General features: G+C 60.4%; 194 protein-coding genes, 11 pseudogenes and 1 riboswitch (2 of these 206 cut by a window edge). Of the genes and pseudogenes, 121 read left to right on the forward strand and 84 right to left on the reverse strand.

From position 1 onward, the window contains the following. The 5 genes and pseudogenes from NJC40_RS20045 to tauA all read right to left on the reverse strand — a co-directional run. Positions 1-3629, reverse strand: the 5' portion of a protein-coding gene (locus NJC40_RS20045) for a BapA/Bap/LapF family large adhesin (RefSeq protein WP_253140826.1). Its footprint begins 9883 nt before the window's first position; only the first 3629 of its 13512 coding nucleotides appear in the window; it begins with the start codon at positions 3627-3629; its stop codon lies off the left edge, out of view. Between the two features lie 552 nt (positions 3630-4181). Further along, positions 4182-5015, reverse strand: coding sequence for a taurine dioxygenase (gene tauD / locus NJC40_RS20050; protein WP_253140825.1), 834 nt, complete (start codon positions 5013-5015; stop codon positions 4182-4184). Positions 5016-5029: 14 nt separating this feature from the next. After that, a pseudogene (gene tauC / locus NJC40_RS20055) lies at positions 5030-5788 on the reverse strand (taurine ABC transporter permease TauC); the annotation flags it as partial. Between the two features lie 86 nt (positions 5789-5874). After that, complete coding sequence (gene tauB / locus NJC40_RS20060) at positions 5875-6669, reverse strand: taurine ABC transporter ATP-binding subunit (protein WP_253140824.1); 795 nt, start codon at positions 6667-6669, stop codon at positions 5875-5877. Positions 6670-6895: 226 nt separating this feature from the next. Continuing rightward, on the reverse strand, positions 6896-7876 hold the full coding sequence (gene tauA, locus NJC40_RS20065) for a taurine ABC transporter substrate-binding protein (RefSeq protein ID WP_253140823.1): 981 nt from the start codon (positions 7874-7876) through the stop codon (positions 6896-6898). Between the two features lie 345 nt (positions 7877-8221). On the opposite strand from tauA, the gene NJC40_RS20070 reads away from it, so the two are divergent. Further along, the gene (locus NJC40_RS20070) at positions 8222-9568 is read left to right on the forward strand and encodes an LLM class flavin-dependent oxidoreductase (protein WP_253140822.1); all 1347 of its coding nucleotides are present in this window, start codon (positions 8222-8224) and stop codon (positions 9566-9568) included. A 132-nt stretch (positions 9569-9700) separates the two neighbouring features. Here the strand turns inward: NJC40_RS20070 and betA are convergent. Both betA and betB read right to left on the reverse strand, forming a co-directional pair. After that, positions 9701-11380, reverse strand: a pseudogene (gene betA / locus NJC40_RS20075) (choline dehydrogenase); the annotation flags it as partial. Positions 11381-11522: 142 nt separating this feature from the next. Continuing rightward, positions 11523-12995: a betaine-aldehyde dehydrogenase gene (betB, locus tag NJC40_RS20080; protein ID WP_253140821.1), complete on the reverse strand. Its 1473-nt coding sequence runs from the start codon at positions 12993-12995 to the stop codon at positions 11523-11525. A gap of 537 nt (positions 12996-13532) precedes the next feature. Here betB and NJC40_RS20085 point away from each other — a divergent pair. The 3 genes from NJC40_RS20085 to NJC40_RS20095 all read left to right on the forward strand — a co-directional run bounded on the left by NJC40_RS20085 (position 13533) and on the right by NJC40_RS20095 (position 17568). Continuing rightward, complete coding sequence (locus tag NJC40_RS20085; protein WP_253140932.1) at positions 13533-15479, forward strand: BCCT family transporter; 1947 nt, start codon at positions 13533-13535, stop codon at positions 15477-15479. A gap of 251 nt (positions 15480-15730) precedes the next feature. Continuing rightward, entirely contained in the window at positions 15731-17056 is a 1326-nt protein-coding gene (locus NJC40_RS20090) for an LLM class flavin-dependent oxidoreductase (protein WP_253140820.1), read from the forward strand. A gap of 107 nt (positions 17057-17163) precedes the next feature. After that, a complete protein-coding gene (locus NJC40_RS20095) occupies positions 17164-17568 on the forward strand; it encodes a DUF2251 domain-containing protein (RefSeq protein ID WP_253140819.1) in 405 nt (134 codons plus the stop codon). A 35-nt stretch (positions 17569-17603) separates the two neighbouring features. On the opposite strand, the gene NJC40_RS20100 is transcribed toward NJC40_RS20095, so the two are convergent. Further along, entirely contained in the window at positions 17604-18467 is an 864-nt protein-coding gene (locus tag NJC40_RS20100; RefSeq protein ID WP_492180577.1) for a methyl-accepting chemotaxis protein, read from the reverse strand. A gap of 39 nt (positions 18468-18506) precedes the next feature. Further along, positions 18507-19448 (reverse strand): annotated as a pseudogene (locus tag NJC40_RS20105) (MCP four helix bundle domain-containing protein); the annotation flags it as partial. A 65-nt stretch (positions 19449-19513) separates the two neighbouring features. Continuing rightward, positions 19514-19614: riboswitch (guanidine-I (ykkC/yxkD leader) on the forward strand. A gap of 65 nt (positions 19615-19679) precedes the next feature. Between NJC40_RS20105 and NJC40_RS20110 the strand changes: the two are divergent. The 6 genes and pseudogenes from NJC40_RS20110 (at position 19680) to uca (ending at position 27526) form a co-directional block, all read left to right on the forward strand. Beyond that, positions 19680-20747: a putative urea ABC transporter substrate-binding protein gene (locus NJC40_RS20110; protein ID WP_253140817.1), complete on the forward strand. Its 1068-nt coding sequence runs from the start codon at positions 19680-19682 to the stop codon at positions 20745-20747. A gap of 13 nt (positions 20748-20760) precedes the next feature. After that, a pseudogene (locus NJC40_RS20115) lies at positions 20761-21575 on the forward strand (ABC transporter permease). Continuing rightward, entirely contained in the window at positions 21572-22351 is a 780-nt protein-coding gene (locus tag NJC40_RS20120) for an ABC transporter ATP-binding protein (RefSeq protein ID WP_253140816.1), read from the forward strand. Before NJC40_RS20115 ends, NJC40_RS20120 begins: the two are co-directional and overlap by 4 nt. 2 nt (positions 22352-22353) lie before the next feature. Further along, a complete protein-coding gene (locus NJC40_RS20125; protein ID WP_045491140.1) occupies positions 22354-23067 on the forward strand; it encodes an urea amidolyase associated protein UAAP1 in 714 nt (237 codons plus the stop codon). 9 nt (positions 23068-23076) lie between these two features. After that, complete coding sequence (locus NJC40_RS20130) at positions 23077-23703, forward strand: urea amidolyase associated protein UAAP2 (protein WP_253140815.1); 627 nt, start codon at positions 23077-23079, stop codon at positions 23701-23703. Between the two features lie 208 nt (positions 23704-23911). Continuing rightward, complete coding sequence (gene uca, locus NJC40_RS20135) at positions 23912-27526, forward strand: urea carboxylase (RefSeq protein ID WP_253140814.1); 3615 nt, start codon at positions 23912-23914, stop codon at positions 27524-27526. 150 nt (positions 27527-27676) lie between these two features. Here uca and NJC40_RS20140 read toward each other — a convergent pair whose 3' ends face one another. The 3 genes from NJC40_RS20140 to NJC40_RS20150 form a co-directional block, all read right to left on the reverse strand. Next, on the reverse strand, positions 27677-28312 hold the full coding sequence (locus NJC40_RS20140; RefSeq protein ID WP_045491148.1) for an SEN1982 family lipoprotein: 636 nt from the start codon (positions 28310-28312) through the stop codon (positions 27677-27679). 1300 nt (positions 28313-29612) lie between these two features. Next, positions 29613-30581: a hypothetical protein gene (locus NJC40_RS20145; protein ID WP_253140813.1), complete on the reverse strand. Its 969-nt coding sequence runs from the start codon at positions 30579-30581 to the stop codon at positions 29613-29615. Continuing rightward, positions 30572-31201: a YaaW family protein gene (locus NJC40_RS20150; protein ID WP_253140812.1), complete on the reverse strand. Its 630-nt coding sequence runs from the start codon at positions 31199-31201 to the stop codon at positions 30572-30574. The genes NJC40_RS20145 and NJC40_RS20150 overlap by 10 nt, the downstream gene beginning before the upstream one ends. Before the next feature lie 296 nt (positions 31202-31497). Between NJC40_RS20150 and NJC40_RS20155 the strand changes: the two are divergent. Further along, positions 31498-32069: pseudogene (locus tag NJC40_RS20155) on the forward strand (IS66 family transposase); the annotation flags it as partial. A gap of 58 nt (positions 32070-32127) precedes the next feature. Here NJC40_RS20155 and NJC40_RS20160 read toward each other — a convergent pair. The 5 genes from NJC40_RS20160 to qatA form a co-directional block, all read right to left on the reverse strand. Further along, positions 32128-34743, reverse strand: coding sequence for a UvrD-helicase domain-containing protein (locus tag NJC40_RS20160; RefSeq protein ID WP_253140811.1), 2616 nt, complete (start codon positions 34741-34743; stop codon positions 32128-32130). A gap of 220 nt (positions 34744-34963) precedes the next feature. Next, positions 34964-35731: a Qat anti-phage system TatD family nuclease QatD gene (gene qatD / locus NJC40_RS20165; protein WP_253140810.1), complete on the reverse strand. Its 768-nt coding sequence runs from the start codon at positions 35729-35731 to the stop codon at positions 34964-34966. Next, positions 35728-37104 (reverse strand): Qat anti-phage system QueC-like protein QatC, encoded by a 1377-nt coding sequence (gene qatC / locus NJC40_RS20170; protein WP_253140809.1) that lies wholly within the window; start codon positions 37102-37104, stop codon positions 35728-35730. Before qatC ends, qatD begins: the two co-directional genes overlap by 4 nt. Further along, positions 37101-37646, reverse strand: a complete 546-nt coding sequence (qatB, locus tag NJC40_RS20175) for a Qat anti-phage system associated protein QatB (protein WP_253140808.1) — start codon at positions 37644-37646, stop codon at positions 37101-37103. The genes qatC and qatB overlap by 4 nt, the downstream gene beginning before the upstream one ends. A gap of 337 nt (positions 37647-37983) precedes the next feature. Beyond that, complete coding sequence (gene qatA, locus NJC40_RS20180) at positions 37984-39942, reverse strand: Qat anti-phage system ATPase QatA (RefSeq protein ID WP_253140806.1); 1959 nt, start codon at positions 39940-39942, stop codon at positions 37984-37986. 83 nt (positions 39943-40025) lie between these two features. Here qatA and NJC40_RS20185 point away from each other — a divergent pair. After that, positions 40026-40331: pseudogene (locus tag NJC40_RS20185) on the forward strand (transposase); the annotation flags it as partial. 755 nt (positions 40332-41086) lie between these two features. Here NJC40_RS20185 and NJC40_RS20190 read toward each other — a convergent pair. Then, entirely contained in the window at positions 41087-41980 is an 894-nt protein-coding gene (locus tag NJC40_RS20190; protein WP_253140805.1) for a TIGR02391 family protein, read from the reverse strand. 524 nt (positions 41981-42504) lie between these two features. On the opposite strand from NJC40_RS20190, the gene NJC40_RS20195 reads away from it, so the two are divergent. Then, positions 42505-42801: a DUF6124 family protein gene (locus NJC40_RS20195; RefSeq protein ID WP_253140804.1), complete on the forward strand. Its 297-nt coding sequence runs from the start codon at positions 42505-42507 to the stop codon at positions 42799-42801. 105 nt (positions 42802-42906) lie between these two features. On the opposite strand, the gene NJC40_RS20200 is transcribed toward NJC40_RS20195, so the two are convergent. Next, the gene (locus NJC40_RS20200; RefSeq protein ID WP_253140803.1) at positions 42907-43716 is read right to left on the reverse strand and encodes an alpha/beta fold hydrolase; all 810 of its coding nucleotides are present in this window, start codon (positions 43714-43716) and stop codon (positions 42907-42909) included. A gap of 85 nt (positions 43717-43801) precedes the next feature. Then, positions 43802-44704 (reverse strand): LysR family transcriptional regulator, encoded by a 903-nt coding sequence (locus NJC40_RS20205; protein ID WP_253140802.1) that lies wholly within the window; start codon positions 44702-44704, stop codon positions 43802-43804. A 107-nt stretch (positions 44705-44811) separates the two neighbouring features. Between NJC40_RS20205 and NJC40_RS20210 the strand changes: the two genes are divergently transcribed. The 4 genes from NJC40_RS20210 to NJC40_RS20225 are packed head-to-tail and all read left to right on the forward strand — an operon-like array spanning position 44812 to position 47465. After that, positions 44812-45474, forward strand: coding sequence for an RraA family protein (locus NJC40_RS20210; protein WP_253140801.1), 663 nt, complete (start codon positions 44812-44814; stop codon positions 45472-45474). 1 nt (position 45475) lies between these two features. Beyond that, positions 45476-46141 (forward strand): RraA family protein, encoded by a 666-nt coding sequence (locus NJC40_RS20215; RefSeq protein WP_253140800.1) that lies wholly within the window; start codon positions 45476-45478, stop codon positions 46139-46141. Then, complete coding sequence (locus tag NJC40_RS20220) at positions 46138-46260, forward strand: hypothetical protein (RefSeq protein WP_290447654.1); 123 nt, start codon at positions 46138-46140, stop codon at positions 46258-46260. The genes NJC40_RS20215 and NJC40_RS20220 overlap by 4 nt, the downstream gene beginning before the upstream one ends. Further along, the gene (locus NJC40_RS20225; RefSeq protein ID WP_253140799.1) at positions 46257-47465 is read left to right on the forward strand and encodes a pyridoxal phosphate-dependent aminotransferase; all 1209 of its coding nucleotides are present in this window, start codon (positions 46257-46259) and stop codon (positions 47463-47465) included. The genes NJC40_RS20220 and NJC40_RS20225 overlap by 4 nt, the downstream gene beginning before the upstream one ends. A gap of 44 nt (positions 47466-47509) precedes the next feature. Here the strand turns inward: NJC40_RS20225 and NJC40_RS20230 are convergent, their stop codons facing one another. Further along, positions 47510-48433 carry a LysR family transcriptional regulator gene (locus tag NJC40_RS20230; protein WP_045491200.1) on the reverse strand — a complete coding sequence of 308 codons (924 nt, stop codon included), beginning with the start codon at positions 48431-48433 and terminating at the stop codon, positions 47510-47512. A gap of 353 nt (positions 48434-48786) precedes the next feature. Here NJC40_RS20230 and NJC40_RS20235 point away from each other — a divergent pair, with 353 nt between their 5' ends. From NJC40_RS20235 to NJC40_RS20275, 9 genes are all read left to right on the forward strand, one after another. Then, a complete protein-coding gene (locus NJC40_RS20235) occupies positions 48787-49317 on the forward strand; it encodes a thiamine pyrophosphate-binding protein (RefSeq protein ID WP_253140798.1) in 531 nt (176 codons plus the stop codon). After that, on the forward strand, positions 49305-49901 hold the full coding sequence (locus NJC40_RS20240) for a thiamine pyrophosphate-dependent enzyme (RefSeq protein ID WP_045491206.1): 597 nt from the start codon (positions 49305-49307) through the stop codon (positions 49899-49901). Before NJC40_RS20235 ends, NJC40_RS20240 begins: the two co-directional genes overlap by 13 nt. 72 nt (positions 49902-49973) lie before the next feature. Next, the gene (locus tag NJC40_RS20245) at positions 49974-51140 is read left to right on the forward strand and encodes an acyl-CoA dehydrogenase family protein (protein ID WP_045491209.1); all 1167 of its coding nucleotides are present in this window, start codon (positions 49974-49976) and stop codon (positions 51138-51140) included. Positions 51141-51200: 60 nt separating this feature from the next. After that, entirely contained in the window at positions 51201-52403 is a 1203-nt protein-coding gene (locus tag NJC40_RS20250) for a CaiB/BaiF CoA transferase family protein (protein ID WP_253140797.1), read from the forward strand. A gap of 47 nt (positions 52404-52450) precedes the next feature. After that, on the forward strand, positions 52451-53200 hold the full coding sequence (locus tag NJC40_RS20255) for an electron transfer flavoprotein subunit beta/FixA family protein (protein ID WP_253140796.1): 750 nt from the start codon (positions 52451-52453) through the stop codon (positions 53198-53200). Further along, on the forward strand, positions 53200-54129 hold the full coding sequence (locus NJC40_RS20260; RefSeq protein WP_253140795.1) for an electron transfer flavoprotein subunit alpha/FixB family protein: 930 nt from the start codon (positions 53200-53202) through the stop codon (positions 54127-54129). Before NJC40_RS20255 ends, NJC40_RS20260 begins: the two co-directional genes overlap by 1 nt. 16 nt (positions 54130-54145) lie before the next feature. Then, positions 54146-54988 (forward strand): HTD2 family dehydratase, encoded by an 843-nt coding sequence (locus NJC40_RS20265; RefSeq protein WP_253140794.1) that lies wholly within the window; start codon positions 54146-54148, stop codon positions 54986-54988. Continuing rightward, positions 54985-55800 carry an HpcH/HpaI aldolase/citrate lyase family protein gene (locus tag NJC40_RS20270; protein ID WP_253140793.1) on the forward strand — a complete coding sequence of 272 codons (816 nt, stop codon included), beginning with the start codon at positions 54985-54987 and terminating at the stop codon, positions 55798-55800. Before NJC40_RS20265 ends, NJC40_RS20270 begins: the two co-directional genes overlap by 4 nt. 178 nt (positions 55801-55978) lie before the next feature. After that, entirely contained in the window at positions 55979-56554 is a 576-nt protein-coding gene (locus NJC40_RS20275; RefSeq protein WP_253140791.1) for a TetR/AcrR family transcriptional regulator, read from the forward strand. A gap of 114 nt (positions 56555-56668) precedes the next feature. Here NJC40_RS20275 and NJC40_RS20280 read toward each other — a convergent pair whose 3' ends face one another. The 3 genes from NJC40_RS20280 to NJC40_RS20290 form a co-directional block, all read right to left on the reverse strand. Beyond that, complete coding sequence (locus NJC40_RS20280) at positions 56669-57712, reverse strand: hydroxyacid dehydrogenase (protein WP_253140790.1); 1044 nt, start codon at positions 57710-57712, stop codon at positions 56669-56671. Between the two features lie 14 nt (positions 57713-57726). Beyond that, entirely contained in the window at positions 57727-59082 is a 1356-nt protein-coding gene (locus NJC40_RS20285) for an MFS family transporter (RefSeq protein ID WP_084710075.1), read from the reverse strand. A gap of 96 nt (positions 59083-59178) precedes the next feature. Next, entirely contained in the window at positions 59179-59862 is a 684-nt protein-coding gene (locus tag NJC40_RS20290) for an alpha/beta hydrolase (RefSeq protein WP_363321685.1), read from the reverse strand. Between the two features lie 495 nt (positions 59863-60357). Here NJC40_RS20290 and NJC40_RS20295 point away from each other — a divergent pair, with 495 nt between their 5' ends. The 7 genes and pseudogenes from NJC40_RS20295 to NJC40_RS20325 all read left to right on the forward strand — a co-directional run. After that, positions 60358-61743, forward strand: a complete 1386-nt coding sequence (locus NJC40_RS20295) for a GntP family permease (RefSeq protein WP_253140788.1) — start codon at positions 60358-60360, stop codon at positions 61741-61743. Between the two features lie 133 nt (positions 61744-61876). After that, on the forward strand, positions 61877-62938 hold the full coding sequence (locus tag NJC40_RS20300; RefSeq protein WP_253140787.1) for an SDR family oxidoreductase: 1062 nt from the start codon (positions 61877-61879) through the stop codon (positions 62936-62938). Between the two features lie 119 nt (positions 62939-63057). Then, entirely contained in the window at positions 63058-64050 is a 993-nt protein-coding gene (locus tag NJC40_RS20305; RefSeq protein ID WP_253140786.1) for an AraC family transcriptional regulator, read from the forward strand. Positions 64051-64191: 141 nt separating this feature from the next. Next, positions 64192-65172: pseudogene (locus NJC40_RS20310) on the forward strand (histone deacetylase family protein); the annotation flags it as partial. Positions 65173-65383: 211 nt separating this feature from the next. After that, a pseudogene (locus tag NJC40_RS20315) lies at positions 65384-66070 on the forward strand (type 2 periplasmic-binding domain-containing protein); the annotation flags it as partial. Positions 66071-66167: 97 nt separating this feature from the next. Then, the gene (locus NJC40_RS20320) at positions 66168-67229 is read left to right on the forward strand and encodes an RNA-guided endonuclease InsQ/TnpB family protein (protein ID WP_492180402.1); all 1062 of its coding nucleotides are present in this window, start codon (positions 66168-66170) and stop codon (positions 67227-67229) included. A 17-nt stretch (positions 67230-67246) separates the two neighbouring features. Continuing rightward, positions 67247-67690 (forward strand): annotated as a pseudogene (locus tag NJC40_RS20325) (extracellular solute-binding protein); the annotation flags it as partial. Between the two features lie 83 nt (positions 67691-67773). Here NJC40_RS20325 and NJC40_RS20330 read toward each other — a convergent pair. Continuing rightward, positions 67774-68736, reverse strand: coding sequence for a LysR family transcriptional regulator (locus NJC40_RS20330; protein WP_290447688.1), 963 nt, complete (start codon positions 68734-68736; stop codon positions 67774-67776). A 60-nt stretch (positions 68737-68796) separates the two neighbouring features. Here NJC40_RS20330 and NJC40_RS20335 point away from each other — a divergent pair, with 60 nt between their 5' ends. Then, positions 68797-69540 (forward strand): SDR family oxidoreductase, encoded by a 744-nt coding sequence (locus NJC40_RS20335; RefSeq protein ID WP_253141218.1) that lies wholly within the window; start codon positions 68797-68799, stop codon positions 69538-69540. Positions 69541-69642: 102 nt separating this feature from the next. Further along, complete coding sequence (locus tag NJC40_RS20340; RefSeq protein ID WP_253141219.1) at positions 69643-71028, forward strand: XAC2610-related protein; 1386 nt, start codon at positions 69643-69645, stop codon at positions 71026-71028. A gap of 137 nt (positions 71029-71165) precedes the next feature. Here the strand turns inward: NJC40_RS20340 and NJC40_RS20345 are convergent, their stop codons facing one another. The 3 genes from NJC40_RS20345 to NJC40_RS20355 form a co-directional block, all read right to left on the reverse strand. Next, the gene (locus NJC40_RS20345; protein WP_253141220.1) at positions 71166-72773 is read right to left on the reverse strand and encodes a PQQ-dependent sugar dehydrogenase; all 1608 of its coding nucleotides are present in this window, start codon (positions 72771-72773) and stop codon (positions 71166-71168) included. 73 nt (positions 72774-72846) lie between these two features. Then, on the reverse strand, positions 72847-73176 hold the full coding sequence (locus NJC40_RS20350; RefSeq protein WP_045491255.1) for a hypothetical protein: 330 nt from the start codon (positions 73174-73176) through the stop codon (positions 72847-72849). A gap of 63 nt (positions 73177-73239) precedes the next feature. Next, a complete protein-coding gene (locus tag NJC40_RS20355; protein WP_253141221.1) occupies positions 73240-73572 on the reverse strand; it encodes a hypothetical protein in 333 nt (110 codons plus the stop codon). A 157-nt stretch (positions 73573-73729) separates the two neighbouring features. Between NJC40_RS20355 and NJC40_RS20360 the strand changes: the two genes are divergently transcribed. Next, positions 73730-74686, forward strand: a complete 957-nt coding sequence (locus NJC40_RS20360; RefSeq protein ID WP_253141222.1) for a LysR substrate-binding domain-containing protein — start codon at positions 73730-73732, stop codon at positions 74684-74686. A gap of 9 nt (positions 74687-74695) precedes the next feature. Here NJC40_RS20360 and NJC40_RS20365 read toward each other — a convergent pair whose 3' ends face one another. The 4 genes from NJC40_RS20365 to NJC40_RS20380 form a co-directional block, all read right to left on the reverse strand. Next, complete coding sequence (locus NJC40_RS20365; protein ID WP_253141223.1) at positions 74696-75121, reverse strand: 2Fe-2S iron-sulfur cluster-binding protein; 426 nt, start codon at positions 75119-75121, stop codon at positions 74696-74698. 76 nt (positions 75122-75197) lie between these two features. Then, a complete protein-coding gene (locus tag NJC40_RS20370) occupies positions 75198-76421 on the reverse strand; it encodes an RNA-guided endonuclease InsQ/TnpB family protein (RefSeq protein ID WP_253141224.1) in 1224 nt (407 codons plus the stop codon). Positions 76422-76614: 193 nt separating this feature from the next. Continuing rightward, complete coding sequence (locus NJC40_RS20375) at positions 76615-76935, reverse strand: hypothetical protein (RefSeq protein ID WP_253141366.1); 321 nt, start codon at positions 76933-76935, stop codon at positions 76615-76617. 1 nt (position 76936) lies between these two features. Next, positions 76937-78004 (reverse strand): aromatic ring-hydroxylating dioxygenase subunit alpha, encoded by a 1068-nt coding sequence (locus tag NJC40_RS20380; RefSeq protein WP_253117998.1) that lies wholly within the window; start codon positions 78002-78004, stop codon positions 76937-76939. 444 nt (positions 78005-78448) lie between these two features. Here NJC40_RS20380 and NJC40_RS20385 point away from each other — a divergent pair, with 444 nt between their 5' ends. After that, entirely contained in the window at positions 78449-78898 is a 450-nt protein-coding gene (locus NJC40_RS20385) for a hypothetical protein (protein ID WP_253141225.1), read from the forward strand. 116 nt (positions 78899-79014) lie between these two features. Here NJC40_RS20385 and NJC40_RS20390 read toward each other — a convergent pair whose 3' ends face one another. Both NJC40_RS20390 and NJC40_RS20395 read right to left on the reverse strand, forming a co-directional pair. Then, positions 79015-80037 (reverse strand): amino acid ABC transporter substrate-binding protein, encoded by a 1023-nt coding sequence (locus NJC40_RS20390; RefSeq protein WP_253141365.1) that lies wholly within the window; start codon positions 80035-80037, stop codon positions 79015-79017. Positions 80038-80400: 363 nt separating this feature from the next. Then, complete coding sequence (locus NJC40_RS20395) at positions 80401-81300, reverse strand: LysR family transcriptional regulator (RefSeq protein WP_253141227.1); 900 nt, start codon at positions 81298-81300, stop codon at positions 80401-80403. 144 nt (positions 81301-81444) lie between these two features. Between NJC40_RS20395 and glyA the strand changes: the two genes are divergently transcribed. The 6 genes and pseudogenes from glyA to NJC40_RS20425 all read left to right on the forward strand — a co-directional run bounded on the left by glyA (position 81445) and on the right by NJC40_RS20425 (position 88173). Continuing rightward, positions 81445-82716 carry a serine hydroxymethyltransferase gene (glyA, locus tag NJC40_RS20400; RefSeq protein WP_253141228.1) on the forward strand — a complete coding sequence of 424 codons (1272 nt, stop codon included), beginning with the start codon at positions 81445-81447 and terminating at the stop codon, positions 82714-82716. A 63-nt stretch (positions 82717-82779) separates the two neighbouring features. After that, positions 82780-84111 (forward strand): D-serine ammonia-lyase, encoded by a 1332-nt coding sequence (dsdA, locus tag NJC40_RS20405; RefSeq protein WP_253141230.1) that lies wholly within the window; start codon positions 82780-82782, stop codon positions 84109-84111. A 104-nt stretch (positions 84112-84215) separates the two neighbouring features. Then, positions 84216-85118 carry a bifunctional methylenetetrahydrofolate dehydrogenase/methenyltetrahydrofolate cyclohydrolase FolD gene (gene folD, locus NJC40_RS20410; RefSeq protein WP_045491284.1) on the forward strand — a complete coding sequence of 301 codons (903 nt, stop codon included), beginning with the start codon at positions 84216-84218 and terminating at the stop codon, positions 85116-85118. 11 nt (positions 85119-85129) lie between these two features. Beyond that, complete coding sequence (gene purU, locus NJC40_RS20415) at positions 85130-86026, forward strand: formyltetrahydrofolate deformylase (RefSeq protein ID WP_045491287.1); 897 nt, start codon at positions 85130-85132, stop codon at positions 86024-86026. A 157-nt stretch (positions 86027-86183) separates the two neighbouring features. Continuing rightward, positions 86184-87038, forward strand: a pseudogene (locus tag NJC40_RS20420) (GntT/GntP/DsdX family permease); the annotation flags it as partial. Between the two features lie 73 nt (positions 87039-87111). Beyond that, on the forward strand, positions 87112-88173 hold the full coding sequence (locus NJC40_RS20425) for an RNA-guided endonuclease InsQ/TnpB family protein (RefSeq protein ID WP_253141231.1): 1062 nt from the start codon (positions 87112-87114) through the stop codon (positions 88171-88173). Positions 88174-88370: 197 nt separating this feature from the next. Here the strand turns inward: NJC40_RS20425 and accC are convergent, their stop codons facing one another. The 7 genes from accC to NJC40_RS20460 form a co-directional block, all read right to left on the reverse strand. Further along, positions 88371-89732, reverse strand: a complete 1362-nt coding sequence (gene accC, locus NJC40_RS20430; protein ID WP_253141234.1) for an acetyl-CoA carboxylase biotin carboxylase subunit — start codon at positions 89730-89732, stop codon at positions 88371-88373. A gap of 10 nt (positions 89733-89742) precedes the next feature. Continuing rightward, the gene (gene accB, locus NJC40_RS20435; RefSeq protein WP_253141236.1) at positions 89743-90186 is read right to left on the reverse strand and encodes an acetyl-CoA carboxylase biotin carboxyl carrier protein; all 444 of its coding nucleotides are present in this window, start codon (positions 90184-90186) and stop codon (positions 89743-89745) included. A gap of 35 nt (positions 90187-90221) precedes the next feature. Next, the gene (locus NJC40_RS20440; protein WP_253141238.1) at positions 90222-90986 is read right to left on the reverse strand and encodes a LamB/YcsF family protein; all 765 of its coding nucleotides are present in this window, start codon (positions 90984-90986) and stop codon (positions 90222-90224) included. Continuing rightward, complete coding sequence (locus tag NJC40_RS20445; RefSeq protein WP_253141239.1) at positions 90979-91923, reverse strand: 5-oxoprolinase subunit C family protein; 945 nt, start codon at positions 91921-91923, stop codon at positions 90979-90981. Before NJC40_RS20445 ends, NJC40_RS20440 begins: the two co-directional genes overlap by 8 nt. Further along, positions 91920-92675, reverse strand: coding sequence for a 5-oxoprolinase subunit PxpB (pxpB, locus tag NJC40_RS20450; RefSeq protein WP_253141241.1), 756 nt, complete (start codon positions 92673-92675; stop codon positions 91920-91922). Before pxpB ends, NJC40_RS20445 begins: the two co-directional genes overlap by 4 nt. Before the next feature lie 20 nt (positions 92676-92695). Continuing rightward, positions 92696-94006 (reverse strand): MFS transporter, encoded by a 1311-nt coding sequence (locus NJC40_RS20455; RefSeq protein WP_253141243.1) that lies wholly within the window; start codon positions 94004-94006, stop codon positions 92696-92698. Between the two features lie 219 nt (positions 94007-94225). After that, positions 94226-94651, reverse strand: a complete 426-nt coding sequence (locus NJC40_RS20460; RefSeq protein WP_253141245.1) for a VOC family protein — start codon at positions 94649-94651, stop codon at positions 94226-94228. A gap of 146 nt (positions 94652-94797) precedes the next feature. Here NJC40_RS20460 and NJC40_RS20465 point away from each other — a divergent pair, with 146 nt between their 5' ends. Beyond that, the gene (locus NJC40_RS20465; protein ID WP_253141247.1) at positions 94798-95694 is read left to right on the forward strand and encodes a LysR family transcriptional regulator; all 897 of its coding nucleotides are present in this window, start codon (positions 94798-94800) and stop codon (positions 95692-95694) included. 3 nt (positions 95695-95697) lie between these two features. On the opposite strand, the gene NJC40_RS20470 is transcribed toward NJC40_RS20465, so the two are convergent. From NJC40_RS20470 to NJC40_RS20485, 4 genes are all read right to left on the reverse strand, one after another. Beyond that, a complete protein-coding gene (locus NJC40_RS20470; protein WP_253141249.1) occupies positions 95698-96057 on the reverse strand; it encodes a TfoX/Sxy family protein in 360 nt (119 codons plus the stop codon). After that, complete coding sequence (locus NJC40_RS20475; protein WP_253141250.1) at positions 96054-96668, reverse strand: dTMP kinase; 615 nt, start codon at positions 96666-96668, stop codon at positions 96054-96056. The genes NJC40_RS20470 and NJC40_RS20475 overlap by 4 nt, the downstream gene beginning before the upstream one ends. Positions 96669-96713: 45 nt before the next feature. Continuing rightward, positions 96714-97001 carry a chorismate mutase gene (locus NJC40_RS20480; protein WP_253118018.1) on the reverse strand — a complete coding sequence of 96 codons (288 nt, stop codon included), beginning with the start codon at positions 96999-97001 and terminating at the stop codon, positions 96714-96716. Between the two features lie 211 nt (positions 97002-97212). Continuing rightward, positions 97213-98082, reverse strand: a complete 870-nt coding sequence (locus tag NJC40_RS20485) for a sugar phosphate isomerase/epimerase family protein (RefSeq protein ID WP_253141252.1) — start codon at positions 98080-98082, stop codon at positions 97213-97215. A gap of 291 nt (positions 98083-98373) precedes the next feature. Here NJC40_RS20485 and NJC40_RS20490 point away from each other — a divergent pair, with 291 nt between their 5' ends. Continuing rightward, positions 98374-99729 carry an amidohydrolase family protein gene (locus tag NJC40_RS20490; RefSeq protein WP_253141254.1) on the forward strand — a complete coding sequence of 452 codons (1356 nt, stop codon included), beginning with the start codon at positions 98374-98376 and terminating at the stop codon, positions 99727-99729. A gap of 70 nt (positions 99730-99799) precedes the next feature. On the opposite strand, the gene NJC40_RS20495 is transcribed toward NJC40_RS20490, so the two are convergent. Together NJC40_RS20495 and cycA are read right to left on the reverse strand one after the other, a co-directional pair. Further along, on the reverse strand, positions 99800-100990 hold the full coding sequence (locus NJC40_RS20495; RefSeq protein ID WP_253141255.1) for an MFS transporter: 1191 nt from the start codon (positions 100988-100990) through the stop codon (positions 99800-99802). A 66-nt stretch (positions 100991-101056) separates the two neighbouring features. Next, the gene (gene cycA, locus NJC40_RS20500) at positions 101057-102478 is read right to left on the reverse strand and encodes a D-serine/D-alanine/glycine transporter (RefSeq protein WP_253117235.1); all 1422 of its coding nucleotides are present in this window, start codon (positions 102476-102478) and stop codon (positions 101057-101059) included. 236 nt (positions 102479-102714) lie between these two features. Between cycA and NJC40_RS20505 the strand changes: the two genes are divergently transcribed. Then, positions 102715-103515: a hypothetical protein gene (locus NJC40_RS20505; protein WP_253141257.1), complete on the forward strand. Its 801-nt coding sequence runs from the start codon at positions 102715-102717 to the stop codon at positions 103513-103515. A 183-nt stretch (positions 103516-103698) separates the two neighbouring features. Here NJC40_RS20505 and NJC40_RS20510 read toward each other — a convergent pair whose 3' ends face one another. After that, positions 103699-104640: a LysR family transcriptional regulator gene (locus tag NJC40_RS20510; RefSeq protein ID WP_045491312.1), complete on the reverse strand. Its 942-nt coding sequence runs from the start codon at positions 104638-104640 to the stop codon at positions 103699-103701. A 167-nt stretch (positions 104641-104807) separates the two neighbouring features. Between NJC40_RS20510 and NJC40_RS20515 the strand changes: the two genes are divergently transcribed. Further along, a complete protein-coding gene (locus NJC40_RS20515) occupies positions 104808-106307 on the forward strand; it encodes a CoA-acylating methylmalonate-semialdehyde dehydrogenase (protein ID WP_253141259.1) in 1500 nt (499 codons plus the stop codon). Positions 106308-106364: 57 nt separating this feature from the next. Here NJC40_RS20515 and NJC40_RS20520 read toward each other — a convergent pair whose 3' ends face one another. Further along, positions 106365-106877 carry a MarR family winged helix-turn-helix transcriptional regulator gene (locus NJC40_RS20520; RefSeq protein ID WP_253141261.1) on the reverse strand — a complete coding sequence of 171 codons (513 nt, stop codon included), beginning with the start codon at positions 106875-106877 and terminating at the stop codon, positions 106365-106367. A gap of 63 nt (positions 106878-106940) precedes the next feature. Between NJC40_RS20520 and NJC40_RS20525 the strand changes: the two genes are divergently transcribed. The 5 genes from NJC40_RS20525 (at position 106941) to NJC40_RS20545 (ending at position 113538) form a co-directional block, all read left to right on the forward strand. Beyond that, positions 106941-107813 carry an EamA family transporter gene (locus NJC40_RS20525; protein WP_253117230.1) on the forward strand — a complete coding sequence of 291 codons (873 nt, stop codon included), beginning with the start codon at positions 106941-106943 and terminating at the stop codon, positions 107811-107813. A 146-nt stretch (positions 107814-107959) separates the two neighbouring features. Next, the gene (gene imuA, locus NJC40_RS20530; protein WP_253141263.1) at positions 107960-108592 is read left to right on the forward strand and encodes a translesion DNA synthesis-associated protein ImuA; all 633 of its coding nucleotides are present in this window, start codon (positions 107960-107962) and stop codon (positions 108590-108592) included. Positions 108593-108598: 6 nt separating this feature from the next. Continuing rightward, the gene (locus tag NJC40_RS20535) at positions 108599-110008 is read left to right on the forward strand and encodes a Y-family DNA polymerase (protein WP_253141265.1); all 1410 of its coding nucleotides are present in this window, start codon (positions 108599-108601) and stop codon (positions 110006-110008) included. Then, on the forward strand, positions 110005-113073 hold the full coding sequence (locus NJC40_RS20540; protein WP_253141267.1) for an error-prone DNA polymerase: 3069 nt from the start codon (positions 110005-110007) through the stop codon (positions 113071-113073). The genes NJC40_RS20535 and NJC40_RS20540 overlap by 4 nt, the downstream gene beginning before the upstream one ends. 282 nt (positions 113074-113355) lie before the next feature. Then, entirely contained in the window at positions 113356-113538 is a 183-nt protein-coding gene (locus NJC40_RS20545; protein ID WP_045491336.1) for a hypothetical protein, read from the forward strand. Between the two features lie 99 nt (positions 113539-113637). On the opposite strand, the gene nadE is transcribed toward NJC40_RS20545, so the two are convergent. From nadE to NJC40_RS20560, 3 genes are read right to left on the reverse strand one after another with little or no spacing between them, the layout of a single operon-like run. Continuing rightward, entirely contained in the window at positions 113638-114462 is an 825-nt protein-coding gene (gene nadE / locus NJC40_RS20550; RefSeq protein WP_253141269.1) for an NAD(+) synthase, read from the reverse strand. Beyond that, entirely contained in the window at positions 114462-115697 is a 1236-nt protein-coding gene (gene pncB / locus NJC40_RS20555; RefSeq protein WP_253141271.1) for a nicotinate phosphoribosyltransferase, read from the reverse strand. The genes nadE and pncB overlap by 1 nt, the downstream gene beginning before the upstream one ends. Before the next feature lie 11 nt (positions 115698-115708). Next, positions 115709-116356 carry a nicotinamidase gene (locus NJC40_RS20560; RefSeq protein ID WP_045491342.1) on the reverse strand — a complete coding sequence of 216 codons (648 nt, stop codon included), beginning with the start codon at positions 116354-116356 and terminating at the stop codon, positions 115709-115711. Between the two features lie 196 nt (positions 116357-116552). Between NJC40_RS20560 and NJC40_RS20565 the strand changes: the two genes are divergently transcribed. Further along, entirely contained in the window at positions 116553-117089 is a 537-nt protein-coding gene (locus NJC40_RS20565; protein ID WP_253141273.1) for an adenylyltransferase/cytidyltransferase family protein, read from the forward strand. 1 nt (position 117090) lies between these two features. Beyond that, complete coding sequence (locus NJC40_RS20570) at positions 117091-117798, forward strand: NUDIX hydrolase (protein WP_045491346.1); 708 nt, start codon at positions 117091-117093, stop codon at positions 117796-117798. A 277-nt stretch (positions 117799-118075) separates the two neighbouring features. Here the strand turns inward: NJC40_RS20570 and NJC40_RS20575 are convergent, their stop codons facing one another. Then, entirely contained in the window at positions 118076-120592 is a 2517-nt protein-coding gene (locus NJC40_RS20575) for a PAS domain-containing protein (protein ID WP_253141275.1), read from the reverse strand. Between the two features lie 218 nt (positions 120593-120810). Here NJC40_RS20575 and NJC40_RS20580 point away from each other — a divergent pair, with 218 nt between their 5' ends. Together NJC40_RS20580 and NJC40_RS20585 are read left to right on the forward strand one after the other, a co-directional pair. Next, a complete protein-coding gene (locus NJC40_RS20580; protein WP_253141278.1) occupies positions 120811-123408 on the forward strand; it encodes a patatin-like phospholipase domain-containing protein in 2598 nt (865 codons plus the stop codon). A 143-nt stretch (positions 123409-123551) separates the two neighbouring features. Next, positions 123552-124514, forward strand: coding sequence for an endonuclease (locus NJC40_RS20585; protein ID WP_253141280.1), 963 nt, complete (start codon positions 123552-123554; stop codon positions 124512-124514). A gap of 11 nt (positions 124515-124525) precedes the next feature. Here NJC40_RS20585 and NJC40_RS20590 read toward each other — a convergent pair whose 3' ends face one another. The 4 genes from NJC40_RS20590 to NJC40_RS20605 all read right to left on the reverse strand — a co-directional run bounded on the left by NJC40_RS20590 (position 124526) and on the right by NJC40_RS20605 (position 127662). Then, the gene (locus NJC40_RS20590) at positions 124526-125479 is read right to left on the reverse strand and encodes a DUF559 domain-containing protein (RefSeq protein WP_253141282.1); all 954 of its coding nucleotides are present in this window, start codon (positions 125477-125479) and stop codon (positions 124526-124528) included. A gap of 181 nt (positions 125480-125660) precedes the next feature. Then, on the reverse strand, positions 125661-125804 hold the full coding sequence (locus tag NJC40_RS20595) for a DUF2256 domain-containing protein (protein WP_253141284.1): 144 nt from the start codon (positions 125802-125804) through the stop codon (positions 125661-125663). Next, on the reverse strand, positions 125801-127357 hold the full coding sequence (locus tag NJC40_RS20600; protein ID WP_253141285.1) for a cryptochrome/photolyase family protein: 1557 nt from the start codon (positions 127355-127357) through the stop codon (positions 125801-125803). Before NJC40_RS20600 ends, NJC40_RS20595 begins: the two co-directional genes overlap by 4 nt. Beyond that, positions 127351-127662 carry a DUF6482 family protein gene (locus NJC40_RS20605; protein ID WP_253141287.1) on the reverse strand — a complete coding sequence of 104 codons (312 nt, stop codon included), beginning with the start codon at positions 127660-127662 and terminating at the stop codon, positions 127351-127353. The genes NJC40_RS20600 and NJC40_RS20605 overlap by 7 nt, the downstream gene beginning before the upstream one ends. Before the next feature lie 334 nt (positions 127663-127996). Between NJC40_RS20605 and NJC40_RS20610 the strand changes: the two genes are divergently transcribed. Together NJC40_RS20610 and NJC40_RS20615 are read left to right on the forward strand one after the other, a co-directional pair. Continuing rightward, positions 127997-128548, forward strand: a complete 552-nt coding sequence (locus NJC40_RS20610; RefSeq protein WP_045491362.1) for a lipocalin family protein — start codon at positions 127997-127999, stop codon at positions 128546-128548. A 93-nt stretch (positions 128549-128641) separates the two neighbouring features. After that, positions 128642-129349, forward strand: coding sequence for an alpha/beta fold hydrolase (locus NJC40_RS20615; RefSeq protein ID WP_492180403.1), 708 nt, complete (start codon positions 128642-128644; stop codon positions 129347-129349). 58 nt (positions 129350-129407) lie between these two features. Here the strand turns inward: NJC40_RS20615 and NJC40_RS20620 are convergent, their stop codons facing one another. The 3 genes and pseudogenes from NJC40_RS20620 to NJC40_RS20630 all read right to left on the reverse strand — a co-directional run. Next, complete coding sequence (locus tag NJC40_RS20620; protein WP_045491365.1) at positions 129408-130283, reverse strand: metal ABC transporter substrate-binding protein; 876 nt, start codon at positions 130281-130283, stop codon at positions 129408-129410. 5 nt (positions 130284-130288) lie between these two features. Beyond that, a complete protein-coding gene (locus NJC40_RS20625; RefSeq protein WP_045491369.1) occupies positions 130289-131149 on the reverse strand; it encodes a metal ABC transporter permease in 861 nt (286 codons plus the stop codon). Further along, positions 131143-131718 (reverse strand): annotated as a pseudogene (locus NJC40_RS20630) (ATP-binding cassette domain-containing protein); the annotation flags it as partial. The pseudogene NJC40_RS20630 and the gene NJC40_RS20625, both read right to left, overlap by 7 nt. A gap of 203 nt (positions 131719-131921) precedes the next feature. On the opposite strand from NJC40_RS20630, the gene NJC40_RS20635 reads away from it, so the two are divergent. Beyond that, positions 131922-133064 carry an N-acetylmuramoyl-L-alanine amidase gene (locus tag NJC40_RS20635; RefSeq protein WP_045491375.1) on the forward strand — a complete coding sequence of 381 codons (1143 nt, stop codon included), beginning with the start codon at positions 131922-131924 and terminating at the stop codon, positions 133062-133064. A gap of 52 nt (positions 133065-133116) precedes the next feature. Here the strand turns inward: NJC40_RS20635 and NJC40_RS20640 are convergent, their stop codons facing one another. The 4 genes from NJC40_RS20640 to NJC40_RS20655 all read right to left on the reverse strand — a co-directional run bounded on the left by NJC40_RS20640 (position 133117) and on the right by NJC40_RS20655 (position 136509). Then, positions 133117-133407 carry a hypothetical protein gene (locus NJC40_RS20640; RefSeq protein ID WP_231906477.1) on the reverse strand — a complete coding sequence of 97 codons (291 nt, stop codon included), beginning with the start codon at positions 133405-133407 and terminating at the stop codon, positions 133117-133119. A gap of 134 nt (positions 133408-133541) precedes the next feature. Beyond that, positions 133542-134837: an NAD(P)/FAD-dependent oxidoreductase gene (locus NJC40_RS20645; protein ID WP_253141293.1), complete on the reverse strand. Its 1296-nt coding sequence runs from the start codon at positions 134835-134837 to the stop codon at positions 133542-133544. Positions 134838-134870: 33 nt separating this feature from the next. Continuing rightward, a complete protein-coding gene (locus NJC40_RS20650; RefSeq protein ID WP_045491384.1) occupies positions 134871-135293 on the reverse strand; it encodes a RidA family protein in 423 nt (140 codons plus the stop codon). Positions 135294-135369: 76 nt separating this feature from the next. Further along, positions 135370-136509, reverse strand: a complete 1140-nt coding sequence (locus NJC40_RS20655; protein WP_045494774.1) for an ornithine cyclodeaminase family protein — start codon at positions 136507-136509, stop codon at positions 135370-135372. A 115-nt stretch (positions 136510-136624) separates the two neighbouring features. On the opposite strand from NJC40_RS20655, the gene NJC40_RS20660 reads away from it, so the two are divergent. The 4 genes from NJC40_RS20660 (at position 136625) to NJC40_RS20675 (ending at position 142844) form a co-directional block, all read left to right on the forward strand. After that, positions 136625-137476, forward strand: coding sequence for an AraC family transcriptional regulator (locus tag NJC40_RS20660; RefSeq protein WP_253117211.1), 852 nt, complete (start codon positions 136625-136627; stop codon positions 137474-137476). A gap of 341 nt (positions 137477-137817) precedes the next feature. Continuing rightward, a complete protein-coding gene (locus NJC40_RS20665) occupies positions 137818-141240 on the forward strand; it encodes a T6SS effector BTH_I2691 family protein (RefSeq protein WP_253141295.1) in 3423 nt (1140 codons plus the stop codon). Positions 141241-141309: 69 nt separating this feature from the next. Then, positions 141310-142011 carry a hypothetical protein gene (locus NJC40_RS20670; protein WP_253141297.1) on the forward strand — a complete coding sequence of 234 codons (702 nt, stop codon included), beginning with the start codon at positions 141310-141312 and terminating at the stop codon, positions 142009-142011. After that, positions 142005-142844 carry a hypothetical protein gene (locus NJC40_RS20675; protein WP_253141298.1) on the forward strand — a complete coding sequence of 280 codons (840 nt, stop codon included), beginning with the start codon at positions 142005-142007 and terminating at the stop codon, positions 142842-142844. The genes NJC40_RS20670 and NJC40_RS20675 overlap by 7 nt, the downstream gene beginning before the upstream one ends. Before the next feature lie 96 nt (positions 142845-142940). Here NJC40_RS20675 and NJC40_RS20680 read toward each other — a convergent pair whose 3' ends face one another. Beyond that, the gene (locus tag NJC40_RS20680) at positions 142941-143816 is read right to left on the reverse strand and encodes an AEC family transporter (RefSeq protein ID WP_253141300.1); all 876 of its coding nucleotides are present in this window, start codon (positions 143814-143816) and stop codon (positions 142941-142943) included. Between the two features lie 222 nt (positions 143817-144038). Between NJC40_RS20680 and dapA the strand changes: the two genes are divergently transcribed. From dapA to NJC40_RS20735, 11 genes are all read left to right on the forward strand, one after another. After that, positions 144039-144914: a 4-hydroxy-tetrahydrodipicolinate synthase gene (gene dapA / locus NJC40_RS20685; protein WP_253141303.1), complete on the forward strand. Its 876-nt coding sequence runs from the start codon at positions 144039-144041 to the stop codon at positions 144912-144914. Between the two features lie 14 nt (positions 144915-144928). Beyond that, a complete protein-coding gene (locus NJC40_RS20690; protein WP_253141304.1) occupies positions 144929-146089 on the forward strand; it encodes an iron-containing alcohol dehydrogenase in 1161 nt (386 codons plus the stop codon). Beyond that, positions 146086-147366: a four-carbon acid sugar kinase family protein gene (locus NJC40_RS20695; protein WP_492180404.1), complete on the forward strand. Its 1281-nt coding sequence runs from the start codon at positions 146086-146088 to the stop codon at positions 147364-147366. The genes NJC40_RS20690 and NJC40_RS20695 overlap by 4 nt, the downstream gene beginning before the upstream one ends. Continuing rightward, on the forward strand, positions 147359-148381 hold the full coding sequence (gene pdxA, locus NJC40_RS20700; protein WP_045491401.1) for a 4-hydroxythreonine-4-phosphate dehydrogenase PdxA: 1023 nt from the start codon (positions 147359-147361) through the stop codon (positions 148379-148381). The genes NJC40_RS20695 and pdxA overlap by 8 nt, the downstream gene beginning before the upstream one ends. A 56-nt stretch (positions 148382-148437) precedes the next feature. Continuing rightward, positions 148438-149853 (forward strand): sodium:solute symporter family protein, encoded by a 1416-nt coding sequence (locus tag NJC40_RS20705; RefSeq protein ID WP_253117202.1) that lies wholly within the window; start codon positions 148438-148440, stop codon positions 149851-149853. Beyond that, the gene (locus tag NJC40_RS20710; RefSeq protein WP_253141308.1) at positions 149840-150964 is read left to right on the forward strand and encodes a sialidase family protein; all 1125 of its coding nucleotides are present in this window, start codon (positions 149840-149842) and stop codon (positions 150962-150964) included. The genes NJC40_RS20705 and NJC40_RS20710 overlap by 14 nt, the downstream gene beginning before the upstream one ends. Positions 150965-151271: 307 nt before the next feature. Further along, on the forward strand, positions 151272-151958 hold the full coding sequence (locus tag NJC40_RS20715) for an SDR family NAD(P)-dependent oxidoreductase (RefSeq protein ID WP_253141310.1): 687 nt from the start codon (positions 151272-151274) through the stop codon (positions 151956-151958). Between the two features lie 83 nt (positions 151959-152041). After that, a complete protein-coding gene (locus tag NJC40_RS20720; RefSeq protein ID WP_045491410.1) occupies positions 152042-152806 on the forward strand; it encodes a DeoR/GlpR family DNA-binding transcription regulator in 765 nt (254 codons plus the stop codon). 71 nt (positions 152807-152877) lie between these two features. Further along, positions 152878-153552 carry a metallophosphoesterase gene (locus NJC40_RS20725; protein ID WP_253141312.1) on the forward strand — a complete coding sequence of 225 codons (675 nt, stop codon included), beginning with the start codon at positions 152878-152880 and terminating at the stop codon, positions 153550-153552. A 163-nt stretch (positions 153553-153715) separates the two neighbouring features. Further along, positions 153716-156568 carry an ATP-binding protein gene (locus NJC40_RS20730; RefSeq protein ID WP_253141314.1) on the forward strand — a complete coding sequence of 951 codons (2853 nt, stop codon included), beginning with the start codon at positions 153716-153718 and terminating at the stop codon, positions 156566-156568. Further along, positions 156558-157673 (forward strand): HD domain-containing phosphohydrolase, encoded by a 1116-nt coding sequence (locus NJC40_RS20735; protein ID WP_253141316.1) that lies wholly within the window; start codon positions 156558-156560, stop codon positions 157671-157673. Before NJC40_RS20730 ends, NJC40_RS20735 begins: the two co-directional genes overlap by 11 nt. Here NJC40_RS20735 and NJC40_RS20740 read toward each other — a convergent pair. Beyond that, positions 157657-158991 carry an MFS transporter gene (locus tag NJC40_RS20740; RefSeq protein ID WP_253141318.1) on the reverse strand — a complete coding sequence of 445 codons (1335 nt, stop codon included), beginning with the start codon at positions 158989-158991 and terminating at the stop codon, positions 157657-157659. The two genes, NJC40_RS20735 and NJC40_RS20740, sit on opposite strands and share 17 nt — an antisense overlap. Before the next feature lie 42 nt (positions 158992-159033). Further along, on the reverse strand, positions 159034-160314 hold the full coding sequence (gene salA, locus NJC40_RS20745) for a salicylate 1-monooxygenase (protein ID WP_253141319.1): 1281 nt from the start codon (positions 160312-160314) through the stop codon (positions 159034-159036). 136 nt (positions 160315-160450) lie between these two features. Here salA and NJC40_RS20750 point away from each other — a divergent pair, with 136 nt between their 5' ends. The 3 genes from NJC40_RS20750 to lldD all read left to right on the forward strand — a co-directional run bounded on the left by NJC40_RS20750 (position 160451) and on the right by lldD (position 163124). Further along, the gene (locus NJC40_RS20750; RefSeq protein ID WP_253141321.1) at positions 160451-161350 is read left to right on the forward strand and encodes a LysR family transcriptional regulator; all 900 of its coding nucleotides are present in this window, start codon (positions 160451-160453) and stop codon (positions 161348-161350) included. Between the two features lie 136 nt (positions 161351-161486). After that, the gene (locus NJC40_RS20755; RefSeq protein WP_253141323.1) at positions 161487-161834 is read left to right on the forward strand and encodes a hypothetical protein; all 348 of its coding nucleotides are present in this window, start codon (positions 161487-161489) and stop codon (positions 161832-161834) included. A 153-nt stretch (positions 161835-161987) separates the two neighbouring features. Then, complete coding sequence (gene lldD, locus NJC40_RS20760; protein ID WP_253141324.1) at positions 161988-163124, forward strand: FMN-dependent L-lactate dehydrogenase LldD; 1137 nt, start codon at positions 161988-161990, stop codon at positions 163122-163124. Here lldD and NJC40_RS20765 read toward each other — a convergent pair. Beyond that, complete coding sequence (locus tag NJC40_RS20765) at positions 163107-164051, reverse strand: LysR family transcriptional regulator (protein ID WP_045491429.1); 945 nt, start codon at positions 164049-164051, stop codon at positions 163107-163109. The two genes, lldD and NJC40_RS20765, sit on opposite strands and share 18 nt — an antisense overlap. Positions 164052-164210: 159 nt before the next feature. On the opposite strand from NJC40_RS20765, the gene NJC40_RS20770 reads away from it, so the two are divergent. From NJC40_RS20770 to aldA, 4 genes are read left to right on the forward strand one after another with little or no spacing between them, the layout of a single operon-like run. After that, complete coding sequence (locus NJC40_RS20770) at positions 164211-165521, forward strand: MFS transporter (protein WP_253141326.1); 1311 nt, start codon at positions 164211-164213, stop codon at positions 165519-165521. Between the two features lie 34 nt (positions 165522-165555). Then, positions 165556-166740: an L-rhamnonate dehydratase gene (gene rhmD / locus NJC40_RS20775; protein ID WP_045491435.1), complete on the forward strand. Its 1185-nt coding sequence runs from the start codon at positions 165556-165558 to the stop codon at positions 166738-166740. A gap of 18 nt (positions 166741-166758) precedes the next feature. After that, entirely contained in the window at positions 166759-167559 is an 801-nt protein-coding gene (locus NJC40_RS20780; protein WP_045491439.1) for an aldolase/citrate lyase family protein, read from the forward strand. Between the two features lie 22 nt (positions 167560-167581). Further along, a complete protein-coding gene (aldA, locus tag NJC40_RS20785) occupies positions 167582-169015 on the forward strand; it encodes an aldehyde dehydrogenase (RefSeq protein WP_045491442.1) in 1434 nt (477 codons plus the stop codon). Positions 169016-169030: 15 nt separating this feature from the next. Here aldA and NJC40_RS20790 read toward each other — a convergent pair whose 3' ends face one another. Beyond that, complete coding sequence (locus NJC40_RS20790) at positions 169031-170734, reverse strand: amidase (RefSeq protein ID WP_045491444.1); 1704 nt, start codon at positions 170732-170734, stop codon at positions 169031-169033. A gap of 272 nt (positions 170735-171006) precedes the next feature. On the opposite strand from NJC40_RS20790, the gene NJC40_RS20795 reads away from it, so the two are divergent. From NJC40_RS20795 to NJC40_RS20830, 8 genes are all read left to right on the forward strand, one after another. Further along, a complete protein-coding gene (locus tag NJC40_RS20795; protein WP_253141329.1) occupies positions 171007-171513 on the forward strand; it encodes an MFS transporter in 507 nt (168 codons plus the stop codon). Next, positions 171498-172199, forward strand: a complete 702-nt coding sequence (locus NJC40_RS20800) for an MFS transporter (RefSeq protein WP_253141331.1) — start codon at positions 171498-171500, stop codon at positions 172197-172199. Before NJC40_RS20795 ends, NJC40_RS20800 begins: the two co-directional genes overlap by 16 nt. Before the next feature lie 449 nt (positions 172200-172648). Beyond that, the gene (locus NJC40_RS20805; protein WP_253141333.1) at positions 172649-174811 is read left to right on the forward strand and encodes a TonB-dependent receptor; all 2163 of its coding nucleotides are present in this window, start codon (positions 172649-172651) and stop codon (positions 174809-174811) included. Between the two features lie 10 nt (positions 174812-174821). Continuing rightward, entirely contained in the window at positions 174822-176210 is a 1389-nt protein-coding gene (locus tag NJC40_RS20810) for an alanine racemase (RefSeq protein WP_253141336.1), read from the forward strand. Next, positions 176200-177222, forward strand: a complete 1023-nt coding sequence (locus NJC40_RS20815) for a hypothetical protein (RefSeq protein WP_253141338.1) — start codon at positions 176200-176202, stop codon at positions 177220-177222. The genes NJC40_RS20810 and NJC40_RS20815 overlap by 11 nt, the downstream gene beginning before the upstream one ends. Then, positions 177216-178625 carry an MATE family efflux transporter gene (locus NJC40_RS20820; protein ID WP_253141340.1) on the forward strand — a complete coding sequence of 470 codons (1410 nt, stop codon included), beginning with the start codon at positions 177216-177218 and terminating at the stop codon, positions 178623-178625. The genes NJC40_RS20815 and NJC40_RS20820 overlap by 7 nt, the downstream gene beginning before the upstream one ends. Continuing rightward, positions 178615-179730, forward strand: coding sequence for a histidinol-phosphate transaminase (gene hisC, locus NJC40_RS20825; RefSeq protein WP_253141342.1), 1116 nt, complete (start codon positions 178615-178617; stop codon positions 179728-179730). Before NJC40_RS20820 ends, hisC begins: the two co-directional genes overlap by 11 nt. 29 nt (positions 179731-179759) lie before the next feature. After that, complete coding sequence (locus NJC40_RS20830; protein WP_253141344.1) at positions 179760-180824, forward strand: PLP-dependent cysteine synthase family protein; 1065 nt, start codon at positions 179760-179762, stop codon at positions 180822-180824. A gap of 24 nt (positions 180825-180848) precedes the next feature. Here NJC40_RS20830 and NJC40_RS20835 read toward each other — a convergent pair whose 3' ends face one another. Next, on the reverse strand, positions 180849-181403 hold the full coding sequence (locus tag NJC40_RS20835; RefSeq protein ID WP_253141346.1) for a DUF6891 domain-containing protein: 555 nt from the start codon (positions 181401-181403) through the stop codon (positions 180849-180851). 202 nt (positions 181404-181605) lie between these two features. Here NJC40_RS20835 and NJC40_RS20840 point away from each other — a divergent pair, with 202 nt between their 5' ends. From NJC40_RS20840 to NJC40_RS20870, 7 genes are all read left to right on the forward strand, one after another. After that, positions 181606-182457 carry an STAS domain-containing protein gene (locus NJC40_RS20840; RefSeq protein ID WP_045491452.1) on the forward strand — a complete coding sequence of 284 codons (852 nt, stop codon included), beginning with the start codon at positions 181606-181608 and terminating at the stop codon, positions 182455-182457. Between the two features lie 4 nt (positions 182458-182461). After that, positions 182462-182824, forward strand: a complete 363-nt coding sequence (locus tag NJC40_RS20845; protein ID WP_045491453.1) for an STAS domain-containing protein — start codon at positions 182462-182464, stop codon at positions 182822-182824. Further along, entirely contained in the window at positions 182821-183225 is a 405-nt protein-coding gene (locus NJC40_RS20850) for an anti-sigma regulatory factor (RefSeq protein ID WP_045491455.1), read from the forward strand. Before NJC40_RS20845 ends, NJC40_RS20850 begins: the two co-directional genes overlap by 4 nt. Further along, positions 183222-184238 carry an anti-sigma regulatory factor gene (locus tag NJC40_RS20855; RefSeq protein WP_045494783.1) on the forward strand — a complete coding sequence of 339 codons (1017 nt, stop codon included), beginning with the start codon at positions 183222-183224 and terminating at the stop codon, positions 184236-184238. Before NJC40_RS20850 ends, NJC40_RS20855 begins: the two co-directional genes overlap by 4 nt. After that, positions 184231-185091, forward strand: coding sequence for a sensor histidine kinase (locus NJC40_RS20860; RefSeq protein WP_045491458.1), 861 nt, complete (start codon positions 184231-184233; stop codon positions 185089-185091). The genes NJC40_RS20855 and NJC40_RS20860 overlap by 8 nt, the downstream gene beginning before the upstream one ends. Continuing rightward, on the forward strand, positions 185081-187006 hold the full coding sequence (locus NJC40_RS20865) for a PAS domain-containing hybrid sensor histidine kinase/response regulator (protein ID WP_253117189.1): 1926 nt from the start codon (positions 185081-185083) through the stop codon (positions 187004-187006). Before NJC40_RS20860 ends, NJC40_RS20865 begins: the two co-directional genes overlap by 11 nt. Positions 187007-187081: 75 nt before the next feature. Beyond that, positions 187082-187321, forward strand: coding sequence for a hypothetical protein (locus NJC40_RS20870; protein ID WP_253141348.1), 240 nt, complete (start codon positions 187082-187084; stop codon positions 187319-187321). Positions 187322-187631: 310 nt separating this feature from the next. On the opposite strand, the gene NJC40_RS20875 is transcribed toward NJC40_RS20870, so the two are convergent. The 3 genes from NJC40_RS20875 to NJC40_RS20885 form a co-directional block, all read right to left on the reverse strand. Continuing rightward, positions 187632-188039, reverse strand: coding sequence for a VOC family protein (locus tag NJC40_RS20875; protein WP_253141350.1), 408 nt, complete (start codon positions 188037-188039; stop codon positions 187632-187634). A 61-nt stretch (positions 188040-188100) separates the two neighbouring features. Next, positions 188101-188577: an OsmC family protein gene (locus NJC40_RS20880; RefSeq protein WP_253141351.1), complete on the reverse strand. Its 477-nt coding sequence runs from the start codon at positions 188575-188577 to the stop codon at positions 188101-188103. Between the two features lie 80 nt (positions 188578-188657). Next, complete coding sequence (locus NJC40_RS20885) at positions 188658-189554, reverse strand: LysR substrate-binding domain-containing protein (protein WP_253141353.1); 897 nt, start codon at positions 189552-189554, stop codon at positions 188658-188660. A gap of 186 nt (positions 189555-189740) precedes the next feature. Here NJC40_RS20885 and NJC40_RS20890 point away from each other — a divergent pair, with 186 nt between their 5' ends. The 7 genes from NJC40_RS20890 to NJC40_RS20920 all read left to right on the forward strand — a co-directional run bounded on the left by NJC40_RS20890 (position 189741) and on the right by NJC40_RS20920 (position 196473). After that, positions 189741-190691 carry a branched-chain amino acid ABC transporter permease gene (locus NJC40_RS20890; RefSeq protein WP_045491507.1) on the forward strand — a complete coding sequence of 317 codons (951 nt, stop codon included), beginning with the start codon at positions 189741-189743 and terminating at the stop codon, positions 190689-190691. After that, entirely contained in the window at positions 190688-191797 is a 1110-nt protein-coding gene (locus tag NJC40_RS20895) for an ABC transporter permease subunit (RefSeq protein ID WP_253117184.1), read from the forward strand. The genes NJC40_RS20890 and NJC40_RS20895 overlap by 4 nt, the downstream gene beginning before the upstream one ends. Then, positions 191794-192567, forward strand: a complete 774-nt coding sequence (locus tag NJC40_RS20900; protein WP_045491511.1) for an ABC transporter ATP-binding protein — start codon at positions 191794-191796, stop codon at positions 192565-192567. Before NJC40_RS20895 ends, NJC40_RS20900 begins: the two co-directional genes overlap by 4 nt. Next, complete coding sequence (locus NJC40_RS20905; RefSeq protein WP_045491514.1) at positions 192560-193276, forward strand: ABC transporter ATP-binding protein; 717 nt, start codon at positions 192560-192562, stop codon at positions 193274-193276. The genes NJC40_RS20900 and NJC40_RS20905 overlap by 8 nt, the downstream gene beginning before the upstream one ends. 185 nt (positions 193277-193461) lie before the next feature. Further along, positions 193462-194610 carry a branched-chain amino acid ABC transporter substrate-binding protein gene (locus NJC40_RS20910; protein WP_045491517.1) on the forward strand — a complete coding sequence of 383 codons (1149 nt, stop codon included), beginning with the start codon at positions 193462-193464 and terminating at the stop codon, positions 194608-194610. Between the two features lie 148 nt (positions 194611-194758). Continuing rightward, entirely contained in the window at positions 194759-195238 is a 480-nt protein-coding gene (locus NJC40_RS20915; protein WP_045491520.1) for an L-2-amino-thiazoline-4-carboxylic acid hydrolase, read from the forward strand. After that, positions 195235-196473, forward strand: coding sequence for a Zn-dependent hydrolase (locus NJC40_RS20920; RefSeq protein WP_045491523.1), 1239 nt, complete (start codon positions 195235-195237; stop codon positions 196471-196473). Before NJC40_RS20915 ends, NJC40_RS20920 begins: the two co-directional genes overlap by 4 nt. Before the next feature lie 103 nt (positions 196474-196576). On the opposite strand, the gene NJC40_RS20925 is transcribed toward NJC40_RS20920, so the two are convergent. From NJC40_RS20925 to NJC40_RS20940, 4 genes are read right to left on the reverse strand one after another with little or no spacing between them, the layout of a single operon-like run. Continuing rightward, positions 196577-197482 carry a transporter substrate-binding domain-containing protein gene (locus NJC40_RS20925; RefSeq protein WP_253141355.1) on the reverse strand — a complete coding sequence of 302 codons (906 nt, stop codon included), beginning with the start codon at positions 197480-197482 and terminating at the stop codon, positions 196577-196579. 27 nt (positions 197483-197509) lie between these two features. After that, a complete protein-coding gene (locus NJC40_RS20930) occupies positions 197510-198292 on the reverse strand; it encodes an amino acid ABC transporter ATP-binding protein (protein WP_253141356.1) in 783 nt (260 codons plus the stop codon). Continuing rightward, positions 198289-198948, reverse strand: a complete 660-nt coding sequence (locus NJC40_RS20935) for an amino acid ABC transporter permease (RefSeq protein WP_045491528.1) — start codon at positions 198946-198948, stop codon at positions 198289-198291. Before NJC40_RS20935 ends, NJC40_RS20930 begins: the two co-directional genes overlap by 4 nt. Then, positions 198929-199594, reverse strand: coding sequence for an amino acid ABC transporter permease (locus NJC40_RS20940; protein WP_253117178.1), 666 nt, complete (start codon positions 199592-199594; stop codon positions 198929-198931). The genes NJC40_RS20935 and NJC40_RS20940 overlap by 20 nt, the downstream gene beginning before the upstream one ends. Positions 199595-199848: 254 nt before the next feature. Between NJC40_RS20940 and NJC40_RS20945 the strand changes: the two genes are divergently transcribed. Together NJC40_RS20945 and NJC40_RS20950 are read left to right on the forward strand one after the other, a co-directional pair. Continuing rightward, positions 199849-200016 carry a hypothetical protein gene (locus NJC40_RS20945; RefSeq protein ID WP_173426699.1) on the forward strand — a complete coding sequence of 56 codons (168 nt, stop codon included), beginning with the start codon at positions 199849-199851 and terminating at the stop codon, positions 200014-200016. Then, the gene (locus NJC40_RS20950; protein WP_045491534.1) at positions 200013-200651 is read left to right on the forward strand and encodes a helix-turn-helix domain-containing protein; all 639 of its coding nucleotides are present in this window, start codon (positions 200013-200015) and stop codon (positions 200649-200651) included. The genes NJC40_RS20945 and NJC40_RS20950 overlap by 4 nt, the downstream gene beginning before the upstream one ends. Positions 200652-200750: 99 nt before the next feature. On the opposite strand, the gene NJC40_RS20955 is transcribed toward NJC40_RS20950, so the two are convergent. Beyond that, a complete protein-coding gene (locus tag NJC40_RS20955; RefSeq protein ID WP_253141358.1) occupies positions 200751-201662 on the reverse strand; it encodes a LysR family transcriptional regulator in 912 nt (303 codons plus the stop codon). Between the two features lie 137 nt (positions 201663-201799). Here NJC40_RS20955 and NJC40_RS20960 point away from each other — a divergent pair, with 137 nt between their 5' ends. The 5 genes from NJC40_RS20960 (at position 201800) to NJC40_RS20980 (ending at position 207768) form a co-directional block, all read left to right on the forward strand. Continuing rightward, positions 201800-202690, forward strand: coding sequence for an NAD(P)-dependent oxidoreductase (locus NJC40_RS20960; RefSeq protein ID WP_253141360.1), 891 nt, complete (start codon positions 201800-201802; stop codon positions 202688-202690). Between the two features lie 3 nt (positions 202691-202693). Continuing rightward, positions 202694-204211, forward strand: a complete 1518-nt coding sequence (locus tag NJC40_RS20965; protein WP_253141361.1) for an aldehyde dehydrogenase family protein — start codon at positions 202694-202696, stop codon at positions 204209-204211. A gap of 5 nt (positions 204212-204216) precedes the next feature. Continuing rightward, positions 204217-205374 carry a M20 aminoacylase family protein gene (locus NJC40_RS20970; protein ID WP_253141362.1) on the forward strand — a complete coding sequence of 386 codons (1158 nt, stop codon included), beginning with the start codon at positions 204217-204219 and terminating at the stop codon, positions 205372-205374. A 381-nt stretch (positions 205375-205755) separates the two neighbouring features. Further along, positions 205756-207084 (forward strand): DUF3100 domain-containing protein, encoded by a 1329-nt coding sequence (locus NJC40_RS20975; protein ID WP_253117172.1) that lies wholly within the window; start codon positions 205756-205758, stop codon positions 207082-207084. Positions 207085-207159: 75 nt separating this feature from the next. Continuing rightward, positions 207160-207768 carry a hypothetical protein gene (locus tag NJC40_RS20980; protein WP_363321690.1) on the forward strand — a complete coding sequence of 203 codons (609 nt, stop codon included), beginning with the start codon at positions 207160-207162 and terminating at the stop codon, positions 207766-207768. A gap of 231 nt (positions 207769-207999) precedes the next feature. Here the strand turns inward: NJC40_RS20980 and NJC40_RS20985 are convergent, their stop codons facing one another. Then, positions 208000-208905 (reverse strand): AraC family transcriptional regulator, encoded by a 906-nt coding sequence (locus tag NJC40_RS20985; RefSeq protein WP_045491544.1) that lies wholly within the window; start codon positions 208903-208905, stop codon positions 208000-208002. A 180-nt stretch (positions 208906-209085) separates the two neighbouring features. On the opposite strand from NJC40_RS20985, the gene NJC40_RS20990 reads away from it, so the two are divergent. Then, a complete protein-coding gene (locus NJC40_RS20990; RefSeq protein ID WP_253141364.1) occupies positions 209086-210135 on the forward strand; it encodes an NAD(P)-dependent alcohol dehydrogenase in 1050 nt (349 codons plus the stop codon). 97 nt (positions 210136-210232) lie between these two features. Beyond that, positions 210233-210472: a hypothetical protein gene (locus NJC40_RS20995; protein WP_144403313.1), complete on the forward strand. Its 240-nt coding sequence runs from the start codon at positions 210233-210235 to the stop codon at positions 210470-210472. Positions 210473-210533: 61 nt separating this feature from the next. On the opposite strand, the gene NJC40_RS21000 is transcribed toward NJC40_RS20995, so the two are convergent. Continuing rightward, a complete protein-coding gene (locus NJC40_RS21000) occupies positions 210534-211757 on the reverse strand; it encodes an RNA-guided endonuclease InsQ/TnpB family protein (protein ID WP_492180405.1) in 1224 nt (407 codons plus the stop codon). Positions 211758-212011: 254 nt separating this feature from the next. After that, complete coding sequence (locus NJC40_RS21005) at positions 212012-218392, reverse strand: non-ribosomal peptide synthetase (RefSeq protein WP_253142908.1); 6381 nt, start codon at positions 218390-218392, stop codon at positions 212012-212014. Between the two features lie 439 nt (positions 218393-218831). Here NJC40_RS21005 and NJC40_RS21010 point away from each other — a divergent pair, with 439 nt between their 5' ends. Continuing rightward, a complete protein-coding gene (locus NJC40_RS21010; RefSeq protein WP_253142909.1) occupies positions 218832-219611 on the forward strand; it encodes a helix-turn-helix transcriptional regulator in 780 nt (259 codons plus the stop codon). An 18-nt stretch (positions 219612-219629) separates the two neighbouring features. Here NJC40_RS21010 and NJC40_RS21015 read toward each other — a convergent pair whose 3' ends face one another. The 3 genes from NJC40_RS21015 to NJC40_RS21025 all read right to left on the reverse strand — a co-directional run bounded on the left by NJC40_RS21015 (position 219630) and on the right by NJC40_RS21025 (position 224014). Beyond that, positions 219630-221024, reverse strand: a complete 1395-nt coding sequence (locus NJC40_RS21015) for an aminotransferase-like domain-containing protein (RefSeq protein ID WP_045491556.1) — start codon at positions 221022-221024, stop codon at positions 219630-219632. A 27-nt stretch (positions 221025-221051) separates the two neighbouring features. After that, positions 221052-222497: a hypothetical protein gene (locus tag NJC40_RS21020; protein ID WP_253142910.1), complete on the reverse strand. Its 1446-nt coding sequence runs from the start codon at positions 222495-222497 to the stop codon at positions 221052-221054. Positions 222498-222991: 494 nt separating this feature from the next. After that, positions 222992-224014 (reverse strand): zinc-dependent alcohol dehydrogenase family protein, encoded by a 1023-nt coding sequence (locus NJC40_RS21025; protein WP_045491558.1) that lies wholly within the window; start codon positions 224012-224014, stop codon positions 222992-222994. 316 nt (positions 224015-224330) lie between these two features. Between NJC40_RS21025 and NJC40_RS21030 the strand changes: the two genes are divergently transcribed. The 8 genes from NJC40_RS21030 to NJC40_RS21065 form a co-directional block, all read left to right on the forward strand. Beyond that, on the forward strand, positions 224331-225245 hold the full coding sequence (locus NJC40_RS21030; RefSeq protein WP_045491560.1) for a LysR family transcriptional regulator: 915 nt from the start codon (positions 224331-224333) through the stop codon (positions 225243-225245). Positions 225246-225591: 346 nt separating this feature from the next. Next, positions 225592-225891, forward strand: coding sequence for a His-Xaa-Ser system protein HxsD (gene hxsD / locus NJC40_RS21035; protein ID WP_045491561.1), 300 nt, complete (start codon positions 225592-225594; stop codon positions 225889-225891). After that, positions 225888-227375 carry a His-Xaa-Ser system radical SAM maturase HxsB gene (hxsB, locus tag NJC40_RS21040; RefSeq protein ID WP_045491563.1) on the forward strand — a complete coding sequence of 496 codons (1488 nt, stop codon included), beginning with the start codon at positions 225888-225890 and terminating at the stop codon, positions 227373-227375. The genes hxsD and hxsB overlap by 4 nt, the downstream gene beginning before the upstream one ends. Beyond that, positions 227375-228610, forward strand: coding sequence for a His-Xaa-Ser system radical SAM maturase HxsC (gene hxsC, locus NJC40_RS21045; protein ID WP_045491564.1), 1236 nt, complete (start codon positions 227375-227377; stop codon positions 228608-228610). The genes hxsB and hxsC overlap by 1 nt, the downstream gene beginning before the upstream one ends. Beyond that, a complete protein-coding gene (hxsA, locus tag NJC40_RS21050; RefSeq protein ID WP_045491565.1) occupies positions 228607-229215 on the forward strand; it encodes a His-Xaa-Ser repeat protein HxsA in 609 nt (202 codons plus the stop codon). The genes hxsC and hxsA overlap by 4 nt, the downstream gene beginning before the upstream one ends. A gap of 49 nt (positions 229216-229264) precedes the next feature. Beyond that, positions 229265-229678 carry a hypothetical protein gene (locus tag NJC40_RS21055; protein ID WP_045491567.1) on the forward strand — a complete coding sequence of 138 codons (414 nt, stop codon included), beginning with the start codon at positions 229265-229267 and terminating at the stop codon, positions 229676-229678. A gap of 32 nt (positions 229679-229710) precedes the next feature. Further along, the gene (locus NJC40_RS21060) at positions 229711-230016 is read left to right on the forward strand and encodes a hypothetical protein (RefSeq protein ID WP_045491569.1); all 306 of its coding nucleotides are present in this window, start codon (positions 229711-229713) and stop codon (positions 230014-230016) included. 139 nt (positions 230017-230155) lie between these two features. Further along, a protein-coding gene (locus tag NJC40_RS21065; RefSeq protein ID WP_253142911.1) for a hypothetical protein crosses the window boundary here: on the forward strand, positions 230156-230686 show its 5' portion. Its footprint extends 414 nt past the window's final position; the window shows 531 of its 945 coding nt (coding positions 1-531); its start codon is at positions 230156-230158; the stop codon falls past the right edge of the window.

A 230686-nucleotide genomic window follows, 5' to 3' on the forward strand; every position in this document is an offset into this window, starting at 1 on the left:
TTGGCACCGCGCACGGTGACGGTCGCACCCGGTTCACCGTTGCCGGTAACCGTGGCGCGATCGCTACTCAATTGCAGGTCGGTGACTGCCGCGGGTGGCTGGGTATCAGGCGCTTCAAGGGTAACCGGTTGGGAGGTTTGCCCGGCGTTGCTGGCCACCACACTCAGTTCCTGGCCATTTTTCTGCGCCGCACTCAGGGTGACGGTGAAGCGTCCGTCGGCCGCCACCAGCGCCGTGCCCAGCACCGTGCCATCTGGCCCGTTTACGGTAACGGTCGAGCCTGCCTGGCCATTGCCGCTGAGCACCAAACCGGTGCTGTCCAGGCTCAGCCCGGACGGTTGCAGGTTGCCCAGATTGCTCGGTGCGGTGACCGCCAGCGCAGTGGAGTCATTGCCCGCCGCATCGGTCAGGGTCACTTGCAGGATTTGCCCTTGGGTCTGGGCGCTGGACAGCGCTACGGAAAATGTTCCGGTCGCCCCGACCTGGGCGGTGCCGAGGGTCAGGCCCTGGGCATCGCTGACGGTCACTGCCGCGCCGGGCTCGCCTGTGCCGCTGAGCAGCAGCCCGTTAGGGTTGATTGCCACAGCGCCCGGTTGGTCCGGCGCGGTGCTGTCGATGGCCGTCAGCGGCGCGGGAATCGACTCGCTGCCGTTCGCGCCAATGACCACCACGCTCAGAGCCTGGCCATTGGTTTGCGGGGTGTTCAGCGGCACGGTGTAAGTGCCGTCGTTGGCTACCGCCGAGCTGCCGAGCAGATTGCCCTGGGCATCACGCACCTCAATGGTGGTGCCGGCCACCCCGGAGCCGCTGACCTGGGTGCCCTGCAGATTGATCTGCGGGTTTTGCACAGCCACCGGGCCGGAGTCGTCAGGGGCCGTGACGGGCGCGGCCACGGAGGATTGGCCGGATGCCTCGGTCTGAATCACCGCGAGCTCTGTGCCTTGGGTTACTGGCGGGCTCAGGGTGATTACGAAGGTGCCATTGGCGGCAACCACTCCACCTGCCAGTGGCGCGCCATTGAGCGTGACGCTGACGTTGGCACCCGCCTGACCGCGACCGGACAGCCGGGCGCCGTCGGGGCTGATCACGAGGTCGGTGACCTGATCGGGCACCGAGGTGTCTGGTGCAAGGATCACCTCATTGGCGGTGCTGTTACCGGCCGCATCGACGGCAACCACGTCCAGCGCCTGGCCATCGGTCTGGCCTGGATCGAGGGCGACCGTAAAGGCGCCGTCGCTGGCAATGACCGCCGACCCCAATGTGCGTCCGGCGCTGCGCACGAACACTCGCAGGCCTGCGCTGCCGCGCCCGGTTACCGTCAGGCCGTCGCTGGCAACTTCCACATTGCTCAGCCCCTCGGGCTGTGGTGTTGCGACGGGCGCGCTGACGGGCGTGTTGAGCGATACATTGCCTGCCGAGTCGGTCAGGCTAACATTCAGGGTTTCGCCCGCGCCAGGGGCTGGACTCAACCTCAGGTTGAACTGCCCATCAAGGCCAACGACCCCTCTGCCGATCAGGTTGCCCTGGGCATCGAGCACTTCGACCCGGGCGCCCACTTCGCCACGACCGCTCAACTGGACGCCATCGCTGCTGATGACCAGGTTGCTGGCGGCGGCAGGTGGGGTGTTATCGGTCGGGCTGGGCACGATCAGCGGGTCGCTGGCGCTGGTGTTGCCGGCCCGGTCGCTGACGCTGATGCCCAGCGTTTCACCTGTTGCCACAGGTGTGCTGAATTCGATGTTGAATGTCCCGTCAGGGCTGACCACGGCGCTGCCCAATTCAGTGCCGTTTGAACTGCGCACCGTCACGCGGCTGCCCGGCTCGGCACGGCCGCTGAGCTGACTGCCGTCGGCACTGAACGCCAGGCTTGCCGGGGCGTCTGGCGCGGTAACATCATTGGCACTCAGGCTGGCTGCCGGGGAGGTGCGGCCTTGGGCATCGGTTTGCGTTACTGCCAGGCTTTCACCATTGAGCTGGGCACTGCTCAGGGCGACGCTGAACGTTCCGTCGGGGTTGGCCACGGCACTGCCCAGTACGGCGCCGTTGGCGCCCCGCACGGTGATCCGGGCACCCGCCAGGGCGCTGCCGCTCAGGGTCTGGCCATCGGCACTCAGGCTCAGGTTGCCCGGTGCGCCAGGCTGGGTTGGATCCACCGGATTGGCCGGAACCGGCAGTGAAGTGTTGCCAGCGGCATCCGTCTGGCTGACTGACAGACTGGCGCCCGGCAACTGGGCACTGCTGAGCGGCACACTGAAGGTTCCATCGGCGGCGACCAGTGCAGTACCCAGTAACGTACCGTTGGCGGCGCGCACGCTGACCGTCGCGCCGGCTTCACCGCGCCCGCTGAGGGTCAGACCGTCGGCAGACAATTGCAGGCTGCCCGGCGCGGCAGGCGCCGTGACGTCGGCGGCAGTCAGTGCCGCCAGGCTTGAAGCTTGTCCGTCGCTGGCCACCTGGCCGACCGACAGCGTCTCACCATTGAGTTGGGCGCTGCTGAGCGTCACGCTGAAATTGCCATCAGTGCCCACCAGGGCGCTACCCAGTACCGCGCCAGCAGCGCCCCGGACCGTTACCGTGGCACCCGCCTGGCCGGTTCCGCTGAGGGTCAGGCCGTTTGCGCTGAGGCTTAGATTGGCCGGGGCGGCGAGGGCGTCAGGATTGCTCACTTCGAATGCTGTTTGAGCCGACACATTGCCGGCGGCGTCCACTTGCTCGGCAAGCAGGCGGGTGCCAGGCAATTGCGCACTGCTCAAGGCCACGCTGAACGTACCGTCATCGGCCACCACGGCCGAGCCCAATACGCTGCCGTCTGCAGCGCGAATGATTACGCTGGCACCGACGTCACCTGTACCGCTCAGGGTCAGGCCATCGCTGCTCAACAGCAGATCACCCGGTGCGTCAGGTGCAGTGGTATCCGGGGCACTGACCGGTGCCTGTCCCGATGAGTTGCCCGCCGGGTCAACCTGATCCACCAGCAGCGGTTCGCCATTGGTCTGCGGCGGGTCGAGCTCCACGCTGAAATTGCCGTCTGCACCGACCTGGCCGGAACCCAGCAGATTACCGTTGGCGTCCCAGACACTGACCGTCGCGCCGGACATGCCGGTTCCGCTCAGGGTAGCGCCGTCATCGGAGAGGCTGAGATTGTCGGGCGAGGCGGGTGGGGCGGTGCTGCCATCCGATCCACCGCCGCCCCCACTGCCACTGCTGCCAGCCGCCGCAGCCGCGCCACCGGCACCCAGCACGCCAAGGCCGGCAATCGCAAAGGTCTGGGTGGCACCGCTGACCACCCCGGCGCTGGCGACCAGGGTGTCAATGGATGAGAGTTCGGTGAAGGTGAAGCCATTGAAGTTCTGCGCACTGTAGTTGGCTTGCCAGAGGCCACCGTCTTCACCCTGAAACACGATGTCGCTGCCCACACCTTCGGCAGTGGTCGCAAAGAAGTTGCCGATGGTGATCTGTTCGCCGGATTTAAGCGTGAGGACCAGATCCTGACCATTGCGCGCCACCGATGCCACTTGGCCAGGGGCGACGGGCATCTGTACGACGCCGGGTCTGGGAAGCTGCAGGTTGCCCCACTGCTGAGCGGAAAGGGTGGATGAGGCTTTATCGGCGACTACGATATTGTCCATGACAGATCCTGCCTTCCTTTGACTGCACAACCTACGGCCTCGGCGGGTCAGTGCCGCAGGCCCGGCATGTAGAACGAATGTGTGTAGCTTTTACAGGTGGCCCAAGGTGGCCGTTCTCCTTGTGATTTAGTTGGGTATAGCAAAGAAATGGATCCCGTTCGGATGACGAGCGGTCGCTGGAGGGTAGCCAAGGCAGGTGTAAAAGCTGACGAAAGTGTCAAAGTGCCGAGAAAACCGTAGCAAGCTGGCGATCTGACCGCTGGTCGGTTTTAGTTGGGCGAAGTGATGGTGTGGACAGGTGAAACGATTCAAGGCGAGGCTTCTGGATTGTGCCCTGCAGAGAGTTTGCAGGGCACCTTGGCGGTCAGGCCACTGGCATTAGCTTAAGTGCTTTATGGCCACGGTAGGAGCGACCTTGGTCGCGAAGAGGTCGGTAAAGTCAAAGCATTTGCTGCGAATGTGCCACCGTCTTCGTTGTGGTCCGGCACCCCGGAAAGCCAGCTCCCACCGGTCTAATTAACCAGTGTTGGTATTAGCCTGGTAGGGGGTCCTTCAGAACGGCGCATCCCCCAGAATCGTGGCGCGATGCATGATGCGGCGTTGTGGGCGGTAGTCGTCGATGGCGAAGTGCTGGGTGATCCGGTTGTCCCAGAACGCCACGTCGTCCTTCTGCCATTGCCAGCGCACGGTGTATTGCGGCTGGGTGGCGTGGCTGAACAGCAACCTGAGGATGGCGTCGCCTTCAAGCTCAGGCAGCTCGTTGATCCGCGTGGTGAACCCCTCATTGACGAACAGCCCCTTGCGGCCGGTGACCGGGTGGGTACGCACCACCGGATGGCTGCTGGGCGGGTTGCGCCGCTTGGCTTCTTCGAAGCGCGACCGCTCCTCATCGGTCACGGCAAAGCGCGATTCAGGGAATGATTTGCTCAGGTCGTGGGTGGCGGTCAGGCCGTCGAGCAAGCGCTTGAGTGGCTCAGACAGCCCGTCATACGCCGCGCTGCTGCTGGCCCAAAGTGTGTCGCCACCGTAGGGCGGCACCTGTTTGGCACTGAGCACGGCACCGAGCGCCGGCGTTTTGAGAAAGCTGACGTCCGAATGCCAGAGCGCATTGTCACGCAGGTCGTTGCGCTCGGTGTCGAGGATCAGCACTTCAGGTTGCTCAGGCACATTGGGGTAGATCGGGTGGATATGCAGGTCACCGAAGTACGCGGCCAGCCGCGCCTGGGAAGCCGGCTGCAGCGGCGGATTACGGAAAAACAGCACCTGATGCTCAAGCAATGCCTGATGCAGCTGCTGGTGGTGGTCGGCGCTCAATGGCAAGCTCAGGTCGACACCGGTGACGCGGGCGCCCAGGGCCGGGCTGATGGGGGTGATTTGCAGGCTCATGCCGGTTCTCTCGTTCAATGCCCGCGCCCATGCCAGGGCACCAGCTTGCGTTGCAGGGCGCGCAGGCCCAGTTCCATGGCGAAAGCGATCAGGGCGATCACCAGAATGCCCAGCACCACCACTTCCGTGACCAGAAACTGCGCGGCCGACTGGACCATGAAACCCAGCCCGTTGGTGGCAGCAATCAGCTCGGCGGCCACCAGCGTCGACCAGCCGACTCCCAGGCCAATCCGGATGCCGATCAGGATGTCCGGCAAGGCGGCCGGGAGGATCACATGGCGGATCAACTGCCGGCGGGTTGCGCCCAGCGACTGTGCCGCACGCACTTTGGTCTGATCGACGTTGCGCACGCCGGTGGCCGTGGCAATGGCGATTGGCGCGAAGATCGCCAGGTAAATCAGCAAAACCTTGGAAAACTCGCCGATACCGAACCAGATCACGATCAGCGGCAGGTAAGCCAGTGGCGGAATAGGCCGGTAGAACTCGATCAACGGATCGAGAATGCCCTGCGCCACACGGTTATGGCCGATGGCGATGCCCACCGGGATGGCAAACACCACCGCTGCCACCAGCGCCAGGCCGATACGTTGCAGGCTGGCGCCCAGATGCTGCCAGAGCGTTGACTCCATGTATCCCTCGGTGGCCAGCAACCAGGCCTTTTGCAGCACGGCAGCAGGAGAGGGTAAAAACAGCGGCTCGATCCACTGTGCGGCAGTGACCGCCCACCAAAGCGCCAACAACGCGCCGAAGGTCAGCGCCGAAATGCTCCGGATGCCCAGTCTTGCCCGTGCGCGGGGCGGACTGTCTGCCGACTGTGTGGATGCTCGGGCCAGGCTTTGCTGGCTGATCTGTGCGCCACTCATGCGACCTCCTTGCGCCCGCTGGCGCTGCGTTGCGAAAACACCCGCTCAAGCACGTGCTCGCGGGTGGCGATGAAGGCTGGGTCGGACTTGATCGCCCGGGCCGGCTCGCCAGCGGCGTAGCGCTGGCCAAAATCGAGTTTCAGATGTTCATCGATCCGGCCAGGCGAAGGCGCCAGCAGAATCAGGTCAGTGGCGAGGAACACCGCTTCTTCGATGTCATGGGTGATCAGAAACACCGGCTTATGGGTGCGTTGCCAGATGGTCAATAGCAGTTCCTGAACCTGTTCGCGGGTGAACGCATCGAGGGCACCGAATGGCTCGTCCATCAGCAACACGCGTGGATCGGCCGCCAATGCCCGCGCCAGGCCGACGCGCTGACGTTGACCGCCGGACAACTCCCAGATCTGCCGCGACTCGAAACCGGCCAGGTCCACCAGGGCCAGCATCTGCCGGGCGGTCTGCTCGCGCTGGCTGCGCTCCACACCGGCCAGTTGCAGACCAAAGCCGACATTGGCCAGCACATCGAGCCAGGGCAGCAGGGCGTCATCCTGGAACACCACACCGCGTTCGGCGCCGGGGCCTTGTACCGGAACGCCATCGAGCGTGATCCGCCCGCTGCTGGGCGCTACGAAACCGGCGATCAGGTTCAGCAGGGACGTCTTGCCACTGCCCGACGGCCCAAGGGCCACCAGCAATTGCTGAGGACCGAGGGTGAGCGAGATGTCGGCCAGCACCGGCTCGGCGGCGCCAGGGTAATGAGCGCTGACGCGTTCAAGTTGCAGCAGGGCCATGGGGCCTCCCGTTTGATCGACTGGTTTGGCAGCTAGAGCTTCTTAGCTAAAGCTTCCCGGCTAAAGCCAATACTGTTCATTTAAGTACTGTATGCCCCCGGTGGGAGCGACCTTGGTCGCGAAGAGGCCAGTAAAAACACTACATCTGCTGTGAATATGCCGCCGTCTTCGCCAGCAAGCTGGCTCCCACCGGTCTAACTGACCAGTATTGCGGCTAAAGCCGGTCCTACTGGATGTATTTGTCGCTGACGTAAGGGCTGTAGTCGCTGAGTACGGTTTCAACCTTGCCTTGTTCTTTGAGGAACGCGGCGGTCTTGGCTACGGCGTCGACCGTGCCGCCACTGAGCAGAGTGGCAGAGCGCTGGGTCTGGGCGTCGGCGTATTCAGAGCCGGCCAGCAGATCAGGCACGTCTTCGGCGTTGGAACCGGTCAGTTTGGCGATCTTTTTCACCTGCTCTGAATCGGCGGTCCACTTGGCCTTGTTGGCGGCGTAGTCAGCGAAAGAGTCGAGGGTAACCTTGGCAAACTTGGCTACCACCTCTGGGTGTTTTTCGGCGTAGTCCTTGCGCGCCACCCATACTTCGAAGGTCGGTGCGCCCCAACGGCCGACTTCTGCGGCATCGGTCAGTACCTTGCCGGTCTTGCGAATTTCACCAAGGGCCGGCGACCAGACAAAGGCACCGTCGATGTCGCCACGTTTCCAGGCGGCGGCGATTTGCAGAGGTTGCAGGTTGACCACTTTGACCTTGCCTTCCAGGCCCCATTGCTTGAGGGCGGCCAGCAGGCTGTAGTGCGAGGTGGACACGAACGGGGTGGCGATGGTCTTGCCGACCAGTTCTTGCGGGTTATTGATGCCGCTGCCATTGCGTACGACCAGAGCCTCGGCGGAGTTGATCTGTGCCGAGACGATAAACGCCACGATCGGCAGCTTGCGCGAAGCGGCGGCAGCCAGCGGGCTGGAGCCCAGGTTGCCGATCTGGACGTCGCCGGAGGCCAGCGCGGTCACCACTTCCGGGCCGCTGTTGAAACGCCGCCAGTCGATTTTCTCGCCAATGGCTTTTTCATAGGCGCCGTCAGCCTGCGGCACTTTGCTGGGGTCAACGCCGGTCTGGTAACCGACCACCAATGGAGCTGCCTGGACATTCAAGGCCAGCAGAGAAGCTGCCAGCGCGGTGAGCAAAGGACGAATGAACGCTTTATGGGCCATGACGAGTCTTCTTCAATAAGTCATAAATTTGGCTGGCGCCGTTGCATGTAAAGATGAAATGCAGGGCAGTCACGCAAGCCAGGCAACGCGGCTGAGGTCCGCTGAAGAGATATTGAAGTTATAAAAAAGGCCAATCCAATAATTAATTGGCATTAGCTTAGGAAGTTCAGCAGGCCAGGCTCTGGCTCGCGTCTGTCAGACCGCGAGGCTGTGATAAAGGCCCGGCTAATAGCCAGAATCATCACGTTTATTTATCATTGCAGGCTTTATATATTGGGTCTTGTTATAACCTTGAGTGCTAAGGATATAGCCGGATGATCTTGGTCAGATCGCTGCGGAACACTTATGAGTCATACCCCCAAACAGATGCGCCTGGGTTTGTTTATCCAGGCTGCCGGTCATCATGCCTCCGGCTGGCGTTACCCTGGCGCGCAGAGCGGCAGCGAAAATTTCGCGCTGGTTCGGCGCCTGACCGAAAGCGCCGAGCGGGCCTGCCTGGACCTGGTGTTTTTCGGTGACAAGCTGGTCACCGGCCCGCAGGAACCGCCGTCAATGATCGTGCGCTTCGAGCCGCTGACCCTGCTCGGGGCGCTGGCAACGGTCACCGAGCGTATTGGCCTGGTCGCCACCGCCTCCACGACCTACGGCGAGCCTTACAATATTGCCCGGCAGTTCGGCACGCTGGACCATATTTCCAACGGCCGGGCCGGCTGGAACGTGGTGACCACCGGCTACGACAGCGCGGCGAACTTCAGCCTGGGCAAGCACCCTGACCATGAGCGGCGTTATGCCCAGGCCGAAGAGTTCGTTGATGTGGTGCGCGGCTTGTGGGACAGCTTCGAGGACGAAGCCTATGTGCGCGATGCGCAAAGCGGTGTGTACCTGGACAGCGAAAAGATGCACCGCCTGGATCACCAGGGCGAGTTCTTCAATATTGCGGGTCCGTTGAACCTGACCCGTGCGCCGCAGGGCCATCCGGTGCTGGTTCAGGCCGGCTCGTCGGGGCCGGGCATGGCGCTGGCCTCGCGAATTGCCGAGGTGGTGTTCACCGCCCAGCAAGACTTGCCCAGCGCCCAGGCCTTTTACCGCGACCTTAAACGCCTCGCGGCCGGGCAGGGTCGTGACCCGGCACATTGCCTGGTGATGCCCGGCATCATGCCGATCATCGGCCGTACCATGAGTGAGGCGCTGGAGCATTTCGAGCGTCTGCAGCAGTGGAATGACCTGGACGCCGCGCTGGCGCTGGTCAGTGATCGTTTGGGGCATGACGTACGCGGCTTCGACCTGGACCAACCGCTACCGGAGCTGCCGCTACCGGAAAACATGAAAAGCCGTGCGCAGTTGCTGCTCGACATGAGCCACAAGGACAGTCTGACCCTGCGTCAGGTCTGTCACCTGGCTGCCGGGGCGCGTGGGCATCGGATTGTGGTGGGCACCGCTCAGCAAGTGGCGGATGAGATGATCGCCTGGTTCGAGAACGAAGCCGCCGACGGTTTCAATCTGATGCCGGCGCATTTTCCTGAAGGGCTGGATGCTTTTGTCGAAGGGGTGCTGCCGATCCTGCGCCAGCGCGGGCTGTTCCGCGAGCGCTATGAAGGGCGGACGTTACGCGAGCATCTGGGATTGCCACGGCCACAGTGGCGTAGACATCCTGTGAGCGACATTGGTCTGGGCGGCATACCGTTCCCGTAGGAGCAGCTTCAGCTGCGAAGCCTTTCGCAGCTGAAGCTGCTCCTGCGGGGTTTATTGGGTAACCGGCTCTGGCGCTACAACAGCTTCCTGCACTGCTTCCAGTGCCGGGATGCCGTCGGTGTGTTCAGTCTTGCGCATTGGCGCGCGACGTACCGGAGCACCATTGGCCTTGAAGTATTTGGCATGACTGCGTGGCAGCGGCTGACGACCACGGATGCGATCGGCGATCTTCTCGGCGAGCATGATGGTGGTGGCGTTGAGGTTGCCGGTGATGATCTCCGGCATGATCGACGCATCGACGACCCGCAGGCCTTGCAGGCCGTGGACACGGCCCTGACCATCGACCACTGCCATATCGTCGGTGCCCATCTTGCACGAGCAGGACGGGTGGAACGCGGTTTCGGCGTGCTCACGCACGAACGCATCGAGCTGCTCGTCGGTCTTGACCTCCAGGCCCGGGCTGATCTCGCGGCCACGGTAAGCGTCCAGTGCCGGCTGGGCAATGATCTCGCGGGTAATCCGGATCGCATCACGAAATTCCTGCCAGTCCTGCTCGGTCGCCATGTAGTTGAACAGGATGCTTGGATGCTCGTGCGGGTCTTTGGACTTGATCTGCACCCGGCCACGGCTCAGCGAGCGCATCGAGCCGACATGAGCCTGGAAGCCATGTTCCTTGACGCCATTGGTGCCGTTGTAATTGATCGCGACGGGCAGGAAGTGGTACTGGATGTTCGGCCATTCGAACTCGGGACGGGTACGGATAAAACCGCCGGCCTCGAACTGGTTGCTGGCGCCGATACCGGTGCCGTTGAACAGCCATTCGGCACCAATGGCCGGCTGGTTCCACCACAACAGCGAAGGGTACAGCGAGACCGGCTGGGTGCAGGCGTACTGGATGTACATTTCCAGGTGGTCTTGCAGGTTTTCGCCGACCCCCGGCAAGTCGTGGACCACCGGTACATTGTGTTTTTCCAGCAGTTCGGCCGGGCCGACACCGGAGCGCTGCAGGATCTGCGGTGAGGCAATCGCGCCAGCGCACAGCAGCACTTCCTTGCGTGCCCAGGCTTCATGCACAGCGCTGCTGTCGCCGATCAGGTAACGCACGCCACTGGCGCGTTTGCCGTTGAACACGATGCGGTCGGTCATGGCGTGGGTGACGATGGTCAGGCTGTCGCGCTGTTTGGCGGTGTCCAGATAGCCACGGGCGGTGCTGGCACGACGACCTTTCGGGGTCACGGTACGGTCCATCGGACCGAAGCCTTCCTGCTGGTAGCCGTTGAGGTCTTCGGTGCGCGGGTAACCCGCTTGCACGCCGGCTTCGACCATCGCGGCGAATAGCGGGTTGTTGTTGGCCTTGGGCGTCGCCACGCTGACCGGACCTTCACCACCGTGCCAGTCGTTGGCGCCGATGTCGCGGGTTTCGGCCTTGCGGTAGTAGGGCAGGCAGTCCAGGTAGCTCCAGTCTTCCAGGCCCGGCAACTGAGCCCAGCCGTCGAGGTCCATGGCGTTACCGCGGATATAGCACATGCCATTGATCAGCGACGAGCCGCCAAGGCCCTTGCCGCGACCGCACTCCATGCGCCGGTTATTCATGTGCGGCTCAGGATCGGTTTCATAGGCCCAGTTGTAGCGGCGGCCCTGCAGCGGAAAGGCCAGTGCTGCCGGCATCTGGGTGCGGAAGTCGAGGCGGTAGTCAGGGCCGCCGGCTTCAAGCAGCAGCACCGTGACACCAGGGTCTTCGGTCAGGCGCGCGGCGAGGGTGTTACCGGCCGAGCCGGCACCGATGATGATGTAATCGTATTCTTGGGACATAAAATGCGTCCTCTATCATGGGGCAATTGTAGGAGCGAGCTTGCTCGCGAAGGCGGACTTGAAGGCGCTAAAGATGTAGCGCCTGATACGGCCCCTTCGCGACCAAGGTCGCTCCTACCGCGTTTACTCAATATCGCGTTGTTCAGAAAACGGAGGCGTAGTCGCCCAGCTCGACCTGTACGGACTTGATGCGGGTGTACTGCGCCAGCGACGAAATGCCGTTTTCACGGCCGACGCCAGACTGCTTGTAGCCACCGACCGGCATTTGCGCGGCCGACTCACCCCAGGCGTTGATCCAGCAAATACCGGCTTCCAGCTGGTGAATCACGCGGTGGGCGCGGGTCAGGTCCTGGGTGACGATACCGGCAGCCAGGCCGTAGTCGGTGTCGTTGGCGCGGCGGATGACTTCTTCTTCGCTGTCGTAGGTCAGGATGCTCATCACCGGGCCGAAGATTTCTTCGCGCACGATGGTCATCTCGTCGGTGCAGTCGGTGAATACCGTCGGCGCCACGTAGGCACCTTGTGCCAGTGCACCTTCAGTCAGGCGCTCGCCGCCAATCAGCAGCCGTGCGCCTTGTTCTTTACCCTTGGCGATGTAGCCCAGCACGCTTTCCATGTGCGCGAAGCTGACCAGCGGGCCGAAGTTGGTGGTCTCGATGGTCGGATCGCCAACCCGGATGCGTTTGACGCGCTCGACGATCTTCGCTTCGAACTCGGCCTTCAGCGCGGTCGGTACAAATACGCGAGTACCGTTGGTGCACACCTGACCGGAGCTGTAGAAGTTGGCCATCATTGCGATGTCGGCGGCCTTGTCCAGGTCGGCGTCGGCGAAAATGATCAGTGGCGACTTGCCGCCCAGTTCCATGGTCACTTCCTTGAGGCTCGAAGCCGACGCGCTGGCCATGACTTTTTTACCGGTGCTGGTGCCACCGGTGAACGAGACCTTCTCGATCTGCGGGTGTTCGGTCAGTGCGCTACCGACATCCCGGCCGCTGCCGGTCAGGACGTTGAACACGCCATCGGGCAGGCCGGCCTGGGTGAAGATCTCGGCCAGTTTCAGGGTGGTCAGGGAGGTGACTTCACTCGGTTTGAAGATCATCGCGTTGCCGGCGGCCAGGGCCGGGGCCGACTTCCACAGGGCGATCTGGATCGGGTAGTTCCATGCACCGATACCGGCGGTGATGCCCAGTGGCTCGCGGCGGGTATAGACAAAGGATGTGTCACGCAGCGGGATTTGCTCACCTTCAATGGCGACCGCCAGGCCTGCGTAGTACTCCAGCACATCGGCACCGGTGACGATGTCGACGTAGCGGGTTTCCGAATAGGCCTTGCCGGTGTCCAGGGTTTCGAGCTGAGCCAGCTCGTCGTTGCGCTCACGCAGGATGTCCACGGCGCGGCGCAGAATCCGCGAGCGTTCGGTCGCGGTCATCGCAGCCCAGACTTTCTGGCCTTTCTCGGCGCTCTTCACCGCGCGGTCAACGTCAGCGGCAGTGGCGCGCTGCACCTTGGCCAGGACTTCACCGTTGGCTGGGTTGATGGCGTCAAAGGTCTCGGTGCCGCTGGCGTCGACATAACCGCCATCGATATAGAGTTTTTGCGTTTCAAAACGGGCCATAGGGTTCTCGCAAGGCAAATGGTTGATTGGCGATTCGCATCCTGATCCAGATGCAAGGAGCCAGGACTCAGGCGCGATTTCTCATTCGTGCGGTGCGGTGCACCGGCGCATAGGGCCGCCAAAGGTCGGGCCATGGCTGGCCGTGATAACGAAATTCAGCCTACCTTTTTTATATTGAACAATCAATCAATAACAAATAAGCTCTGCGACAATCTGCCGCTGTTGGCTGTTTCCTTGAACAGTCAAGCGGTCGCAGAGAGGCATTCCGTAAAGTTTGTGACAGGGCATGACGCCAGACGTTCGCGATATTTCGCTGCACGTTCGCTCAAGTCCTGCAGCGGCTCCCGATTCACGATACTTGCGCAGACAGGTGGGAGCCGTGCGCCGCCTGATGCGCCCTGACTCATGGATGCCGGCACACATGGGCTGCCGGCTTTAGCCTGCGGCGTTATTCACCTCGCTCTGCCTTGGAGCCGTGCAATGAGTTCTGCCTCCCTGATAAAGGCTTCCACCGAGAAGCCAAGGGTCAACCGCGTGGTGTTCTTCACTTCGGCGCTGTTGGTCCTGCTATTGACTGCCTTGCTGATCGCTGCACCCGAAACCGCTGGCCGTGTGCTGGGGCAGGCCCAGGCCTGGCTGTCGCGCAATTTCGGCTGGTACTACATGTTGATGATTGCCGCCTACCTGGTGTTCGTGATCGGTATCGCGTTCAGCTCGTTCGGTAAACTCAAACTGGGCAGCAAGGATGATCAGCCCGATTTCAGCTACGGCGCCTGGGCCGGCATGCTGTTCTCTTCCGGCATCGGCATTTCATTGTTGTACTTCGGCGCTTCCGAGCCGCTGGACCATTACTTCAATCCGCCCGAGGGCCCTGCGGCCAGCCTGGAGGCGGCGCGGCAGGGGCTGCAATTGACCTTTCTGCACTGGGGGCTGCATGGCTGGGCGATCTACGCGCTGGTCGGGCTGGCGGTGGCGTACTTCGCCTACCGGCACAACCAGCCGCTGGCACTGCGCTCGGCGCTGTACCCGCTGATGGGGGAACGTTGGGTCAAGGGCGTGGCGGGAGACACCGTCGACATCTTCGGCATGTTCGTGACCCTGCTGGGCCTGGTCACCAACCTGGGCATCGGTTCGATGCAGGTGGCCTCAGGGCTGGAGTATCTGTTTGGCATTGAGCACAGCAACAGCAACCTGCTGATCGTCATTCTGGTGATGAGCACTGTGGCGACCATTGCGGCGGTTTCCGGTGTCGAAAACGGTATTCGCCGCCTGTCGAACCTGAACATCGTGCTGTTCAGCAGCCTGTTGTTGTTCGTGCTGTTGGCCGGCCCCACCCAGTACCTGCTCAACGGCTTTGTGCAGAATATCGGCGACTACCTCAATGGCCTGGTGCTGAAGACCTTCGATCTCTACGTGTACGAGAACGCCGCCGCGCGCTCGGAGCGCTGGCTGGGGCTGTGGACCGTGTTCTATTGGGCGTGGTGGATTTCCTGGGGGCCATTCGTGGGCATGTTCATCGCCCGAATCTCCCGTGGCCGCACGGTGCGCGAGCTGGTCGCCGGCGTGCTGTTGATCCCGCTGGGCTTCACCCTGGCCTGGCTGTCGATTTTCGGTAATACCGCACTGGACCTGGTGATCAACGGCGGCGCTGCGGAGCTGGGCAAGATCGCCGTGGAACAGCCGGCCATGTCGATCTATAAACTGCTGGAGTACTTCCCGGCCGCCAAGGTGGTGGTCGGGGTGGCAATTTTCGTCGGCTTCGTGCTGTTCCTGACCCCGGCCGATTCCGGTGCGGTGATGATGGCCAACCTTTCCTGCAAGGGCGGCGATGTGGACGAAGACGCACCGCACTGGATGCGCATCGTCTGGTCGGCGATCATCACTCTGGTGACCATCGGGCTGTTGCTGGCGGGTAACTTCGAGGCGATGCAGACCATGGTCGTGCTGGCGGGGCTGCCGTTCTCGGTGGTACTGGCGGTGTTTATGTATGGTTTGTACAAGGCCATGCAGCAGGACCAGTTGCAGGAACAGACCAAAGCCGAACTGGCCGCTCGCGGGCGGCGCGGTTTTGCCGAGCGGTTGGGCCAGATGGACCTGCAACCTAACCAGGCCACGGTGCAGCGCTTCATGGATCAACACGTCAGTCCCGCGCTGAAGGACGCCGTGCTGCAATTGCAGGAGCGGGGTTTTGAGGTGGTCAGCCGGGTAGGGCAGTCGCGCTCGATGATGGGTTTGCGCATTGATCTGGAGGAGGGCAACCCGTTCGTTTACGAAGTCAGCCTGGACGGTTATCTGGCGGCACCGAATGACCTCGGCAGTGACGGCGACAGTGAGCCACGCAGGCGTTTCTACCGGGCCGAGGTGTATCTGTTTACCGGCAGCCAGGAGTACGACCTGATGGGCTTTACCCAGGAGCAGATCACCCAGGACGTACTCGATCAGTTCGACACCCACCAACATCGCCTGGACCGGGTGTATACCTGATCTTCAGTAGATTTCTCGTAGGAGCGGCTTCAGCCGCGAAGGCTTCAAAGCTCAAGCGTGTAGCCGCCTGGCCGCTCCTACGAGGTGGCGCCAATCATTTGATGGAAATCAAATGATCAATCATTCGCATGATTTGGAATTAGATTATGTCCAAAGCGAATTTCACACGATCCCGGCAAGTGGTTAGCTTATAACCATATCGGTTATTCAGAGCGATCCAATAGATCGCCAGACGCAAGGGATCGGACACAATGAGCAAGCGACAGATCAAACTCGGCGCCCTGACCATGGGTTGCGGCGGGCCGGGCAAGCACAACCTGTGGCTTGATCCGCAGTTGCCGGCCGATGCCAGTGTGAACATCGACTGGTACATCGACATCGCCCGCCAGGCGGAAGCCGCACTGTTTGATCTGATTTTCATCGTCGACAGCCAGTTCATCACTCCCGGCTCGCCCTCGCATTACCTCAACCGGCTGGAACCGCTGACCCTGTTATCAGCGCTGGCGGTCAGCACCAGACACATCGGCCTGGTCGGCACCCTGACCACTTCCTATAACGCGCCGTTCAACGTCGCCCGGCGTCTGGCGTCGCTGGACCTGATCAGCAAGGGCCGCGCTGGCTGGAATGTGGTCACCAGCGGCGACGCCGGCACCTCAGGCAACTATGGGCTGGACGAGCACTACGACTACGACACCCGCTACAGCCGCGCCCAAGAGCACGTCGAGGTGGTGCAAAAACTGTGGCACTCCTATGAGGACGATGCCTTCACCCGTGACCGCAGCACAGGCGAGTTTCTCGACACCAGCAAGCTGCACGCCCTGCATCACAAAGGCGAACATTTCTCGGTGGCCGGACCGCTGAACATCCAGCGTTCGCCGCAGGGCCAGCCGGTGATTTTCCAGGCCGGTGACTCGCAGCAGGGCCGCGAGCTGGGCGCCGCCACGGCGGATGTGATTTTCACCCACGCCGCCAGCATCGAGCAGGGCCAGGCGTTCTACCGCGATATAAAAGAACGTGCCCGGCGCCTGGGGCGTGACCCCGAGCAGATCCTGATTCTGCCGGGCGCGGAGATTTACGTGGGCGATACCGACCAACACGCCCGGGAAATCGAGCGCCACTACCATCAGCAAGACCACAGCTTCGAACTGGCGCTCAAAGAGTTCGGGCGTAACTTCGGCTGGTACGATTTCAGCCAATACGACCTGGACGCGCCATTCCCGCAAGAGAGCCTGGAATATGCGCGTAGCAGCTTCTTCACCAACGCCAAACGCATTGCCGATCAGGCGCGGGAAAAGGGCTTCAGCTTGCGCCAGGCTGTGGAGTTTGGCCGACAACTGCGGCCAGGGGCGTTTGTTGGCTCGGCTGAAACCGTGGCGGCGAAATTGACCGAATGGTTCGAGGCGCGTGCGGTGGATGGCTACAACATCTATATCGGCCATCCGGGACAGTTCAAGCGCTTCACTCAGGAGGTGATTCCGCTGTTGCAGGAGCGCGGGGTGTATCGCCGCGAATATGAAGGCAGCACATTACGCGAAAGCCTGGGGCTGGAAATTCCGCGGTTCAGTCGCAGATCATAAGCACTGCACCGCTGTGGCAGCGACCCTGATCGCGAAAGGGCCAGTAAGGGATAAAAATCCTCCGCCGATGGTCAGCATGTCACTGACATTTTCGAAGGAACAGTCTCATGACGATCTACCTGGCTGGCGAAAGCACCTTGCAGGTTGGAACCCCTTTGGTCCTTGAAGCGCCAGCGCAGGAGGGGCCGTACGTGGTGGTATTTGAAGACGATGAGGACACAGGCTACTTCTACGCCTTGGACACCAGTGCTGACGGCAATCCGATTCAGGATGCCTTGCATATCTATAACGTCAGCAATGTATCTGACCGTAATCAGCCATCGACAGTGAAAATCGGCTGGTCCACCGACCATCGCAAGGCGGTGCTGCTGGTCAATGATTATCCTCACGCGATTTTCGATTTCGACAGCAAACAGGGCTATTGCCGCAGCGGTTTCCCGGAGCCGGCGGGTAACGGTTGGTCGCAGAAGGGTCACGATTGGGATGACGAGGCGCTGAATCTTTTTGCCTGATCTTTTTTGCCTGGGGCCCGGCGTCGCCGGACCATTCAAAGCCGGAAACGCATCACGCTTGCCTGCATCCCCTCAGCAATATTGCCCAGCCGCTGGGCAGCGGCAGCCAGGTCATTCATGACCTGGTTGTTGTCGTGCGCCATGCGGGCGATCAATTCGACCTGTTGCGCAACCTCCTGACTGGCCTTGGATTGTTCGGTGATGGTCTGGGAGATTTCTTCGACCACCGTCGCCGACTGGCGCGCGCCCTGACGAATCTGCCTGATCGAATCGCCTGCCTGCGTGGCCAGTTCCACACCTTCACGTACCCGAGAGACGCCGGTCTGCATGCTGTCGACCGCCTGGCCGGTGCTTTGCCGGATACGTTCGATCATTGCGGTGATTTCCCGGGTCGATTGCGCGGTACGTGCAGCCAGACCGCGAACTTCGTCAGCCACCACGGCAAAGCCTCTGCCGGCTTCACCGGCGCGGGCCGCTTCGATGGCGGCATTGAGCGCGAGCAGGTTGGTCTGTTCGGCGATGCTGTTGATCACCTGGATGATCGAGTGAATCTCTTCCGAACTCTGGCCCAGCGCCGTGATGGTTTCTGAAGAGCGGTTGACCGCCACGTCGATACCCTGCATGCCTTCCACCACGTTGAGGATCACATCGCCGCCGTCACTGGCCAGGCGTTCAGACTGGCTGGAGAACGACTGTGCATCCCGGGCATGCTCGGCGATCCTGGCGATGTTGGTGATCATCTGTTCGGTCGCGGCGGCCATGCTCGAGGCGCTTTGCGATTGCTGGCTGGCGCGCTGTACCAGGCTGGTAGAAGACTGTCCCAACTCCTGGACGACACTGTGCAGCAGCTGGTTTTCCTGCTGAATCGCCTGAATCATCCGTCGCAGGTTATCGCGCATTTCAGCCAATGCACGCAGCAGCCGTCCGGTTTCATCGCGGTCGTGCGCGTCAATCTCGCCGGTGAGGTCGCCCTGAGCGATGCGTTCGGCAATACGCATGGTGCTGCCCAGTGGCCGCAGCACCGAACGCAATAGTTGTAGCGTACACAGCAGCATCACCACGCTGACCAGCGCGATGCCGCCGCCCAGTACCGTAACGCTCTGCTGCAGAGCCGCGCGGCTTTGCTCGCGAGTGGCTTCGGCATTGTTGCTGATCAGGTCGCTGAGCGCCGAATTGCGCTCTTCAAGCACCTTGAATTTGTCCAGAAACGCCGGCAACTGCGCGCGCGCCTGGTCAGGCGACTCCAGCGCCAGGCCTATGATCGACGTGGCGCTGCTTATATAGGCTTCCAGAACCGGTTGCAGGTCACCGATAGCCTGCTTCAGGTCGGCATCAAGGGGCAGGGCGAGGTTGTTCTGGACCACGCTACGGAACCACTTTGCATGCTCATCGAGGTCGGTCAGCAACTGATCCACTTCGGCCTTGTCCTGACGATCGACCAGCAGCGCCGCGAGCACATCGGCACGCAGGGCATCGTGCATCATGTCGCCCTCCATATGATTACGAATCGCGGTCAGGCTGTCGTCATTACGGGTCAGGGCGGTGTTCTGGGCATGTTGCCCGAGCAGCCCGGCGGCACCGAGTAACCAGACGGCGAGGGTGCCGACCAGACCGAAACCGATAATCTTCTGGCGAATATTCATGATGCGACATCCCTGATTCAGCAGTGTGAGCCAAGCATAGATTGTGATGGGCGGTATTGTCTTGTAGCGCGGCGCAGCACTCAGGCCAGGCAACGCCCTAATGGAGTGCGGTGCGCCCCACACGAGCGCACAGGCCCTGCGTGATCGCTTGCCAGAAAACCGCGCAGCGACGCTCGTGTTGGCCCGTGAGGGCCGACTGGCAAGGCTGCCAGGCTGATCAAAGCGCCTGCCCGACATGTTGGCACGCCTCTGGCATTAGCCTTGGTGTGCGGGAGTAGCGCGAGCTATAGCACCAAAATCTGAAAATGGTTGGCTAGGGTTCCGGCTTGCGAAAGCGAGCGTCAGGTCCGAGAGCTGACGACCTCCAGTTGAGGTTACACGGCGGGATAAAAGCCCGGGAGACAGACCACCTGATGCAACGGGTGTCGCGCTGCTCCTTGTCCGTCCACAGTCAACTGGAGTCCCTCCATGCGAAAGTCATTTGTTAGCGCTGTCCTGGCCGCAAGCCTTGTGCTGTTCGCCAGCCCTCATTCCAAAGCCGCGGTCAAAACCGACTTCGACATCTGCTGGACGATCTATGCAGGCTGGATGCCTTGGGAATACGCCGCCTCTGAGGGCATCATCAAAAAGTGGGCCGACAAATACGGCATCCAGATCAAGCTCACTCAGGTCAACGATTACGTAGAGTCGATCAACCAGTACACGGCTGGCCAGTTCGATGGCTGCTCGATGACCAATATGGACGCATTGACCATTCCGGCCGCGGGCGGCGTTGACAGCACCGCGCTGATCGTCGGCGACTATTCCAACGGTAACGACGGTGTGGTGCTCAAGGGCAAGGGCAAGACGCTGCAAGACCTCAAGGGCATGAACGTCAACCTGGTCGAGTTGTCGGTTTCCCATTATCTGTTGGCCCGGGGCCTGGACACTGTCGGGCTCAAGGAGCGTGACCTGAAGGTCATCAATACCTCCGATGCCGACATTGCCGCCGCCTTCGATACCCGCGATGTGCAGGCGGTGACCACCTGGAATCCGATGCTGGCCGAGATCACCGCCAAGCCGGATGTCACCCAGGTGTTCGATTCCAGCAAGATCCCCGGCGAGATTCTTGACCTGTTGGTCGTCAATACCCAGACCCTGCAAGACAACCCCGCGCTGGGCAAGGCCCTTACCGGCGCCTGGTATGAAGTCATGGCCTTGATGGCCAGCCAGTCAGCAGAGCAGCAACGCGCCCTGGAACACATGGCCAAAGCCTCCGGCACCAGCCTGGACGGCTTCAAGAGCCAGCTTGCCACCACCCACTTGTTCGCCACCCCCCAGTCGGCCCTGGCATTCGTGCGCAGTCCGGAACTCGCCAACACCATGCACAAGGTTGCTGCATTCTCCTTTGACCATGGTTTGCTGGGCGACGGCGCCGCAGACAGCGGCGCCGTGGGGATGAGCTTTGCCAGCGGCCAGGTGCTTGGCAACCAGGCCAACCTCAAGCTGAGGTTCGATCCGGCCTACGTGCAGATGGCTGCTGACGGTTCGCTTTGAAAAGGGGCACATCATGCGTTTGATCAATCGCCACCCGGACCGCCCCTCACGCATGCTGCTGATGCTGCTGCCTTTCGTGTTGGTGCTGTTTGCCTATTTTGTCAGTTCAGCCCAGCGGCTGGCTGACAATCCCAATGACAAATTACTGCCTGGCGCAGCGCAGATGGGCGCAGCGATCGAGCGGGTGGCTTTTGTCGAGGACAAACGCAGCGGTGAGTACCTGCTCTGGCAGGACACCGGTTCAAGCCTCAAGCGGCTGGCCACGGGCCTGGCGATCAGTGCGGCGCTGGGGCTGTGCCTGGGGATTGCCTCCGGGGCCTTGCCCATCTTCGGCGCATCGTTGTCGCCGCTGCTGGTGGTGCTGTCGATGGTGCCACCGCTGGCGATCCTGCCGATCCTGTTCATTGTCTTTGGCCTGGGCGAGCTGTCGAAGGTGATGCTGATCGTGATCGGCATCACCCCGATCCTGCCCGGGATCTGGAGCAGCGGGTCCGCGAAATCCCGGCGGAGCTACTGATCAAGGCGCAAACCCTGGGGGCGACCAGCTGGACGCTGATCCTGCGAGTGGTCTTGCCGCAACTGTTACCCCGGCTGCTCATTTCGCTGCGGCTGGTACTGGGCTCGGCCTGGCTGTTTCTGATCGCCGCTGAAGCGATCGCCTCGGAAGATGGCCTGGGTTACCGGATTTTTCTGGTACGGCGCTACCTGGCGATGGACGTGATTTTGCCCTACGTGGTGTGGATCACGCTGCTGGCCTGGCTGACCGACTGGCTGCTCAAGACCCTCACACGCCGGGCTTTCCCTTGGTATGAAGGGGCACGCCCATGAGCTTTATCGAAGTCAGCAATGTCTGGCAGCAATACGGTGAGCATGTCGTGCTCGAAGGCCTGAACCTCAGTATTGCCGAAGGTGAGTTCTGCACCATGGTGGGCGCCTCGGGCTGTGGCAAGTCGACCTTCCTGCGCATGCTGCTGGGCCAGGAACGGCCGAGCCGGGGGCAGATCCTGCTCAACGGCCAACCGCTGGTGGCCGAACCCGATTCCAGCCGGGGCGTGGTTTTCCAGCGCTATTCGGTGTTCCCGCATCTGAGTGTGCTGGACAACGTGGCGCTGGGCCTTGAGCTGCCCCGTGCGCCCTGGCTGGGCCGCCTGCTGGGGCGGGCAAAGCGTGAAGCCCGTGAGCAGGCTGCGCAACTGCTGGCCAGGGTGGGGCTGGCTCAGGCGCAAGACAAGTACCCCAGCCAGTTGTCCGGCGGCATGCAGCAGCGTCTGGCGATTGCCCAGGCGCTGATCATGAAACCCAAGGTGCTGCTGCTCGACGAGCCGTTCGGCGCGCTGGACCCAGGCATTCGCAAGGACATGCATGCCTTGCTGCTGGAGCTGTGGCAAGAGACCGGGCTGACGGTGTTTATGGTGACCCATGACCTGAGTGAAGGGTTCAGCCTCGGCACCCGCCTGCTGGTCTTTGACAAGGTGCGTCTGGACCCACATGCGCCCACGGCCTTCGGCTCGCGGGTGACGTATGACCTGCCGCTTAACAGCCAACGCACCAGCGCCATGTCGGGCTTTATCCCTGAATCCTTATCGCTGCACACAGGAAGCTAATCATGTCTTACACACAGACCATCGCAGAAGACCTGCTGCCAGGCGGCGGGCATCTGTCATTTGTGCTCAAACGCGGGCAAGTCGTGCGGTTTACCGACCTTGAGGGTGGCGCCAATGTCAGCCTGATGCTGTTCAACGCCCATGAGAAAAGCGAGCGGCTGAACCTGCCCGATTCCCTCAAATGCCAGCACACCGCAAAGCTGACCCGCGGCCATTGCCTGTATTCAGACATGGGCCGGGTACTGGCGGCGATCACTCAGGACAGCACCGGCTGGAGCGACAGCATCGGTGGCGTGCTCAACGCAGACGAGGTGCAAGAGAAATATGGCGTCGGCCGCTACCAGGAACTGCGTAACGGTTTTTACCGCAACGGGACCGACAACCTGCTGGTGGAAATGGGCAAATGGGACCTGCAACTGACCGATCTGACCATGCCGCTGAACCTGTTCAGTCGTGTTGAGGTGGACGAGCAGGGCGGGTTGCACTTCGCCCAAGGGCATTCGCAAGCCGGCGATGTCATCGAGCTGTATGCGCCCATGGACACGCTGTTTGTGGTGACCGCCTTGCAACACCCAATGGACCCGGCACCTGTGTACGCGCCCAAGCCGGTCCAGCTCACGTTCGCCAACGCTGACGAGTCGGTGGCCGAGCATTGCCGCACCTCGCGTCCAGAGAACGAGCGCGGCTTTATCAATACCCATCGCCTGTTTGCTTGAGGACTTGCCATGACCCGTAACCTGCAACCCGACACCGCTGCTTTCAGGGCAACCATTGCGGCCGGTGAGCCATGGCTTGGCGAAGTCAAGGCCGGGCAGACCCTGCGCATTCTTGACCTGGAAGGCAATCAGGCAATCGATACGCTGTTCTACAGTACGGCCAACCCCCGCGAGCGCTACGACGTGCAGCGCACGCTGCGCAAGCAGGCAAACGTCTATCTGGGCGAGGGCAGCGTGCTCTACTCCAACCTGGGCCGGCCGATGCTGACCATCACCCAGGACAACTGCGGTCGCCACGATACCCTTGGCGGCGCCTGCGCCCAAGAGAGCAACACGGTGCGCTATGCCCTGGAAAAACGCCACATGCACAGTTGCCGCGACAACTACCTGCGTGCTTGCTGCCACGATGGCCGGCTTGGCAAGCGCGACATCGCGCCGAACATCAACTTCTTCATGAACGTGCCGGTGACACCTGACGGTGGCCTGACGTTTGAAGACGGCATCTCGGGGGCAGGCAAGTACGTGCAACTGACGGCGCAAATGGATGTGATGGTGCTGATTTCCAACTGCCCGCAGCTCAACAACCCCTGCAACGGCTACAACCCGACCCCTGCGCAGGTGCTGATATGGAACTGAAGCCACTGCTTGAGCGTATCCGCCAGTGGCTGTTCAAGGCCTGTGAGATCCGCGCCGGCCAGTATCGAGGCGAGCCGCCCAAGGCCCCCGACAACCATCGCTGAGTGGCTAAAGACCTTCTGTCCGGGGACGACCCCAGGACTTCTTACAACTGCGGGACGGCCCGCAACCCAGTCGAGGCGCTTATGGACCTCCAGGGGACGTTGTCATGTTCGAATCGTTGCTCATCGCCAACCGTGGCGCCATCGCTTGCCGTATCCTGCGCACCTTGCGTGAACTGAATGTCAAAGGCGTCGCTGTCTATTCAGAGGCTGACCTCGCCAGCCGCCATGTATTGGAGGCTGACCAGACCTTGAGCCTGGGGGAGGGCGCAGCGGCCACTACTTATCTGGCCGTCGATAAAATCCTGGCGGCCGCGCAGGCGAGTGGCGCCACCGCGATCCACCCCGGTTACGGTTTTCTTTCCGAAAATGCCGCCTTCGCCGAAGCCTGCGAAGCGGCTGGCATTGCCTTTGTAGGGCCGACGCCTGAGCAATTGCGGCTGTTCGGCCTCAAGCACACCGCACGTGCGCTGGCACGCGAACAGGGCGTGCCGCTGCTCGAAGGCACCGAACTGCTGGACACGCTGGAGCAGGCACTGCTTGAGGCGCAGGCGGTTGGCTACCCGGTCATGCTCAAAAGCACCGCCGGTGGCGGCGGCATCGGTATGCGTGTGTGCCGCGACAGCCAGCAACTGAGCGAGGCGTTCGAGACAGTCAAACGCCTGGGCCAGAACAATTTCAGTGACGCCGGTGTGTTCCTTGAAAAATACATCGAGCGTGCGCGGCACCTTGAGGTTCAGGTGTTCGGTGACGGTCAGGGTGATGTGCTGACCCTGGGGGTGCGTGACTGCTCCATTCAGCGCCGCAACCAGAAAGTCATCGAAGAAACCCCGGCGCCCAACCTGCCGCAGGGCATGGAGCAGGCACTGTGTGAAGCCGCTGCGCAACTGGCCAAGGCCGTTAACTACCGCAGTGCCGGCACGGTTGAGTTCGTCTATGACAGCGATGCCGGCTGCTTCTACTTTCTGGAGGTCAATACCCGGCTGCAGGTCGAGCATGGCGTCACCGAGCAAGTATGGGGCATCGACCTGGTGAGCTGGATGGTGCAACTGGCCGCCGGCGAACTGCCGCCCCTGAGCGAACTGCGCGAGCAACTGACGCCGACCGGGCACGCCATTCAGGCAAGGTTGTATGCCGAAGATCCTGGCAAAGACTTTCAGCCAAGCCCTGGCTTGCTCACCTCGGTGGCCTTTCCTGCGGCGCACGGGCGCGCCTTGCGGATCGACACCTGGGTCGAGGCTGGCTGCGAAATCCCGCCGTTTTTCGACCCCATGATTGCCAAACTCATCGCCTGGGCCCCGGACCGCGAACAGGCACGTACCGGCCTGCAACGTGCGCTCGGCGATACCCGCCTGTATGGGGTAGAAACCAACTGTGGCTATCTGGGCGAAATCCTCGCCAGCCGGCCGTTTGTGACGGGCCAGCCATGGACGCGATGCCTGGAAGCGCTTGTTTACCACCCGCACACCTTCGAAGTGATGGTCGGCGGTACCCAGACCAGCGTGCAGGACTATCCCGGCCGGCTGGGCTATGGGGCGGTGGGCGTGCCGCCTTCCGGTCCGATGGACAGCCGCGCCTTGCGCCTTGGCAACCGCCTGCTCGGCAACCCGGAGGGGCTGGCAGGTCTGGAGATCACCATCAATGGCCCGGTACTGCGCTTCAACACCGAGGCGGTGGTGGCCGTCACTGGCGCGCCACTGCCGGTTACCCTGGATGGCGAAGCGGCGCCGATGAACACGACCATCCATGTCAAGGCCGGCGCGGTGCTGACCCTGGGCGCCGTCAGCGGGGCGGGCGCGCGCAGCTACCTGACCCTGCGCGGCGGAATTGACGTGCCGGACTACCTGGGCAGCAAAAGTACCTTCACCCTCGGCCAGTTTGGCGGCCACGGGGGGCGTGCGTTGCGGGCAGGGGATGTACTGCACATCACGGAGCTGAGCGACTCCAGTGCCGGCGCGTCTCTGCCGCGACAACCCGCCTTGCCTGCGGTCCGTGCCATCCGGGTGATCTATGGTCCGCATGGGGCGCCGGAGTACTTCACCGAGTCGTACATGGACCGGTTCTTCGCCACCGACTGGGAAGTGCACTTCAACTCCAGCCGCACCGGCGTACGCCTGATCGGCCCCAAGCCTGAATGGGTGCGCAGCGACGGCGGCGAAGCGGGCCTGCACCCCTCCAATATCCACGACAACCCATATGCCATCGGCGCAGTGGACTTCACCGGCGACATGCCGGTGATCCTCGGCCCGGACGGTCCGAGCCTGGGTGGCTTCGTCTGCCCGGTGACCGTCATCGAAGCTGACCTCTGGCAACTCGGCCAGCTCAAGGCCGGTGACAAGCTGCGTTTCATCCCGACCGACGTTGTGCAGGCCCGCCAGCTGGCAACCCGCGAATTGCTGGAGGTGCCGCCGGCCGTTATCGGCGAGGTGGCGACCGCCGTGCTGGCATCGCCGATTGTGCTCGACATTGGTGAGTCCGACACCCGCCTGGTCGCCCGGCTGGCCGGCGATACCCATCTGCTGCTGGAAATCGGCGGCCCGGAACTCAATCTGGTATTGCGCTTTCGCGGCCATGCGCTGATGCAGGCACTTGAAAGCCTGGCGCTGGATGGTGTGATCGATCTCACCCCCGGTATCCGTTCACTGCAAGTGCACTACCAGCCAGAGCAGGTAAGCCTGGAGCAACTGCTGAGTGCAGTGGCTGGCGAGTGGGACGCGGTCTGCGCCGCTGACGACCTGCAAGTGCCCTCGCGCGTTGTGCATCTGCCGCTGTCCTGGGATGACCCGGCGTGCCAGCTGGCCATCGAGAAATACATGACCACGGTGCGCAAGGACGCCCCATGGTGCCCCAGCAACCTGGAATTCATCCGCCGCATAAACGACCTGCCGGATCTGGACGCCGTGCAGCGTACAGTCTTCGAGGCCAGTTACCTGGTCATGGGCTTGGGCGATGTGTACCTCGGCGCGCCGGTAGCCACACCGCTGGACCCACGTCACCGGCTGGTGACCACCAAATACAACCCGGCCCGCACCTGGACCGCCGAAAACTCGGTCGGAATCGGCGGTGCCTATATGTGTGTGTACGGCATGGAAGGGCCGGGGGGCTATCAGTTCGTCGGGCGAACCCTGCAGATGTGGAACCGCTACCGGCAAGTCGCAGCGTTCAACGGCAAGCCCTGGCTGCTGCGCTTCTTTGACCAGATTCGCTTTTACCCGGTCACGGCTGACGAGTTGCTCACCATCCGGCGTGACTTCCCGCTCGGCAGGTTTGACCTGCAGATCGAAGAAGGGGAGCTGCGCCTGTCGGATTACCAGGACTTCCTGGCGAAAGAGGCCGACGGCATTGAAGCGTTCCGCGAGCAACAACAGGCCGCCTTCCGCGCCGAGCGCGAACGCTGGATCGCCAGCGGCCAGGCGCATTTCGACAGCCAGGAGGAGGTGGCCGAACTCACTCAGGACGACGTCCTGGAGCAAGGCTGCTCAGGCGTCGAAAGCCCGATAGCCGGCAACCTCTGGCAAGTGCAAGCCACACCGGGAACGCACGTGGAAGCAGGGGACGTGCTGGTGATTCTGGAGTCGATGAAAATGGAAATACCGGTGCTGGCAAGCTGCGCCGGAATCGTGCGGGAGGTGCTGGTGAGCCCTGGTAGTGCGATCCGTGCCGGCCAGCGAGTGGTGGTGATTCAGGAGGCTGAGGCTGGAAAAGTGCCTGAAAGCGCTTGAGTTGGACGGCGTATGAGGAGTAGAGGACAGACTCGAAACTCATCGCTGAATGCTGCTTAATATAACTCAACTAAATGTTTCTTTAGTTGAGTTATGTGTCGTACGCATATTTTCAGAGGGCAGGGGGGCAACCCCCTGCATCTGTCGATCTTACTTGCCAAACAGCCTTTCGTGAACCCAGCCATTGTTGGTCAAGATAAACGCACGGGTCTCCTTGATCGGCGTGTCTTTGCTCGAAACCATCGGGCCCAGCTCGCGATTCGTCTCGACAACAGCCTGATCACTCGCCCATTTGGGCAGATCGTCCACCCGGTAGGTATAAGTCACGCGGGAGATCTTCTGGCCCATCATGTCGCCTGGCTCGCTGAACTGCTCGATCTTGGTGACTTTGGCCTTGCCAATACACAGGCCAGGGGCCGTGGAGCCATCACGCAGCTTCTGGGCATCAGCCTTGTAGTACTTGCGACCTTCGTCGGTCAGATCATAGGAGTATTGCACCTGGGTACGCGCCGACTGAAAGATCGAGGCTGGAATCTCTTTGCGGGATAACTCAACTTCCTTGAGCACGCCAGCGCCCGCCAGTGCATGCAACATCTTATTGCTGTTGCCGATATCGAACTCCTTGGACTCGGTCGGGAATGCCGACATCAGAAAGCACTTCGGATACGCCGTATCGAGCCAGGCCTGTGTGGCTTTCTCGAAGTTGCTCTCGGATGCTTTCTTGGGATCAGAACAGCCGACCAGTGCAGTGGCCAAAATTACCAAGGGGAAAATTTTTCTGTGCATCGAATTGCGTCCTTAAAAACTTGAACAGACGGCATCCATCCGAAATTGGAACTGCCGAGCCGGTTTCGATTCGATCAAGCGCGATTGGTTCGATGGCAGATGAGGTGATGCTGGTGATTGTGGAGACAGGCAGCTGTCTGGGGGGCTCGCAAGGTTGGTGACTGGAAACGGTGTTCAGGCGAAGGTATCCGATTTCGCTGTGGTGGATTGTGCTGGGGACTTGGTTACAAGGGGTAATTCATTATTACGCATAATGTATATTATGTTAAATTCTGTGCATTGGTAAGCGCTTGTTGCCTGTCACCAGCCCCCGAAAACCAGACTTTGCCTGAATTGATCATACACCCGTCGAACCAATCCGTTACGTTCCATCTCTCCAGTACCTCCTAAGCTTCACCAGCCCCGCCATACCTGATTGCCCGGTTTGAAAACCATAATTCACAGGCTGCGAGATTAGATCGCTTACAGGCAGCCGCAGCCGCTGACCCTGACCACGTTGCGTGACTAGTGGCCTCAGCGTGTTTACGGCCACCGCTACAATTAAAGCAGCCCTTCAACAGTCGCTCACCCGGCGGCTAATGATGTCCGCGCGCGGCTCGATACCCTAGACCCCGCACTGGAAGTATTTCAAACCTGACGCCTCGGCATCGACTTTCTGGCCAAGCAGTGCCAACGGCCGGAGTTCACCCCGAGGCACTACAAGATCGTGTGCCCAGTGCTCGAGACGATTCGGGTCTTTCCCCGCAAAGCCCGCTGCTGCCTTTGATGGATGGTAGTGCTGGTTACGCGAGCCATACCATGATCGATCTATTCAGCAGGTTCACGACCACCATTTTGACGCGACTGCAGCAAAGTCCGTTGGCTGCGAAGGCCCACTGGCGCGACTGCGGTAATCTTAAGGCTGGAGCCTCGATCACATTCCTTGAGTTGAGGGAGTCGGCCAAAAAGGCCGGGTGGGCCTCCAAGGCAGTGAGTATCGCTATGCCACATCATGATGAAGAGGTTTGGCCGGACATTGGAATCCGAAAGCATATGCCGGCGTCCCAGTGGCTGCGTAAGCATGCAGGTGGGCCGTCGCTCTGACGCCACCGGTGACATCACACGCAGGACATCAGGCTGGGCACGGCCTGCGGCACAGCGGTCGTGAACCAAGCCCCGACTGAGTCGGGGTCTTGGCCCTGCGGGCTTCCATCCTCGTGCCTACGGCCAAAGGCCTGTGCGCTCCGCTTGCAACTGCCCTCCCCGGCATTAATGGCAGCTTCGGGCATCGCGTTTCGTTGGCGGCGACCGGATTAATAGCTCACGCGGCTATCAGCAAAATTTCCCGCGCCTCGGTCGCATGCTGAAGCAGCCCAGGATGTTTCACTTCAAGCTCAATGAGATCAGCTTGGTAGGTCAGAGACGGCGTCATCTGGGTTCCGTCCTGCAGGAAACGAGTCAGACTAGCGAATTGCTCATGAGTGATCGTTGACGCAACACTGCGATCGTTGGACAAAGCCTTTACCCGAGAAGCGTTGAGGCTGGCGATGTCGGTAGCAAGCTCCGTCAGGCTTTGTCGGGCGTACTTGTGAGAACCAGCCTTCAACTGAACGTGGGACATCATCAAACCAAGATTTACTAATCGGTTTTGCAGCAGTGAAACCTGGCCAAAATATGCAACGTTGCTGGTAGCCATCCGCGAATGCCGTTCTAGGAGAAGCCTGGTGAACTCATACTGCTCATTGAACGATCCAATCAATATCCTGAGCTGCTGAGCATCGCCTTCTTCGCAGAACTGTATTGCGGTGCGTAGTAGACCTCGAAAGCGAGCTTCATCAGCTAGTAGGTACCGTTCGTGAGCCTCGCTCACCAGCTGCCAGGTCTCTGCGATCGTTTTTGATTGTTTCTCCATTTCCCGGCTAATTTTGTCGAGTTTTTTGCACACAATGACAAAGCCCACGGTAGTCACCGCGAGGTTGAGCCCACTCATTAAGAGATTGGCCGACTGTAGTCCCTGGAGCACATTCATGCTCTGCTGCACTTGATCCATGCCAGTTTGAAGCGACCCCAGGCCACTGGATAGAGTGGATTGCAGGTTCTTTAGGCTCTCTTGGACATGCCCTGAGTCGCCCGGAAAAAGGAGATGCCCGACGATCTGGCCAGCCTTCTCGGTTCCCTTTGAGTGTCGGACTACGCCACCCCAAAGCGTGTAATCTCCGCTATGCAGTTTGGCCAGGACATCTGGGATATCAGGCAATGAGCGTACAAGCGCGTCAACGTTTACAAACATGCTTTCAGTTTCTCCGTGTAGGCCTCGAAGTCCTGGTCGTAACGTGCGCGCCGCAGCTTGGCGATTTGCAGCACGGCAGGAATGGTGATCCGGAACGCCGGCGACGATGCCTGGTAAATCGCGAGTCCTGCGGCTCCGATAGCAAGCGGCGCTGCCACCATTGAGAGCACCCGGCCTCCTAATGCGCTGGCAAAGCCCGCCCCGCCACCAGTAGCAGCCATACCGCCCAGGCTACCGGCAGACAACATCAGCGTTTTCACCATTTCATTGATATAGCCAGCGAGATTTCCGCCGCTCAGATAGTCCTTGAGCGCTTCGTCTCCCATGTATTTGTCCATGGCTTGGCGGATGATGATTTCCTCAATGGCGAAGATGTCATCTTGCGCGGAGGGTTTTCCGTCCAGCTTTTTGGCGACATCCGTCGCGACCTCGAGGTAGTCGATGCTCTCCGATTTGATTGCGGAAACAATGGTGTTGCTTCCGAAAGCACAAATTTCCTTTTCAAGCAGGCCCGAAATAGATTGCAAACGGCCCTGCACCTTCCGGGTCATGATGGTTGCCCTCACGTCGCTGTTGAGGGCAATCCTGCCCTTGCCATTGTCGGTGATCAGGTCGGCCAAGACTTCCAAATCCGCTGATGCGGCACGCGATAAGAGATCGGATATCGACCGGTCTCTCGGAACAACTGACTCCATGTATCCCCCTGTAAGCATTCCTAAAGTGGCCGATCATCAATGCAATGATTGCCTATGGCCAGTACGGGCGTGCTGATTTTAGCCACAAGACCCACGCGTGTCTTCCCGCTGGAGAATCAGGCTGGGGCTCACTGAATGAGGAATGCAGAGCAGACGCCATGCAACGCATTGCAGCGACGCTTGCTCCATGAGCATCATGAAATCAAACAACAACAATAAAGGCAGACCAAAGCTCGCTGGCCGAACAGGCCTTGCGCTACATCCAGCTGCTGTACGAACTCGAAAGTGAAATAAAACACCTGCCGCTGGATTTACGCCGCCGAATACGGCAGGAAAAGGCCGTATCGCTAATGGATGCGCTGCAGGCCTGGATGCTTGCCCAGCGCGATATCGTGCACAACGGTTCGGCCATCGGCAAAGCCCTGGATTACAGCCTCAAACGCTGGGCGGCGCTGTCGCGCTATCTCGATGATGGGGCTGTCCCCATCGACAACAACTGGTGTGAAAACCAGATACGCCCGTGGGCGCTCGGTCGCAAGAACTGGCTCTTTGCAGGATCACTGCGCAGTGGCAAACGCGCGGCTGCGATCATGAGCTTGATCCAGTCGGCCCGGAACAACGGCACGATCCGTATGCCTATCTAAAGGATGTGCTGACGCGCCTGCCGACGCAGCGGGCGAGTGAGATTACGGAGTTGTTGCCGCATCGGTGGCGTCCGGCTTCGTCACACAAGACGAGTTGGCTGGACGCTTACACTGAATCTCAGCCTGACGCCCAAAAGAGAGCGGTTTAAAGCCGCTCCGCTCTGCCAGCCCCAGACTCATGCCCCTAAGCCCGGGGCATCCTGGCTATCAGCCTTTCTCTGCCTTGCGCTTGATTCCATCTGAGCGCGATACAGCACGGTGCCCCACAACTTTCCAGAACGGGTCATCCGCTACGATATGACGACTCGCCTTCTCATACGCTGGTACTTTTTCATCCCATGTGATGTACCAGTAGCAGAACTTTATCGCCCTAGTGATCGCAACATAGGCAGTCCGCAGCGCCTCATGCTGCTGAGCTGTATCATAACCGCATGGATCGCCTGGGCTGCCCATGCCAGCCTGGGCGTAGAAATCATTCTTCGAGGGTGACGAATTCGTGACCTCACAATCGCCGAGTAGAAAGACGGCATCCGCTTGGAGGCCCTTCGACGAGTGATAGGTTAAAAGCTTGATTCTCTTCTTCTGCTTTTCATCATGGGCTCGCTGAAGAATCTCTTCGAGGGCTTCCTCTACATCCTTTTTTGTGGCTCGCTTGCGGTAAAGCACCAAGATAGTATGGCCGGCCTCGTAATGATGTTCCACCATATCAACTAGGTGCTTTTCGTCGAACTCACCCACCTCCACCGGCACTTGGTTGCCGACCACAGCCTTGTTAACCGCAATACCATGTTTGTTCTCGAAGCCAGGCGTTTTTTTAGCGATCGACTCGGCAGCGTCCACAACCATCTGGTGCGAGCGATGGTTTTCTTGCATAAATACTTCGGTGTGAGCCGGAGATTTGAACTCCTTGTCGAACTCCATCAGGAATCGCGGAGAGCTACCACGCCACCCGTAGATGCTTTGCCAGTCGTCACCGACCACCATCAGCGATGCATGCGCCGGAGCACCAAAAGTCTTCACGTTCAAACCGCGCCGCTCAATTTCTCTGAACGTGGCTCTGACCCAAGAGATGGTGTTCGCCCCGACGTCTTGGAACTCATCAATGAGTAGGGTCGACATCGGGCGCAGAACGCTGTCCGGCACCGCCCAGAAATTTTTGTAACCCCGTTCGCTGAACATCGCGAACATGCTGTTGAAGGTCATGACGGGCGGGCTCATACCCAGCAGGCGCCGGTTGAATGCGGCCCAGTAAATACCCAAGGCATAGAAGAAAGCAGCATCAGGATCACCGGGATACAGGCTCATTTTTTTGACCGCGCTGACCGTATCCAGGCCCAGGTTTTCAATAAAGGAACCTGTAGAGTAAAACGCCTCCATGATATGGGAAGAGCTGATTTCCCCTCGAACCTTGTACCAAAATGCCGGACATGCGATCGCGCGACCACAGAGTGCGTCTACCGTTTGTGCTGCCTGCTGGTAGCTTTTCAGGTACACGACCCTGCTGCTACAAAAGGCTTGGAAAATTGTCCGCTTATCGCGCACATGCCGGCGCAGATATGAGCCGTAGGGGATATCCAATTTGAGATCGTCCGGCTCTGAATCATCCACCCCAAGGATCACATAGGTTTTGTACTCGGGGATGTATCCATTGACGTGGAAGTCTTTCCCCAGTATTCGGATTTTCTTGTTCGTCTGCACAATACCGTCGATTGGCCAATACCCGGCAGCGCTCCAGAGGCCTTCAAGCGTCGAACATAATGCCACGTCATTCTTCGACATGGCCCAAGCCCAATCTTTGCGCTCTTGGACATCTGGATGCTCCTTGTCCATATCGTCCAGCAACAGCGAGCGCTGATACAGTTCCCCTATCAGCTTCCGGAAAGTCTCATCGCCTTCGTAAAGTTCTTGGTAAAGCGCATTCATCAGATCGAGCTGAATCTCACCCAGCTTCATATTCAGCGCCGAGCCGTCCTTCTCCTCTTCGTTGAGATTCTTGTCCAGAAACTCGAAGGCTTTTACGTCGCTCAAACCATTGATGCTTTTAGCGAACGAAAGGATCCGAGAATGGAAGGTACGCACAATCTCCAGCGACCTCTCCTGGCTGACCTCGTAGCCCCACAGGTCAAACACTTCACGTACTTTTTTTGCGAAGTCCAGCTTGGACTCCTTGGTGAACGTGACAACTGTCAGGCTCGCGAGGTCGATTTTCAAATAGTGGTAGAGTACGATAAGCCGCAACACCATGGTCGTGGATTTGCCGCTGCCGGCTCCCGCGACGACCGCAGTAGTTGGAGTCGTCGACAGAATCATCTTCCACTGATCATCCGACGGACGCTGGCCAGGAAGATAATGAGCGACATCCCGGCGAATCTCCTCTTCCATCTCCGGGGTGATGGCAAATCTCCAGTCCTTGAATAGCGCGAGCTCCTTCGTTGCCGGTGCACCAGGCTCTTCAGCAACCCCAGGGCGCAGCTCAACGATCAGCTTTCCTTCATCAAGCCCTAGACTATGACCTTCGGAAAAACCCTCTTCCAAACCCTCAGCCCTACCCGCCAGATGCCCCGCGGCTCGCCCTTGTGCATGCCCCAGTTTCAGCCCATGGTCACGTCCTGACTCATAGCCTTCGCCCACGCCGATCAGATGCCCAGACTTCCAGGCTGAGCGCTGTTCGAAACCTATGGCATCAAGAATCCAGTTGGTAAGACCACCTGCAAAGCCACTCCTAGCAGGCGCAGTCTGTTTTTCAGGTGAAGGCGCTTTTCCGTCTGCTGAGGCATGAGGCCGGGACGATGGTGAATTGGAATCGGTCGTTGGTGAATCCACTAGCTAAGGGCTCCCTGCTGTCCTGGAGCGTGCCTTGCAGAGCGGGCACGTCTCTATGGCGAAAGGCCAGAGGGTATCATTATCTTGATGGCGCAAGGCCTCTGTTGTGCATCTCTACCTCGGCTTCTAGCTCCGTGACGTACACCAGTCATGGCATCCTGCGCTTCGTAGATTGGTTTTGAGATCGCCCCCCGGCTTGAGCCTTGAGGTATCGCTTCAATCAACAGCTGCGCAGGAGGTTGCCCAAGTTGCTCACAATCTGACTCGCGACTATTCCCGGATCGAGCTCCTTGAGCGAAGCAATCGCCTGAATCACATCGCTAACATCTCGAGGGACTAACGGCCTTCCTCCCGCCAGCACAAATGGCCCATCGGTTTCGGTGAGCATACGATCAAGTGGCAGCGATGCTACGAGCGCCCGGTGCTTCGTGGACTTCAACATTTCAATGTTGATTGAAAAGTAGCACCCAAGATGCAGAGCCCGCCTGGCCTCGGTCGCACTGCCTGTGAACCAGTGCAGCACTACCCTCCCGCGATCGGGTGGAAGGAGGCGCTCAATGTGTCCTAGCACCTTTGCGGCGGTACGAACGCTGTGCACGGTGAGGATCTTGCCGCCCTGCTCAGAACACACCGACAAGATCCGAGAGAAAACGCGCTCTTGTGCCTCGAAACTGGAGTAGAACTTGGGCCCAGCATCGAGGCCGATCTCTCCGACGTATCGCGTTCCTTCCAGCAAGCGCTCGAACAGCGCGAGCTCCCCTTCCCGCTCCGCCACCAGTTGCGGGTGCAAACCCAAGGCAACCCGTACATGCTTAGAAGTACTCGCCAGTTCCTGGTTTCGAGCCCAAGCCTTTGGGGTGGTAGTGACGGCGAGCGTGGCTACCCCTTCATGATCGCACTCACGAATCAAGGCTTCATGGTTGGAATAGAGATCCAGGTGGCAGTGAAAATCCACCCATTTCGGACGCTCGCGCACTGCTTGGCTCATAGGGGTTGCGCCCTGACTCCGGTCAAATATCGATCTACTTCATTGAGGCCGTCGACATACACCTGCTCATACGCCTGATAGTCGTCCGGATGGTCGATCAAGGGGCCTGGAATGTGAATGTCGAACCTCGGACTGTTCGGCGCCCGCTGCAGTCGGCGGATAGCGATCTGGAATGAACGCACATGTGCTCCGTCAGCCTTGTTCGTGTTCAAAACATCCGCGTGCAAGTCTGGAATCACATACGGGGTTCTATCATCGCCGCATCCATGGGCAATGGAGGCCCGCCGGATGATACAAGGAACGCAGAAGCCGCAGTGCTTGGGTTGCCGGTTGGTCGGATCCTTTTGGTACCGTGCCTTGCCAGGTGAAGAGCACGACATGGTTTTGTGCACGTTCGCACGGAGAAATTCACCATCAGCGCACTGCTCGGCCATCTGCCCCTTAGTGCGATGTCCATACATGTTGTGCAACCGCATACGAAGCCCAAGGCCAGCAAAGAGCTCGTTCACACGAGCCATGTAGTAGGGGTGTGTCGTCCGCGTGCTCAGAGCGCCCAACCGCAGCGGATCCAGCGGGACATTCAGGGAGATCAGGCCGTTCTCAGGAACATGGATCACCATCTCCTCGCTCGTTGAATCAGCCGCCAACGCCGCCAAGGCGAAGAACAGGAATGATCTTCCTCGCAGCGTGTCTTCCCCCTTGGTGTTGGCCACAAGCCCCTGCGGGAAACCCACCCTGGCCTGTACTTGGTGGATTGCACTGTCTGGGTATCGCTCCTGGAGAGCTACCAGGCATTGATCCTGATACTTGCTGGTGCTGTTGGAGTCCCAGTAGTGGCTCACCAGCAGCGGAGACTCACCTTGGGCCAGTAAATCAATCGCGCCAATGAAGCTGTCCATACCACCTGAGAACAGACACACGCTTGTGGGTGTCGCGCTCCGAAAGAGTTCCACGATGGGTGCCAGCTCCTCCACGCCTTCAGGCCGGGCGCGGAAGAAGATCCGCCATCGATCGCCAGTTAGGAAATGCAAGGTCGAGGCAAGCAGCGCAGACATTGAAGTCCACAACGCAGGATCTGCCACAGGCACGTAAAGGTCGATCTCACGCGTCCAGGCATTCTGGGATTCGGTCTTCCGGGATATCCGGGTATCAGCGGCTGTAAGCGCTCCGGCTACGAGGGCCAAGTCGATTGAAGTCTCGCTGGGGCGCATGCCCTTGCTCGCGAGTTGATCGATCGCTTGGCCGATACCAAAGCTCAGACGCTGGTAGCCATCTAGGAATGAGATTGAGGTTTCACGACTTCCTGGGCGCTGAATCTCGATCGGGTCAATATCACCGGCGCCGAGCCTGCAGATAATGCTGTGGTGTCTCATTGTGCCGCCTCCCCTGCAACGGCAATGATCTCAAACGCCGACTCGTATATTCGGCTGATCACGCCCTGGATGTCCTGGTCAGTCAGCCTTGGCAATCCCTCCAGTCGATCGGATAGCCGTCCACGCGTGGCGCCCGTAATGAAGTCGTTAAGCTCGGTCTGCATACGCTCGACTGCGTCAACATCATCCGGAATGGTTACGCCTCGCTGACCAAGGTCGGCCATCACCATCCCCTCGATCGACTGCGACACGAAATCCAGGAAGAAGTCGTTCATCTGCTCGGGTGTCATCTCGTCGAACGTGGTTTCGCCGGAATCAGCGAGCGCGATGACATTCTCGAGCATAGCCTGACGTGCCACCGCTTCGTCGATCGCTCCGCCAGCGGGACATACAAACTCAACAAGGGCCATGAATACTTCAGAAGATGGGCGCCCTGCCAGGCCATTCAGATTCAGCCGACGCAACACCTCGGCCGCACCAAAGCGCTGCACATCTCTGATGACGCCAAGCAGGCGACCAGCCGCTGCGCGGGACGCTCCCATTCGCCGAGCCGCACGTCCAGCTCCGCCCGTTCCGCTTCTGACATAGCCAGAGAGTGCCCTACCCAGCGCGCTGCGGCTCCCAGTTCTAGCAAAGCGGGTGAACTGTGTTCGAGCCGGCTGGAGCTTGGCCGTGCCACTGTTGTCTATGGGACGCTGCCCTGACTGACCTCCTTGCCCTGGCTGATTGGGATTGTTTGGATCGCTGGAAGGATTTGAGGGCTGTCCAGCATCACCGGATTGATCCGGAGTAGTTGCGGGCGCCATATCATCCACCCAAGACGGAACCAGCCCAGAAACAGATCCCCCGTAACCTTTTGATGTATCCATACTGCATTCCTTAGCGTTTCGGGCCGAGTTCCAACATTTGCTCAGCGGCTACTTTGAGTTTTTTGTTCTCGACCTGTGCCGCCCACTGTTCTTGAACAGCCTGGAGCGCTGATTTTGCGCCTGGCTCAACCAAACACTCGCTCCAAGAGGACGCCGCCCAGCCACCCAGTCGCTCGACAGGAAGTCCCCGTATGAATTCGAGCAGTCGGTTTTGAAGCCGTGGCTGTTCTTTGACTAGGCCAACCAGACCGTCGATACCCTGAGGGCGCTTATCGAAAATGTCTCCCTGGAGGATACGATCGCGAATCGCATCGAAGGCCTCTTCAGAATCAGGAGCGGACAGCTCGCGCATGCTGTTGAGCACAGGTGCGCTCTTCAACTTCATGCGCGGGCCCATCAGGATCTCTACCAACGCTTCAAGCTGACTGGTAGCGACGAAGCCTGCGAGGGAACTGCGCTTGTCCCTGGTGACAAAGACATAAGGTCTCAGATCAACACCGGCGAGTGTCGGGTCGATCCGTGCCCAGTTGAGCGCCCAGTCACTTTTAAGCCATTGCTGGAGCTCAGCACCGATGGCCACGGCCGCCTCGGATTTAGCCTTTAGCCCCCCCGTACCCTGCTCGTCATCCTCGACTTCCTGAGGCGCGGCCCTCGCCCGCTTTTCGAGCCCGGCAAGTGCCTCTGGCTCACCATCCTGCGCCAAAGACGCGAGCCTTGCGATCTGCTCGTAGAAATCGCTGTAGAAGCGCTCAGCCAACATTATCTTCGCCAGGATTGGCCGACTGATCTCGTTGCCAAACCCACGTTCCTCAGCGATCGCCTGTCGGAGCATCATGGAGTTCAGGAATCGCTTGATCTGGCGTGGGTTACCGCGCGTACCTTCGCTTAGGATCTTGGTGACATGGGCGCTGATGGTGATCGCCTGACTGACTTCCTCGGTCAGCGTGCCTCCCATCGCCGTTTGCACAACGCTGCGTTCGAGCCCCTTGCTCTTCCACGGCCGCTTCATGTCCTCCCGGGCGATATCCAGCAAGTTTTGGAACTTGGGGTCATTGGCACCCAAGGCATTCTCAAGCTGCAGCAAGGTGATGTAAACACGCGTCTCGGCCAAGCCAAGCGCCGGGATGCGGAACGGAACCTGGATCAACTTCTCTAGGTAATTGCGGGCGTAGTTCGACGGGCCTGAGCTCTGCGGGAGGTCAGGGAAATGCTCACGCACTGCATATTCGATCATAGCTTCGTCAGCGCCGATGACGAACGCGGTGCGCTCAACGAACAAGAACAACCGGATCGCTTCCAACGTTTCGATGGCCGTTTTCGGCAAGCACCGGTCGAGGTCGTCCACGATGACAACAAGCTGGTCGATGTCGGCGGCGTCCAACAGTTCTTTGAATTCTTCTCTGAATTTATGGATGTGCTCAGGGAGCTTCTCGGAGTCGTCACCGCCCTCTTTGAGGAAGTCACCGATCTTCTCGGCAGCGCCCTTCAGATCATCCTTGCTCACATGATCCGATGGATTGGTGACCACGGACGTGACCAGGTCATACACCCCCTTCAACTGATCCATGGTGGGGATGCCGGTCATGGCAGTGAACGCGAAGCCGCCGGCTTTGCGCGCGACCTTCAGCCAATCAACACGCTTGAGCACCTTGGACGCAGCGGCTTTCACTTTTGCTGAGTCTGGCCTGGCTCGCCTCAACTCATCGACGATCGTCTCAATGACTACCGTTTTCGCGTCTTCAAACCCTTCGAACGTCCAGCCGTTGAACCAGATGCAGCAGACACGATCGTTGGCTTTGAGCTCATCCTGGGTCATGCGCAGGACGCTGGACTTACCGGCACCCCAGTCCCCGTGCACACCAATGGTAATGGGGGTGTCAGGGGTATCCTTGATGAGCCTCACAACCGTTTTGGAGATCGCGCTGTAGTACAGCAAGTCCGTTGCGGTTTCCTGATCGTTTAAAAACACTGCGCTTCCCTCGCCTGCAATCTGCTGATTGGGTGTAGTTATACAGGCAATGGGCCATTAATCGCTAATGGCTCGACTTTTGGAAGCGGCCGGAGCATGACGGCCGGCCGGTGATTTGGCAGATTGCGGCTCGTCGAAGCACCTATAAACACTTGAACAAACGCAGCGTGCTCTACAAAGCCAGACGCAAGATTGAGAAGGTCAAAGCGCCGGCGCGAGCGAAGGTCGAACATCCATTCCGTGTGATCAAGCGCCAATTCGGCTATGTGAAAACCCGCTTCCGTGGCTCGGCCAAGAACACGGCGCAACTGACCACGCTTTTTGCCCTGTCGAATCTGTGGATGGTGCGCCGGCAATTATTGCCTGGAGCGGGAGAGGTGCGCCCGTGAGGGCAGAAAACCAAGGCTGTGCCTTGGTTACCCAATAATCAGCGGCTGAAAATCGGGCTTTTCGGCATCCTCAAGCCGTCCATTTCCGGCTGATGGGCAACTTGATCGGAGGATCCCTAAGCTTCAGCAGGCTCCGCCATCCTTGGGTTCGTTTACATCGCAAGGAATCCAGTGAGTAATTTTGCGGCATCGTATATTAGGGCTTTCAAAACCTTCTGCGGTTCGCTGTCGAAAAATTGTCATCAAATCCATAACGACAACTGGAAGCCATTCGTACTTGACGGTAGGTACCTCTACTCTGAGCTCTCATTCAATTGGTTTTGGACACAGTCCTAGGCGACGTCTAATAGCGTTTAGATCGCCTTCTGCTAGTAGCATGTCGTCCGCAAACTGTGCAGTTTGCCCCTTGTACCGCTTCCAAATTTCTCTCTGATCAGGCGTCATCTGATTAATACCAATCTCAATTAGGTCTATAGCTGCTGCCAACCCACGAAATGATGCAGCACGCGTCGATGACTCACCGGGTCATGTATGTCAATTTCGCCTCCCTGCGCAAACAGGCGCGGGCAGCGTTACGTTTTTACCGGGTCATCCACCCAAGGAAGAAACTGTCCGCAAGCAGTTGATCACTCCGGCCATTGAGCGGCTTCGAGAGAAGTCATTTATCACGGTTTATGTTTTCGTACCTAGAACGGTTTATACAGCCGTTGAACACTATAGTATTGGATTACGGAAAATGTTTATTTCTGCCTTCTTTAACCACTATACTTCTCGAGTGGCAACTTGATATCTTGGATTAATCTCGGTACTGCAGCGGCTTCGAGGAGGTACAACTGGTTCACGAGCATGAGTTCGCGAACTGCGTCATGATTACTCATCTTTACTTCTCGGTGAGCCCGTGGGTTGCGGTAAGCCATCGTCACAGACTTGAATAAGTTACATTTGCCCGCTTGTTCACCGGCGTCCTGATCATCCCAATGCAGTACCGAACGACTTCCTTCGAATGCGTGTGTGAAAAGCTGGGTGCTGCTTTTATCGTAGACCCCGATCCGGGTCCGAACAATATCTTCTAATCTCCGGAAAGCCGTTGTGATGGCGGAGTCTGGGTTGTCAAAAAAACCAATGGATAGATCGACCAGTCGCTCGTCAAGCAGACCCAGATTCAGCACGGGCGGGAATTCTTCAAGAAGATGAAACACATCTGTCCTAGCACGATAGGAGGGGCACTCGATGTATTCGTAATACCGCATAGGCCGGACAGGCATGGCTTGAGTCAGGCTTTTCAGATCAGATGAAAGTAGGCAACCGGCTTCGCAACGACGATGAAGTTCCTCATCAATATCGTACTCTTCAATATCCACTTTAAACAACTGAAGTAATTCAATGGCAGTAGAAAACCCTGTCGGCCCAGTTCCTGAATATCCTGACCTGAATCCAGATTTAATCAATATTCTCAAACAGGGCGAAAGAGTTAGCAGGATACTGTGCTCGCCTATTTTTCCGTCGAACCATGAAAGAATCCAAGCTGCTTGTACATGCTCTCCTGCCCCCAAGATATTTTTTAGTGCGTCAATGCACCTTTGGGTAACTCCGGGAGTACCATGATATTCGATACCCGCTAGCTTGCTCATGTCGATTTTTTTTACCATCACTGTCGTCCTTGCCATTTATGCCGCCGTTGAATCGCGACCTTCTTCAGTGCTGCAAGGTACATCGCGCTGTTCCTTAAGTCAGGCGCTTGTGTGAATCTAGACTTGCCAGCCATACGCAGCGTTAGTGGCTGTATGCCATAATTTGGTGGGGCACGCTACCCCTACCCCACAGCCAGTTACACATTCACAAGCGCACTACAGCCAAATCACCCCAAGCCTGTAGGACGCTTCTGAATTTTCGCGTTATCCTCCGCCCCCGCTTGTGACGGTGTCCATCGGTCGCTAATGTCCTGTCCGTCGCTCATCGCAGCGATGGGGTTTAGTCGCTCCGTACCGAACAAGCAAGTCCCATGACCGTTATGCGCCGTAGGTGCTATGACGTCGTTTTATGGTGGCTGTGCACGGAGTGCTTTCGGGCGCACCGGGTCCTCGGTACCGGCGACTAAACCGTGCATGGCTACCACCCCTTTGTTTAGTCGCGAGGTGTGCGGGCCACTCATCCACATCGAGGACTATCTATCATGATCTTATCTACACCCCACCCACCGCCAATACCCACCCTCGCCCTGCCCTTACCCTTGGCCGGCCCCGGCCTGTTCAGCGTCAACCCCGGTATCCACGCCGAGGATGCGCTGATCGCCGCTGCCGATTATCTGGAGTGCGCCTCGGCCGCTGCTGATGAAGTCGCCAACAGCCAAAGTATTGAGTGCCGGGCAATGGCGCGTTCGGTGGTTCATCAACTGGATATGGCGCGGATATTGATCGAAGCGACGCTGGCGGCGCTGCAGCAGACTGAGGTTGCAACGCGCAAGGGCTGATGATTTGGGACATGCGGCGGCGGTGAGAGGTCCCGCATTGTTCTGGCAAGGGCCATACGGGCCTCACTTACCCGGCACCCTGAAGTCAATTAAACATAGGCCGCCTCAAACGCGGTCCTGCAGCCTCTTGATGTGTTGCCACATAAGCGTTGGGTTGGAATACATCGGAAAGTGGCCGCAATCCGGAATGCACGCCAGATCGACACCTTGCGCAGCGATGTCGGCAAGGTAAGACAGGTGGGAGTTGCTGACGCCGTACATGTATTGCCGCGCAAATGGCAGCGCCAGGAACTTGCTCATCAGCCCCGCATTGTCAGACAGTTCGACCATTGATTCGAAGATCCCGCGCACCGCCCCAGGTCGCACTTTATGTGCAAGGCTGGCGGCGTAAAGTGCGCTGGCCGGGTCAGACGCCAAACGGGTGCGCTCAATGAAGTCATGGAAAAAGCGCTCGTCATCCTCGCGCGGGTGGTCGTGGATCTGGCGGCTGAGAAAGCAGTCCTCAGGCGCAATATTACCTTCGATATTTACGAAACTGAGCACTCGCCCAGGCTCATTATGCGCAAGCATCAAACCGGTCAGGCCCCCCATTGAGTGCCCTACCAGGTGAAACCGGTCGATATCGAAATGTTTCAGTACCACTTCGGCCGTTCTGACCAACAACGCAATGCCGACGCGCGAGAGATCGTGGCACTCTGTCGCGCCGCAACCAGGCGCATCGTAGGCAATGAAGGGATGGCCTTCGAACGCGGGTTGCAAAGTGATATCTGCATAATCTTCCTTGGTAGAGCCAAAACCGTGCAGGAACAGGATCGGCGCTTTGGGCCCCGATCGGTGTATGACCGCTAAATCAATCTGCACACCGTCGACGTCCAGCGGTAATTTTTCGTGAGTGAAACGAGCGGAATAAGCCACGGTCATTGTTCCTGTTTATAGACCGGCTCATAGTGAACCCGACCGGCTATTTGTAAAATACGAAAACAGGAACTCTGTCATATCCTCAAGCTATGGCTGAACGTTGCCTGGCCAGATCAATGACCGCCTCAACTAACGGGTTGTTATGCCCGGCGTGCCAGGCAATAGCGGTTGTAACCACTTTAACTTCCGGGTCGAGGGGGCGAACCAGCACGTTGTTGGGGGCAAGTTTGCCCATTGACGCGGGCACCAATGCAACGCCCTGACCACAACTGACAAACGCTACCTGAGTAGCAACAGAACGAACTTGATGCACAATGCGCGGAGCAAACCCACTGGCTTTGCACAGCCCTACCAGATAGTCAAAATACACCGGGCTCACATCCCTTGAAGCCATGACCAGTGTTTCGTCAGCCAGTGCCGACAGCCCGATTGCTTCGTGCGCAGCGAGCGGATGATCGTTAGGTAACGCCACTGCCAGCCGCTCTTCAGCCAACGGTATCGACTGTAGATGCCGGCCCAGATTTCCTTCCAGACGTGCCAAAGCGACGTCAATGTCCCCCGCCTCCAACGCTGGAACGGCATCGGCACTGTCAATCTCGCGTATCGATACGGTGATCAACGGATGATCTTGCTTGAACCGCTCGATTAAAGGCGGCAGCACGTCAATCATTGCCGAGGTGATGGCGCCAATTGTGAGCACCCCAGCGTGCCCGGCGACGGCTTCATGGACTGCAAGCTCGAGTCGTTCCAGCTGCTCCGCAAATTTGCGGACGGCAGGAAGGATTGCACTTCCGGCAGCAGTCAATTGTGCGCCGCGACGAGAACGGGTGAACAACTGCACGCGCAACGACTGCTCAAGTGCCTGGATCTGCTCGGTCAAGGGCGGCTGTGACATGCCCAGACGTTTGGCGGCGCGGCTGAAATTCTGGTCCTCGGCAACGGCCAGGAACAACCACAAATGGCGTATCAGACGGAAGTTGATCACGGTTAGCTTCCATAGGTTTTGGATATGACAAGGTTAGCTTCTTAGTAATATACGTATGAAAAAGGTTTGCTGATACTCGTGTCTCACCTACACGAGGTCTGCAACCGATGAGCTTGAAAGCCCCGCTTGATCGCCTGGCAGCGTTGGATACCAACACGATTTCCGATGCTCTGGATTTTTTGAACCTGCCCGGCGCTACCAACGGCCTGCACGCCCTGTGGAACTGCCCGAAAATCGTTGGCCGTGCCAGTACCGTGCAACTGGGTCCGAAGCAGGACAGTGCACCTACCGTTCACTTGATTACCCCGGTTATCGAGAAAGTCACCACTGACGACCGCGTCTTGGTGATTGCCGGTGGGGTCGCCGGCATTTCGAGCTGGGGCGACATCCTGGCCAATGCCGCCCAGCGCAAAGGGATCCGTGGTTCGGTCATCGATGGGTTCAGCCGTGACATCCGGGGCAGTGCCGATATTGGTTATCCGGTCTTTGGTCGTGGGATCACCATGATCAGTGCCCGCAATCGACTGATCCAGACTGACGCGGCTGTCAAAGTGCGCATGGCCGGGGTGGACGTCGACGAAGGCGATTATGTGATTGCTGATGAATGCGGCACGGTATTCATCCCGGCAGCGGCCATCGAAAAGGTACTGGAACTGGCCGAACGCATTGACCGACGCCAGGCCGGCATGGTCGAGGCCGTCCGCGCAGGCCGTTCTGTGGAAGAAGTCTTGCATGACACCCAATTCGAAGCCATCAAGGTGGAGCACTGATATGAGCCTGACAGATAAAGAACTTGTGGCCTTGTTCGAAGGCCTGGACACCCCTGGCGTATCCGACGCCATGGACAAACTGGGACTTGCAGGTCAAGCATTCGATATTGCCCCGCTGGCCAACTACCCCCAGGTCATAGTGGGGCCGGCATTCACGGTGCAGTACGTCAGTGCCAGCACGCCCCCAGGCACGGTGGGCGACTTCATTGATGACGTTGCCCCTGGGGATGTTGTGGTGATTGCCAATGAAGGGCGTACCGACTGCACCGTGTGGGGCGACATCATGACCCAGTACGCCTTGGCTCGCAGTATTGCCGGTACGGTCATTGATGGTGTGTGCCGAGACGTCAATAAGGCGCTCAGTGAAGGCTACCCATTGTTCAGCAAGGGCCGCTTTATGCGTACCGGAAAAGACCGTGTGGAAGTCGTTGCGCTCAACCAGCCGATTTCGGTGGGTAACGCACGGGTGTGTGCCCGCGATATCGTCGTGGCGGACGCTAACGGCGTTGTTATCGTGCCGCGCGCACGTTGCCAGGAGGTTGCTGAAACCGCTCGCCGCATCGAACACATCGAAGCGCAGATCCGCGACCAGATCGCTGATGGCAAAAGTCTGAAAGAGGCTCGTGCCGCACTCGGTTACCACACGCTGCAGAGCAAACAACAATGAGCCTTCCACACCACTACCAGAACCTGACCAAGACCCTGAGCACTTCTCGCTCGTACCAGGCTTGGGACCTGCCCTGCGCTGTTGACCCGAATATCCGTGCTGTCTGGAGCCTGGCATGAACATTGAGACCTTGAACCACAGGCTCGAAGCGGCGAAACCCTCGGCCACCTATAAGATCATCGACCGTGTGGCCGAACGCCGTGGCGAAGGCGCCACAATCATTTCACTGTGTGCCGGTGAGCCGGACTTCGATACGCCCGAGCACATTCGTGCTGCTGCGATCAACGCCATCAACGACGGCCACACTCGCTATACGCAGGTCGCAGGACTGCGTGCCCTTCGCGAAGCGATTGCACGCAAATACCGGTGCGAAAATGGCCTGGCCGTCGAGTGGAACGATACTCTGGTGTGCAGTGGCGGCAAGCAGGTCATCTTCAATGCCTTGGCTGCGACCCTGAACGAGGGTGATGAAGTCATCATTCCCGCACCTTACTGGGTCAGTTACCCGGAGATGGTTCAGCTGTGCGGTGGTGAATCACGAGTCGTCGCTTGCGGTGCAGAGTCCGGCTTCAAGCTGACCCCGCAGGCGCTGGCGCAGTCCATCGGACCGAACACTCGCTGGCTGATCCTCAATTCGCCGTCCAACCCTACTGGCGCAGTCTATGACCAACATGAGTTGCAGGGTTTGGCTGAGGTGCTGCTGGCCCATCCGCAGGTGCTGGTGCTGGCTGATGACATCTATGAGCACCTGATATTCGATGGTCGCCAGTTTCAGACGCTGGCTCAAGTCGAGCCACGTCTTGCCGCACGTACGCTGACCATGAACGGGGTCTCCAAAGCCTACGCCATGACTGGCTGGCGCATCGGCTTCGCCACCGGCCCGCGCTGGCTACTTGAAGCAATGGAAAAACTGCAGGGCCAGCAAATCTCCGGTGCCTGCTCTATCTCCCAGCACGCCGCCATCGCTGCACTGGACGGGCCGAAGGAGTTCATCGCCCACAGCCAGAAAGTCTTTCAGCGTCGCCGCGACTTCATGGTGGATCTGCTCAATCAGATACCGGGTATCCGTTGCCAATCTCCAGGCGGTGCTTTTTACGCGTTCGCCGACTGCACAGGGCTGATTGGCAAACGCTCGCAGGGCGGGCGTGAGTTGGTCGATGATGAAGCGGTAGCGCTCGCGCTACTGGAAGAGGCCAATGTGGCCGTGGTACATGGCAGTGCGTTCGGCCTGGCCGGATACCTGCGGATTGCCTACGCACTTGATGACCAATCGCTGCGTCAGGCTTGTCAGGCAGTTGGCAGTTTCTGCGAGAACGCACGGTAGCGGGTTTACCGGCGCGATCAATTCAATACCGGTCGCCAGACTCTTCAAAGCATGTGCCCTGCCCAGATTCCTTCACCCACCAGTTCGGCTGCTATATCGATGAAAGTCTGCCCCACGTAGCGGGTTGCAGGACTCACGTGGCGGTCCGCAGGCGTCACCAGCACCAACTTGCGCATGGGCGTCGGATCATTCAGCGGTGCTGCGCACAAAGCACCGCTTTTCAAATGGGCATAGATCGACGCCAGCGGCAGCGCAGTGAAGCCGAAACCATTTCGTACCAGGTCGATCATCGCGCCGAAGGAATCGGCCTCGACGCTGGTGGTTATCTTGAAACCGCGCTCCAGGGCACACTGGTCCATGATCTTGCGCAGCCCGTGGCGCGGGCTGGGCAACACCATCTGGCGCTGGGCGAGCTCGATGAAAGGCACTGCCGTGTCGGCATCAAGGCCCGCTTCGGGGGGGCCGACCAGCACCAGATTCTCCATCATGACCGGCTCGATGCGCAAAGTGGGTAACGGTTGCGGGTCATAGGAAATCGCCATTTCCAACTCGCCACGCTGCAACCAGTCGAGCAGATAACCACTAAAGGCAGATGAGAAACGGATGGACAGATCGGCGTGGGTGTCACGGATGCGCTTGACCAGCGGCACGGTGACAATCTCGGCAATCGTGGGGGTGGTGCCGATGGCGACCATGCCTCGGAACTCTGCCCGCCCGCCGGCGACGGAAGTACGGATAGACTCGATCTCGTCCATGATCCGGGTGGCGCGCTCCAGCACCTCCAGCCCGGCAGCGGTGATCTCCATACCGCGTCCATGCCGCTCGAATAAATAAACCCCAAGCTCCTTCTCAAGTTGGCGGATCTGGCGGCTCAACGCGGGTTGCGCCACGTGCAATCGGTCCGAGGCTTTGCTCAGGCTGCCGAGCTCGGCCACATGAATGAGGGTTTTAAGCTGCACTACGTCCATTGACGGCCCACTGAGAAAGGAAAGGGGTTTGAAAACAAACGTCTGCGAACAGTTTAAACAGCGCTGTCGAGCATCATCTATAGAATTTGGGCATATCAGATAGTGCATTTACGCACCATCAGGGTATTCGATACGCCACCGCCAGGGTTATGCCCGCTCGCTATAACAGCAGACCGATACCCCATTGATGAGCTAAATCCGGTATCCCTAGGCCGCCCCGAAAGCCAGGTTCCACGCCAAGCGCAAGCTATGCTTTTTGGGCATATCTCAAAGAGAAAAACGGTAGTCGTTCTCCGGGCTAACCCACTCCATGATGTGGGAAAACAAAAGCAGCATTGCCCCGGGAGATACCCATGTCATCGCAAGAAGCCGAACAACACTGGCAAGAGGACGTGTTTCGCGTTCTCAAGGCCCACGATGTCAAACACGTTGTATTCGTACCGGATGCGGGCCATTCGGCCGCGATCCGCATGTCCTATGCAGACCCCGATATCAAGGCGGTGGTCCTCACGACTGAAGAAGAAGGCATCGGTTATCTGGCCGGCGCCTGGCTGGGGGGCGAGCGCGGTGCCCTGCTGATGCAGTCCAGTGGTGTAGGCAACTGCATCAATACGCTGGCCCTGCAGAACTGCGCAGCCTTTCCTTTGCTGATGGTCGTGACCATGCGTGGCGACTGGGCGGAGTTCAACGCCTGGCAGAACCCTATGGGCCAGGCCACCGAAGCCTCGCTGAAGCTGATGAAAGTCATGACCTGGCGTGCCGACAAGCCCGAAGACGTTGCGCCCCTGCTCCATGGTGCCGCCACCATGGCTTTTAATGGTGATGCCGCCACTGCCTTGCTGCTCGGTCAGCGCCTGATCGGAGAAAAGAAATGGGTCAAGTAAGCGCAAACCACGTGCTGTGCCGCCGCGAAGTGGTACGTACCCTGCTCGCCGACCGCCAGGACGTGCTGGTGGTCACCGGCCTGGGCTCCGCCTCCTATGACGTAATGGCCGCTGGCGACCATGACGGCAATTACTACCTCTGGGCGGCGATGGGCAGCGCCATCACAGTCGGCCTCGGTCTGGCCAACGCCCAGCCGGACAAGAGCGTCGTTGTGATCACCGGTGATGGCGAGCTGCTGATGGGCTTTGGCGCCTTGGCGACCGTATCGCTGCAACAGCCCAGGAACCTGACGATCGTTGTGCTCGACAACGGTCACTTTGGTGAGACCGGCATGCAGGTCAGCCACGCAGGCTTTGGCATCAAGCTTGATCAGGTCGCCAACACTTGCGGCTTCGCCTGGACCGATGAAATTCGCGACATGGACGGCGTCCACAGCCTGCGCGAACGGTTCGCCAATCGCGACGGCGTCAAGCTGGCCACTGTGAAAATCAAGGCAGAAAACCCGCCAAGAGTGCTGCCGCCACGCGACGGCCCTTACATCAAGAACCGCTTCCGAGCCGCTTTGGGCTTCAAGCCTCTCTGACCGAGTGTTTGGGTGGGGCTGGTGGCGAACCCACGATGACGCCACGGGTCCCGCTCGCCCAGGAGACCAGTAATGACTGACGATTACAACAACCAGGAACTCAGTGCCATTCGTGAAGGCGTTCGCGCCCTTTGCAGCGATTTTCCTGCCGAATACTGGCGCAAGATCGACGAAGAAAAGGGCTTCCCCGAAACCTTCGTCAAAGCCATGACCGACGCCGGTTGGCTGTCGGCGATGATCCCCGAGGCGTTTGGCGGGTCTGGCCTTGGGCTTGCCGAAGCATCGGTGATTCTCGAAGAAGTGAACGCCTGCGGCGGCAACTCGGGCACCATCCATGGCCAGATGTACAACATGTTCACTCTGCTGCGTAACGGCACTGACGAGCAAAAACGCTACTACCTGCCGAAGCTGGCCAGCGGTGAGCTGCGGCTGCAATCGATGGGCGTGACCGAGCCGACCACCGGCACCGACACTACCAAGATCAAGACCACTGCCGTGCGCCGGGGCGACAAGTATGTGATCAATGGCCAGAAGGTCTGGATTTCGCGAGTCCAGCATTCGGACCTGATGATTCTGCTGGCGCGCACCACGCCTCTGGCCGAGGTCAAGAAAAAGTCCGAAGGCATGTCGATCTTCCTGGTCGACCTGCGCGAAGCCATCGGCAATGGCCTGACGGTCCAGCCGATTGCCAACATGGTCAACCATGAAACCAATGAGTTGTTCTTCGACAACCTGGAAATCCCGGCCAGCAGCCTGATCGGCGAGGAAGGCAAAGGTTTTCGCTACATTCTCGACGGCTTGAACGCCGAGCGCACCCTGATCGCAGCCGAGTGCATCGGTGACGGTCGCTGGTTCATCGAGAAATCCAGCCAGTATGCCCGCGACCGCGTCGTGTTTGGCCGCCCGATCGGCCAGAACCAGGGCGTGCAATTCCCGATCGCTGAAGCCCACATCGAAATCGAAGCCGCCGACCTGATGCGCTGGCGCGCCTGCGCCGAATACGACAGCGGCCGTAATGCCGGTGCGGCAGCCAACATGGCCAAGTACCTGGCGGCCAAAGCCAGCTGGGAAGCAGCCAACGCCTGCCTGCAAACCCATGGCGGCTTCGGCTTCGCCAATGAATACGATGTGGAGCGCAAGTTTCGTGAAACCCGGCTGTACCAGGTGGCGCCTATCTCCACCAACCTGATCCTGTCCTACGTGGCTGAACACCTGCTGGAACTGCCGCGTTCGTTCTGATCCAGCTTGTCCCTCGAAGCGCCAGATCGGGGGCTTGCCATGACAAGAGAGATAACAACCATGAGCCAGTCCACGGCTGTTCGTCCCCTCGACGGTATCACCGTCATCAGTCTGGAACACGCGATTGCCGCACCGTTCTGCACCCGCCAGCTCGCTGATCTCGGCGCGCGGGTGATCAAGGTCGAAAGGCCGGGCGTCGGAGACTTCGCCCGCGGCTACGATCAGCGGGTCAACGGCCTCGCCTCCCACTTCGTATGGACCAACCGCTCCAAGGAAAGCCTTACCCTGGACCTCAAGCAAGAGGTCGCAGGGACTGTTCTCGAACAACTGCTTGAGCAGGCCGATGTGCTGGTGCAGAACCTGGCGCCCGGTGCCGCCGCCCGCCTGGGCTTGAGTTTTAAAGCGCTGCACGAGCGTTTTCCGCGGCTGATCGTGTGCGATATCTCTGGCTACGGTGCCGGTGGCCCTTACGAGCAGAAAAAAGCCTACGACCTGCTTATCCAGAGCGAAGGCGGCTTTCTTTCGGTGACCGGTGGCCCCGGCGATGAACAGATGGCCAAGGCCGGCAACTCCATCGCCGACATTGCGGCCGGCATGTACGCCTACACGGGCATCCTCTCGGCGCTATTGCTGCGGAAAAGAACCGGCATTGGCAGCCACGTCGAGGTATCGATGCTCGAAAGCCTGGTCGAGTGGATGAATTACCCGCTGTATTACGCCTATGAAGGCGCTCCCCCGCCGCCGCGCGCCGGTGCCGCCCATGCGACCATTTACCCCTATGGCCCGTTTCCGGTCGGCGACGGCAACACGGTGATGCTGGGATTACAGAATGACCGCGAATGGCGTCTGTTCTGTGAACGAGTTTTGCAGCAGCCCGAGTTGGCCGACGATGAGCGTTTCTCGGCGAATTTCAAGCGGGTCGCCAACCGCGACAGCTTGCGTGAGCTGATCGTAGCGTCCTTCGCAAGGCTGGACTTTGACACCGTCATCCGGCGCCTGGAGAGTGCCAATATCGCTAACGCCAGGGTCAACAATATGCAGGGGGTATGGCAGCACCCGCAACTCAAGGCCCGCGACCGCTTCAGAACGGTGCAAACCGCTGCCGGTAGCATCCCCGGCCTGCTGCCGCCTGCCAGCAGCAATGCCTACACGCCGCGCATGGACCCGGTACCGGCCTTGGGCGAGCACAGTGAACAGATCCTCGGCCAATTGGGGCTATCGAGCGAACGTATCGAGCAACTGCGCGCATCAGGGACTATCTGAACCCTGATATCGCACGCTGTCACGCATAACCAATGAGTGAAACTGCCATGAAAGTGCTTGTCGCTATCAAACGTGTAATCGACTACAACGTCAAAGTTCGCGTCAAGGCGGACGGCTCCGGGGTCGACCTTGCAAACGTCAAGATGTCCATCAACCCCTTTTGCGAAATAGCCGTGGAAGAAGCCGTACGCCTGAAAGAGCAAGGCATTGCCAGCGAAGTCGTGGTGGTCTGCGTAGGGCTGGCTGCGGCCCAAGAGCAACTGCGTACCGCCATGGCCCTGGGTGCCGACCGTGCCATCCTGGTCGAAGCCGCCGACGGGCTGGGTTCGCTGGCGGTGGCCAAAGCCATGCAAGGTGTGGTCGAGAGAGAGCAGCCGCAACTGATTATCCTCGGCAAGCAGGCCATCGACAGCGACAACAACCAAACTGGCCAGATGCTCGCCGCGCTGACCGGCTACGCACAGGGCACTTTCGCTTCCAGGCTTGAGGTGGCTGGCGATACGGCTCGGGTCACCCGGGAAATAGATGGCGGCCTGCAGACCGTCGCTCTGAATCTGCCCGCCATCGTCACTACCGATCTGCGCCTGAACGAACCCCGCTACGCATCGTTGCCGAACATCATGAAGGCCAAGAAAAAGCCGCTGCAGACCATCACCCCGCAGGCGCTGGGTGTGTCCCTCACCGCCACGAATACAACCATCAGGGTAGAAGCGCCGACAGCCCGCAGCGCCGGTATCAAGGTCGGCTCGGTGGCCGAACTGGTCGAAAAACTCAAAAACGAGGTGAAGGTCATCTGATGAGCATTCTGGTACTTGCAGATCACAACAATCACTCCCTCGCCCTGGCGACCCTGAATACCTTATCTGCGGCCCGGCAGATCGGCGGCGAAACCGTGCTGCTGGTGGCCGGTCATGATGTTGCACTGCTCGCCCAGGCGGCCGCGCAGATCATCGGCGTGAGCAAGGTGCTGGTCGCCGATGACCCAGCCTACGCGCACCCGTTGCCTGAGAACGTAGCGCCGCTGATTGCTGAGCTGGGCCGCGATTTCAGTCATGTCCTGGCGCCAGCCACCAGCAACGGCAAGAACATCCTGCCGCGGGTTGCCGCGCTGCTGGACGTCGACCAGATCTCCGAGATCATCGCGGTTGAGTCGGCAGATACGTTCAAGCGCCCGATCTATGCCGGCAATGCCATCGCCACGGTACAGTCAAGTGCGGCGGTCAAGGTCATCACGGTGCGTTCCACCGGCTTCGACCCCGTGGCTGCCGAAGGTGGCTCGGCGACCATCGAACACCTGGCAGCGTCCCGAGTTGCCGGGGTTTCGGCATTCATCAGCGAAGAGCTGGCCAGCTCCGAACGCCCCGAACTGACCGCCGCCAGCATCGTCGTATCCGGCGGTCGCGGGATGGGCAATGGTGAAAATTTCAGCCACCTGTACGAGTTGGCTGACAAGCTCGGTGCCGGCGTCGGAGCCTCGCGCGCAGCCGTCGACGCAGGTTTCGTACCCAACGACATGCAAGTTGGCCAGACCGGCAAGATCGTTGCCCCGCAGCTGTATATTGCCGTCGGTATCTCCGGTGCCATTCAGCACCTGGCCGGCATGAAGGACTCCAAAGTGATCGTTGCCATCAATAAGGATGAAGACGCGCCGATTTTCCAGGTGGCCGACTACGGGATTGTCGCTGACCTGTTCGAGACCGTACCTGCGCTGACCAGCGCCCTTTAAGACGAGGACCAGCCCAATGCCAAGCCCTGCCCTCAGTACCTGGATCGGCCGTAGCGAGACCACTCATGACCAGCTCAGCCATAACCTGGTCAAACGGATCGCCGCCTCCTTGAGCGAACCGACACCGGCATCCGGTGACGCCCTGCCACTGCTGTGGCACTGGGCATTTTTTCAGGAACCCCTGCAAGCAAACGGCCTGGGTGCCGACGGCCACCCTGCCCGCGGTGGCTTCCTGCCCCCGGCGGACAACCGCAATCGCATGTGGGCCGGTAGCCGTCTGCAGTTCATCGGCTCACTGCGCGTCGACGCCAGGGTGTCGCGCTGCTCGACCATCCTCAACGTTGAGGAAAAACACGGACGTACCGGCTCGCTGTTGTTCGTTACCGTACAGCACGACTACCAGCAGGACGGCCAGCGGGTTCTGCTTGAAGAGCAGGATATTGTCTACCGCGAGCCCACACCACCGAAGCTCGGCGGTACTGAGGCGCTGCCCGAAGCCCACTGGCAGGAACCGGTGCAGCCGACCTCTACCCTGTTGTTTCGCTACTCGGCAGTGACCTTCAATGGCCACCGCATCCACTACGACTGGCCTTATGCGACCGAGACTGAAGGCTATCCGGGGCTGGTGGTGCACGGGCCGCTGATCGCAACGCTCAACCTGCGCGCCTTCATGCGGGCCAACCCGCACGCCAAGGTGCAGCGCTTCGGCTTTCGTGGCCTGCGGCCGTTGATCTGCCCGGATGCATTTCTGGTCGGCGGCCAATTGGTTGACGCAACCACGGCCAGGGTCTGGGCCGGCAACCAGGCTGGGCAGGCACAGATCGGTGAAATTCAGTTTATCCAGGAGGCTCGCTCATGAACCCCGGCGTCGTGCGCAGCGCCCTGTTCGTGCCAGCCACCCGGCCGGAGCGGATCCCCAAGGCACTCGCCAGTGGCGCGGACCGGGTAATCGTTGATCTTGAGGACGCGGTCGAAGAGTCACTCAAGGAGCAAGCCCGCGACAACCTTGAGCAGTTCCTGCGAGAACAACCCGAGGCCCGGGTTCTGGTACGGGTCAACGCTGCAGAGCATTGGGCGCATGAAGCGGACCTCGCAACGTGCCAGCGCTGGCCAGGAGTCATCGGTATTCTGCTACCCAAGGCCGAAACCGTTGCCCAGATCACACGGGCCTACGCCACCGGCAAAGCGGTATGGCCGATCATCGAAAGTGCCAAGGGCCTGGCCGCTCTAGCCGAACTGGCAGCAGCCGGAGGTGTTGATCGTCTATCGTTCGGCAGCCTCGATCTGGGGCTGGATATGGGCCTCAGAACAGGCAGCGAAGCAGCCGATCTGGTTCTCGGTCATGCTCGCTATGCGGTGCTGCTGCACAGTCGTGTGGCAGGTCTGGCGGCGCCGCTGGACGGTGTCTATCCGGCAATTCAGGACATTCAGGGGCTGCAGCGCCACATCCAATTTGCGCGGGACATGGGTTTTGGCGGTGCGCTCTGTATCCATCCTGGCCAGGTGCAGATCATTCATGACGCGCTGAAACCTTCCGCGCAAGAGCTGGACTGGGCCAGGCGGGTGCTGGCCATGGCCGAGACCAGTACCGGAGTCTTCACCCTCGACGGTCAGATGGTCGACGCACCGGTAATCCTGCGGGCCCGCGTCACTGTGCAGCAGGCAGGCTGACGCTGTTCACATCCCTGCCTTGATGTCACCGACCCCGTCTGTTCTGACAGACCGGTCAGGTGACATCGGGGCATCTCTGAGTTGATATCACACATGCTCATTAACTCGTCTGAATGCAGACGCCGCTGCAAGCGTGCGATCTGTAGCGTACTGCGCGCCTTATCCAGGATGCCGGCTTATGGCTGAAGCTAGCGGTTCGGGTTCTTCTGTGCTGCTACAAGCAGCCCGCCATCTGATCGCAGAAAACGGCTATACAGCGATGACCATGCGCCAACTGGCAGGCCGGATGGGGCTGCTGCCCGGCAGTCTCTACCACCATGTCAGCTGCAAACAGGATCTTCTGCTGAGCGTATTGCTCGAGATCGTCGAGCAACGCATCGCAGGTTGGGAACAGGGAAGCTTTAGCAATGACCTGAAAGGCTTCATCGGATATTTACTCCAGCGTCAGCGTGCGCATCCTGACGAAGAGTTGCTGCTGCGCCATGAGCTACGCCACCTTGACCCCTGCCAACGCAGTTGGCTGAACAAGTCGCTCGCCCGGTTTGAACAACCCTTGCTGCACATCATCCAACAGAGTCATCCAAGCACACGTTTCGCCGCGCACGATGCCAGCAGAGTCTGTGCCGCCATTTTTGCCGTGGTCGAAGCGGCCGACAGCCTGCGGCAGCGCGGTATCGATGAAGCCTGGATCGAGACGCGAACCCATCATATGTGCAGCGTGCTGCTCGCCTCCCCGTGCAAGGCTTTGTCGTGACTCACCGATGCCTGCGCACTCAGCTGAGTGGCTCGGCACAAACAACGAGCAGGCGCGAAGATCCACAATGCAAAACCGGGCCTTAAGGCCCGGTCATAAACGAGGGAAAACAGCTCAGGCAAGGCCGTGGTCGGTGGCACGCAACCGTTGCGAGAAACGTGCGAACACTTCGGGGTTGACCATGCGCGCAGCCTCTTGGCCGGCCAGTACCTGCAAGATCTGCTCGGCGGCCCAGCGCCCCATACGCCAGCGCGCCTCAAGGGTCACCCCGGCAGTGTGATAGAGGCCCACCACGTTAGCCAGGCTGAGCAACGGGTGATCGAGCGCAGGCGGCTCTTCGTCCCAGACATCCAGTCCTGCGCCACCGAGATGGCCGCTCGCCAGAGCTGCGTACAACGCAGACTCATCATGCAAACCACCCCGTGCGGTGTTGATGAACACAGCACCTTTACGCATACCCGCGAAGCGCTCGGCATTCATCAGGTTGCGGGTGGCAGCGCTGCGTGGGCAATGCAGCGACACCACATCGCTTTGTTCCAGCAGTTGCATCAGCGGCAGCGCAGAAGCGCCCCGACGTTGTATTTCCCCGGCGTCGAGCAACGGATCATGAGCAATCACGCGCATACCCAACGCCTGGGCAATGCGCGCAACCCGCATACCGATTTGACCCAGGCCGATGATGCCAAGGGTTTTCTCATAGACTTCGGTGCCCATCAGGTCTTCACGGGAAAAACCGCGTACCGAACGCAGTCTGCGGTCGGATTCACTGATGCGCCTGGCGCAGTCAAGCATCAGGCCAATGGTTGCCTCTGCCACCGACTGCGCATTGGCACCGGATTGGTTGACCACCAGCACCCCGGCCCGGGTGCAGGCATCGACATCCACCGTGTCGTAGCCGGCCCCATTGGTCGACACACATAACAGCCTGGGCAACTGCTCCAACAGCTGCCCGGTAACGTGCCAGGGCGACGGCAGCTCATCTCGGGCAGACGGCACCTGATAGACATGACTGGCCTGCAACGCGTTCAGAATAACGTGGTGACTGGCGCTGCGCGCCACCGTCTGCAACGCCACCCCACCCGCCTCGGCAAACGTCTGCGCCATGATCGGGTGGTACCAGACGTCAAACCGCGTGATCGTTTTTATCTCGGCATTCATTCAAACACTCCGGTTCAGTGACCAACCTGGTTGGGTACCGACCTGCGGCCGATGAACTTGCGTATGCCGATGTTTTCTTCAACCTTGCCGTCGCCATCGAGATAACCATGCTTGGTCAAATCCGGCATCAGCAAAGCGGAGATCAAGGTAACCGCGCCAATCAGCGATACATAGACATAGAAGTGCTCTTCCATGCCCATTGAGCGGAAGGTCAGCGCCACGTACTCAGCCGAGCCACCGAACATCGCCGCTCCGACGGCGTATGGCAGGCCGACACCCAAGGCACGTACGGTCGGTGGGTAGAAATCGGCCTTCAGCACACCGGTAACCGGGGTATAGAACGCCGCAATGATCAGCCCGGCCACTACCAGCGCGAAAGCGCTATAGGGGTCGTGCACGGCCTTGATGGCAGACAGCAACGGAATGACCAGAAACGTCGAGAGCAAACCAAAGATGATCATGTTACGGCGTACGCCAATCCTGTCAGCAAGCAGACCGAAAATCGGCTGACACAGCATGAAGATCACCAAGGCCGAAGCCATCAGGATGCTCACCGTCGGCGCTGGCAGACCTACGCTGACGACCAGGAATTTCTGCATGTAAGCCGTGAAGGTGTAGAAGTAAAGCGAGCAACCAATGGTAATGGTGAAGGTCAGCAGCACCGCTTTCTTGTGTTGCATCAATGCCTTGATCGACCCGGACTCCTTGCGCTTCATATCCGCTTCAGTGGCGGTTTCACGCATGGTGCGGCGCAGGTAAACAACCACGATTGATGCCAGCGCACCGATCATGAACGGCACACGCCAGCCCCACTCCTTCAGATCCTGCTCGCTGAGCAGCAACTGCAACAGCGCGACGGTCAGCAACGCCAGCAGTTGGCCGGCAATGATGGTCATGTACTGGAACGAGCCATAGAACGAGCGCCGCCCTGCCCTGGATACCTCGCTGATGTAGGTCGCGCCGGTGCCGTATTCAGCCCCGACCGACAGCCCTTGCATCAGCCGCGCAATGATCAGCAATGTCGGCGCGGCGACCCCGATCGACGCATAGGTCGGCATGACGGCGATCATCAACGAGCCGCCGCACATCATGAACACCGAGATGATCATCGAGATCTTGCGTCCACGGGTATCGGCGATATAGCCGAAGATCCAGCCGCCAAGCGGACGCATGAAGAAGCCGACAGCAAATATGCCTGCCGTGGCAAGCAACTGGCTGGTCTGGTCGCCGGAGGGGAAAAACAGTGAAGCGAAGTAAATCGAGGTGTAGGCGTAGATGAAAAAGTCATACCACTCCACCAGATTGCCGGAACAGACGCCGACGATTGCGGTGGTGCGCTCTTTGCGAGTCAACGGCTGTGCCGTGCCCATATCTGCATTCATGTTAGTACCCTGTTGTTATTGTTTTACTGACTCGGGTACAGCTTTGCACAGCGTGATTTTCGCGGAAGCCCCGCCAGCGATCTATCAGTTATGCCCGTCCGGCATGTCCAGAACCTCGAATGTCTGCGCCCGACTTTGCTCAAGGTACGCCGCCACCTGACCCGCAGCAGCGTCCAGGCACCCTTTGAAAAAGTGATCCGCCCCTGCAAATACCGAAACAGCGCGGTGATCAGCAGCAGCCCAGTTCATCAGGTTGGCCAACGGCGCCATTTCATCGCGCTCCCCGTGCAATAGCAGACAGTCTTGGGGCAAGGGCAACGGCTCGTAGTAGCGCTTGCCCGGCACGTCCCCAACCGGAAGTCCAAGCAGCACGACAGCCCGCAACTGTTCCCGGAGCGTGCAGGCGACTCTGGCAAAAACATGCGCCCCGAACGAAAACCCGACCAGTGCTACAGACAGCTGTGGCAACTCCTGCGAGATATAGCGAATCACAGCCAGGGTGTCCTGGGCCTCACCGATGCCGTGATCATGTACCCCCTCCGTCTGGTCAACACCGCGAAAACTCGGCCGTACCACTAACCAGCCGGCGGCACTCAGATGACGGGCCAGGGTCAGCGGCACAATATGCCGCGGGCTACCGCCCAGCAGTGGCTGAGGATGGCTGAGCAGAACCACACCCTTGGGCGTTTTGCAGGGATGATCGATCGTCAACTGGATGTGCCCCACCGGACCATCGATAAGGATTTGCTTGCGTTCGCTGTCTGACATGGCTGCCCCTTCTGAAAACTTAACTGAACAGTATTGCGGCAAGCCCCGTATCAAGGATGGTTTTGCGGCTGCGCGAAAGTCTAAAGAGCCAGTGTCAACGCCGCTATAGAATCGCGGCATTTCAGCTATGCCGATACGGCTGACGAAGCCGCCGTTCGCAGCCCACATGAATTCCTCCCGCCAAACCTTGACAGCCTCTCCGTGCGCAACAAATAATTTGTAAGAATTTATGTGCATGACCCTGTAACAAGGTCAGTCGGTAGATGAATGCTCAACCCAGCGGTACTCGCGCGCTTGTATGTCCTTTTTCCTCCATTCGTCCGGAGCAATCCGGGCTGTTGCGGTAACCGTTTCTATCCCCGCTCTTGCGTCCCTGCACATGACCAGGCCGGTGGCCTTGCCACAAGGGCGATGCTCTTTTGCAGGCTGCGACGCCCTCCCCCTGCCTATTGATGCTGAGTGCAGCTTGCGCACCAGCCCAACCGAGATCTTTTCATGACCCCGTTAGATATTCAGCTCTTGATGACCGCACTGGTCAGTGTTCTGGTGCTGGTGGCACTCATTGTTTCGCGCTTGAAGATGCATCCGCTGCTGGCTCTGCTGGTGGTTTCCGTGGGTGTTGGATTTGCCACCGGCATGGAGCCCGGCTCGATCGTGTCACATGTGGTTGCCGGTGCTGGCAAAACCCTGGGTGCCGTAGGTGTGGTGATCGCGCTGGGGGCAATGCTGGGCAAGATCCTGGCTGACGCAGGCGTTACCGAGCAGGTCGCCGGGGTCATCCTCAAACGCACCCCGGATCGCCTGATTCCCTGGGCGATGATGCTGGTGGCGTTCGTCATTGGCATCCCGATGTTCTTCGAGGTCGGCCTGGTGATCATGCTGCCGCTGATTTTCAGTGTGGCCCGCAAGCTCGAAGGCCAGGCTCGCTTCAAGGGCTCTGCCTATGTCTACGTGGGCGTGCCGGTGATTTCCGCGCTGGCCGCCATGCACGGTATGGTGCCGCCGCACCCCGGCCCGCTGACCGCTATCGCCGCGCTCAAGACCTCGGTCGGGCCGACCATGCTCTACGGTTTCCTTGCCGCTGTCCCGGCGATGATTCTGGGCGGCCCGCTGTATGGCATGTTCATCGCACCGCGTATGACCACCCGGCCAGATCAGGCGTTGCTCGACCAGTTCACCCTCACGGAAAAAATCGATGGCAAGCCTCTGCCCAGTATCTGGATCGGCGTGCTGGCGGCCTTGCTGCCGGCGATTTTGATGCTGGTGCACGCGGTCGCCGAGATGCTGTTGCCCAAGGGTAATGCAATGTTGCAGATGGCGGCGTTTGTGGGCAACCCGCTGATTGCCATGCTGCTGGGCGTGCTGTTCGCCGGTACCAGCCTGGTGCTGTTGCGCGGCGGCGACACCGACAAGCTGCGCGCGGCGCTGGGCAAGAGCCTCATGCCCATCGCCTCGATCATCATGATCATTGCCGGCGGCGGTGCTTTCCAGGAGCTGCTGACCAGTGCCAAGGTCGGCGACGCCATTGTTCACCTGACCCAGCAGTCGGCCATCCCGCCGCTGTTGCTCGGCTGGTTGATCGCGATGCTGCTGTCGGTGTCAACTGGTTCGGCTACTGTCGGTATCGTCGGCGCTGCCGGCCTGCTGGCGCCCCTTGCCGGTGCTGACCCTACTCTAAACCTGCCGTTGCTGGCGCTGTCCATCGGCTGCGGTTCGCTGTTTTTCAACTATGCCAACCATGCGGGCTTCTGGATGGTTAAAGAGTCGTTCGGTATGACCATGGGCGAAGCCACCAAAACCATCTCGGTGGTGCAATCCATCGTCTCCTTGGTGGGTTTGATCATGGTGTTGATTCTGAACGCCGTCATCCCGGTGACTTGAACCGGGATACCGCTACCCAGAGGCATTTATTGCAGCACTGGCAGGAAGCGACCTGTCAGTGCAGCTGCCTTCGTAAACCATGAACCTTTCCTCCCTGTCGCTTTCCTAGAAGCACACCATTTTGGAGAAGCCCATGACTCATCTGGCATTGATCGTCGGCGCCAGCGGCATCGTCGGCAGCGCAACCACCCAGCTTCTGTTGGAGAACGGCTGGCAGGTCGCCGCCCTTTCCCGTAACCCCGCCAGGCAGGAAGGGGTGATACCCGTGGCGGCCGATCTGCAGGATCCGGCGTCCGTCACGGCCGCGCTGAAAGACCTCAAACCCACTCACGTGTTCATCACCACCTGGTCACGGCAGGCCACCGAGGCCGAAAACATCAAGGTCAATTCGGCGATGGTGCGCAATGTGCTGGATGCCCTGCGCCCGGCTGGCAGCGTAAAACACGTGGCCCTGGTGACAGGCCTGAAGCACTACCTGGGCCCGTTCGAGGCCTATGGCAAAGGCAGCCTGCCGCAGACGCCGTTCCGTGAGCAACAGGGTCGTCTGGACGTCGAGAACTTCTATTACGCGCAGGAAGACGAAGTGTTCGCCGCGGCGGACAAAGACGGCTTCACCTGGAGCGTCCACCGCCCGCATACGGTCACCGGCGTTGCGGTGGGTAACGCGATGAACATGGCCACCACGCTTGCGGTTTACGCCACGGTTTGCAAACACACCGGTCGGCCATTCGTATTTCCCGGCTCCAGGGTGCAGTGGGACAGCCTCACCGACATGACCGATGCCCGGCAGTTGGCCAGGCAGCAACTGTGGGCGGCCACCACGCCAGCGGCGGCCAACCAGGCGTTCAACATCACCAACGGCGATATCTTTCGCTGGAAGTGGATGTGGGGGCGGATTGCCGAGTACTTCGGCCTTGAAGCCGCTGACTTCCCCGCTTCGCCCGCGCCACTGGAGTCACAGATGGCCGACGACCAGAAGGTCTGGAGCCAGATCGTGGCCGAGCACGGCCTGCAAGAGGCGGACATTGATCGGCTGATTTCGCCATGGCATACCGACGCCGATCTCGGGCGTCCCATCGAAGTGGTCACCGACATGTCGAAAAGCCGGCTCATGGGCTTTAACGCCTATCAGGCCAGCGATCAGGCGTTTTTCGATGTGTTCGACAAATTGCGGGCTGATCGGCTGATCCCCTGAGGCTCAGACCCACGCAAGGCAAAAGGCCCATGAAGTTCATGGGCCTTTTTTCATGACTTGGTTTTTAGCCGCTGGCGCGGCACCATCGTCCAGGCTTTGTAAACCCACAGGTCTGCCCGATGCTGCACTCCACCCTCACTACCCTGAACGCGGTGTCGCTGATCCTCGAAACCTTGCGTGAGGAGGGTATTGCTGCCAGCGAGCTTCTGGCCGGCAGTGGCATCGAGGAAGCCGACCTGATTCGTCCCGACCCACGCATTACCACAGCCCAGGAGGCAAGGGTGTGCGCCAATGCCCTGGCATTGCGCGAGACGTTCGGTCTGCAATTGGGCCAGCGGATGCACGTATCCGCGTATGGCCTGCTCGGTTACGCCATGTTGCTCAGCGATACACTGGGTGCTGCCCTGGAGCTGGCGCTGCGTTACCCGGCGTTGCTTGGCACCCTCTTCGATCTGCGCCTGGAGGTGCGTGGCGACGTCGCCTGGCTGCTGGCCACGCAGTACCATTCGCGCCCCGAGCTGGCCGTGTTCAATGCCGAGCTGTGCCTGGGATCATTGAAGGTGATCTGCGACGACCTGCTGGGCCGTCCCCTGCCCTTGCTGCAAGCCTGCTTCGCCCATCCGGCGCCCACCTACAGCAAGCGCTATCGGCGCAACTTTCCGTGCCCGGTGCGTTTCGAGGCGCTGGAACACGGCTTTGCCTTTGCTGCGCACATGCTGGAGCAGCCCCTGCCGCTGGCCGACCGGCTGACGCACCGGATCATGGCCGAGCGCTGCCGTCAGCAAAACGCCGAGTTCAGCGGCCGCCAGGCCTGGCTGGGGCGTATTCGCCAATACCTGGCCGAGCATCTGGCCAATCCTCCGGGGCTTGAAGGGCTGGCCCGGCAGATGAACTGCTCAGCGCGCAGCCTGCGCCGGCACCTGCATGACATGGGCAGCAGTTATCAGCAGTTGCTTGATGCCCTGCGTTTCGAGCGGGCCAAGGTGCTATTGGTCGAACAACAGTGGCCGGTCCAGCAGGTTGCCGAAGCCCTGGGTTATAGCGAAACCGCCAGCTTTCGCCATGCATTTATTCGCTGGAGCGGGGTTGCGCCCAGCCAGTACCGCACCTGAAGCGTGCAGCGCGCCCTTAAAAAGGGCGAAATTCGGTCAAATCTATTGGCCATATCTATCCCCTTCTGGCCGTTCATAACGTTCTCCAGCAGGCGTTTCTGGCGAAACAATGCCAGTCGTCACGCCACACGGAGCACGACCATGCTGACTGTCTATACCGATGACCATCACCTGCACCACGGCCGCTGCGAGCTGATCAACGGGCAACTCATGCCCTGTTTTGAGATGCCCTCGCGCGCTGATCACGTCCTGGCCAGGGTCAAGGCTCGTGAGCTTGGGCCAGTGCAGCCGCCACGTGATCATGGCTTGGCCCCCATTGCCCGAGTGCACAGCGCTGACTACCTGGCGTTCTTCAAAGGCGCCTGGGCGCGTTGGCAAACCATGGGCCAGGACGGTGACCTGTTGCCCTTCACTTGGCCGGCGCGCACGCTGCGCCGCTTGAAGCCCCAAGGGTTGCACGGTGAGCTGGGCTACTACAGCTTCGACGCGGGCGCCCCCATCACCGCCGGCACCTGGCAGGCCGCCTACAGCGCAGCACAAGTGGCGCTCACCGCCCAGGCCGAGATACAGAGCGGTGCCGACAGCGCCTTTGCGCTGTGCCGGCCGCCAGGGCACCATGCCGCCAGCGACCTCATGGGCGGCTATTGCTACCTGAACAATGCGGCCATTGCCAGCCAGGCGTTTCTCGACCAGGGCCGCCAGCGCGTGGCGATCCTCGATGTCGACTATCACCATGGCAACGGCACCCAGGCGATTTTCTACGACCGCAGTGATGTGTTTTTCACCTCCATCCATGGCGACCCGGCCAACGAGTTTCCGTTCTTCCTGGGTTATGCCGATGAAACCGGCGAAGGCCAGGGTGAGGGTTGCAACCTCAACCTGCCCTTGCCCCACGGCAGCGGCTGGGCGCAATGGAGCCAGGCGCTGGAAACCGCCTGCGCAGCCATCGACGCCTACGCCGCCGAGGTACTGGTGGTGTCGCTGGGGGTGGACACCTTCAAGCAAGACCCGATCTCGCAGTTCACCCTCGACAGTGGCGACTACCTGGCCATGGGCGCGCGCATCGCGGCGCTCGGCCTGCCCACGCTGTTTGTGATGGAAGGCGGTTATGCCAATGAAGACGACATTAGGCGCGGACGGGACGGTGTTTTCAAGCTGCATGACCATGGGGTCTTTGTAACGAAATACCGCCGTAGAAGGGCATCTGTGTCGCCGTGTTACTGCGCATCATCCTGTGGCGGTGCGTCCATCGAACAGCAGCAGACACCCCACGGCAACCAGGGACGGCTACGCCGTCCACGCTATCCTTCCCCGCCCTGAACGGCGGGGCTTGATGGTCAAATCGCTCAAGCACACGCTGGCCGCCGCCCTATGCGCGGGCCTGGCCTGTAGTCTGGCCGCTGGTCTGGTGCAGGCCGACGAACCGCGCACTCTCAAGGTGTACAACTGGTTTGACTACATCACTCCACAGACCCTCACCGACTTCAAGCAACAGACCAAGGTGAATTTGATCTATGACATCTTCGATACCAACGAGGCGCTGGAAGCCAAGCTGCTGACCGGTCACTCAGGCTACGACGTGGTGGTGCCGTCGAACATATTTCTTGCCAAGCAGATCGAAGCGGGTGTGTTCCAGCCGCTGGATCGCAGCAAGCTGCCGAACTGGCAGCATCTAGACCCAAAACTGATGAAGCTGCTGGATGCCAACGACCCCGGTAACAAGTTTGCGGTGCCTTACATGTACGGCACCATCCTGATCGGTTTCAACCCGGCCAAAGTCAAGGCTGCACTTGGTGACAACGCTCCGGTCAACAGCTGGGACCTGATCTTCAAGCCCGAGAACCTCAGCAAGCTCAAGCAGTGCGGCGTGGCGATGCTCGACTCGCCCTCGGAAATCATGCCGCTGGCCCTGCAGTACCTGGGCCTGGATCCAAACTCCAGCAAGTCGGCCGACTATCAGAAAGCCGAACAATTGATGCTGAAGATTCGGCCGAACATCACTTACCAAGCTGGCGCGAAAAGCCCCTTCCTTCAGGTGGGGGATGAAAGCGCCACCGCGAAGCGGTCATAGGGGTTAATATCTATAAAACCGCCCTATCCTGTGTTTCATGACTGAAATGAAAGCGACCAAAACCCTCAAGATTCGAGTGCGAGACAAGCACGCAGCGCAGTTGCGTGAAGCGTCTCGCGCTGTGAATTTTGTATGGAACTACGTAAACGAGTTGAGCCGTCGCTCGATTCGTGAGCGTGGTCGTTTTCTGTCGGCGTTCGACATTCACAAGTACACCAACGGGGCCGGCAAAGACCTGGGGCTGCACAGCCAATCGGTGCAGGCTGTTGCCGACGAATATGTCACACGGCGCAAGCAGTTCAAAAAGCGCCAGTTACGCTGGCGCTGCTCGGGCGGCGCTCGGCGCAGCCTGGGCTGGGTGCCCCTCAAGGCCGGCGCTGCTGTCTGGAAAAACGGCCAGGTCGTCTTCAACAGACAGCACTTCAAGGTCTGGGACAGCTACGGCCTGGCGGGCTTTAAATTCAGATCCGGTAGCTTCAACGAGGACAGCCGTGGACGCTGGTATTTCAACGTCGTGGTCGAGGTCGACCGCCAGTTATCGCCAGGCCAGGACGCGGTGGGTATCGACCTCGGACTGAAAACCACGGCCACCTGCAGCGACGGTCATCGCCTTGAAAGCGGCAGGTTCTACCGGGATCTGGAGAGCGCCCTGGGCACGGCCCAGCGTGCCGGCAAGAAGGCTCGTGTGCGGGCGATTCACGCCAGGATTGCGAACCGCCGCAAGGATGCCCTGCATAAGTTCAGCAACGCGCTGGTAGCGCGTTGTGGCGTCATTGTGGTGGGCGATGTGAACTCACTGAAACTCGCGAAAACCAGGATGGCCAAGTCGGTGCTGGACGCCGGCTGGGGTCAATTGAAAACCATGCTGGAATACAAATGCGATCACGCAGGCACGGTTTTCAAGGTTGTTAGCGAGAGAAACACCACCCAAACCTGTTCGAGCTGCAAGCAATTGCCGGACTCGAGGCCGAGAGGTATCGCAGGGCTTGGAATAAGGGAATGGACTTGTTGTGGGTGTGGTGCCACCCACGACCGCGACGTCAACGCCGCCAAGAACATTCTCGCGCTCGGGCATGAGCGTCCAGTTGTGGGAATCCCCGCCCTTTAGGGCGGGGAGGATGTCAATTTCACTCCTCCAAGTACATGGCTGACATCGCCAACGGCGATATCTGCGTCGCCGTGGGTTACTCGGGCAGCTTCTCCCAGGCCGCCAACCGTGCCAAGGAAGCTAAAAATGGCGTCGTGGTCGAGATGCGCCTGCCCAAGGAAGGTGCGCCGATCTGGTTCGATATGTTGGCCATTCCCAAGGGCGCGGCCAACCCGGAAGATGCCCATGCCTTCATCAACTACCTGCTGCGCCCGGAAGTGATCGCCCCGATCAGCGACTTCGTGGGTTATCCGAACCCGAACAAGGACGCCACCGACAAGGTCGCCCCAGAGATTCGCAACAACCCGGACCTGTACCCCACCGAAGCTGCGATGACCACGCTGTATACGCTCAAGCCGCTCAACCGCGAAGGTGAACGGACCCGAACCCGCACCTGGACGCGGATCAAGTCGGGAACCTGAGTTCAGCCGGCCTGCTGCCTTGCTCAAGCCCGCGACTGTCGGGCTTGGGTAATGACAAAGAGCTAAGCTGCCTCAGCACCCCATCAACGCCCACCCCCCGGAAACAGGTTCGTATCCCCAAACCTTTCCAATAAAAAGTCATACACCAGCCTGATTCGCTTTGGCACCGCTCCGGATCGCGTCCGGTACAACACCAGGTCCAGCGCTGGCGGCGCCCATTCAGGCAGCACTTCCACCAGCGCCCCCCGCGCTAAATGCGCCTGCGCCAGATACAACGGCACCTGAGCAATCACAGCGCCCTGCAACACCATCTCCAGCTCGGTTTCCGGGTCGTCGCAGATAAAACCCGGCTGCTCGGGTATGAAACTCTGATCATCGGCAAACATCCACGGCCAGCCGCGACCGGAGCGGCGATCCAGCAACAATGACAGCGGCAGCTCTTTCAGTTCGGCCACATTTGCAGGTGTACCCAGGCTGGCAATCAGCGCCGGCGCGGCAACGACGACCAACGGAACACTGGCAACCGTTCTGGCGATAAACCGGCGGTCGCGCACCGTACCTACCCGAATGCCGATATCAATCCTGGATACCACCGCGTCGGTCAGCTCATCGTCCAGGCATAAATCGATGATGAGTTTCGGATACTGCTTGCGAAACTCGGCCAGATAACCCGCCAGATACAACTTGCCGATCGCCTGCGGTGCCGTCAGCCCTACCCGGCCCGTGATGCCCTCCCCGCTGGCTTGATCCGCCCTGTCGAACAGCTGGTCGAAGCGCTCTACCGCCAGGCGGGCATCGAGGGCAAGTTGTGCGCCGAAATCGGTGATCTTCATCTGTCGGGTGCTGCGATGAAACAGCGGCTCGCCGATGAGCCGTTCAAGCTCTTGTACCGCCCGGGTGACTTTCTGCGGCGAAGTGCCGATCTGGTTCGCCGCCTCTCTAAACGAAGCGCAGTCAGCAACCGTGAGAAAGACACGGACCATTTCAAGCCTGTTCAACATCGCCTTGTTCCGATTTATGGAATTTTCAAATCCTGAATATTCCATTCTCCGAGACAAAATCACAACTCATAATCGGTCCCATCACCACCCACTGAGGTAAACGAAATGAGCAAGAATATTGAAGGCAAAGTTGTTGTGATCACTGGCGCCAGCAGCGGTCTTGGCGAGTCGACTGCACGGCACCTGGCGAGCCTGGGCGCATCAGTGGTACTGGCTGCACGCCGGGAAGATCGCTTGAATGCGATTGTGCAAGACATCACTGCCGCAGGCGGCAAGGCCACAGCCCTTGTTGCGGACGTCACCCGCCGCGAGGACCTGGAGAACTTGATCCAGCACGCCGTGGCCAGCTTTGGCCGGGTGGACGTGATGATCAACAACGCGGGCCTTATGGCGATCTCGCCGATCGCCGAATTGCGGGTGGACGAATGGGACCGGATGATCGACATCAACATTAAAGGCGTGATGTACGGCATTGCCGCTGCTCTGCCGGTGTTCCAGAAACAGAACTCCGGTCACTTCATCAATATTTCTTCGGTCGCCGGCATCAAGGTGTTCAGCCCGGGAGGCTCGGTCTACAGCGGCACCAAGTACGCCGTACGGGCGATTTCCGATGGTTTGCGTCACGAGGTCGGCAAAAGCATTCGCACCACGACGATTGAACCGGGTGCCGTTGATTCAGAGTTGAAGTTTGGCAGCGGCCATGAGGCCAGCTCGCAGGCGGTGCAGGAGTTCTACAAGAGCGCCATCCCGGCCGAGTCGGTTGCGCGTGCTATCGCATTCGCCATCGAGCAGCCTGCAGATGTCGATATCAACGAAATCGTACTGCGGCCGACCTCTCAAGACTTCTGACAATGGGTATAGCGGAGCGCGATCTGACTACGGATCGCGTTCCGTTTGGTCAGCCGTACCGTTAAACTGCGCGCCCCGAAAAATTCAGCAAGGAAGCTTTGCATGCGTTCGCTCCTTAACGGCGCGCTCCTCGCCATGAGTCTGGCCACTCCGGCGCTGGCCGCACCGCTCTCGTATGCAGTTACCGACCCCAGTGGCCAGTATCTGGTTGAGGCCCTGTTTCCGGAGGTGCCGCAGCGTCAGGGTGAACTTGCGCACGCGCTGATCACCTTGCGTGACAAGAACAGCCTCGAACCCCTGCAGCAATTTCAGACCCCGGCAGGAAATGTACCGCCCAACCGCGATGCATGGTTGCTCGGTCCGTCAGGGCTGGTGTACATCGCCGACTTCAATTCCGATGGTCGCCTTGATGTGGCGATTCGTAATGGCACGGACACCGTCACTGATAAGTCGCAGTTCGATATCTACGTGCAAGGCCCGGATAAGCCTCAATGGACCTTGAACCGTGCCTTGACGGATCTGGCCAGAGACGCTTTCACAGGCATGTTTTCGCTCAATCCTGCCGATGGTACGTTGCACACGCAAACCGATCGCGGCTGTTGCTGGACGCGCATGTCGCAATGGAAAGTGCGCGACGGCGAGCTGGTATTGCTGCACTCTTACACCCAGGAACAGGTTCCGGCGACCCCGTTCGGCGAGAACAACAGCATGCCCCGCGGGTATATGCTGCGTACCACGGGCGATTGGAAAGATGGCGTCTGGCAAGAAACACCGAGCCTGGAAGGACCGGTCCATGAAGACCCGGAGTTACTCGCCGGAACCCTCAGCGGCAAGATTGCGGTAGAGATCTGGTTTCAGGAACAAGGCTCGGTCCTGATCGGCGAACTGCGCTATATCAAAAGTGGCAACGTTGAACCGATCAAACTGATCGGTTCCCGTGAGGATTATGACGAGCAAAGCCACGTCTACCTTCACGAATATGCCAATGACGGTAGTCGGACCGGCATCTGGCGGATGACCCGAGAGCGCGCCGAGCCGTATGGCTACACCGGCACTTGGGTATCCGGCGCGGTGGGCGACAAGCGTGAACTGCCCATTCGGTTGCGCCATGAAGATCGTGAAATCGACCTGCGCAAACTCGATGATGTTTCCCGTGACCTGCGCAGCGGCCATTATCAGATGCGCCGTGATTTCCTTGATCGTGACGGCGACCTGGACTTGAAAATCCTGCCCGAGCGCGATGCCCAAGGCCGGGAAATCGCAGAACTGACCGTGACGCTCAAGGATGCCAAGAGCAAACAGGTCATTGTTACCGAGCATCACGTCGTGCCCATGGAAACCGCCAATCTGATCATCATCCGTGAACCGCAGGCACCGGCCAAAAATGGGCCCTATCACCTGCGCCTGGTGAAAGACTTCGTCGTCCTCGACTACAACTACGGCACGGACTCGCAAGACATGCTGACCGGCGTGTATCGCAAGCAGTAAAAAGCGCCTGAGTATGTGCAGCGCTGCTGCTGAGGCAACGCTGTACCATTTAATCCTATGTCGAGGTCATCGGCAGTCGAAAACGCGGCTGATTTTCGAGGGGATGAGAAATACCGCGGCAGGTTGAGGTTGTTCCCCTACCCCGGCCGGCCAGCAGGCGCCAAACGTAACAGGCTCCCATTCGGACCATCGGTCAATACATAAATCAGGCCGTCAGGGCCTACTTTTACATCGCGCACCCGCTCGTTGCGATCTGACAGCAACAGTTGCTGGCCGACGATTTTGCCCTGCTCGCGAATCACCCGCCTGAGCGAGCGTTCCTTGAGGGCGGGCACCAGCATGTCGCCTTGCCATTCGGGGAAGGCGTCGCCGCGATAGATCGCCAGGCCCGCCGGAGCGATTGACGGCGTCCAGACCAGCACCGGGTCCTCAAAGCCTGGCAACTGGCGAAAAGGCGAAACGCTGGCAAAGGGGTAGTCGATGCCACGGGTCACCAGCGGCCAGCCATAGTTACCGGCCGGCACCACACGATTGATTTCATCACCGCCGCGCGGGCCGTGTTCGGTTACATACAGCTCATTGTTGGCGGGGTCCACAGCGATGCCTTGCGCATTGCGATGCCCCAGGCTGTAGACCTGCGGTGCGGCACCGGGCCGGTTAACCAACGGGTTGTCGGACGGCACTCTGCCGTCGCGATCCAGCCTGACCACCGTGCCCAGGTGGTTGCCAGGATTCTGCGCTTCTTCGCGCCGAGTGTTGCCGTCGCCCACCGTCAGCACCAGCGTCCCGTCCGCCAGAAACGCTATTCTGCCGCCGTTGTTGCCCAGGCCAGGTTTGGGGCTGGAACTGAATAGGACCCGGATGTCTTCAAGCCGGTTGTCTACCAGGCGAGCGCGCACCAGCCGGGTGCCGTTGGCATCGGGCTCGCCATAACCCATCGACAGAAATAGCGTCTGGTTGCGTTCGAAGTCGGGGTCCACCGCCACTTCCATCAAGCCGATGATCCCGCCGCTATGCAGCACTGGCGGTACATCATTCATGGCAACCGGCTGCACGACGCCTTTAACGGCCACAGACAACAGACGCCCGCCCATTTCGGTGACCAGCAGCCGACCATCAGGCAGCACTGCCACTGACCAGGGTCTATTCAGGCCACTGGCAACGGTTTGTACTTGCAGGTGGTCCGCAGGCAGCAAGGGCGGCCGGGGATCGGCAGGCGGCAGCATGGCAATAAAAGAGCTTGTCGGGATCGCCAGGCAGGCAAACACCAGTGCAGCGTACTGCCACTGTGGGGCCGGCCTGTTAGCGGCGCGTCGGGTTAGCCAGTGAAAGACTGCGGCGCCCAATACGCCGGTCAGTGTCATGAGCGCATAGCCCGACAGGCTTCGGGTGCCGGCCAAAGCCGGCATCGGAATCACCGAGCGCATCAGCCAGAACGCAGTGCCCATGCCCACCACCGCGGCAATCATCAGCAGCGGCAACCTGGCCGTCGCTGACACACGCCTGGCCAGCCAATGCGCGCATGACAAGGCGGGCAGCAATACCAAAAATGCCATGACCACCGAGACAGGCCCGTAACGTGCGAGGTCTTCGGCGGCGGTGAGCCAGCGCAGGCTTGCCGCGACCGGTGCACCCAGTTGCATCACCTCTGTGAGGACGATCTGAGTCTGTACCAGCGAGGCAGCAGCGCCAGTGGCCAGTGCCGCGATCAGTAAGGCGGACAGGTTACGGAGAAACGGGGTCATCGGTACGTCCTTGCTTCTGCCAAAGCGAGTCTGTGCTGTGTGACAGCGCGGCGCCGAGACGGCGGCTGATCGACTACACCACCGCTCGAAGGTAGCCCTTGATCACCTGCAACGGTGGCTCCAGCGAGTCAAGTGTCTGCGCCGCATGAAACTCGGTGGATACACGCTGCAGCTCACGTCCGAGCGGCTTTTCAGCTCCGCCCATGGCGTCAAGGGCCAGCAGCAGGCACTCGTTGATCTTGTGCTGGATCATCGCCACATCGCCTCTGGCGATCAAGAGTTCGAAGATGTCCCGCTGATAGTCACTCATCATCAGGTCATCGCGCAGAATCGGGCTTTGATCTTCCGTTTCGTAAGCCAGCTTGTGGCAAAAAAGAGCGACGGTTTCCAGTGCCGACTTCATGAGCCAGGTCCTTGGGAAAATTTTCTTGAGTTGGAGTAGACGCTTGAAGATCTTAACGGCCAGTTACATTGACTTGACCGACACGACTTCCACATAGCGAAATTTCTTGCGCGCAGCCTTGGTGGCCTCTTGTTCAGCCAGCAGCGTGCTCAGCGTATCGGCTTCGTGAGTGATCTCGTGCATTTCTCCTTCAAACTCATTGCCCACCCGCAGTATTACCCGCATGCGAGGCGTGAACGCTTTGGCAGCCTTCTTCCTCGGGGCGGGCGCTGGCGGCTTGGCGAGCACGACCTCTGGGGCCGGTTGTGGTGCAACGGGGGCGTTGAGGTGCTCAGCGGGGGCAGGAGCACCAAACAATGCCAGGCGCATTTCTTCTTCAGTCAGATCAGGGGTCATGCATTCTCTCGGAGGGGGCCGTAGTCAGCTGGGGAGATTCTACCAGCATGTCTGGTTGCATCGGTTAGCGATGAGTTGCTATGGGGCTACGCTGCTGATTTCGGCACTGCCCGGATCAGTGGCAAACTGGCTGCCACACCACTGCCCAAGGACCATCATGGACAACCTGCCGCCCTTGCGCGCCCTACAAGTCTTCGACACGCTCGGCCGGTGCGGCAGCATTGCCGAAGCGGCGAAACGACTGGGTATTTCCGCTGGCGCGGTGAGTCAGCAAATGAGGCTTCTGGAAGATACGCTTGGTATTACCCTACTGGTCAAGGAAGGCAAACGTAACCGCCTGACCGCCGCAGGAAGTCGCTTTCATGAGCAGTGCTCTGATGCATTCGAGCGCCTGCGCATTGCCCATGCGGAAGTTGTATTGTCGCGCGACACCAGCCATTTGCGCGTCAGCGCCCTGCCCTCATTGATGTCCAGATGGCTGGCGCCGCTGGTCTTCGAATGGCAGCAAGCGAACCAGGCCGTCAATGTCTACCTCGATGGCAGCCATGCCGAGCCGCTGGCCAACGGTTACGAGATCGACTTTCGCGTCACTTATAGTGATCGGGCCATTGATGCCGAGAACAGCATCGAGCTGTTGCGCGACTGCGTAGTACCGGTCTGCAGCCCGGAACTGTTGGGCGGTGACAGGTCAAGCCTGCAGCCAAATGAGTTGCTGAACTATCCGCTGCTTGCCATCGACTGGCTGCCCAAGTTCGCCTCGCCACCGTCCTGGCGAGACTGGTTCGAAAGCACCGGGGTTGACCTGGCCCGTTTGCAGGATGCTCGCCGGGTCTTCTCGCTTTCAGCCATGGCCATCGAAGCAGCGCTTGCAGGCCAAGGCTTTGTTCTGGCGCAGTACTCCATGGTCGCCAACGACCTGGAGGCCGGCCGCCTGCTCATGCCTGTCAGGCATGCCCTGCCGCTGCCGGCCGCCTATTACCTGACCTGGACCAAAAGCGCTTTCGACAAAGAGCATTGCCGCCGATTCCACCGCTGGCTATTGGCTCGTGGCAAAGAGCAGAGTCATGGCATTGAGGCATTGCTGGCTGCAAGCTCCAGCGTCGTTGTTTCGTGAGCGCGCGGCTCAGCCCAGATCCACGACCACTGAGCCCAGCGGGCGTGAACAGCACAGCAGCATCGCACCTTGGGCTGGCGGCTCAAGAGGCTCTTCGAAGTACTCCACCTGCCCTTGTCTCAGACCCACCTGGCATGTGCCGCATATCCCGGCCCGGCAATTGAATACCGGGGCCAGGCCGGCTTGCTCGGCGAGATCCAGCAACGAGTGACAGTCAGGGTTCCAGGCGATGCTGATCCCGGAGGGCAAAAACTTCACGGTTGATTCCTGTGCGGCTGAATCATCGACGTGTAGCGGCGTTGCAGGCTCGGCCACTGTCGGCTGGGACAGGTGTTGCTGCTCATCGCGCAGAACCGTCGCCGGCCCAAAGAACTCGTAGTGAATGCGCTCTGCGCTTATTCCCAGCTCACGCAACAGTCGCCAGTTGGCCTGCATGAATTGCGGCGGTCCACAGAGGTAGACCTCGTATTGACATCCTCCCCGGCCTGAAGGCCAGAGATTCCTACGGCGCTCAGGCGCGGCACCGAGCCGCCCCCGAGTCGCTTCGGTGGGTTCCTGCTGCTGGCGCCATGACCTCTGCGTTCACTTCACAGGCTAACCGGGCGTGTCCCGCCCTTAGTACATTGATCGCCCCGACCACATCGGCGTTGCCTTCGAAACCACATCCCACGCACCTGAACAGCGCTTGCGTCTGGCGGTTGGCCGCCGACACATGGCCGCAACAGGGGCACGTGCGGCTGGTATTTTGCGGCGGCACGGCAATCAGCCAGCCGCCGCGCCACGCCAGCTTGTAGTCCAGTTGGCGGCGTAACTCGAACCAGCCCTGATCGAGGATGGCCCTGTTCAGGCCAGACTTGGCCCGAACGTTTCTTCCCGGTGCCTCGGCCGTGCCTGCCGCCGACCTGGACATATTGCGTACCTGCAAGTCCTCGATACACACCATCGCGTGGTTTTGGCTGATCGTGGTGGAGCACTTGTGCAGGTAGTCGCGGCGGGCATTGCCGATTCGGGAATGAATGCGCTGGACGCGGGCTTTCGCCTTCTTCCAGTTGCGGCTGAATCTGACCTTGCGGCTCATCGCCTGCTGTGCTTTGCACAGCGCGGTTTCATGGCGTTTGAAGCTGTTCAATGGTGCGTAGAACGAGCCATCCGAAAGCGTGGCGAACCGGGCAATGCCCATGTCGATGCCGACTGCCGCCCCCTGTGCCGTGGGCTGCTCATCGATCTCGCGTTCGGTCTGGATGCTTACGAACCACTTGCCACACGACTGGCTCACGGTGATGTTCTTCACAGTACCCAGCGTCTCGCGGCTGTTGCGGTAGCGCAACCAGCCCAGCTTTGGCAGAAACAGGCGGCTGTTGGTCTGGTCGAGCTTGATCTGTTTCGGGTCGGGATAACGCAAGCTGTTGTTCTGACCCTTCTTCTTGAACCGGGGAAAGTCGGCTCGCTTGGCGAAGAAGTTGGTGTAGGCCCGCTCCAGATCCTTGAGGCTCTGTTGCAACGGGTGAACAGGCGCATCGGCCAGCCATGCGGTTTGCGGGCTATTGCGCCACTCGGTCAGCAACTTGCACAGCCCCGCATAGCCGAGCTTGTTCTCGCCTTGCTCGTGGCGCTGCTTCTGCAACGCCAGCGCCTTGTTGAAGACGAAGCGACAGGAGCCCGCAAAGCGGCGCATTTGCCGCTCCTGCCGGCCGTCTGGCATGAGTTCGTACTTGAAGGCTTGAAGTCGTTGCATGCTGCTCTTGAGCCATGAGCAATGAAGACGACATTAGGCGCGGACGGCACGGTGTTTTCAAGGTGCATGCCCATGGGGTCTTTGTAACGAAATACCGCCGTATAAGGGCATCTGTGTCGCCATGTTACTTCGCATCATCCTGTGGCGGTGCATCCATCGAACAGCAGCAGCCACCCACGGCAACCAGGGACGGCTACGCCGTCCGCGCTATCCTTCCCCGCCCTGAACGGCGGGGAAGGATAGCGCCCCGATAGTCATCCAGCGGCAACAACGCCTGCAAGGTCTGGCGGCCGATCAATCCCTGGCTGTGGTTCCCGGGGTCGCCTGACAGGCTGTAGTTGCGTATCACGCTGACGCCTTCGTGGTCGGCCAGACGAAGGGTCAGAAATTGGCCCGGAATGAAAACCGCAGCGGCGCCCTGTTCGACGGGTTGCAAACCAAACGAGGTGATGACCGCACTTTCCTGCGTTTTGGCAACAACCCGGTAACCCCTGAATCCCTTGGATTGTTCCATCTCAGCCCCCCACTGCGCTGACCACAGGTGGCTGATGCGTAATCAAGCCGTTGTCCTGTTCCTGGGCAATCAGCCTGGCCAGATTGCGGCGAAACCGTAGCGGCCCAGCATCACTGGCCAGGTCAATGTTCGGGCTGCGCTTGTTGGTCATGCCCTGGTGAACAGCCGTCAGAACCACTCGGTCTTCGGCAAAGGCATGCCGCACATCCTCATCAAACTGCCGCGAGACCTCGGCATTGTCGGTATCGAAGTTGCGCACCTGAAACCAGTAATAACGGGTGTTCGCCTCGTCGATCGGGGTCATGAAATTATAGGAGTTCATCAGAAATACCTGCTCATGCAGGACGCCGTCATCAGTCCCGGTTCCTGCCGGCGTGAACACCGCCTTGATAATGGCCTGCGACGGATAGCGGACTTCATAGTGCTGCTTGCGATCACAGTTGCCGCTGAATTTGACGAACTTGGCGTAGAACGGCGCGACCTCGACATCACGCATCCAGCGCGACACGATCACCCCGTCATCAGTGACCGTGGTTTTGAGCGGCTCGCTGGCGCAGGCAGCGTTGCCGAACGAACTCTGATGCACCCAGGCAACATGCGCAGGATCAAGCAGGTTGTCAGTCACGTATAGATAGTTGCACGACACCACCATGCTATCGCCGCGGTTGAGCCCCCATTGCGGATCGCCCCATTCCGGCACGTCGCAGATCTTCGCCTGGTCGGCCTGCTCGATATCGCCCATCCAGATCCAGATCAGCCCGTAGCGCAGCGCCAGCGGGTAGCTGTGAACCCGCGCACCTTTGGGAATGTGCGTGCTGCCGGGCGCCTTTACGCAACTGCCAGAGCAGTCGAAGGTCAGGCCGTGGTAGCCGCACTCAAGCTGGTCCCCGATGCGCCGGCCCATGGACAACGGCAACTTGCGGTGCGGGCAGGCATCTTCAAGGGCGACGGGAGTGCCATCGCTCTTGCGATACAGCACCACCGGTTCGCCCAGAATGGTCAGTGCCAGCAATTGCTCGCCCAGCTCCGTTTCGCTGGCCGCTACATACCAGGCATTACGCAGAAACATGGATAAGCCCTCATCTTTACGGTTATGGCAACTGCCACCCTATCAGTAGATGAGCGTTAAAAAATTAAGGGATGCTTTAGTTTTTCTAAAGCTTTTTTGCCCTGTGGCCGAGCGATTGTCCAAGGTGTTTGAGGCAATGGTTGACTGATTTTTTAGCCTGTAGGTCGCCTTGGACTTTTCGAACACCCACAACAATCAAGGCGCGCGCGGTCCGGTGGTATGCCCCGGTGGGAGCGACCTTGGTCGCGAAGGCGGCGCTGAGACCCACCGCGATGTGCTGATTTTTCCGGCCCTTTCGCGAGCCAGCTCGCTCCTGCAATTTAAACGTGCCCATAAGCCTCGGGCCTGGCTTCAGTACATGCCAATCGACCTACACGATAGATTTTAAAGTCCAGCAATACCGCGCCGATGCCTACAAGGATATTCACAATGTGTAGGTGAACGATGAGCAATGTATTTTCCAGGCAACTCTGTATCGGGTTGGCTGTTGGTCTCTGCACCGTGTTTTCTGTGTCTCCGGCATTCGCGTTGTCAGACGGCTGTGCGGCTGTTAACGATTTATCGGGCGCCACCTCATTGTCACTTGCTAAAAATAGATACCCGGCATCGGATTTTTTAGCTGGAGATACTCTGACCTTAACGTTCACTGACAGTGGACAAGCCCACGGCGGGGACCCGGTGAATGCCGACAGCGTCAGTCTTGCCCGCTACAATTTTTCCGGTTTCCAGACGTACAACGCTGCCCACACCAACAGCAGCACACCGCATCAGATCACTATTAGCGTTCCGGCTGGCAGTCTGGAGGCTAATGGCCTTGTGGTACGGGCCAGTACGTCTCACGGTCAGATCAGCAATCTGGTGTTCAACTGCCAGCGCACACGGAATTTCGATTAGCGTGTCATCAATCACACCGGGCTGATAACGCCTGGCGGCAAACTGTTCATAACACGCTTGGCGCTGTAGCAGGGTCACCAAAGCGCCCAAGCGGTTTGTTTGACGAGAATAAATGATCAGCGAACCGGCGGACCGTACTGCAGGCCGCCCTGGGTCCATAGCGCATTGAGTCCACGCTTGATTTTAAGCTCACTGCCCTGCCCCAGGCTTCGCTCGAATGACTCGCCGTAGTTACCCACCTGGGCAACGATTTTCACCACCCAGTCATTCGGCAAATTCAAATCCTTGCCCAGTGCCCCTTCGACGCCCAGCAGGCGCGCCACGTCAGGGTTCTTGGTGGTCCTGGCCAGTTCATTGACATTCTTCGAAGTGACACCCAGCTCCTCGGCGTTCAGCCAGGCAATCTGGGTCCAGCGCACGACCGAGTACCACTCTTCGTCACCACGCCGCACAGCGGTGGTCAGCGGCTCTTTGGAGATGACTTCAGGCAGGACCACGAAATCATCAGGCGCAGCGAGTTTCAGACGCTGACCATAGAGCTGTGACTGGTCGGCAGTGAGTACATCGCAGCGCCCGGACTCCAGGGCTTTAAACGACTCATCGGAGGTGTCGAAAGAGATGGGCGTGTATTTCAAGCCGTTGGCGCGGAAGTAATCAGCCAGATTGAGTTCCGTCACAGTGCCGGCCTGAATACAGAAGGTCGCGCCATCCAGCTCCTTGGCACTTTTTACGCCGAGCTTCTTGTGGACCAGAAAACCCTGGCCATCGTAGTAAGCCACGCCGGCAAACAGGATGCCCATCGAGCCGTCCCGCGAGGATGTCCAGGTGGTGCTGCGCGACAGCATGTCCACCTCACCCGATTGCAAGGCCGTAAAACGCTCCTTGGCCGTCAACTGGGTGTACTTGACCTTGTTTGCATCACCAAACACCGCCGCCGCCACGGCCCGGCATACATCCACATCAAAACCCTGGAAGTTGCCTTTGCTGTCAGCGGCAGAAAAACCGGGCAGCCCGTCACTGATACCACACTGCACAAAGCCCTTTTTCTTGATGTTGTCCAGAGTGACGCCCGCCATGGCGTCCAGCGACAATATCGACAGCAGGCCAATACCTGCCAGTGACGAAGCGCGTTTCAAGATCTTGTAGTGTTTTTTTCATTTTTAGTGCCCTGTTTGAAAACAGCATGATGCTTCCAGCCCGGCGCTAAACCACCCGGCAGATAGAAACCCAAACTCATTTGCAGCGGCAGAAAACAATAGACAGGCTGTTATGGCCCGAAGACAACATTACGAACGGACAATGAATGTGGCATCTGTGGCCCTATTATTATTTTCAGCAACACGTGTTACTTAACGGCCCGTCCTGCATCCAGCGTCGTTAGTTGTCCGACCGGACAAACAACGGGCTGAATAACGGACCTGCTAAAACCCTAGCGTTAGTTGAATCAGATAAAAAGCGAATAATTCTTCAGGGGTACATAAGCAGGGCTTACCGATTGGTGCTCATTGGAACGCCTGGGCGTGTTCCTTGAGGCAGCGGATGAACACCTGCAGTGCCGGGCTTTTCTTTTCGCCGCGCCGGTAGGCGATGGAAATCCGCCGGCGAATCTCCGGAACCAGCCGGCAGACCCGTACCCCTTGCATATCGAAGCGGGAGCGCAGCCCAGGAACGATCGCAATGGCGCAGCCCTCGCGAATCAGCGCACTGGTAACCTCGTAACCTTTGCAGCGGGCCATGATCTTGGGGCTGTAGCCCGAGCGCTGGCAGGCATCGGTGAGCATCCGCGTATAGGTCGACGAGGCGGTGTCCATGACCCAGAGTTCGTGTTCAAGATCCGCCCAGGTCACCTGCTCCAGCCCGGCCAGCCGATGGTCCGGCGACATCATCACGTCGAACACGTCTTCGATCAGCGGGGTAATCTCGATACCGGGGTCCAGCAAGCCGGCAGGCACGTTCAAATCGTCGATTATCGCGATGTCGGTTTGCCAGCTGCGCAGGGCATTCATCCCCTCTTCCGGCTCCATCTCCTCGAACAGCACTTCAAGCATCGGATAGCTTGCGTGCAGCCGCTTGATCGCTTTGGGCATCAGGGCTGCCGCTACCGAAGGAAAAGCCGCTACCCGGATATCGCCAGCAACGACTTTCTTCAACTCGGCCATGTCAGCCCGCGCCGATTCAAGCTCTTCGAAAATCCGGTTGGCCGTTTCGACCAACTTCCTGCCGGCGATGGTCAGTTCCACACCGCGCCCGCGCCGCTCAATAAGATCGATACTTAATTCTTGTTCAAGCATCGAGATTTGTTGCGAAACCGCTGAGGGCGAAACATGCAGGGCTTCGGCCACGGCGGCCATGGTCTTACGCACGGCCAGTTCGCGAAGTGCACCCAGTTTGTTGATGTCCATGAACCTTCCACCCTGTCAGATACAGGCAGCAGATCATTAAGTTCTGCTTATGTATCACTGAAATATTATTCGCTTTTTTTGATTATGCACCGCTTGTAGGCTGGAAAACACCCCGATCCTTTAAACAAAAAAGGTGCCGCCGTAATGACCCATTCCTACTTCAATGACACTCTCGCCAAACGCGATCCACTGGTATTCAAAGCTCTGGCCGATGAAAAAAAACGCCAGCAGGGCCAGATCGAACTGATCGCTTCCGAGAACTCGGTCAGCCTGGCTTCGCTTGAAGCGCTGGGTTCGGTGATTACCAACAAGACCGTCGAAGGCTACCCAGGCAAGCGTTTCCACGGCGGCGCCGAGTTTGCCGACGTTATCGAGCAGGCCGCGATCGACCGTGCCAAGCAGTTGTTCGACGTGGGCTATGTGAATGTCCAGCCGCACTCGGGTACTCAGGCCAACCAGGCGGTATTTTTTGCCCTGCTGCAACCGGGTGATGTGGTGCTGAGCCTGGATCTGGCATCCGGCGGTCACCTGAGCCACGGCGCCAAGCCTAACCAGTCGGGCCGTTGGTTCAGCATTGTGTCGTACGGTGTGGACCGTGAAAGCGGCCGCATTGACTACGACAACGTCGAAGCCCTGGCGCTGGAGCACAAGCCCAAACTGATCATCTGCGGCGGTTCTTCATATCCACGGGAAATCGATTTTGCCCGTATGCGCCAGATTGCCGACAAGGCAGGCGCGACCTATCTGGTCGACATGGCCCACTTCGCCGGTCTGGTGGCGGCCGGTGTGCACCCTTCGCCAATTCCGCATGCCGACATCGTCACCTGCACCACCACCAAGACCCTGCGCGGTGCGCGTGGCGGGCTGGTGATGACCAATCGCGAAGACCTGTTCAAGAAGATCCAGCCGGCCGTGTTCCCAGGTGTACAGGGCAGCGCCCACCTGGCGACCATCGCAGGCAAGGCGGTCTGCCTGGGGGAAGCCTTGACGGATGAGTTCAAGACCTACGGCGCCAACGTCAAGGCCAATGCCCGGCTGTTGGCTGAGGTGCTGCAAAAACGCGGCGTGCGCATTGTCAGCGGCGGCACCGATACCCATGTGGTGCTGGTCGATGTTTCTTCCAAGGACCTGACTGGCCAGGCCGCTCAGGATGCGCTGTCGAGCATCAACATCACCTCCAACAAGAACCCGATCCCGTTCGACAGTGCCAAACCATCGGAGTGGAAAGGCCTGCGCCTTGGCTCTTCCGCCGGCACCACTCGCGGTTTTGGTGCCAAGGAGTTCGAAGCCATCGGCCATTTGATCGCCGACATTTTCGAGGCCCAAAGTGCCGACGAAGCCACCCGCGCAGCGCTGATCGAAAAGAGCAAACAGGTAGTGACCGGCCTGTGCGCCGAGTTCCCTATCTACCCTTGAGCATCACTTGGCGGGCCAGGTGCCTTCTGGCCCGCAAATACTTCAAGTCGCAGGAATACAACAATGACAATCCAGCTTCCCAATGATCCGGCACGCGACGATGTGCTGGCTGGCCGTCCAGCGCTGTGGCTCAACCCGGACCTGACAGCCGATGGTATCGCTCAGGCACAGCTGCCGGTGCGTGCCAGTCAGGTCAAGGATGCCGAGGCCAACTGGCGACTGTTGGCGCCGCTGCTGCAACACTGTTTTCCCGATCTGGCCCAGGCCCAGGGCCGTATTCAATCGCAGTTGATCGAAGCCAAAGACTTGCGCGCTGCAATCGGCTACTCAGCCGCCAAGTACGGCCGGCTGTTCGTCAAGGCCGATGGCGACCTGCCGGTGGCCGGCTCGATCAAGGCCCGTGGCGGCGTGTATGAAGTGTTCATGCACGCCAAAAAGATGGCCGAACAGCGTGGGATTCTCACGCCGGGCGGCGACATCACCGTATTGGCCGGCGAGCAGGCCCGCCACCTGTTCGCGCAGCACACGATTGCCGTAGGCAGCACCGGTAACCTGGGCCTGAGCGTCGGTATAGCCGCCAGGGCCCTGGGTTTTCGCGCCGTGGTGCACATGTCGGCAGACGCCAAGCAGTGGAAGGTTGAACGCCTGACCCGGCTGGGCGTGGAAGTGGTTCAGCACCAGGCGGACTACACCACCGCGGTGGAGCACGCCCGCATTGATGCCGAGGCCGACCCGAGCATCTACTTCGTCGACGACGAGCGCTCGCAAGTGCTGTTTTTCGGCTATAGCGCTGCGGCCAGTGAACTGGCCGCTCAACTGCAGGCAGCCGGTGTGAGCGTTGATGCTGAACACCCGCTTTTCATCTACCTGCCTTGTGGCATCGGTGGTGCACCCGGTGGCGTGGCTTACGGGCTGAAAGCGATCTTCGGCGACGCCGCCCACCCGTTTTTCGTCGAGCCAGTGCAGTCGCCTTGCGCGCTGGTGCACATGATGAGCGGCTCCAAGGAATTGGTGTCGGTCTATGACGTGGGCCTGACCAACAAGACCGAAGCGGACGGCATGGCCGTGGCACGTATGTCCGAGTTTGTTGCTCAGGTGATGAAACCGCTGTTGTCCGGTGTGTTCACCGTGGCCGATGACGATCTGTTTCGCTGGCTGTGGCAGGCCCAGACCACCCAGGGCATTCGCCTTGAGCCATCGGCCACCGCCGGTTTTGCGGGGCCGGCCTTCATTGTCGACAGCGAACAGGGCCGTGCCTACCAGCACGCTCATGGCCTTGGCGACAGACTGGCCCAAGCCACCCACGTGATCTGGACCACTGGCGGTGCCTTTGTGCCTGAAGCGCAATTCGGGCAGTTCATGGCGCACGGCGCCTCGCTGGTCGCAGCCAGTTGAGAGTAGGAGCGCCAGAGCCCGCGCAGACAAGCGCCGCCACACGCCTGGCGGTTGCGGTTTGACGCCGCCAATACCCCACGCCCAGTTTCAGAGGTAATAGCGCCATGAACACAGCACTCCTGGCAGAGCGCATAGACGGGAAAGGGTTTGCAGCCACCCTTGTCAATCAACTCACCGATGAGGTGAATGACATCAAGGCAGCTACCGGACTGACCCCAGGCCTTGCGGTCGTGCTGGTCGGTGAAGACCCGGCCAGTTCGGTCTACGTAAGTGCCAAACACCGCCAGACCCTGGCAATCGGTATGCAGTCTTTCGTGCACAGATTGCCTGCCGATACGGCCCAGGCAGACCTGATGACGCTGCTTGACGCGCTCAATGCGGCCAGTGAAGTCAACGGCATTCTGGTCCAGTTGCCATTGCCTGCGCATCTGGACACGCATGCCGTGATCAATGCCATTGACCCCGACAAAGATGTCGATGGCTTCCATATCCTCAATGCCGGTCGCCTGGCGACCGGGCAGGACGCTCTGGTGCCTTGCACCCCGTTGGGTTGCCTGATGATGCTCAAGGATCGGCTGGGCAACCTGGAGGGCCTCAATGCCGTGGTGGTCGGCAAGTCCAACATTGTCGGCAAACCCATGGCCCAGTTGCTGATGGCCGAGAACTGCACCGTGTCAGTGGCTCACTCCAAGAGCCGGGACGTGCCTGCGCTGTGCCGTAGCGCCGATATTCTGGTGGTCGCGGCAGGTTGTCCGGAGCTGGTCAAGGGGGACTGGATCAAGCCCGGCGCAGTGGTCATCGATGTGGGCATCAACCGTATCGAGCGCGATGGGCGTTCAAGAATCGTCGGTGATGTCGCCTTCGACGAAGCCGGCCACGCGGCCGCCATCACGCCGGTGCCTGGCGGTGTCGGACCGATGACCATCGCTTGCCTGCTGGCCAATACGGTCACTGCGTTCAAACGCCAACATCATCACGTAACAACAAAGGCCGTCGTTGCCGTTTAAGGTGATTTCAGATGAACACGATCAAAAACAATTACGTACTTTGCGTTACCTGCCCGTCGATCCGCGGCGTGACGGCGGACCTCACTGCTTTTCTGTCGAGCCGCGGCTGCAACATTCGCGACAGCGCCCAGTTCGACGACGAAAGCACCAACCGTTATTTCATGCGCCTGACTTTCCGCTCCGAAGAAGGTCGCTCGTTGCAGGATCTGGAGAAGGAATTTCAGCCGCTGGTTGAGAAGTACAAGATGCACCACGAATTCTTCGATGAGCGCACCAAGCGCAAAGTCATTCTCATGGTCTCGCGCTTCGGCCACTGCCTGAACGACCTGTTGTACCGCTGGGGCATCGGTGCACTGCCAATCGACATTGTCGGGGTGATCTCCAATCACCTGGACTTCCAGAAAGTCGTCGAAGGTCATGGCATTCCCTATCACCACATCAAGGTGACCCCGCAAAACAAGGCCCAGGCCGAAGCCGAGCAGATGCGCATCGTGCGGGAAACCGGGGCGGAACTGATCGTGCTGGCGCGCTACATGCAGATCCTTTCGGATCAGATGTGCCAGCAGATGTCAGGGCGCATCATCAATATCCACCACTCGTTCCTGCCTTCGTTCAAAGGTGCAAGCCCGTACAAGCAGGCGTTTGACCGTGGTGTGAAGCTGATTGGCGCCACCTCGCATTTCGTCACTGCCGACCTTGATGAAGGGCCGATCATCGAGCAGGACATCGTACGTATCAACCATGCGATGAGCCCTGACGATTACGTCTCACTGGGCCGCGACGTTGAGAGCCAGGTGCTGGCCCGGGCTATTCACGCCTACGTGCATGGCCGGGTATTTCTGAACCGGAACAAGACCATCGTGTTTGCGCCTTCGGCTGACTCCTACAGCGCTGAGCACATCGGCTGATAGCCCCTTTCAAACCTCCCGGCTGCCGCTGGCAGCGCTACACCCTCTGTGCCTGGGGCCCCGTTGCCAACGGCCCGGTGTGGATCCCGGCTGCCTGCAATCTGCGGTGGCCGGGCCATTCGCGGCACCGATAAAACAACAAGATGCGAGACATACAATGCAAGAAACTAGCTGGTTGTTAGGGGTTTTGTTCGCCTCCATTGCGCTGATCATTTTCCTGATCATGAAAGTGCGACTGCATGCGTTCATCGCGTTGATCATTGCCTGTTTCGTGGTCGGGTTCGGCTCGGGGATGCCGGCAGCCAGGATCGTCGCTTCGCTGGAAGCCGGTATCGGCGGGACGCTGGGCTTTCTTATTGCGATTATCGGCCTGGGCGGGATCCTCGGCAAAATGCTGGAGGAGTCCGGCGGTGCCGAGCGCCTGGCCAAGACCCTGCTGGACAACCTCGGGCCGCAACGCGCCCACTGGGTCATGGCCATTGTCGGGGCGGTTGCAGGTATTCCGGTGTTCTTCGAAGTCGGCTTCGTGCTGCTGATTGCGCTGGTGTATGTGGTCGCCCGTGAAACCCGGATCAACTTGATGTACCTGGGTATCCCGCTGGCCATCTCGCTGCTCACCATCCACTGCATTCTGCCGCCCCACCCCGCCGCCATGGCGATTACCGGAATGCTGCATGCCGACGTGGGCAAGGTGATTCTTTACGGCCTGCTGATCGCTGTGCCAACCATTATCATCGCGGGCCCCATCTGGGTCAGGCTGTTCTGTAGCCGCAGCGCCAGTGATCATCAGCAAGCCTTTCTTGCCTCCCACGGCGGATCCGCGCAAGTGCAGCGCGTGCTGCCCGGCATGGGCATCACCCTGTTCACCATCGCCCTGCCCTTGCTGCTGATGGTCGGCAAAACCGCAGCCGCCGGCTTGCCAAGCGACTCGCCCGTGCAACATGTGGCGCAGTTCGTGGGCAATCCGCTTACCAAGCTGGCGCGAAAAGCCCTTTCCTTCAGGTGGGGGATGAAAGCGCCACCGCGAAGCGGTCATAGGGGTTAAGATCCATAAAACCGCCCCCATTCTGTATTTCATGACTGAAATGAAAGCGACCAAAACCCTCAAGATTCGAGTGCGAGACAAGCATGCAGCGCAACTGCGTGAAGCTTCTCGTGCTGTGAATTTTGTGTGGAACTACGTAAACGAGTTGAGCAGTCGCTCGATTCGTGAGCGTGGTCGTTTTCTGTCGGCGTTCGACATTCACAAGTACACCAACGGGGCCGGCAAGGACCTGGGGCTGCACAGCCAATCGGTGCAGGCTGTTGCCGACGAATATGTCACACGGCGCAAGCAGTTCAAAAAGCGCCAGCTCCGCTGGCGCTGCTCGGGCGGCGCCCGGCGCAGTCTGGGCTGGGTGCCCTTCAAGGTCGGCGCTGCTGTCTGGAAAAACGGCCAGGTCGTCTTCAACAAACAGCACTTCAAGGTCTGGGACAGCTACGGCTTGGCGGGCTTTAAATTCAGATCCGGTAGCTTCAACGAGGACAGCCGTGGACGCTGGTATTTCAACGTCGTGGTCGAGGTCGACCGCCAGTTATCGCCAGGCCAGGACGCGGTGGGTATCGACCTCGGACTGAAAACCACGGCCACCTGCAGCGACGGTGATCGCCTTGAAAGCGGCAGGTTCTACCGGGATCTGGAGAGCGCCCTGGGCACGGCCCAGCGCGCCGGCAAGAAGGCTCGTGTGCGGGCGATTCACGCCAAGGTTGCGAACCGCCGCAAGGATTGCCTGCATAAGTTCAGCAACGCGCTGGTAGCGCGTTGTGGCGTCATTGTGGTGGGCGATGTGAGCTCACTGAAACTCGCGAAAACCAGGATGGCCAAGTCGGTGCTGGACGCCGGCTGGGGCCAATTGAAAACCATGCTGGAATACAAATGCGATCACGCAGGCACGGTTTTCAAGGTTGTTAGCGAGAGAAACACCACCCAAACCTGTTCGAGCTGCAAGCAATTGCCGGACTCGAGGCCGAGAGGTATCGCAGGGCTTGGAATAAGGGAATGGACTTGTTGTGGGTGCGGTGCCACCCACGACCGCGACGTCAACGCCGCCAAGAACATTCTCGCGCTCGGGCATGAGCGTCCAGTTGTGGGAATCCGCGCCCTTTAGGGCGGGGAGGATGTCAACGGTGCAACCCTGGTCGCCTCGCTGGTGGCCTTGCTGGCGACCCTGACCCTGAATTACTTCGTCGGCTGAATAACGGGCCAGGGAAGGCATTAGCTCACTGCGCCGAGTACGTGTTCTACGGCCATGGAAGGATTTTTGAGAACTACGGTCCTGGCCGTGAATGACATGACCCCGTCAGCTCAGACCTCATCCTGAGCCAGCAAATGCTCCAGATAATGAATATTCACCGCCCCTTTCAGGAACCCCGGATCGCGGGTCAGGCGGCAATGCAGTGGGATATTGGTCTTGATCCCGTCCACCACCATCTCTTCCAGCGCATTGCGCATACGCGCCATGGCTCCATCGCGGGTCGGCGCATGGCTGATGACCTTGCCGATCAGTGAATCGTAGTTCGGTGGCACGCGGTAACCGCTGTACAGGTGGGAGTCAACGCGAATGCCGTTGCCGCCGGGTGGGTGGTACTGCTGCACCTTGCCGGGGCTGGGCATGAAGGTGTCGGGGTCTTCGGCATTGATCCGGCATTCCAGGGCATGGCCGAGCACCTTTACATCGGTTTGCCGGATCGACAACGGATTGCCCGCCGCGATGCTGAGCATCTCCCTGACGATATCCACGCCGGTAATCATCTCGGTCACGGGATGTTCGACCTGCACCCGGGTGTTCATCTCGATGAAGTAAAAGCGGTCATCTTCATAGAGAAACTCGAAGGTCCCGGCGCCCCGATAGCCGATCTCGATGCAGGCCTCGACACAGCGTTGCAGCACCTGCGCCCTCGCCTGTTCATCGATATCCGGCGCAGGCGCTTCTTCCAGCACTTTCTGGTGGCGGCGTTGCAACGAACAGTCGCGGTCATGCAGATGCACCGCATTGCCCTGCCCGTCCGAGAGCACCTGTACTTCAACGTGGCGTGGGTTGCCGAGGAATTTCTCCAGGTAGACCATCGGGTTGCCAAATGCCGCGCCGGCCTCGCTGCGGGTCAGTTTTGCCGATTTAATCAGGTCATCTTCGTGGTGCACCACGCGCATACCACGGCCGCCTCCGCCTCCCGCTGCTTTGATGATCACCGGGTAACCCACCTCACGGGCAATCGCCAACGCCTGTTGCTCATCCTCCGGCAGAGGACCGTCCGAGCCGGGCACCGTGGGCACCCCGGCGCGTTTCATAGCGGCCTTGGCGGAAACCTTGTCCCCCATCAGGCGAATGGTCTCTGCCTTGGGGCCGATGAAGGTGAAGCCCGATTGCTCGACCTGCTCGGCAAAATCCGCGCTCTCGGCGAGAAAGCCATAGCCAGGATGAATCGCAGTCGCGCCAGTCACCTCGGCGGCGGCGATGATCGCCGGCACGCTGAGGTACGACTTGGCCGAAGGTGCCGGGCCGATACAGACGGTCTCGTCGGCCAGGCCCAAGTGCATCAGTTCGCTGTCGGCGGTGGAGTACACCGCCACGGTTTTGATGCCCATTTCCTTACAGGCCCGGACGATGCGCAGGGCGATTTCGCCACGGTTGGCGATGAGGACTTTATGCAGCGTTTTGCTCGACATGCTGCGCACCTCAGACGATGGAAAACAGTGGCTGGTTGAACTCCACCGGTTGGCCATCTTCAACCAGGATCGACTCAATGGTGCCGCTGGCCTGAGCCTCGATGTGGTTCATCATTTTCATCGCTTCGATCAGGCACAGCGTGTCGCCCTTCTTCACCATCTGGCCAACCTCGGCAAACGCAGGGGCATCCGGCGAGCTCTTGCGGTAGAACGTACCGACCATGGGCGCAAGCAGAACATTGCCTTTGAGTGTTGGGTGCGCAGACTCAGGTTCGCTGGTTGGGGTTACCGGGGTTGCGGCTACGGGCGCGGCGGAACTGTTGTGGTAATGCTGCACCGGGGTCCGGTTATGCCGGCTGACCCGAATCGAGTTGTCGCCTTCCTTGATTTCGAGTTCGTCCACATCAGACTTTTCCAGGATGGAAATCAGCGTATTGAGCTTTTGAAGGTCCATGGGCTTTTATTCTTTGAGAAATGGATAGAAAAGGGTCAGGTCAATTGCGGGGCACGCACGGTTACGCCCTCGCGGATCAGCGCCTGGCGGATGGCCTGGGCAAAGCCGGCTGCGCCAGGCTGGTCACCGTGAATGCATAGGGTGTCGGCGCGCACCGGCACTTTGCTGCCGTCGACGGCCAGCACATAACCTTCGCGCAGCATGCACAGCACCTGGGCCACAGCCTGCCCGGCATCGGTGATCATCGCGTTGGCCTGACTGCGTGGGGTCAGTGAACCATCGGGCTGGTAAGTGCGGTCGCCGAATACTTCGTGCCGTACCGGCAAGCCCACGGCTTGCGCGGCATCGGTGAGTGCGCTGTTGGCCAGGCCGTAGAGATACAGTGCCGGGTTGAAGTCGCGCACCGCCTCGCAAATGGCCCTGGCCAGTAGCGGGTCGGCCGCCGCCTGGTTGTACAAGGCGCCATGGGGCTTTACATGCTGCAAGGTCGTGCCCTGGGCCGAGACGAAAGCGCTCAGGGCGCCGATCTGAAACAGCACGCATTCATAGGCTTCATCGGGGCTCAGGCTCATCTTGCGTCGGCCGAAGCCCTGCAGGTCAGCAAAGCCCGGATGGGCGCCGATGGCGACCCCGTTTTGTACGGCAGCAGCGACTGTCTGGCGCATGATCCGCGGGTCGCCGGCATGAAAGCCGCAGGCGATGTTGGCGGAGGTGATCTGCGCCAGCACCGCCTGATCATCGCCGGCCTGGTACAGGCCGAAGCCTTCGCCCAGGTCACTGTTGAAGTCGATCTCAGGCATGCGCGTGCTCCAGTTGGGTCAGTAGCCGGGCGTGCTTCACCGCAAGGCTCTGCGCCGCTTGTATTGTGGTCAGTTCAAAGCGCACCGCATCGCCGGGCAAGCGCTGGGCCAGCAATGGCAGGTCGACGCTGATGACATTGGCGATGCGCGGGTAGCCACCGGTGGTTTGCCGGTCCGCCATCAGCACAATGGGCTGGCCGCTGGGCGGCACCTGTAGCGTGCCGAAGCTCACCGCCTCGGAGAGCAGTTCCAGGGGATGCTCAAGCGTCAAGGGATCACCTTGCAGGCGATAGCCCATTCGCTCCGAGTCATTGCCGATGCGGTACGGGCTGTTAAGCAGGTTGTGCCGGGCTTGCTCTGTGAAGTGTTGCCACTCACCACCGGCAATCACCCTGATGGCCCGCTCGGCTTCACGCTCAACCGAGCGTGTCAGCGCTGCTGGCAGCACAATCCGTGGGGCGTTGCGAAAGCTTGATGCAAAGCCCAGCCGATCCCCCGCCAGCAATGCCCTGCCCAGCACACCGGCATAGGCGCCGCGCCGATAGGTGCTGACACTGCCGAGTATGGGCTCGACAATGAATCCACCTGCGACCGCCAGGTAGGCCCGTGCACCGAACCGGCGCTGACCAAACTCCAGCAATGCCCCTGGCCTGGCCACGACCGCCTGATTGGGTAGCAATGCCTGGCCATTGAGCCTGGCCCCCAGATCAGCGCCGGCAAGCGCAATCAGGGCTCTGGCATCGAAGCGCAGCACCGGCCCTTGCAGGGTCATTTCCAGCGTACCGCTGTCCAGCCGGTTGCCCACCAGCAGGTTCGCCAGTTGCTGGGCCTGGGCATCCATGGGGCCGTTGACCGGCACGCCAATATGTTGATAGCCGCTACGGCCTGCATCCTGAAAGGTGGTGCAAAGGCCCGGTTTGAGTACTTCAAGGCTCATCGCTGGCGCTCCTGTGTCTGGATCGACTCAAAGGTCGCAGGCGCAATGGGCACGAACCTGATCTTGTCGCCACTTTGCAATAGACAAGGCTCGCCCCGGCAGACATCGAACATCGTCAGCGGTGTGCGGCCAATCAGGTTCCAGCCCCCAGGCAACTCCAGCGGGTAGATCACCGACTGGCGGTTGGCCAGGCCGATGCTGCCAGCCGCCACTTTGGTGCGGGGCGTGGTTCTGCGCTGCGGGTTCAGTTGCTCGTCCAGCACGCCGATGTACGGATGGCCCGGCGCAAAGCCGAGCATCAACACATCCAGCAACTGCCCCGAATGCAGCTCGATCACCGCTTGCGCAGTCAGCTTCAGCGAGGCTGCGACCTCGTCAAGGTCCGGGCCATAGTCACCGCCGTAGCACACCGGAATCTCTATCAACCGTGGCTCGTACATCTGGCTTGTCGAGGCTTTGCGCAGCAGCGCTTCGAGCTGCGCCTTGAGTGCATCAAAGGGGCTTTCATCAGCCTGGCAGTGCACCCGCTCCGGGCGGTAATGCACGCCTACCGAGATCATTGCCGGGACGATATCGGTGACCCCGACCAGTTCCTGCTTCATTACTGCGTCGTTGAGTTGTCTGGCACATTGCGCGACCAGGCGGTTGGCCTGGTTGCTCAACACCTCGCCAAACTTCAGGATCAGGCAGCTATCACCGGCCGGGAACAGCTGCCACTGCCCGGCAGCTGCGCTGTCGAGGGGGGCGGTCATCTCTAATAGGCTCATTTCGATTATCGCTCAAGCTGGTGGCCGGCGGTTTCCTTGAGAAACAGCAAGGACAACAGACTCAGCAGTGCAGCACCGGCGAGGAAGTAGCCAGGCATCAATAGATTGTCGGTGGCGCTGATCAATGCCGATGACATGAACGGCGCCAGGCCGCCCCCCATGATCGCACCGAGGTTGATGGCAATCGCCATACCGGTGTAGCGGATGCGGGTCGGGAATTGTTCGGCGTAGGTGGGGTAACCGACTGACTGAATGATCGGCATTGGCAGTGTGGCGACCAGCAAGGCCAGTGCCGCTAGCCATACCGGGGCACCGTTCATCAACATCATCATCGGAATGACCAGCACGATATAGCCGGTAAAACCGATCGCCAGGGTACGACGGCGGCCCAGGCGATCCGAAACCCCGCCCCAGAACGGCATCATCGCGGCGACGATGAAGCTGATGCTGGCGATCATCCAGTAGACGTGGGATTTCTCGAACTTCAGGTAAGTGGTCAGGTAGATGTTCATGAACACGATACCGATGAAGTAACCGACGTTCTGCCCGAACGCCAGAATCACCACCCGTGCCACCTTGCCCAGATGCTTGCTCAGCACCTCACGCACCGGCGCGGCCGGCGGTTGGTCTTTTTTCAGAAACTCCTGATACTCGGGCGTTTCTTCGACGTTGTGGCGCATCTTGCAGGACAGCAGCACCAGCGGGATGCACAAAAAGAACGGAATCCGCCAACCCCAGGCTTGCAGGGCTTCGGGGCTGAGCAGCAGCGTGACGATCCCGCAGACACAGGCCGCCGTACCGCCGCCAAGCGCCACACCAACTGGTGTAAAGGAACCAAAGAACCCTCGCCGGTGCGCTGGTGCCGACTCTGCAACAAAGGCCGCAGCGCCAACCACTTCCGCCCCGGCAAAAAAGCCTTGGGCGAGCCGGATCAACACCAGCAGGATGGGCGCAATGATCCCGGCCTGCGCGGCGGTTGGCAGAAAGCCGATCAGGGCGGTAGAAACCCCCATGCCAATCACGGTGGTCAGCAACACCCCCCGACGGCCGATGCGGTCGCCCAGCCGACCGAGGATGATTCCGCCCAGCGGGCGGGTCAGAAACGCACTGCCAAACACGGCCAGCGAGGCCAGTAACGCGGCGGTGGGGTTACCACCTGGAAAGAACAGCGGTGCGATAACCGCCGCCATGTAGCCGTACACACCGAACTCGTAGTACTCAACGGCAGTACCGGTGCAGGCAGCGATCGCCGCTTTGCGGCTGACCGCCGGGTTTTCAGCGGTTTCAGGGGGCGAATCAGAGCCGGCAGCAGCCACAGCGGCTGCTCCCTCTTGGGATATCACGCGAGACATAGGTCACCATTCACTAAACCAACGGATTGTTAGCAAGGCGGTCAGGCCGCCTGTTTTATATGTTTGCGGGGACGCAAACCGGTTGTGATGGGCAGTAATCAATGTGCCGACAAAGGCGCTCGGCTGTTTCTTGTTCTGGTGCAGCAGCGGCACTGGCTGTGCAGTCCAGTGCCGTCTCATCGCTTACTTGGCGAACAGCAGGCTCATGTCCTTGAACGCTTTGAACTCCAGGGCATTACCGCACGGGTCAAACAGGAACATGGTGGCCTGCTCGCCGACCTGGCCTTTGAAGCGCACGTAAGGTTCGATCACGAATTGGGTTTCGCGCGCTTTAAGGCGGTCAGCCAGCGCTTCCCATTCATCCCAGCTCAGGATGATGCCGAAGTGCGGCACCGGTACGTCATGGCCATCGACCGGGTTGGTGTGAACAGACTCCTGGCTTGCGGTCTTGGGATGCTCGTGAATCACCAGTTGGTGGCCATAGAAATCGAAGTCGACCCAGGTCGCCGCCGAGCGGCCTTCAGGCAAGCCAAATGTTTCGCCATAAAACGCGCGTGCCGCAGGAAGGTCGTAAACAGGAATCGCGAGGTGGAAAGGAGAAAGGCTCATCAGTGACTCCGGACTTTATCGTTTTATTGGACGCTTCAGGCCGCGCGGGCCTGGCGCCCGACTGCATGCCGTGAATTCATCATAGGGCTAGCCGGAAAACAAAAAAAACAATATATTTTTTGGAAATCAACAAAGAATATTTATCAATGATCCGCGAGCTCAAGACCCTGATTGCCGTATCCCGTGAAGGCACATTTGCCGCTGCGGCGCACAAGATCGGCCTCACCCAGGCTGCCGTGAGCGCCCAGATTGCGCGCCTGGAGTCTGAGCTGGGCCTGGAGTTATTCGATCGCAGCGGGCGTAGCGCCCAGCTCAACGCAGTGGGTTACCAAACCCTGCAACAGGCGCACGAGCTGATCCGCATGTACAACAACCTCGGCTCCCCTGCCCCGGAAACCCAGGCGCCGCAGCGGGTGACCATGGGCGCCATCGCCTCGATACAACGCATGCTGCTGCCCAGTGCCCTGGCCAGTTTTCATCATCAATGGCCGAATTTCCGCAGTCGAATCCTGCCTGGGCTGTCGATGGAACTGCTCGACCAGGTCGATGCCGGCGAGATTGATCTGGCGGTGATCATCCAACCGGCGTTCTCATTGCAGAGTGACCTGAAATGGGTGCCGCTGGCCAAGGAGCCCTACCGTCTGCTGGTGCCGGAAAATACGCCTAACGATGACTGGGCCGAGTTGATCACCTCGCAGGCTTTCATCCGCTACGACCGCACCTCTTTCGGTGGGCGGCAAGTGGATCGCTTCCTGCGCAAGATGCATTTCACTCCGCGTGAAGTGAGCGAACTGGATGAACTCGATGCGATCGTGAAACTGGTGGCCAATGGCGTCGGTGTGGCCCTGGTTCCGGAAACACTCGGGCATGTGGCCTGGCCGCAAGGTGTACGCGGCCTGGATCTGGGCGAACACACGTTCTACCGAAACATCGGCCTGGTGCATCACCACAATCGCAACATGAACGAACCGGTAATGATTCTGGCCGGACAGATTGAAGCGCTGGCCCGGCAGATTGCGCCTGGCACTTCACCAGCAGCTTGAGTGTTAAAACGCCGGGGGGCGTTTGGTTCGCTGTGCACGTTTACGATCGGCGCGCAGCGCCGCTGCAAACGAGCCTTGCGCCCAGCGTACAGCGTCATGGGGATCTTCCATCAGGTGATCCGGCGCCCGGTAGTAAGACAGCCCGACGAGTTTGCCTTGCCGGGCGTAAGTAAACTGCTCAAGCCCTTGCTGTTCGAAGGCGGCGACATTTTCTGCATCGGCCTTCAGGTACAGCGTGCCGTCAAACACCAGGCCGAACATCACCCCATCGCGAAAGATCCCGTGCCCGCCGAACATCCGGCGCAGGGATACAGGCCCGAACAGAGCGAAAACGTCTTCGATGTAGGCGGCGAGTTCGTTCATGTTCGAGCGCTCCTGATGATGTGTGCAACCACCTGCCTGGTCGCCTCCTCGATTGTCCCCTCATTACGGCACAACACCCAGCCATGCTCGTCAACCGCACGCTCGAACGCTTCGGTGCAGGCCGCATGCTCGTCGAGCCGATGAATCACCGTGCTGCTCAGCCCCCGTGTACGTGCCGCCGCCCTCGCCCATGAAATTTCCGGCGCGGTGACAACCCCGATATGCAGGTCCGGGATTTGCACGCCACGTTCGATATTCAACCGCAGAATCTGATCAAACGGCACGTTGCGGCGAAATGCGGCGTCGGACGGGTACCAGCGATCAATCAGGATGATGCTGTTTGCGGGTTGCTCTGGCAGCACGTTAAGAGAAATCCAGGCGCGGCTGTCGGCCAGGCGTTCACAGACCTGCCATTCCAGGTCCGGGCACGGGTTTCTGGCCAGCGTGTTCACCAGCGCCATGATTTCGCCCCGATGGGGATCGAGGTTTCTTTCAGACAGGCGAATGACTTTTTTACCGTCAGCCCGCAGGGCTTTGGTCACGGCTTCCAGCAAGGTGGTCTTGCCGGTGCCCTTCGGCCCATCCATTGAAATAAACAGCGAGCGGTTCATTGTGCAAGGCTCAGGTCGCGGATCAATTCAGAGAGCGCCTGGCATTCACGAGGCGTTCTCGCGAATGACCCGGTGATTGGCCACGACTTCGTCGATCACGCCCCTGAACAGTTTTTGCGTAAGGTCAACATCAACGCCATAACGTTCGGCCAATGCGCTGTAACGCTGCGCTTGCGCGGCTTCACGGGCCGGGTCTATTGCCTCCAGGCTCTGTGCTGCCTTGATCACGCCAACCTTGCCAGTGGCGATGAAACGCTGCCCCAGGAGTTTGATGATCTGCTCATCCAGATCATCGATCTCTGCTCTTAATTGTCCGAGTTCATGGCTGCTCACGCAGGTTGCCTCCAGGTTGTTAGTAGATTGACGGCCAGAATCGGACACACCCTACACCAGAAGGCCCTTAGCGCATTGCGACTTTGTGCCTGCGACTGCACAAACACCTGCTCAAGCGTCATGTGCAGCCCAGCCGTAATCAGGTCAATTGGTGCAGGCTCGATTTGCGCTGGCGGTGAGAGGTCGCACATTGCTCCTGATTTGCCCTGCCTTAGTCGAGTTTCCTGCCGCGCCACGCTTGAGCCAGTTCCCGCTCCAGGCTCAGTTTCGAGGCGCGGATAATCGCATCGGCATCCTTGGGCAAGTCATGCTCGACCACATACACCGGTCTGGCCCGTTGCTGCGCCACGCTGACAATCTCGTCCCAGGCCAGCAAGCCTTCCCCCACAGGGGCAAAATTCATCTCGTCGTCGCGCAGGCCGATGCCTGAGTTGTCCTTGGCATGCAGGGCAAACAGGCGGTCTGCATAACGGTGGATCAGCCTGACCGGGTCCTGACCACCACGGAACACCCAGGCGGCATCGATCTCCAGCGCCAGGTTTTCTGCGCGGGTGGCGTCCACCATCAGCTCAAAGCCGGTCCTGCCACGAAAGGTTTTCATTTCGAAATCGTGGTTGTGATATGCCAGCCGCAGGCCGCTTTTGCGCAAGGTGCTGCCCAGCGCGTTGAGTTCTTTACCGAGCCTCTTCCAGCCCGCCGCGTCGCTCGGGCGATCGGCCGGTTGCAGGTAAGGCACCACCAGCACCTTGTTGCCAATCGCCTGATTGAAAGCAATGGTCTGAGCCATCTGGCTGCGCAAGGCGTCCAGTTGTACGTGTGCGGAAGTGACTGAGAGGTTGTACTGGGCCAGCAGCCGGTTCAGCTCGGCACTGCTGACGCCTTGATCGCCAACCAGCTCCACCGCCGTGAACCCGGCATTACGAGCCATCAGAAACTGCTGGTCGAGCGTGCCGACATTGCGCAGGGTGTACATCTGCAGGGCAATTTTGCTATCTGCGCCAGGTGACGCCATAAGCGGGCAGCCATTGAGCAGGCTGCTGGCAACCACAGTGACCAGCGCCAGTTTCTTGATCAAACGCATCGCAACTTCCTTTTGAGTGACAGGGAATCCGTTTCCGCGTGTAACCGGTTACACGCCTCAATGGCAGGAATTTATGCGTTGCCAAGCAAGGCTGTCAATTGCGTGATGGCCCGTTATCGGGTGCGGCTGCGGTTGGCGTTCATTCGGATCATTCGCTACGGTTCCCAGACACCCGTGGTAGAGCCTTCGCTCAGATTGCTCCTTGCATGAAAGCCCATGCGAACGCACTGCTTCGGGGCCTGTCTGCTTTTAGGCTGCCCTTCTCTTTTTTGCTGAACAAGGACCGTGCCTGTGAAATCACCGATCGCCGCTGTGCTGTTGCTGTTGTTTACGTTGTGCCAGTCCGCCATGGCTCAGGACTCACCCGAGGCCGTGCTGATTCACGGCGGTCGGGTGATGACCATGGATCCGGCACTGGGCGATCTTGATAACGGTGAAGTGCTGATCCGTGACGGTCGTATCGTTGCCGTAGGCCGTGACCTGCAAGCCGGAAATGCCCGGCGTATCGATGCCCGCGGGCAAGTGGTACTGCCAGGCTTTGTCGATGCGCATAACCATCTTTATGTAACGCTGATGCGTGGGCAGTTTCGTAACCAGCAGGGGCAGTTTTTTCCGGTCAGCTCCCGACTGGCAGCTGCGATGACGCCTGAGGATACCTATGCTGCGATGCGTCTGGGTGCGCTGGAACTGCTCCACGGCGGCATTACCGCCACAGGGGATTTTTTCGATAACGTGCGCTCGCCGGCCCATGGCGAGGCCGGGTTAAGGGCGCTGCAGGATGCAGGTATCCGGGCGACGATGTTCTACGGCGGGCCGGACAAGACCACCAGACAGCCCATCGACCTGCAACAACTACAAAACCTGGCCAGACGCCAAGGCAGCGAAGCACGGGTACAGCTTGGCCTCGCCTGGCGTCTGCCGCGTGACCGTGGCGATGCGGCTAACTGGACCATGCGCCAAGCCGAATACGACACAGCGCGACGCCTGGGCCTGCCGATCCAGGTGCATGTCAGCGGCGAGCCAGGGCCGATGTTCGACGCGTTGATCAAGCGCGGTTATCTGTATCCCGGGCTGACAATCGTGCATGCCACCGACGCCACTGCCGCGCAATTGCAGGCGCTGGAAAAAGCCGGCGGCAGTCTGGCCCTGACGCCTTTGAGCGAACACCGTGTCGGCTATGGCCTGACCGCGCTGGACCGGTTCGCTGCCGTGCGGCGTCAGGGCCTGGGCATTGATGGCAACTCGTTGGCGGGCAGTGCCGACATGTTCGCCACCCTGCGCCTGGTCGCTCTGACCTGGAGCGGCAGCCAGCGCGACGAGCGCGCCCCGGACCCGCGCAGCCTGCTGGCAATGGCGACCCGCGGTGGTGCTGAATCCCTCGGGCTGGAGAAGCAGACCGGTACCCTGACACCGGGCAAACGGGCTGATGTACAGATCATCGACCTGACGGCGCTGAACCTGGCCGGTTTTGCAGGCGGTGATCCCGCCGCGTTGCTGGTCTACTCGGCGCGGCCTGAAAACGTCAGCACGGTGTTGGTAGATGGCCGCGTGATCAAGCAACACGGCCGGCTGGAGGGGGTGGATATGCCGCAGCTGTTGCGGGAGTCCGCCGAGGCCGCTCGTGGTCTGGTAGAGCGCAGTCAGTAAGGTGCAATCAGCGCGGTTGGCGCCTGGATTGTGCGCTACAGCTGTGTATTGCCTGACTGATCGTTATCTTTTACCGACGCGTTTCACTCAAAGACCCGCCCAGCAGGTACAGCGCGCCCCCGACAATCAGAAAACCTGCCAGCACATAGAACATCATCGGCGCCGGCCAGACGGCGAGCACCAGACCGCAGACAATCGGCCCCAGTGCCCCGCCAAGGTTGGACAGGTTCTGTGCCGCGAAGTACATGCCGCGCAGCGACGCCGGGGCGATACGGTCGATGAACATGTACTCGGCAGGGAACACAATGATTTCGCCAAGGGTAAACAGCAGCATGGCAAAGGCCCAGGCGGTCAGGCTCTGGGCCATGGAGAAACCGGCCAAACCTGCGAGAAACAGTGCCAGCCCGGCCATCAGCCAACGGGTCAGGTGTTGCGAGTCGATGCGTTTGCCGACCCAGTATTGCAAGGTAATTACCCCGCACGCATTGACCGCCAGCAAGGTGGTGATCACCGAATAAACCCGCTGCGGGTCGCTGGTCACCACCAGGTATTGCGACAAATAGGCACTGAACTGACCGAACACCACGGCGCTGAGAATGCCGCCCAGGGTGAAGCACACCAGGCGCCGGTCGTTGAGCAGCACCTTGCCGACCTGGGCGAAGGAAAATGGCGTGGTCTGGGCCGGCGCGCAGCCCAGCTCGCGGTCGCCGTAGCGGATGTACAGCCAGAAGAACCCCGCGCCGAGCGCTGCCGACAGCACAAACGGCAGGCTCATGTTAACCCCCGCCAACGCCGCACCGATGAATGGACCGACGGCGTAGGCCATGTTGATCAGGGTATAGCGCAACGAAAATACCCGGCTCTGCTCATGGCTGGGCAGCAGCCGCCCAAAAGCAGCCTTGGCAGTAATGTCGATCACCGAATAGGCAAAGTTGAACAGCACCAGCGCCAGAAAGAACAGGATCAGGTTCGAGGTCACACACATGCCGATGAATGCAGCGACAAAGCAGCCGGTAAAACCCAGAATCAGCGGATAGGGTTTGAGACGGTCGGTCAAATAACCGCCGTACAGGCTCAGCAAGGACCCGGCCACCAGCGCGCAACCCACCGTGGTGCCTACCGCAGCGATACTCAACTGGTAGTGTTTGCTCAGGTAGAGCACCAGATACGGTAGCGTGATCGCCCGCCCCAGAGTCAGTACGAAGGCACTGGCCAGCAGCAGGTTAACGCCTGAGGGGTACTGCTTGAGTACGGTGAGCATATGCTGTCCTTGTGTAGCAGCCCGCGGGGCGCTGGCTATTGCCCCGCGTTACAACAACGGCAAACCTCAGTCCGCCTTATACCCAACCTTTGCGTGCGCTGTATTCTGACGACGCACCCGGTACGCCACGCCTAACACCACAAACCACACCGGCGTCACCAGCAGCGCCTGACGGGTGTCGGCTTGCAGCGCCAGCAATACCAGGATGAAGGCAAAAAACGCCAGGCACACCCAGCACATGAACACGCCACCAGGCATGCGGAATTTCGAGGCCTGATGCAGATGCCCCCGCTGGTTGCGGTAGGCCATGTACGACAGCAGGATCATCGACCAGACAAACATGAACAGCAGCGCCGACACCGTAGTGATCAGGGTGAACGCTTCGATCATGCTCGGCATCAGGTAGATCACCACTGCGCCAAAGGTCAGGCAGATGCAGGAGAAGATCAGGCCGTTGGACGGCACGGCGCTGCGCGATAGCGTACCGAAGCGCTTCGGGGCATCACCTTCCATGGCCAGGCCGTAGAGCATGCGGCTGGTGGAAAATACCCCACTGTTGGCCGACGACGCAGCGGAAGTCAGAACCACGAAGTTGATCACCGCAGCGGCCGCCGGCAGCCCGGCCAACACGAACAATTCAACGAACGGGCTCTTGTTGGGCACCACGTCACGCCACGGCGTCACCGCCATGATGGTGATCAGCGCCAGCACGTAAAACACGATGATCCGGATCGGGATCGAGTTGATCGCCCGTGGCAGGTTGCGCTCCGGGTTGCGGGTTTCGGCGGCGGTGGTGCCCACCAGTTCGATACCGACAAAAGCAAACACCGCGATCTGGAAACCGGCGAAAAAGCCCATCAAACCATGCGGGAACATGCCGCCGTCGTTCCACAGGTTGCTCAACGACGCCACATCGCCACTCGGCGACTGGTAGCTGGCAATCACCATGTACAGGCCGGTGCAGATCAGCGCGCAAATGGCGACGATCTTGATCATCGCGAACCAGAACTCCAGCTCGCCGAACATTTTCACTGTCAGCAGGTTCAGCGACAGCAACAGGGCTACGCAGGCCAGCGCCGGTATCCAAGGCTGCACCTCCGGGAACCAGAACTGGGTATAGGCGGCAATGGCGATGACATCGGCGATGCCGGTCACGATCCAGCAGAACCAGTAAGTCCAGCCAGTGAAAAAGCCCGCCCACGGACCGAGCAGGTCGGTAGAAAAGTCGATGAAGGACTTGTAGTTGAGGTTCGACAGCAGCAACTCGCCCATTGCGCGCATGACGAAGAACAGCATGAAGCCGATGATCATGTAGACGAAAATGATCGACGGGCCGGCCAGGCTGATGGTCTTGCCCGAGCCCATGAACAGGCCGGTACCAATGGCGCCGCCAATGGCTATCAACTGGATATGGCGATTGGAAAGGTTGCGTTTGAGGGCGTGTTCGTCAGGTTCTTGAGCGGGGTGATCGTGAAGCGGGGTTGTCATGAATTCTTTCCTTGTGTTTCGAATTGTTTTTATACCATCAATGACACCCCCTTTCTTGACATTCTCCCCGCCCTAAAGGGCGGGGAGGATGTCAATATCTTTGCGCGTGTGCTTTCCAGGGTTCAGGTGATTTTTTTGAAAGGAAGAGAGGGTGGATCAAGGCCGTCTCAAGAGCATCAAAAGCGTATTGTCGACCAATCAAATATAGGTATTCATCAGAGGGGGAGAAAATTCCGATGACCGAAGAGCTTATGATTTCTGCTATTTGCTGGGAACTGCAGGGTAATGTGTCTGTTGAGTTTGCTCACGAGAATGACTTGTATTTTTTCTGCCCCGATCAGCGTTGTCTCGCAGAAGTCATACCGGCAAAGAAAAAGAACTATTTCTTTCGCGCTCCCCAGTCTCATGCATCAGGATGCCGGAACGAAAAGAAGAAGACCGAATCAGGCTCCCTCTCTGGTGTGCGTAAGCAGTTTGCAGCAGATGAGCCAGTTTCAGTTGTTCCTAGTCATTTGGGGAAGCTACCGAAGCAAGACAAAAAATCCAGGCCGTCAGTCGAACAAATGCGGACGTTAGCCATACAGGTGCGTACGTCACCAATCCAGCATCCAGGTACGCTTGAGGAAGTGATTGATGCTTGGCACAGGATGAGCATCAACAAGCGTCACTCCACACCATTGGATATTGGTGGGCAGGCGCTCAATTATTTCAGTGCCTTTGCAGCTTTCAGTACATTGACAGACGACGTTGACAAACTGACAACCGGGCCGCATATCGCATTCGGCGATGCGAAGGTTAATCTTTTCAAAGGGGATTACTACGTTAAAAGCCTGTGCAAATTCAAAGACCATACGCCTGCGAAACCTTTGATTTTCAGAGTGAGACAGGGGCACTCCCTGTTCAACGAGCTAAAAGACGGTCAAACGGTATCCTTATTTGTTCGGGGGCCGGTGAGCATCAGAAGTGCTGAGCGTAACTCTGTCGACCTGCAATGCCGCGATGCTTACAGCGGTATTGTGGTACGCCCCAAGAACTGAATGGCCGTTAGCCCCCATAGACCGGTGGGAGCTGGCTTGCCAGCGAAGACGGCGGCACATTCGCAGCAGATGCTGTGACTTTACTGGCCTCTTCGCGAGCAAGCTCGCTCCCACTGGGGGCATAGAGTACCTAAGTGACCAGTATTGGCGTTAGCCCAGATCCTCGGCGATGTACAGGTCTGTCTATGCGTGAAAACCTTTCCCTAGCCGCTCACGCAGATAACTGACCAGCGCCCCCACCGCCTTGGGCACGTGCGGTGAATACGGGCGGATCAGGTGAATTTCGCCCGCAAATGCCCCTTTGAGCGTCCAGTCTGGCAGCACCCGTTGCAGCGAGCCCTGGGCCAGCGCTGCCTGAGCGCTGAAGTCGGGTAACAGGGCAATCCCGGTGTCCTGCAAGGCGGCATCGCGCAGGGCTTCACTGTTATTGGTGGCGAAGTTGCCGGTGATCGGCACGCTAAGGCGCTCTGGCTCAGTGCTACCCCGCTTGGCGCGTTCGAAAGTCCACACCGGTTGATCACCGCCACGCGGGTAAAACAGGCAGTTATGGCTGGCCAGTTGCTCCGGGCTGTGTGGTTCCCCATGGCGTGCAATGTAGCCCTGACTGGCCACCAGCACTGAAGCGGTGTCGCACAGCTTCCAGGCCACATGGGTATCGGGGATCTGAAAACTGTGGCGGATCGCCAGGTCGAAGCCTTCGGCGGCGATAGAGGTCAATGCGTCGGAGACTTCCAGTTGCACCCGCACTTGCGGGTAGCGTTCGAGAAACGCCGGCAGCAGCGGCACCAGTTGCTGGCGGGCAAAGGCCACTGGAGCGGTGAGGCGCAGCAAGCCACGCAGCGTGCCGGATGATTCGCGTACCGCCGAGAAGCTGCGGGCGATCTGCGCGTAGGCGTCGCGCACCTCGCGGGTCAGGGCTTCACCGGCCTGGGTCAGACGCACACTGCGGGTGGTACGGTTTACCAGTTGCGTACCGGTGGCCTTTTCCAGTTCCGCAATTCGCTGGCTGACCACCGACTTGCTGACCCCCAGGCGCGTCGCTGCGGCGGTATAAGTGCCCTGCTCTTCCAGTACAGCCAGCCAGCGGATATGGGTCCAGAGGCCTTCGATTTCTGTATGTTCCATTGAGCACCTCTAAAATGACCTTCGTTGCCATCGCTTGCGTTAAAACCGGATCCGACGATGCCTATTGTTCGCTATTCAAAACAATGAGTTCGCTATTATGGTCTGGTCGCGAACAAATTCAAGGGTTATCGTGAATCCATCTTGCGAACAACAACCAAGAGGTACTCATGAGCCAGACCATCGAACATTACATCAATGACGCCCGTGTCAGCCGCGACGACCGCTATCAGGACGTTTACAACCCGGCTACCGGTGAAGTGACCGGCAAAGTCGCGCTCGGCAGCCGCAAGACGGTCGACGAAGCCGTTGCTGCGGCCAAGGCGGCATTCGCTGAATGGAGCGAGACGCCGCCAATCCGTCGCGCCCGGGTACTGTTCCGTTACCTGCAATTGCTGCAGGAACGTAAAGATGATCTGGCGCGCATCATCACCGCCGAGCACGGCAAGGTATTCACTGATGCCCAGGGCGAAGTCGAGCGCGGTATCGACATTCTCGAATTCGCCTGTGGTATTCCGCACCTGATGAAGGGCGACCATACCGACCAGGTCTCCCGGGGTATTGATAACTGGACCGTACGCCAACCACTGGGCGTGGTGGCCGGTGTAACGCCGTTCAACTTCCCTGTGATGGTCCCGATGTGGATGTACCCGATCGCCCTGGCGGCCGGTAACACCTTCGTCCTCAAGCCAAGCCCGACCGACCCGAGCGCGTCGCTGTTCATGGCTGAGCTGCTGCGTGAGGCCGGTCTGCCCAAAGGCGTGTTCAACGTGGTGCAAGGCGACAAGGAGTCGGTCGACGCGCTGCTGGAACACCCGGACGTCAAGGCGCTGAGCTTCGTCGGCTCGACACCGATTGCCCAATACATCTACGAGACCGGCGCTCGCAATGGCAAGCGTGTCCAGGGCCTGGGCGGTGCCAAGAACCACATGGTGGTGATGCCCGACGCCGATATCGAGAAAACCGTCGATGCCTTGATGGGCGCCGCTTACGGCAGTGCGGGTGAGCGCTGCATGGCGATCTCGGTGGCCGTATTGGTCGGTGATGTGGCCGACAAGATCGTCCCGGCCCTGATCGAGCGCGCCAAGCAACTGCGCGTCACCGATGGCCGTGACCTGAAAGCCGAAATGGGCCCGATCGTCACTGATGTGGCCCGCAAGCGCATCACCGGCTACATCGAACAAGGTGTGGCTGCCGGTGCCAAGCTGCTGCTTGATGGCCGCGACTTCAAACCTGCCGAAGCCGGTCTGGAAAACGGTTTCTGGCTTGGCGCGACACTGTTCGACCATGTCACCCCGGAAATGACCATCTACCGCGAAGAGATTTTCGGCCCGGTGTTGAGCTGCGTGCGCGTGGATGACTTCGGTCAGGCAGTGGAACTGGTCAACAACCACGAGTTCGGCAACGGCGTCAGCCTGTTCACCGCCGACGGCAACATCGCCCGTGAGTTCGGTCGCCGCATTGAAGTCGGCATGGTCGGTATCAACGTACCGATTCCAGTACCAATGGCCTGGCACGGTTTCGGCGGCTGGAAAAAGAGCCTGTTTGGCGACATGCACGCCTATGGCAGCGAAGGCGTACGCTTCTACACCAAACAGAAGTCGATCATGCAGCGCTGGCCGGAAAGCATCGAAAAAGGCGCTGAGTTCGCCATGCCGGTTGCCAAGTAATCTGCTTTCGCGGCTGAAGCGGATCGCCGCTTCAGCCGCGAAAAACCGCAACTTGTTCTACCCCTCCAACACCCGCAACAACCTCGACAAGCTGGCATCCAGCTCAGCCAGCACATCGGCCGGCAATGTCTCCAGCAGGCGCCGCTCATTCTCCACATGGCTTTCAACTGCCCGATCAATCAACGCCAGGCCCTGCGCCGTCAACTGCACCAGCAGGCTGCGCGCGTCATCGGGGTTGGCCACGCGCTCGATCAACTGACGGGTTTCCAGACGCTTTAACCGGTGGGTCATGGTTCCGGAGGTCACCATCAGGGTCGAGAACAACGCCGTGGGGCTCAGGCAATACGGCGCGCCGGAGCGACGCAGGGTGGCGAGCATGTCGAACTCCCAGACGCTCAGGTCGTAAGCGGCATAACCTGCTTCCAGGCGCGGGGTCAGCAGCGCTGCGCAGCGATTGATCCGCCCGATCGGCCCCATGGGCGTGGTATCCAGCTCGGGGCGTTCGCGGTGCCACTGTTCCAGGATGGTGTCCACCGCATCGCGGGGTCGTTGCTTGGCCGAATCTGTCATTTATCTTGACTTCAAGGTAGTTGTTGAGCAACGATCATATTACCTTGAGTTGAAGATAAAATCATGACCGCAACCCATACTCACCCACAATGGCGCGATATCCTGCTGACCGCTCTGGCACCCGCCATCTGGGGCTCGACCTATATCGTGACTTCAGAAATCCTGCCGCCTGACCGGCCCTTCACCGCAGCGCTCATCCGGGTATTGCCGGCGGGTCTGTTGTTGCTGCTCTACACCCGGCAAATGCCCTCCCGGCAAAACGTCTGGCGCCTGCTGGTGCTGGGTGCGCTGAATATCGGGGTGTTCCAGGCCCTGCTGTTCGTCGCAGCCTATCGCTTGCCGGGTGGTTTGGCGGCGGTATTGGGTGCGATCCAACCGTTACTGGTCATGCTGCTGGCCTGGGCGGTGGAGCGCCGTTCACCCGCGTTGGCGACCTTGTGTTCGGCGCTGCTCGGCGTCATGGGCATGGCTGTACTGCTGCTGTCGCCGCAGACGATCTTTGAACCGGTGGGTATGGCCGCTGCCTTGCTGGGCGCCACGTGTATGGCGCTGGGGGTATGGCTGACCCGGCGCTGGCAGTTGCAGATGCCAGTCCTGGCCCTCACCGGCTGGCAACTGGTGATTGGCGGCGTACTGCTGGCACCGGTCGCCTGGCTGGCCGATGCCCCTCTGCCGCCGTTGACCCTCGCGCAATACGCGGCCTACGCCTACCTCAGCCTGGCCGGTAGTCTGCTCGGTTATGTGCTGTGGTTTCGCGGGGTAATCCGCCTGCCGACCGTGGCGGTGGCATCACTGGGCCTGCTGAGCCCATTGTCCGCAGTGTTGCTGGGCTGGGCACTGCTTGGCCAGTCAATGACCGGCAGCGCCCTGATCGGCCTGGTCATCGTGCTGGCCAGTGTGTTTGCGGTGCAATGGACGGCGGCACGGGGGCGTTAAACCTGCCTTTTATCAGACGCATACTGCCGCCGGGTGCGCCAACTGTCAGCAGTCGCCATCATGGCAATTTGTCGCTTGCGGCTTGACCTGGACCGGGGCTAAGACAAATACTGTATGTAAATACAGTATCCGGGTTTTCCACCACCATGCCCTCAGTTGTCTCACTTGAAAGTCTCTTCGACAGCCGTCGTATCTGGCGCGGGCAGACCAGCGACAGTGCGGCGTCGGCTTGTCCATCGACCGGCCATGCGGCGCTGGATAACCTGTTGCCCGGCGGCGGCTGGCCGGTCGCGGCGTTGAGTGAACTGCTGGTGGCGGCCCAGGGCATCGGTGAGTTGCGCCTGCTCTGGCCCACCCTCGCCCGGCTGACCCAACGCGCTGAACGGGTGGTGCTGGTTGGCCCGCCACATTTGCCTTACCCCCGCGCCTGGGCGGCGGCCGGTATCGAGCTGGGTTACCTGAGCCTGGTGCAGGCCCAGGGGCGTGACGCGTTGTGGGCTGCCGAGCAAAGCCTGCGCTCGGGCAGTTGTGGTGCGGTTGTGTGCTGGTTGCGTCAGGCCGACGACCGCTCATTGCGGCGCTTGCAGGTGGCGGCAGAAACCGGACAGACCCTGGCGTTTGCCTATCGGCCACTGGAAGAGGCCATCAACCCCTCCCCGGCGGCCTTGCGCCTGGCGGTAGAGGCTGCGCCTGATCAACTGCGGGTGCTCAAGTGCCGTGGGGGTATCGCGCCACCCAAGCCGATCCCGTTGAGTTCTCTAGCATTGGCCTGGCAGTAAGCGGTCATGCTCTGGGCCTGCATTCTGTTCCCGCAACTGGCCATGGACGGCGTGCTACGCCAACGTGCCGATAGCGATCAGCCGCTGGTGCTGCTCAGTGGGCCTGCGCAGCGCCGGGTGCTGCAAGCGGTCAACCCGGCAGCGCGGGCTCTGGGCTTGCGAGCGGGCCAGTCACTGACCGCCGCGCAAAGCCTGGCCAGCGGCTTTGCCATGGCCGATTACGATGTGTCACAGATTGAAGCTTCGCAGCAATTTCTGGCGGCCTGGGCCTATGGTTTCAGTGCGCAGGTCAGCCTGCATTATCCGCGTTGCCTGCTGCTGGAAGTGCAGTCGAGCCTGGGTCTGTTCGGCCCCTGGCCAAAACTGCAAGCGCGCCTGCGTGAAGAGCTGGTTGCGTTGGGTTTTGTCCATCGCATAAGTGCCGCGCCCAACCCGGCCGCCGCCCGAGTACTGGCCAATGGCCGAGACGGTCTGGCGGTTTTGGACGCACAACGGCTGGCGCAGACCCTCGACCCGCTGCCCATAGAGCGCGTCGGCCTGCCCATTGATGCCGCCAATACCCTCGCGCGCATGGGGTTGCGCCAGCTTCGTCAGGTGCTGGCCTTGCCGCGTGACGGCTTGGCCCGCCGTTTTGCCCCCGAGGTGCTGCAGCAACTCGACCGGCTAAGCGGTCGGCGCGCCCTGGCCTTGACCTTCTATAGCCCCCCGGATGTGTTCGATGCGCGCATCGAGTTGAATTTCGAGGTCGACTCCCATCAGGCCTTGCTGTTCCCGTTACGCCGCCTGACCGGTGACCTGGCGGCCTATCTTGCCGGTCGCGACTGTGGCGTGCAGCGCTTCGTACTGCATCTTGAGCATCGCAGCCACCCGGCTACACCGGTGCCGGTCGGTTTGCTCAGTGCCGAACGCGACGCAGGCATGCTCTTCGAGCTGACCCGTGGCCGGCTGGAGCAGCAACGGCTACCCGCCGCGGTGCTGGCGGTGCGTTTGCTGGCCGAACAATTGCCGACATTTACCCCGCAACATCAGCCGCTGTTCAACGAGCGGCCCCAGCAGTTGCAAGCCTGGGAGCCCTTGCGCGAGCGGCTACGGGCGCGGCTTGGCGACGGCTCGGTACGGGAGCTGCACCCGCGCGCCGATCATCGTCCCGAGCATGCCTGGTCTGTCGAACCGGGCGCCCTGCCCTCAGCCATTGATGCGCCGCGTCCTGGCTGGCTGCTTAGCGAACCCTCAACCCTGAACGATGACAGCGTGCAGATCCTGGCCGGCCCTGAACGTATCGAGTCCGGCTGGTGGGACGGCGGCGATGTGCGCCGCGACTATTACGTGGTGCAAACCCGCGATGGCCAGCGTGGCTGGGCTTTTCGTGACGCAGGCTGTGAGGGGCCGCTGCAACTGCACGGCTGGTTTTCATGAGCCGCTATGCCGAGCTGCACTGCCTGTCCAACTTCAGCTTTCAGCGTGGCGCTTCCACTGCCAAAGAGCTGTTCGAGCGGGCTGCCCAGCTTGGTTACCAGGCCCTGGCCATCACCGATGAGTGTTCACTGGCCGGTATTGTGCGTGCCTGGCAGGCGGCCAAAGCCAGTGGCGTGCAGTTAATCACCGGCATCGAAGTGCAACTCAGCGAAGGCATCAAACTTGTGCTGCTGGCCCGTGACCTGACCGGTTACCAGAACATCTGCAAGCTGGTCACGCTGGCCCGGCGGCGTAGCCGCAAGGGCTGCTATGCACTGGGCCAGGCCGATTTTGCCGCGACCACTGAGGGCATCATTGCGCTGTGGGTGCCAGGCCCGCGGGCCTGTGAGGCACACGGACGATGGGTCGCGTCGATGTTTCCTGACGCTTGCTGGATCAGTGTGCAACTGCACCACGGCGCAGATGATGCGCGGCAACTGGCCGACCTGCAGCAGTTGGGGGCGCGACTGCAACTGCCGCTGGTGGCCAGCGGCGATGTGCATATGCATGCCCGCGGCCGGCGGGCGCTGCAAGACACCCTGACTGCCATCGGCCAGCACTGTACGGTCAGCGAGGCCGGCTATCGGCTGTTCCCGAATGGCGAACGCCACCTGCGGGCAGTACCGGTGCTGCAGAGTCTTTACCCTCAGGCATTATTGGACGAGTCGGTCAAAATCGCCGCGCAGTGCACTTTTCAGCTCGATGAGCTGCGTTACGAATATCCCCATGAAGTGGTGCCGCAGGGCAAGACCGCTGCCAGTTGGTTACGCGAGCTGACCTGGAACGGCTGTCAATGGCGTTGGCCAGCCGGCGTACCTGAACCGATCAGTCAACAGATCGACAAAGAACTCGAGCTGATCATCGAACTGCAATACGAGAGTTACTTTCTCACGGTGCACGACATTGTTCACTTTGCCCGTGGCCAGAACATTCTCTGCCAGGGGCGTGGCTCGGCGGCCAACTCGGCGGTCTGTTACGCCTTGGGCATCACCGAACTGGACCCCACGCGCATGGAGATGCTGTTCGAGCGGTTCATCTCCCGCGAGCGCAATGAACCGCCGGATATCGACGTGGATTTCGAGCACGAACGCCGCGAAGAGGTGATCCAGTACGTGTTCAATCGCTACGGCCGCGAACGCGCCGCCCTCACCGCCGTGGCCAGCACTTACCATGTCACCGGAGCCATTCGGGATGTGGCCAAGGCGCTGGGCTGGCCTGCCGATCAGATCGCCGCCTTGGCTAAATGCTGCAGCCGCTGGAGTGACAGCCTGCCGCCGCTGGAGCGCTTCATTGAGGCCGGCTTCGACCCGCAGAACCGCCAGGTGCGCATGGTCCTGGCATTGACCGAACAACTGATCGGTTTTCCTCGGCACCTGTCGCAGCATCCGGGCGGCTTTGTGATCTCGCAGCAGCCACTCTCGACGCTGGTGCCGGTGGAAAATGCGGCAATGCCCGACCGGACCATCATCCAGTGGGACAAGGATGACATCGACGCCCTGGGGCTGATGAAAGTCGATGTACTGGCGCTGGGTATGCTCAGTGCGATTCGCCGTTGCCTGGAATTGCTGCATCGTCATCAACGTCATGATCTGACGCTGGCGACGATTCCAAAGGAAGACCCGGCAACCTACGACATGATCAGCCGCGCTGACACGTTGGGCGTGTTCCAGATCGAGTCACGGGCGCAGATGGCTATGCTGCCGCGTCTGCGGCCACGCAAGTTCTATGACCTGGTGATTCAGGTAGCGATCGTGCGACCGGGACCGATCCAGGGCGATATGGTGCATCCCTATCTGCGTCGGCGTCACAAAAAGGAAAAAGTCACCTATCCCAAACCCGAATTGATACCCGTGTTTGAACGCACCCTGGGCGTGCCGCTGTTCCAGGAACAGGTCATGAGCCTGGCTATCGTTGCCGCCGGCTACACCCCCGGCGAGGCCGATGAACTGCGCCGTTCCATGGCCGCCTGGAAACGCCATGGCGGGCTGGAGCCGCACCAGATACGGTTGCGTGAAGGGATGCTCAACAATGGCTATACCGAAGAATTCGCCGCACGCATCTTCGAGCAGATCAAGGGCTTTGGCAGTTACGGCTTTCCCGAGTCCCACGCCGCCAGCTTTGCCCTGCTTACCTACGCCAGTTGCTGGCTCAAGTGTCATGAACCGGCGGCCTACGCCTGCGCCCTGATCAATAGCTGGCCGATGGGGTTTTATTCACCTGACCAGGTGCTGCAAGACGCCCGCCGCCACGGCATTGAAGTACGTCCGGTGGATGTCACGGTCAGCAGTTGGGATTGCAGCCTTGAACAACTTGACCAGCCGCAACCCGCAATTCGGCTGGGCTTGCGTATGGTGCGCGGCCTGCCAGAACCCGTCGCCCGGCAGATCGAACAGGCTCGCAAGGCCAGCGCCTTCAGGGATATCAGCGACCTGTGCCTGCGCGCCCAGCTGGATCACAAGGCCCGCCAATGCCTGGCCGAAGCCAACGCCTTGCGCCAGTTGGCCGACAACCGCCACCTGGCGCTCTGGGCTATTGCCGCCGTGCAACCCTCACTGCCGCTGTTCGACAGTCCGGTGCCGGAGGACCCTGTGGTCATTCCGGCCCCCAGTGTGGTGCAGAACATGTACGCCGACTACGCCCGCACCGGCACCACCCTCGGCCCGCACCCACTGGCGCTGCTGCGCGATACCTTGCGTAGCCTGCGGGCCAGAAGCTCCCGCGACCTGAGCCACACAGAGCCCAGCAGCCATGTCACCGTGATCGGCATCGTCACCGGCCGCCAACGCCCCGGCACCGCTTCGGGGGTGACCTTCGTGACTCTGGAAGACGAGTTCGGCATGGTCAATGTGCTGGTCTGGCGCGACCTGGCCGAGCGCTACCGGACCGCGCTGGTCCATTCGCGGTTGCTGCAGGTCAAGGGCAGGCTTGAAGTGGAATCCGGAGTTCGGCATCTGATTGCCGGGCATTTGCTGGACCGGAGCGATTTGCTCGAAGGACTCGATGTCCGCAGCCGCGACTTCCATTGAAATGGGCACCGGCAGCGCCCTCTCGAGTCTACTCGTAGATGATCTAATGAAGCTTTAATGCTCAAGATTCCCGCCAGCTTGTAGGGCAAATCTGAATTTCTCCGATATTCCTTGGCCTGCTTGTAAGCGAGATGCTGGATATGCGGTATATCGTGGTCAACGATCCCGATCCTGGAGCACGTCGGGCTTATCAGACAGAGGGCTTTCACTTCATCCCGGGCATAGGTCTTGCCTACGACCTGACCCGGGAATACGATGGCCACAACCGGGAGGCAGATTCATATGAGCAATAATGTCAATCTCAAAATCAGGGACGAAGCGCTTGCCAGACTTGAGCGCATCCAGCGCTCTGGCAATTTCCGCGATTTCTTCGATGCAGCAGCCATCGAGGCTTTCAGCGAGGTGGAAAGCCCGGTGCTTGCAGGCAAGCCTCGTAAACGCAAGCCAGATGCCAAAGTGTCTTGAAGTAATCCGGCTTCAGTCTTCAGGATCAGCACGGCGACCTGAAAACCAGCCGGTTCGCACCCACGATGATGCAGTAGCCATCATGGCTGCAAGAGAAGGTCAAGGCACCCTCGGCAACGCTCGCTTGTGCGCGGTACGCCTGAAGGCTGTCTCGATAATCCCACGGGTGTCAGCACTGACCTCTTCGCCCATCAAATAAGCATCAATCTCGGCATAGCTACAGCCATACGCCGCTTCATCCAGCCTGCCCGGCTGCAAGTCTTCCAGATCCGCTGTCGGCGCCTTGAACACCAGTGCCTCTGGCGCTCCCAGTGCTTTGGCTACTTGTCTGACCTGGCCTTTGGTCAGGCCAGACAGCGGCGCCAGGTCGCAGGCACCATCGCCGAACTTGGTGAAAAAGCCCATCAGTGCCTCGGCGGCGTGATCCGTGCCGACCACCAGACCGTTGCAGAAGTTGGCAATCGCGTATTGCGCCACCATCCGTGTTCGAGCCTTGACGTTGCCTTTGGTGAAGTCGGTCTGCTCCGGGGTCGGCTGCAAGCCTTCAATGCTGATCGAGTCCATCAGGCCATCGACCGCAGCAGCGATATTGCTGGTGGTGATCTGATCCGGACGGATGAAGTCCAGCGCGGCCTGAGCATCACGCTCGTCGGCCTGGCTGCGGTATGGCAGGCGCACGGCGATAAACCGGGCGTCAACGCCCTCCTCGCGCAGTTGCTCCACCGCCAACTGGCACAAGCGCCCGGCGGTCAGCGAGTCGACACCGCCACTGATCCCCAGCACCAGAGTCTTGCAGCCCGACTCGCGCAGCACCTGCTTGATGAATCCGGTGCGCCGGGTGATCTCACTGGCTTCGGTGCCAGGCTGCCATTGCCGGTCGATATCCAGTTGCAGGGCAATGTCGCGTTGCAGTTGCGTGCTCATCAAAGATTCTCCTGCTTTGACTGATTGTTCAGGTCGACGTTGAACACCTGCGCTGCGTATTGCAGGAACGAGGCGTCTTCGCAGACGTTCTTCACCGGGTCGTCGGAAAACTTCACCACCGGTTCGCCATGCACCCGCACCAGTTTCATGACAATGCTCAGTGGCTCTACGCCTTCAACATCACACGCCAGGCTGGTGCCCATGCCGAAGCTGACTTTGGCCTTGCCCCGCACGTGGCGCAGGATCGGCAGGCATTTTTCGAAATTCAGCCCGTCGGAGAACATCAGGTCTTTGCTGCGCGGGTCGATGCCCAGTTCCTGGTAGCGCGCCAGCACCTTGTCGGCCCAGACGATGGGGTTGCCGGAGTCCTGGCGCAGGCCGTCGTACAGCTTGGCGAAGTACAGGTCGAAGTCCTTGAGGAAAAAGTCGGTGCTGATGCAGTCAGTCAGCGCGATCCCCAACCGGCCACGGTATTCACGCACCCAGTTTTCCAGCGCCGCGCTCTGGCTCTCGCGCAACCGGCCCATTTGCTGGTGGACCATCAGCCACTGGTGAGCCATGGTGCCGATCAGCGGCAGGTCGAATTCATAAGCCAGGTGCGCGTTGCTGGTCCCGACAAATACCCCCGGAAAGTCGCGGCGCATGATGTCGACCATTTCTCGCTGGGCACGGAACGACAAGCGCCGCCGGGTCGAAAAGTCTGAAACCCGAAGTTCGGCCAGCTCATCGGCGCTGGCATTTTTCTCCAGCCACTCGAATTTCTGATAGAGCCGACGGGTAACGTCTTCCAGCTCGACATCCGGGTATTTGTCGCGGTTGCGCAGTTCGCTGACCATCGCCAGCACCGGTTGCTCGAACATGATGCAGTGCAGCATCGGCCCGCGAACCCGGATATTCAGTTGGCCATCAACCTCCGAGACATGGATGTAGCGCAGGTTGAAGCGAAACAGGCCCAGGAACTGCTCGAAGTCCGGGGTCAGGTATTCACGAAAGCGCCGGTTGAACAGAAAGCGCTGCTCGCCCTCACGCATCTGCAGATCGGCCAGACGCTCCAGTTCGACGCGGATCTCGGGGATCAGGTGGCCGAGTTTTTCCTGCGAGCGAACAATAAACAGGTATTCCACATCCACATTGGGGTGCTGGTGCAGCACCGCCTGCATCATGGTGAAGGTGTAGTAGTCAGTGTCCAGCAGGCTCTGGATGACACCGGTGTCGCGGTCAAATGCGCTGTCCATGATCGTGCTCCTTATTCGCTGGCCAGTCTGGCGGTCTGTTCCCGGGTGGTGCCGATGGCAATGCCCGCTTGTTGCATCTCGTGGATCGCTTGCGCAGCACCCGCCTCACTGATAGCGCGGCAGGCCGGCAGGTGAATGATCACCTTGAAGCCGGCAGCGACCAGTTGCAGCGCGGTGGTCTTGACGCAGAAGTCCAGAGCCAGGCCACCGACAATCACTTGTTTGATCCCCCGGCTGTCCAGGTACTGCGCCACCCCGGTGGACAGTTTGCCGTGCAGGTCGTGGTACAGCGCGCCGTACGGGTGAAAGTCCGGCTCCACGCCCTTCCAGACGAAGTAGTCGTAGTCATAGGGCGCGGGCAGTTCGTCGAGCAAGTCAAAACCTTCAGTGCCCGGTACGCAGTGGCTGACCCAAGTCAGGTCGGCATGCGCAAGCCCCGTGGGTTGCAGCATCTGCTCATGGCCGCTAACCACCCAAGGGGCGTTGGGGCTGTGTGCATCCTTGCTGCCGACCCGCACGCTGGCCAGGGTTGCGATGAAGTTCAGATCGCTGGCGATCTGATCACCACCGGCTACCGGTAGTTCAGCGGGGCAAAGCGGCGTGAAGCCCTTCTGGGCGTCAACATCGAAAGAAGCGGTAGTGCTGAAGGAGCGGTTCATGTCGTGTACCTCCTGTTCGTGAAACCAAAGGTACACGTCATGTACTCTTGATGCAATCCGTTTTTTTCATCCACCGCAGTCTTGGCGTACGAAACACTCCATTCTGAGGCAGGATTCTCATTTCATCCGCCTGGCTTACGCAGCGCGTGAAACTGCTATAAGGTATATGACGTGTACTCACAAAAGGTAACCAGGCATGTACGAGATCGCAGTCTATGGCGGCGCCTTCAACCCGCCTCACATCGGCCATGTAAACGTCATGCTGGAAGCCGCGCGTCTGGCGCGCCGGGTGTTGGTGGTGCCCAGCTTCAGGCACCCGGATGGCAAGCAGATGGCCGATCACGCATTGCGCGTGGACTGGCTGCAGCGCATCGTCACGCATTTGCAGGCAGCGGCAATCAGCGTCAGCGACGTGGAGCAGCAACTGGCAGCCGATCAACCAGGGCTGGTCTACAGCTATGCGTTACTCGACCACCTGGCCGCCAGCCTGGGCGTCGCTGACCGGCAACTGGCCCTGGTGGTCGGCCCGGATGTGCTGCAACAACTGCCCCGTTTCTACCAGGGCGAAGCCTTACTGCGCAGGTTTGCAGTGATCAGCATTGCCGAACAGGCCCCGGTGCGCAGCAGCCTTCTGCGTGAACGCCTGCTGCAAGGAGAAGCATTGCCTGAACACTGGCTGGCCCCCGGCCTCAATCCGTTAAACTATCGCCACTACGCCGTTGCCGGACATTGACATGCAAGCCCCTACCCCCCCAAGAGCCGCTTACCTGCACACCATCGACCTGTGTGTGCTGCGCTACTGTCGCACCAGCCAGACCTTGCAGATCCTGCTCAATCAGCGCGACAACGAACCCTACGCCGGGCACTGGGCGCTGCCCGGTATCGTGGTCAATGGCGATGTCGAAGACCGCACTCTGGACGATGCGCTGGAGCGTCTGCGCAGCTCCAGCAAGGTCGCCATGCCGCTGGCCTGGAGTGAACAGGTCGGCACCGTGGGCGATGCGTTTCGTGATCCGCGTTGCTGGTCTTCATCGACTTACTATCTGGCGATTGTCAGCAGCAGCGTTGAACCGGGCGAAGGGCAACGCTTTGTGTCGTTGCAAGAGGCTGCCTCCGGGGTCTTCAAACTGCCTTTTGACCACAACAGGCTGGTTGCCGGCTGTCATGAGCGGCTGTTGTCCAAATCGATGTACAGCAGCCTGCCGCTGATGTTTCTGGGGGCGGAATTCAGCGCGCCGGAGGCGGTGAACATTTTCTCGCTGGTGCTGCAACGCCCGGTGCTCAAGACCAGCATCCGCCAGCGTTTGCTGAAAATGACTGAGGCCGGTTACCTGCGTGAATCAGGGCGCAAAAAGAACGGCGACGGCGGTCGGCCGCAGGCGACCCTGGACAATCTCAGGCCCGAGAGTCTGTACCTGTTTGATCGCAGCTTTTTGGACTGATCGGTCGCTCAGGCATCGCCACGGCATCTGTAGGAGCCGCTTTAGCGGCGAAGCGTATGCGAAACCGTTCGCAGCTAAAGCCAATACGGGTCACTTGGGCACTGTATGCCCCCGGTGGGAGCTTGCTCGCGAAGACGGCGGCGCATTCGCTACAAATGCTGTGACTTTACCGGCCTCTTCACGAGCAAGCTCGTTCCCACAGAGATTTGCGGCGCCTAATTGAACAGTATTGGCTTTAGCCGGGAAGCGTTGATCGGATGTTTCGCTGCTGAAGCTGCTAGGAGCCAATCAACTCGCGTACCCGTGTGGCCAGGGCTTCGGTGGTGAAGGGTTTGGTCAGGACCAGCCGGCCTTCGCCCAGATCCCCGCAGCCAATCGCGGCGCTTTCGGCGTAGCCGGTGATGAACAAGGTCTTGAGGCCTGCACGTACCTCCTGCCCGGCGTCGGCCATTTGCCGGCCGTTCATCCCGCCGGGCAGGCCCACGTCGGTAATCAACAGATCGATGCGCATATCCGAGCGCAGCAGTTTCAGCCCGGCCATGCTGTCGTTGGCTTCAATGACCGTATAGCCCAGTTCGCCAAGCACATCGGCCAGCAGCATGCGCACGGTGGGTTCGTCATCGACGATCAGAATCGCCTCGTCGGATGAGGCAGTGGCCGTGAACTCGCGTTCGGCATCGCCCTCCTCCTTTTGCGCCTCGCCCAGATGCCTGGGCAGGTACAAGCGCACCGTGGCGCCTTGTCCGGGTACCGAGTAAATCCGCGCCTGGCCGCCAGACTGCCTGGCAAAGCCGTAGATCATCGACAGGCCAAGGCCGGTGCCCTGGCCAATCGGCTTGGTGGTAAAGAATGGATCGAAAGCCTTGGCGATCACTTCCGGCGGCATGCCGGTACCGGTGTCGGTGACGCTGAGGGCGACATAGTCGCCTGCGCCAACCTCATAGGCAGCGGCCGTGACGGCATCAAGCTCACGGTTGGCCGTTTCGATGGTAATCCGCCCGCCATCGGGCATCGCATCGCGGGCGTTGATGCACAGATTGAGCAAGGCATTCTCAAGCTGACTGATATCCACCAGGGTCGGCCAAAGTTCATCCTGGCCCAAGGCTTCGATCTCGATGCCCGGCCCGACGGTGCGCTGGATCATCTCGGTCATACCGGCCACCAGCGTGTTGATATCGGTAGGCCGCGGGTCGAGGGTCTGACGCCGCGAGAAGGCAAGCAGCCGGTGGGTCAGTGAGGCCGCACGCTTGGCTGCACCCTGAGCGGCGCTGATGTACTTGCTGACATCCTTGAGCCGCCCCTGGGCGATGCGCATGTCCATCAGCTCCAGCGCGCCGGAGATACCGGCCAGCAGGTTATTGAAGTCGTGAGCCAGGCCACCGGTCAATTGACCGACCGCCTCCATCTTCTGCGACTGACGCAGCTTTTCTTCGGCTTGCATCAGTTCTGCGGTGCGTTCGGCCACGCGCAATTCCAGCGTGTCGTTGATGGCCCGCAAAGCGGCGGTGGCGCGATCACGCTCGGCCTCTACCGTGCGCCGCTCCTGCACGTCGATAAGCACACCGGGGAAACTCAGCGGCGTGCCGTCCGCTGCATGGTCGACCCGGCCATTGGCTTCGATCCAGTAATATTTGCCGTCAGCGCGGCGCACCCGGTACTGATGGGCATAAGCCCCGCCGCGAGCGACCACTTCGTTGATTGCCTCGATCAGCCCGTCAGTGTCGTCCGGGTGCACGGTGTCGATTATCTGACGCAGGCTCAGCCCGACCCGGCCCAGCGCCGGATCAAGGCCAAAGCCCTTGGCAAACCCTTCGTCGACCGTGAACCGATCGGTGGGCAAGTCCCAGTGCCAGGTGCCAATGATGGCCCCGGCAGCCAGAGCCAGTTGCACGCGCTCGACGTTTTCCCGTGCCACCGCTTCACTGAGCCGCAGCCGTTCCTGGGCAGTGCGGCGCGCGGTGACATCGCTGAAAAAGATCCCGATCTGGCGCTGCGCAGGGTCACCGACCCGCACCGCACGTACGTCGAACCAACGCTGGAAGGCTTCGGCGAAGTTCTCGAAGTTGGCCGGCTCACCGGTTTTGGCCACATGGCCGTAGGTTTGAAACCAGAACGGCTCAAGGTTCGGCGCGAATTCGGTCACCCACTTGCCGCGCAGGTTGACGCCGGCCTGACGTTCGAAGGCCGCGTTGACCTCGACGAAGCGATAGTCCACCGGTTGGTCCTGCTCGTTGAACTTCACCTGGACGATGGCAAAGGCCGCTTCGATGGTTTCCAGAATGGTCCGGTAGCGCTCTTCGCTCTCGCGCAAGGCGGTTTCGGCGCTGCGCATATGGCTCAGGTCGAGCATCGCGCCAATCATCCGCGTGGCCTGGCCGTCAGCATTCCGGATCACATGACCACGATCGAGCACTTCGGCGTACGAGCCATCGGCGCGGACAAAACGGTATTCATCGGTCCAGGAGGTTGCGCTGCCGTCGATCACCGCATGGATCGAGTGATCAATGCGCTGGCGGTCATCGGGGTGGATCTGCGCAATCCACCACTCGCCGGTCATGTCGTCAGGCCCAGGGCAATGGCCATAGGCTTGTTGCAGTGCGTCGTTCCACTGCACGTGGTTGCCCTGCAGGTCCCAGTCCCAGATTGCGTCGTTGGTGGCCTTGGCCACCAGCCGGTAGCGCTCCTGAGTCTCTTCGATGGCACGCGCGGTCGCGCAGCTTTCGGACTTGCGCGCGCCTGCGCAAGCACCCGGGGCGTGAAGGCCAGCTTCGGCCAGGGCCGCCCGCAGGCGCATCACCTCGGCTTCCAGCGCTGTACGGTCAAGATCTTTCAGGATTGCAACTACCTATGCAGGGTGTTTTGGACGATCAGGCACCGTTCGGGCACGGGTACAACAAGTGCGTTTGACAGGAACGATGCACAATCGTGCCATTCGATGCTGGCAAATGGCTGCCGCCATGCATTATCTTCCGGCTCAACAAGGACCACCACTCATATTCAACGGGACGGCACATGGACGCGCAACAACCGGCTTCGCCTGAGCAGCAAGCGCAATTCAACGCCGAGCACGCGCGCATCACCGAGCGCCGCCGCCTGCTGGGCCTGGCGCCGAAAAACGGCCGCTACTGGGCGCTGGCCCTGTCCGGTGGCGGGATCCGTAGCGCGACATTCAACCTTGGCGTGCTGCAAGCCCTGGCCAGGGCCAAGGCGCCCGATGCTTCGCCAGGCCAACCAGACGCTGGCAAACGCCTGCTGAGCCGCTTCGATTACTTGTCGACGGTCAGCGGCGGCGGCTATCTGGGCTCGTTCTTTGGCAGTCTGTTCGTGCCGGGCCGCCTGCGTGGCAACGAGGCGCCTGAAGCCTCTGCCAACCCGCCAGTCACAGCGGCCGAACAGGCTTATGAGGTACTGGACTACGAACCGCCAGGGCGTATTCATACCAGCACCGATTATGCCCGTGCGCCGGCAGGTGCAGCGCCGCTGGCCTGGCTGCGGGAAAACGGCCGTTACCTGACCCCTACCGGGGCCGGTGACCTGTTCTATTTGCTGGGCATCTCGCTGCGCAACCTGATGGCCGTGCATCTGGTCATCGGCATGCCGTTGCTGTTTGCCCTGGCCATAGCGACGCTGCTACAGGTCGCCGTGGCCGGAAGTTCGTTGTGCGCTGCCAATAGCGTCTTGAGCGCAGTGCTTTGCAATTCGCTCTGGTGGTTGCCGGCCGGGTCCGTGCTGCTTGCGGTGATACCGCTGATGCTGGCGTTCTGGATGGTCTACGCCCGCGACAATCAAAACGACCCGGTAAATCTGTGCAATTGGGCGGTTCTCGCCACGCTGGGTGCCGGTGCGTTGCTGCTGGGCCTGGGATTGCTCGCGCCAGGCCTTGCGCCGCCGTTGTCGGCGGTTCTGCTCGGCAGTGGCGGGCTGTCCTGGCTGGGTGTCGTGATGTGTGTTGCAGTCGCACTGCATCTGCGCTGCAAGCGCAACAAAGACCCGGCTTTACCGGTCTGGGGCAGCGTGGGCACCTATCGGGTGATGGTCACCCGTTACCTGGCTCAAACCTTGATCCTGACCCTGGCGCTGGGCTTTCTCGCGCTGGTGCCGTGGCTGGCTCAGGCGCTGTATGACAGCGAGTACCGCGCCTCGTTGATGGTGTTGCCGGCACTGATTGCCGCCGTTCGCGGGTTGGCCGGGCTGTTGGACGGCAAAGCCGTGCTGGGCTGGCTGAGCCGTCTGCCACTGGGGCTGATCGCGGGCGTGGCCGGCCTTGAGATTTTTCTACTGGTAGCGCTGATCTGGGGCTTGCTGGTGGAATTCGTACGAGCCGAAGGTCCAGCGTCCGGGACTCTGCTGCGCCTGACCGGGCTGGCCGCCGTCGCCTTGGTCTTGAGCCTGGTGGCCGGGCGGTTTGTCGGTTTTCTCAACCAGTCTTCGTTGCAGTCGTTCTATAGCAGCCGCCTGGCGCGGGCCTACCTTGGCGCCTCCAACGGCCTGCGTTTTGCCGGCGCAAGCGGCAAGATTCGCCGCCAGCGCCTCAGTGTTGCCGAAGCACTGCCCGGTGACGATATCGCTATCGAGGACTATTACAGCACCACCACCTGCGCGCCGGTGCACCTGATCAACGTGACCATGAACCTCACTGTCGACCCGGCCGAGCAGTTGGTACAGCGTGACCGCAAAGGCATGCCGCTGTGCCTGGCGCCGAGCGGGCGCGCAGGTGCCGACAGTGTCAGTTATGTGCTCGACGGCTACCCGCGTGCCCGCTCGCAGCAGAGCCGTTGGGGCAGCGAGATCCAGCAGCCGTTGGGCCTGGCGTACTGGGTGGCGACCTCGGGGGCGGCGGTCTCCACCGGCCTGGGCCGGGCCACGACACTGGGCACCTCGTTGTGTCTGGGCTTGAGCAACCTGCGGCTGGGCACCTGGTGGTCGAGCAACTTCCTTGAACCCGGCGAACAGCCCAGGGATGACCGCGTCTGGCGTGACAAGGGCTGGAGCCGCGTGTTTGCGACCCAGACCTACCTGTTCTACGAGCTGAGCGCGCATTTTCATGGCGTACGTCGCGATTACCAGTATCTGTCTGACGGCGGCCATTTTGAGAACACTGCAACCTACGAGCTGATCCGCGAAGGGCGTGATATCGAGCTGATTGTGACCTGTGACTGCGGCGCTGATCCGGACTTCGCGTTCAATGACCTGGCCAACCTGATCCGCCTGGCCCGCATCGATCAGGCGCTGGAAATCGTCGAGGACCAAGGCGTGCACGGGGTCGCTGCGCTGGCGCCCTACTTCGGCCATGCCGGCAGCTTCGCCAGCACGGCACCTGAAGACAGCCGCCGCTGCGCGATGCTGTTCAATGTGCTCGACCAAAAGGGCGTTACCAGCGCACGCATCCTGCTGCTCAAACCCAGAGTCATTACTGGCCTGCCGGTGGATGTGTTCAATTACGCCAACGCGCATCCGACCTTTCCCAACGAAAGCACCGCGGACCAGTTCTTCAACGAAGCGCAGTTCGAAAGCTATCGGCAACTGGGCCTGCAGATCGGCCAAACCCTGTTCGGTAACGGCCAGCCGAGCGACGTGAGTGATGCGCTGTGGCGTTATTTGCAGCAATGATCCACCCGCACAGCCCGGTGTCCTGACTCTGGATACCGGGTTCTGACGCTTTGGCGCAAGGAAATCGCATCGACGGTCACCCTAGCGCCGCGAGCTGCGTATAATCGCGCGCCCATTCTTCTGCCCGGTGCCGATAAACGCCCATGAAAAAACTGCTTCTGCTGTTGAGTCTTGTCCTGTCCTGCAATGCGCCCGCCCTGGCCGCGCCACCTTCGAACTTCTCCGAGGCCAAAGTCGTGGCCAAGGAAAAGATCTACAACGACCAGGCCAATAGCGCCCTTGGCGAACTGTATTGCGGTTGCCAGTGGGAGTGGGAAGGCAAGTCCGGTGGCAAACTCAATCCGAAAGCGTGCGGCTACCAGCCACGCAACCAGAACGAACGTGCCGAACGCACCGAGTGGGAGCACATCGTCCCCGCCTGGACCTTCGGCCATCAGCGCCAGTGCTGGCAGAAAGGCGGCCGCGAGTTTTGTGAAAAGGACGACCCGGTGTTCCGTGTCATGGAAGCCAACCTGTTCAACCTCTACCCCGCAGTGGGTGAAGTGAACGGCGACCGCGGCAACTTCAGCTACGGTATGGTCACCTCGAAAAAACCGCAGTACGGCCAGTGCCAGACCAAAGTGGACTTCGCCCAGAAAGTCGCCGAACCCCGTGATGAGGTCAAGGGGCTGGTAGCCCGGACCACTTTCTATATGTTCGATCGCTACAACCTGAACATGTCGCGCCAGCAGCAGCAACTGCTGATGGCCTGGAACAAAGAGCACCCGGTCAAACCTTGGGAAAAGCTGCGCGATCAACGCATCGCAGCGATCATGGGCCACAACAATCCATTCGTGACCGGCGAGCGTGTCTGGACAGACGGCTACAAACCGGTGGGTGATGGCGTGGTCAGTGCTATTGCTGCAAAGCCTGCCACTGTCAGTCAGCCGGCTGCGGCAACAGCCAGCACTGCAGGCGCGATCATCGCCAGCAAGAACGGCAATAGCTATCACTTGCCCGAAGGCTGCCCAAGCTATAGCGCGATCAAGGAAAAAAATCGGGTCTATTTCGAAACCGAAGCGCAAGCCTTGGCCGCGGGTTACAAGAAAGCCGGCAACTGCAAGTAACGCTGGGAACTCTAGCGCTGCTGAAGCTGGCTGGCGTGTTTAAGCTCGATCTGCGACACGCCCTTGTAACGCTCAAGCATGCCAATCGCGCAAACCACCTTGCCTTCGAGTGTCGAGGACAACTGTGAACCGAATGCTTCGCGGTCCGGACCCCAGACAATCAGCACCAACCGCGAGCTGTTCGGGTAGGCGGCCCCTACTTCAATCCAGGTTGGCTGGCCTTTCACGTTGTCCTTTTGAGTAACGCGGATGACCGGCCCGGTGATGGCGGCGACCTGACCGATATTGTCGGAAGCCGCTCGCCAGTCTAACGGGCTATCACAGGTAGCCCCTGAGGGCGAGCCCAGCGCAGGAGCTGCCTGGCTGACCGCTACGGCACGAGCTTCGGAGCCGCTGTCCTTGAAAAAAAACGCCAACATGAACACACCCACCAGGACCGTGAGCGACGTGATTGAGTACTTCATGATCGAGGTTTCCCTTGCAAGCGTGTCTATTTCACTTTTCTGAGCCGCCGCCAGGGTTTCAAGCCTGCGGTGTTCCTCAGCGTTCAATGTTTCGTCCCTGGCCTTTGCCCGCTGGCGCTTGAGCAAGAGACCAATGTGCTCGGCACAGCGGCCTGGCTGGTCACGGACATCCCGATTGGCGAATCGCAAGACGAACCAGCCCTGCGACGTCAGGGATGACTGGCGTCGCTGCCAGTCCACAAACTCAGCATGCGACATCCCCGAACCGGTGCCGCGCTTGTCATACCCGTCCACTTCAATCGCGATGCGAACATCGCCATCTTCCTCGATCACGAAATCGCAAAATCGCGGCTTGCCGTTGCTGTCTTTGAACGGGAACTGAACGTTGATGGTCGAGAAATCAATGCCGGGAACCAAGGGAAGAACGCTGTGCGCGAACAATTGTTCAAATTGCCCGCCGAATGCCGCTTCGTGTTTTTTCAACCAATCCTGGTGGGTCATAGCGCCTGCCTGGCTATGCAAAATCAGCGAGATAGGTTTGACGCAAAAGGCGATGGAGCAACCTTTGCAGCAATAACTCGGCCGTTTCGTGCGTAATATCAAAATGAATCGCCAATTCTGGCCAAGTCTGTAGGAAAAGTCGACTTACGCTGTATGTATCAGAGCTATTGAGTTCTGGTTATCAGGGTTTTGCATGCCGCCGGCAGCGCTCGGAGCAATACTTCACATCATCCCAGCAACGCTCCCAGCGCTTGCGCCAACTGAACGGTCTGCCGCACACGACACAGATTTTGTGCGGCAGGTCAGCTTTGCTGACCCCTTTCATAACGCCTCCCCGGCATCCAGCCTGGCCAGCAGATTTTCGCCGCGCTGCCAGAGCCGCTGCTTGCATGTCTCGTCCATGTCATCGAGATTGCGGTAGATGACCGCCATGCGCGGATTGCTGGCGAACTGCGCCTGATGACGCATCAGAAAATGCCAGTACAGCGCATTGAACGGACAGCCATCCTCTTCAACGCTGCGCTCTACCGAGTACTGGCAAGCCCCGCAGTAGTCAGACATGCGCTGAATATAGCGGCCACTGGCGCAGTACGGTTTGGAGCCCAGGTAGCCGCCGTCGGCGTGCATCACCATGCCCAGCGTGTTGGGCAGTTCCACCCAGTCGAAGGCGTCCATGTACACCGCCAGATACCACTGGCAGATGGCTGACGGGGCAATGCCGGCCAGTAACGCGAAGTTGCCGGTAATCATCAGCCGCTGGATGTGATGCGCGTAACCCAGCTCCAGGGTCTGGCCGATGGTCTGGGCCATGCAGCGCATGCCGGTGGCGGCGGTCCAGTAGAAGTCTGGCAAAGCGCGCTGATTGCCCAGCGCATTGAGCCCGGCGTATTCGGGCATGCGCAGCCAGTAGATGCCGCGCACGTATTCACGCCAGCCGATCAACTGGCGAATGAAGCCCTCGGCGGCGTTGAGCGGTACCCGGCCCTGGCGGTAGGCCTGTTCGACGTCATCGCACAACTGGCGCACATCGAGCAGGCCGATGTTCAGCGCCGCGCTGATCCGCGCATGAAACAGAAACGGCTCGCCTTCGGCCATGGCGTCCTGGTAGTCGCCGAAAGCGGCCAGGGCAAAATCCATGAAGTGCTGCCACAGTTCCTGCGCCTGGCCGTGAGTGACGGGATAATCGAACCCCTCGACGCTGCCGTAGTGGTCAGTGAAATGCTCGCGCACCAGGCCAATGACCTCAGCGGTCATGCGGTCGTGGGCAAACCGCGCGGCAAAGGGGCCGCGTAGCCCTCGGGGGAGCGACTTGCGATTGTCGCTGTCGAAATTCCACGCCCCGCCTGTCGGGCTGCCGTCGGGTTCCAGCAACCAGCCGCCACGCTGACGCATCAGCCGGTAGAACGACTCCATGCGCAACTGGCTGCGGCCTGCCGCCCAACCGGCGAAGTAGTGCCGCGAGCAGAGAAAACGCCGGTCCTTGTGCCAGACCAGCGGCAGGCCGCTGTCGTGCAGCGCCTGTTCCAGCCGCCATTCACCGCACTCGGTGACATGCACCTGGCTGGCATTGAGGTGCGCCTGCCAGCGCAGCAGTTCGCCGGCAATGCTGCCGCTGTTGTCGGCATCGTCCAGCTTCACGTACACCAGTTGCCAGCCGCGCTGACGCAGCGCTTCGGCAAAATGGCGCATGGCGCTGAAAATCAGCACGATCTTTTGCGGGTGATGCGGCACGTAACGGGTCTCGTCACGCACTTCAGCCATCAGCAGCACGTCACGGCGCCGGTCCAGGGTCTGCAACAGATCAAGCTCGAAGGACAACTGATCGCCCAGAATCAGACCCAGCTTCGGGTGCGCCGTGGTATGAGGCGCCTCTACCACTGGCGCTCCAGGTTCAATGGCAGGCGCAAGGGCTCGACCGGACCGTCGCGGCGTCCACACATTTCGTCATGCACCACATGCTGGATCAGCACACAGGGCAGCGGCGGTAACTGGTGGTCATGCAACAAATCACGCAAATGCGTGGTGGAACGCAAATGCATGACCCGGCCCTGGCCGTCGAGCAAGTCGTGACTGCCCAACTGCGATTTGACCCGCAACATGTAAATGCCACCCTCCAGCGAGTACAGCTCCAGTTCATCGACCTCGCCAGCCTTGGCCAGGCTGACCAACGTGTTCAGGTTCATGGAGAAAGCTCCGCAAAGTTGTACAGCCAATAGAGCTTGTACAGGAATTTTAATTCCATACTCAAGTTCGCGCTAACTTTTGGCCGATTAGCGACTCCGATACTTAACAGGCCGTTGAAAAACGTTGGCGAGGCAGCCAGTGCAAGGCAAAAACAGGCGAAAAACGGTCGGAGTCGCGCTCGACTTTACAAGTTGTAAATGAGCATTTTGACCGGGCTGGCGTTCCAGCCTGTTTTTAACGCAGCAATGGCGCGCGTAGCGCCGAAGGCGCCCAGCCAGCAGATAGTTTTGCAACAGCCTGTTAGACCCGCTCTGATCAATCAAGGAGACTCCCATGACCCTGCGCACCACCCTGCTCTGCTCCTGCCTGTTGCTGACCCTGACCGGTTGCGCGGGGTCCGGCGATGAACAGCACAATGCGCCTGCGACCATGCAGGTTGATCTGCAGCGCTACCAGGGCACCTGGTATGAACTGGCGCGCCTGCCGATGTTCTTCCAGCGCAACTGCGTACAGTCCCAAGCCCAGTATGGCTTGCGGGCCGATGGCAAGATCGATGTCACCAATAGCTGCACCGACGCCGATGGCCAGTCGCAACAGGTCCAAGGCGTTGCCGAGCCGCAGGTTGCCGGCAAGACCGACAAACTCTGGGTGACTTTCGATAACTGGTTCAGCCGGCTGTTCCCCAGCGTAAGCCGCGGCCAGTATTGGGTGCTGTACCACGACAAGGACTATCGCGTGGCGCTGGTGGGCCATCCCGACCGCGACTACCTGTGGCTGTTGTCACGTACCCCGGCAGTGACTGACGAGACCCGCAATCATTTGCTGGAGATCGCCCGCCAACAGGGCTATGACACCCGCGAACTGGTCTGGCGCCAGGAACCTTGAAGCATCCAGACAGTTGTGATGAATAATCCGGACAAGGCCATTGATATGCTTCCACATAGCCGACAAGGTCAGGGCTCTCCTGCTCTGGTTCTCATGCATTTTCTCGGTGGCTCACACCGTACTTGGTCAGCGGCTTTGCCGTTTCTCGACCGTCACCATCATTGTGTTGCCCTCGATACCCCAGGCTTTGGTGATGCCGCCGAGGTCAGCGGCTACAGCGTGAGCGAGATGGCCGATCATCTGGATGCCACGATACGCAGCCTGGGGTTGCAACGCTGCATTCTGGTCGGCCATTCGATGACCGGCAAAGTGGCGGTGGTGCTGGCTTCACGGCGGCCGGCGTATCTCGCCGGGCTGATTCTGGTCGCGCCCTCACCGCCCGGCCCGCAGCCAATGAGCGAGCAGGACCGCGATCGCCAGCGTGGCTATCAGTGCACACGCCAGCAGGCAGAAGCCTTCATCGATGAGTCCAGCGCGCACCGGTTACCCGATGCCTTGCGCGAGGTGGCAATTGCCGACGCCCGGCAGGTCAACCTGGACGCCTGGCGCGCCTGGGTCGACCATGGCAGCCGCGAAGACTGGAGCGACCTGATCGGCAACCTGGCCTACCCGGTGCTGCTGGTATGCGGTGCTGATGACCAGCAGGTGCCGGGGCCGCAGGAACAGGCACGGACCACCCTCGCGCATTTTCCTGACAGCCGTATTGAGGTGATGCCCGGCGCCGGGCATCTGATGCCTTTGCAGACACCCCAGGCACTGGCGGAACTGATGCTGGGGTTTGCTGCGTCATTGCGGGTTTGATTGATCCGGCGCTCAAGATTGCCTCTACAAAGGGCATTATGAGTCGACAGCTCATGCATCAGTTACCCAACGCCTTGCCGAGGGTTTCGATGTTGTGTTGGTACATGCCCAGATAGGTCGACGCCGGGCCATGGGCAGCCAGTGCATCGGAATACAGAATACCGCCGATCCGCGCCCCGCTCTCTTCGGCGATCTGCTTGAGCAGCCGGCCATCCTTGATGTTCTCGACAAATAGCGCCTTGATGTTTTCGGCGCGAATCTGACGGATCAGCGTGGCCACTTCTGCCGCCGACGGTTCACGCTCGGTCGACAGCCCTTGCGGCGCCGAGAAGCGAATGCCATAGGCCTGGCCCAGATAAGCGAAAGCGTCATGAGAGGTCACTACATGGCGGCTGCCGGGCGGCAGCTTGTCGAAGGTCTGGCGGGCCACGACCAGCAGCGCTTCGATCTTGCCGATGTACGCCTGGTAGTTACGCTCGTAGGCCTCGCTGTTGTCCGGGTCGGCCTGTAACAAGGCACGCTTGATGTTGGACGCGTAGATCTTGGCATTGGCCAGATTGTTCCAGGCGTGCGGGTCGGCAATCAACTGCCCGTCTTCGTCCATGCTGCGCGGGATAACCCCGTCACTGGCGCGGATAACCAGTGCCTTGGTCTGTGTGCTGCTAATCAGCCGGTCAAGCCAGGGCTCAAAATGCAGACCGTTACTGATTACCAGTGCCGCGCGCTGGATGTGCCGCGCATCTTCAGGCGTGGGTTCGAAGGTATGCGCATCGGCATCCGGGCCGACGATATTGCTCAACTCAATATGCTGACCGCCGATCTGCCGGGTCATATCAGCCAGGATACTGAAGCTGGTCACCACCTTGATTGGCTCAGCGGCATTGAGGGTCAGAGGTAAAAACAGGCAGAGCCAGAAAATCAGGCGCACGAACATCTCCTTTAAACAGGCACAGGCGAGGTGGAATGCCGTAGCAGGCCATGAACCGGCCCGACGACCACAGAAAACAGATAAGCCACACCGGCGGCGGCAACGATGGCCGGCCCGCTGGGCAGTGCGGCGTAATAGGAAACCAGTAGCCCGCTGTACACCGCTGCCGCGCCGATGGCGGCGGCGCAGAGCAACTGGCTGAGCAATCGGCGACTCCAGAAGCGTGCTGCAGCGGCCGGCAACATCATCAGGCCGACCATCATCAGTGCGCCTATAGCCTGAAAGCCGACCACCAGATTGAGCACCACCAAGGCCAGAAACACACCGTGGGCCAACGGGCCGACGCGGCTGACGCTGCGCAAAAAGGCAGCGTCCAGGCAGTCGAGCCACAGTGCCCGGTAAATCACCGCCAGCAGCACGGTACTGAGCAAGGCCACGCCGAGCATGGCGTTGAGGGTGGTCTGGTCCACCGCCAGTGCTGAACCGAACAACAACCCCAGCAAGTCCAGACGCCGCCCCGCCAACCCCAGCAGCAACACCCCACACGCCAGAGAAATCGGATACAACGCCGCCAGGCTGGCGTCTTCGCGCAGGCCGGTCTTGCGGGTGATCCACGCCGATAAGCCAGCGACGCCGAGCCCGGCGCTCAGGCCACCGAGGGTCAATGCCGGCAGCGACAAACCGGCGATCCAGAAGCCCACGGCTGCGCCAGGCAAAATGCCATGGGCGATCGCATCACCAATCAGGCTCATGCGCCGCAGAATCAGAAATACCCCCAGCGGCGCGGCACTGGCCGCCAGCAGCATGCCGCCGAGCAAGGCGCGGCGCATGAAAGCGAACTCGACAAAAGGCTGCCACAGCAGATCTAGCATGCCAGCCTCCGCTGAGAAACCTGAGCATCGGTATCTGCCTGCCAGCTACAGCCCTGAGGATTGATGATCAGGCAGCGGTCAGTGTGGTCGCGCACTTTCGCCAGGTCATGGCAGACCAGCAACAGGGTTTTGCCGGCGGTTTGCCAGCCGCGGATCTGCTGCCAGAGCAGCTGTTGGCCGGCCTGATCCAGCGAAGCGTCCGGCTCGTCGAGCAGCAACAGCGGTGCATCCAGCAGACTCAGGCGCGCCAGCAGCGCCCGTTGCAGTTGTCCGCCTGACAGCTCACTGAGGCTGTAACCGGCCAGGCTTTCCAGGTGCCAGGTCGCCAATGCCGCGTCGAGCCGTTCCCGCCGCGCAGTACCTGACAAGCGCGCGCCCCAACAACCGGTCTGCACCAACTGCGCGAGGTTGATCGGAAACTGCCGGTCGATCGCCTGTTGCTGTTGAACAAACCCGACCGGCGTGCGCCGCGGCAGGTTGACGGTGACCGTTCCCGACAATGGCTTTTGCACACCGGCAATTACCCGTAGCAGGCTGGTTTTACCCACGCCGTTGCCGCCCACAATGGCGGTCAGCGAGCCGTAAGCAACCTCCAGGTCAAGCGGCGCCGTCAACGGGCGACCCTGTGGCCCCCATTGCAAGGCTCGACAACAGATTACGGTGGACAGCGCAGGAGCAAATTTCATGTACGAGTCATGGCCTGGACAGTGAACCCAAGTGTTACATTATAACAATTCAATGTCACTAGTCCTTTTTACCCAGGCCCCACGCCATGCAACGACGCCACCTCCTGCAACTGCTGCTGGCCAGCATCACCCTGCCCTTGAGTCTGAGCGCGCAAGCCTCGCAACAACTGTTGGCCGCCCGCGTCGAATCGGGTCTGGACAGTCTGCGCCTGGCATTCGAACTCAGCGGCCCGAGTCGCTATCGGACCTTCAGCCTGCAAGCGCCGCAGCGGCTGATCATCGACCTGGAGCAGACGCAACTGGCGACCCGGCTCGATGACTTGCCGCTGCCCAACACCTTGCTCAAAGCCATACGCAGTGGTGCACAGGGCCAAGGCATGCGTCTGGTGCTGGACCTGCAGGACGCCGTTGAACTGCACAGCATCACCTTGCAACCAGGGCCGGGTAATCGTCAGTCGTTGCAACTGGAACTGCGCAGCCTGGCAGTGCCAGGCCTCAAGCAACCGGCCATGGCTGGCAAATCAGTCAGCCGCGACATTGTGGTGGTGATCGATCCTGGGCACGGCGGCAAAGACCCCGGCGCACTGGGACCCAAAGGCGAGCAGGAAAAGCAGGTGGCGCTGGCCATCGCCCGGTTACTGGCGCAAAAGCTCAATCGCCAGGCCGGCTTCAAAGCCCATCTGGTGCGCAATGACGATGTGTTCATCCCGCTGCGCAAACGTGTCGAGGTCGCGCGCAAACGCAATGCCGACATGTTCATTTCGGTGCATGCCGACGCCGCGCCGCGCAAGACCGCCTCAGGCGCTTCGGTATTTGCCCTGTCGCAAAACGGCGCCACCTCGACCACCGCGCGGTGGCTGGCCGACCGGGAAAACCAGGCTGACCTGATCGGCGCCCGCGACCTGCTGAGCCTCAAGGACAAAGACCCGATGCTCGCCGGGGTGATCCTGGATATGTCGCTGACCTCAACCATTACCAGCAGCCTGAGCCTGGGCAAAACCATCCTCGATAACGTTGGCCAGGTAGCCGGTACTCATCAGAAACGCGTTGAACAGGCCGGCTTTGCCGTGCTCAAGTCACCGGACATTCCGTCGATTCTGGTAGAGACCGGGTTTATCTCCAACCCCAACGACTGCCGCCAGTTGTGTGACCCGCGTCATCAGAACCGGGTGGCCCAGGCCATCTACGAGGGCATCCAGCAGCACTTCAAGAACAACCGATTGGCCTGACGGAGCCTGTATTCAACGCTGCATCACCGAGCGCGGTCGTTATCGCCCAGACTCAACGCCGGGCCATTTCATGGCGCAGACAGCCCTGATAGTAGGTGTCCTTGATTTCCTTGGGGTTCATCCGGCTGCGGCTGGCGAAGGTCTGTTCGGTGATGCCCACCGCCATTTTCTTCATCCAGGGTCTGGAATACTGGCGGTTCTCGATTGCTTTGCGCGTGCTGTACAGGGTCTTGCCGGAAAGCTTGAACTGCTGGGCATTCTTCGCCACCTCCGAACCCCAGCGGCACATCTGCGCCTGGTTCTGGGTCACCGGCCTGGCCTGCGCCGTTGTGGCCAATCCCATCAATACTCCAACCATCATCAACAAAGGGGCACACCGCATAACGCTCAGCTTCCAGGCTCAAAATGGCGAGCATCATAGGGAGCGTTATCCGTTCAGGGGGCCAGTATCCTGCCATACCTGCATCTCTTCAGCGCTCAGGCCAAACGCTCGAAGCGGTACGGCGCCGGGTCGATGAACGGTGTGTGCCCCGACAGCAAATCCGCCGCCAGTTGCCCCGCCGCCGGTGAGGTACCGAAGCCATGCCCGGAAAAGCCGCTGGCCAGGGCCAGGCCGGGAAGCCTGGCCACCGGACCGATCACCGGGTTGGAGTCCGGTGTCACATCAATAGTACCGGCCCAGGCCTGAGCGATTTGCGCGTTTTTGAACATCGGCCAGGCAGCGCTCAGATTACGCAACGCATCGTTATTGAGCTCGTTGTTGGCCGCCGGGTCCTGGACCCGCACCTTCTCGAACGGGCTGACCGAATCGGCGCGCCAGCGACGCCCCAGCTTCAGGTCATCGAAGAAGTGCTTGCCCAGCGAAATGCGCAAAAAGTCCCGCTGCGCCTTGAGCTGCGGCAAGAACCGGGTGCCCAGCAGCGCATGATCCAGGGTCAGGAAGGCATCGAGCTTGCCGCGCTGGGTGATGATGAACCCGCCATCGATGTGCTTGCGAAACGAAAAGTCCGGCGCGCCTACTGCGATATCGGTCGGCCCCTCCATCGGCGTGGTGCGCAGCACCGAACAGGTCAGCGGCAATGTCGGCAGGTTGACGCCATGGTTGCCAAGCAAGCGCCGTGACCACAGCCCGCCAGCCAACAGCACCTGCTCACAGCGCAGCTCGCCGCGCTCGGTCACCACCCCGCTGACCCGCCCGGCGCTGGTGGTCAGGCCTCGCACGGCGCAGTTCTCCAGGATCACCGCGCCCTTGGCGATGGCGGCATTGGCAATCGCGCTACAGGCCAGCGTCGGCTCGGCACGACCGTCCGATGGGGTATAGATGCCGCCCTGCCAGTCGCCCTGCCCGTGCGGCACATGGCGGGCAATCTGCTGCTTGCTCAGCAGCTGCGAATCCAGCCCCACAGACTCGACGCTTTTCAGCCAGTTCTCGTGCATCGCCAGTTGCGCTTCAGTGCGAGCAATGAACATGATCCCGGCCTGCCGGTAACCCACATCCACGCCAACCCGCTCAGCCATTTGTGCCCACAGCCGGTCGGCGGCCTGGGCCATCGGCAAATCGGCGGCGTGCCGATTGGTTTTGCGAATCCAGCCCAGATTACGTGACGACTGCTCGCCGCCAACCCGGCCCTTTTCCAGCACCACCACCGGAATCTTGCGCTCCGCCAGCGTCAGGGCGGCGGTCAGGCCGATAATGCCAGCGCCGATGATCACCACCGTGGTCGATGCTGGAAGCTCAGTGAAAGTACGCACGGGTGCAATAGTGGGAGCCATGGCAAGAAATTCGCTTGAAGTGAAAGACACCGGTCACCGGGACTGGGTAATGCGTTGCTGTTGTGCACTGGCTGCGCCGCGAAACGCAGTCACTTCCAGCTCCACCTTATAGACCGTGGAGCCCAACGGCGGGCAGGTCACGGTGGTTGCCGGGTCGATACCGCGGAATTTCTCACCGACGATGCCCATCACCGTTTCGACATCCTTGGGCTCCTGCACGTAAACGCGCGAGAACACCACGTCGGCCAAGCTGGAGTCGACCGCCGCCAGGGCTGCTTCGATGTTGGCGAACACTTGGTGGGTCTGCTCGGTCAGGTCTTCGGCAATCAGCTTGGTCTGCGGATTGCGGCCGGCGGTATTGGACACGTAGATCCAGTTGTCTACCGCGACCAGTCGCGAGTAGCTGCCCATTTCTTCGAATTTCGAACCGGTTTTGAGCTTGATGATTTGTGTCATGGGTATTCCTTAATGAACCGGGTACGGGAAATCCCGGCAGGAGCAGCTTTAGCTGCGAATATTCGTTAGCCGGTTTTCAGCTCAGCACCGGGGTATCCCACAGGTTGAGCTTCACGCCGATGCCGCGCGCGATGGCGTTGCGGTACACCACGGTGCCCCAGGCCACGTCTTCGACCGGCATGCCGCCCACCGACATCAGGATGATCTCTGCATCATCGAGGCGGCCAGGCGCGTCACCGGCGATGATCTTGCCGATGTCCTCGACCTGCTCAGGCCTGAGCAGCCCCTCGGCGATCATGTCCATAAATCGCACGCCGATTACCGGCACGCAGTGGTGCGCAGGTTTAGGCAACTCGTGGAACCAGGCCTGGTACAGGCCGGTGTTGTCGACGACCTTGCGCACATCGGCCTGCTCCATGCCTGCATCGATATTGCAGGCCGCCGGCATGGCCAGAAATGCACCCGGTTTGACCCACTCGCGCTTGACCATCGGGTACAGCGCCGGGTCGCCCACCTCGCCCGAACTGCAATAGGTCACCAGGTCCGAACCGCGCACCACCTCTTCGAGGGTCTCGACCACCTGGATGTTGACGATCTGGGGGAAGGTCACTTGCACCCAAGTGATGAAGTCATCCAGGCTCTTTTGCCCACGGCCCTTGATCTTGATCGTGTCAATCTGCGGACACACGGCCATGAACGCGGCGACCGAAGTCTTGCCCATCACCCCTGGCCCCAACAGGCCGATGACCTTCGAGTCCTTACGCGCCAGGTGCCGTGCGCCGACGCCAGGAATGGCCCCGGTGCGGTAGGCCGACAGCAGGTTGGCCGACATGTGGGCCAAAGGGGCACCGGTGTCGGCGTCGTTGAGGGTGAACATCAGGATCGAACGCGGCAGGCCCTTGTCGCGGTTGGCGATGTTGGAGCCGTACCACTTGACCCCGGCGGTGCAGAAGTTGCCACCCAGATAGGCCGGCATGGCCATCATGCGTCGGTCGGCGGTGGGCTTGGGCATGTTCGGAAAGGGCGAGTTTTCCGGGAAGGTCACCATGGCGCCATGGGAGTCGTTGTTCGGCCCGGCCATCCGATAGTCGCCCTGATACAGCAGGCCGAACATCTCTTCCATGGTATCGACGCAGGACGGCATGTCGGTGACGCCAGCGCGAATCATGTCCGGCTCAGACAAGTAAATGAAATCGATCTTCGTATTATTGGTCATGTTGATCTCGAAGCACGGCGACAAAGTGGCTTCGAGTCTAGGGAGCGGGTTCAAGGGCGTATTGTAAAAATCGGACAGGCCCGGTCCTGACAGCAGACTTGTCTGAGTAGCATCAATGACGACCACCACCAGCACCTGCGAGCAACCCTGGTTCGTCCTCAACTCATCGGGCTATTGGGTGATGCGTGACGCGCATTCGGCGATCTCGCACTTTTATGCGCTGGAGGTGGACCAGCCGGCCGACCTGACCTACGCGGTGCCCGACGGCTGCGTCGATATCCTCTTTGATTGCGACAGCCATCGGCCCACCGCAAGGGTCTGCGGCACGCCACTGCGCGCCAAGCGGGTCGAGTTATTGAACCGGCATCGTTACTTCGGCGTGCGTTTTCAGCCCGGTGTGATTCCCGGCTTCGTCGCCAGTCTGACCGGGGAACTGGCGGAGCAGGAAGTGGATCTGTGTGATGTGTTGCCCTGCGCCCAACAACTGATCGAGCAGATTGCCCAGGCCACGGCATTGGGCAACCAGGCCGACGTCTTCAGCCGCCTCGCCGGCCAGTCCCTGGCCCGGCGAACCTCAGGGCTGAGCGGCAAGCTGGTCGAGTTCATCATCGCCCGACGCGGCGATATCCGCGTCCACCAGCTTGAAGCCATGAGTGGCTACACAAGCCGGACCTTACAGCGTCAGTTCCGTGAAGACACCGGCATTGCCCCGAAGACCTTCTGCCGCATCATTCGCTGCCAGGCGGCGCTAAGCAGCCTGACAGCGGACGGCACATTGCCGTGTTCGGAGCTGGCGCTGGAGTTGGGGTTTACCGATCAGTCGCACTTTATGCGCGACTTCAAGGCACTGGTCAGCACCACGCCCAATGACTATCAAAGGCGGGTAACTCAGGGGGCGTACAACGGCAGGATCCGGGTACTTGGAAGAAATGACGCGTCCCTCAAAGAAGCGCTACATAACGCTTGATTCTAATCAGCATATTGAAATTCATTGTCCCTTCATGAGTAAACCGCGCTTGGGTACAGCGGATCGTAAACTGCGCAACGAATGACCGGCCCTTACGTAAAAATTTCTGCTTTTACCCTGCTAAAGGCCATATCACGTGACGCCACCCGGTGCGCAACCGCCTGCACGGCAGAACGCAACAAGCTGCGCGATTGTTGCGGATTTTTTGCACAAAAATTCTGTAAAGCCCTAGCGTTAATGATCTATCTACCTGATAAATAAGAAAAATATTATTTACGGCACATTCTTTGGTTTGTCTGCCCCACTGCCTGGCGCGATTTGCCGGGCCAAGGACCGGACAGATGAATCAGAAACTCGGCACCCCACGCCAGCGCTGCGCCAACGAATTTTCCAGAACCCCGCTCAGCGGCACCAGCCTCTGCCCGTTCAAGGGGCCGGAAATTGCCATCGTGCCGGTGCGCTATGCCCTGGATCGCTCGCGCTATGACGTTAATCCCAATGTGCTGAAACCGCTGGCCCGGAACGCTCGATGGGCACGCCTGCCGCCGCTGAAAAGCCGCAGTTACACCTTGCGCCAGTTGCACGAGGGTTTTGTCTACGTATTCGACGAGACCGCACGCACGCTGCACGAGTACGCCTACAGCGCACACAATGCACACCTGCAACGCATCAAGTGGACCAGCGCCCACATAGGCCAGAACGAGCGCAGCGGCAGCGATGCCGGGCAGCCCTACCTCTCCTACCCGCGCGACCATGTGCTGCACATTGCCTTTGCGCCAATCCAATGGACCTGGCGCATCTGCGAGCATCTGCGCTCGCACGAGGACAGCCGCAAGCGCTGGATGAAGCGCCTGGACCTGGGCAGTTACAGCCTCACCATGAATGAGCCGGGTACCCTGCCGCTGGCTGAGCTGGCCACCGCCGTGGCGGATATCGATGCCGGCCAGGTCACCGATGACGGGCGCTTTGACGACACGGCCATTCCTTCCCGAGAACCCGATCGCACACCTGAAGAACCGACCCAGGACGAGTGGGTGACGCTGGGCGCGGACGTGCATTGGCTGGGCAACGTTCCGGACAAGGACAGCGCCCTGCTGATTGCCCTGGACGATCCGCTGACACTGGTCCGTGATCTGGGCATGCAGATGGCGGGCGACATCGCCGCCTTGCAGCACTGGGAGGCGGAGTATGAGCATCGGTTGAAGATTGCCAGAGAGGTCGTAAATCTCTGCGGCAGTACTGCGACATTATCAGAAGCGAAGGGGATCAATGAGAAGCAAGAAAAGGTAGATCCATTTTTGGCGCAGCAATATCTGATGGATGCCGAAGACTACCTGGAGCAGTACGATCAGGAAGAACGCCTGTTCGAAGACAACCCTACCCTCGCGCCCGAAGCACCACCGATTCTGAGCGAGCGTCATCGCTACGAGAGGCAAAGCGACAACCTGCGTCGGGACCTGATAGAAAAATATGGCAAAGCGCCGAATCAGACAGACATTGACTCATGGCTGGAGCGCAGCAAGTGGCGCCGCGAGATTGACCTCAAGGCAGCACGCCAGTGCCTGCAACAGCAGCAGCCCGTGCATGAGCAACTGCTGCAGCGAGTGCACGACTCGCGCATGGATATTCAAAACTGGGCACTACATATTGGCCTTGAACCAGACGCCCTGTTCATGGATACCGGTTATCCAAAGACCCTGCTGTACCTGCAAACCATCAAGGAAAACCTCACCACCATCCTGGAGCAAGACAAGGAGACCCTCAAATGGCTTACCGCACAGGAAAATAAAGCCACGACCCTGTTTGGCACCCAGCGCTACGGCTTCTCCCCCGCGATCAAGGCGGCTCTGGACACCGAGGCCAACAAGCTGCTCGCCGGCATGGGCGATGTGACCAACCTCGGTACGCGCATTGGCGAACTCAACAACGCCCTCAACCACCGGGATTTTGCCAACAGCGCCTGGTACAAAGCGCTCGATGCCACTGCCCAGGCGACGCTCAAGGCCATGCGAGAGTTGGCCAGTGGCGCTGGCAAAGCCATCGCCCAAGGCATGCTCAGCGCCGCCATGATCACCAACACCCGGTTGTCCAAAAAAGAGCCCACGACCCTGGCGATTTTGTTACGCAACCTGCTCATCGGCCAACTGCTGGGCAACACCCCGGAAGGACTGTCGATCAACCGGCAGTTCGTGACCCATCTTAAAGAATGGAAGCGCCTGGAGGCCTTGCATGCTCAGCAACTGCGCAGCATGCGAAACGCTTGGTCTCAACCTGTCTACCGTCATGACCGACGTAACATGGGCCTTCAGTTGCAAGCACAGGAGGATCGCATCCGCGCCCACGCTATGAAGCTGCCTGACTTGCTGGACTTCAAAAACCAACGCCATGCCGAGCAGTTCAAGCAAGAGATGTACAGTTTTTTTCAGTCCGGCAAGAACGTCGTCAAAGACTGGAGCAAGCACGTGCGCCAGTGGAGCCAGCGCCTGGGCATCCATGGCGCCGGTATCAGCTGGACAGTGATCACCTTGAATCTGTTCAACACCGCCTTTGTCTGGAGCGATATCACCCGCGACGGAAAGATTGACGGTAAAGACCTGAGAAAACTGGGTTACAACCTGGGGTATAGCCTCAATCTGATGATGGTGCTTTATCTGGAGGCGCCTTGGCAGGTGGTCAGGAATGCCAAGCCGATCACTATTTATACGAAAAGCATATCCATAATGAGCAGGTCGGCTGCGTATTGGAAAGTGCAGGGCAAACCCGATTGGGCTACTGCGGTTCGTGGTTTTCGTGTTCGGGCTTTTGCAGCAGGTGTCGTTGGCGGCCTGGGTGCTTTTCTAGAAGTATGGGAGTTAAGAGATGATATCGAGAACGCCAAAACCTCGTTAGAAAAAGACCTTTTGCGAGTCAAGTCTTTCGGCGCAGTTTTAATGGGGATCATCATGACTGCACCCGTCTTATCAGCACTATTTACAGGAAATTTTGCAATAGGTGCCGCAGCACTGGCTCTTGGCGGCTGGGCGGCAGTAGGCGTCGCCATAGGTGGACTTATTTATCTAATAGCCAGCAAACTTCTAAATAATCTAAAGCAAGATAACATTGGCGTTTGGCTCCGCCGCTGCTGCTGGTCATTCACCTCCGAAAATCGCTATGCCGATACAGCAGCAGGCCAGGCAGAAGAAATACGCGCCTTTATGGAAGTCCAATTATGCCCACAGATTCTGGTGAAAAGCACTCACTCAACCGAATTCATCTACACGGGCAAAAACCATGTTCCGGTCAATACACAAAACGGAGCGTGGGTACAAATCCGGTTTCCCGAACAGGTCAGAGGCAGCAGTGTGCTCTTCGAGGTCATTAGCAGTAAAAAACAATTCCATTTCTTTACTGCGATAAAAGTAGATACCTCAATCCGGGAAAACTTCAAGAGTAATGGTGTTTACAAACCGATTAGCGAATGGGGAAACATTACCACCCAGCGCCCCTCCCATGACTATCCGCCACCATTTATACCCGAAATAAAAGATGAACAGGATATTCTCTGGCACACCTGGATACCTCTCGCCTCCGACGCAAGCTATCTAGAACTGCAAATCTGGTATCCGAACGATGTCGTTCATCCATCACCGTCGGATGCAGGATACCTTTACCAAATCGAACTCGACAGTTCTGGCACAGAGAGCATGGACGGGTTGAGCAAAGTCGAGTTACTGGTTAAAAACTCAAATCGAGACAAAGCCGGGCAACTATTTTTCACAACTTAAACATCCCCAATCATTAAATATCACAATCTATAAAACCATACAAAGCCACTCATATTGAGTTTGCCAAACATGCCAACAAAAACCGAAGATTACATCCCCACCCTCAACATCCCACCCGCTAATCGGCAGGAAAACAGCCAGCCTCTTTTCCAATGGACGATAAAAAAGATAAATCTTCGACGAAAAACTATCTGGCTGACCCCTTTGATACTTTCAATATGGCCAGTCTCGCTAGGCATTTTAGCGTGGGACTTTCTAGACGCTGACCCAACAAGCTTCTATTGGTTCACGGGTGCAGGGATCATCGGCGAAATCTACTGCCTATATTTCATACTTCGGACGTCTATCTTTAACTATCGCATCTATCCGGAATACGGAGAAGTTGACGTCCAGCTTTATTATCCGAAATATACAAGGCACGTATTCAAGGGTATCGGTATCGTTATTATCGTCACTATTATCGGACTGGGAATTTCCGTCGGCTCGTGGCTTTTCTTTCTGGGCCCAGTGGCACTTATGGTCATGTCTGGCCTGAACATCATGGAATGGAAGCCACCGCCCTGCGAACTGGAAACCAGTATGGTTTGGGAGAAACACAACGCCGTCACCGTAGACCGCTGCTACCGCATCATCGTGATCCACAGAACAGACCTGAGCATAGGCTTCGAAGCCCGCCTGCCAAACAAGGCGCTGTTCGAGCAGTACCTGGCGTTCTTACGCACGGTCCTGCCTGAGATAACAACGTACCGGGAGGAAGTCTGGAAGTGGTGACGAACACCTGCCAGTTATCAAATCTGAACCGGCACAATTACCAAAGCTTAATCGCCGACCCTCTTGAGGCAGGGAGTTTCACTTCTTCCGCCAAATACTCACACTCGATATTGATACCAAACCCCATAAGCATGCCACCAGAACCTGACGACTACGCGCCAATCATCGGTACCACTCCCGTTCTGCGACAGGGAAACAGTGACCCCGTTTTCAAGTGGACAGTAAAACGAATCAACCTTCCCAGAAAAAATATATGGCTAATCCCGCTCATCTTGTCAATATGGCCCGTTTCTTTAGGAGTTCTTGCCCGGGATTCCTTTCATACTGACCCAATTACTTTTTACTGCGTTTTAGGAGGCGCACTTACAGCAGAGTTTTACTATCTATACTTCATGCTACGCCCCTCAATATTAAATTACCGTATCTATCCAGAATGCGGAGAAGTAGACGTTCAGCCTTACTACGCAAAATACACAAAACACGTATTTAACGGCGTTGCGATAATAGCCATCATCGTTCTACTCGGATTGGCAGCCTTCGTCGGCTCATTACTATTTCTACTGGGGCCAGTGGCCCTCATGATCATATCTGCCCTGAACATCATGGAATGGAAGCCACCGCCCTGCGAACTGGAAACCAGTATGGTTTGGGAGAAATACAACGCCGTCACCGTAGACCGCCGCTACCGCATCATCGTGATCCACAGAACAGACCTGACCATAGGCTTCGAAGCCCGCCTGCCAAACAAGGCGCTGTTCGAGCAGTACCTGGCGTTCTTGCGCACTGTACTGCCTGAGGTAACAACGTACCGGGAAGAAGTCTGGAAATGGTGACGGACACCATAGGGCTTGGCCGCTGCGCAGATCTGGGAATGCATCATCCGGCGTCGCTTATCTAGCTGGCAAAAAATATTGCGCCTGCGCAGTTAGTCACATCAACGCCGCCAGCACCACCGGCAACCATGCAAATGACAGCACGGTCGAACACATCACCAGGTTCGCCACCTTCTCCGGCGACTGGTTGGCGCGCATTGCCAACAGGTAGTTGAACACTGCAACCGGCATCGAGCATTGGGCGACCAGCACCGCGTGGGCCAGTGGCTGCATGCCCAGCGCCAGACCGATTAGCCAGCCCACCGCCGCACCCAGCACAATTCGTAGACCACCCTGCAGCATGCCACTGGCTACGTGATGCAAGCGGATGCTGGCCAGCGACACCCCCAGGGTCAGCAGCATCAACGGGATGGTCATGCCGCCGAGCAGATCGACGGTGTTGATCAGCCAGCGCGGCAGTTGCAGGCCAAAGAAAATGATCGGCATGGCCAGCGCCAGGCTGATGATGATCGGATTGCGCAGCAGGTCTTTGAATGAAGCGGCGCCCCCTGATAGCGCCAGCCCCAACGTGAACTGAAACAACGACAGGGTCAGGAAGAACGCCACTGCCAGCGCCAGGCCCTGGTCGCCAAACGCATACAGGCTGATCGGCAGGCCCATGTTGCCGGTGTTGGGAAACATGAACGCCGGGACCAGTACGCGCCAATGCTGGCGAAACACCTTGCTCAGCAGCAGACCGATCATGGCCATGGCAAACATGCTCAATACGCAGGCCAGCGCCATGCTGGTAAAGGCTGCCGGGTCAAGCTGGGTCCGGCTCAGGGTCGACAGCACCAGCGCTGGCGTGCCGATGGTCATCACCACCCGGGCGATAAAGTCGGTCGGATAGTTATGCCCTTTGCGCGCCCAACCATAGCCGATGGCCGCAACGATAAACACTGGGGCCAATACCGCAAACAGCGAAGCGAGCATGAAGGGTTCCTCCTTGAAAAGGCGTTCATGCTAGGGCTTGTACCGGTTGACCCGCAACCGCGCTTGCCCTGCATCCGCAAAATGAACGAATCAGTCACGGCCAAAGCGATATTTTGATTGAAAAAATACTTTTAAGCGCTGAATTTTGCGTATAGGATCGCCATTAATGATCGATTCAATCATTCAATGATGATGACAAGACCAATAACATGGAGATCACCGATGAAGTTCACTGGAATCGTTCCAGCCCTCGTGACCCCCTTCGATGCCCGTCAGCAAATCGACGAGCAGGCCTTGGGCAACTTGATCGAAAGCCTGATTGACGCCGGTGTTCACGGGCTTTTTGTGCTGGGCACCAATGGTGAGTTCTTTGCCCTGAGCGAGGCCGAGAAAGTCCGCATCGCCCGGCTCACCGTGGAAGCGGCCCGCGGCCGGGTACCGGTGATTGCCGGGACCGGCGCCTTCGCCACCCGCGATGTGATTGAACTGAACAAAAAAATGACTGATGTGGGCGTTCAGGCCCTGTCGGTCATTACGCCGTTTTTCAATGCGGTCAGCCAGGCCGAACTGATCAACCACTACAGCGCGATTGGTGATGCTTCGCCACTGCCGATCATGCTTTACAACATCCCGGCCAAAACCGGCATGTCGATCGGCATCCCGGCAGTCGCCACCCTGTCGCAGCATCCGCAAATCAAGGGCATCAAAGACAGCGCCGGCAACTTCGACAGCCTGGTGCAGATGCTGCGCTACCGCAGTGACGACTTCGCCGTGTTTGCCGGCACCGACTCACTGATCTACTGGAACCTGCTGGCCGGTGGCGACGGTGCGGTGGCAGCCACCGCCAACGCGGTACCGCAGGTGGTGATGGATATCTGGAATCGCTTCCAGGCCGGCGACCACGATGGCGCCCGCGCGGCCCAGGAAGCCCTGCGGCCACTGCGCGATGCTTTTGCGCTGGGGACCATGCCTTCGGTGCTGAAAAAGGCCACCGACCTGCTCAACGTGCGCGTCGGCCCATGCCGCGCCCCAACTGCCGAACTCGATGCGCAGACCGTGCACAAGCTCGAAGGTCTGCTGTCTGTCTACCGCGCCTGAGCCGGAGGATCACCATGTACCACTTTCAAACCGTCAAGCATGTCATCCACGGCCCTGACAGCCTGGCCAGCCTGGGCGAGCGCCTGCACCTGCTCGACACCCCGCTCAAGCGCGTGGTGCTGGTCACCCAGGACGCCATGCACCGCCTGGGCGTCACCGAACGGGTGGTCGCGCAACTGCAAGCGCAGTCGATTGCGGTCACCGTGATCGATAACGTCGAGATTGAGCCGACCCTGGAGAACATCGAAGGGGTGTTCCGCAGCACCATCGCCCCTGCGGCGCCGGATGCGCTGATCGCCATTGGCGGCGGCAGTGTGCTGGATGCCGCCAAGCTGTTTTCAGTGATGCTCAGCAACGACACCCCGCTCAAGGACATGCTCGGCATCGACAAGGTTGCCCACCCCGGCAGGCCGACCGTGCTGGTCCCCACCACCTCCGGGACCGGCTCGGAAGTCACCCCTAATGCCATCGTCACCCTGCCCGACGAAGAACTGAAAATCGGCGTGGTCAGCCGTCATCTGCTGCCAACCCTGGTGATTCTCGATGCCAACCTGACCCTGGGCCTGCCCAAGCCGATTACCGCTGCGACCGGTATGGACGCTTTTACCCATGCGCTGGAGTCGTTTATCTCGACCAAGGCCAACCCGATCAGCGACGCCTTTGCTCTGGAGTCGATGCGGCTGATCGCCGGCAGCATCGTCGAGGCCTATCAGCAGCCTGGCTCGGTGCAGGCGCGCAGCGACATGCTGCTTGGCTCGATGTACGGCGGCCTGGCGTTGACCGCGGCCGGCACTGCGGCGGTGCATGCACTGGCCTATCCGCTGGGCGGCAAGTTCCATGTCACCCACGGGGTGGCCAATGCCATGCTGTTGCCGCATGTCATGGCGTTCAACATGGACAGCTGCGCAGCACGCCTGAAGCGGGCGGCCTGCGTGTGCGACATCGCGCAACCCGGCGACAGCGACACGCTCGCGGCCGGCAAGCTGATCGAGCAGATCAAGCAATGGACCCGGGTCCTGGAGATTCCGCAGAACCTGCGCGACTTCGGGGTGGCCGAAGAGCATCTGGCCGACATGGCGGTCGCTGCCTCAAAAGTCACCCGGTTGATGATCAATAACCCCAAGGCCCTGAGCCTGGATGATATTGAGCAGTTGTACCGATGCCTGCTGCCATGAGTGCCGAAGCTCGCCAGGCCGGGCTATTGGTCATCGCCGACGATCTGTCCGGTGCGGCCGATTGCGCCGCCGGCTTCGCCCGCCACCTGCCGACCCGCGTGTTGCTCGAGCAGACCGCCGATCATTCAGGCTGCCCGGTCATTGCGCTGGACCTCGACACCCGCCGCCTGGCGCCGCAGCCCGCTGCCCGGCTCAATCGCTCGGTACTCGGCAACCCGGCCCTGCGCGGTCGTTACCTTTACAAGAAAATTGACTCGACCCTGCGCGGCAACCTGGCGAGCGAGGTCAGCGCCCTGCTGGAACATGGCATGGCTCTGGTAGCACCGGCGTTCCCGGCGCTGCGCAGGACCACCCGCGACAGTATTCAGTACCTCGACGGTGTACCGGTCAACGATAGTGATGTGTGGCGCAACGAGGGTCTGACCGGCACCGCCAACCTGCTGGAGCTGTTCAGCGGTGAGGGTCTGAACTGTGCGGCTCTGGATTTGCTGCAGGTGCGTGGCGGTAATCTGGCCGGGCAGCTGCACCAGCACTTGCTCGACGGTACCCAGGTGCTGATCTGCGATGCCGAGCAGGATGCTGACCTGCACAGCCTGGCACTGGCTTCGGCCGCTTTCGCCGACCGGTTGTTCTGGGTCGGCTCGGCCGGGCTGGCCCTGCACCTGCCTGCCGCCCTCGGGTTACCCGCCGCAGGCGAGCCTTGCCGGCCGCAGGCAGCACAAGGCGGGCCGATCCTGACCGTGGTCGGCAGCATGTCGCGTCACTCCCAGGCCCAGGCAGCTTTGCTGGCCGAGCGTACCGGGCAACGCTGGGCGCGGGTCGAACCACGGCTGCTGCTCGATGGCAGTGCCCACAGTGAACGGCAGGCGCTGGCAATTCATCTGGCCAGTGTGCTGGACAGCGGCAGCGACCTGCTGGTCAGCCTTGATCAGGCGCAGCGTGCCCCTGAACAGGCCGCGCAGCTCAGCCAGGCGCTGGCCGGGCTGTTGGCTGCCCTGCCCGCCAAGGCCGCTGCGCTGATCGCCACCGGCGGTGAAACCGCCCGCGCCCTGCTGACTGTCGCTGAGCTCAATGCGCTGCAACTGCATGGCGAACTGGCGCCTGGGGTGGTGTTGTCCAGCGCCCTCCATCAGGGCCGCACGTTACCTGTCGTCACCAAGGCCGGCGGCTTCGGCCAGCCCGACACCCTCTATCAGGCCTGGGCGCATCTGTGCCAGGCCCGCGACTCACGCTCTGAGCCCACACCACCTAATAACGAGGAACCCCAGCATGTCTGAGCGTCCTGTGATCGGCATCACCATGGGTGATGCGGCCGGCGTCGGTCCGGAAATCATCATGAAATCCCTGCAACACGACAGCGTCTATGCCATGTGCCGGCCGCTGGTGATTGGCGATGCCAAGCGGCTGGTCGATGCCAATCGGATCGTCGCTGGCACGCTGCAAGTCAACGCCATCGAACAGCCCGAGCAGGCCCGCTTTCAGCCAGGCGTGGTGGATTGTATCGATCTGGGGCTGATCCCCCATGACCTGCCCTACGGCCAGTTGTCGGCGGTGGCCGGTGATGCGGCCTTTCGTTATATCGAGCGCACCGTGCAACTGACCGAGGCCGGTGCCCTGGACGCGATATGCACCGCGCCACTGAACAAGGAAGCACTGCACGCCGGCGGGCATATCTTCCCCGGCCACACCGAAATGCTCGCGCACCTGACCGGCATCGAAGAGGTGTCGATGATGCTCATGACCCCGACGCTGCGGGTCATTCATGTCACGACCCACATCGGCATCATCGACGCCATTGCGCGCATCGAGCCAGGTCTGGTGCGCCGCACCATCGAACGTGCCCATGAAACCCTGAGCCGCGCCGGGATCGACAACCCGTTGATCGCGGTGTGCGGCATCAACCCGCATGCCGGTGAAAACGGCCTGTTCGGCTACGGCGAAGAGGCGACCAAGATCCAGCCGGCGATTGACGAGCTGCGCGCCCGTGGCTGGCGCGTCGAAGGCCCGCTGCCGGCCGACACGCTGTTTTTCCGCGCCGGGCGCGGCGACTTCGATGCGGTGGTGGCCATGTATCACGACCAGGGCCACGGCCCGGTCAAGGTCATGGGGCTGGAAGCCGGGGTCAACGTCACGGTCGGCCTGCCGGTGATCCGCACCTCCGTGGACCACGGCACCGCTTTCGATATCGCCGGCAAGGGCATTGCCGACGAGCGCAGCCTGATCGAGGCACTGCGTCAGGCGGTCGAGCTGGCGACCCGCAAACGCACCCTGGAGCAACCCGCGCACGCCTGAACCTCAATGCATCTTTTCCTCAAGCAAGCCCTGAATAACAACAATTGGAGCGAATGATGGAAACTTTTGACTCTCAAGCGACGTTAATCATCGTCGGGATGGTTGTCGTCTACGTCCTGTTCACCACCTGGCTGACCCTGCGCATGCGCAGCAAGAACAGCGAGCAGTACATGGTGGCGGCGCGCAGCATGCCGGCGTTTATCGTTGGCGTGCTGATGATGTCCGAATACATCGGTGCCAAGTCCACCATCGGCACCGCGCAGGCCGCCTTCGAAAGTGGCATGGCCGCTGCCTGGGCGGTGGTGGCGGCGGCGATCGGCTTTCCGCTGTTCGGCATCCTGATGGCGAGAAAGCTCTACAGCTCAGGCGAATACACCATCTCCGGGTTCATTGAGCGCAAATACGGCTACTCGGCCAAACTGATGGTCTCGATCATCATGATCTACGCCCTGCTGCTGGTGAACGTCGGCAACTACATCAGCGGCGCGGCGGCGATCTCCACGGTGATGCACATCAACCTGCCCACCGCAGCCTTTATCACTGCCGTGGTCAGTACCCTTTACTACGCCTTTGGCGGCCTCAAGAGCGTGGCTTACATCAGTGTCCTGCACACCGTGGTCAAGTATGCCGGGGTGATGATCGTACTGTGGGTGGCAGTCAAGCTCGCCGGCGGTTTCGACAAGGTCCATCAGGGCCTGCCAGAGCACTACTTCACCTGGACCGGCGCCATCGGCGGCTCCAAGGTCATGGCCTGGATCATCGGTACGGTGGGCGCGATCTTCTCCACCCAGTACATCATGCAGGCGATCAGTTCGACCAAAAACCCCAATGCGGCGCGCAATTCAGCATTGTGGGCGGGCCTGCTGTGCCTGCCGATCTCGATTGCTCTGGGGCTGATCGGCGTCGTCGCCAAGTACCTGCACCCCGATATGAACAGCCTGTATGCGATGCCGGTGTTCCTGCATTCGATGAGCCCTTGGCTGGCCGGTGTCGTGACCATCTCGCTGGTGGCTTCGGTGTTCGTCGGCGTCAGCGCGGTGGCCCTGGCGATCACCTCGCTGGTGGTGCGCGACTTCTATGTACCGCTGTGCAAACCTTCGGCTGAACGCGAATTCAAGATGACCAAGCTCATCAGCCTGGTGATCGGTTTCCTGCCGCTGGTGTTCGTCTTTGCCGTGCCGGAAATCCTCAGCCTGTCGTTCTTCACCCGCGCCCTGCGCCTGTCGATCACCGTGATTGCCCTGGTCGCCATCTACCTGCCGCTGTTCGCCACCGGTCGCGGTGCCACCTGGGGGCTGGGCGCGGCGACCGTGACCACCAGCCTGTGGTATGTACTGGGTAACCCGTACGGTATCGACAACATGTACATCGCCTTGGTGACCCCTGCCCTGGTCATCTGCATCGAACGTCTGCTGCCACGCAGCAACAAGCCCGCTACCCAGTCTTCGGAGGCCAGCAATGTCAACAATTGAGCAACGCCAGGACGCCTACCTGCCGACCCCTTACGCGCAGAATCACGCCGCCAACCTGCATGAACTGGCTGATGGCACGTTGCTGTGCACCTGGTTTGCCGGCACCCAGGAAGGCATGGCCGACATCTTCGTGCTGCTGTCACGCCGCGACCCGCACAGCGGTGTCTGGAGCGAGGCCGAGCAACTGTCGGATGACCCTGGCCGCTCCGAGCAGAACCCGATCCTGTTCCAGGCCCCCGATGGCCCACTGTGGCTGATCTGGACCGCGCAGATTTCCGGTAATCAGGAAACCGCCGTGGTACGCCGCCGCCTGTCTGAGGATGGCGGCAATACCTGGGGGCCAATCGCTGACCTATTTGAAGAGGCCGGTACTTTCGTGCGCCATCCGCCCGAAGTGCTCAGCAATGGCGACTGGGTATTGCCGGTCTGGTATTGCATCACCCTGCCTGGCGAAAAATGGGTCGGCACCCATGACGTCAGCGCGGTGATGATCAGCAGCGACCATGGCCGCACCTGGAGCCGTCACGACGTGCCGCACAGCACCGGCTGCGTGCACATGAACGTCCATGAACTGGCCGACGGCAGCCTGCTGGGGCTGTTCCGCAGCCGCTGGGCCGATCATGTTTATTCCAGCCGTTCCACCGATCAGGGCCGGAGCTGGAGCGCGCCGACACCGACCGAGCTACCCAACAACAACTCATCGATCCAGTACGTGCGCCTGGCCAGCGGTGAACTGGCGCTGGTCTACAACCCGATCAACGCCGAAGGCATCGAGCAGCGGCGGCTGTCGCTGTACGACGAAATCGAGGACGAAGGTGATGAGCGTGTCACCCCCGGCGCCAACGCCGACGGGCGCAGCGCGGTGTGGGGCATCCCCAGGGCGCCGATGAGCCTGGCGATTTCTCGCGATGAAGGCCGCAGTTGGCCGCTGCGCCTGGATATCGAGCTGGGCGACGGCTTTTGCATGACCAACAACTCCAAAGAGAAGCTCAATCGCGAGTACTCCTACCCGAGTATCATCCAGGCCCGTGACGGCAGTCTGCATGTCGCGTTCACTTACTTCCGGCAGAAGATCAAGCACGTGCACATCCCGCTGGCGGCGATCCGCTGAAGCAGACCCGGAGGTCTAAACCGCCGTAGGAGCTGCTTCAGCAGCGATGCTTTTCGCGGCTAAAGCCGCTCCTACGGGGTAATGCCGATCAGTTAAGAGCATTGAGATCTTTGTGGGAGGCAGCTCTGCTGGCGAATACAGAAGTACATCCACAACAGATGTGCCGGTTTTACTGGCCCTGTCGCGAGCAGACCGGGGCGCCGGCCGGCCCCTCCCACGGGGCCCAACCAGACCCACTAATCGCTTAACTGATCGGCATTGCTCCTACGGGGCAGTGCGTCTGGCCAACTTTATGGAGAACCCTTCAATGCCTGAAAATTCCCCCATCGCCCTGGTCACCGGGGTCAGCTCCGGTATCGGTGAGGCCATTGCCAGCCGTCTGCTGGACGATGGCTGGCAGGTCATAGGTCTGAGCCGTAGCCGTCCTGCACTGGAGCATCCGCAACTGCGCTGGGTCGCTGCTGACATGGCTGACAATCAAGCACTTGAGCACGCCCTTGAACAGGTCGGTGAACTGGACGCCATCGTGCATGCTGCAGGTTTCATGCGCACTGCACCGCTGGGTGAGCTACTGGCCGAAGACGGCGCGGCCATGTGGCAGGTGCATGTCGCCGCCGCCACGCAACTGGTCGACAGCCTGCTCGGACGCCTGCGGGTGCCCGGACGCATTGTGCTGATCGGCAGCCGAACCATGAACGGCGCCAGTGGGCGTAGCCAATACGCAGCGACCAAGGCCGCGCTGGTCGGGCTGGTGCGTTCCTGGGCCATCGAACTGGCACCGCAAGGCATCACCGTCAATCTGGTCGCCCCCGGCGCCACCGCGACACCGATGCTCAGCGCCCCCGGCCGGCAAGGCACGCCGCCGCGCAAACCACCGATCGGCCGCTTCATTCAACCCGAGGAAGTTGGCGCGATGACCGCGTTCCTGCTCGGCCCGCAGGCCGGGGCCATTACCGGCCAGAGCCTGGTGATCTGCGGAGGGGCGTCGTTGTAAGCCGTTGCCGAGCGCCCAAAGATGATTCAATGGGCCCCCGGCAACAAATGCTAAAGTGTCGCCTCACCCCCTGAAGGATCGCCATGAAAGTCGCCAAACGCCGCCAGGCCATTCTGGAGCTGGTGCTTGCCAACCACGGCAATATGAACGTCGAGAGTCTGTGCTCGATCATGCAGGTCTCCGAAGCCACGGTACGCCGTGACCTCACCGCGCTGGCCGAGCAAGGCATGATCATGCGTACCTATGGCGGTGCAACGCATATCGGCAAGCAGGCGCCAGAGACCTCGCTGGAAGAACGCAGCATCCAGTCCGGTCCGGAAAAAAGCCGGATTGCCCGCACCGCACTGGCGCACATCCAGGATAACGACACCATCGTACTGGACAGCGGCACCACCACCGCGACCCTGGCGCAACTGCTCAAGGAGCGGCGCGGCCTGCATGTGATCACCAACAACATTCTTGCCCTGCCGGCCTTGCGCGAGCTGCCCGAAGGGCGGGTTACCCTGCTCGGCGGCGACCTGCGCCCCGGCAGCATGGCCACCTTCGGCGCCGCGGCCCTCGCCGCTCTGGAGCGGTTGACTGCCAACAAGGTGTTCGTCAGCGCCGACGGCGTGGTCGCCGGGCGCGGTTTGTGCGAAGCCAATGCCGACCAGGCCTGGCTGAAAGAAAAAATGCTGCAGCAGGCTGCCGAAGTGTTCGTGCTGGCCGACGCCAGCAAGATCGGTCGCGATCAGCAGCAACACTGGACACCGCTCAACACGCACTGGACCTTGATCACCACCGCACGCCGTGAAGCACTGCTGGAGTTCGAGGCCGATACCCGCATCACCCTGCTCCAGGCCGACTGAGCGGTCTTGTTTGACCTGCGCCAGCACATGGCGCACCCTCAGGGCCCCTCAGTTGCAGATCGCTCGCGTTCATGGATCAGAAACTTCTCAGACTGCCCCGCAACACAAAGGGCCGAGACCTGGTGGTCGGCGATATCCACTTCAAACTGCAGGAATTGTTCGAAGGTCTTGAAGCGCTGGACTTCAATCCAGAGCGCGACCGCCTGATCAGTGTGGGCGACCTGATCGACCGCGGCCCTGGCGTGCTGCAAGGACTCAGGCTGCTGGGCGAGCCCTGGTTCTACATGGTGCAAGGCAACCATGAGCGCATGCTCATCGACGCCTGGCTGCGCAACCCCCACGCGCCCTACTCGGCCCACGGTGCCGAGTGGTGGCTGTATATCGATGACGACTCAAAAGCAATGATCGTGCGCAAGCTGCAAAGCCTGCCGATTGTGATCGAGATCGACACCGTCAACGGGATGGTCGGCGTCCTGCATGCCGACGTGCCGGCGCAACTGAGCTGGCAAGCCTTTACCGGCGCCCTGGATGCACCACGGGTCAGCGAGACCGCGCTGTGGGGCCGCGAGCGCATCCGCCGTGGCAACCACCATGGCGTGACCGGGGTCTGGCGGGTGTGCACCGGGCATACCCGGGTCGACACGCCGCAGCGACTGGGCAACGTGCTGGCTCTGGACTGTACGGGGGGGGGGGGCGGGCCCGCTGGCTTATTACTGTGCGCAAGACGATACCCTGCACTACGCTGATACCCGACGATCCCCTACGACCAAAGCATGAACATTGGCGCCTGCCATACTTCGTAAAACCCTACTAATATGTGTAGATTGATGCCAAAGTGACATCGCCTATTGTCAGCACTTCTGCCCCCCCACACCTTCAGCCTCAATTCGTCGCCTGACGAGGTCGGCCATGAACGACAAGACTATCAGCCTGCGGCATTGGATGTGGAAGGCATTGGCCAGTACTGCCCTGATCCCATTGATCGCCGTGGAGCTGGTATTGATCGGCATCTATCTGTTTACCAACCAGTCGATCCGCAACACGCAGATCGACTACCTGCATGAAACCGCCGTTAGCGACCTGACCGAATCAGTCGGGCAAAATACCCACATTATCAATACCGAACTCAGCCAGCTGGGCAACGACGCCAACCTGTTTGCCCGGCTGACCGAACACGCCCTGCAGGGCGAGCAGCACGCCCCTGCAATCCTCGCCACCTCGGCAGACGGTGTGCGCTATGACAACGGTGCTGATGATCAGGTGGCATCGTTCTATTCCAGCCATACCCCGCTGGCCAGCCAAGACCTTGGCAAGGTCACACGCCTGGCGACACTGGACCCATTGATCAAGCAACTCAAAGACCGCAACCCGCTGATCGCCAGCGTTTACTTCAACAGTTGGGACAGCTACAACAGAATCTATCCGGGCTTCGATATCCTGCAACAGTACCCCCACAACATGAATATCCCGGAGTACAACTTCTATTACCTGGCCGATGCCAGCAATAACCCGCAGCGCAGTAGCCGCTGGACCGAGGTTTATCTGGACCCGGCCGGTAACGGCTGGATGATGTCGGCCATCGCCCCGGTGTATAGCGGCGATTTTCTCGAGGGTGTGGTCGGTCTGGACATCACGGTCAGCGGCATCCTCAAGCAGATCGGCGAACTCAAGGTGCCTTGGGATGGCTACCTGATGCTTGTGGCCCCGGACCTGACCATCATGGTCATGCCTGAGGCCGGTGAGCATGATTTCAAACTCATTGAGTTGACCGCGCATGCCTACACCCAGGCCGTGTCCAACGAGATGCTCAAGCCGCAGACCTTCAACCTGCGTTATAACGACGCCCATGACGCCCTGGCCAACGCTATCGAAAGCCAACCACGTGGCGTGCTGACCACCCGCTTCGAGGGGCGTGCGCATCTGGTGGCCTGGGATACGGTGGCCAACACAGGCTGGCATTTGCTGGCAGTGGTAGATGAAGCTGCGATTACGGCCACCACCGATACCTTGGCCACCCATTATCGCCAAGTGGGTTATTGGCTCATTGGCGGTCTGGTGATCTTTTATCTGGGTTTTTTCCTGTTCATCTGGTGGCGGGTCAAGCACCTCAGCCAGGCCCTGGTTCACCCCCTGGCCGGGGTTTCGCAGATGATGGCGCAGATCGGCCAGGGGCACTGGCAACCCGACAGGCCGCAGACCGACATCGACGAACTGGCCAGTATGGCGCGAAGCGCCAGCTCGATGGGTGAGCAGCTCAATGAAGCACAAGACTCACGTCAGGTGGCCCAGCAACGTCTAACGGTGGTAATGGAAAGTTCCACTGAAGGGCTGTGGGAGTTCGATGTTGCAAAGCGCGAACTGAACCTGCGCGGCAGCCTGTGTCATCGCTTTAACCTGCCGGAAAAAATCAGCGACCACCGGCTGCTGCATGATCGCCTGCAGCCAGCCGACAGCGAGGCCTTGATCCGTTTTATCAAGGACCTGGAAAAGGGCCGATATCACAACGGATGCGAGTTGCGCCTTGTCGATCATCACGGCAAAACCGTATGGCTGCAGTGCCGCGGGCGAGTGTTGGCACGTGATCCAGACAACGGCAAGCCACTGTTGCTGGCCGGCACCTGCATGGACATCAACGGTCTGAAGAACGTCGAAACCGACCTGCGGCTCAAGACGCTGGAGGCTGAGACCGCCAGCCTGGCCAAGTCACGCTTCATTTCCAGCATGACCCATGAGCTCAAGACACCGCTCAATGCCATTCATGGCTTCGCCCAGTTGCTCAGCTACAACAACCCAGGTAGCGCCGGGCCGGTCGATGAAATCATCCGCGCCAGCAATCACCTGTGCCAATTGGTCAACGATCTGCTGAGCTGGTCGAGCGTGCAGGCCGAGCAGGCGCGCTTGCAACTGGCACCTATCGATACCACGCAACTGCTACGCGAATGCGTTGACATGGTCAGCCGCGATGCTCAAGAGGCAGAGCTGACGTTAAGTCTGGGAGAAATTCAGGTCGGCCCCGGGATCATTGCCGATGCACGGCGGCTGCGTCAGGTGATACTCAACCTGCTATCGAATGCCATCAAATACAACCGGCCTGGCGGCGCGGTCACCGTGAGTTGCCGCCATGAGCACGGCCGTGCTCGCATCTATGTCGAGGACAGCGGGCTCGGCATCGACAGCCAGGCCCGTACACGGCTGTTCGAGCCCTTTCAGCGCCTGGGCCAGGAAAATACCGCGATCCCCGGCACCGGCATCGGACTTGCGCTGTGCAAGGAACTGGCGCAACGGATGAACGGCGAAATCGGAGTCACCAGTACCTTGGGTAGCGGCAGCCTGTTCTGGATTGAACTGCCTTGCGCGCAAAGCGAGCCAACTGCTGCTGCCAGCAATCGCCAGGCCAGCGTGCTGTGCCTGCAACAGGACAACGCCGAGCGCGCGCTGATCAGGCAGGCATTCAAGAACATCGCCAGTGTGCGCATAGTGGACGAGGACCGTCTGGTGCTTGAACAAATGAGTCAGGCACCGGTGCAACTGCTGCTTATTGATCTGGACTGCATCGGCTCAGCTATTCAGGCACTGCTGGTCAGCCTGCAGGAGCTCTATGAAGCGCGCTGTCCACCCGTGATCGTGATGAGTTCCCAAGAGATTCCGCGTTACCTGTTGAACCTCAACTGCCAAGGCCTGTTGAGCAAGCCTGTCGATCCAGACGAACTCAGAGAACTGGCTGCCGTTTTCCTGTGCGAGGATATCCAACGTGTTCCGTAACCTTCAGCTAAAAGCGCCGATCGTCATCATCGATGACGTTGCGGCCAATGTCCGTTTGCTCGGCTCGACTCTCAAGGCATTCGGTATCAAGCAGATTGTCACCTTTACCGACCCGCAGGCTGGCCTGCACTGGCTTGAACACAACCCTTGGGACATTCTGCTGCTGGACCTGGACATGCCTGCGCCCAATGGTTATGACATTCTCCAGGCATTGGGGCAGCGCAACAGAATCGAACAGCCAGTGATCATCGTCACTGCCCTGAATGACCCGCAGAGCCGCCGCCAAGGGCTGGAACTGGGGGCCAATGATTACATCTGCAAGCCCATTGACTTGGCCGAGGTGATGCTGCGGGTCCAGAACTGCCTGCTTCTCAAACAAGCCACCGAGCAGTTGAAGCAGGTCAACAGCCAACTCGAAGCCAGGGTCCGGGAACGCACCGAGCAACTGGCTGAAAGCTACACAGCGCTGATTCGCGCGCTGGGTCGCGCCGCGTCTTATCGCGACGATGACACCGGCGAGCATATCTACCGCATCGGTACATTTGCCGGCATGCTGGCTCATGGTATGGGGATGCCACCAGAGTGGTGCGACCTGATCCGCCAGGCAGCACCTATGCATGATGTCGGCAAAATCGGCATCCCCGACGAAATCCTGCTCAAACCTGGCGCCCTGACCCCTGAAGAGCGTACCCGCATGCAAGCCCATGCACACATTGGCCACGCCATCCTGCAAGACCCGGCCAACAACGAACTGACTGACATGGCGGCACAAATTGCCCTGGCGCACCATGAAAAGTGGGATGGCAGCGGCTACCCCAACGGCCTTGCTGCCGAAGCCATTCCCTTGGCAGCACGTATCGTGGCCCTGTGCGATGTCTACGATGCGCTGCGCCAAAGGCGCCCATACAAGCAGGCATGGGATCGCCAACGCGCACTGGGGCATGTCCGCGAACAAAGCGGCCGACACTTCGACCCGAACGTGGTCAAGGTCTTCGAAGGCTTTATCGACGAGATCGAGGCCATCATCGAACATGGTCTACCGAAAGCCGATCGACGCCCATCGCTGATGGATTCAGCCTTATTGCACCCTAAGGTTTTGGGCTGAGCGCCACAAGCTGAGCAGCTCGCGAGCCTCGCCACAAAAACACCAGCACCGCCAGAGCGCCAACCAGGCCCGGCAACGCGAACGCCAGGAAGCTGGCCTGCAAGGGTAACCCCGAAGCATGCAGCGCCCCGCCCAACAGCGGGCCGATAATCGCCCCGGTCCGGCCGATGCCCATCGCCCAGCCGAGGCCCGTGGAGCGCACTTGGGCCGGGTAATACTGCACCGCGCAGGCGTTGGCCAGGATCTGGGTGCCGATGGTGCAGGCACCAGCCATTGCCACCAGCAGGTACAACACCGCCAGCGGCGCCTTGAAAGCCAACAGGCTCAAGGCCAACGCGCCACAGATGAAGAAGCCGAACAGCACCTTGCCCAGGCCCACCCGGTCCCCCAGCCAACCGCCGCCAATAGCGCCGATAATCGCTCCGGCGTTGAGCACCAGCAAGAAGCTCAGGCTCGAATCCAGGCCGTAACCGGCACTGTTCATCAGTTTCGGCAGCCAGGAACTCAAGGCATAGACCATCAGCAGGCAGCAAAAAAACGCCAGCCACAGCATCAAGGTGCTGAGCGTACGGCCTTCGCGAAACAGCTCGGCAATCGACACGCTGGCCCGCGCCGCACCACCCTGCTGCAGTTGCTCGTCGGCAGCCGGACGATAACCGGGCGCGGCCTGGGCGAGGATGCGCTGCGCCCGTGCGGTCTGGCCGCTGCGCAGCAGGTAGTCCATCGACTCGGGCAATTGGCGAATCAGCAGCGGCAACAGCAGCAAAGGAATCGCCGCGACATAGAACACCGACTGCCAGCCCCATTGTGGAATCAGCACAATACCCAGGCCCGCCGAGAGCATGCCGCCCAGTGAATAGCCGCTGAACATCACCGCCACCAGGGTGCTGCGCGAGCGCTGCGGCGAGTATTCGTTCATCAGCGCCACCACGTTGGGCATCACTCCGCCGATGCCCAATCCGGCAATGAAGCGGCACAGGCCGAACATTTCCGGGCTGCTGGCCAAGCCGTTGAGCGCTGTGACACCGCTGAACAGCGTCACACAGAAGGCAATGGTCTTGCGCCGCCCGATGCGATCGGAAATCGACCCGAAAAACAGCGCGCCAATCATCATCCCCACCAGTGCGCAACTGCCCAGCGCGCCGGCCTGCAGGGCACTGAGCCTCCACTCGGCCATCAGCGAGGGCAGCACCACGCCGTAGATCACCAGGTCGTAGCCGTCGAAGATGATGATCAGCGCGCACCACAGCAGCACGCGGGCATGAAAGGCATTGAAACGGGCCCCGTCCAGCAGGGCGGTAACGTTAGTCTTATGCATGGCATGACTCTTTTTATTGTCGTTATTGTCGTTCAAGGCAGCTCAGGCTGGTTGCAGCCAGCCCAGGCGACTTTTGGCCTGCTGCAGATCGGCCGCAAGGTCGTGATTCCACAGCCAGTCGAAACGCTGGGCCAGGGTCTGGCCCAGGCGTGCTTGATCGGCGGCCGTTGCCGGATCACGCAACTCGTAGAGTTCGCCGGCCTGGCGCGAGGTGCGCTGGACCTGGCAGGCTCGGGGCCGACGCACTGCATCGTAGGCGGCCAGCATAAGCGGCACCTCAGCATCCAGCAGTTGCGGGTCGCCCAGTAGCCTGGCCAACAGCCAGGCATCTTCAAGCCCCTGGCCGGCGCCAGCGCCTTGGTGCGGCAACATCGCGTGGGCGGCATCGCCGATCAGCGCCACGCGGCCATGCACGTAACCGGGTAACTCCGCCAGATCGTGCAAGGCCCACAGGCTCGGCGTCGGGATGCATTCGAGCAGCACCTGCGCCGCCTCGCTCCAGCCACTGAAAGCGTCGAGCATTTCGGCCTGACTGGCCTGACGCACCCAAGGCTGGTCGGCCGGCCATTGCGGATCGGGCCGGCTGCGGTCGGTCGTGAACGCCACGACATTGATCAACCGGCCGTGCTTGACCGGGAAGGTCAGGATATGGGCGTCCAGGCCCAGATACATCTGCGGCACGTCGATCAGATGCTCGTCCAGACCGCGCTCACGGTAGGCGCCGCGCAGGATTTCGCTATCGATCAGCCCGCGATAGGCACAGGTGCCGCTGAACTGCGGTGCAGCCGGCGGCTGGCCCAACCCTTGGAGCACGTGATCACGGATTGATGACTTGATGCCGTCGGCACCGATCAGCAGATCGCATTCATGCTCAGTGCCGTCACTGAAGCGGATCTGCAGCCGCTCAGCCTGCTGGGTGACCTGCACGGCGCGCTTGCCGAAACAGGCAATACCGTCTGGCAGGCGGCTGGCCAAGGCATCGAGAAAGTCTGCACGATGCACCGAAGACTGGCCCACACCCGGCGCGACGCTGGCGCTCAGGTAGCCGGCGTCGACTCCCCGGCGCCATTCGAACCAGACATCCTGCCAGGGTGCCGGGGTCTGGTCGGCGATCTGCCGATAAGGTTCGCCAAGCCCCAGGCCGGCAATGGCCCGTACTGCATTGGCGCCAAACGACACGCCCGCGCCCACCTCACCGAAAGCAGCAGCGGATTCGAACAGTTGCACCTGAAGATGAGCATGGCGGCACAGGTCCAGGGCCAGGGCGACGCCGGCGATACCGCCGCCGACGATTGCGATACGCAAGGGAGATTTGCTCTGCATGTAAGACACCCCATCGGGCTGGTTGTTATTGGAATGTCTGTATCTTGCGGCGCACGGTTGTATTGATAAATAACGCAGATCGCATAGGATCTATCACCACTGTGAATAGCGCTTCATCCACGGCGACGGAGCCCCCATGAACCTGCGCGACCTTGATCTGAACCTGCTGCTGGTGCTGCACCAGCTACTCATCGACCGTCAGGTGTCCAGTGCCGCCGACAATCTCGGGCTGACCCAGCCGGCAATGAGTAACGCTCTGAAACGCTTGCGCAGCACCTTGAACGACGAGCTGTTCGTGCGCAGCGGACGCAGCATGCAACCCACGCCCTACGCCGAACAGCTGGCACAACCCGTGGCCCAGGCCATCGCCCTGCTCCACCAGGCGCTGCAACGACCTGCGGCGTTCGACCCGGCCAGCAGCCGGCGACGCTTTACCCTGGCGATGACCGATATTGGTGAGATCTACTTCATGCCCCAGTTGATCGACACCCTGCTGCAACGTGCGCCGGGGCTGTCGGTGACGACCGTGCGCAGCGACGCTCAGCTGTCCGAAGCACTGGCCAGCGGCGCGATCGATCTGGCTGTGGGTCTGCAACCCAACCTGCAGAGCGGCTTTTACCAGCGAAGGCTGTTTGTGCATCGCTATGTGGTGCTGTGCCGTCACGGCCACCCGCTGGCCGGGCAAGCGATGACCGCGCAAGCGTTTGCCCGGCAGAGTCACGTCCACGTGGCCGCCGCCAGCACCGGCCACGGTGAAGTCGAACAGTATCTGCGCCGCGCCGGCCTGCAGCGTGATATCCGCCTGGAAGTGCCGCACTTTGTGGCCGTCGGGCATATCCTCCAGCGCAGTGACCTGGTCGCCACCGTACCGGAGCGCTTTGCCTCGACCTGCCTGCAACCGTTCGGCCTGGTTGCGCTGCCATTGCCGGTGCCGCTGCCGGAAATCACCATCAACCTGTTCTGGCATGCACGCTTTCACAAAGAGCCGGCCAACCAGTGGTTTCGGGATTTGATGTTCGAGTTGTTCAGCGATTGAGCAACCGTTCGTCGCGCCCGACAAACTTCTCCCGGCGTTCACGTGCCGTACCTGTAATGGGCGAAGATTGAGCGCTGCGCGCTTTCGGTCACCCCTTGATCTTGCTAACCCTGTTTTTGATAACAAGAGGTGTCTCATGAAAACTTCACTGAGCAACCTGTTCGCGATTGCCGGGCTGGCCTGCATGCTGAGCGTGCCGGCCCTTGCTGCATCAACTGTAACCCCAGGCGATGGTCAGTCATCGTCAATTCCTCACACTGAAACCGCACCCGCGGGCAGCGCCTTGCCGCCAGGCAGTCCGATGCCCACCGACCCCGCGATGGGCAACGGCATGGACGCTTCAGGCAGCAGCGTACGGCCACCGACCCAGATCAGCCCGGACATTCATGAGCAGGAAAGCAAAGACCGTGATGCGCGGCAGAAAACCCTCCGTGAACAAGACCGTGGCCAGGAAGCTCGCGATCAGGCCCCGGCAAAACCCTGAGCCTTGCGGCCCGGCATTCGCCTGCGGTGATTGCCGGGCTGTGGCATAACCAAAAGGTATCGGCGCCTCAAAAAGCCGGATTGGTCTTGCATGGGTCGTTGTCGCTAGACTGGGCCAAGTGAAGCAGTTCATGACCCCAGAGAATGCCCTCAGATGATCATTTCGGCCTGCACCGATTATCGCGCTGTAGCCCAGCGCCGCCTGCCGCCCTTTCTGTTCCATTACATTGATGGTGGTGCCTACGCCGAGCATACGCTGCGGCGTAACGTCAGTGACCTGGCCGACATCGCCCTGCGCCAGCGGGTATTGCGCAACATGTCGGATTTGAGCCTGAAAACCTCGCTGCTCGGTGAACAACTGGCCCTGCCGGTGGTGCTGGCCCCGGTCGGGCTGACCGGCATGTATGCGCGCCGGGGTGAAGTCCAGGCCGCGCAGGCGGCGGATGCCAAGGGCATTCCCTTTACCCTCTCGACAGTTTCAGTCTGCCCGATTGAAGAAGTCGCTCCGGCGATCAACCGCCCCATGTGGTTCCAGTTGTATGTGCTCAAAGACCGCGGTTTCATGAAAAACGCCCTGGAGCGCGCCAAAGCGGCGGGCGTCACCACCCTGGTGTTCACCGTGGACATGCCGGTGCCTGGCGCCCGCTACCGGGATGCACATTCCGGCATGAGCGGCCCGAACGCTGCGTTCAGGCGCATGCTGCAAGCCTTTACCCACCCGGCCTGGGCCTGGGATGTCGGGCTCAATGGCAAGCCGCACGACCTGGGCAATATCTCGGCTTACCGTGGTCACCCGACCGGGCTGGCCGACTATATCGGTTGGCTGGGCGCCAATTTCGACCCGTCGATTTGCTGGAAAGACCTGGAGTGGATCCGCGAATTCTGGCAAGGGCCGATGATCATCAAGGGCATTCTGGATGCCGAGGATGCCCGCGACGCGGTGAGCTTTGGTGCCGACGGCATTGTGGTCTCCAACCATGGCGGTCGGCAGCTTGATGGCGTCTTATCGACCGCGCGGGCCCTGCCAGCGATCGCCGATGCGGTCAAAGGCCAGTTGGCGATCCTCGCTGACTCGGGCATCCGCAATGGTCTGGATGTGGTGCGCATGATTGCCCTGGGCGCTGACAGCGTGATGCTCGGTCGCGCGTTTATCTATGCCCTGGCTGCCGCCGGTGGCCAGGGCGTGACGCACCTGCTGGAGCTGATCGAGAAGGAAATGCGGGTGGCCATGGTACTGACCGGTGCCCGCTCGATCAGCGAGATCGGCCGTGAATCACTGGTTTGCGCCTGAGACCGGCTCACGGCGTTCACGCAGCAAGTCGATGAACAACTGCAACTCGCGACTGACCGGCTCGCCCTTGCGGCGCAGCAGGCCGAACGGCGCCATCTGCGCGTCGATGGTCAGCGGCAGGGCCTTGACCAGGCCCATTTTCAGGTAGTCGCGCATCGCTGATTCGGACAGCACCATGACCGCGTCGGTCAACTGCACCAGTTGCTGCATGGAGTACACCGAGCTGCACTCGATGATGTCTGCCGGCATCGGCAGTTGCTGGCGCAGCAACGCCTGATCGAAGGCGATACGCGCAGGGCTTGATTGCGGCTGGAGGATCCACGGCCAGTCCCTGACCAGTTCGTCCCATTGCAGGGTTTCGCGGTCGGCCAACGGGTGGCCGCTGTGCACCACGGCAATCAGTTCTTCGTTACCCAGCGCCTCGAATTGGTATTGCTCGCGATCATTGTCAATATTGCGCCGGGTCACGGCGATATCCACCCGGCCCTGCTCCAGCAATTGCACGACCTGATCACTGGTATCGCCCATGATCCGCAGCCGCAACTGTGGGTTGAGCGCCTTGATCTGCGCCACCGCCTGCATCACCAGGTCCGGCGCGGCGCCCATGATGGTGCCAATCGACAAATAGCCGTAACCGCCCTGTTGCCGAGCCGTCAGGTCCGCAGCGCAGCGCTCAAGGCCGCTCAACGCTGCCTCGGCAAAGCGCAGCAGCTCGCGGCCCAACGCCGTAGGTTGCATGCCGCGTGGCAGACGCTCGAACAGTTCGCAGCCAAACAGGTCTTCAATTTCCTGCAGCATGCGGCTGGCAGCAGGCTGCGACATGTTCATGCTGACCGAGGCGCGGTGCAGGTTGCGGCTGGCGCCCAGCATCACCAGCATCTGCAGATGCTTGTAGCGCAGGCGGCCAAACAGGTGGTGTTCGTTCATCGCATGACCTTCTGAAGCTGCCCTTTAGACCGATACCCTTAAAGTATCAGCCAACAGCTAATTTCGATTAGTCAGGCATCATAAGGGCGCAGTAGAGTCAGTGCCACAACAAAACACCCGGTTGTTGCTCAGTTCGATAACTCCAAAAAGGAAACTGACGTGAACACTCTCCCTGCCTCTGTGGTGGCCAAGGTCTCTTGGCGCCTGCTGCCATTTCTGCTGTTGATGTACATCATGGCGTTTCTCGACCGCGCCAACGTGGGCTTTGCCAAGCAGACGTTCCAAGCCGATACCGGTATCAGTGACGCGGCCTTTGCCTTCGGTGCCGGGGTGTTCTTCGTCGGCTACGCGCTACTGGAAGTGCCCAGCAACCTGATCATGCACCGGGTCGGTGCCCGGCTGTGGATGTGCCGGATCATGGTCACTTGGGGGCTGGTGTCAGCGGCCATGATGTTTGCCCACGATGAAATGACTTTCTATGTGCTGCGTTTTCTGCTGGGGGTGGCCGAGGCCGGGTTCTTTCCCGGGGTAATTCTGTACCTCACCTACTGGTTCCCCAGTGCGGTGCGCGGCAAGGCCATGGGGTTCTTCTACTTTGGCGCGCCGCTGGCGTTCATTTTCGGCAGCCCGCTGTCGGGCTTGTTACTGGAACTCGATGGTGTACTCGGCGGCCGTGGCTGGCAGTGGCTGTTCGCGGTAGAAGGTCTGCTGGCCAGTGCCGTGGGCATCTGGGCCTACTTTTACCTGGATAACCGCCCTGCCGATGCCAAGTGGCTGACGGCTGAGGAGCGCACCCAACTGCAGAATGTGCTCGATGCCGAGGATCGCGATAAACAACGCCACGGCAGCCTGCTCAAAATCCTTTGCCAGCCGGCAGTCCTGTACCTGTGCCTGATCTACCTGCTGATCCAGGCCAGCGTCTACGGCGTGGTGTTCTACCTGCCCAGCCAGGTGGCCGGGCTGCTGGGCACTAAAGTCGGGCTGATGGTCGGCATCGTCAGCGCGATCCCGTGGCTGTGCGCCCTGCTCGCGGCCTGGAAAGTACCCGGTATTGCCGACCGCAGCGGCCAGCGCCGCTCAGTGGCGGCCCTGACGCTGGTGATTTCCGGTCTGGGCATTGCCGCCTCGGTCAGCGTCTCCAGCCCGGTACTGGGCATCTTGGCCCTGTGTTTTGCAGCGTCGGGGTTCATTGCCGTGCAGCCGGTGTTCTGGACCTTTCCTGGCAGCTTCCTGGCCGGCTCCGCCGCAGCCGGCGCCATCGCCCTGATCAACTCGTTCGGCGCGCTGGGCGGTTTTATCGCACCGATCATCAAAAACCAGGCCGAGACCCTGTTCCAGTCACCGGCGGCCGGCCTTTACGTGCTCTCGGTGACCACCCTGATCGCTGCAGCGCTGATCCTGGGCATTCGCTCACCTGGCAGTGCGCAGCCGCACAAGCAAGCGAGCTTTCAACACTGTTTTTTTCAATAACGACTCTTTTTGTACTGACCAAGAGGCATTATCCATGGCCATTCCTGTCATCAAACACGTGCGCGCCTATGTGCTGCGCGGCGGCGGCGCCGACTATCACGACCAGGGCGACGGGCACTGGATCGACGATCATATCGCCACGCCCATGAGCAAGTACCCCGAGTATCGCCAGAGCCGGCGCAGCTTCGGCATCAACGTGCTGGGCACGCTGGTGGTCGAGGTCGAGGACAGCGACGGCAATGTCGGCTTTGCGGTGACCACCGGCGGCGAACCTGCGGCCTATATCGTCGAAAAACATCTGGCGCGCTTCGTCGAGGGTGCCAGGGTTACCGATATCGAGCGCATCTGGGACCAGATGTATCTGTCGTCGCAGTACTACGGCCGTAAAGGCCTGGTGATCAATACCATTTCCGGAATTGACCTGGCGCTGTGGGACTTGCTTGGCAAGGTCCGTCAGGAGCCGGTCCACCAGTTGCTGGGGGGCGCGGTGCGTGACGAACTGCAGTTCTACGCCACCGGCGCGCGCCCGGACCTGGCGCAGCAGATGGGTTTTATCGGCGGCAAACTGCCGTTGCATCACGGCCCGGCCGAGGGCGAACAGGGCCTGCGCAAAAACCTCGAAGAGCTGGCGGTGATGCGCGAGCGGGTCGGCAAGGACTTCTGGCTGATGCTCGATTGCTGGATGAGCCTGGACCTCAACTACGCCACGCGGCTGGCCCACGGTGCTCAGGAGTTCGGCCTGAAGTGGATCGAAGAGGCGCTGTCGCCGGATGACTACTGGGGTTACGCCGCGCTACGCAAGAACGTCCCCACCGGCATGCTGGTAACCACCGGCGAACACGAAGCGACCCGCTGGGGTTTTCGGATGCTGCTGGAGATGGGCTGCTGCGACATCATCCAGCCCGATGTCGGCTGGTGTGGCGGCATCACCGAGCTGATCAAGATCTCTGCGCTGGCCGATGCGCATAACGCGATGGTCGTGCCCCACGGCTCCTCCGTGTACAGCTACCACTTTGTCGCCACCCGCACCAACAGCCCGTTCGCCGAGTTTCTGATGATGGCGCCCAAGGCTGACCAGGTGGTGCCGATGTTCCACCCGCAACTGCTCGGTGAACCGGTGCCGGAGAACGGCCGCATGCGCCTGTCGAGACTGGACAAGCCGGGGTTTGGCGTCGAACTGAACCCCGAGTGCCAGTTGCACCGGCCCTATCAGCACTGACTCTGCGAGGAACCCTTCATGAACATGCCTATCAACCGCTTCAAGGCCGCTTTGGCCAGCGGCGCTCCGCAGTACGGCATCTGGGCCGGGTTTGCCAGCGGCTATGCCGCCGAAATCACCGCCGGTTTCGGTTATGACTGGATGCTGATCGACGGCGAACATGCGCCTAACACCGTGCCTTCAATCCTCGCCCAGTTGCAGGCCGTTGCGCCCTACTCAAGCGCACCGGTGGTGCGGGCCGTGAGCCATGACCCGGTGCTGATCAAGCAGTTGCTTGATATCGGCGTGCAGACCCTGATGATTCCCATGGTCGAAAGCGCCGAGCAGGCCCGTGCCCTGGTGCAGGCTACCCGTTACCCGCCGCATGGTATTCGCGGCGTGGGTGGCGGCCTGACCCGCGCCACCCGTTGGGATGCGGTGCCGGATTACATCAATACCGCGCACCAGCAGTTATGCCTGATCGTGCAGGTCGAATCGCGCGCCGGCATCGAAAACGCCGCCGCCATTGCAGCGGTCGACGGGGTGGACGCGGTGTTCATCGGCCCGGCTGACCTGTCGACCGGGCTGGGCCATGTCGGCAATCCTTCGCACCCTGAGGTGCAGGAAAAAATCCGCTCGGCCATCGACGCCACCCGGGCGGCCGGCAAGCTCAGCGGCATCCTGGCCCCGGCTGAACAAGACGCCCGACGCTATCAGGACTGGGGCTGCCAGTTCATTGCCGTGGGCATCGACATCAGCCTGATGCGCCAGGCCGCACTGGCCAACCTGGCGCGCTATCGCCAGAGCGCCGAGCCACACACGGCCTCAAAGACCTATTGAACTCACGCCAAAGGATTTGCTCATGACTTCCCTGCCTGTCTATGAGAACTACATCAACGGCCAGTTCATCGCCAGCGGCGAGCATCTGGACGTCTTCAACCCCGCCACCGGCGCGTTGCTGGCCAAGGTCCCGGCCGCCGACGCCGGCCAGGTCGAAGCGGCGCTCGCTGCGGCCCGCGCCGCGCAAAAAGGCTGGGCGCGACGCACCGCCAATGAACGCGCCGGCTACTTGCGCAAGATCGCCAGCCGGATCCGCGAGAACGTGGCGCATCTGGCCCGTACCATTACCCTGGAGCAAGGCAAGATCAGTGCGCTGGCCGAAGTGGAGGTCAACTTTACCGCTGACTATCTGGACTACATGGCCGAATGGGCGCGGCGCATTGAAGGCGAGATCATCACCAGCGACCGTCCCGGCGAGAACATTTTTGTGTTTCGCAAACCTCTGGGGGTGGTGGCCGGCATTTTGCCGTGGAACTTCCCGTTCTTCCTGATCGCCCGCAAGATGGCCCCGGCGCTGTTGACCGGCAACACCATCGTGATCAAGCCCAGCGAAGAAACCCCGAACAACTGCTTTGAATTCGCCAGGCTGGTGGCTGAAACCGACCTGCCGCCAGGCGTGTTCAACGTGGTCTGCGGGGCGGGTCAAGTCGGTGCGGCGCTGAGTGCGCATACCAATGTCGACATGATCAGCTTCACCGGCAGCGTCGAGACCGGCTCGCGGATCATGGCTGCCGCAGCCGGTAATATCACCAAGCTCAATCTGGAACTGGGCGGCAAAGCCCCGGCGATTGTGCTGGCCGACGCCAACCTGGAACTGGCGGTCAAGGCGATTCGCGATTCGCGGATCATCAACAGCGGCCAGGTGTGCAACTGCGCCGAACGGGTTTACGTGGAGCGCCCGGTGGCCGACCGATTCATCGAGCAGATCAGCGCTGCCATGGCCGCCACTCGCTACGGCGATCCGCTGGCCGACAGGGACGTGGAAATGGGGCCGCTGATCAACCGCCAGGGACTCGACAGCGTGGCCGCCAAGGTCCGCACGGCGCAGTCTCAAGGCGCCCAGTTGATTACCGGCGGGAGCATTGCCGATCTCGGCCAGGGTTACCATTACCAACCCACCGTGCTGGCCGGTTGCAGCGCGGACATGGAAATCATGCGCAAGGAAATCTTTGGTCCGGTGCTGCCGATCCAGATCGTCGACGACCTGGATGAAGCCATTGCCCTGGCCAATGACTGCGAATACGGCCTGACCTCATCGCTGTATACCCAGGATTTGAACAAAGCCATGTACGCCATGCGTGAGATCGATTTCGGCGAAACCTACATCAACCGCGAGAACTTCGAGGCGATGCAAGGCTTCCATGCCGGCGTGCGCAAATCCGGGATCGGCGGCGCCGACGGCAAGCATGGGTTGTACGAGTACACCCATACTCACGTCGTTTACTTGCAGGCGTAGGATTTCCGGCGTTTTCTACCCTAGGGGCGGGGTGCGTGGCGGGATCTGGCGGCGCTTGCCGGTGGCTTCGAAGGCCGCCGCCAGGCGCAGCAGGTTGTTGTCATCGTAGGCCCGGCCGGCGAAGGTCAGGCCCACCGGCATGCCAATGTCGGCCATCACGCCCATCGGCACGGTGACGGTAGGCACGCCCAGGTGGCGGATGGCGAGGTTGCCGTTGGCCACCCAGATGCCGTTGCTCCAGGCTATGTCGTTGGACGCCGGGTTGATGTCGGCATCGGCCGGCGCCACATCGGCCACGGTCGGGAACAGTACGGCGTCCAGGCCCTGGTGCTGCATCCATTGTTCCAGATCGATACGCCGCGTCTGCTCCAGACCGCGCAAGCCGTCAGGCAGCGTGGCGATCCGGTCCCAGGGCGTGATGCCGCGCTTGGCCATGTTCACGTATTCGTCCATGCCGGCGGCCAGTTCATCCTCACGGTTAGGCAAAGTGCCGGGGTCATGGGGGAATATCTGCGGGCCGTCGACATCGGCCAGTTGGTTGAGTTGCGGATCGCCATTGGCACGCAAAAAGTCATCGAACGCCCAGCCTGACAGCTCCCACAACTCATCGTGCAGGAACTCCTTGCTGACCAGACCGCGATTGAACACCGTCGGTGCACCCGGGCGGTCGCCTTCGCAATTGGACACCAGCGGAAAATCGGTCTCGACCACCTCGGCCCCGGCCGCCTCAAGTGCCCGGCGCGCCTGCTGCCAGAGCTCGATCACGCTGGCACGGGTATGAATCTGCTGGCCGGTTGGCCCGCCAATGCCCGGTGCTTCACTGCTGCCCATCTGCGGGTCCTGGTTGATGAACATTTTCGGCACGCCAAAGCGCTTGCCGGCCAGTGCAGCGGGCGCCGCCTGCAGGTCAAGATAAGACGCCGGGCGCACGCTGGAAGCCTTGGGAATCGGCACCCAGGGCTGCAGCCGCCACAAGTCGCCACGGTTGTCGGGGTCGTCGGCGACCACCACATCGAGCACTTCAAGCAAGTCGGCCATGGTCCGGGCGTAGGGCACCACCACATCCATGGTCGGCGTCAACGGCCAGTTACCGCGTACCGAAATCACCCCGCGTGACGGCGTATAGGCGCACAGGCCATTATTGGACGCAGGGCCACGACCGCTGGACCAGGTCTCCTCAGCCAGGCCGAATGCCGCGAAGCTCGCCGCGGTGGCGGTGCCGGCACCGTTGGACGAGCCCGAGGCAAAGGGGGCAGTCAGGTAGTCGGCGTTATAGGGGCTTTCAGCGCGGCCATACACGCCGCGTTGCATACCACCATTGGCCATCGGCGGCATGTTGGTCTTGCCCAGGCAGATCGCGCCACCGGCACGCAGGCGCTCGACGGTGAATGCATCCTTTTGAGCAACCAGATCCTTGAATGCCGGGCTGCCCGACGCGGCGGTCAGGCCTTTGACCAGATAACTGTCTTTGGCGGTATAGGGAATACCATCGAGCGGTCCGAGGGTCTGGCCACGGGCACGCCGGGCATCGCTGGCACGGGCCTCTTCGAGCGCATCGGGGTTACGCACCACCACGGCATTGAGCGCGGTGGCCGTGCCTGCGACGTCATAGGCATCGATGCGCGCCAGGTAGGCCTGGACCAGCTCAACGGCGGTGGTTTGCCCGCTTTGCAGGGCCTGGCGCAACTCGGCGATGGAGACTTCGGTGACTTCGATCATGGACGTGTTCACTCTGATTCGGATCAAGACGCAGCCCGCCATCATACAGCAGCCGTATTCGACGGGCGGCGGGCACGGCAGAGTGTGGTGTGTGCGGCGCAGGCGTCAATAGGCGTGGCTGCACTGACTGATTGCCCGAAGGCTCAGACATTGGCTTATTGTCTTGCTGCAACCGCTCAATGATTTCAGGCTGTAACACCCGGCCTTGAGCCGCTAAGCTGTGGCCCTCCCGGCACCGCCGACGCACCCTGTTGCTTTCCCAAGGACCCCGTTTGAATACCGTTACCGCCGTACCGCCGCCCAGCTACGCGAAAATAATCCTGCTCGGCCTGCTGCAGATCCTCTCCTGGGGCGGCTCGTTCTATCTGCTGGGGGTGCTGGCCACGCCGATTGCCGCCGACACCGGCTGGTCGCATCAATGGGTACTGGGCGCGGCCTCGCTGGGCTTGCTGGTCGCAGCGCTGCTGTCGCCGTGGTGCGGGCGGATGATCGCCAAAGTCGGCGGCCGGCAGGTGCTCAGTGCCCACAGCCTGATTCTTGCGGCGGGTCTGGTCATGATGGCGCTGGCCCCTTCGCTGCCCGTGTTCCTGCTGGCCTGGGTGGTGCTTGGCGCAGCGATGGCCACCGGACTGTACGACGCGCTGTTCACGGCATTGGGGGCACTTTACGGCATGAAGGCGCGCCCGGTGATTGTCGGTATCACGCTGATTTCCGGGTTCTGCACCACGGTTATCTGGCCACTGCTGGCGATATGGAACACAGCATGGGCTGGCGCATGACCTGCGGGGTATTGGGCGTAGTCTCGCTGTGCACGCTGTTTCCGCTGTATCGCTATGCACTGGAGCGCCACACCCCGACGATTAGCGCGACGAAAGCTGCGCAAGGTAACGATCAATCACTGGCGCCCTCGCTGTACTGGGCGATGACCCTGCTGTTTGCCATCGCCGCAGCGCTGATGACCTGCGTCTCGATCGTGCTGATCACTGTGCTGCAGGATCGCGGCCACAGCCTGGCCTCGGCGATCGCGCTGGGAGCGATGATTGGTCCGGCCCAGGTGCTGTGCCGGGTAGTGGATCTGTTGGCCAAGCGCCAAGCGCCGCTGTTCACCGCCCTGCTGTCCAGCGGCATGACCGCTCTGGGTCTGTTAATGGTGGACTTTTCCCCGGACCTGGTGGTGCTGGGTCTGCTTTGCTATGGCGTAGGCAATGGCTTGCGCGCAATGGTCAAAAGCACCCTGCCGATGGTGGTGGTCAACCCAGCCCATTACGCGGTGGTGTCCGGGCGCATGGCCCGCCCCGCGCTACTGGCCCAGGCGGCGGCGCCACTGGCCTGCGGCTACGTGATTTCCTCCTTTGGCAGCAATGCGATGCTGCATCTGCTCAATGCACTGGCGTTGCTGGCTTTCGGCCTGTGCCTGTGGCTGGTGTATCTGATCAGGCAAGCCAAGGCTGTTGATCACGCCTGATAGGCCCTTCTGGGCACCTCTAAAAACTACCTGCGTTGTCAGCGCTGCGTTAAAAACAAGCGCGCAATGCTCATTTACCACTCGTAAACTGCGCTTGCTTGCCTGTTTTTGCCTTGCGCTGACTGCCTCGCCTACGTTTTTAGAGGCATCCTTCTGCAACGACCTGCGCCGCATAATCGGCCGCATCCCTGCCGCGCTGCCCTACAGCGCGGCCACTCGCCAAATGACCGCCAGATAATCGCCCCGGCATGCATTCGCCTGCCGGGTTGAGAATTACTTGCATCGTTAATTGTTATATTATAACGTTTTGTGACTGACGTGCGGCGACTTACCTGCCGCTGCTTCAGTCAGCCCTCAAGGCTGCTCGCACCAGGACGGCGCTGTTTCATTTCGTTGTCGGAGTTCGTGCAGCCACCCCTTCATGATTCCGATACGAAAAAGGTAGCGTCATGCGTGCGCAAGGCAGTGCTGTGCAAATCAACAAGGACTTACTGGCCAGCCTGGTGCTGGCGGCTTGCGGATGCACGCCTGCATTCGCGGAGACCTTCAAACCGGGGCAAGTGACCGAACTCGAAGCAGTGTCCGTCACCGCCCGACCGCTTAACGATGCCTACCAGGTCAATGCCGGGGCCTTCGGCGCCAAGGACACCCTGGAGCTGCCCTTGGCCATTCAGAGTTATGACGCCAGTGTGCTCAAGCGCACCTCACCGCGTTCGGTACGCGATGTGCTGGCGCTCGACCCTTCGGTTCAGAGTTCTTCCTACGGGGGCGGCTTCGACAATTTCCGCTTGCGCGGTTTTGCGATGGACAATTTCAACACCATCCGCCGTGACGGCCTGGCCCTGGCGCCGCATTACGACATGCCCATGGAGCTGATCGAACGGGTGGATGTGCTCAAGGGGCCATCCGGGTTTCTGTATGGTTTCAATTCGCCGGGCGGGACCATCAATTACATCCCTAAACGTCCGACCTTCAAGCCGTTCACGGATGTCACCCTGCAAGGCAGTTCGCTGCTGGGCCGATACATCGCGGTAGACACCAGCGATGCTCTGGCCGATGGCGCGGTGGGTTATCGGCTCAATGCCGGCTTCGAGAAGATCGGCGATTTCGACCATCAGGGCGATCTGGAACGCAAGTTCGTCGGCCTGGCCAGCGATTTTCGCCTCAGCGACCGTGCGCTGTTGCAGCTCAATGTCGACTGGACCTCGAAAAGTGCGATGTCCGATCCGTTGCTGCGGGCCGATCAAAGTGGCCGCGCCGACCCACTCGACCCGTCGAGCTATGTGCTGCCGCCGAAAGTCGACCGGCGCGATGCGCTGTCGCCCTCCTGGTACCGGCACAAGACCGAGGCCTGGAACCTCGAAGCCAAGTACGACTATCAATTGAACGAGCAGTGGACTTCCATCACCCAGGGCAACTTTTCCAGAGTCGAACGCCACGGCGGTTACGTTGATCTGTTCAATATCCAGCCCAACGGCGACATCGGTTATGCCGACCTGTACCAGTCGCGCGGTGAGGTGTTCAGCACCTGGTCGCTGCAGTCTTACCTGGCCGGCAAGCTGCAAACCGGAGCTATTGATCACGACCTGTTCGTCGGCGCCTCGCACCGTCAGTTTCGCGACAAGAGTCCGTTCTGGGACTTTGTCGAGAGCGCCGGCACCATCAGTGTTGCCGACATTTCGGTGGGTAATATCCGCAACCCGGTGCAACCGCCGCACTGGCATTTCGGCGATGAACTGGACACCGACTTCCACTCCAGCATCAAAGAAAGCTCGCTGTTCGCCAGCGACCTGATTTCCCTCAATGAACAGTTTCAGGTGCTGCTGGGTGGCCGTTACATCGTCTACCGCGCGCGTAATCTGTCGGCTACCGCAGCCCCTCAGGACGAAAACGCATTCGTGCCCACCGGCGCGTTGATCTACCGCCCCACTGCCAGCGTCATGACCTACCTGAGTTACTCGCGTGGTCTGGAAAAAGGCGACTACGCGCCCTTCACCGCCAACAACGCCAACCAGCCGACCAACGCCATCGAGTCCGAGCAATATGAGCTGGGGTTCAAGGCCGACCTCAATGAACAGGTGAATCTGGGCGTCGCATTGTTCGACATCAAGCGCGATGCCTCCTACCTGAACAGTACCAATGACTATGTCAGCGACGGGCGTTTTCATCATCGCGGTATCGAGGTCAACGCTGTCGCTCGCCTCAACGAACAACTGACCCTGCTGGGCAATGCGGCCTATCTGGACACCGAACTCGAATCGGTGAGCGACGCCGCGACATTGGGCAAACGCAGCGAAGGCGCACCACGCTGGAAAGGCATGCTGGGTGCCCGCTACAACCTGGCTGCAGTCCCTGGCCTGTCGCTTGACAGCACCTTGAGCTACGTGGGCGAACGCCCGGTGGATGCCCAGAACAGCGGCTTCATTCCCGCCTATACGCTGTGGGATGCGGGCATCAGCTACCAGACAAAACTGGGCGACACCCCGACCACCTTACGTTTGCAGGCGAAAAACCTGACCGACAAGTATTACTACGCCGGGGTGTACTACAGCGGCGGCCTGGAAGTGGGTCGTGGTCGTGAAGTCGTGCTGTCGACCCGTTTCAGTTTCTGAGGTGCCGGGCATGGACGCTCTCACGACACCCGGCACCGGGCTGGCACTTGCGGCCCATCGCCATCCGCTGACTGACGCCCTGCTGACCCGGCATGTCCGGGCCTTGCAGGCGTTGAGCGGTGGTCTGGGCTCGCCGCTGCATGTACTGCTGCCCCAGGTGTTTGCTGAAAACCTGGGGCAGTTCAAAGCGCTGTTCGCTGACTACGGCATCGACGCTAGCCTGTTGTTCGCCAAAAAAGCCAACAAGGCGGCCTGCTTCGCCCGCAGTTGCGCCGAGCAAGGTATGGGGGTGGATGTGGCCAGCCGTGAGGAACTGGTCAAAGCGCTGGCCGCCGGTATCAAGGGCGAGCAGATCGGTGTCACAGGCCCGCAAAAGACCGCCGGGCTGTTGACCCTCGCGCTGCAACAGCGCTGCCTGATCGCAATCGATTCAGCGGACGAGCTGCGCCACCTTGTGGCGCTGGCCAGCCAATGGCGTCAGCCTGCGCGGGTATTGTTGCGCCTGCGCATCGACAGCCAGCCGCACAGCCGCTTCGGTCTGAATGAACAGCAATGTCAGGCCGCCCTCGCCTTGTGCCTGGCTCACACCGATGTGATTGATCTGCACGGTTTTGCTTTCCACCTGAGCGGTTACGCCATTGCAGAGCGAGCCGCAGCCGCCAGTGCGCTGATCGACCGCTGCCTGCACGCCAGAGCACTTGGCTTGCAGAACTGCCGCCATTTGAATATCGGCGGTGGTCTGCCGGTGCAGTATGTCGATCCAGAACAGTGGCAACGCTTTCTGGCCCAGGACGTACCGGCGCATTACCAGGCCGGCAAAACCTTCTCTGGCTTTTATCCCTACGGCGTGAGCCGCGCCGGGGCGCACGCCTTGCGCGATCTGCTCGATCACCGGCTCGACGATGGCCAGAGCCTGGCGCGCAGGCTGCGTGAGCATGGGCTCGGGCTGATCGTCGAACCGGGGCGTGCGCTGCTCGACCAGGCCGGTTTCAGCCTGTTCACGGTTCAGGGCGTAAAAGACCGTCCTTTGCCTGAAGGTGCTGTCGTCACGGTGCAGGGCAGCAGCCTGAGCCTGTCCGAACAGTGGTTCAACAGCGAGTTTCTGCCTGACCCGGTGCTGCTCGGCGAGGAAACGGGCAGCCCACTGTTTTACGCCAGTGTCGGCGCCGCGACATGCCTGGAAAGCGACATGCTGACCTGGCGGCGCATCGGCTTTACCCGCCCGCTCAAAGTCGGCGACCGGCTGGTTTACCTGAATACCGCCGGTTATCAGATGGACTCCAACGAGTCGTCGTTTCACGAAGCAGCGATTCCGGAAAAGGTCGTGATCCGGCTGGCGAACGACGAGCTGCGCTGGCAACTGGACCGGCTTGACACGGATTTGACCCATGACCACTGAAGGTACTGCTATGGATGCCTCACCGCCACGTAACGGACAGCCCGGCGAACTCCGGATACTGTCCCAACCTGATCTGGAAGACCTGGGCGTCAGTTATGCCCAGGTGCTGCGCATCGTTGAGCAGGCGTTTATTGCCTTGCGCAACGGCGACTCGCACAACCCGCTCAAGACCATCGTGCAACCTGCCGATCAACGCTCGATTGCCTACTCGATGGTTGGCCGCGACGGCGCCAGCGAAACAACAGGCTTCAAGGTGGTGCATGAATTCGATCCGCAGCGTACTCGTGATGCGTATCGCTTTCACTCGTTCATCTTTCTCTGCGATGACCTGACCGGCCAGCCCATCGCCCTGATGGACGTGGTCAAACTCGGACCATTACGAACCTCTGCAAGCTCGGCGCTGCTGGCCCGCGCGGCCTGCCCCGAGGCGCGCAGCGCGTTAGTGGTGGGCACCGGGGTTCAGGGCCGGATTGCCCTGCCGATGCTGCTGGCCGCCATCCCGCAACTCGAACGCTTGATGGTTTACGGGCAGCATCCCGAGGGCCTGCAGGCCGTACGTGATGAGCTGTTGCGTTTGCACCCGCAGCGCGAGGTCGAGATCGTCAGTGATCTGCAACAGGCCGCCGGCCAGGCTGACATCGTCATTGGCGCCAGCGGCCTGACCGCTCGCCAACAGGTCAGGCGGGCCTGGCTCAAGCCTGGCGCGGTGGCCGTGCTGCTGGGCTATGGCATTGATGCCGACGTGTTGCACGGTGCCAATTACCGCATCGCGACCGACACTGAGCAGATGCAGGTGACCTGTACCGACCTTGCCGACGCCAACGGCCATATTCCTCCGATTGATGCTCAACTGCCGGACATCCTGCTGGGCAATGCGTTGGCGCGGCGCCAGCGCGATGATGTGGTGTTTGCCTATAACAGCGGCATGGTGGTCACCGACGTGGCGTTGGGACGTTATCTCGCTGACCTGGCGCTGGCGGCCAACCGCGGAACGAGGGTCAAGCTATGGTGAGCCATACCCACAGCGACGCTGCGCCAAACCAGGCATGGTCCGTCGAGGCGCGGGCGATGCTGCTGCTGGCCCTGCCGCTGATCCTGACCAACTTTGCCTATGTGGCGCTGACCACGATCGACATCGTGGTGCTGGGCCAGCTCGGCACTGCCGAAATTGCCGCCGGTGGCCTGGCCATTGCACTGTTCAACCAGCTGCGCACCACCGGCTCCGGTTTGCTCACCAGCGTCAGTAACCTGGTCGCCGAGGCACAGGCTCAGGGTAATCAGCAGCGCGTACGCGATCTGCTGGTGGCCGGCTTTTTCTGGGCAACGCTGTGCGGCCTGGTGTTCAGCGCGCTGCTGCTACTGCTCGAACGGCCGTTGATCTGGCTGGGAGTCGATGCCCGGCTGGCCGGCATGGCGGTCGACTTTCTGCTGCTTGCTGCGCCCGGCCTGTTGCCGTGCCTGTGGCTACAGACCTTGCGCCACTTCACCACCGGGCTCAAATACCCGGGGCCGCTGCTGGTCATCACGCTGATCTCGATCGCCCTGACCGTGGGCCTGAACTACGCGCTGGTGTTCGGTCATTTCGGTTTGCCGGCTCTGGGCATGCAGGGCGTGGCCCTGACCACCACGCTGGTGTTTGTGCTGGCTTTTGTGATGTTTCTGCTGGTGGTACTGAACAACCGCGTCCTGGCACCCTGGTTCAAAGCTTCGGGCCTGCGCTTTTCAGCCGATGCCATCGCTTCGGTCTGGAAGCTGGGACTGCCGATTGCCGGCACTTATGCCTCGGAGGCCGGTTTCTTCAGTGTCCTGACCTTGCTGATCGGCACCCTGGGCGTGGAGGCGCTGGCCGCGCAGACCGTGCTCAACCAGATCATCTACATCGTGTTCATGATCTCTGCGGGCATTTCTCACGCGGCATCCATTCATATCAGCGAAGCCTGTGGCGCCGCCGATTACCAGCGCGCCCGGCGCCTGGGGTTTGTCGCACTGGCGCTGGGTGTGGCGGCGATGTTGCTGGTGGCGGTGCCCTATGTACTGATGCCAGACGCCATCGTCGCGCTGTTCATCAGTGCCGAGCAAAGCAGTAACAGCAAAACCCTGGCGCTGGCCGCCTCAGGCCTGTTGATCGCCGTGGTACTGCAAGTCTTCGATGCCAGCCAGAACGTCGGCAACGGCATTTTGCGCGGTGTCGGCGACACCGCCGGCCCGTTCAGGATCTCCCTGTTCGGCTATTGGCTGGTGGGCTTGCCGGCCGCCTGGTTGCTGGGCATTGCCGCACAGCTGGACATTTACGGGGTGTGGATCGGCCAGACCATTGGCCTGGCGGTAACCGCCGCGCTGCTGGTCGTGGCGTTTCGCAAGCGCCTGGCACACCTGGATCGACCGACTGCCATGGAGACTCGCCATGCACAGTGAAACGCTGCAACGCTTGATAAGGCCGCAGGTGGCCGGGCTGCCGGTCTATGACCCTGGCGCAGACCCCGCCGCAGTGATGCGCCAGTATGGTGTGAGCCGGGTGATCAAGCTGTCGAACAACGAAAACCCGCTGGGCATGTCACCCAAGGCAGCAAGGGCGATAGAGCAGTGCCTGGCGCACGGTCTGGGCCGTTACCCGGACCCGGCCGGCAAGGCATTATGTCTGGCCCTGGCCGAGCGGCATGATCTGCCCCCGGAAAACATCATCCTCGGCAACGGCTCGGAAAATATTCTTGAACTGTTGTGCCAGGCGTATCTGAACCCCGGTGACAGGGTCGTCACCCAGACACCCTGCTTTGGCCTGCATGAAATCTTCCCGGCGATGATGGGCGCGCGGCTGACCAAGGTCGCCCCTGCCCCGGCATTCGGTTGCGATCTGGATGGCTGGCGTACGGCGCTGCAAGAGCCACTCAAGCTGTTACTGATCAGCCAGCCATCCAACCCGGTCGGCACTGCATTGAACCGCGATGAACTGCACGCCATCGTCCAGGCCTGCCCCGCTGACTGCCTGCTGGTGATTGACGAAGCCTACTATGAGTACGCCGTCAGCGACCCTGACTATCCGGATGCCCTGCAGGTGCTGCGCCAACAGCAGCGTCCGTGGATCGTGTTGCGCACATTTTCCAAGGCCCATGGGCTGGCCAGCCTGAGAGTCGGCTACGGCCTGGCCTCGCATGCCAGCCTTGTCGAGGCCTTGCATCGGGTACGCACGCCCTACAACGTCAACCAACTGGCCCAAGCCGCCGCGCTGGCCGCCCTGGACGACAGCGAACACCTTCAGCGCAGCGTAACGCTGGTCACTGGCGAGCGTGACCGCGTCAGTAGCGCGCTGCGCACCGCCGGTTATCAGGTGGCGTCCTCATTGGCCAATTTCCTGTTCATCGAGACTGACACGGCTGCCAGCGTGACCGTGCAGCGCCTGCTGCGCAGCGGCGTGATCGTCAAAGCCTGGCGAGAACCGCAGTTTCTGCGGTTTATCCGGATGTCCCTGGCCCTGCCGGCCGACAACGACCAGTTCCTGCATGCCTTGACGGCAGCAGACTGAAAGCCATTCATTTACAAGGAGCGTGACAGATGCATGCAATCAAGTCGCAATCGCCTATCAAGACCCGAGTATCTGAGCTGATCGGCGGCGCACCGCTGCTGGCGCTGCCGGTGCTGCCTGGTAGTGGCCGGGTGTTGCTCAAGCTGGAGCAGTTCAACCCGACCGGCACCGCCAAGATTCGCATGGCCCGGCAAATGATCGATGAAGCCGAAGCCCAGGGCAAACTTAAACCCGGCGGCTGGATCGTCGAATCGACCTCGGGCAATACCGGCCAGGGGCTGGCACTGATCGCTGCTGAACGCGGCTATCGTTTTACCGCCGTCGTCGATCATCACGCCAGCCTCGACAAGCTGCGCGCCATGCAGGCCTATGGTGCAGAACTGGTGCAGGTCAGCAGCGCCGGGGGCGGTCTGGCCACCGCCGACCGCGATGCCACAGCGGCGCGGATCGCCGCCGAACACGGTGCCTACTGGACCCAGCAACATAACAACCCTGGCAACGCCAATGGCTACAAGGCCTTGGCGGACGAACTGCGTCATGCGCTGGGCAACGGCATTGATGTGCTGTTTGGCGCGGTGGGCACTGGCGGCTCGCTGTGCGGTACCGGGCGCGCCCTGCGTGCCCACTTGCCACAACTGCGTATCGTCGGTGTCGAGCCCGAAGGTTCGGTGATCTTTGGCGGTCAAGGCAGTGCCTATCATCAGTCCGGCACCGGCACCCCGGCCGGCGCGGAAATCGGCGTGTTGATCGATTACGCGCTGATCGACGCAGGCTTGAAAGTGTCTGACGCCCAGGCCTTCGAAACCGCACGCTACCTTGCCCGACGCCACGGGCTACTGATCGGCGGATCGGCCGGGGGTGTGATCTACAAGGCCTTGCAACACGCCCGCGAGCTTGGCCCGGACAGCACCACCGTGGTGTTGGTCTGTGATGGCGGGGAAAAATACCTGGACACGGTATTCAATGATCAATGGATGAACAGCCATGGGCTGCTCAGTGATGCGGTGATTGGCGAGCTGGACGGGCTGCTGCGAGGCAATCAAATGCAAACGCACGACCCGGCGCCTGCGCAGCAACGCCAGTACGCCCTGTAAATGCACACATTGGCGGGCGATGCCTTAACTGCGTCGCTGCCAGTGAAAGCCGGCCACATCGATCCGCTGCTTCTGGGTGCCATCCCATTGCACCGCAAACCCGGCCGCCTCCAGCGCCTGGACAAGACGCCGGGCAACGCTCATGGCGATGTCCGGGTCGTCGTTCAGCGCGCCGAAGGCGAGCATCAGGCCGCCTTCCTGAATCGACCGTTCCACGTCCTGACCGTGATAGAAGCAATAACCGTGATAATGCCCGTCAGGTGCCTGGTGGATGGCTTCGGCCACTTCCGTGAATCCGTCAGACATGGTGTAGCCGGCATTGCCCAAGGCGCAGATGCCCTCTTCGTGTAACTGATAGAACACCGCGTCCAGCCGGTCGCAATCGGTCTGCTGCGCCCAGCTGTGCTGCGCTTCGCGCTTGCGTTGCAGTTCAGGTTCGATCAACGCCTTGAGCATTGCCTCATCACAGCCATCTTCAAGAATATCGTCGACCATCTCGTGCATTTCTTCGGCCGTGTAATACCCGGACCACACCCACAGATGGATGCTGTCGGCGATGTATTGTTCATCCTCGTTCATGCGCTGTTTCTCTCTGCTTTAATGTGGGCGGTGACATGCAGACCGGGCGGCATGGTGGCGGTTCCTTGACGCCAATCAGGGGTTCTATATTTCCTGTGCAAATAATGAAATTATTCCCAACTATTTCTGACAGTTAGTGTCTGTCAACGCACACCGGTCATCTATGGGAAGCCGGTGTATTTAATACTCAGGAGCATGGCACATGGCGGTACTGCAGATCGGCACCATCGAGGCGATCCGTAACAAAAAGACGCAGCTTTTGGATAACTGGATCAAAGGCCTGCAAGCCAGTGGCGCAACACGCAATCTCAAAGAACACGACTTGCAGCAACAGACGTCTGAATTTATCAATCTGCTGAGCGCGGGCCTGGAAAACGGTAATGGCTCCTCCCTTGCGATCAGTGGCTGGACCGATATCCGCCAGTTTCTGGAAAGACTCTCGGCCAGCCGCGCCCTGTTAGGCCATGACTCGCAACAGACCGCCAGTTTTATCTTCGCGTTCAAAGGGCCGTTGTTTGGCTTGCTGCAAGAGCACTACCGTAACGAGCCGGAGCAACTGGCCGAACAGCTCTGGGAGGTCTCCGAACTGCTCGATGCGTTGGGCATGCACACCATTGCCACCTTCCAGAAGTCCCGTGAGGCGGTGATCAAGCGTCAGCAGGAAGAACTGCTGGAACTGTCCACCCCGGTGGTCAAGCTCTGGGATGGCGTGTTGGCCTTGCCAATGATCGGCACCCTGGATTCGCAACGCACCCAGATGGTCATGGAGTCGCTGCTGCAGCGCATCGTCGACACCGGTTCGGAAATCGCCATCATCGATATTACCGGCGTGCCAACCGTCGATACCCTGGTGGCCCAGCACCTGCTCAAGACCGTCACCGCCATCCGCCTGATGGGCGCCGACTGCATCATCAGTGGCGTACGGCCGCAGATCGCCCAGACCATCGTCCATCTGGGCCTGGACCTGCAAGGCGTGGTGACCAAAGCCAACCTGTCCGACGCCCTGAAACTGGCCTTGACCCGCCTGGGTGTTTCTGTCGAAAAAGCGGTCTGAAACCATGGACAGAATTCCGATCCTGCGCATGGGTGAGTTTTTGCTGGTCACCATTCAGGTCGACATGCACGACCAGCTCGCCCTGACCCTGCAGAACGACCTGGCCGAGCTGATCAGCAAGACCTCGGCCCGTGGCGTGCTTATCGATATCTCGGCGCTGGACATGGTCGATTCGTTCATCGGCCGGATGATCGGCACCATTTCCGGCCTGTCGCGCATCATGGATGCTGAAACCATGCTGGTCGGCATGCAGCCGGCGGTGGCCATTACCCTGGTCGAGCTGGGCATGACCCTGCCCGGCGTCAGCACCGCGCTCAATGTCGAGCGCGGGATGCAGTTGCTGCGTGAACGAGTGACGCGCCGATGATCCTGCGCAGCAGCGGCACCCAACCGATCACCATCGAGCAGGATGTGGTTCTGGCCCGGCAAACCGCCCGCAAGCTGGCCACCGAGTGCGGCATGCGTCTGGTCGACCTGACCAAGATGGTCACAGCCGTCAGTGAACTGGCGCGCAATACCGTGGTGTATGGCGGCGGCGGTGACATGGACTGGCAAATTCTCGAAGAAAACACCCGGGTCGGCCTGCGCCTGACCTTCCGTGATCAAGGCCCCGGCATCCCGGACACCAAACTGGCGCTCACCGACGGCTGGACCTCCGGCAACGGGCTGGGCCTGGGCTTGACCGGCGCCCGTCGACTGGTCGACGAATTTGAACTGGACACGGCCGCCGGCCAGGGAACGCGAGTCACGATCACCCGATGGACATGAATATCAGCGGCAGCCTCACCGAGGTGTTGCCGATCGAAGACCAGAGTCAGGTGGGGCACGCCCGGCGCACCACACAAAAGCTCGCTCAGCAGCACGGGTTCGATGAAACCGATGCCGGTCGGGTTGCCCTGGTCACGACCGAGCTGGCCAGCAACCTGCTCAAGCACGCCGGGCATGGTGAGCTTCATCTGCGTGTCCTGCCGCGAGCGCAGAGTTGCGGGATCGAAATTCTGGCCGTGGATCGTGGCCCAGGCTTCGATGTGCAGACCGCTCTGACCGACGGCTTTTCCACTGGCGGCACCCAGGGCATCGGCCTCGGCGCAATCAGTCGTATGGCCGACGTCTTCGACGTGCAGGCCGACCCGCGCGGTTCGGTGGTGCTGGCCCGCTTCTACCCGCGCGGTGACAGTACGCCAGACCTGGCGCTGGGCGTGAGCCAGCACTCATTGCACAACGATCCAGCCTGCGGCGATAGCTGGCATCTGGTGTTGCACCCACAAGGTTTCAATGCGCTGGTCATCGATGGCCTGGGGCATGGCGTGGAGGCCGAACAGGCCGCTCGCGCCGGCGAGGCGGCCTTTGCGCGGGCGAGTTGCAGCGCGCCTGCCATACTGATGGACGACTTGCATCAAGCCATGCTCGGCACTCGCGGCGGCGCTGCTGGCTTTGCCCAGTACCGGGCAGGCGATCAGGGCGGTCACCTGAGTTTCACCGGCATCGGCAATATCAGCGCCAGCCTGGTCACTGCCGAGCGCTCACGAGGGCTGGCCTCGCATCCCGGTATCGTTGGCGCGCAGTACCGCAAGGCAAAAGCGTTCGACTACCCTCACGTACAGGGACATCTTTTGATCATGCATAGCGACGGCTTGCAGTCACGCTGGAATCTTCAGCACTACCCCGGTCTGGTTTATCGCCACCCTGCCGTGATCGCGACGGTTCTGTACCGTGACTTCTGCCGTGGCCGCGACGATGTCACGGTGCTGGTCGTGGCACTGGAGAACCGCCATGAGTGACCTCATCGAACAGGCGTCGCTGCTCGCCCGCCTGCAAAGCGAAAATGAAGCACTGCGCGCCGAGCTTGAAGAAACCAATCAAGGGGTACTGGCCCTGTACGCCGAACTCGACACCCAGGCCGAACAACTGCGCCAGACCTCGGACCTGAAAAGCCGCTTTCTGTCGTACATGAGCCATGAGTTCCGCACCCCGCTGGGCTCGATCCTGAGCATTACCAGCCTGCTCAGCGACGAACTGGACGGCCCGCTGAGCCCTGAGCAACACAAGCAGGTGGCATTTGTCAGCACTGCCACGCGTGAGCTGAGCGACATGGTCGATGACCTGCTTGACCTTGCCAAGATCGAGGCCGGACGCATCAGCATCTCACCGGCCTGGTTCGACATGTTCGATCTGTTCGCAGCCCTGCGCGGCATGTTCCGGCCTATCGTGGACCGCGGCCAGGTCGACCTGATTTTCGATGAACCGGTAGGTTTGCCGCGCCTGTTCACCGATGACAAGAAACTCGCGCAGATCCTGCGCAACTTCATTTCCAACTCATTGAAGTTCACCGCTCAGGGTGAAGTGCGGGTTTCTGCGAAGCTTGAGGGCGATAGCCACATTCGCTTCGCGGTGACCGACACCGGAATCGGCATCGACCCGCAGTTGCATGACACGCTGTTCGAGGACTTTTCCCAGGTCGACTCACCGCTGCAGAAACGCCTGCGCGGCACCGGCCTTGGTCTGTCGCTGTGCAAACGCTTTGCCGCGCTGCTGGGCGGTCGGGTGGGCGTACAAAGCACGCCAGGGGTGGGTTCAAGTTTCTTCGTTGTCATTCCGCTGGCAGTGGCTGCGGAGTCTGTCGATGAAAACTGATATCCGCCTGTTGGTCGTCGACGATAATGAGGCCACGCGCTATGCCCTGCGCCGCCGCCTGGAGCGTCACGGCTATCAAGTGCATGAAGCCGGCACCGGCGGCGAAGGGCTCGCACTGATTGCCAGTGAACTGCCTGACGCGCTGATTCTTGACGTCAACCTGCCAGACATGAGCGGCTTCGATATTGTTCGGCGCTTGCGTGCCGACCCGCTCACGGCACTGCTGCCAGTCATCCACGTGTCGGCGGCCTCGATTCAGACCGGCGATATCATCACCGGTCTTGATGCCGGGGCGGATGCCTACCTGATCCATCCGGTGGATCCCGATGTCTTGCTGGCGACCCTGCGCACCCTGCTGCGTGTACGCGAAACGGAAAACGCCCTGCGCGAAAGCGAGGCGCGCTTTCGCGAGATCTTCGTCAATGTTTCGGCACCGATCGCCGTGCTGGACGCTGATCTCAAGGTGCACGAGTGCAACCGCGCCTTCACCCAGCTGATTGAAGACAACCGCAATGCGCAGCGACTCGAAGAGTGCTTTGCTGACGACCAGCAAGCGATGCTCGATGAGTTGCGCTTGCGCCTGGTGGCCGGCGAACGCTGGCAAGGCCTGCTCAACATGCGGGTTCATGGCCAGTTGCGCGAAACCGAATGGCAGTTGTCGCCATACCGTGCTGCCGGATTGAGCCTGGTGTTCGTCGAAGACGTCACCGAGCACCGCCATCGGGAACGCTCACACCTTGCGCAGCTCAATGACGCCACCAGCCAGTTGGCCCGCACCGAAGCGCAGTTGCTGCAGGTGCAGAAAATGGATGCGCTGGGCAACCTGACCGGCGGCATCGCTCACGACTTCAACAACCTGCTGACCGGGATCATCACCAGCCTGGAGCTGATTCACAAGCGGGTCAACGACTCACGTCTGGACAAGGTTCAGTTTTACGCAGAAGCCGCACTCAATTCCGCAATGAGCGCCTCCTCGCTGACCCATCGTTTGCTGGCGTTTGCCCGTAAACAGCCGCTGGATACCCGGCCGGTGGATGTCAACGAACGGATCAGCTCACTGGAAGAACTGCTGATGCGTACCATGGGCGAGCGCATTGCGCTGAAGCTTGAGCTGACCAGCCACCCGGCCATCGCCATGGTTGACCCCAGCCAGCTTGAGAGCGCCGTACTCAACCTGGTGATCAATGCCCGCGATGCCCTGCCCCATGGCGGGCACGTATGGATCACCACCTACATGGCGCGCTCCAGCGGCGATCCGAATCTGGCAGACGGCGCCTATGTGGCGCTGGCCGTGCGCGATGACGGCACCGGCATCGAGCACACCCTGATCGATAAGGTGTTCGACCCGTTCTTTACCACCAAGCCGCTGGGTCAGGGCACCGGCCTTGGGCTGTCGAGCATTTACGGTTTTGCCCGCCAGTCCGGCGGCAACGCGAGTATTCGCAGCGTGGCCGGGCGCGGCACCGAAGTCACCATCATGTTGCCCGCCAGCAGTGATCCGGTAAGCGCCGAGGCCTCAAGCATTGCCGTGGACCTGGAGGGCGCAGGCGAGCACGTACTGCTGGTCGAGGACATTGCTTCGGTGCGCATGTTCGTGACCGAGGTTCTGGAAGATGCAGGCTATCGTTGCACTCAGTGCAGTGATGTTGAAACCGCGCAAATGCACCTGCAGGAAGGCGCACGCTTCGACTTGCTGCTGACCGACATTGGCCTGCCGTACATGGATGGCCGGGAACTGGCGCGACAAGCCCGTATTCAGCACCCGACGCTGCCGGTTCTGTTGATGACCGGCTACGCGGCAGGCGTCATCAACCGTCAGCTGTTTCTCGACGACAGCATGGACATCCTGCTCAAGCCATTCCAGATTCATGAGCTGCTGGAGAAGGTACGGCGCACGCTGACCGGTGCCCAGTAAGCGCGCGGGTGAAAAAAAGTCGAACTCCTGTGCATGAGAACTCTCAACATTCTTACATGCACGGGAGGTATTACCATGAACGACAACAGCAAACTCGAACGTAATGCAGGTGCAGACACCGCAGGCCGCGCCGTGGATGCCCAAGGCAAACCGGTGGATGTGGTACGCCGCGACCTTGAGGATCCGTCTGGCAAAACCCGAGCGGTGGATGAAGTGCTGACCCCGACGACGATCCGCACCAAAGAGCAGGAAGCCGAAGAGCTGAAGCGTCAAGTCGACAAGATCGAGCGCGACGTTGCCGATGGCCGAGCGTGACGGCAGGCGATGCAACCTCCCTAGCCACAATACTGTTCAATTAAGTACACAAATCTCGGTGGGAGGCAGCTCTGCTGGCGAAGACGGCGGCACGTTCACAGCAGATGTAGTGTTTTTACTGGCCTCTTCGCGAGCAGAGCTCGCTCCCACCGAGGGCATACAGTGCTTAAGTGAACAGTATTGTCCCTAGCCACGATACTGTTCGGATAAGCGGCGCATACCTTTGTGGGAGCAGCCGGTCTAACCGAACAGTATTGGCCTTAGCCATAAAGGTTGGCCGCGACCGGGGTGATTCTAGGAACCGTTGCCGTTACGGTTCTGGCAAATCATTGGCATGCACAAAGCACAGCTTGTTGCCCTCCGGGTCGCGGCAGTACGCGCCGTAATAATCGGGCGCGTAGTGCGCGCGGATCCCGGGCTCCCCTTCGCTGACAGCCCCCAGCGCCACGGCCGCCTCCCAGGCATCCCGCACCTGCTGCTGTGAAGCCGCCGCAAAGCTGACCTGCACGCCGTTGCCCCAGGTCGCCGGCAAACCATTGAACGGCAATTGCACATAAAAAAACGGCCAGCCGCTACCGGGTTTATGCCAGCCGGCCCCCGGTGGTCCGTTATCGTCGGCGTCAGGGGCGCGAACCAGCCCGAGTGGAGCGAGGACTGCGTCGTAGAAGGCGATCATCCTCGGCAAGTCACGGGCGCCGATCTGGATATGGCTGAACATGCGACCTCCTGTTGTTATGGGGCGCTCGAATCGACCCAGCACAAGTCAGCGGCTGGCCCGCTCAGCCAATCACCAACTGCGGCTCACAGGTCACCGGAAAATTCACCGAACGGGCAATGAAGCATGTTTCATGGGCCGCATGGTGCAGCTCCAGGGCTTTGTCCAGATCACTGCCCGGCGCCAGGGTTACCGTGGGTCGCAGCACTACCGAGGTGAATTGCCCGGCACCGTCGGCCTGCTCCAGCATCACGCCCTCAGCGTTGTCTTCATACGCCTGGACCACAATGCCGGCGCTGGCGCACAAGCCCAGGTACCAGAGTTTATGGCAGGCCGACAACGAGGCGACCAACAAGTCCTCAGGGTTCCAGCGCGCCGGATCGCCGCGAAAGGCCGGGTCAGAAGAGCCGTCGATGTCACTGAGCTTGCCAGCCGCTTCGATCCGGTGATCGCGGCTGTAGCTGCGGTGAGCAGAGGTTCCAGTGCCCTGATTACCGGTCCAGGTCACTTTGACTTGGTACTGATGTTGTTTGTCGGCCATTAGCGGACTCCTTGTATAGAGAATGCACAGGGTGGCTGTTTCCGGCCGATCCAACAAGAGGCTGACTCAACCCTGCCTTGTCAGCCTCCCAACCCGCTCTTGAGCCAGCTATATAAATTCACCCCCTCCCTGGACAACTGCCCGTCCGCCCGCCGACACAGGCAATAGGCTCGCCCGTCATCGAGTGTCAGATCCGACAGCTTGACCAGTTCCCCGCTATCACGCAGCCCGGTAATCAGTGGCTCGCGCAACAACGCGCAGCCCAGGCCGTTCTGCGCCGCGCTCAACGCCAGCTGGCCATCCTCGAACAGCAGCCCTTGCAAAGCCGCCGGATGCTTCACGCCAGCACGGTGAAACCATTGCGCCCAGGTCCCGCGCTCTTCGTCGTGCAGCAGCGGTAATTCGCTAAGCGCCTGCAGCGAATCGAACGGGCCATGGCGCTGGTAGAACTCGCGGCTGCACCAGGGCGTCACCGCGCCGGACATCATCGGCTCACTGTGATAGCCCGGCCAGTGGCCGGTGCCGAAACGAATGGAAATATCGGCCGCATCGCTCGGGTAACTACGGTGGTTGGCGTAGGTGACATTGACGTCCACCCCTGGGTTATCGGCAAGAAACTGCGCCAATCGCGGAATGAACAGGTTGATGCCGAACATCGGGATCAAACTGATAGTCACCTGGCGAGCGCTCGATTGCTCTCGAACATGATCGGTGGCGCTGCGCAGCACCGCGAACGCCGAGCGAATGGCGCGGTAATACTCGCGGCCATCATCAGTGAGAATCAGGTTACGGCCCTGCCGCGAGGTCAGCGGCTGGCCGAGAAACTCTTCGAGCAGACGCAACTGGTGGCTGATGGCCGAAGGCGAAATGTCCAGCTCGCGGGCGGCGGCGTTGACCCCGCCATGGCGGGCGAAGGCTTCGAAAGTTCGCACTGCACGCAGTGGAGGGTCATTATCAAACTGTTCTAATTTATTCATGTATTGAGCTTAACCCGATTCAACCTGCTTGTGAACACTCAATATTTACTGAGATAAATCGATAATTGATTCCATATCGAAATCACTTATAACCATATGAGTTTTAGATATTTGATAAATTTAGAATAATTACCTACTGTGCCGCCTTCGCTCTCCCGCGCTTGAACCAAAGGCTTTTCGCTCTTCATGGATACCTTCATCCAGCAACTGCTCAACGGCCTGGTGCTTGGCAGCCTGTATGCGTTGATCGCACTGGGCTACACCATGGTCTACGGAATTTTACGCATCATCAATTTCGCCCATGGCGATCTGTTGATGATTGGCGCGCTGGTCGGCCTGTCAGCCATTCACCTATTGCAGGCCATACTGCCCGGCTGCCCGGACCTGCTGGTGCTGGCTATCGCCACGGTGGCGGCCATGGCAGTCTGCGCGGTGCTGGCCGGGCTGATTGAGCGCGTTGCCTACCGCCGCCTGCGCAACGCGCCACGGCTGGCACCACTGATCAGCGGCCTGGGCGTGTCGTTGCTATTGCAGACCGTCGCCATGCTGATCTGGAGCCGCAACCCGCTGATGTTCCCTCAGCTCTTGCCGCTGGACCCGATTGAGCTCACCGCCGGCAGTGAAGACAGCGCCCCGGCAATCACCAACCTCACGGCGATTGCCACTGTGGCCATCGCCGCGACGGTGATGGGCGCCCTGCTGTTGCTGGTCAACCGCACCCGCCTGGGCCGTGCCATGCGCGCCGTGGCAGAAAATCCACAAGTCGCCAGCCTGATGGGCATCAACCCCAACACCGTGATCGTGCTGACGTTCGCAATAGGCGGTGCGCTGGCCGCTCTGGCCGGCGTGATGATGGCCAGCAATTACGGCAATGCACATTTTTATATGGGCTTTCTGCCGGGACTCAAAGCGTTTACCGCCGCCGTACTCGGCGGTATCGGCAACATCAAGGGCGCGATGCTCGGCGGCATTCTGCTGGGGCTGATCGAAGCGTTGGGCACCGGCTACCTCGGTGAACTTACCAATGGTGTATTTGGCAGCAACTATCAGGACGTGTTCGCGTTCATGGTGCTGATCGCCGTGCTGGTGCTGCGCCCCAGCGGCCTGCTCGGTGAGCGGCTGGCGGTGCGCGCATGAGCCCGATCATCAGCCGCGTGATCAACTTGCCACGGCGCGCCAGCCCACACCTGGGTGTGGTGCTGTTCGCCACTGCCCTGCTGCTGGCGCCCTGGCTGGCCGGGTATGCCGGTGGCAACGCCTGGGTGCGCACGCTGGACTTCGCCCTGCTGTACATCATGCTCGCCCTGGGCCTGAACATCGTGGTCGGCTACGCCGGCTTGCTGGATCTGGGCTTTATTGCCTTTTACGCGCTGGGCGCCTATCTGGCAGCGCTGTTGTCTTCGCCGCACTTGCTGACCCAGTTCCCGGCGCTGGCGGCCGCCTTGCCGGACGGCCTGCATACCTCAATCTGGCTGATCGTGCCGTTGGCCGCGTTACTCGCCGCGGGGCTGGGTATCGTGCTTGGCGCGCCGACCCTGCGCCTGCGCGGTGACTACCTGGCTATTGTGACGCTGGGCTTTGGCGAGATCATCCGCATCTTCATGCGCAATCTTGACCGGCCGGTAAACATCACCAATGGCCCGAAAGGCATCGCCTCCATCGAGCCGATCCAGTTGTTCGGCATGAACCTGGCGCGCACCCAGGAAATATTCGGTTGGCGTGTGCCATCGGTGCACCTGTATTACTACCTGTTCGCGGCGCTGGCGGTTCTGATCATGCTGGCCTGCCTGCGCTTGCAGGATTCGCGGATCGGTCGCGCCTGGGTGGCGATTCGAGAGGACGAAGACGCAGCAGCGGCCATGGGCCTTGACACCAAACGCCTGAAATTGCTGGCCTTCGCCATCGGCGCTGCGTTCGGCGGCATTGGCGGCGCACTGTTCGCCTCATTCCAGGGCTTCGTCTCGCCAGAGTCATTCACCCTCAACGAGTCGGTGGCGGTGCTGGCCATGGTCGTGCTTGGCGGCATGGGTCATGTGCCTGGGGTGATCCTTGGCTGCGTGCTGCTGGCCGCCCTGCCGGAGGTGCTGCGCTCGACCATGGGCAGCTTGCAGATGAGCCTGTTTGGTGAAGTGCTGATCGATCCGGAAATCATCCGTCAGTTGTTCTATGGCCTGGCGCTGATCCTGGTGATGCATTTCAGACCGACCGGTCTATGGCCAGCCCAACGGGAGGTCAGTCGATGAGCAAACCACTGCTGGAGCTGCGCCATGTCAGTAAACACTTTGGCGGCGTGACCGCCGTGCAGGATGTCAGCCTGGCGATTCAGGCGGGCGAAGTGCACGGCCTGATTGGCCCCAATGGCGCAGGCAAAACCACCTTTTTCAATCTGATGACCGGCTTGTACCGCGCCGACAGCGGTCAGTTCAGTCTCGACGGTGAACGTTACGAGCCGTCATCGGTGCACAAGGTGGCGCAGGCTGGCATCGCCCGAACCTTCCAGAACATCCGCCTGTTCGGTTCGATGACTGCGCTGGAGAACGTTATGGTTGGCCGCCACGTGCGCACCCGCAACGGCGTGCTCGCCGCCCTGCTACGCCATCGCCGCGCCCGCCAGGAAGAAGCCGAGACCCGCGCCATTGCCCGTGACTGGCTGGCTTACGTCGGCATCGGCGAACTGGCCGAGCGCCGCGCTGACACCCTCTCCTATGGTCACCAGCGGCGCCTGGAAATCGCCCGTGCGCTGGCCACCGAGCCACGCCTGCTGGCACTGGACGAACCGGCGGCAGGGATGAACCTCTCGGAAAAGCAGCAACTGCGCGAGCTGCTGGACAAGATCCGCCGCGACGGCCGCACCCTGCTGCTGATTGAGCACGACGTAAAACTGGTGATGGGCCTGTGCGACCGCATCACTGTTCTCGACCACGGCCAAGTGATCGCCCGCGGCACGCCGCAACAGGTGCGTGAAAATCCGGCAGTGATCGAGGCCTACCTGGGAGCCGGCAGCCATGCCTGAAGCCTTGCTGCAAATTCGTGACCTGTCGGTGCACTACGGCGCCATTGAAGCGGTCAACGCGCTGAGCCTGAACGTGGCTGAGGGCGAACACGTGACCCTGATCGGCGCCAATGGTGCAGGCAAGACTTCGACCCTCAAGGCGCTGACCGGCCTGCTGACAGCGAGTGCGGGCACCATTCATTTCGACGGCCAGCCGCTGCACAGCCTGGGCGCCCACCAGCGCCTGCAACGCGGGTTGGCCATGGTGCCGGAAGGTCGAGGCGTGTTTGCGCGCATGAGCGTGCTGGAAAATCTCCACACCGGCGCCTACCTGCGCCGCGATACGACAGCCATAGCCGACCAGATCGAACGCATCCTCGACTGGTTCCCGCACCTGCGCAGGCGCCTGGAGCAACCGGCCGGGCTGCTGTCCGGCGGCGAACAACAGATGCTCGCCCTGGGCCGCGCACTGATGTCGCGCCCGCGCCTGCTGGTGCTGGACGAACCGTCCATGGGCCTGGCGCCGGTGATGGTCGAAAAGATCTTCGCAGTGATCTCTGAAGTGTGCCGCAGCGGCATGACCCTGCTGCTGGTGGAGCAGAACGCCCGGCTGGCGCTGCAAGTGACCGAACGCGGCTACGTGATGGACAGCGGGCGTATCACCCTTCAAGGCGCCTCCCGCGAACTGCTCGAAGACCCGCAGGTGCGCGCCGCCTACCTTGGAGAATGATGATGCTTGTAGGAGCCAGCTTGCTGGCGAAAAGGTCAGCAAGGTCACAGCACCTATATCGCCTGACCCGCCGTCTTCGCGAGCAAGCTCGCTCCTACATAAACACGCGCTCAAGATTGAATTAAAACCCGCGCTACCGGGCAGCCGGCGTGTACCTAACGGCAATGATCAAAGGAACTTCACCCATGCAGTACTCGACCCTTTTCAAACGCGCCACCGCTGCCGGTCTGTTACTCGGCAGCCTGACCTCAGCTATCGCCCAGGCTGACCAGACCGTCCTGATCGGTCTGGCCGGCCCGCTAACCGGCCCGTCGGCGCGGATCGGCAAGGACCTGGAAAACGGCGCGCAACTGGCCATCGACGCGGCCAACGCGCGCAAGCCGAAAATCGCCGGCGAAGCGGTGACCTACAAGCTGGTCTCCGAAGACGACCAGTCCGACCCGCGCACCGCGGTCACCGTCGCCCAGCGTCTGGTCGATGCCGGCGTGGTCGGTGTGGTTGGCCACTGGAACACCGGCACCAGCATCCCGGCAGCCCGCGTGTATCACGATGCAGGCATCGCCCAGGTGGCACCGGTCGCCACCGGCCACGGCTATACCCTGCAAGGCTTCGACACCAGCTTCCGGGTCATGGGCCATGACGATGACGGCGGTCAGGTCGCCGGCCAATATGCCCTGCAAAACCTCAAGGCCAAGCGCATCGCCGTGCTCGACGACCGCACCGCCTTTGGCCAGGGCCTGGCCGATCAATTCGTCAAGTCGGTTGAAGCCGGCGGTGGCAACGTGGTGGCCCGCGAGTTCGTCGACGACAAGACCGTCGACTTCAGCGCCGTGCTGACCAGCATCCGCAGCAAGAACCCGGACCTGGTGTTCTTCGGCGGCGTCGACGCCCAGGCCGCCAGCCTGGCACGTCGTCTCAAGCAACTGGGTATCAAGGCGACCCTGATGGGCGCTGGCGGCTTCGTCAGCCAGACCTTCCTCAACCTGGCGCAAAAAGACGGCGAAGGCGTCACCGCCCTGGAGCCGGGTCTGGCCGTCGAGCAAATGCCCGGCGGCAAGGATTTCGATCAAAGCTACAAGCAACGTTACAAGCAGCCGATCGAGCTGCACGCACCGTTCGCCTATGACGGCGTTGGTGTGCTGATCAATGCCCTGGAAAAAGCCGATTCCCTTGATCCAAAGAAATACCTGCCGGTGCTGCGCGCCAGCGAGTATCAGGGCGTAACCGGCACCATCGCGTTCGATGCACAGGGCAACCTGAAAAACCCGACCTTTACCGTTTACCAGGTGAAGGGCAACAAGTGGGAACCGGTCAGCGTAGCCGGCGGCAAGTAAAAACTGCTGCGCTCGGCCAGGCGGCGTTGAAAACCGGCTCGCAATGCTCAGGTACTTCAGTACATTGCGCTTGCTCGTCGGTTTTCGCCTTGCCTGACCTTCGCTCGCTACGTTTGTACCCTGTAATACCGTGAAGAGGAGAACCACTATGAGCGCTGCACAAGGCGAAATGGGCATTCTGGCCCGGCGCCGGATCGAAGCCGAGATCATCAAGCCAATCTACGAAATCCTGGTCCGCGACTACGGCAAGGACAAGGCCCAGGCGGTGATTGGCGAGGCGGTTGGCCAGGCGGCGGTCAAGGCCGGCCAGCATTTTGCGGCCAAGGAACCCAACGGCCCGGACCTGGCCGGTTTCGTCGCCCTGCAAACGCTGTGGGAGCAGGACGACGCCTTGAAGGTTGATGTGATTGCCAGCGATGCGACCCATTACGACTATGACGTGCACCGCTGCCGCTACGCCGAGATGTACCACGAGATGGGCCTGGGCGAGATCGGCCACCTGCTGTCGTGTGCCCGTGATGAATTGTTCATCGTAGGCTATGACCCCAATGTCGAGCTGACCCGCACCCAGACCATTATGCAGGGCTCGTCGCATTGCAATTTCCGCTACAAGGTAAAAGACCAATGAGCCAGGCACCGCGTATCAACGGCCAACGCCTGTGGGACTCGCTGATGGAAATGGCGCAGATCGGCGCCACGCCCAAGGGCGGCGTATCACGCCTGGCATTGACCGAAGAAGACCGCATTGGCCGCGACCTGTTCAAGCAATGGGCCATCGAGGCCGGCTGCACCGTCAAGGTCGACGCCATGGGCAATATGTTTGCCCGCCGCCCCGGCCGTGACGACAGCCTGCCCCCGGTAGTGACTGGCTCGCACGGTGACTCGCAACCGGCTGGCGGCAAGTTCGACGGCATCTACGGCGTGCTGGCCGGGCTGGAGGTGGTGCGCAGCCTCAACGATCATGGCATCGCCACTGAACGCAGCATCGAAGTGATCAACTGGACCAACGAAGAAGGCTCGCGCTTTGCCCCGGCGATGATTGCTTCGGGGGTTTATACCGGGGTATTTGACCTCGAATACGGCCTGTCGCGCACAGACGCCCAAGGCGTAAGCATCGGCCAGGCGCTGCAGCAAATCGGCTACGCGGGCAACGAACCCATGGGCGGGCGCGACATCCATGCCGCGTTCGAGCTGCATATCGAACAAGGCCCGATTCTGGAAGCCGAAGACATCACCATTGGCGTGGTCAGCGGCGCGCAGGGCCAGCGCTGGTACGAAATAGAACTGCACGGGCGCAGCGCCCACGCCGGCACTACACCGATGAACCATCGCCTCGACGCCCTGCTCGGTGTGGCGCGCATCGTCGAAGCGGTCAACGCCATGGGCCTGGCCCAAGGCGATGAAGGTCGCGCCACCGTGGGCTGGGTGCAGGTTTACCCGAACTCGCGCAACGTAGTGCCGGGGCGCGCGTTGTTCAGCGTCGAATTCCGCCACCCGGACGAAGCGGTGCTGGAGCAGCTGGACGCGCAATTGCGCAAGGAAGTCGCCGATATCGCCGCAGCCACCGGCCTGGGCCATGAGCTCAAGCAGATCTTCCAGTACGCGCCGATTGCCTTTGACGCGGCTTGCGTCGATCAGGTGCAGCGCGCAGCAGTGGAACTGGGCTACAGCCACAAGCGAATGATTTCCGGGGCCGGCCACGACGCCTGTTACCTGAGCCGGGTGGCACCGACCGCGATGATCTTTGTCCCTTGTGTCGATGGGCTGAGCCATAACGAGGCTGAGCATATTCATCCGCACTGGTCCGAGGCCGGGGCGAATGTGCTGTTGCAGGCGGTGTTAGCCAAAGCCAACGAGCATTAAGACTCTGGCAGCGCTTTGCGCTATCGCGCAGGAAACACAGAACCCTGTAGGAGCAGCTTTAGCGGCGAAGCTTTCGCGGCTAAAGCCGCTCCTACAATGCCGATCAACCCTGCCAGTTGCCGCCTTCGACAATCACGTCTTCAGGTTTGGTGTCTTCAGCCAGTTCCTTGCGCACATACTGGTCGTACAGTTTCAGCAGGTACTTGTCCTGGCCGAGTTTGGCAAGTTCGGCATTGACCCAGTCACGCAGTTCGATATTGCCTTTTTTCACCGCCGGAGCAATCGGTGCTTCGCCGCCGAGCTTTTCCGGCAGGGTCCGGTAGCCGGGGTTCTGTTTGGCCCAGCTGAACAGCACCAGGTTGTCTTGCGCATAAGCGTCACCACGACCGTTGGCCAGGGCTTGCAGCGACTCGGAGTTTTTCTCGAACTTGAGCAGCTTCCAGTCCGGATGGTTCTTGGTCAGCCACACGTCAGCGGTGGTGCCAGTGGTGACGATGATGGTCTTGTCGGCCAGGTCATCGAGCTTTTGCACCGGGCTGTTATCCGGCACCAACGCCTGCACCGCGACCTTGAGGTTCGGGTTGGTGAAGTCCACCGCTTGCTTGCGCTCCGGGGTCACGGTCATATTGGCAAGGATGATGTCGACCTTGTCGCTTTGCAGGAACGGAATCCGGCTGGCCGGCTCGACCGCAACGAATTCGACCTTGTTTTCATCACCGAGCAGTGACTTGGCAAACTGGCGGCCGATATCGGTATCGAAACCAACGTACTTGCCCTTCTCATCGACAAAACCGAATGGCGGCTTGTCGGTGAACACGCCGACGATCAGTTTGTCGCGAGCCTTGATCTTGTCCAGGTAACTGGCCGGTGCCGCAGCAGCCGCCTGGGCCGGTGCTGCCGCAGCGGGCTTGGCCGGTTTGTCGCCATTGCCGCAACCGGCTAACAGGCCCAGGCTTAGCAATGGCAACAGCAGTAAAGAACGCGCAGATTTGAATGTGGCAGTGCTCATAAGGATGTCCCTTTATCTAGGCAGCTTTTAGATAGCCTCTGCGCGGGCATGGCTGGCCTTGCCCGGCAGGGATTCAACGTAAGAGAACTTCTCCAGAAACTGCTGCGCACGTGCGCTCGAAGGATGGGTGAAGAAAGACTCCGGATCACGCTGTTCAAGGATGCGCCCGGCCTCCATGAACACGATGCGGTCGGCCACAGCGCGGGCAAAGCCCATTTCGTGAGTGACGATCAGCATGGTCATGCCGCCCCGTGCCAGGTCGAGGATCACCTCCAGCACTTCCTTGACCATTTCCGGGTCAAGGGCGGCGGTGACTTCATCGAACAGCATGACCTTGGGGTTCATGCACAACGAACGGACAATCGCGATGCGTTGCTGCTGGCCGCCGGAGAGCTGCCTTGGATAAGCATCACGCTTGTCAGCCAGGCCCACTCGCTGCAACAGGGCCTCGGCTTGGGCCCGCGCTTCTTTACGCTCGCGGCGCTGTACTTTCAGCGGGCCGAGCAGGATGTTGTCGAGCACGGTCATGTGCGGGAACAGGTGATAACTCTGGAACACCATGCCGATGTCCTGGCGCACCTTGCGCCAGTCGGTGCCCGCTGCCAGCAACTGCTGACCGGCAAAATGCAGCTCGCCGCCCTGCGCCTGCTCCAGGCCATTGAGGCAACGCAGCAAGGTGCTTTTGCCGCAGCCGCTGGGCCCGAGCACCACAATGACTTCGCCGGAGGCGACCTGCAGGTCAACCTCTTTGAGCACCTGGTTGCTGCCGAAAAACTTGTTGAAGCCCTTGAACTCGATCAGTGCGCTCATGCTTGTGTCCAGCGCCGCTCCAGCACGCGCGAGGCGACCGACAGCGGGTAACAGATAAAGAAGAAAAATAGAAACAGCGCGCCGTAGATCAGCACCGACTCATAGGTACGCTCGATGATCTGCTGGCCGACCTTGATGACGTCGACCACACCGATCAACACCGCCAGTGAGCTGGTCTTGATGATCCGCGTATAGATGTTGATGGTCGGCGGGGTCATGCGCTTGAGCGCCTGGGGCAGCAGCACATGGCCGTAAAGCTGCACCGCAGACAAGCCAATCGACAGCCCGGCCTCACGCTGACCTTTAGGCAGCGATTTAAGGGCGCCACGCGCCACCTCACCCACCTCGCTGGCACCCCAAAGGCTCAGCACCAGCACTGCGCACCAGAAGCTCGGAATGCTCAGGCCGAAGAAGATCGGCAAGCCAAAGAACAGCAGATACAACCAGACCAGCACCGGGATGGCGCGAAACAGCTCCAGGTAAATGCGCAGCAAAACGTTCAGCCAGCCGATCCCCAAGGTCGTCAGCGAGCCGTAAAGCACGCCGCCAGCGGTACTCAATACAATGCTCAACGCCGAGATCGACAGGGTTCGCGCCGCGCCTTCAGCCAGCAGCGGCAGCGACACCCACAGCAACTCAAGACCCGAACTGGCCATGTTGCAGCCTCCGTTCCAGGTAGCTGAGCAGCAATGACAGCGGCAGGAATAGCAGTATGCAGATCAGGGTCAGTACCGTGAGCATCTCGTAGGTCTTGTAGTACAGGGCGATGTAGCTCTTGGTGGTGTAGAGAATCTCCGGCACCGCCACGGCAGACACCACCGTGGTTTCCTTGAGCAGGAAAATGAAATTGGCGAACAGCGCCGGCAGGCTGAGGATTCCGGCCTGGGGCAGGATCACGTGGCGCAGCAATTGCCAATCCGACAGGCCGATGGAGCGCCCCGACTCCAGTTGCGCCGCCGGCACCGCCTCGATGCCAGCGCGCAGCACCTCAGTGAGGTAGGCGCCGCCAAGAAAGGTCATGGTGATGATCGCCGCAGCAAAACCGGACACCTTGAAGCCCAGGGTCGGCAGTGCGAAATAAATGAAGAACAGCTGGATCAGCAACGGCGTGTTACGCGCCAGTTCCACATACAGACCGATCAGACGGCACAGCACCGGGGTGCGGAACATCAGAATCACGGTGTTGAGCAGGGCCACCAGCAGCGAGGTGCAGATGGCGATCAGACCGACCTGGAGGGTCACGCCAACAGCTTTCAGAAACGCCGGTAGCGTACTGAGAATAAATGCATAGTCGAGGGTCATTGCGAGGACTTATAAGCGAGCAGTATTGGCTTGTGGCCAGTTGCTTATAGCCTATAGGCACAAATAGCCTGCCTGGAAATAACGTTATCGACTAAGCATAGGCACAAAAATCTGCCATTCGTCGCCAAAAGCGAGGTGCGAGCGTGCAGCTTTCGCTAAGTCCAAAAAGGAATTAACACATATAAATTCAGTATTTCTGGGTCTAACTGAAAGTCGCTACTGTAGCCCCACTTACCTCGCACTGAGTACGCACCATGCAAGCCACCGCTACCGTCATCGACTTCACCCTCCATCGCAAACGCCGTGAAGCACGCCGTAACGCCGAGTTGATGTGGAAGATGTATGCCGCGTGCTCCGGGCTCAACGCATGGACCCAGATGATGGCGCAACAGGATGTGCAGATCGGCAAGGCACGGCCATGAGCCTGCTGCGCAGCGCAGTGGCCGCGCAGGAAGCGCCGCCGCTGTCGACTGAATATGCGCCTGCCGACGAGGACCTGATCGGCGAGCGGGTGGCCCTTAACCTGCAACGTCTGCGCAGCAAACGGTATCTGTCACTCGACGCTCTGGCGCGCTTGAGCGGGGTCAGCCGCGCCATGCTGGCGCAGATTGAGTCCGGGCGCAGCGTGCCGTCGATCAAAGTACTGTGCAAGATTGCCAAAGGCTTGAAAGTCTCGGTGGCGGCGTTTCTCGAAACACGCGCCTTCGAGGGAGTCGAGCTGCTACCGGCCCGCGACAGCAAACGGCTGGTCAGCCCCGGCGGCCACTTTGTCAGCCGTGCGCTGTTCCCGTTCGACCGTTCACGCCAGACCGAATTCTATGAAATCCGCCTCAGCCCCCTGGCTGAAGAAAGCTCGCAGGGTCATGCCGCCGGCGTACAAGAGAACCTGGTGGTGACTCAAGGCGTGCTGGAAATCAGCGTCAATGAGGAGCGCTACCTGCTCTCCCCTGGCGATTCGATTCTGTTCTATGCCGACCAGCCGCACCGCTATCGCAACCCGGCAGACAGCGAAGCGGTGGCGTATCTGGTGATCAGCCATCCCGAGCAACTGGACTAATCCTGATGGAGCTTGCCCGCTGCCACGGCGCCACTGGAGCAGCCTTAGCTGCGAAAGGCTTCGCAGCTAAAGCCGCTCCTACGGGCCATATTCGGGTATCTAACCCTCGCCCTTGAAAGCCGTCATGTCCTGCAGGACCATGCTCAACAGGCGGCTGGCACCCACGCTCAACTGACGGCCCAGGCGGCTGATCAGGTGAGTTTCCGGGCTGCTGAAGATCTCGCTCTCCAGCGGCAACGCCACCAACTGACCGTTGCGGATCTCGTCTTCCATGACAAAGATCGGCATCAAGGTCACTCCACCACGCATCGAAAACCGCTTGAGCATGGCGAAGGTGCTGCAAGTCAGCGTCGGCGTCAGGGTTAACCCCAGGCGGTGTTCGGCCTGGGTGACGATCTGGCGGATCCCGTATGACACCCCAGGCAACGCCAACCGATAGCTGTCCAGCCCCTTGAGCGGCAATGGCTCGGTTTGCTGCGCCAAGGGATGCTCCGGGCTGACCGCGACGCACACCGGCTGGCGGGTATGTGCATGGGAGCGGATCTTGGGGTCGGTGGGCGGGTTGAATACCAGGCCCAGGTGAGCTTCATCCTCGACGACCTGGCGAATCACTTCGTTAGTGCCACACACGTTGACCTGCAGGTCGATGCGCGGGTACTGCTCGGAGAACCGGCTCAGCGGCGTGACCAGGCCATCAATAAAACCCTCGCCGATCGCCAGCACCACCGAACCGCTCTGCAAGCCACGCAATGCCTGCAGTGAATCGAGCAACACCTCCTGTTGCGAGAGCCGCTGACGGTAGTAAAGCAAGACCCGTTCACCGGCCTCGGTGGGCTTTACTCCGCGCCGATGGCGCTCCAGCAGCGGGCTGCCCAGTTCGTGTTCAAGCTGGGCGATCTGGCGGCTGACCGCCGAGGCCGCCACGTCGAGAAAGTCCGCAGCGGCGCGCACGCTGCCCAGCCGTACGGCCTCGAAGAAATACAGAATGCGCCGATCCTGAACCAGACTCATAAGGCTCCTGTGTTGCTATAAAGGCAACAGAATTGGGTTTGACCGATTATTGCTGCGATGACTGAGGGCTGTCCATACTCGACCCATTGGCTTCATTCACTTCATTCATGATTTCGAATAACAGCGAGCGTGCAGACATGACATTCAAGGTGGGCGTAATCGGGCTGGGCAACATGGGCGGCGGCATGGCGGCCACACTGGCCGGCAAAGGATTCGATGTAAGCGGCTTTGACCTGTCGCCAGCCGCATTGGCCCAGGCGCAGGACAAAGGCGTCAAGCCGGTTGCGGCACGTGACGAGTTGATCAAGGCCGTTGACGTGCTGATTCTGTCGTTGCCAAAGGCCGAGCATGTCGAAGCGGTGTGCCTGGGAGAGCAAGGCATCATCGAGCTGGGCCGCGAAGGTCTGGTGGTGATCGACACCACCACCTCAACGCCGGAGGCCAGCCGCAACGTGGCGGCGGCGCTGCGCGAAAAAGGCATCGCGTTCATGGATGCGCCGGTATCTGGCGGCCCCAAAGGTGCAGCCAGCGGCAGCATGTCGATGGTCATCGGCGGCGACGAAGCAGACCTGGCCAAGGTCATGCCGGTGCTCGAAGCCATGAGCGGCAGCCGTGTGCACATTGGTAGCTGCGGCGCCGGCAACGTGGCCAAGATCGCCAACAACATGCTCGCCGCCGCGCACCTGATTACCACCGCCGAAGCCGTGAGCATGGCCGCCAAGGCCGGTGTCGACCCGGAAAAACTCCTCCAGGGCCTCAATGCCGGCTCCGGGCGCAGTGGCGCCAGCCAGGTGATGTTTCCGACCTGGGTGCTGAACAAAGCCTATGACTCAGGTTTCAGCATGGGCCTGATGCGCAAGGATGTGGGGCTGGCCAGCGATCTTGCAGCAAGTATGGATCTCGACCTGCCGCTGGCACGCACCGTTGCGCAGCTATGGCAAGACAGCAGCGCCACCCTGCCCGACGGCGCAGACTTCTGCTGCATCGTGCAACGCACCGATAACGCCCTGTTTGGCCGTGAGGAATAAACCATGAGCATGCACAAGATTATCGAGTTGATGCAGCCGTTCTGGGGCGATCGTCAGGTCATCGCCAGCTATGTTGGCGGTGAGTTCATTGCGGGCCACGGCACCCCGATTGAAGTGCGCAACGCCCACGACGACAGCCTGATGCTGAGCTACCCCGATGCCGATCAGTCACTGGTCGAGGTCGCCAGCAAGGCCGCCGGCACCGCTCAGCAACAATGGTGGGCAATGACCGCCCAGGCCCGTGGCCGCGCCATGTACCAGGTCGGCGCGCAGATTCGCCAGCACAGCGAGGCGTTGGCACAGATCGAGTCGTTGAGCGCCAACAAGCCGATCCGGGACGCGCAGGTCGAAGTGGCCAAGGTCGCCGAGATGTTCGAGTACTACGCCGGCTGGGCCGACAAACTGCACGGTGAAGTGATTCCGGTGCCGACCTCGCACCTCAACTACGTCACCTATGAACCACTTGGCACGGTACTGCAGATCACCCCATGGAATGCGCCGGTGTTCACCTGCGGCTGGCAGGTCGCGCCGGCAATCGCCGCCGGTAACGCGGTGATCCTCAAGCCTTCGGAACTGACCGTGCTGTCGTCGCTGGTCATCGGCGTGCTGGTCGAGCGTGCCGGTGTTCCCAAGGGCCTGGTCAACGTGGTGGCCGGTTTCGGCCATAGCATCGGTCAGCAATTGATTGCCGGCGCCGATATCCGCAAGGTGGTGTTCGTCGGCTCGCCGGCCACCGGCCGCCACATTGCCAGCGCCGCTGCACAGCGCTGCATCCCGGCGGTGCTGGAGCTGGGCGGCAAGTCAGCCAATATCGTATTCGCCGACGCCGACCTCGACGTGGCGCTGCGTGGCGCCCAGGCAGCGATCTTCTCCGGCGCCGGGCAAAGCTGCGTGTCCGGCTCGCGACTGCTGGTCCAGGCCTCGATCTTCGACAAGTTCACCCAGGCGCTGGCCAGTGCCGCGCAGCAATTTGTGGTCGGTGACCCGAGCGATCCGCAGACCCAGATCGGCCCGATCAATAACCCCAAGCAGTACAGCCATGTGAAAACCATGGTCGAGCGTGCCTTGCAAGACGGCGCACAGTTGGTGGGCGAAGGTGCCGAACCGGTTCCTGCAAAAGCCGGCTACTACATCAACCCCACGGTATTGGCAGGTCACAACGCCCTGCACTGCGCCCGGGAAGAAATCTTTGGCCCGGTGGTGGTAGCGATTCCCTTCGCAGACGAGGCCGAGGCCATCCGCATCGCCAACGACAGCCGTTTCGGCCTCGCTGGCGCGGTCTGGACCCGCGATGTCGGGCGCGCCCACCGCGTGGCAAAACAGGTCCGGGCTGGCACGTTCTGGATCAACGGCTACAAGACCATCCATGTCAGCTCGCCGTTTGGTGGCTATGGTGAAAGCGGCTATGGTCGCTCTTCGGGGCTGGATGCCTTGCGCGAATACAGTGAAGTGAAAAGCGTCTGGGTCGAAACCGCTGCCATCCCGGCGGCCAGTTTCGGCTACGGCGCGAGCCTGGAGTAACTGCAATGACTATTTCAGCCAAATTGATCGACGACGCCACCGTGTGGCGGCGTCAGTTTCATGCCGCGCCCGAACTGGGCTTTCATGAAGTGCAGACCAGCGAGCGGGTCGCCAGCCTGCTGGAGAGTTTCGGGATCGAGGTGCATCGTGGCCTGGGTGGCACCGGGGTGGTCGGCGTGCTGCGCAACGGTGAAGGGCCGGCGATTGGCATTCGCGCCGACATGGACGCCTTGCCGATCCAGGAACTGGGCCAGTGCGCACACCGCTCGACCCATCAGGGCTGCATGCATGCCTGCGGCCATGACGGGCATACCGCGATCCTGCTGGCCACCGCCCGGCACTTGAGCGAGACGCGCCGCTTCAGCGGCACTGTTTATCTGGTGTTCCAGCCGGCTGAAGAGAACCTGGGCGGCGCCCAGAAGATGATCGAAGACGGCCTGTTCGAGCGTTTTCCGATGCAAGCCATTTATGGCCTGCACAACTGGCCCGGGGTGCCGGCCGGCAAGGTGCTGGTCAATCCGGGGCCGATGATGGCCTCGCTGGATACCTTTGAAATTGTCCTGACCGGCAAGGGCTCGCATGCGGCAATGCCCGACCGCGGCTTCGATCCGATTGTCGCGGCGGCCGAACTGATTCTCGGCTTACAGACCATCACCTCCCGGCGCCTGTCACCGCTGGACAGTGCGGTGATCAGTGTCACCCAGATCAATGCGGGTGAAGCGATCAACGTGCTGCCGGAAACCGCCACGCTGCGTGGAACCGTACGCTGCCTGCAAACCCCGGTGCGTGAAAAGGTCCAGCAACTGATTGGCGAATTCGTCGAGCAGTTGCCGGCAGCGTTTGGCGTACGCGGTGCGCTGAGCTACAACGTCGGGTACCCGGTCACCGAAAACCACCCGGCCGAGGCACGGATCGTCTGCCAGGCAGCGCAGTCTGCGTTGGGCGAAAGCAACGTACAGTTTGGTTGCAACCCTTCAATGGCCTCGGAAGACTTCGCCTTCATGCTACAAGCCTGCCCCGGTGCTTACATCTGGATGGGCGTCGATGGTCAACAGCCTTCAGCCGCCCTGCATAACCCCTACTACGACTTCAACGACCAGGTCATCGAACCCGGCGTTGCGGTCTGGACCGCCCTGGTCGAACAGAACCTGCCGGCTCGCTGAGCCACTGCGCGGGGGCCGACCGGCCCCCGCTTGCCCTTCCCTGTCTCCATGTCCCCGGTAGGAGCGGCTTTAGCCGCGAAAGCTTCCCGGCTAAAGCCGGTCGTCACCCGGCCAATCCGCGGCAGCGGCTGAGCGTCTGCGCCTGACCTTTGTGCGTTCTGTTTTAGGCAACAACAAATGAAATTCAGAATATTGGAGTGCGCCCAGGTGCTGGCCATACTGAGGACGCCCCGCCACTTGCGGTGCACATAAGAAGATCAATCGCGACACTCCATGCCTGACATGGATTTGCTTTCTGCCCTGAGTGCCGCAAGGCGCTCCCTGACAACACAACAACTATTGGGTCATCCTCACCGGTGCCCAGCAGGCAAGGGGATTCATATGCATCACGCCAACACGCTCGCCGTGCGCGAGCACAATGCCGTCTCAGCCACGGTCAAGCTGTACATCTGGGCTGCAATCATCCTCATCATCGCCGAAGTGATCGGCGCCCTGAGCATTCCGCTGGGGCCCGGCAAGGTCGTGCTGCTGCCCATGGTCTGGGCGTTGCTGATCGGTGCGGCGATCGGTATCGCCAGTCACCGCCTGCCTGGCACCCTGGCCATCGACAAACGCGCCCAGGCCCGGGCCGCAGCCATCCTGCAACCGGCGCTGCTGGTGTTTATCGCCAAGCTGGGGCTGGTGGTCGGTGGCTCGTTGCCGGTGGTCATGGCGTCTGGCTGGGCGCTGGTGTTCCAGGAGTTCGGGCATTTTGTCGGCACGGTGATTCTCGGCCTGCCAGTGGCGCTGCTGCTGGGTATCAAGCGTGAAGCGATCGGTGCGACCTTCTCGGTAGGTCGCGAGCCGAGCCTGGCGATCATCGGTGAGCGTTATGGCATGGATTCGCCGGAGGGCCGTGGCGTACTGGCGGAATACCTGACCGGTACGTTGTTTGGTGCGTTGTTCATTGCCATCGTCGCCGGCTTCATCACCAGCCTGGGGATTTTCGACCCTAAATCACTGGCCATGGGTTCGGGCATTGGCTCGGGCAGCATGATGGCCGCCGCAGCAGGCGCCATCGCAGCGCAACAGACGCCGGAAGTGGCCAAGGAAGTCATGGCCCTGGCGGCCGCTGCCAACCTGATCACCACCACGCTGGGCACCTACTTCACCCTGTTCATCTCGCTGCCACTGGCGGTCTGGGGTTACCGGGTTCTGGAGCCGCTGATCGGTCGTACCACCAAGGCCTCGGTGTTCGACAATGGTCCAGCCAGCAACGAAGTGTCGCTGGAGACCCCAGACCTGGGCTGGCTGGGTCGTATCAGTGCCTGGTTCGCTGCCGGTGGCTTGGCATTGCTGGCCAACTATGTCGGCTACAAAGTGCTGTCACCCGATGCGTTTGCCGGTATGGCGATCATGATTGGTGCAGTATTTGTCGGTGAACTGCTCTGCTCGCTGCTGCGCCGCAAGATCCCGGCGGTGTGCACCGTCTCTGTGGTCGCCATGCTGCTGACTTCACCGCTGTGCCCATGGGCGGCAGAGATTTCCCGGCTGGTGGGTTCGATCAACATGCTGGCGGTGATCACACCCATGCTGGCCTTCGCCGGTCTGTCGATCGCCAAAGACCTGCCAGCGTTCCGGCGCCTGGGCTGGCGCATCGTGCTGGTCTCGTTTCTGGCCAACTTCGGCACCTTTATTGGCGCGGTGCTGATTGCCGAGTTCTTCCACTGATCGACAAATGTTCATGAAAAAAGCCCGCCAGTGCGAACTGGCGGGCTTTTTTCATTCAGCGGTTCGAATCAGCAAGTGCAGCACATCATCGGCATACCATTGCAGCTCATCATCATTGGCATGCTGCAGTCGTTCATCATCTTGTTCATCAGCATGCAGCAGTTGTTCATCATCTCCATGCTCATGCCTGGCATCGGCATCATCATGCACTTCATGCAGTCGGCTTCGATGGTGCAGGTCATCATGCACTTCATCATCGGCATGGGCATGCCCATCGGCATCATCATTGGCATGTTCATGCCGGCCATCATGTTCATCATGTTCATGCCGTTCTCGGACATGCACATCATCGCCATGTTGCCGCAATGCATCATCATCGGCATGCCGCAGTTCATCATCATCGCCATCATTTCGGCGTTGTTCTTGAACATGGCCATGTCCATGCCGGCCGCAGGCTTCATGGTGCACATCATGGCGTCGGCCATCATTTCGCACTTCATGGTCGCCATCATCATCGGCATGCCCATCATCGGCATCATTGGCATGGAAGTGTTCATCGGCATCTGCATTGCGTTCATCATGATCGAAACTCCGTTATCGATAAGCGTGAATAACTGCTTGATGGCGCCGATTCTAAGAATTTGCCGGGCAGGCACAAGATGGCGAAACAGCAGCATCCAGTGAGGCACACAACCGGGAAAAGGCCGTGTACGCGCATGAATTACTGGTTATAGCAGAGGTTTGGATGCTATCGCCCACCTACAAACCCTCATAACAACGATAACGCTGCAATGGATATCCCTTATTGATCTATCTACCTTTGATTAATGAATAAACGTTCTAAAAGCGCCAAATATTTCTCAATACCTAAGCGGTCATCTTCGGTACTTCGCAAAAATGACGTAAATCTGCCACTCACGCCAACAACTGTGCTGCGGCCAGTTCTCGCAACTGGATAATGTCGCGTTTGGGTGCAATGCCAAACAATCGCCCATACTCGCGGCTAAATTGCGAAGGGCTTTCATAACCCACCTTGAATGCGGCACTGGAGACGTCCAGATGCTCGTTGAGCATCAGCCGCCGGGCTTCGGTCAGGCGCAGCCACTTCTGGTACTGCAACGGGCTCATGGCGGTGAGTTGGCGAAAATGATGATGGAAAGTCGGCGAACTCATCTGCACCCGCGCCGCCAGTTCTTCGACTCGCAGCGCCTTGGCGTAGTTGAGTTTCAGCCAGTCAATCGCCCGCGCGATCCGGTGCCCCTGACTGTCGACACTGACGATCTGGCGCAGTTTGGCGCCTTGGTCGCCGCATAGCAGCCGGTAATGAATCTCGCGCTGGACCATCGGCGCCAGCACCGCAATGGCCTCGGGCTCATCGAGCAATTCCAGCAAGCGCACCATCGGCGTCAGGATCGCCGGGGTGGCGGTGCCGATGCCGACACTCTTGCCGGGGGTTTTGTCACGACTGAGCGCCAGGCCGCCCAACGCAATCAGCTCCGCCATGACCCGCAGGTCCAGTTTGAACACCAACCCCAGGCACGGCTGTTCAGGACTGGCCTGGGTCACTTCTGAGTTGGCCGGCAGGTCAAGCGAGGTGACCAGAAACCGCGAACTGTCGTAAGCAAAGCCCTCACCGCCCGCCCAGAGCTGCTTGGCGCCCTGAGCGACCAACACGATGCTGGGCGGCACCATGCAGCTTTGGGGCGGCGCCAGCTCGTTACGCCGGTACAGGGTCAGCCCGCTGATGGCCGTTTCAAGGTCTCCCGGTTCGGCAACCTGCCGAGCGATCAGGCGGGCCAGTGAAGCTTGTGGGGTGGTCATGGGCGAGCGAACCTGCAGGCTATTTGCTTGAGATATGCAGAATAATTCGGGCGCCAGAGTGCTCCTACTGAAAATGTGCACAGCCAGCGGATCAGGCAAGAAATCCAGCGAAATACGTTAGCCGGTTCTGGTCGTTACCCGGAAAAATGTTGATCACGACCAACCGCCTGGAGTTTTCCCATGACCATCCATGCTTACGGCGCCCATGCTGGCGACCAGCCGCTCGTCCCGTTGCAAATCACCCGCCGCGCGCCTGGCGCCGACGATGTGCAGATCGACATCGCCTTCTGCGGTATCTGCCACTCCGACCTGCATCAGGTGCGTGCTGAATGGGCCGGCACTCAGTTTCCCTGTGTGCCCGGTCACGAAATCGTCGGTCGGGTTACCGCCAAGGGCGCGCATGTTGCAGCGTTTGAAGTCGGTGATCTGGTCGGCGTCGGTTGCATCGTTGACAGTTGCCAGCACTGTGAAGACTGCGACCAAGGGCTGGAAAACTACTGCGACGGCATGATCGGCACCTACAACTTCCCGACCCCGGACGCCCCTGGCCACACCCTTGGCGGCTACTCGCAGCAGATTGTGGTGCACCAGCGTTATGTATTGCGCATTCGCCATCCGCAAGCACAACTGGCCGCCGTGGCGCCGCTGCTGTGTGCCGGCATCACGACTTGGTCGCCGCTGCGCCACTGGAACATCGGCCCGGGTAAGAAAGTCGGCATTGTTGGTATCGGTGGCCTGGGGCACATGGGCATCAAGCTGGCCCACGCCTTGGGCGCCCATGTGGTGGCCTTCACCACTTCCGAGTCCAAGCGTGAAGCGGCGCGGCAGCTGGGTGCCGATGAAGTGGTGGTGACCGGTAATCCGGACGAACTGGCCGCCCACCGCAAGAGTTTCGATTTGATCCTCAACACCGTGGCGGCGCCCCACGACCTTGATGCCCTGCTGATACTACTCAAGCGCGATGCCTGCATGACCCTGGTCGGCGCGCCAGCTTCGCCGCATCCTTCGCCGAACGTGTTCAATCTGATCACCAAACGCCGCACCCTGGCCGGTTCGATGATCGGCGGCATCGCTGAAACCCAGGAAATGCTCGACTTCTGCGCCGAACACAACATCGTCTCGGACATCGAGCTGATCGCTGCCGAACAGATCAACCAATCCTACGAGCGGATGCTCAAGGGGGACGTCAAGTATCGCTTTGTGATCGACAACGCCACCCTGGCGCCCTGAGCTATCCCTGGCTTGCCGGTGATTGCTCCGGGGCCGCACCGGCTCGCGGTTTTGCTGTTACGCTGAGTGCCCAGATAGTCCTCATATGGTGAAGCTCATGTCTCTGCCCGACCTGCTGATACCCGATGCTGTGAAGACCGAAGCCATTCAGATTCTGGCCGATATCGAACGCGCCGACGGGGTGCTGGAAATGTCCCGGCTCGCCGGGGTTGCCGAGGGCTTTACCCTCGGCCTGGCCTGTTCTCAAGGCTTGGCGCAGGCCGAGCTGGACACCCTGGAGCGGGTGTTCAGCTCGTCGGTCAGCCGCAGGATGGCTGTGCTGCGCAGCCAGGCCTGAGCGCTGGCTGACGACGACTTGACATCCTCCCCGGCCTGAAGGCCGGAGATTCCTACGGCGTTCAGGCGCGGCATCGAGCCGCCCCTGAGTCGCTTCGGTGGGTTCCTGCTGCTGGCGCCATGACCTCTGCGCTCACTTCACAGGCTAACCGGGCGTGTCCCGCCCTTAGTACATTGATCGCCCCGACCACATCGGCGTTGCCTTCAAAACCACATCCCACACACCTGAACAGCGCCTGCGTCTGGCGGTTGGCCGCCGACACATGGCCGCAACACGGGCACGTGCGGCTGGTATCTCGCGGCGGCACGGCAATCAGCCAGCCGCCGCGCCACGCCAGCTTGTAGTCCAGTTGGCGGCGGAACTCGAACCAGCCCTGATCGAGGATGGCCCTGTTCAGGCCAGACTTGGCCCGAACGTTTCTTCCCGGTGCCTCGGCCGTGCCCGCCGCCGACCTGGACATATTTCGTACCTGCAAGTCCTCGATACACACCATCGCGTGGTTTTGGCTGATCGTGGTGGAGCACTTGTGCAGGTAGTCGCGGCGGGCATTGCCGATTCGGGAATGAATGCGCTGGACGCAAGCTTTCGCCTTCTTCCAGTTGCGGCTGAATCTGACCTTGCGGCTCATCGCCTGCTGCGCTTTGCACAGCGCGGTTTCATGGCGTTTGAAGCTGTTCAGGGGTGCGTAGAACGAGCCATCCGAAAGCGTGGCGAACCGGGCAATGCCCATGTCGATGCCGATTGCCGCACCCTGTGCCGTGGGCTGCTCATCAATCTCGCGTTCGGTCTGGATGCTCACGAACCACTTGCCACACGACTGGCTCACGGTGATGTTCTTCACAGTACCCAGCGTCTCGCGGCTGTTGCGGTAGCGCAGCCAGCCCAGCTTGGGCAGAAACAGGCGGCTGTTGGTCTGGTCGAGCTTGATCTGTTTCGGGTCGGGATAGCGCAAGCTGTTGTTCTGCCCCTTCTTCTTGAACCGGGGAAAGTCGGCTCGCTTGGCGAAGAAGTTGGTGTAGGCCCGTTCCAGATCCTTGAGGCTCTGTTGCAACGGGTGAACAGGCGCATCGGCCAGCCATGCGGTTGGCGGGCTATTGCGCCACCCGGTCAGCAACTTGCACAGGCCCGCATAGCCGAGCTTGTTCTCGCCTTGCTCGTGGCGTTCTTTCTGCAACGCCAGCGCCTTGTTGAAGACGAAGCGACAGGAGCCCGCAAAGCGGCGCATTTGCCGCTCCTGGTGGCCGTCTGGCATGAGTTCGTACTTGAAGGCTTGAAGTCGTTGCATGCTGCTCTTGAGCCATGAGCAATGAAGACGACATTAGGCGCGGACGGCACGGTGTTTTCAAGGTGCATGCCCATGGGGTCTTTGTAACGAAATACCGCCGTAGAAGGGCATCTGTGTCGCCATGTTACTTCGCATAATCCTGTGGTGGTGCGTCCATCGAACAGCAGCAGCCATCCCACAGCAACCAGGGACGGCTACGCCGTCCGCGCTATCCTTCCCCGCCCTGAACGGCGGGGCTTGTCGCGCCCCGATGGTCAAATCCTGCGTTTGCGGTTCAGGCTCGGGATGGTGGTCGCCGGAATGACCTGTGGCTGCTGCGCCTCATGCCGGGTGTGCAGCGCCAGATCCGCCAGGGTCGGATGGCTGAACAGCGCGCGGGCATCCGCGTGCAGGCCGGCCTGGCGCATCCGTGCCACCAGGGTCACGGCCAGCAACGAGTGACCGCCCAACTCGAAGAAGTTGTCGTCGCGCCCTACCCGCTCGACCCCCAGCAATTGCGCCCAGATCCGCGCCAGGGTGGTCTGGGTGTCGCCTTCCGGCGCCCGATAGTCACGGCTGAGCACCGCGTCCTGGCCGGGTTCGGGCAGCGCCTTGCGCTCGACCTTGCCGTTGGGGCTGAGCGGCATGACCGGCAGGCAGACGAACGCCGAAGGGGTCATGTAATCCGGCAGCTGTTCAAGCACATGGGCGCGCAGAGCTTCGATACCCGGAGCGCAATGCCCCGCCAGCAGGGTGAAATAGGCCACCAGACGCTGTTCACGCAGCAGCACCACCACCTCGTGCAGCGCCACATGCTGCATCAGCCGCGCTTCGATCTCGCCCAGCTCCAGGCGCAAGCCATGCAGCTTGACCTGGAAGTCATTGCGGCCGAGAAACACCAGATTACCGTCTGCCTCCATGCGCACCAGATCGCCCGTTCGATACAGCCGGTCACCGGCCACAAAGGGGCTGGCGATAAAGCGCTCGGCGTTATGTTGACTCAGGCCTTTATAGCCACGCGCAACGCCTACCCCGCCAACATGCAACTGGCCGCTCACGCCTTGCGGCACCGGCCGGTCATGGGCATCGAGCACGTAGGCACGGGTATTGGGCAAGGGACAACCAATCGGTAGCGCATTGTCCGGCAGCGGCATGTGCGGCTCCAGCGTGAAGGCGCTGCTGTCTACGGTGGCCTCGGTGGGGCCATAGACGTTGTGCAGCCGCACCTGCGGCAAGCGCTCACGAACCTGACGGGCCAGCGAGGCCGTCAGCTCGCCGCCGCCACACACCACATCGATCAGGCTGGTGCACTGCTCGACACCCTCGGCATCGAGAAACTGCTGCAACAGCGCCGGCACGAACTTGACCACACTGATGCGCCGCTGGCGAACCTCACGCACCAGATAGTCCGGGTCGCGATGCCCGTCCGGCGCGGCCAGCACCAGCCGCAGCCCGGCGGTCAGCGGCCAGAAGAACTCCCACACCGAACCGTCGAAGCTGAACGGCGCCTTTTGCAGTAATGCCGCATCCGGACGCGGCGGGATCAGTTGCGAGCCCCAGTGCACCAGGTTGCATAAACCGCGATGCTCGATCATCACCCCCTTGGGGGTGCCGGTAGAGCCTGAGGTGTAGATCATGTACGCCAGGTTGGCGGCGCTGAAACCGACAGGCTGCGGGTTGCTGTCGGGATGTTGCTGCCAGTCGCACTGGTCGAAATCAAGCCGCGGGAGCTCATGCAGGCTCAGTTGCGCGCGGGTCGCGGCATGCACCAGTAGCGCCACCGGCGCGCTGTCGCGCAGCATGTAGTCCAGACGTTCGGCCGGGTAGCCGGGGTCCAGCGGCACATAGGCGCCGCCGGCCTTGAGAATGCCCAGCAAACCGACGACCAGCTCCACACCGCGCTCCACGCACAAGGCCACTCGCTGATCAGGTTTGACCCCGAGGGCAATCAACCGATGCGCCAGGCGGTTGGCTTCAACGTTGAGCTGGGCATAGCTCAGGCTGCGGTCTGCGGCTTGCAGGGCGATGGCCTCAGGCGTGCGCCGCACCTGAGCCTCGAACAGGGTTTGCACGCCCTGCTCGATGGGCCAGTCGGTAGCGGTTGCGTTGTAGTCCAGCCACCAGCGCCGGACTTCGTGATCAGGGGTGACCGCCACCTGATGTAAAGGTTTATGCGGCTCGCACTCCAGTGCCTGAACCAGCCCCTCGATGGCGGTGCGCAGATAGTCCAGAACCCGTTGCGCGCCGATCTGGCGCGGCACCCGCGCGCTGAGCCGGAAGCCGCCGTCCGTGTCGTCGACTGCCAGCATCAGGGCGTAGCTAACCACTTCAGTGCTGCTCAATAGCTCGATACCCGGCAGTTTTGCTTCATCCTGATTTGCTGCATGCCGGTAATTGAGCAGGCTGTTGAACAGCGGCGTACTGCCCGTCAGCGCGCTGCACCGCAGCACCTGCGCCAGCGGCGCATGCTCATGGGCCAGCAGCGCGGCCAGCCGCCCATGCACATCAACAGCAGCGCGGCTGACACTCTGGCCGGCGAGCTTGACCCGCAGCGGCAAGGTATTGATGAACATGCCCATGGCCCGGTCGGCACCGTCGCCGGCCAGCAGACGGCCGAGCAGTACCGTACCGAACACCACATCGTCGCGCCCGGCCAGCAGGCTCAGCACCTGGGCCCAGGCCAAGTGATAGAGGCTGGCCGGGCTGACACCCCAATGCCGCGCCTCATGACGCAAGCGCTCGGCCAGGCGCTGGTCCAGCCAGGCCCGCGCCTCTTGATGGTCACGGTCGTCGAGCGGGCGCTCACGCAGGTCGAAGGCCAGGGTCGGCTCGTCAATATCTCCCAGCCATTCACGGAAGAACACCTCATGCCCGGCCTGATGATTGCCCGCCCCGGCCTGGGCCACATAATTGCGATACGGCACCGGTGCGCTCAGGGTCGCACCGGCCCCCTGCAACAGGGCATGAATTTCGGCCATCAGCACCGCCGTGGAGGTGGCGTCGTTGATCAGGTGGTGGAACTGCAACAGCCCCAGCCAACGCCCTTGCTGCACATCTTCAGCACCGGCCAGCGCCATCATCGGTGCGCGGCAAATATCCAGCGGGCGCCGCGCGGCATCGAAACGCTCGCGCAATTGCTGCTGCGCATCGCCCTGCCGGGCATCCAGGCTCAGGTTTTCAACGCTTAGGCGGGCCTCACGCCAGACCACCTGCACCGGTTGCTCAAGCCCCTCCCAGAACAGGCTGGTGCGCAGAATGTCGTGACGATCAATCACCTGCTGCAGGGCCGCCGCAAACGCCTCGAAACACTCGCGGCTGGCAAACGCGAACAGCGCATGCTGTTGATAGGGATCGCGCTCACCGGCGGTCATATGGTGATAGAGCAAGCCTTCCTGCAGCGGCGCCAGCGGGTAGATTTCCTGCACATTGCGCGCCCCGCCCGGTACTGTGGCGACGATCCGCTCAATGTTGGCCTGGTCCAGTTGCAGCAGCGCCAGCATGTCACCGGTGATGTGTTCACAATCGGCCGGCACGCGATTGGCCGCCACGCTCACTTCACGGTTACGGCCCACCGCAGCGGCGAGGTTGGCCAGGGTCGGCTGGCCGAACAGCACCTGCACATCGGCGCTCAGGCCCTGCTGGCGCATGCGTTCGATCAGTTTCACGGCCAGCAGCGAATGCCCGCCCAGCTCAAAGAAATGATCCTGACGGCCCACCTGCTCAACCCCCAGCAGCTCGGCCCACAATGCCGCCAGAACGGTTTCGGTTTCGCCTTCGGGCGCCTGATACTCGCGACGCAACAGGGCCTCGGCGTCGGGTGCAGGCAAGGCGCGGCGGTCCAGCTTGCCGTTGGCAGTCAGCGGCCATTGCGCCATGCGTACATAAGCGTTCGGCAGCAAGGCCGCCGGCAGACACAACTTGAGATGCTCGTGCAGAGCGCCGGGATCGACCGGCGAAAGCTCGGTGAACCAGGTCAACAGTTGCCCGTCATGCACCTGCGCCACCGCATCCTTGACGGCCGCATGGCTGCTCAGCGCGGCTTCAATCTCGCCCAGCTCGACCCGCACACCGCGGATCTTCACCTGGTCGTCATTACGGCCCAGATATTCGAGATTGCCATCGGCCAGCCAGCGCACCAGGTCGCCGGTGCGGTACATCCGCCCGCCATTGAACGGGTCAGTCAAAAAACGCTCAGCGGTGAGGTCTTCACGGTTCAGATAACCGCGAGCCACACCGGCACCGCCGATATACAGCTCACCGACCACACCGATTGGCACCGGCTGTTGCTGCTCGTCCAGCACGTAAGCTTTGGCATTGGCCATCGGCTTGCCGATATGCAGCAGCTCACCCACCTGCATGACGCCAGAGGTCGCCACCACCGTGGCTTCGGTCGGGCCGTAGTTATTGACCACCGCAAAGCCTGGATCACGCAGGAACTGGCGCAGCCGGTCACCGCCGATTAACAGGGTCTTTAGCGTCGGATGCGGCTGTTGCTGGCTAAAGGCGTATTCGGCAACAGGCGTGGGCAGGAAGCTGACGTCCAGCGGCTGAGCCCGCCACCAGTCGAGCAAGGCTTCGATATCCTGTTCGCCGTCCTGAGTCGGGGCCAGATGCAGGGTCGCGCCACTGCACAGTGCCGGCCAGATTTCCCAGGCCATGGCGTCGAAACCGAAGCCCGCCAGGCTGGAGGTGTGTTTGCCCACGCCAAGCTCGAAGGCTTGGCAGTGCCAGTCCACCAGGTTGTTAAGGGTCTGGTGCTCGACCATTACACCTTTGGGCAAACCGGTGGAGCCGGAGGTGTAGATCACGTAGGCCAGGTTATTGACCGTGGCCCTTTGAGTCAGCTCGCCGTTCAGCTGCGCTACAGGCAGACGGTCCAGCTCAATCACCGGCACCGACAACACCGGCAGCCGGCCAACCAGCTCGCTCAAGGTCAGCACCACCTTCGGCTGGCTGTCACTGAGCAGGTAAGCCAGCCGCTCGGCCGGGTGCGCCGGGTCGACCGGCACGTATGCGCCACCGGCTTTAAGCACCGCCAGCAACCCCACCAGGGTGTCGAGGCCACGGCGGGCCACCACGGCCACCCGCTCATCGGGCTGCACGCCCTGCGCCAGCAGCTGGGCCGCCAGGCCGTTGGCGCGCTGTTCCAGTTGCCCATAGCTCAGGCTCTGGCCCTGATACACGGCGGCTACGGCGTCGGGCCGTTCGGCAGCCTGCGCGGCCACGCGCTGGTCAATGGTCAGGCCCTGTGGGTAACAGGCCTCGCTGCGATTCCAGGCATCCAGTTGAGCCTGCTCGGCCGGGGTGGTGATGCTCAGTTCGGCCACTTTCGCGGCAGGGTTGTCCAGGGCCTGCTCCAGCACATGCATCAACCGCTCAGCCAATGCCTCGATGTCGGCGGCCTGGAAATACGCCTCGTTGTACACGTAATGAATCCACACCCGGTCGTTGTAGCGGTTGCTGCGCAGGTGGATGGCCAGCGGCGTCGGTTCATGGCGGTTGGAGACCTTGACGGTATGGGCCAATGCGTCGCCATAACGGTAGTCGTGGTCGTCCTGCTCATAAGACACCGTAACCTCGAACAACTGCGCACGGTCCTCACGCAGCAGACCCAAGGCACGATTGAGCTCACTCAGTGGCAGGCGCTGGTGGCGGAAATCCTGGCGTAACTCGTCACGTATGCCCTTGAGCAGCTCAACAAAACTCAGCTCGCGGCCAAACGGCATGAGAATCGGGCTGACCTGGGCAAACAGGCCCACAGTCGACTTGAAGCGCGCCCCGGCGCGATTGAGGATCGGCATGCCCACCACCCACTCGTCGCGTTGTTCGGTGCGGGTGAAATACACATGCAACATCGCCAGCAGCACATGAAAAGCCGATGCCTGAGACTCGCCGGCCAATTGTTTCATGCGCTCGTGCAGCCCCGCGCTGAAGGGCTGCACCAGGCTTTGTCCCGGCAATGTCGGTGCTTCGCGATAACGCGGGGTCAGCAGCGGTGCCGGGATACTGCGATATTTATCCAGCCACCAGTCAAGGTCACGGGCATGACGTGGCGAACCTTGATACACGGCATCGTCTTCAACGAACGTGGCATAGGCTGGCGCGGCTTGCGGGGCTGGCTGCCCGGCGAGCAATGCACTGTAGATTTCCCCCAGCGACTTGAGCATCTGGCCAAAGCCCCAGCCGTCAAGAATCAGGTGATGCGCCTGGGTCGCCAGAAAGTGTCGCTGCTCGTTGAGCCGGATAAGAAAGAAGCGAAACAGCGGCCCGCCATCAAGTGCATAGCTGCGGCGCATCTGTTCCTGGATCAGCGCCTGGGCCGCACTGTCGGGGTCATCGAACTGCGAACAGTCATACTGCGGCAGGTGCACGGCTGCGTGGCCGGCAAAGTGCTGCATCGGCAAGCCGTCGGCACCGGCACCGGGCAACAGCACGGTACGCAACGCATCGTGTCGGGCCACCAGTTGTTCAATCGCGCGCTGCAGCAGTTCCGGCGCCAGACTGCCCTCAAGCTCGACATACCCGCCGATGTTATACAGCGGTGAATCACCCCGGCTCAGTTGATCGAGCCAGATATCACGCTGGGCACAGGTCAAGGCGAAGGTTTCGGTACAGGCAGGCCCAAGGGCTTGGGCAGCGGCGCAGGTGGAGTTCATAAGATCCGTCTCAGCTGATTCTGCGCGGTATTCAAGCACTGCCCTGTTGGGCTGCCTGCCCCCTTAAACCCGGACAACTAGTTGATGCGCGCCAAAGCCACACTTGTGCCGACTGTTAGTTCACCGCCGCAGCGCCTAAATTCGTGTAGGAAATAAGATATAGATGCTGCACGTGATTGCCGCATCAAGCTTATCGTCACGCAAGATTTCTCATGTAATCAATCGCTTGCAGAACGCTGAAAACTACCCGCAGGCACTCGTCAAACAGATATCCCCTTAAGAAACTGCAACTCAAATCGTCTGATTAATTGACAGGAGTTGTCCCCGGTTCCCACTACAGACGCTGACCGTTACATGGGCTTAAATCCAGAGCGAGTCAGCTCTCAACCGAGCACGTGCAGAGGATGCCACCCGACTTGGTTCCAGGAAGGCAAAAAAGATGAACATCACCGACAGTATGCAAACTAGCCACAGCCCACACCTGTACTTTCATCTGGGCGAACTGATTTCCAGTACCGGCGATGATGACTTCGCGGCCATGATGTTCCGGCTCATCGAACCGCTGGTGCCCCTCGACGGCCTGCAACTAAGCGAATGGACCCTGGACCAGCCCCAGACTGACGCGGTGCAGATCAGGCCGCTCGGCAGCCAGGGTCAGGCACCCGCAACCGCCCAGCCCGAACACCAGCAGACACTGCTGCAGCATATGCGGGTCATGACTGATGCCCTGCTGATTCAGCCGCGTGCGCCCCTGAGGCGGCGCCTGGGGCCAAACGCCGCGCACCACTGCAGCCTGGTTTCACATGCTGGTAACCGCCGTTGGGTCATCACCCTGCTGCGTCAGCCTGGGCAACGCTTGTTTTCCCTGGCCGAACTGTCGTTCCTTAAAAGCCTGTCCGACACCTTGTTGCCGTTGGTCGAACGACACGCGCAGGCCAGCAGGCTCTGCCTGCTGCGCCGCCCGGAATCAAACGCCAGCGAGCAGCCGGTGCGGCCCTTGCGCCAAGCATTCAGTGAGCGGCTGGCGCTGGGCGAGATCACCTTGTCGGCCCGCGAGCAGGAGGTCTGCCTCGGCCTGTTGACCGGTGGCACCGTCCCGCAGTTGGCCGAGAGGCTCAAGGTCAAAAACAGTTCGGTGGAAACCTACCTGAAACGGGCGGCCGCCAAGCTCGGGGTCAGCGGCCGCCACGGCCTGGCCAGATGGATGGCCGGCACCTGAATAACGGCAAGCCGATGCTCAGCGCCGCGCCTGACGCAATACCCCGGCGAGTTGCTCAAGGGCCGCCGGCACATCCTGGGTCCAGTCCAGCGCATAGCTGATGCGTAGCTGCTGGCGGTGCAAGCCGCTGAGGCTGAACAGCTCGCCAGGGGCAATCACCAAGCGCTGACTCAGTAGAGTGTCGAATACCTGGCGCAGGTCCACACCCTGTTGGGTCTGCGTCCAGATACCACTGCCGCCAGCAGGTAATTCATAGCGCAACCAACAACCCAGGTGCTTGTCGAGCAGTTCACCCATGCCTTGCATGCGCTGCTCAAGCAGGTGACGCAAGTCCGCCAGGTGCTGGTCCAGGCGGCCGCTGTTACACAGCCGGGCAACGGCCTTCTGGCGAATCGGCGGCAAGTCAAAGGCGCGCAGCAGAAAGTACTCCTGCCAGCGCTGGTCGAACTGTTTACACAGCAGATAACCATAGGGCGCTTCAGGGCCCAGCGCCTTGTCGAAACTGCCAAGGATCAACAGCCGTTGCGGGTCGATCAACTCGCGCAGCGGCGGGCCATTGCGCTCAAAGGCCAGTTCGCCATGGCTGTCGTTCTCCAGTACCCATATCCGATAGCGATTGAGCAATTGCGCCATGGCCCTGCGGTTGTCGCCAGGTTGCAGCGTGCCCCTGACCGGATTGATCGTCGAAGGCAGAATCGCCAGGCTGACCGAATGCTCCAGCAACAGGTGATCCAGATCGGTCAGGTTCACCCGGCCGTCGTCGGCCAGCGGCATTTCCAGTACCTGGACGTTCAGCGACTGCAACAGCCGCAACAGCGTCCAGGTGCACGGTGACTCAACCAGCACCGTGCTGCCGCCCAGCTGCAGCACCTGAACGACCGCCTTGAGCATGCCGAGCAAGTCCGGGCCGATATAAACCTGCTCGGCGTGCCAGCAATCCCGAGTGTCCCGGGTGTAGCGGGCCGCCAGGGCGCTGCGCAGTTCCAGATCACCAAACGGTTGAAAACCGCTGTCCAGGGGGCGCGGGTACTGACGCACCAACTCGCGCTCCATGGTTTGCAGCGCGCTTTCCAGCGACAACAACAGATGCGGCTCATCACCCGAAAGCATGGTGCAGCCGGGCCGCCGCACATTACGGTACAGGCGTTCAAGCACGCTATGGCCTTCGCCGGCCAGTTCATCTTCAAAACTGCCCGGCACCGCGTAATAGCCTGACTTGGGCACCGAGCAAATGCGCCCTTCCTGCTCCAGCAGCGCATAGGCACTCTGGATGGTCGAAATCGACACCCGCAGGCGCCGGGCCAACTGGCGCAGCGACGGCAATTTGAGCGTCGAGTCGGTTTGTACCTCATTAATCAGGCGTACGAGATAGCGATACACCGCCTGATAGGCGAAATCGTCTTTTTCTTTCATGACAGGCCTTCCGGCAAAGGGATTGAATCAGGCTGAGCGAACGCGTCGCCGTTCAGGATCGGCCGCGCGTACGCGAGCGATGATCGAGTCGGCGGCAGCGAAATTGACCCGCGACTTGCCGTACAGGCTTTGCAGTTGCGCCAGGGTCAGGCCGCTGATATCCAACAACCACTGCACCACCTGATCGGCAGCAGGCTGGCCGGACAGTGCTCGATGCAGGTCAGCCACCGCCACCAGCATGCCGGGATGGCAAGTGCGCAGAAACACTTCCAGGCCCAGGCCTTTGTCAGTGAACGGCGAGAACAGCATGCACACCAGTTGCGCCTCGTTCAGCCCGTACGCCTGTTGGGCAAACTCAGCGGCCAGCACACGCCGCGCCTCGATACGTGATTCGCCGTGATAGGCACTGAGCGCCTGATCGATCAGACGTGCCGGCACCTGTTTGTTGCGCATCTGGCGTTGCGCGTGCTGTAAGTAGCCTGCAATACCATCGGCATAGTCACGATGCTCGACAAACTGCGCACGTAGGCCCTGCATATGCGCCATCAGCAAGGGGTTGGCGCAGTCCGACTCACTGAAACTGAACGCCAGGTCATCGAAGCGAAACTCTAGAAACTCGGTAAGCAAGTTCCAGTGCTCATCGGCCCTGCCGGGAAACAGGTCGTTGAGCGGCACCAGCACCGGCGCCAATGGCTTGTCTGGTGGTGTCAGCGGCTCAATTGCGTGTGGCTCGCCATGCAACGCTTCGCGCCAGTCCTGACCAAGACCGTGCAGGCTGCGCATGACACTCTGAAAAGTCTGGTTGCGCCAATGCCCGGTGTGTTCGCCGCGGCCTTGCGCCAGACGCATCAGCCAGGTGATGTACTGCTTCTGCTCTTTGCGTGGATCGCCGCTGGCCACCGCGCCCACGCCCTCCCCCCAGGTCAGGGCGCGCGACAGCGAGTCCGCCAGGTTCAGGTGGCAACTGTCGCAGAAGGTGCTGCGCCCCTCGCCCGCCGACAAATGCCCGGCCAGCAGCATATCGGTACGGTTTTGCTCGCGACCGGCGCTGGAGAACGGCAGGTCCGGCTCAAAGGCGTGCACATACTGGTTATCAAACACCAGCATCTCGACGCGCGGATCATCGTAGAGAAACAGCGCCGAATAGGTACGGTGAATATTGCCCAGCACATCGCTGCTCAAACCGCTGTGGCGCATGGTCGCCACGCGCAGATTGAACGTGCCCGGCGCCCGGGTGCAGATACTCAATTGCGCGGCGCGCAACAGTGCCAGGCTGTAGGCGCTGTCTTTGCCGCCACTGAACGGCAGCAGAATCCTGAACTGGCTGATCTGCTCCAGCCCGCCCGCGGCAACAATCAGGCGCTGGATCAGCAACTGCAGGGCTGTGCGCTCGGCGCGGGTCATGTAACCGAGCAGGCGCTGCAACACCTGCTGGTAGACATAATTCATCGCTTGCTCGTGAATGTCGCTCATCATCATTGTCCCGCGCTCCAGGAGATTGAAACACGAAGCTGCTGACTGTTGGTCTTGTTATCAAACATGGCTCGTTCCCTGAGTAATAATTCTCAACTCATTATCGGGATCGTCTGCACGATTACAAGCAACACTGTTTTATCCAAAGATGGACAACCCGCGACTATTAAACGATACAAATAAACAACAAGCATTTATAGCGCGCGTTTGTTATTCATTTAAACATGATCAGCAGCACATGCCACAAGCCGCGCCGCTCAAGCGCCTGACGGCCAAGCCGGCAGATCTCTGGAGCAGGTGGACTGGATTATCGATGATCGCCAGACAGGCAAAGGAGTTTAAGCGCGACAGACAATGACAGAAACATGCCTGATTGCGTAGCGAACTTTCCTACAACAAGACATGTAACCCGTAGGAGCTGCTTTAGCAGCGAAAGATTCTCAACGATATCTTCGCAGCTGAAGCTGCTCCTACAAACAAGAGAGGGGAAAGATTCAAGCGTCAGCCAACTCCAGTACCGCACGGCCACCAATCGGACAGCCATCCATATAACGGTGCGCCTGGGCCACCTGCTCGAATGGGAATGGACGGACCGCCAGCGGTGTCAGCACACCATCGGCCGTCAACTGGTTGATATCACGCAGCGCACGCTGCAGCGCCTCATTATCCGGATCGATGCCCAGTGCCGGCTTGCCAGTGAAGTTGCCCAGGCAATGCAGATAGAACTGGATGTTCTTCTGGAACGCCGCACACGCGGGGAATGGCGTCTGGTTGCCGCCCTGCAGCCCATAAAGAATCAGGCTGCCGCGTGGCGCGAGGACATCGCCCATGATCGACATCTGCGGGCCGCCCATGCCGTCGAACACCACATTGACACCTTTATTGTCGGTGTACTTGTTGACCGCCATGAGCAAGTCCTGCTCTTCGGTGACCACCACCTTGTCGGCACCCAGCGCCAGCAGATACTCGCGAGCATCTTCGGTCTTGGTCGCGGCAATCACCCTGGCACCGAGGGCTTTGCCCAATTGCACGAAGCACGGCCCGGCACAGTGGCTGGCATCGGTGACCAGTACGGTCTGACCCGGCTTGATACGCGCCAGATCCACATAGGCAAAATAGGCAATCAGCAGAGGCGTGTAGTGCACGCTGGCCTGCACCGGGGTCAGCACATCGGGATACCGGACCAGGGCCGAGCGCGGCAGGACAATCACCTCGCCATACACTGGATGCTGATTAGGGTCGGCGGATGGAAAGCTTGCCACCGCATCGCCCAGCGCGAGGTCTTCAACCCCTTCACCGAGGGCAGTGACCACACCGGCCATTTCCTGGCCGATCCCGGCCGGTAGCCGCGCCGGAGTACACGCCAGATTCTGCCGCCAGAGAACGTCGTACCAGCTAATGCCGATGGCCTGGACACGCACCTGCACTTCACCGGGCGCAGGCAACGGGTCCGGGTGCTCTTCAATCTTGAGCACCTCGGCCGGGCCGAACTGGTTGAAACGGATCGTGCGGGACATTGAGAACCTCGCCTTATGAACCTGAATGCCCTGCACTTTATCCGGGCTTTTCCGGCAGGACCAGTCAGTGGCTATTAATAGTCGACATGCCTGTCATTGATTCGTCATTGGACCGCATGATGCAGCGGATGACTCAAAGGCGGTCATTGTGGCATCCAAATGCCACATTGCAACCGCCTGCACAGTTGATTCTTGCCACACCGACAATAATCCAAGGCTTACCTGATGATGGCTTTTACCCTTACTATGCGCACCACAGCATGTTTGCCCGACGCCCCGCACCGGGTACATCGACCACCGTTCCGAGCCCCCACGTATGAACCGCAACGACCTGCGCCGCGTCGACCTCAACCTGCTGATTGTCTTCGAAACCCTGATGCACGAACGCAGCGTGACCCGCGCCGCGGAAAAACTGTTTCTCGGTCAACCGGCGATCAGCGCCGCCTTGTCGCGTCTGCGCGGGCTGTTCGACGATCCGCTGTTCGTCCGCACCGGGCGCAGCATGGAGCCCACCGCCAGGGCCTCGGAAATCTTCGCCCTGCTGTCACCGGCCCTGGACTCCATCTCAACCGCGGTCAGCCGCGCTTCGGAATTCGACCCGGCCACCAGCAACGCGGTGTTCCGGATCGGCTTGTCCGATGAAGTGGAGTTCGCCCTGCTGCCGTCACTGCTCAAGCGCCTGCGCTCCGAGGCGCCCGGCATCGTGCTGGTGATCCGGCGGGTCAACTACTTGTTGATGCCGGCATTGCTGGCTTCAGGGGAAATATCTGTCGGGGTCAGCTACACCAGCGACCTGCCGGCCAACGCCAAACGCAAAATCCTGCGCAAAAGCCGCCCGCAACTGCTGCGCGCCGACTCCGTGCCTGGCCCGCTAAGCCTGGACGACTTCTGCGCCCGACCGCACGCTCTGGTATCGATCGCCGGCGACCTGACCGGTTTTATTGACGAGCACCTGGAGAAACTGGGCCGCAAACGCCATGTGGTACTGGCCGTGCCACAGTTCAACGGGCTGTCTACCCTGCTGGCCGGCACCGACATCATTGCCACCGTGCCGGATTATGCGGCCGAAGTGCTGACGGCCAGTGGCGGGGTACGGGCCGAGGATCTGCCGCTGGAGTGCCAGACCTTTGAACTGCACATGGCCTGGCGCGGCGCGCAGGATAATGATCCGGCGGAGAGATGGTTGAGGTCGCGGATTCAGATGTTTTTTGGGGATCCGGATAGTCTTTAGGCGTCGTAAGGCAGGCTGTTTAGCTGATCATTTCTGCCTTTCCACAAACCATGGAGATCCATTCACTTCCAGTGGATTGCTACATTGGGGGCACATGTGAGGGCATGCTTGGGATGGTTTGAAAAGGATGCCCCCAGCCTGAGGCCAAGCAAGCTATTGATGAGGATGGGTGGACTGAGGGAGATATGAACCCTCGGCCCTACCCCGTATCAATGGCCGAGCCGTAGTGAGCGCACCACCCACCACGCTAGACAAATGCGTGCAAATGTAAAAAATTATGATGGCACAATGCCTCGGAAACCGGCAATATCCACACGTTCCCAACGGATTTGAAGGAGCGCTTCCGATGACATGGCCAGTCACGCTGAAACTCGACAGCGCAGCCTACCCGCTCAGCGTGGTGCAACGCGCCGCTTATTCCCTGGCCAACACTGTCGCGATCCAGGTCGGTATTGAAACCAATCAGATAAGCCTCACGGCCCACCCCGCTGAAGCAAGGCTAACGCTTTCCCCGGAGCAGGCTCACTCGCTGATCCTCCAGCATCTGAACGACTTCGCCCTACGCGACCATATCAACCGCGAAACAGCAGGGTTGCGCGAAGTCCTGGCCCGAGCCGCGCTCGCTGGATGTGGGGTTTCGCAGTGACACTGATAGCGACAGACGCCAAGCACTACCGCTTGCTGCCTTTTCGATTCATGCGCATGAACACGGGACATGACCGTGACATCCTACTCACCTCTGATACCGGTGAGTACATGCACGTGAACGACGCGCAATTACGAGCCCTCAGCTACTTCGACGTTCAAGCAAGTACGCCTTTTTACAAGGACCTGCTGGCCCGCCACTTCATCTACGAACCAGGCCAACACGACCCGTTCCCGGAAATGGCTGCGCAGTATCGCAGCCGCAAGGACTTCCTCTTCCAGGGCCCAGCACTGCACTTGTTCGTAGTTACATTGCGCTGCAACCACACCTGCCAATACTGCCAGGTGTCGCGGGCTCCTCTGGGAGGATCCGGCCACGACCTGTCGGAAGAGGATGCACAGGCGGCGATCGATCGCCTGTTCGAATCGAACGCTCCCGCCCTGACTGTGGAGTTTCAGGGTGGCGAGCCGCTTCTGGCCTTCGAGCGCGTCCGCCAGATTGTCGAATGGATCGTTGAACGGAACGTGGTCGAACAACGGGATATTCAGTTCGTCATCACCACCACGCTGCACCACCTGACGGAGGAAATACTCGACTTCGCAGAACAAAATCACATCCAGTTTTCGACCTCGCTCGATGGGCCGGCGCCCTTGCACAATGCGAACCGCCCTACCCCGTCACGAGACTCCTACGAACGCACTGTAAAAGGCATCCAATGGGTCCGTGAGCGCCTTGGCCATGATGCAGTTTCCGCGTTGACCACGCTGACTTCAAGAAGCCTCGAACAACCTGAAGCAATCATCGATGAGTATGTAAGCCAGTGCTTCTCCAGCATCTCGCTTCGGCCTCTGAGCCCTTATGGATTTGCCACCAAGAGTGTCCATCGACTTGATTACCCTATTGAGCGATACCTGGCCTTCTACAAGAAGGCACTGGCCTACTTGCTGCATATCAACCAACAGGGCGTTTACCTCTCAGAGAGTTATACGAGCTTGTTGCTGAAGAATATTCTGACACCCTTCTCCTCCGGCTATGTAGACCTGCGCTCCCCCGCTGGCGCAGGCACTGCGGCGCTGGTCTACAACTATGACGGTTACGTCTATCCCTCGGACGAAGCCCGAATGTTGCTGGAGATGGGTGAAGACGGCTTGAGGCTCGGCACCGTGCAGCAACCCTTGTCTGAATTACTCGCATCGCCCGTTATGAATGCGTTGCTCGCCAGTGGTGTAGCAGAAGCGCTGCCGGGCTGCTCCGACTGCGCACTTGTTCCGTACTGTGGTGCTGACCCCGTCGAACACTATGCCCGCCAAGCTGACCCGATCGGACACCGAGTGTTCAGCAGCTTCTGCAAGAAGAACATGGGGCTGCTGAAGCATCTTTTCGGCCTGCTTTGCGATGGTGACGACAACGTGCAGAGAGTGCTGTTGTCTTGGTTGAACAGGCGCTCTTACAACGATGTCCCGCTCCCGGGTTACAGGGGCTGATGGCGATGCTGCGCAAAGATACCCACTTTGAAATCCATCACCTGAATGAGCCGAAATTGCTCAAGGTCATCACTCTGGATGAGTTCATCGAACAAGGCTTGGTTGTTTGTGCCGGAAGCGCTGAGTTCGGTGACCTGCTGCTTTGGCTGCCAAACGAAGAACGGCTACGGAGCCCGCATCTGCTCTCATTACCAGTGGGAGGATTCCTGATCCCGGAGCCAGTGATCGGCGACTTCGACAGCGCGCGGCCATACCTGCACACCCCCAAAGATGCGGATGTCGTGCAGCCCGGCGATGTCATTGCCATCACACCAGGCAGCACGTTGGTGCGAGTGCTCTATCGACGAGGCTCAGACAGCAACCTGCTGTTCATGACCGATCGTTGCAACAGCCTCTGCCTGATGTGCTCGCAGCCGCCCAAAGATATCGATGACCGTTGGCACATCGAGGAGAACCTACGGCTGATCGACCTGATGGACTCGGGCGAGGAAAATCTGGGAATCAGCGGCGGAGAACCAACACTTTATCGCGACGGCCTGCTTGAAATCCTGGCCAAGTGCAAAGCCGTTTTGCCACAGAAATCCATTCATGTACTCAGCAACGGGCGTCTGTTCCAAGACCCGAGCTGGATCGCAGCGCTCTCTGCCATCAGCCACCCTCAGTTGAGCTGGGGCATCCCCCTGTATGCCGACAATGCCGAAGACCATGACCATGTCGTGCAGGCTCCAGGCGCGTTCAGCGAAACCCTGCAAGGTCTTTACAACCTGGCGCGCGCCAACCAGATCATCGAGATACGCGTGGTACTCAATCGCCTGACCACGCCACGCTTGCCCGAGCTCGCCCACTACGTGTTCAGGAACCTGCCCTTCGTGCGGCATGTTGCGCTGATGGGTATCGAAAGCACCGGCCTGGCCAGGAAAAACTACGAAGAACTGTGGATTGACCCGCTGGACTATCAAGAGTCGTTGAGCCAAGCCGTGTATTTCCTGTTCAACCGCGGAGTGCCGGTTTCGATCTACAACTTGCCCCTGTGCCTGATCCCGGCCCACCTCTCGCGTTTCGCCCGCCAGAGCATCTCGGACTGGAAGAATCTGTTCATCGATACCTGCCAGCAATGTGCTGCCGTCAAACATTGCTCTGGCTTCTTCAAATCCCACACCGACCGCTGGCAGAGCCGCGGCGTACAACTACTATCGACCGAGGCCTTTAGCGCCTATGCAAGGAGTGCACAGTGAAATTGCTCGACCGCTGGAAAGTCCTGATCAGTGGGATCAGCCTGCTGCCAATAGCAGGTACCACCCTGGCACAATCGGGCCATCTGCCACTCGCCGATGCAAACTGGCAACCCAACGACAAGCTACAGCCTCCGGTATTTGCCGATACGCTCAATGCGCCAAACACCGTCAACATCTATGCGGCGCATCGCTCGCACAGTTCTCACCGGTCCCACAGCTCGCACAGTTCTCACTACAGCGGCTCAGGTGGCTATAGCGCACCTCGCTACTACAGCCCACCCGCTACTAGTACCCGAGGCTACAGCGCGCCGAGTGCTTCGAGCAGCCCTCCAAGCAGCAACAGCATTTATCAGTCGTCTGGCACTACCAGCGGGATAAGTTCGAGCACTTCTAAGAGTCGCGCGACCAATGAGCAGAAAAGCAATCTGGTCACCCGTGTGCAGACCGCGCTTATGGTGCGCCAGTATTACCAAGGCTCCATTGATGGGGTGATGGGCAAAGCAACACGTGGGGCGTTAATGGCCTTTCAGATGGACAGTGGGCTGACCGTGAATGGCCGGATGGATACACCATCGCTGAATGCGTTGGGTATCAAGATTCCATAAGTCGATTCAGGTTAAAGCTCGCGCCCGTTCAGCAACGAAGGAACTATCCATGCAGCACATCACTCAAGTCGACAACACTCTCTGGGCATTGATCAGCCGCCTGCAAGGCAAGGAACTGCAAACACCGTCGCGTAGCGCCCGTTTCCGTATCACGACCGTTGACGCAAATCGCGTTGTGATTGAGACCGGATCGAAAGACTCGCAGTTGGCGCTGACTCGAACAGCTTTCCAGCAAACGCTGGACTACCTCGCCGGTAACAATCATTTCGGCCAAGCACAAGCTGTGGAAATCAGCTCCAACCATACGTACGAAAACGCCGGTCCACTTTGCCAGGCGGCTCGTTACAGAGCAGAAGGCAAGCCGGGCCGTACCAACATCACCTACATTCTGCCGATTCTGGAGCAGTGCCAGGCAGTCGGCATCCGGTCAACCACCCCAAACAGCACTTGGCTGCTGCCCTGAGCCGCTCCTGATATCTTTACAAGGACGCCAACATGTACGCCAAAATGGACACCTTCCGCCCCAGCAGTGCCGCGTCGTTCGATCAACCCTGCAAGGTTACGATCGACATCGAGTTTATCACCGTCTCCTATGACGACGCGGGGCAGACCTGGCAATACCGAGGCCAGGCAAAAGGCCCGGGGCATTACGAACTGCAAGCAGAAGGCTTCGACGGCAGAGCAACGCTGCACCGCTTTGAAGGCTCGAATGTGCTGGACGGCACTTGGGTCGAAGACGGAGTACGCGGGATGTGGCGAATTGTCTGCCAGCCGATTGATTCGCCATTCGTGCCCACATAAATAAGCTGAACTCGTGGTGGTTTGATGGGCCGCCACGGGGTCATCCACCTCAACTGGCAAAACAAGACGTACATCAAGGTGGCCAAGCATTGCTATCCGCATGGATTTTAGAAGCACTGAAAAAAGTTCAAGGATGAAAATGATAGCTCTGAAAGCAAAACTGCTCACCAAATTCCTGCAATATTCCGTATCCCAGCGGTTCTATCTCGCCTCGGTAGTTACGTACCTCATCACGATTGCAGCTTCCCTATACACGGGCACATCCGCGCTTACCATCGGGACGACGGTCGCGGCTGCATTGATAATCTGCGGATTCATTGCCTGGTGCATCCCTTTCGCCCGCTGGCTCCATACAGCATGGGATAAGCCATTCACCAAAACGCCCATCATCATTATGCATCTGCTTGCACTGCTGGTATCGACAGCATGCGCGCGTTTCGCGGTTGCCGAGACGTTAGGGCTGCCCCCTCAAAGTTTTGATCTGACAGTCGGCTTTCTCGCGTTGCTGTTCTACATTCCATCGTGGCTGCTTGTGGTGGCAATACTCCTTGGTCTGACAGCAGTGCTGATCATGGTCATCGCGATGATCAGCCTGCCATTTGAAGCAGCCTGGCAACATATAACCCGCTTGGCCGCGCTCCTCGGCTTTCAAGCTAAATTCAAGCAATCG

The sequence above is a fragment of the Pseudomonas sp. 21LCFQ02 genome, assembly GCF_024129895.2.
Lineage (GTDB): Bacteria > Pseudomonadota > Gammaproteobacteria > Pseudomonadales > Pseudomonadaceae > Aquipseudomonas.

Bases quoted from the DNA above. Each gene is read 5' to 3' on its own strand.
- tauD (WP_253140825.1), bottom strand. From the start codon at position 5,015: ATGAGCCTGCAAATCACCCCCATCAGCCCGGCCCTGGGCGCCCGCGTC.
- tauB (WP_253140824.1), bottom strand. From the start codon at position 6,669: ATGGCCCTGCTGCAACTTGAACGCGTCAGCGCTCATTACCCTGGCGCC.
- tauA (WP_253140823.1), bottom strand. From the start codon at position 7,876: ATGGCCCATAAAGCGTTCATTCGTCCTTTGCTCACCGCGCTGGCAGCT.
- NJC40_RS20070 (WP_253140822.1), top strand. From the start codon at position 8,222: ATGAGTCATACCCCCAAACAGATGCGCCTGGGTTTGTTTATCCAGGCT.
- betB (WP_253140821.1), bottom strand. From the start codon at position 12,995: ATGGCCCGTTTTGAAACGCAAAAACTCTATATCGATGGCGGTTATGTC.
- NJC40_RS20090 (WP_253140820.1), top strand. From the start codon at position 15,731: ATGAGCAAGCGACAGATCAAACTCGGCGCCCTGACCATGGGTTGCGGC.
- NJC40_RS20095 (WP_253140819.1), top strand. From the start codon at position 17,164: ATGACGATCTACCTGGCTGGCGAAAGCACCTTGCAGGTTGGAACCCCT.
- NJC40_RS20100 (WP_492180577.1), bottom strand. From the start codon at position 18,467: ATGCGCGATAACCTGCGACGGATGATTCAGGCGATTCAGCAGGAAAAC.
- NJC40_RS20110 (WP_253140817.1), top strand. From the start codon at position 19,680: ATGCGAAAGTCATTTGTTAGCGCTGTCCTGGCCGCAAGCCTTGTGCTG.
- NJC40_RS20120 (WP_253140816.1), top strand. From the start codon at position 21,572: ATGAGCTTTATCGAAGTCAGCAATGTCTGGCAGCAATACGGTGAGCAT.
- NJC40_RS20125 (WP_045491140.1), top strand. From the start codon at position 22,354: ATGTCTTACACACAGACCATCGCAGAAGACCTGCTGCCAGGCGGCGGG.
- NJC40_RS20130 (WP_253140815.1), top strand. From the start codon at position 23,077: ATGACCCGTAACCTGCAACCCGACACCGCTGCTTTCAGGGCAACCATT.
- uca (WP_253140814.1), top strand. From the start codon at position 23,912: ATGTTCGAATCGTTGCTCATCGCCAACCGTGGCGCCATCGCTTGCCGT.
- NJC40_RS20140 (WP_045491148.1), bottom strand. From the start codon at position 28,312: ATGCACAGAAAAATTTTCCCCTTGGTAATTTTGGCCACTGCACTGGTC.
- NJC40_RS20145 (WP_253140813.1), bottom strand. From the start codon at position 30,581: ATGTTTGTAAACGTTGACGCGCTTGTACGCTCATTGCCTGATATCCCA.
- qatD (WP_253140810.1), bottom strand. From the start codon at position 35,731: ATGAGCCAAGCAGTGCGCGAGCGTCCGAAATGGGTGGATTTTCACTGC.
- qatC (WP_253140809.1), bottom strand. From the start codon at position 37,104: ATGAGACACCACAGCATTATCTGCAGGCTCGGCGCCGGTGATATTGAC.
- qatB (WP_253140808.1), bottom strand. From the start codon at position 37,646: ATGGGAGCGTCCCGCGCAGCGGCTGGTCGCCTGCTTGGCGTCATCAGA.
- NJC40_RS20190 (WP_253140805.1), bottom strand. From the start codon at position 41,980: ATGGTAAAAAAAATCGACATGAGCAAGCTAGCGGGTATCGAATATCAT.
- NJC40_RS20195 (WP_253140804.1), top strand. From the start codon at position 42,505: ATGATCTTATCTACACCCCACCCACCGCCAATACCCACCCTCGCCCTG.
- NJC40_RS20210 (WP_253140801.1), top strand. From the start codon at position 44,812: ATGAGCTTGAAAGCCCCGCTTGATCGCCTGGCAGCGTTGGATACCAAC.
- NJC40_RS20215 (WP_253140800.1), top strand. From the start codon at position 45,476: ATGAGCCTGACAGATAAAGAACTTGTGGCCTTGTTCGAAGGCCTGGAC.
- NJC40_RS20220 (WP_290447654.1), top strand. From the start codon at position 46,138: ATGAGCCTTCCACACCACTACCAGAACCTGACCAAGACCCTGAGCACT.
- NJC40_RS20225 (WP_253140799.1), top strand. From the start codon at position 46,257: ATGAACATTGAGACCTTGAACCACAGGCTCGAAGCGGCGAAACCCTCG.
- NJC40_RS20230 (WP_045491200.1), bottom strand. From the start codon at position 48,433: ATGGACGTAGTGCAGCTTAAAACCCTCATTCATGTGGCCGAGCTCGGC.
- NJC40_RS20235 (WP_253140798.1), top strand. From the start codon at position 48,787: ATGTCATCGCAAGAAGCCGAACAACACTGGCAAGAGGACGTGTTTCGC.
- NJC40_RS20240 (WP_045491206.1), top strand. From the start codon at position 49,305: ATGGGTCAAGTAAGCGCAAACCACGTGCTGTGCCGCCGCGAAGTGGTA.
- NJC40_RS20245 (WP_045491209.1), top strand. From the start codon at position 49,974: ATGACTGACGATTACAACAACCAGGAACTCAGTGCCATTCGTGAAGGC.
- NJC40_RS20250 (WP_253140797.1), top strand. From the start codon at position 51,201: ATGAGCCAGTCCACGGCTGTTCGTCCCCTCGACGGTATCACCGTCATC.
- NJC40_RS20255 (WP_253140796.1), top strand. From the start codon at position 52,451: ATGAAAGTGCTTGTCGCTATCAAACGTGTAATCGACTACAACGTCAAA.
- NJC40_RS20260 (WP_253140795.1), top strand. From the start codon at position 53,200: ATGAGCATTCTGGTACTTGCAGATCACAACAATCACTCCCTCGCCCTG.
- NJC40_RS20265 (WP_253140794.1), top strand. From the start codon at position 54,146: ATGCCAAGCCCTGCCCTCAGTACCTGGATCGGCCGTAGCGAGACCACT.
- NJC40_RS20270 (WP_253140793.1), top strand. From the start codon at position 54,985: ATGAACCCCGGCGTCGTGCGCAGCGCCCTGTTCGTGCCAGCCACCCGG.
- NJC40_RS20275 (WP_253140791.1), top strand. From the start codon at position 55,979: ATGGCTGAAGCTAGCGGTTCGGGTTCTTCTGTGCTGCTACAAGCAGCC.
- NJC40_RS20280 (WP_253140790.1), bottom strand. From the start codon at position 57,712: ATGAATGCCGAGATAAAAACGATCACGCGGTTTGACGTCTGGTACCAC.
- NJC40_RS20285 (WP_084710075.1), bottom strand. From the start codon at position 59,082: ATGGGCACGGCACAGCCGTTGACTCGCAAAGAGCGCACCACCGCAATC.
- NJC40_RS20290 (WP_363321685.1), bottom strand. From the start codon at position 59,862: ATGTCAGACAGCGAACGCAAGCAAATCCTTATCGATGGTCCGGTGGGG.
- NJC40_RS20295 (WP_253140788.1), top strand. From the start codon at position 60,358: ATGACCCCGTTAGATATTCAGCTCTTGATGACCGCACTGGTCAGTGTT.
- NJC40_RS20300 (WP_253140787.1), top strand. From the start codon at position 61,877: ATGACTCATCTGGCATTGATCGTCGGCGCCAGCGGCATCGTCGGCAGC.
- NJC40_RS20305 (WP_253140786.1), top strand. From the start codon at position 63,058: ATGCTGCACTCCACCCTCACTACCCTGAACGCGGTGTCGCTGATCCTC.
- NJC40_RS20320 (WP_492180402.1), top strand. From the start codon at position 66,168: ATGAAAGCGACCAAAACCCTCAAGATTCGAGTGCGAGACAAGCACGCA.
- NJC40_RS20330 (WP_290447688.1), bottom strand. From the start codon at position 68,736: ATGGAATATTCAGGATTTGAAAATTCCATAAATCGGAACAAGGCGATG.
- NJC40_RS20335 (WP_253141218.1), top strand. From the start codon at position 68,797: ATGAGCAAGAATATTGAAGGCAAAGTTGTTGTGATCACTGGCGCCAGC.
- NJC40_RS20340 (WP_253141219.1), top strand. From the start codon at position 69,643: ATGCGTTCGCTCCTTAACGGCGCGCTCCTCGCCATGAGTCTGGCCACT.
- NJC40_RS20345 (WP_253141220.1), bottom strand. From the start codon at position 72,773: ATGACCCCGTTTCTCCGTAACCTGTCCGCCTTACTGATCGCGGCACTG.
- NJC40_RS20350 (WP_045491255.1), bottom strand. From the start codon at position 73,176: ATGAAGTCGGCACTGGAAACCGTCGCTCTTTTTTGCCACAAGCTGGCT.
- NJC40_RS20355 (WP_253141221.1), bottom strand. From the start codon at position 73,572: ATGACCCCTGATCTGACTGAAGAAGAAATGCGCCTGGCATTGTTTGGT.
- NJC40_RS20360 (WP_253141222.1), top strand. From the start codon at position 73,730: ATGGACAACCTGCCGCCCTTGCGCGCCCTACAAGTCTTCGACACGCTC.
- NJC40_RS20365 (WP_253141223.1), bottom strand. From the start codon at position 75,121: ATGCAGGCCAACTGGCGACTGTTGCGTGAGCTGGGAATAAGCGCAGAG.
- NJC40_RS20370 (WP_253141224.1), bottom strand. From the start codon at position 76,421: ATGCAACGACTTCAAGCCTTCAAGTACGAACTCATGCCAGACGGCCGG.
- NJC40_RS20375 (WP_253141366.1), bottom strand. From the start codon at position 76,935: ATGGAACAATCCAAGGGATTCAGGGGTTACCGGGTTGTTGCCAAAACG.
- NJC40_RS20380 (WP_253117998.1), bottom strand. From the start codon at position 78,004: ATGTTTCTGCGTAATGCCTGGTATGTAGCGGCCAGCGAAACGGAGCTG.
- NJC40_RS20385 (WP_253141225.1), top strand. From the start codon at position 78,449: ATGAGCAATGTATTTTCCAGGCAACTCTGTATCGGGTTGGCTGTTGGT.
- NJC40_RS20395 (WP_253141227.1), bottom strand. From the start codon at position 81,300: ATGGACATCAACAAACTGGGTGCACTTCGCGAACTGGCCGTGCGTAAG.
- glyA (WP_253141228.1), top strand. From the start codon at position 81,445: ATGACCCATTCCTACTTCAATGACACTCTCGCCAAACGCGATCCACTG.
- dsdA (WP_253141230.1), top strand. From the start codon at position 82,780: ATGACAATCCAGCTTCCCAATGATCCGGCACGCGACGATGTGCTGGCT.
- folD (WP_045491284.1), top strand. From the start codon at position 84,216: ATGAACACAGCACTCCTGGCAGAGCGCATAGACGGGAAAGGGTTTGCA.
- purU (WP_045491287.1), top strand. From the start codon at position 85,130: ATGAACACGATCAAAAACAATTACGTACTTTGCGTTACCTGCCCGTCG.
- NJC40_RS20425 (WP_253141231.1), top strand. From the start codon at position 87,112: ATGAAAGCGACCAAAACCCTCAAGATTCGAGTGCGAGACAAGCATGCA.
- accC (WP_253141234.1), bottom strand. From the start codon at position 89,732: ATGTCGAGCAAAACGCTGCATAAAGTCCTCATCGCCAACCGTGGCGAA.
- accB (WP_253141236.1), bottom strand. From the start codon at position 90,186: ATGGACCTTCAAAAGCTCAATACGCTGATTTCCATCCTGGAAAAGTCT.
- NJC40_RS20440 (WP_253141238.1), bottom strand. From the start codon at position 90,986: ATGCCTGAGATCGACTTCAACAGTGACCTGGGCGAAGGCTTCGGCCTG.
- NJC40_RS20445 (WP_253141239.1), bottom strand. From the start codon at position 91,923: ATGAGCCTTGAAGTACTCAAACCGGGCCTTTGCACCACCTTTCAGGAT.
- pxpB (WP_253141241.1), bottom strand. From the start codon at position 92,675: ATGACCGCCCCCCTCGACAGCGCAGCTGCCGGGCAGTGGCAGCTGTTC.
- NJC40_RS20460 (WP_253141245.1), bottom strand. From the start codon at position 94,651: ATGAGCCTTTCTCCTTTCCACCTCGCGATTCCTGTTTACGACCTTCCT.
- NJC40_RS20465 (WP_253141247.1), top strand. From the start codon at position 94,798: ATGATCCGCGAGCTCAAGACCCTGATTGCCGTATCCCGTGAAGGCACA.
- NJC40_RS20470 (WP_253141249.1), bottom strand. From the start codon at position 96,057: ATGAACGAACTCGCCGCCTACATCGAAGACGTTTTCGCTCTGTTCGGG.
- NJC40_RS20475 (WP_253141250.1), bottom strand. From the start codon at position 96,668: ATGAACCGCTCGCTGTTTATTTCAATGGATGGGCCGAAGGGCACCGGC.
- NJC40_RS20485 (WP_253141252.1), bottom strand. From the start codon at position 98,082: ATGCGTTTGATCAAGAAACTGGCGCTGGTCACTGTGGTTGCCAGCAGC.
- NJC40_RS20495 (WP_253141255.1), bottom strand. From the start codon at position 100,990: ATGCTCACCGTACTCAAGCAGTACCCCTCAGGCGTTAACCTGCTGCTG.
- cycA (WP_253117235.1), bottom strand. From the start codon at position 102,478: ATGACAACCCCGCTTCACGATCACCCCGCTCAAGAACCTGACGAACAC.
- NJC40_RS20505 (WP_253141257.1), top strand. From the start codon at position 102,715: ATGACCGAAGAGCTTATGATTTCTGCTATTTGCTGGGAACTGCAGGGT.
- NJC40_RS20510 (WP_045491312.1), bottom strand. From the start codon at position 104,640: ATGGAACATACAGAAATCGAAGGCCTCTGGACCCATATCCGCTGGCTG.
- NJC40_RS20515 (WP_253141259.1), top strand. From the start codon at position 104,808: ATGAGCCAGACCATCGAACATTACATCAATGACGCCCGTGTCAGCCGC.
- NJC40_RS20520 (WP_253141261.1), bottom strand. From the start codon at position 106,877: ATGACAGATTCGGCCAAGCAACGACCCCGCGATGCGGTGGACACCATC.
- NJC40_RS20525 (WP_253117230.1), top strand. From the start codon at position 106,941: ATGACCGCAACCCATACTCACCCACAATGGCGCGATATCCTGCTGACC.
- imuA (WP_253141263.1), top strand. From the start codon at position 107,960: ATGCCCTCAGTTGTCTCACTTGAAAGTCTCTTCGACAGCCGTCGTATC.
- NJC40_RS20535 (WP_253141265.1), top strand. From the start codon at position 108,599: ATGCTCTGGGCCTGCATTCTGTTCCCGCAACTGGCCATGGACGGCGTG.
- NJC40_RS20540 (WP_253141267.1), top strand. From the start codon at position 110,005: ATGAGCCGCTATGCCGAGCTGCACTGCCTGTCCAACTTCAGCTTTCAG.
- NJC40_RS20545 (WP_045491336.1), top strand. From the start codon at position 113,356: ATGAGCAATAATGTCAATCTCAAAATCAGGGACGAAGCGCTTGCCAGA.
- nadE (WP_253141269.1), bottom strand. From the start codon at position 114,462: ATGAGCACGCAACTGCAACGCGACATTGCCCTGCAACTGGATATCGAC.
- pncB (WP_253141271.1), bottom strand. From the start codon at position 115,697: ATGGACAGCGCATTTGACCGCGACACCGGTGTCATCCAGAGCCTGCTG.
- NJC40_RS20560 (WP_045491342.1), bottom strand. From the start codon at position 116,356: ATGAACCGCTCCTTCAGCACTACCGCTTCTTTCGATGTTGACGCCCAG.
- NJC40_RS20565 (WP_253141273.1), top strand. From the start codon at position 116,553: ATGTACGAGATCGCAGTCTATGGCGGCGCCTTCAACCCGCCTCACATC.
- NJC40_RS20570 (WP_045491346.1), top strand. From the start codon at position 117,091: ATGCAAGCCCCTACCCCCCCAAGAGCCGCTTACCTGCACACCATCGAC.
- NJC40_RS20575 (WP_253141275.1), bottom strand. From the start codon at position 120,592: ATGCGCCTGCGGGCGGCCCTGGCCGAAGCTGGCCTTCACGCCCCGGGT.
- NJC40_RS20580 (WP_253141278.1), top strand. From the start codon at position 120,811: ATGGACGCGCAACAACCGGCTTCGCCTGAGCAGCAAGCGCAATTCAAC.
- NJC40_RS20585 (WP_253141280.1), top strand. From the start codon at position 123,552: ATGAAAAAACTGCTTCTGCTGTTGAGTCTTGTCCTGTCCTGCAATGCG.
- NJC40_RS20590 (WP_253141282.1), bottom strand. From the start codon at position 125,479: ATGACCCACCAGGATTGGTTGAAAAAACACGAAGCGGCATTCGGCGGG.
- NJC40_RS20595 (WP_253141284.1), bottom strand. From the start codon at position 125,804: ATGAAAGGGGTCAGCAAAGCTGACCTGCCGCACAAAATCTGTGTCGTG.
- NJC40_RS20605 (WP_253141287.1), bottom strand. From the start codon at position 127,662: ATGAACCTGAACACGTTGGTCAGCCTGGCCAAGGCTGGCGAGGTCGAT.
- NJC40_RS20610 (WP_045491362.1), top strand. From the start codon at position 127,997: ATGACCCTGCGCACCACCCTGCTCTGCTCCTGCCTGTTGCTGACCCTG.
- NJC40_RS20615 (WP_492180403.1), top strand. From the start codon at position 128,642: ATGCATTTTCTCGGTGGCTCACACCGTACTTGGTCAGCGGCTTTGCCG.
- NJC40_RS20620 (WP_045491365.1), bottom strand. From the start codon at position 130,283: ATGTTCGTGCGCCTGATTTTCTGGCTCTGCCTGTTTTTACCTCTGACC.
- NJC40_RS20625 (WP_045491369.1), bottom strand. From the start codon at position 131,149: ATGCTAGATCTGCTGTGGCAGCCTTTTGTCGAGTTCGCTTTCATGCGC.
- NJC40_RS20635 (WP_045491375.1), top strand. From the start codon at position 131,922: ATGCAACGACGCCACCTCCTGCAACTGCTGCTGGCCAGCATCACCCTG.
- NJC40_RS20640 (WP_231906477.1), bottom strand. From the start codon at position 133,407: ATGGGATTGGCCACAACGGCGCAGGCCAGGCCGGTGACCCAGAACCAG.
- NJC40_RS20645 (WP_253141293.1), bottom strand. From the start codon at position 134,837: ATGGCTCCCACTATTGCACCCGTGCGTACTTTCACTGAGCTTCCAGCA.
- NJC40_RS20650 (WP_045491384.1), bottom strand. From the start codon at position 135,293: ATGACACAAATCATCAAGCTCAAAACCGGTTCGAAATTCGAAGAAATG.
- NJC40_RS20655 (WP_045494774.1), bottom strand. From the start codon at position 136,509: ATGACCAATAATACGAAGATCGATTTCATTTACTTGTCTGAGCCGGAC.
- NJC40_RS20660 (WP_253117211.1), top strand. From the start codon at position 136,625: ATGACGACCACCACCAGCACCTGCGAGCAACCCTGGTTCGTCCTCAAC.
- NJC40_RS20665 (WP_253141295.1), top strand. From the start codon at position 137,818: ATGAATCAGAAACTCGGCACCCCACGCCAGCGCTGCGCCAACGAATTT.
- NJC40_RS20670 (WP_253141297.1), top strand. From the start codon at position 141,310: ATGCCAACAAAAACCGAAGATTACATCCCCACCCTCAACATCCCACCC.
- NJC40_RS20680 (WP_253141300.1), bottom strand. From the start codon at position 143,816: ATGCTCGCTTCGCTGTTTGCGGTATTGGCCCCAGTGTTTATCGTTGCG.
- dapA (WP_253141303.1), top strand. From the start codon at position 144,039: ATGAAGTTCACTGGAATCGTTCCAGCCCTCGTGACCCCCTTCGATGCC.
- NJC40_RS20690 (WP_253141304.1), top strand. From the start codon at position 144,929: ATGTACCACTTTCAAACCGTCAAGCATGTCATCCACGGCCCTGACAGC.
- NJC40_RS20695 (WP_492180404.1), top strand. From the start codon at position 146,086: ATGAGTGCCGAAGCTCGCCAGGCCGGGCTATTGGTCATCGCCGACGAT.
- pdxA (WP_045491401.1), top strand. From the start codon at position 147,359: ATGTCTGAGCGTCCTGTGATCGGCATCACCATGGGTGATGCGGCCGGC.
- NJC40_RS20705 (WP_253117202.1), top strand. From the start codon at position 148,438: ATGGAAACTTTTGACTCTCAAGCGACGTTAATCATCGTCGGGATGGTT.
- NJC40_RS20710 (WP_253141308.1), top strand. From the start codon at position 149,840: ATGTCAACAATTGAGCAACGCCAGGACGCCTACCTGCCGACCCCTTAC.
- NJC40_RS20715 (WP_253141310.1), top strand. From the start codon at position 151,272: ATGCCTGAAAATTCCCCCATCGCCCTGGTCACCGGGGTCAGCTCCGGT.
- NJC40_RS20720 (WP_045491410.1), top strand. From the start codon at position 152,042: ATGAAAGTCGCCAAACGCCGCCAGGCCATTCTGGAGCTGGTGCTTGCC.
- NJC40_RS20725 (WP_253141312.1), top strand. From the start codon at position 152,878: ATGGATCAGAAACTTCTCAGACTGCCCCGCAACACAAAGGGCCGAGAC.
- NJC40_RS20730 (WP_253141314.1), top strand. From the start codon at position 153,716: ATGAACGACAAGACTATCAGCCTGCGGCATTGGATGTGGAAGGCATTG.
- NJC40_RS20740 (WP_253141318.1), bottom strand. From the start codon at position 158,991: ATGCATAAGACTAACGTTACCGCCCTGCTGGACGGGGCCCGTTTCAAT.
- salA (WP_253141319.1), bottom strand. From the start codon at position 160,314: ATGCAGAGCAAATCTCCCTTGCGTATCGCAATCGTCGGCGGCGGTATC.
- NJC40_RS20750 (WP_253141321.1), top strand. From the start codon at position 160,451: ATGAACCTGCGCGACCTTGATCTGAACCTGCTGCTGGTGCTGCACCAG.
- NJC40_RS20755 (WP_253141323.1), top strand. From the start codon at position 161,487: ATGAAAACTTCACTGAGCAACCTGTTCGCGATTGCCGGGCTGGCCTGC.
- lldD (WP_253141324.1), top strand. From the start codon at position 161,988: ATGATCATTTCGGCCTGCACCGATTATCGCGCTGTAGCCCAGCGCCGC.
- NJC40_RS20765 (WP_045491429.1), bottom strand. From the start codon at position 164,051: ATGAACGAACACCACCTGTTTGGCCGCCTGCGCTACAAGCATCTGCAG.
- rhmD (WP_045491435.1), top strand. From the start codon at position 165,556: ATGGCCATTCCTGTCATCAAACACGTGCGCGCCTATGTGCTGCGCGGC.
- NJC40_RS20780 (WP_045491439.1), top strand. From the start codon at position 166,759: ATGAACATGCCTATCAACCGCTTCAAGGCCGCTTTGGCCAGCGGCGCT.
- aldA (WP_045491442.1), top strand. From the start codon at position 167,582: ATGACTTCCCTGCCTGTCTATGAGAACTACATCAACGGCCAGTTCATC.
- NJC40_RS20790 (WP_045491444.1), bottom strand. From the start codon at position 170,734: ATGATCGAAGTCACCGAAGTCTCCATCGCCGAGTTGCGCCAGGCCCTG.
- NJC40_RS20800 (WP_253141331.1), top strand. From the start codon at position 171,498: ATGGGCTGGCGCATGACCTGCGGGGTATTGGGCGTAGTCTCGCTGTGC.
- NJC40_RS20805 (WP_253141333.1), top strand. From the start codon at position 172,649: ATGCGTGCGCAAGGCAGTGCTGTGCAAATCAACAAGGACTTACTGGCC.
- NJC40_RS20810 (WP_253141336.1), top strand. From the start codon at position 174,822: ATGGACGCTCTCACGACACCCGGCACCGGGCTGGCACTTGCGGCCCAT.
- NJC40_RS20815 (WP_253141338.1), top strand. From the start codon at position 176,200: ATGACCACTGAAGGTACTGCTATGGATGCCTCACCGCCACGTAACGGA.
- NJC40_RS20820 (WP_253141340.1), top strand. From the start codon at position 177,216: ATGGTGAGCCATACCCACAGCGACGCTGCGCCAAACCAGGCATGGTCC.
- hisC (WP_253141342.1), top strand. From the start codon at position 178,615: ATGCACAGTGAAACGCTGCAACGCTTGATAAGGCCGCAGGTGGCCGGG.
- NJC40_RS20830 (WP_253141344.1), top strand. From the start codon at position 179,760: ATGCATGCAATCAAGTCGCAATCGCCTATCAAGACCCGAGTATCTGAG.
- NJC40_RS20835 (WP_253141346.1), bottom strand. From the start codon at position 181,403: ATGAACGAGGATGAACAATACATCGCCGACAGCATCCATCTGTGGGTG.
- NJC40_RS20840 (WP_045491452.1), top strand. From the start codon at position 181,606: ATGGCGGTACTGCAGATCGGCACCATCGAGGCGATCCGTAACAAAAAG.
- NJC40_RS20845 (WP_045491453.1), top strand. From the start codon at position 182,462: ATGGACAGAATTCCGATCCTGCGCATGGGTGAGTTTTTGCTGGTCACC.
- NJC40_RS20850 (WP_045491455.1), top strand. From the start codon at position 182,821: ATGATCCTGCGCAGCAGCGGCACCCAACCGATCACCATCGAGCAGGAT.
- NJC40_RS20855 (WP_045494783.1), top strand. From the start codon at position 183,222: ATGAATATCAGCGGCAGCCTCACCGAGGTGTTGCCGATCGAAGACCAG.
- NJC40_RS20860 (WP_045491458.1), top strand. From the start codon at position 184,231: ATGAGTGACCTCATCGAACAGGCGTCGCTGCTCGCCCGCCTGCAAAGC.
- NJC40_RS20865 (WP_253117189.1), top strand. From the start codon at position 185,081: ATGAAAACTGATATCCGCCTGTTGGTCGTCGACGATAATGAGGCCACG.
- NJC40_RS20870 (WP_253141348.1), top strand. From the start codon at position 187,082: ATGAACGACAACAGCAAACTCGAACGTAATGCAGGTGCAGACACCGCA.
- NJC40_RS20875 (WP_253141350.1), bottom strand. From the start codon at position 188,039: ATGTTCAGCCATATCCAGATCGGCGCCCGTGACTTGCCGAGGATGATC.
- NJC40_RS20880 (WP_253141351.1), bottom strand. From the start codon at position 188,577: ATGGCCGACAAACAACATCAGTACCAAGTCAAAGTGACCTGGACCGGT.
- NJC40_RS20885 (WP_253141353.1), bottom strand. From the start codon at position 189,554: ATGAATAAATTAGAACAGTTTGATAATGACCCTCCACTGCGTGCAGTG.
- NJC40_RS20890 (WP_045491507.1), top strand. From the start codon at position 189,741: ATGGATACCTTCATCCAGCAACTGCTCAACGGCCTGGTGCTTGGCAGC.
- NJC40_RS20895 (WP_253117184.1), top strand. From the start codon at position 190,688: ATGAGCCCGATCATCAGCCGCGTGATCAACTTGCCACGGCGCGCCAGC.
- NJC40_RS20900 (WP_045491511.1), top strand. From the start codon at position 191,794: ATGAGCAAACCACTGCTGGAGCTGCGCCATGTCAGTAAACACTTTGGC.
- NJC40_RS20905 (WP_045491514.1), top strand. From the start codon at position 192,560: ATGCCTGAAGCCTTGCTGCAAATTCGTGACCTGTCGGTGCACTACGGC.
- NJC40_RS20910 (WP_045491517.1), top strand. From the start codon at position 193,462: ATGCAGTACTCGACCCTTTTCAAACGCGCCACCGCTGCCGGTCTGTTA.
- NJC40_RS20915 (WP_045491520.1), top strand. From the start codon at position 194,759: ATGAGCGCTGCACAAGGCGAAATGGGCATTCTGGCCCGGCGCCGGATC.
- NJC40_RS20920 (WP_045491523.1), top strand. From the start codon at position 195,235: ATGAGCCAGGCACCGCGTATCAACGGCCAACGCCTGTGGGACTCGCTG.
- NJC40_RS20925 (WP_253141355.1), bottom strand. From the start codon at position 197,482: ATGAGCACTGCCACATTCAAATCTGCGCGTTCTTTACTGCTGTTGCCA.
- NJC40_RS20930 (WP_253141356.1), bottom strand. From the start codon at position 198,292: ATGAGCGCACTGATCGAGTTCAAGGGCTTCAACAAGTTTTTCGGCAGC.
- NJC40_RS20935 (WP_045491528.1), bottom strand. From the start codon at position 198,948: ATGGCCAGTTCGGGTCTTGAGTTGCTGTGGGTGTCGCTGCCGCTGCTG.
- NJC40_RS20940 (WP_253117178.1), bottom strand. From the start codon at position 199,594: ATGACCCTCGACTATGCATTTATTCTCAGTACGCTACCGGCGTTTCTG.
- NJC40_RS20945 (WP_173426699.1), top strand. From the start codon at position 199,849: ATGCAAGCCACCGCTACCGTCATCGACTTCACCCTCCATCGCAAACGC.
- NJC40_RS20950 (WP_045491534.1), top strand. From the start codon at position 200,013: ATGAGCCTGCTGCGCAGCGCAGTGGCCGCGCAGGAAGCGCCGCCGCTG.
- NJC40_RS20955 (WP_253141358.1), bottom strand. From the start codon at position 201,662: ATGAGTCTGGTTCAGGATCGGCGCATTCTGTATTTCTTCGAGGCCGTA.
- NJC40_RS20960 (WP_253141360.1), top strand. From the start codon at position 201,800: ATGACATTCAAGGTGGGCGTAATCGGGCTGGGCAACATGGGCGGCGGC.
- NJC40_RS20965 (WP_253141361.1), top strand. From the start codon at position 202,694: ATGAGCATGCACAAGATTATCGAGTTGATGCAGCCGTTCTGGGGCGAT.
- NJC40_RS20970 (WP_253141362.1), top strand. From the start codon at position 204,217: ATGACTATTTCAGCCAAATTGATCGACGACGCCACCGTGTGGCGGCGT.
- NJC40_RS20975 (WP_253117172.1), top strand. From the start codon at position 205,756: ATGCATCACGCCAACACGCTCGCCGTGCGCGAGCACAATGCCGTCTCA.
- NJC40_RS20985 (WP_045491544.1), bottom strand. From the start codon at position 208,905: ATGACCACCCCACAAGCTTCACTGGCCCGCCTGATCGCTCGGCAGGTT.
- NJC40_RS20990 (WP_253141364.1), top strand. From the start codon at position 209,086: ATGACCATCCATGCTTACGGCGCCCATGCTGGCGACCAGCCGCTCGTC.
- NJC40_RS20995 (WP_144403313.1), top strand. From the start codon at position 210,233: ATGTCTCTGCCCGACCTGCTGATACCCGATGCTGTGAAGACCGAAGCC.
- NJC40_RS21000 (WP_492180405.1), bottom strand. From the start codon at position 211,757: ATGCAACGACTTCAAGCCTTCAAGTACGAACTCATGCCAGACGGCCAC.
- NJC40_RS21005 (WP_253142908.1), bottom strand. From the start codon at position 218,392: ATGAACTCCACCTGCGCCGCTGCCCAAGCCCTTGGGCCTGCCTGTACC.
- NJC40_RS21010 (WP_253142909.1), top strand. From the start codon at position 218,832: ATGAACATCACCGACAGTATGCAAACTAGCCACAGCCCACACCTGTAC.
- NJC40_RS21015 (WP_045491556.1), bottom strand. From the start codon at position 221,024: ATGAAAGAAAAAGACGATTTCGCCTATCAGGCGGTGTATCGCTATCTC.
- NJC40_RS21020 (WP_253142910.1), bottom strand. From the start codon at position 222,497: ATGAGCGACATTCACGAGCAAGCGATGAATTATGTCTACCAGCAGGTG.
- NJC40_RS21025 (WP_045491558.1), bottom strand. From the start codon at position 224,014: ATGTCCCGCACGATCCGTTTCAACCAGTTCGGCCCGGCCGAGGTGCTC.
- NJC40_RS21030 (WP_045491560.1), top strand. From the start codon at position 224,331: ATGAACCGCAACGACCTGCGCCGCGTCGACCTCAACCTGCTGATTGTC.
- hxsD (WP_045491561.1), top strand. From the start codon at position 225,592: ATGACATGGCCAGTCACGCTGAAACTCGACAGCGCAGCCTACCCGCTC.
- hxsC (WP_045491564.1), top strand. From the start codon at position 227,375: ATGGCGATGCTGCGCAAAGATACCCACTTTGAAATCCATCACCTGAAT.
- NJC40_RS21055 (WP_045491567.1), top strand. From the start codon at position 229,265: ATGCAGCACATCACTCAAGTCGACAACACTCTCTGGGCATTGATCAGC.
- NJC40_RS21060 (WP_045491569.1), top strand. From the start codon at position 229,711: ATGTACGCCAAAATGGACACCTTCCGCCCCAGCAGTGCCGCGTCGTTC.